This is a genomic window from Dokdonia sp. Asnod2-E02, assembly GCF_045063915.1.
Classification (GTDB): Bacteria; Bacteroidota; Bacteroidia; order Flavobacteriales; family Flavobacteriaceae; genus Dokdonia.
Genome location: NZ_JBEFNX010000005.1, coordinates 3,097,201 through 3,260,681, shown reverse-complemented (window position 1 = coordinate 3,260,681; position 163,481 = coordinate 3,097,201). Strand labels below are relative to the sequence as shown.

The window sequence follows — 163,481 nt, the reverse complement described above, 5'->3', positions numbered from 1 at the left end:
ACAATTCTAAGAACAACTCCTACAAATAAACCTCCATTTGTTAGCGGCTGCAAAACTACAACCTTTTTTGACTTTACAAACTATCTTTTGAAAATAATTTGAAATAAATTTTAAAGCCAATTAAACAAACATTTATAAGAACTACCGCTCACATTTAAACGGACGGCAAAGATACACAGAAGTTCAAGTCTGACAAGTATTTTTTAAATAAATTTCAAAATAATTTACAAACCACTGACCTTCTTAACCTTAAACAATATGAATTATATCTTCTCTTAGAATGAGACTAATATTGCAGTAATTAAACGTGTACTATGGAGGGGAAATAGTCGAGGATATTATTTCGCGAAAGCGTAAAAGGTACACTACACTAAAGTATATAGGTACTACTCTACTCCTTTATTCTTCCACTTATCTGATAATTCGAGAAATTTAAAATCTAACACACTAGGCTGTGGCTCAAGTATACCTGATTGAAAAGAGCGCTGTAGTATATCTTCTATAAGGTAATCCTCCTGTTCTTGTTCTGGATTGAATTCTCTCTTAAGTGAAATATCAAAAGCGCTTGCGGTGGTGTTATACCAAAATGCTCTCCAGCCACTGCGTAGTCTCTTTATTAACTCGAAGGCTGTCTCACCTGTTTGACGATGTATGAGTTTAATAAGTATTTGCCCTTCTGTGCGTGTGAGTTTCTTAAGCTCTGCGGAAAATTCGCCTTCTAGGTACTTATGAATGATTTTTGTGTATTTCTTTCTAGCACGTTTTCCTTCTATGGAGTCAAGTCTATTATTAAGCGCGACCAGCCTATCTGCAGCGAGTTTTGCATAAGGAAAAACCTTTCTGGTTTTACGGCGCAGTATTAGGTATCGTCTTCGGTCTTGCTTATTATCAAATTTTAGCCTTTTAAAAACGATTACCTCATTAAGATCTATAGCGCTCCTTGGAATGGTGTCTCCTTGAATTATGTAATATTCAATTTCAACTTCTGTTGAATCTACAGGAGTTTCTTGAGCTTGTGCAAGCCCTGCTATGAATACTATTATATATAGGAGATTATGTATGCGCATCATTTTTATTTCGCTTTAAGCTAAAATCATTCCAAAATTAAAGATTAGAGTGCTATAACGTCATTAACTCTTGGTTAATATTCTTACTTTTAAAAAAAATATTATTCTATGGCTTCAAAAAGCATTTTAAATAAAAAGTCTCTAGACTTTCTTGAGAGTTACCTCAACAACGCAGCTCCTACAGGCTATGAGTGGGATGGACAGAAATTATGGATGGATTATCTCAAACCATATGTAGATGAGTTTATCACAGATACCTACGGTACGGCGGTTGCGGTAATAAATCCTGAGGCAAAATATAAGGTTGTAATAGAAGGTCACGCAGATGAAATCTCTTGGTATGTAAATTACATAGCAGATAATGGTCTTATCTATGTAATACGCAATGGTGGTAGTGATCACCAGATTGCACCTTCTAAGATTGTAAACGTGCATACTAAAAACGGAATTGTAAAAGGAGTTTTTGGTTGGCCAGCAATACATACTCGTAATAAAGCAAAAGAAGAGGCGCCAAAACCTGACAATATCTTTATAGACATAGGAGCAAAAGATAAAGAGGAGGTAGAAAAAATGGGTGTACACGTAGGTTGTGTAATTACATATCCAGACACCTTCCATATTCTTAATGACGATAAATTTGTGTGTAGAGCGATAGATAACCGCGCTGGTGGTTTTATGATTGCAGAGGTAGCGAGACTTTTACACGAGAATAAAAAGAAACTACCTTTTGGACTATACATCACAAACTCAGTACAAGAAGAGATAGGACTACGTGGAGCACAAATGATTGCAGAGCGTATAAAACCAGATGTTGCCATTGTCACAGATGTTACTCACGACACGACAACACCTATGATTGATATGAAAAAACAAGGACACGCAGAGATAGGCAAAGGCCCTGTAGTTGCATATGCTCCTGCTGTACAGCAAAAACTACGTGACCGTATTACAGAGACTGCAGAGAAGAAAGAGATTCCTTTCCAAAGGGCTGCACTTTCTCGTGCTACGGGTACAGATACAGATGCTTTTGCCTATAGCGGTAGTGGTGTTGCCTCTGCTCTTATATCATTACCATTAAGATATATGCATACTACTGTTGAGATGGTACACCGTGAAGATGTAGAGAATGTAATAAAACTTATTTATGAAACGCTGCTTACTATAGAAGATGGTGAGACGTTTTCATATTTTGAATAAGTCGTAATTACGCTTTCGCGAAAGCGTTTTTAATAAAAATCCCGCTCTATAATATAGAGCGGGATTTTTTATGTTTACTATTAAATTACTCCTTTCATTAAGGAATCCACTTCTTATCAAAGTTAGGTGCTCTTTTTTCTAAAAATGCATTTCTACCCTCTACGGCCTCATCTGTCATATATGCTAGACGTGTAGCCTCTCCAGCAAAAACTTGTTGTCCCACCATACCGTCATCTGTAAGGTTCATTGCAAATTTGAGCATCTTTATAGATATTGGCGATTTTGCAAGAATCTCTTGCGCCCACTCGTATGCAGTATCTTCTAGCTCTGCGTGAGGTATCACTGCATTTACCATACCCATCTCATAAGCCTCTTGAGCAGAATAGTTTCTGCCTAAGAAGAAAATCTCTCTCGCTTTCTTTTGACCTACCATTTTTGCCAGGTAAGCACTTCCGTAACCACCGTCAAAAGAAGTTACATCTGCATCTGTTTGTTTAAAAATAGCGTGTTCCTTACTTGCAAGAGTTAAGTCACAAACTACGTGCAGGCTATGCCCACCTCCTACTGCCCATCCCGGGACAACAGCAATTACTGCCTTAGGCATAAAACGTATGAGACGTTGCACCTCAAGTATATTTAATCTATGATATCCATCTTCACCTACATAACCTTCTTTACCACGCGCTTTTTGATCTCCTCCAGAGCAAAAACTATAAATACCGTCTTTAGAAGATGGTCCCTCGGCAGAGAGTAAAACTACTCCTATAGATGTATCTTCATTTGCATCATAAAAGGCATCATATAATTCCTTTGTGGTATTAGGCCTAAACGCGTTGCGCACGTCTGGTCTATTAAACGCTATACGAGCAACACCGTTACTCTTTTTGTAAGTTATGTCTTTATATTCTTTGGCTGTTTGCCAGTTTGGCTTATCCATAATGTGCTATTTTTACGTAAAAATAATTCTTTATTACTAGATGATGAAAAAAGTACTACTAAGTATTGTGGTTGTTTTTGCTTTCGCGAAAGCGTATTACGCACAAGAAAACACTACGGGTTCCTACATTTTTACAGATACTATTGATTTACAGGCTACACCAGTCATAAGTCAAGGAGTAACAGGAACGTGCTGGAGTTTTAGTACATCTTCATTTTTAGAAAGTGAGATTGCTAGACTTACTGGTAAAATGGTAGACCTTTCTGAAATGTACACAGTAAGAAATACTTACCCGGCAAAAGCTGAAAATTATGTAATGCGTCAAGGAAAGGCTCAATTTTCTGAAGGCGGACTCGCGCACGATGTCATTAATAGTGTTACGCGTTATGGCCTAGCACCAAACAGCGCCTACACCGGTCTGACACTTACAGATACTAAACATAACCACGCCGAAATGGTGGCTGTTATACATAGTATGCTAGACACTTATATAGATAATCCAGGAAGAACATTAAGCAAAAAGTGGAAAACCGCAGTAGATAAGGTGCTGGATGTTTATCTAGGTGAGAATATTACTAATTTTTCTTATGATGGTAAAACGTACACTCCTAAAGAGTTTGCGAAGGAAATGAAGATAGTGCCTAGCGATTATGTAACACTAACTTCTTTTACTCACCAGCCATTTTACAAATCGTTTATTCTTAATATTCCTGATAACTTTTCTAATGGAGCGGTGTATAATGTACCGCTAGATGAGTTTGTCTCAAATATAAATAATGCATTGAGCAACGGTTTTACAGTAACGCTAGATTGTGATGTGAGTGAGTTATCTTTTTCTTCAAAACACGGTGTAGCTGTAATTCCAGATAATGAAAGTAATAAGAAACTCGCTGTACTAGGACCAGAGCAAGAAAAAACAATTACACAACAATACCGTCAAGATGAGTTTGAAAACTATAATACTACAGATGACCACTTGATGCATATTACAGGAAAAGCAACAGATCAAAATGGTAATGTCTATTATAAAGTAAAAAACTCGTGGGGTACAGACTCTGGAAGAACGAAGTATGATGGCTACATATATATGAGTGTGCCCTACATACGTCTCAAGGCCATCTCTGTACTTATGCATAAAGAAGGGCTAGATAAAGCTACCTCAAAAAAAATGAGCAAAAACTAGTTATAGTTTTTGCTCATTTATATAGTATAAAGAACTTGGGTTAATCAATTATATGAATCCCATCTTCTTTTATTAAAATCTTACGGTCTCTATATAGCGTCCCGATTGCTTTTTTAAAGCTCTTCTTACTAAGACCAAGTTGATTTTGAATATCTACTGGATCTGATTTATCGTGTAGCGGCATAAAACCATCATTAGCCTGTAGCTCTTCATAGATATATTGCGCATTAGGCTCTATACTTTTATAACCTTCTTCTTGTAAGATAAGATCTATTTTACCATCAGGTCGTACTTTTTTAACCCAAGCGTCTAGTTTATCACCGGTTCTTATATCTTCAAAGATGTCTTCTTTATATATAAGCCCTTTGTGCTTTCCGTTTACTATGGCGTTTGCTCCTCTATCTGTAATATGTGAGATAATGATGTCTACCTTATCAAACTTCTTTACCTCTATATTATCATTAGAGAGGTACTTCATTGTTTTACTAGTCGCTGCAAGGCGATTTGTTTTCTCATCTAGATACATATAAACTATGTACCAGCTACCTACCTTCATAGGTCTTGCTTGTTGAGCAAAAGGAACAAAAAGTTCTTTTTCTAACCCCCAGTCTAAAAAGGCTCCTACATTATTTACCGCAGTACAACGTAAGTACCCAAAATTATTAAGCTCTATATAAGGCTTTAGTGTAGTTGCTACTGGTCGCTCCTCGTGATCTAAATAAACATATACATTAAGTTCATCCCAAATTTTATACTCTTCTGGCACGTACTTATTAGGTAACAAGACATCATCTCCTGCTTCATTAGAAAGAAAGAGCCCTGGCTCTGTCTCTCTGTCTATTCTCATTATGTGGTATTTTCCTATTTCTAACATATTCTTTTGTAAAATGCAAAAGTACAACTACTACAAAGAAAAAAGCGCCTTGACGTGAGTCAAAGCGCTTTCTACATTCATTATAAGGTAGTCTATTTATAAACAGACTCTTTTTTGAAGTGCTTAGTAAGCATATAGTATACTACTGCACGGTATTTATTACGATTAGACTTTCCGTAAGTTTCAAGAACGCTGTCTATAGCTTTGTCAAGATCTGCGCTATCTGCAAGACCTAATTTTTTAATCAAAAAGTTATTCTTTACAGTAGCAATTTCTGTTTCAGAACTTCCAGATACTGTTGATGAGTCTTTGTTATAAATTGACGGTCCACATCCTATTGTTACTTTAGTAAGGAGATCCATATCTGCGGTCATACCACATTTGTTCTTTAAATCATCTGCATATTTTGAGATGAGTTCTGCTCTTTTGCTCATAATTTTTTATAGTTACTTGTTGATTAAATTATTAATTCACTTTAAAGATAAGGAAAAAGTTAAACTCTCTTAAAAAAATTTATTTTATGAACTTAAAGTAGTCAAGAAGCACTTCATCGTTAATTTTGCGCGGTGTAAAGATTTCTAGCAGCGTAGGTTGAGATGAAGATGCATATAGCTGTTTTTTTGCGGCTACACATTCCTCTTCGTTTGTTGCCTTGAGATATCTAAAATTATACATCTCACAAAGCTTCTCTGCAGCTAAGTGGTGTGTTGTTTCAAAAAACTCATCAAAGTTATTTGTGTTTTTATCCTCATTAGGTAAAATTCTAAATATACCTCCACCACTATTATTAACAACTATAATCTTAAAGTCATTAGGAATATATTGATTCCATAATGCATTACTATCGTAAAAGAAACTAAGCTCTCCCGTTATTAAGGTTGTAATTTTATCACTTACCATCGCACCACCTATTGCTGTGCTCGTACTACCATCTATACCGCTCGTACCTCTATTACAATATACCTCTAGTGTTTTATTTACGTCAAAGAGTTGTGCATACCTTACCGTACTGCTATTACCTAACTGCAATATAGAGTGATCTGGAATTATCTCTAATATGTGATCAAAGGCTTTAAAGTCACACCAATCCATTTGCGCAATGTACTCACTATGCAATCTATCTCTCTTTGCCCGTACAGCGAGCCAACTTTCTTGATAAGTACTTTCTTTAGGCCTGGTAAGTGCCTGCAGTTTTTCTAAAAAGAAAGAAGCGCTTACCTCAAAGTGCCTATTAAGACAGAAATATGTATCGTATGCTTTCTTAGTATCTACGTGCCAGTGTTGCTCAGGTTGATAATTTCTTAAAAAGGCTTTAACCTTTTTTGATACCACCATCCCTCCAAAGGTGAGAAGGATCTCAGGTTGCAAGTCTTTAAATCCAGTATCGTCTAGACTCCCTATAATGTTATCTATACGTGTAAAAAAATTAGGATGTGCTACATTAGACGTAGTTTCTGTAAACACAACAACACTTGGATCATTACCTAGTAAATCTAGCAATGCCGGAGACATTGTATCTGGATCTTGCACTCCAATAATTACAAGTTTACGAGTTGCCTTACTCCAGTCTTGAGTATAAGGCAGTAATTCTTTATTATAAAGTTCTTTTTCTATAAGCTTAGGTGCAATTTCTATAGGAGTATCTATAGACACATCTGTCATCTCATATAATGGCTCATAAAATGGCACGTTAATATGTACTGGCCCAGATTGCTCTATGGCTACATTAAGCGCTTTATTGATTTCTTGATTATTATGACGCTGGCTTTCCTTTATTTTTTGAGCCACCTTTGTATCTGTTACATCATCTGTAGGAACTAACTCAGAATACAAGTTTGCCGAATAAAGGATATGATTTTCAAACACATTTTTTTGTCGTATAGTTTGTCCATCACCTATATCTATGCGCTCTATGGGTCTGTCTGCACTTATTGCTATGAGCGGTATGTCACTATAAAAAGCCTCTGAGATTGCTGGATAGTAATTAAGCAAGGCGCTTCCAGATGTGCATACCAGCGCGACAGGTCTACCCGTTTGTTGAGCTATGCCCAAACCTACAAAAGCAGCACATCGCTCGTCTACTATACTATATGCCTTGATTTTAGGATTCTTTGTAAACTCTATCGTAAGTGGCGCATTACGTGAGCCCGGTGATATAATAACCGTATCAATACCTTTACTCAAGCAAAGGTGTACGATAGATTGTGCAACTGGAATTTTTGAATGAATCATTAATTACAAAAATACGACTTCTACACCGCAGTATACTAGTAGAAAAAATCAGTTTTATTGAAATTTCTATTAGAATAGTAAACACATACAATGACTATAAAACAGTTGCAACTGTCTGCAATTTATTTACAGTTTCCTCCCACTCTAACGCTGGCTTACTAGAAGCGGTTATACCACCACCTACATATAATTGTGCGCCCTGAGCATCTACTTCCATACAGCGTAGATTCACAAATAGATGCGTATGCTTTTTCACAGCGCCGTAGGCTAGATTCTCAACATTACGACGTGTGCTTGCTCGTTTTTTTTCTGTCTTTATATTGAGCTCTCCTAAAAAACCAGTATAATATGATCTATTATAATTCTCATTTTGTAAGATAAAATCTCTGGCCTCAAGCTTAGGCAAACCACATACGGCTGGCGTAGGGTGCAGTGCTTGTATTATAGATGCAAGCTTAGCATCACTATCGTGTACTATGGCAGTAATATCTGTTTTAAGATGCAATAAAGTACCAGCTTGATGCGTATGGGTTTCAGACACTTTCAAGTCTTCTACTACATCTCTAAGATTATATGTTATAGTATCTGTAACAAGCTGCTGCTCTTCTATTTCCTTTGCTCCCCAGCTTACCTCTAGAGTATCTTCTTTCTTCTGTGTGCCAGCTAGCGACATTGTATAAAGCTTTCTATTTTCGACCGAGAGAAGGGTTTCGGGTGTGGCGCCTAGCCATAATCCTACTTTAGGGTGATACCAGCAATACACAAAAGCTGTTGCGTAGCTGTCCAGCAATCTTTTAAAAATTGATACAGGTGACTCATAGTTATGATTTATTTTTTGCTTTCGCGAAAGCACAACTTTCTTCAATCCAGTAGTTTCAATCTCATTTATACCCCTTTCTACAAGTACAATATGTTGCTCTTTTGCTCCTTGAGCCGCCTCAACCGAAGTTGTTACAATCTCCTCGTTAGATTGAGTAGTTACATACACATCTAGACGCATCTCATAAGACTGTGATTGCGGAATCAATATGGTTTCTGACGTAGTTGTGTCAAAAGGAGCAAACACAAATCCACTCTCAATAAAGTCTGAAACAGTATATAACTCATCTTCTTCTTGAAGCAAAGCAGTAACCTTTTTTTGGTTTGGCTTTCTGTATACCACAAAGGGTAATGCTTCATCAAAATGATTTTGAATCTCTATAAAGAATGCGTCTTGATCCATTACTTTCTAGGCAGGGCTATCGTTGTAAGTTTACACTTTGAGATAAGATTATCTTCTTCATCTACCACATCAATATTCCATAGCTGAGTGGTGCGACCTTTATGAATAAATGTTGCCTTTGCATACACCATTCCTTCACGTTTACTCTTTACGTGATTTGCAGAGATTTCAATACCTCTTATCGTATGTGCCTGGTCTAAAAACATAAAACTAGCTGCACTACCTACACTCTCTGCAAGAGCCACCATTGCGCCGCCGTGTAAAACACCGTCTGGCTGGTGAACTCTAGGGGTAACAGGCATTTGTGCTGTCAAAAAATCTTCACCAAAGTCTATATACTCAATGTCTAAAGTTTCCATTAATGTATTCTTGCAGCTTTCTGCCAGGCGTGCAAGCACTTCGTCTTTTGTGTAATTCATAGTAATATGTTAAATAATGTTCTATGCAGAACTTTCTGTATTCAAATTTCGTTAATATTGCGGACAAATTCCCTTAATTATGATTAAAAAGACCATAGCAATTACCGTATTACTCTTAACTTTTATAGCCTGTGATAAGCTAGATGAGTTAACAAAGTTTAATATAGATTACACCACAAACATTACAATACAGTCTACAAGTATACTAGACGCTCCATTTGATATTGTTACACCAGAAACTACTACAAACTCTCAACAAGAGTTTGATAATAATAATACAAATGCAAATCTTGTAGAGAGTGTGAAACTCACAAAACTCACATTAAACTTACAAACGCCAGAGTCTGGTGATTTTGATTTTCTTAATGACATCGCTATCTACATAAATGCAGATGGTCTTGAAGAACGTCTCATAGCCTCTAGTACAAGTATACCAGAAGATGGGGCTAGAACACTAGATATAGATGTAGTAGATACAGAGCTTAAAGAATACATACAAGGTGAGACTTATACATTGCGCACAGAGACTACTACAGATCAAACCATAGAGTCTGACCACGAGATTGAGATTTATACAAGATTTAGAGTAGATGCAAAGATTTTAGGACTATAATCTTATAACACCTATCACTTCTTAAAAATGTGTCGTACTTTTAAAGTGCGACACATTTTTTTATATATGAAAATCAAAACTCTCGAAAACAAGCGTGCAAAACTTCTCACCCTAGAGAGTTATCACTATCGCGATTTATTACCATTATCAAGTCAGGTAGACCTTAATGCATATGGAGGCTCAGATATTTCAACAGGTCCAAAATTAAAGAAGTATATCAAAGATGCCATAACCAGACGTCAAGCAGGAACTGCGCTCCCATTTATCATTTTTGATAAGGAGCTATGTAAGTTTGCAGGCTCTACTCGTTTTGGAAATATAGATAAGGTTAACAAAGTCGTTCATATAGGATGGACGTGGCTTGGAGAAGATTTTCGCGGAAGCGGTCTCAACCAGCATATTAAGTTTTTAATGCTGCGCTATGCTTTTGAAAAACTCTCGTATGAGCGAGTAGAGTTTCGTATAGATGAGCGCAACACACGATCAAGAAAAGCGGTCGAAAAGCTGGGCGCAACCCTAGAAGGAATTTTACGCAAAGACATCATTACAAAAAATGGCCGTAGGCGCAACTCTTGCTGCTATTCAATTTTAAGAGATGAGTGGGAAGATATTAAAAACACTCGCTTTGTAGAAGTACTTAACCGTAGTGAAGAATAGGGTTATGAATACGCTTTCGCGAAAGCGTAAAAACACTACGCCTCTACACCCACAAAGTCAAATCGCACCATACCATCATCATCTATACTGGTAAGTTGTACCTCGTGTAACTGGTTTACAAGTTCTGGGTTCCAAGGAGCTTTTACTTTTACATAGTTTTCTGTAAAGCCGTGTATGTATCCCTCTTTATTTTCACTTTCAAAGAGTACCGTGCGATTGGTATGTAGCTGTGATTCATAAAAGGCACGTCTCATTTTTGCCGAAAGGCCACGCAACATCTTACTGCGTTTGCTACGCACATTTTTTGGCACCACACCATCCATTGTGGCTGCCGGCGTATTATCTCTTTCAGAATAAGTAAATACGTGTAAGTATGATATATCTAGGCTGTTAAGAAAGTTATAGGTCTCAAGAAAATCTTGATCTGTCTCTCCCGGAAAACCTACAATCACATCTACACCTATACAGGCGTGAGGCATCACTTCTTTAATTTTTGCAACGCGATCTACGTAGAGTTCTCGCTGGTAGCGACGTCGCATTAAACCTAATATTTTATTACTCCCGCTTTGTAGGGGTATATGGAAGTGAGGCACAAAGGTGCGTGAATTTGACACGACCTCGATGGTTTCATTTTTAAGAAGATTAGGCTCTATAGATGAGATGCGCAGTCGCTCTATACCGTCTACCTTATCAAGCTCTTGTACGAGTTCTAGAAAAGTGTGCTCGTGTTTTTTGTTACCAAATTCTCCTTTACCGTAGTCACCTATATTTACACCTGTGAGTACAATCTCCTTGATGTCTTGAGCAGCGATTTTGGCCGCATTGTCCAGTACATTCTGTAAAGTATCACTTCTAGAGATACCACGTGCTAGTGGTATGGTACAATAGGTACATTTATAATCGCAACCATCTTGCACTTTTAAGAAAGCACGTGTACGATCACCTATAGAGTAAGAGCTTACATAAAAGTCTGCATCTTGTATTTCACAGGCGTGCACCTCTCCTCCATCACGGGCACGGTCTGGATTGTTAAGCAAGTCGTTTATGTAGCTTGTTACATTAAACTTCTCTGTAGCTCCTAGTACAAGATCTACTCCGTCTACCGCAGCAAGTTCTTCTGGTTTGAGTTGTGCATAGCACCCTACAGCTACTTTTACAGCATCTGGATTTGCTTTTTGAGCTTGCTTTACAATGTTTTTAAAACGCTTGTCTGCATTTTCTGTAACACTACAGGTGTTTATCACATAAACATCTGCGGCTTCAGAAAAGTCTACCTTATCAAAACCTTCCTTGCCAAAACTGCGCGCGATGGTGCTGGTTTCAGAAAAATTAAGTTTACAACCTAAGGTATAAAAAGCGACTTTCTTTGTAGAAGACATTTGGACTATATTTGTGTACTGCTTAGCCTTAAAAAAGGTGGGCAAAGATACTCTTAATTATTTGCTTACTCAAATTGAAAAACACCTGCTCACTTTTACTTAATTATTCCTTACTTATACTTTGCATACTTAGTACTATAGGTTGTGACAAAGGTGATACGAGTGATCGTGATCATCAAGTTTTTAGATATAACGAGCAGTATCAAATTTCTACACTAGACCCTGCGTTTGCTCGTAACCCTCCTATAATATGGCCGGTTAACCAGCTATTTAATGGTCTGGTACAACTAGATAATGACCTTAACGTACAACCAGATATTGCAAAGTCTTGGGAAATATCTCAAGATGCGCTTACGTATACATTTATACTACGTGATGACGTGCGATTTCACAAACACCCTGCTTTTAACACTAAAGACAGTACACGCATAGTAACCGCTGCAGATTTTGTTTACTCCTTTAATAGACTACGTGACCCAAAAATTGCCTCACCAGGGAGCTGGGTATTGGGTAATGTGGCAAGTTACAGCGCTGTAAATGACACCACATTTATCATTACATTAAAGAAGGCCTTTCCCGCTTATCTAGGTTTACTTAGTATGCGCTACTGCTCTGTTGTTCCTAAAGAGGTTACTACACATTATGGTAACGAGTTTAGATCTCACCCCATAGGCACTGGACCATTTAAGTTCAAACGTTGGGAAGAAGGTGTAAAATTAGTCTTACGTAAAAATGAACTCTACTATGAAAAAGATGAGGATGGCGTCCAACTCCCCTATCTTGAGGCAGTGGCTATTACATTTTTACCAGATAAGCAAAGTGAGTTTTTACAATTTGCACAAGGCAATATAGATTACCTTAATAGTTTAGATCCATCATATAAAGATGAGATTCTTACCGCTTCTGGCACTTTAAGAGCAAAGTATCAAGATCGCGTGCAGTTTGAAAAGGTACCGTGGCTTAATACAGAATATATAGGCTTTTACTTAGACAGTGACACGCCAGAGGTACAATCTGCTTTACTACGTAAGGCGGTAAACTACGGTTTTGATCGTAAAAAAATGATTACGTACCTGCGCAATGGTATCGGCAAGCCGGCTGTAAATGGTTTTATACCTAAAGGGCTACCTGGCTATGACTATATAAAAGGATATGAGTATGATGGTACGCTTTCGCGAAAGCTCATAGCACAATACATTAAAGAAACAGGAGACACATCTCCAGAAATCACTATAGGCACAAATAGCCAGTACCTAGACATCTGTGAGTACATACAACGAGAGTTACAAAAGGTAGGGCTAAAAGTAAATATAGACGTGATGCCTCCATCCACGCTACGACAGATGAAGAGTAGCGGAGAGCTAGATGCCTTTAGAGCAAGCTGGATTGCAGATTATCCAGATGCCGAAAACTACTTAAGCTTATTTTATAGTAAGAACTTCACGCCAAATGGACCAAACTACACGCATTTTAAAAGTGCAACCTATGATAGTTTATACGAGCATAGTTTGAGCATTACAGATATAGGCCAGCGCAAAAAATTATATCGCACTATGGATTCTCTTATAATAGACAAGTCTCCTATTATACCGCTTTATTATGACGAGGTAGTGCGCTTTACTCAAAAAACGATTTCTGGTTTTGAACCTAATGCACAAAACTTTCTTGTGTTGAAATATGTGAAGAAGCAAAAATTATAACCCCTCATCAATAAAAATCAATAGCCATCGCACTAAAAGACACCTATAAAACGATACTCACCCCATCTGAAGAGACACTATTTAAGGATAGAAACAGCAAGTTTTTTGGCTACGCATTTCCGGTGACATCAGAAGCCGAAGTAAAAGAGCATATAGAAGGTCTTAAAAAACAACACTACCAAGCGCGTCACTGGTGTTATGCATATGTACTAGGTAAAGAGTACGAGCAATACCGAGCGAATGATGATGGAGAACCGTCTAACAGTGCTGGAGCGCCTATTTATGGACAGCTACAGTCTTATGATGTTACAAATGTGCTTGTTGTAGTCGTGCGTTATTTTGGCGGAACAAAGCTTGGCGTAGGAGGTTTAATAAATGCGTATCGCACAGGAGCTCAAAATGCACTAGAGGCTTCTCATATTGTAGAAAAAACGATAGACATCCCCTTTAAAGTACAATTTGAATACCCACTACTTAATAAAGCAATGCGGTTAATAAATGATTACAAAGTGACTATCATTAACCAGCATATGGAAATGAACTGTGTTTTTACACTTGCCGTACGTAGAAAAGAGTCTAAAAAAGTGATTAATGCTTTTAATGAAGTGTACGGGATAACACTTCTAGAAGACGAAGATTAATTATAGCTTATCAAGTATGTATTGCGGACATCTCATAGGTCTGCCAGTTTCGGTATTGATAAAGATCAATTCTGTACTTGCGATTGTTAATAAATCATCATCTTGGTTAAAAACCTCATAATCGAATGTTATTCTCACCGTCGGAGTAGCGCGTAAGTTTGTAACAATTTTTAAGGTATCGTCAAAGAGCGCAGACTTCTTAAACGTAGTTTGTAAATTATAAACTGGCAACATCACTCCATTTTCTTCCATCCACTTGTAAGAGATTCCTAATTCCTCAAGCCACTCAAGCCTAGCTACTTCCAAGTATTGTGCATAGTTACTGTGATGCACAAAGCCCATTTGGTCAGTTTCAGAATATCTAACTTTTAGAAAAGTAATATGATTTTTCACAGAGTAAACGGTATTTTTTCGTAGTTTTAATCCTCAGTTCATATTGCAACAAAAATTGCGAAAAAACAACCCCTATTCAGTTTTTTTATTACTTTTTTTGTTCACATATTTGTGATGCTTTTAAAGGGTACTTTATCAACACAACGATAAACCTTTCAAAAGGCTTTCTAGACAACCGAAAACCTAATAATTTAACTAAACGAATGACTCTAACTGCGCAATCTGTATGGGATAACTGTCTCTCCTTTATAAAGGACAACATTACACCCCAAGCATATAAAACGTGGTTTGAACCGATTAAGGCGGTCAAACTCACAGATAACGCACTAAGTATTCAAGTACCTAGTAAATTCTTTTACGAGTGGCTTGAAGAACACTACGTAAAGCTCCTTAAAGTTGCTCTCAATAAAGTACTAGGTGAAAACGCCAAACTGGTCTATGTGATCAAGATGGAAAATACCTACGGAAACAATCAACCTTTTACAGAAAGAATTCCTAGTGCAAATCGTAGCACTATGAAATCACAAGAGGTAGATGCTCCGCTTAAAAATAAAAATCCAGAGCTTAAAAATCCTTTTGTAATTCCTGGAATAAGAAATTTACAAATAGAATCACAGCTCAACCCTAACTATAATTTTGAAAACTTTTTAGAAGGAGACTCAAACCGTCTTGCAAGATCTGCAGGTATGGCCGTGGCAAATAAACCAGGAGGGACTTCTTTTAATCCGCTTTTAATATTTGGAGGAGTAGGTTTAGGTAAAACACACCTTGCTCACGCAATAGGTGTACAGATAAAAGATAAGTATCCTGCAAAAACTGTTTTATACATTTCTGCAGAGAAGTTTACACAACAATATATAGAGTCTGTAAAAAAGAATAATAGAAATGACTTCATTCACTTCTATCAAGTTATAGACGTTCTTATTGTAGATGATATTCAATTACTAAGTGGTAAGGCAGGTACACAAGATGTATTTTTCCACATTTTCAACCACCTACACCAAAACGGAAAACAGGTAATCCTTACCTCAGACAAAGCCCCTGTAGATATGCAAGATATAGAGCAACGCCTCTTATCACGTTTTAAATGGGGATTAAGTGCAGAGCTACAACACCCTAGTTTTGAAACACGCATCGCCATTATAAAGCAAAAGCTTTATCAAGATGGTGTTGAAATGCCAGAAGAGATTGTAGAGTTTCTTGCAAATAACATTAAAACTAATGTCCGTGAGCTAGAAGGTGCAATTATATCACTTATAGCACACTCATCTTTTAACAAGAAAGAGATCACTCTCGACCTTGCAAAAAAGATTGTAGACAACTATGTAAAACATACTAAGAGAGAAGTCTCTATAGATTATATCCAAAAGATTGTTTCAGATTACTTCCAGATGGATGTAGAAACATTACAGTCTAAAACACGTAAAAGACATATCGTACAAGCGAGACAACTAGCAATGTTCTTTGCAAAGAAGCTTACTAAAGCTTCACTAGCAAGCATAGGTTCACAGATAGGACAGCGCGACCACGCAACAGTTCTTCACGCTTGTAAAACGGTAGATAATCTAGCGAGTACAGATAAGCAGTTTAGAAAATATGTAGAAGACCTTGGCAAAAAACTCTCAGTTTAAAACCAGAATCATAAAATAGAAAAAGCCTCAAAATATATGTTTTGAGGCTTTTTTTTATGCTTTCGCGAAAGCGTACTAACTACTATAAACTAGCGTCTAGGTAAGTCACTATCTTCATCTTTAAGTGGCAATTGTGAACTTCCCATCAAGTATGCATCTACGTGATGTGCAGCTTGTCTTCCTTCTGAGATTGCCCACACAATGAGTGATTGCCCTCTACGCATATCTCCAGCAGCAAATACGCCTGAAACACTAGTCGCATATGACGTAGCTTTTACGTTACCACGCATATCTGTATCTAAATGTAGCTGGTCTATTAGAGTTTTTTCCGGCCCTGTAAAGCCTAGTGCAAGAAAAGCCATATCGCAAGGCCACTCCTTTTCTGTTCCCGGTATTTCTTTAAGCTCACGTCTACCATTGTCATTTGTAACCCACTCTACCTCTGAGGTTATAAGACCCGTGAGATTACCACTGGCATCACCCACAAACTCCTTTGTAGAAATACTAAAAACTCTTTCTACCCCTTCCTTGTGAGAAGAACTGGTGCGCAAGCGCATAGGGTAATAAGGCCAGGGTTGCTCTGTAGGTCGCTCTATAGTAGGCCTATTAAGAATCTCAAAATTTGTAACGGTTTTTGCTCCTTGTCTATTACTAGTACCTATACAGTCTGAGCCTGTATCACCACCACCTATAACAATCACGTTTTTATCTGTAGCCACAATAGTTTCATCCCACTCAGTTATACCATCTTGTCGCTCATTGTTTTGTTTTAAAAAGTCCATTGCTTGATAAACTCCTTTAAGATGCGCCCCTTTTATAGGTATAGACCTCCTCAAAGTAGCACCACCACAGAGTACAATCGCGTCATACTCATCTTGAAGCGTTTCTACACTTATGGTATGCCCTACATTTGCATTTGTTTTAAAAGTTACACCCTCATCTTTAAGTACAGCCAGGCGTCTGTCTATCACATTTTTTTCCATCTTAAAATCTGGAATACCATACCTTAAGAGACCTCCTACTTTACTATCGCGCTCAAATACGGTCACAGTGTGCCCAGCCCTATTAAGCTGCTGTGCAGCGGCTAGTCCAGAAGGGCCAGACCCTATCACTGCAACCGATTTGTGTGTACGTTTTTGCGGTGGTTGTGGGACAACCCAGCCCTCGTCAAAAGCTCGCTCTACTATATTTTTTTCTATATTTTCTATACTTACGGGATCTGCATTTATACCTAGAACACACGCCTCTTCACAAGGCGCTGGACATAAACGCCCTGTAAATTCTGGAAAATTATTTGTCGCGTGTAGTATAGACGCCGCTTCTTTCCACCTTCCTTTATAGACTGCATCATTAAAATCTGGAATGAGATTGCCCAGCGGGCATCCCGAGTGACAAAACGGAATACCACAATCCATACAGCGGCCGCCTTGTTCTTTTAAATCTGCTTCTTCTAACGGTACAGTAAACTCCTTATAATTTTTAACACGCTCTTCTGGCGCTATATATCCTTCGTCTTTGCGATCGTATTCTAAAAATCCTGTTACTTTCCCCATCTTCTAGTTTGCTAATGTTTTTTCTTCTTCTAATCTTATCAATGCCTTGCGGTACTCTTCTGGTAACACTTTCGTGAAATTTTTAATCTCTGTATCCCAGTTTTCTAACAGTCGTTGAGCCAGTGGAGAGAGCGTGGCGTTGTAATGGTTTTCAACTAATTGCCTAAGCTCTTTCTTATCTTGATCTTCCTCAACTTTAAGGAAGTTAAGCCCCTCTGTGTTTGCTTTTCGCGAAAGCGTACTTGCTGTGTCATACACATAAGCAATACCGCCACTCATACCAGCGCCAAAGTTTCTTCCCACCTCGCCTAATATGACTGCAATACCCCCTGTCATATACTCACAACCGTGATCACCTATACCCTCTACGACGGCTTTTGCTCCAGAATTACGTACACAAAAACGTTCTCCAGCTTTACCATTTATATATGCCTCACCAGCGGTGGCACCATAAAATGCTACATTACCTATAATGACATTATCTTCTGGTATGATGGTCGCCTCTACCGGAACCTTCACTATTACCTTGGCTCCAGAAAGGCCTTTACCTATGTAATCATTTGTATTACCAGTAACTGCCAGTGTGAGTCCGTGCGTTGCAAAGGCTGCAAAACTCTGCCCTGCAGAACCCTCGAAGTTAATTTTTAAAGTGTTTTCTGGTAATCCATTCACACCGTAAATCTTAGATATCTCATTACTTAATATAGCTCCTACTGCTCTATCTTCATTTGTAATCTTAAGATCTAGTGTGGTTTTTTCTTTTCTAAAAAGTGCCGGGTGCGCCTGTGATATAATCTTAAAATCAAGCGCTTTCTCAAGGTCGTGATCTTGCTTTTCTACATTATGCAAAGGCTGCCCTTTTGAAGTGTCTACCTTATGCAATATAGGAGTAAGGTCTAAGCCTAACGCTTTGTACTGCTCTATGGTGTTATTGCGATCCAGCTTTTGCACTTGACCTACCATTTCATCTACCGTTTTAAATCCAAGCTTTGCCATAATCTCACGCAACTCCTGCGCTACGAAATACATAAAGTTTACTACGTGCTCTGGTTTTCCTTTAAAACGCTTACGTAGTTCTGGGTTTTGAGTAGCAATTCCTACTGGACAAGTGTTTAAATGACATACACGCATCATTATACATCCAGAGGCTACTAGCGGTGCTGTTGCAAACCCAAACTCTTCGGCTCCTAGTAAACAAGCGATCGCTACGTCTCGGCCTGTTTTGAGCTGGCCATCGCACTCAAGTCGTACACGCCCACGTAAATCATTCATCACAAGGGTTTGCTGTGCTTCTGCTAGACCTAGTTCCCAGGGTAAACCGGTATGTTTTAGCGAGGTAAGAGGTGTTGCTCCTGTACCTCCATCGTGTCCAGATATAAGTATTACATCTGCTTTTGCTTTTGCAACTCCAGCTGCAACGGTACCTACACCTACCTCAGACACTAGTTTCACATTAATACGCGCTTCTCTATTTGCAGATTTGAGATCATAAATTAACTGCGATAAATCTTCAATAGAGTAAATGTCGTGATGTGGTGGTGGCGATATAAGCCCTACATATGGTGTAGAATTACGTGTTTTTGCAATTTCAGGATTTACCTTAGGTCCAGGCAACTGTCCGCCCTCACCAGGTTTTGCTCCTTGCGCCATTTTTATTTGTATCTCGGCAGCGTTTGTTAGGTAGTTTGAGGTTACCCCAAAACGCCCTGAAGCCACTTGCTTTATGGCGCTGTTTTTCCAATCGCCATTTACGTCCTTATAAAAACGCTCTTGATTTTCTCCTCCCTCACCAGAGTTAGACTTACCATCTATACGGTTCATTGCTACGGCAAGTGTCTCGTGAGCTTCCTTACTAATAGAACCATAAGACATCGCACCTGTTTTAAAACGCTTTACAATATCTGTCCACGGTTCTACTTCATCAATATCTATAGGATCATAATTAGTAAACTCAAATAGACCGCGTATGGTCATAAGCTGTTTGGCTTGATTATTTACACGATCTGCATACTCTTTATAAATAACAGGCTTATTGCTACGCACAGATTCTTGAAGCTTTGCAATGGTAAGCGGATTAAATAAATGTGCCTCTCCATCTCTTCTCCATCTATACTCACCACCTATCTCAAGAGGAAGATCTGCTGCGATATCTTTTGTATGATATGCTGTCTTATGCCTTTTACTTATCTCCCCTTCTAACTGGTGTAGCCCTACACCTTCTATTCTCGTAACCGTGCGTGGGAAGTACTGGTTTACTACCTTCTTACTGATACCTATACACTCAAAAAGTTGTGAGCTACGGTATGAGTTAAGGGTAGAGATACCTATTTTATTCATCACCTTGAGGACTCCTTTGCCTACGGCTTTATTAAAATTTTGTATTGCCTCTTCTACATCAACATTTGCAAGTTTTAAATCTTCTGGATGGTTTTCTATAATCTCATTAACCATATACGGGTTTATGGCACTAGCACCATATCCAAATAACAAAGCAAAGTGATGCACCTCTCTAGGCTCTGCAGACTCTATGATGAGGCTAAAACTGGATCTCTTTTTATTACCGCCTAGTCCATTATTTACATAAGAGCAAGCAAGTAATGCTGGTATGGGCGCAAGCTCTTGAGATGTGTTTCTATCTGATAAGATAATGATGTTTGCACCTTCATCTAGCTGTTGAGAAACCTCCTGAAGCAAGTTTTCTAAAGCATCCTCCAGACCATTGTGTCCTTTTTCTACCTTATATAAAATAGGCACAGAAACCACCTTAAAGCTCTCGTTATCTAAACTTTTGATTTTATCTAAATCTTGTTTTGAGATAACAGGATTTTGAATTTTTAGCTTTTTACAATGCTCTCCGTTTATTTCAAAAATATTTGAGTCTGCACCCAGCGTGAGTGAGATATCTGTAATTAACTCCTCTCGTATACCATCTAGAGGTGGGTTTGTAACCTGTGCAAAGAGTTGCTTAAAATAATTATAGATTAATTGTGGCCTCTCAGAAAGTGCCGCTATAGGGGCATCATTCCCCATAGACCCTATAGGCTCTTTTGCCTTTGCAGCCATAGGCAATATAATCGTATTTATATCTTCTTGCGTGTACCCAAAGGTGAGTAAACGCTCCTTAAGTGGTGCTTCATTTAAAAATAAAGGGCACTCATTATAAGGTATATCCTTAAGGTGAATAAGGTTATTATCCAGCCACTCTTGATATGGGTGACGTGTTGCAATCTCTTCTTTTATTTCCTCATCATTTATAATACGACCTTGCGCCATATCTACCAGAAACATTTTACCTGGCTCCAGACGACCGTGCATCTGTACATTTTGTGGCTCTATCTCTACCACTCCAATTTCTGAAGACATTATCACATAACCATCTTTTGTGACAGAGTATCGAGAAGGTCTCAATCCATTACGATCTAAAACGGCACCTATATAATTACCATCTGTAAATGGTATAGAGGCTGGACCATCCCAAGGCTCCATAAGGCAAGAGTTAAACTCATAAAAAGCACGCTTTGCCGGAGACATATCTTCATTTTTCTCCCACGCTTCTGGCACGAGCATCATCATTACTTCTGGTAATGATCTACCCGTCATAAGTAAGAGCTCTACTACCATATCCATAGAGGCACTGTCTGACTTACCTGGTAATACAACAGGAAGTATTTTCTTTATCTCTTCACCAAATAGTGCACTTTCCATAAGTTCCTCACGTGCATACATTCTGGTAACATTACCTCTTAAGGTATTGATCTCCCCATTGTGACACATATACCTAAAAGGTTGTGCCAGATCCCAAGTAGGAAATGTATTTGTAGAAAATCGCTGGTGTACAAGCGCAAGCCTTGTCACGACACGAGGATCCATAAGGTCTTTATAATATACCTTAATATGTTGAGGCATTAATAGTCCTTTATATATAATGGTCTTGGTTGAGAAGCTAGGTAAGTAAAAGAATGAGCTTTCAGATAACTTTGAGTTGTAGATGGTATGTTCGGCGATTTTACGAGCAGTAAATAGTTTTAAGTTAAACTCAAACTCTGGTGTAGGTTTTTGTTGCGCTTTCGCGAAAGCGGAATTATCTCCCTTACTCTCATAACTCACAAAGATTTGCTTTACAAAAGGCTCAGACACTTGAGCAATCTCGCCTAGTATAGATTGATCTACCGGCACATCTCTCCATCCCAAAATATTGATACCTTGATCTGTAAGGCTTTTTTCAAAAACCGAAATACAATATGCACGTTGATTTTCTTTACGAGGTAAGAAAACATTGCTCACGGCATACGTTCCTTCTTTAGGCAATGTAAAGTCACAAGTGGCTTGAAAATAATCGTGAGGGATGTCTATTAATATACCAGCCCCATCTCCTGTGCGGCCATCTGCACTTACAGCTCCTCTATGTTCAAGTTTTTCTAGTATCTCAAGTGCCTTATGAATAATATCATTAGACTTTACTCCTTTAAGACTACATATAAATCCTGCACCGCACGCATCGTGCTCAAACTCCCTTAAATATAACCCTTGATCTCTTAGCATAACTCCTTATTTATATGGTAAAACCATTATTACTTATGCTCAAGATAAATTTACTTATTGAAGTCTCAAAAAATGGTAATCATAATTATGACTATCACATTTTGACCCTAGTCAAATTTCTAATTACATATTTTTTGCCTTGCAAAACTGAGAATTTGCAAACCTTAATTTTTGTTAAAATATGCGAAAACGTTATCGCAATTTCAATCTATTTCTAAAAATTATAAATTATTCACATTAAAAAAGGCGATTTATTAATGAAAATAGAAAATTGAGAAGAACAAATATTCAGTAAAAACAGTATTTATTTAAGATACCCCTAAAATTAAGGGGGTCAATTTGAAATTATCATAAAAATTTACACATAACCCCTTAAAATTAATATGTTAATATTTTTTTAAGATACTTTTAACGTCAAATCAACTGAAAATTATATTTTTATGAAATCTATTTGCACGCTTTTATTACTAACCATAAGCACAACATTTATGTTTGCTCAAGAAGAAACAGAAGACAAGAAAAAATTTACCGTAGAAGGTAGTGTCGATGTCTATTTTAGACAAAATATTTCTGGACCCAATGGTGAAGATGCTATCGCTCCAAACACATCTTTTGCAAACCGAAATGGATTTGCACTAGGTATGGCAAATGTGATAGGCTCTTTTGAAAGTGAAAACGGAAAAGTAGGTGCCGTGGCAGATCTTGTCTTTGGACCTCGAGGTGAAGAAGCAGTCTTCCTCTCTGGACCTTCTTCTAACATTGTAAACCAACTTTATGTATACTGGAACGTTTCAGAAAAAGTAAAACTTACACTAGGTAACTTTAATACCTTCTTAGGGTATGAGGTGATATCACCTACTGCAAACTTCAACTACTCTACCTCGTATATGTTTTCTTATGGTCCTTTTTCTCACACGGGTATTAAGGCAGACTTTACCCTCTCTGAAGATTTTAGTGCGATGCTTGCTGTACTTAACCAGACAGATGCAACAGAGTTTAACTTTGATAACGACTATACATTAGGAGCTCAACTAGGATATAAGAGCACGTACTTAAACTTTTTATACGGTAAGCAAGGTGGTAGCTCAGAAAGTACTTTTCAAGTAGACCTTACTACTGGATATGACTTATCTGACGACTTTTTCTTAGGTCTTAACGCAACTTATAATGATACAGATGGTGCTTCTTTTTATGGCGTAGCACTATACCCACAGTTCAAAACTTCTGACGCATTCACCTTAGGTTTACGTGGTGAGTACTTTGCAGAAGGTGAAGGTGGTGCTGGAGCAATAGGAGGTTATGACCTAGAAGGTGATGCCTCTGTAGTGGCAGTAACACTTACAGGTAGCTACAGCGTAGGAGATCTTACTATAAAACCAGAATTTCGTCTAGATAGCGCTAGTGAAGACACATTTTTAGACACAGATCAAGATCCTAGCAATTCTTTATCATCTTTTGTAATTGCCGGAATATATAAATTTTAATAAACTAACTACTCATTACTAATTATGTTACAACTATTAAACTCAATAATGCCTAACCTCTTGTTAATACAAGATACTGTGAGCCCTGAAGATTTGGAAAATGCCATCTCAGGGATTAATGGAGACCTAGGAATGCTCTGGATGCTCTTATCTGGAATACTCGTATTCTTTATGCAAGCTGGTTTTACACTGGTAGAATCTGGGATGACCAGATCAAAAAATGCTGTAAACATTGCTATGAAAAACCTACTAGACATCTGTGTAGGTTCTTTAACCTACTGGATTGTAGGATACTCACTTATGTATGGAGACACTTCTAACGGATGGTTTTTCTGGAGTGGTCTTTTTCAAGGTGAAGGTGCAGATCTTTTCTTCCAGACTATGTTTGCCGCAACTGCCGCAACTATCGTTTCTGGAGCGATTGCTGGTAGAACAAAATACTCTACCTATATCATATTCTCTTTAATAATGACAGCAGTTATCTACCCTATTTCCGGTGGATGGCAATGGCAAGGAGAAGGCTGGTTATCTAACTTAGGCTTCATAGACTTTGCTGGATCATCTATTGTACACTCTGTAGGTGGATGGGCTGCTTTAGTAGCGGCTATACTAGTAGGACCACGTATTGGAAAATTTGTTGATGGAAAAGTGTTGGAAATTCCAGGACATAACCAAGTACTTGCAACGCTAGGGGTATTTATCCTTTGGTTAGGATGGTTTGGTTTTAATGGTGGATCACAACTCGCTTGGGGTGGTGCAGATGCCATAGGAGCTTCAAATGTGGTATTAATTACAAACCTATCTGCCGCTGCAGGTGGACTTGGTGCCCTCATCACTACGTGGATCTGGTATGGAAAACCACACCTTGCACAAACTTTAAATGGTGCCCTAGCAGGTTTAGTAAGTATTACCGCAGGATGTGGTAATATGAGTGCCGGTGGAGCAGCTTTAGCAGGACTTCTTGGAGGAATCTTAGTTGTTTTCTCTATTGAAATCATTGAGAAAAAACTTAAAATAGACGACGCAGTAGGTGCTGTTTCTGTACACGGTGTTGTAGGTGTATGGGGAACTATTGTTATTGGTCTTTGGGGTATAGATGGAGACACAGGCATAGGTCTTTTAAACGGTGGTGGCGCTGGCCAGCTAGGTGTTCAAGCTCTAGGAGCTTTTGCTTATGCTGCTTGGTCTATAGGGCTATCATTTGTTATCCTATTTATACTCAAGAAAACTATCGGTTTACGTGTAAGTAAGGAGATAGAAGAGCAAGGATTAGATATGGCAGAGCACGGTACCATAGCATACCCAGGAAAAAGAGATAGAGGTGAGTAACAAAACTCTCACTTACATTTGACACTAACTAACCTTAATCATAGAGCCTCGACTATACAAAGTCGGGGCTTTATATTTTTTATAAAACAAGGTACGCTTTCGCGAAAGCGCACTCAAAATAATTATCTTTCGGCTCAAAATTTTACAGATGTCAAAAACAAATATCCTTATGGTGTGCCTAGGTAATATATGTAGGTCTCCCCTAGCCGAAGGTATCTTACGTAACAAACTAGATAGCGAGCAATTTACAATAGACTCTGCCGGTACTGGTGACTGGCACGTAGGAAATGCTCCAGATGCTAGAAGCATAAAAGTAGCTAGAGATAATGGTATAGACATCTCACAGTTAAAAGGGAGGCAAATAGCAAAGAGCGATTTTAAAAAATTTGACCATATCTATGTGATGGATCAAAACAACCTAGAAGATGTACTAGCGCTTGCCAGTACAGATGAGGAACGCCGAAAGGTTATAATGATTTTGGACACCGTTTTTCCCGGTGAGAAGGTAGATGTTCCAGATCCTTATAATGGTATGCAAGAAGATTTTGAAAGAGTTTATGAGATGCTAGACCAAGCCTGTGAAGAGATTGTAGGACAGCTGCAGTAATAAATCTTCTTTGTGAGCAGCAATAGAATATGCGCTTAAGGTTGTGCATCTAGGTAAAGCTATTTATATTGCGTCTATCACGATCAGCTCCCCAACCATATGACTGACCGTAGACTTATCTATGAGCACATTTACAACTACCGGAAAATTATATCTCATACCTACTACTCTAGGCGATACAAGTGCTCTAGAGGTGATGCCTATCTCTGTAAAGAAAGTGGTAGAACTTATAGATACGTATATAGTAGAAAATGAAAAAACGGCACGTCGTTCTATTAAGGCTATCTCGCCTAGCAAGTCACAGCCGTCACTCACGCTATTTCAACTCAATAAATACACAGACGTATCTGAGATACCTTCATACTTAGAGCCTTGTTTACAAGGTGAGTCTGTAGGTTTACTCTCTGAGGCTGGCGTTCCTGGGGTTGCAGATCCCGGTGCAGAAGTGGTAAAAATAGCCCATCAAAAAGGAATACAAGTAGTGCCACTAGTAGGGCCGTCTTCTATACTTATGGCAATGATGAGTAGTGGTATGAATGGACAAAACTTTGCCTTTAACGGCTACCTACCCATTGATCAAAAAGAGCGCAAACAAGAGCTTAAAAGACTAGAACGTCTCTCATTTGAGCACAGCCAGACGCAACTTTTCATAGAGACACCGTATCGTAATAATAAAATGCTAGAAGACATTTGTGCTACAGTACACCCAGACACACAAGTTTGTATAGCCTGTGATATCACCTTACCTACAGAGTATATTATCACAAAAAGTGCTTCTTTCTGGAAATCTAATGCGCCAGACCTACATAAAAGACCTGCTATTTTTATAATACACAAAGGGTTTTAAGCTAGCTCAAGTTAATAGGCTTAGGGAAACCGCGCTGTATTTTACGCACCATAGGCTCTAGTCCATTAACTTTTATTTCCATCATTTCTTGTAACAACCTACCTAGCTTCCCTTCTGGAAAACCTTGTTGCCTAAACCATACGTAATAGGACTCAGGCAGGTCTACCAAGTATTTACCCTTATATTTCCCAAAAGGCATTCTGTAATGAGCAAGCTCAATGAGGTGATCTTGTTGTGACTTCATTATAGCTTGTTGTAAACGTTTTCGCCATTTACGTATGTTGCACCCACTTCAAGATTAGGTATTGCATCTTCATCTACGGTCATAATATCTTGATCCATAATGATAAAGTCTGCAAACTTACCTGACTCGATACTTCCTTTTTCTGCTTCTTCAAAGTTTGAGTAGGCTGCCCATACAGTCATTCCTTTTAAGGTTTCTTCTCTAGACAATGCATTTTCCATCTGGTAGCCTCCTTCTGGATATTGTTTTAAATCTTTACGAGCCACTGCTGCATAAAATGTGTAGAAAGGTGACACCTGCTCTACCGGAAAATCTGTTCCTAAAATAACAAGCCCAGATTGTTTAAGTAGGTCTTTATAAGCATAAGCGCCTTTTATACGTTCTGCTCCTACTCTATCTTCTGCCCAGTACATATCACTTGTCGCGTGCGTAGGCTGTACAGAAGGTAAAATTTTATCACTAAAAACATCAAAATCTTCTGTAGACACTACTTGAGCGTGCTCTACCTTCCAGCGTGGATCTTTTTTTGAAGTAAGAACCTTATCGTATGCTCGTAGTACAACCACGTTTGCACTATCACCTATGGCGTGCGTATTCATCTGGAAGTCTGCAGCAGCGATACGCTCTGCAAGTTCATTAATTTCATCTACTGGTGTTACCATTGCCCCAAAGTGACCTTTTTTATCACTATATGACTCTCGCATCGCAGCACCTCTAGATCCTAAAGCACCATCACCATACACCTTTACAGAACGCACATTAAGACGATCTGTTTTAATCTTACCAGAGCTTAAGTAGTGATCTAGGTTTTCTTTATTGTTAGACAACATCGCGTAGATGCGCATTTTTAAGTCTCCCTGCTGTTGCAAGCTGTCTATAAGCTCTACTATATCTTTATTAAGACCCGCGTCATTTACCGTAGTAAGCCCGTAAGAAAAACAAAGTTCTTGCGCCTCTAGTAATACTTGAGCATTTTCGGCAACGCTGGCTTGTGGCATTACGGCATCTACAAGCGTTTGTGGGTTATCTATAAGTACGCCAGTCACTTTACCATCTACCAGTACAATCTCTCCACCACTTACCTTTGTGGTGTTATCTATTTTTGCAAGATCGAGCGCTTTCTGGTTTACAAGGTATGCGTGACCATCTACACGCTCTAGTACCACTGGTGTGTCTGGAAAAAGAGCATCAAGCTTATCTTTAGTAGGAAATTCTTTTACCGCCCAGTCGTTTTGATCCCAACCTCTTCCTCGTATAACGGTTGCTTCTGGATTTGCTTTGGCAAAAGCGGTTACCTTTTCTATAACCTCATCATAACTTTGGGTACCTACGAGGTCTGCAATTTGTAGGTTTTGCCCCAGTCCATAAAAGTGACAGTGCCCGTCTATAAGACCTGGTAAAACGGTTTTACCTGTAGCGTCTATAGTTTCGGTGGCTTGATATTGTGCTGTTATATCTGCTGTGCTTCCTACGGCAATAAACTTTCCATCTTTTACGGCAAAGGATTCCGCTTTCGCGAAAGCGTCATTAACCGTATACACATTTGCATTTGTGACAATAAGGTCTGCCTCCTGCTTGTTATCGCAAGAAATGAAAAGACTAAGAACTGATAAAGAAAATAAAAGTTTACGCATCAAAATATGGTTTAAAGCATAAAAATACGAAAGAGAAGTTATAAGTGATTACCTAAGATTATTAATTTGTAAATCTACTTGAGCATCTTGAGGAAACCTATAATTAGAGTGTAGTTGTACGTCTATATCATAGGTGATACCATATAAAGCAAGCACGGCATCTACCCGATCTTTTTTAAGTTTTGCCTCTCGAGATTTTAATACGTACATATTGTACATCCCTATTGCTTGTGATAAAATCTTAAGGGCAATTCCAAAAATTATAAATGGTATTAAGTATATTCTTAAACTATAAGAGCTTGATGAATGAAATGAATTATTAAGATCATTTATGTAAACTATAGAATAAGCAGCCAAACAAGTGACTCCCACACCTAGCAAGCCAAATATTATAGTATAGCTGTAGTTCCACCATTTATCTTTTATAGCGTGTTCATAAATAACGTTTACTTCTCTAAGTTGGTTTTTAAATTTTGTAGAAAACAGCTTTTTTGAGCAGGTACGATTAAAGGCTGGTTTTCGCTTTGTAAGATTGCAAATAGAACCTTCTTTTAGGTTTTTACGCTGGTGGTTACAGAGCTCGCAGTGCCAAGTTTTATTCAAAAGAAAAAAGGTTTTGCACTAATGTACAAAACCTCTTGTTTTTTAGTTTCGATTTTTTTCTAAAAATCTATGCGCAACCTCAACTCTGGTGATTGTGTTACAGTGAGATCTCCACCTGTAGCATTAATGTTACTTATGCTATAATCTGGGCAACACCCTGAAGATTCTTGTGTCTGTACTGTTGCATTTATTGTCACATCAAAAAAACTTTCTTGAACGATAGTAGCCATCTCTGGAAAAACATATATGACAAGCTCTCCATCTTGAAAAACATAACCTTGGTTATATAAAAGCTCTAAGTCATTTTGTACGGTAACAGTAAATTCCTCTGGAGCTTCTCCATCTGTATCTGTATATAATTGCTCTCCAGTTTCGGCATCAAAAAAGGTTATTACCATCGCTGGGCCTGGCGCACAGAGTACGTTTGCACAATCTAGATCATCTGATTCGCAAGTAACTAGTGACAAACTTAATATGATAAGAACAAGTAGCTTTTTCATACCTAAGTGTTTTATAAGAATACTTTATATATGAGATCTCCATCACTATCATCTACGCTAGTCACATTTGTAAATGATACGTCTGTATAATTATTTACATTACAACATTCTCCCTCTATAAATGTCACATCAAATGATAAGGTAGTCTCAAAGCCATCTGGCACGGCTATACGAAGCATCACATTGTTACGACTTTCAAAAAATGTATTAAGCGCTATTTGTGCAGTTTCAAACTCTTGAGAGGTACCTGTAAAGAATACAAAATCCTCATTAGTTTCTAGATCTGTTATAACTACATCTTCAAGATTATAAGTGCCGTTAAAAAACACATCTTCTTCTGTCTCACTATCTAAAAATTGTAATAGTAAATTACCAGATGCACAATCTACAAGACTACAATCTGAAAGACTAGCAGAATCTAAATCAGAACTGCAAGAAATAGTAGCTATAAACAAGGCAACAATGCCTAACATTCTTTTCATTATATAGGGTTTACATAAAGGATGCAGGTACTAGAGAAAGGTTGCTTTGTGATGGGTGTTATTTTTACTAAAAATCAAACTTATAAGTAGCACCTACCATACCTTGAAGTCCTTGCACTTCATAATTAAGCCACTTCTGGTAGTTACTATCTAGTATGTTATTAACTCTAGCAAAGGCAGATAGACGATTATTAAAGCGATAACCTACGTGCGCATTTGCATCAAAATAGCTCTCTAATGTTTCTATAGAGCTAGGCGTTAATATATCTGCCGGGTCTTGACTAAATACAAGATCCTGACGCTCTCCTGTAAAAAATAAGTTTACTCCAGCAAACCATTGCTCTGTAATCTGATAATCTGCAAATAATGACGCTTGTAGGTCTGGAAGGTTCCAAGCCTCTGCTTCTGTATCTGTAGTATATGAGTTAAACTGCCCGTTAAGCTTCATTTTAAAATTTGCATTTACATCAAAGTTAAGCTCTGCAAAAACACCTAATGTATTAACATCATCATAGACGATACCAAAGGAGTTTCCATTCTCATAGCCATTTTGCCCAAAGTTGTTACCACTCTGCGAGTAAGGGTTATGCTGGTATAGCGCCTTCCCACTCTCTGATGCATAGCTAGCACGTAAGTTATAACTTAGGGCTTCAGAGAGTTTTCCTTTCATACCTAAAAATCCATCATACTGCTTATTTGTAGGGGCTACTATAAGTGTAGGTGATATAAAAGGGTTTTCTTGAGCAAAGTCGTGGTAGTTATTCTGTATAAGACCTCCTTCAAGTCCCCCATAAGCAATGAAGTAATCGCCCGCTACTCTATAAGATGCAGCGATTTTTGGGTAAATAAAGAAGTCTGTCTCACTATTTTCTGTATCAAGAGATACAACACCTTCTACCCCTAGTTTTACCTCTAAGTCATCTCTTAGAATTACTAGACTTGGGTTAATACCTGCGTTTAAAAAGCTATAGTTAATCTCTGTCCCAGTTGTACCAAAGCTATTTGCAAAAGAACCACTCAGGTAATCTACAGACAGTTTTGTTGTAATTAACTCACCCGCTATAGGAAACTCAACCGTAGGTGCTACCACTGCTCTAAGCTCTGTACTCTCTAGGTCATCACCAAAATAACGCACCATTCCCGTAGCCTCCTTAAAGAAAGAATCTTTAAGACTTATAGAACCATTAAGACCAGCTGTGAGATATGAATGTGTTACATCAAAATCTTCTGTAAATAAAGGACCATCTGCTGGGCCTTGCAATTCCTTAAGTTCCTCCGGTATACCATACCAGTTATACACTTGATGCTTTGCATCTAGATCTGCGCGCCAAGTAAGATCACGCTCTCTTGCTCCATAATTGAGATTGAGACGACTATCGTAAAAGAAATCGTCTACCACAGTACCATCTATACCTCCTTGTGAAGAGTTATGATTTAAAAATACTCCAAAATCTTCTGTACGGCTTATTTGGAAATTGCTGTAAAACTCTGCTAGTACAGATGTAAAACTCCCAAAACCTAAGGTTGCGTAGTTATCATATAACTTTTCTTTTTTTGCTTTTTTTACAACAGCCGCCTTACCTTTTGCTGGTGTAAACGTACTCGCTACAGGTACAGAAAAGATACTGTAAGTCACTTTTTTCTTTGCTGTAGTAATGGAGTCGTTAAGCTGCGGAGTAGCTTTTACCTTAAAAGCGTCGCGTATGGTAGGCGTGTATGCCTTTACCACATTTACCACTTCTGTACCTATAGTAGACTCTTCTTCTTGAGCATAACTTACTTGCACAGCTAGAAGTGCTATCACAGCAACTATAAGTTTATATGATGTATGAAATGAACTATTCATAAAATGTGTTTTACTTTTTACGTTGTTAGACTAACGTGTTTAAATATATATTGTACTACTACTATTATCCTTTCTCTACAGAAGCATTTGTTCTTGCCTCTGCCTCTTTTATAATAGCAAGCTGCGTTTGTGCTTCTTCTACCGTTTCTGGATAATCTGCAAAGTTTGTGATTACACTCTCAAGTATATAAGTAGCTTGATAAGCATCACCTAGCGCATAAAAGTTTTTTGCCATAAGAACAAGACCCTTTGCTCCATACTCTTTGTAACCACTATAATCTTTTGCTAGTTTTTGAACAGCAACGTTAGACGCTTCATAGCTTGTTGCTTTATTTTTAAAATAAGCATCATAATACAAAGCCTCTGCCGCTAGAGAACCTGTTGCAATTTTTTGCACCTCTGCATAGGCTGTTTTTGCTCTTACCTCATCTCCAGTTTTTATAGAAGAACGTGCAATGATAATTTGAGCATCACTTTTTACAGTGTTGTCTATTTTTGAGTTTGCTAGCACTTTTGTAGCATAGATTACCGCTTGATTATAATCATCTCCCTCATAGTATGATTTCATAAGGTTAGATTGTGCAAAAATGATGTTTTGTGGGAAGTCTGCTTCTGTTTCTAGTCGTTGTAATACTGGGATGGCTTCTACATAATTTTCGGCAGTAAGGTATACTTGTCCCAGTCTTGCCAGTGCCTGCTCTGTAAACTCGCTACGCTCTTTGTCTATTACAAACTTGTAGTGTGGTATGGTTTGTTGGTATTCCGCTTTCGCGAAAGCGATCTGACCCACATAAAAATGAGCTTGTAACGCGTGCTGACCATTAGGATAATTAGTAAGGTACTCCTCAAAGAGTCGTGATGCCTGGTTTATATTATTTTCTACATACTGCTTCTCTGCAGAGGCATATGCAGCATCATCTAGTTCTGCATCTTCAACATCTATAAAATCTAGCGTGCTCACCCACTGGCCGTACTCATCTACACGACCTAGGTCTATATAAATAAGCTTTGCAGTAGTCACTGCTTGTAGTGCTTCTGGCGTACCAGGATAATCTGCTGCAACGCCACGTAGTATACGCAACGCCTCATCTGAGTTGTTGTTATTATCAAGAATAAGTGCTTTTTTGAGCAGTGCTTTTGACACGTATGAGCTTCCCGGTAGATCCCTTACAAGTTTATCATAAGCCGCAATGGCCTGGTCATTATTATTTTGTGAGACATACATATTACCTAGCTCGTATAAAGCGTCATCACGATAGGTAGATCTCGGAAACTTAGTTGCAAAACTTTTAAGACCCGCTATCTTGTCACTATTCTTTTTTATAAAACCGTAGCTCATAGACTTTTGAAAAGTCGCATAATCTTGATCTGTCTCATTAAGAGCAATCGCACTATTGTATGCCTCTAGCGCTGGCCAGTACTTACTGCTTATAAAGCGACTATCTCCCAGACGAAGAAAGGCGTCGTTAAGTCGTGTTCTATCTTGTACATTTCCTTTTGTATAATTTTCAAAATAGCTGGCTGCTTGCTCATAATTCTTATCAGAAAAATATGCGTAGGCCAGGTTGTAGTTTATATCACCATATTCTGGAGTACTGGCAGCATTACTGCTCCCTAAAAACTGTTTGTACCCTATGATGGCTTCCTTAAAATCATTTGCAATATAATCGCTCTCTGCTTTCCAGTAGGTTGCTCTTGTAACGTATAATGGATCTTGTGGTTCTTTAAGCGACTTTGTAAAGGCTGCGCTAGCCTCTGGAAATTTTCCTTCGTTATATAAATCAAGCCCATATAAGAAGGCTACCTTCTGGTAAGCTGTCTTATTATCAAAGCTATTATTGCTCTCAAGTAATTGCATTGCCTCCTTATAGTTTTTTGAGGTGATGTAAGAATCTATGAGTAATGACTCTAACTCGCTTTTTGCCAGAGATTTTGGATACGCCTCCATATAGTCTGCTATAACAGTAGGTGTAGGCTTATATGCATTACCTATCTCATAGCTAAGCTTTGCATAATTGAGACCACTGTCTTCTTTTATAGTCTCATTATAGTCCATCTCACTCGCATTTTTAAATGCGTTAAGTGCCTCTTGTTTTTTATCAAGCTTTATGTACGATTGTGCAAGATGATAGTAAGCATTTTGTGCAACGCTGTTATTACCGTCTATAATTTTATTAAACTCATTTACGGCACTCGCATAATCTCCTTGCTTGTAATAAGCATATCCTAGCTGGTAGTAATCTGTATTATTCCACTTGCCTCGTTTACCTTTATACTCTCTAAGATATGGTAATGCCTCGCTGTATTTATTCTGGTTAAAGTAACTCTCACCTATTATTTTGTTAAGCTCAGACTTCTCTTTTGGGTTTGCATTTGCGAGCTGAGATTTACCTTCTGAGATGGCTTGATCAAATTTTCCTAGTTTAAAATTGAGGTCTGCTTTAAAATAGGCAAGGTCTTCATTATATGCACCACCACTCTCTGCTTCTACCTCATCAAAAAGTTCATTTGCCTGCTCATAGTCATCCCCCTCATATGCCATAAAACCGATATAATACTTAGCCTGTGCCCCGTATTTTTGAGAATCGCGCACACGATTTAAGTATTTTTTTGCTTCGTCAAAACGCTTACTCTTAAAATAAGCATACCCATTATTAAAGTAAAAAGTCTCCTTCTCTCCCTCTGTGAGTGTTGACTCATCTACACGATCATACCATTTACGTGCATAAGCAAACTTGCCATTTTCAAAATAATACTGCGCTACGTCTAGAAAAGCACTATTGCGTTTTGTACTTGTAGGGTACTCTGTCACAAAAGCAAGCATCAAGTTATCTGCTCCCTGCTGGTTAAGTCTCACAGCGGCATTTGCAATATAATAAGCACAGTCACCTTGTACTGTTGTATCATCAGTTTGTGCTTTTACTTCTTCAAAAAGTGTTTGAGATGCTAGGTACTGCTTGCTATTGTATAACGACAGTGCCTTATTAAACTGAGCGAGGTCATTTGTATAAATTGCAGATTGTTGCCCTACCGCAATACTGGTGTATAAAAATAATGCAACAAGTACATACTTGATTTTGTGCATAGTTATGAGTTGTTTTATTGATGTTATGTGGGAAGAATTACGCTTTCGCGAAAGCGTAAAAACGCCCTTTTCTAGCCTGTTCAAAGTTATCTTTCTTACAGTAAGATAACGACCTAAATCTTTGTTAATTATGTGAAGTTGTAAAAAGGGTTTTTAACAATCTTGTTTAAGAGCTCAAAATAGCGCTGAGCATCATATAACTGAGATACTTAAAGAAATTTTTAGAAGGTCATAAAACACTTTCATCTAAATTCCGTTACTTTGAAACTCAGATCAAAACTTATGTCACAACCCGTACTTCAATTATCACACGCCGCAATTTACCAACGAGAAAACCTCATTCTCTCTGAAGTAAATGTTACCATAGAGCCAGGTGACTTTGTGTACCTCATAGGTAAAACGGGATCTGGAAAAAGTAGTTTTATGAAAACGCTTTACGGTGACCTCCCGCTCACAGAGGGCAAAGGAAACATAGTAGGCGTAGACCTTAACGGACTTAAAGAAAAAAATATTCCTTTCTTACGCCGTAAACTAGGTGTTGTTTTTCAAGATTTCAAATTGCTTAATGACCGTACGGTAATAGATAATTTAAAATTTGTACTCAAGGCTACCGGCTGGAAAGACAAAACAGCTATGGAGGCAAAAATAGATGCCGTTCTGGATAAAGTAGGGATGAAAAGTAAAGGTTTTAAATATCCTTATCAGCTATCTGGAGGTGAGCAACAACGTATCGCCATTGCTCGTGCTTTGCTCAATGACCCAGAACTTATTCTGGCAGATGAGCCTACAGGTAACCTAGACCCACAAACAAGTGTAGAGGTTATGGAAGTATTGCAGGAGATTAATAAAAACGGCAATACCATCCTTATGGCAACACACGACTATGCACTTTTACTTAAATACCCTTCTAAGACATTAAAGTGTGACGGTAACAAGGTTTTTGAGGTTGTACAGAAGACAGTATAATCTTTTTACCAAGACAAGCTACCGGCTACCGTTTTTATAAGCGTAGGTATACATCATCTTAATATTGTATTTTCGTTTGCAGGTATGCTTTCCATTCTTATCCCGACATATAATACAGACATCACTGCACTCGTCACATCACTTCTTGATCAGACACGAGAGGCAGGAGTAGTCTATGAACTTATTTTTTGTGAGGATGCCTCAACCTTATACCAAGAGCAAAATAGTGCACTTACCGCACTACCCAACGTATGCGCACTTATAAATAAAACCAACCTAGGAAGAACAGCCACACGGTCAAAGCTTGCCAAAAACGCACAGTATGACTGGCTTCTCTTTCTTGATGCAGATGTTCTCATTGAGAATGATCAATTTATCAAAAACTACCTGACAGCATTACCAAGCGGCGACTCTATCATAGTAGGTGGTACTTCATATATAGACGTACCACCAAAAAATAAAGAGCTACGCTGGAAATACGGTATAAAACGAGAGGCAAAAAATGCCAAAATACGAATGGAAAACCCATCGTATATTATCTCTCAAAATATACTTGTAAAAAAAGAAGTATTCTTTAGTCTAAACATTGTAGAAAGCAGGCGCTACGGACTTGACAATATATTCTCTTACCAGATTTATCATCAAAAAATCAACGTATTACACATAGATAATCCTATTGTACATACGGGTCTTGAAGAGAATTTGATATTTCTAGACAAGTCACTACAGGCTATTGACACACTCATACATTATGAGCATAACGGGAGTATAAGCCGAGACTTCATATCATTACAACAAGCTTATCAAAAATTAAGAAAACTCCGTCTAGACTTTGTATACCCTACAATTTTTAGCCTCTTTAAATTAGGTATACAGAACAACATCGTGAGCAATAGACCGTCGTTATTTCTGTTTGACTTATTCAGGCTCAACTACTATATAAAAAGTCGAAAAAATGCCTAAATTCTCTGTGGTCATTACAGTATATAACAAAGCCTCTTTTGTAAAGGAGACCATAGAGAGTGTACTAAAGCAAAGCATTCAAGACTTTGAGATTATAGTAGTAAACGATGGCTCTACAGATGGTAGTGATGCTGTCATAAAATCCATAGCCTCAGAAAAAATTACATATCTCCCGCTTGCAGAAAATGTAGGAGCAGGCGCTGCACGCAACATAGGTATAAAATCTGCCAGAGGATTGTTTATCGCACTGCTAGATGGTGATGATTTATGGGCTCCCTCCTACCTAGCGGAAATCACAGCTCTTATTAATGTATATCCCGAGCACTACGCATTTGCAACAGCCGTGCTTAAGGAATATAAAAACTCAACAAGACCTAACAGTTATAGCTTTGAAAACCCAGACAACAAACCTTTTCTAGACCTTGATTACTTTACAAGCAGTTATAAAAACACACTTCTTACAAGCAGCTCAACAGTTTTTCACCGTTCTGTATGTGAGGATGTAGGCTATTTTAATGAAAAGATAAAAAGCGGTCAAGATACCGACTTGTGGATACGCATAGGTTTACAATATAGAATAGCCTTTAGCACAAAAGCGTGTGCAACCTATCGCTATGCGCCACAAAGCCTTTATAAAGGAACTCGTTCTGTAAAAGATAGACCAGACTATCTAGCATATTTAAAAGAAGAAAAAACAAACCACGGACTCAAAAGATTCATAGATCTCAATAGGTACTCGCTCATCATAAGAGCGCGACTTTGGGGTCAAGAGAAAGAAGTAAACACTTATCTAGAGCATCTTGATATAAATAACCTTAATAATAAACAACGGTTTTTATTAAGTCTACCCACCTACGCCTTACGTCTTGCTTTTAAGAGTCAAAGCTTGCTTGAAAGGGCTGGACTCAAACTCTCAGCTTTTTAGGGATTTGTAATTCTCATAGTTACGTATATAGTCATCTTCATCATACTCGTGAGATGCCAGCACGAGACATACTGCTCCAGAAGAAAAGTTTTCTAACTCTCGCCAGATATTTACATCAATAAGCAAGCCTTGATTAGGCTTATTAAGCATTACACGCTCCTTTTCTTTTCCATTATCAAGCACTACTTCAAAACTCCCATTTACAGCAATGAGCAACTCCTTACACTCCTTATGAGCGTGACCTCCTCTATATGCTCCACTAGGCACATCGTGAAGATAATACACACGCTTTATAGCATAAGGTAGCACCTCTTTTTCTATCACGGCTAGATTACCTCTAGGGTCTGTAATTCTTGGTATTTCTATAAGGTTTTTCATAAGCTATCTAGTAATTTTTTCCAGTCTAGAGCAATGTGTTCTGCGGCTAGATGTTTTACACTTTCTTGCGCATTTTTTTGACATCTACTGGCAAGCTCGCCATCTAGCACAAATGTACGAATGGCGGTACTTAAAGCCACCTCATCGTAGTTTGCGACTAGCATACCGTTTATACCGTTTTGCACAATCTCTTTTGGTCCTGAGTCACAATCCACACTTATAACCGGAGTACCTAGCGCTAGTGACTCTACAAGTACCATTGGGAAGCCTTCGTAATGACTAGTGAGTAAGGTGCACAAGGCTCGCTCCACTACGGGTGCGGGATTAGATTGATGCCCTATAAAAATAACTTTATCATTTATTCCCAGAGATTTTGAGAGTGTTGCTAGCTTTTTGGCATCTGGACCATCTCCCATAATCACGAGAGGTAGTTTTAAGTTCGCTTTCGCGAAAGCGGAAATCATCAAACTAAAGTTCTTCACATCATCTACCAGCCGTCCATACCCTAAAACATATGTCTCTGGAAGGCTTACATTGCTCTCGCCAAAAATCATTTTTGGGATAGGGTTATACACCTGATGAATATGCTTAAAGCCATATCTCGCTTTAATTTTTGCAGCTATACTTTTTGAAACTCCTACAAAATGACTCTTACCATAAAACCATTTCGCAAGCATATCTGGTGCTGGAAAATATGTTTCTAATCGAGCACTTCGCACCACATAAAGAACTCTTTGAGTTTTATAAATGTACTTTGTATATACCCATTCTTTTAAAGCAGAAGATCGAGACCTGCTATCTATAACAAGATCAAACTGCTCATTATGTAAGTAATTCTTTAGTCTTTTGAGGTGCTTATACTTTGTAACTAGGCCGTCGTCCTCACGCTTATCTGCTCCTAGATTAAATAATATGCCTTCATAGGGATAAGAAACCCCATCTCTTATACAGATGATATGTACCGTATGCCCAAGACCTGTGAGTACTTGTGATAAAAATGCCGTAGACCGCTCTGCACCACCCCCAGATAGGGAGATTGTAACAAGTGCAATTTTTTTATGAGTATCTTTCGGCAACAGAAGGAGTTTTTGTTTACCAAATATAATCAATGCGCATCTTACTCGTAGGCGAATACAGCCGACTTCATAATTCTCTCAAAGAAGGTCTCACCGCATTAGGTCACGAGGTTACCCTTGTGGGTTCTGGCGATGGTTTTAAAAAATTTCCCGTAGACATCACGCTAGAAAGAGGTTATACCTCTGGCTGGAAAAAGAAGCTAAAACTGAGCATTCTTAAAATGACCGGCATTGATATTTCAGAAAAATCACTGCGTAACCACTTTACAAAATTAAAACCTCAACTTTCTGGTTATGACGTGGTGCAACTTATTAACGAGTCTAGTTTTAACACCACACCATCATTAGAACTTGAGATAGCTCAGTATCTCAAAGCGCATAATAAAAAACTCTTTCTCCTCTCGTGCGGTACAGATCACATAAGTGTTACCCACGCTTTTACAGACGAATTGCCATACACAATTGCCACACCTTATATGGAGGGTAAACTCACAAAAACATCGTTTGCCCCAGCGCTCAAGTACCTAACACCCGCTTATAAAAAATTACACACGGCACTATATAAGCTTGTAGATGGTGTGATTGCTACAGATCTTGATTATCATTTCCCTCTTAAAAATCATCGTTTATACAAAGGGCTCATCCCAAACCCTATTAACATAGATAAGATACCTAAGCAGGAGATTGCATTTACGTATCCTATTACCATCTTTCACGGGATTAATAGAAATAACTATTACAAAAAAGGAAATGACCTTTTTGAGCAAGCGCTTGCAATTATAAGCAAGAAATACAACGAGAAGGTAAACATCATCACCACAGAAAATCTACCGTATGATGAATATATTACCGCTTACAATAAAGCACATATTGTGCTAGATCAAGTTTATGCTCACGATCAAGGTTACAATGCGCTAGAGTCTATGGCAAAAGGTAAGGTGGTCTTTACTGGTGCTGGCCCGCATTTTAAAGCACAATATCAATTAGATAAAACGGTGGCAATAGATGCGAAACCAGATGTAAATGAAATTGTGGCAAATCTAGAAAAGCTCATAGCGTCACCTGCGCTTCTTGAAGAGATAAGTGAGAACGCACATCACTTTATAAAAACCCATCACCACTACACAAAAGTCGCCCAGCAATACCTAAAAGTCTGGCAAGCTACATAACTAAGAGAATGTAACTCCCGCAGCTACCGAGGATGTCACAACGCTTCCAGCAGCAATCACGGCATTATCACCTATGGACACGCCTTTCCATATGCTTACATTATTGCCTATAAAAACGTTTTTACCTATCGTTACTGCGGCACTTGGTCCAGCATCGCTTCGGCGTCTGGTGGGGTCAAGACTGTGAAAATTACAATTATAAATTGAGCAATTAAGCCCTATGGTTGTATCGTCTCCTATCACAATCGTTCCTTCGTTTGCTATGGCGCAAAAATTATTATTTATCGCAACGTTGTTCCCAAAAACAATCTCACTTCCCTCCTTTCTTGCCTCGATATAAGCATAGGTATTATAAAATGACGGAGAATTAATGACACCTATTTGTACGCTTTCGCGAAAGCGTATCACACCCCTTCCATTAAGTTGTGCGGGTTGATAAAGCATAGGTTTACCGTCTACATAGGTAGTCTGTGAGAGCAACTTGTACTTCCAGATTCTAAATGATTGCAATATGTTACCTAGGCTACTCATTCGTTTTTGTAAAAAGCGGTCCCCGAAAGATAAACAGTAATACCAATAAATGCATAAAATAACTTAAACAATGTCCCATTGTAGCACCCTCTGCACCAAAATTTTGCACAAAGTATATTCCAGAAGTATAGATTATAGCGAGGGAGATCACCTCGGTAATGAGGAATAATTTGAGATTGTTTTTGGCAATAATTTGGTATCCTATCACTAGTGAGGCAACCTTAAAAAAATCCCCTAGCAACTGCCATTTAAACAATGAGGTCATAGGCATAAAATCTTCAGTAAATAATAACTGAACAATAAATGAACGCAAAAAATAAATAAGCAACAACCCGAGCCCAAACAGGGGTAAGATGGTTTTGTAAAACCCAAAAATCTCTTTTCTAAAAGCACTGCTTGTGTTGGCTTTTGATAATTGAGGCAAAATATATAAGGTCATTAATGTCGCTACAAACTTAAAATAGTAGTCTGACACGCGCGTCATAGCATCCCAGTAACCAGCTCCCTCCCCTATCTCTCGGCGTATCGCGATATATACAAGCGGTAACACAATCATAGAGAATAAGGCCATAAGCGTGTAAGACCCTAATTTGCGCAAAGCGCCTTTGTCAAATTTTGAGAATGAGACATTTTTCAATACGCTACCTTCTTTTCCTAAAGCAACTAGGGTAATCACTAGTATCACCGCCGGACTGACAACTAGCGCAACTAGTGCTCCTTGTACACCATAGTATATGATGCCTAAGATGGTTATGGCAAGACCTATCAGGTTAGAAAAGATTTGAATCTTCACCACCTTCTTATAAGCCGACTGCCCATTAATAACAGCTAGTAAAATTCCGTTAAGTGTTATAAAAGGTAGTGCTATTGCCAGCCATTTAAACACATATGTGTACTGTGCCCCATCGCCAAAAATCTGAGTATTAAAATAAGTAGCACCTACATATAAAATCGTCGAAACAATTATAGTAGCGATCAAACTCACGATGACAGCAGTAGACAGTAACTTTGATAATGGATGACGTTCCTCATCACCTGTGGCAACATACTTTACTATACCGTTAGACAAACCTAGATTACCAGCTGCTTGCGTGGTGGTCATAAAATTGCGTAAATAACCCAGCAATGCCATACCGCGCTCTCCTAGATAAATAGCGATAAGCTTTGACGTAATAAGACCTCCCAGTATTTGTAAGCCCACACTTATTGCATTAAAAGAAGTAATCTTAAGTAAAAGATTATTTGCAATACCGCTACGTAGTTTACCTAGCATTTAAAGTCGTTTATGGCTTTTATAATCTGGGTAATCTCCGTTTTAGCAAGCGATGGACTGATAGGTAAACTGAGCACCTCACTATGCAACTGCTCGCAAACCGGTAAGGACATAGATGCAAGCTCTTGTAAAGCCTCTTGCTTGTGTGGCGGTACGGGATAATGTATAATCGTTGCGATACCATTTGCCTTGAGATGTTCTTGTAATGCATCCCTCTGCACACAGCGCACTACAAATAGATGCCAGACGTGATCCTTACCCTCAGACCATTGTGGCAAAATAATATGTTCATTATTTATCCCTTCAAGATATTGCTTTGCAATAGCAATGCGCTTACTGTTCTGCGTGTCTAGATCTCTAAGTTTTATTCTCAAAAAGGCAGCCTGCAGTTCGTCGAGGCGGCTATTTACTCCAGTATATTGTGCGACATAGCGCTCTTTAAAGCCGTAGTTTCTATATTTTTCTACAACTTCGGCTAGCGCTTTGTCATTTGTGGTGATTGCTCCTGCATCACCTAGAGCGCCTAGATTTTTTGTGGGGTAAAAGCTATGACCACTCGCATCTGCCAGAGAGCCACTGCGCTTACCAGAAGCTGTAATTGCCCCGTGTGATTGTGCACAATCTGTAACGGTGAGTAGGTTGTACGCTTTCGCGAAAGCGTTAACCCTATCCATATCTGTAAGTCTGCCATACAAATGTGTAGGCATAATCACTCTTGTCTTTGACGTGATCTTCTGTTCTAAATCGCTATAATCAAAGTTGAATGTATCGAGATTTGCCTCAACAAGTACAGGCATTAATCCCGCTTGTTTGACACCTATGATGGTTGCGATATAGGTGTTACTAGCAACGAGCACCTCATCTCCCTCTTGTAGTTTACCTAGTAATTTATAGCCTTCCAGAATGAGCCTCAAGGCGTCAAGACCATTTGCTGTACCTATACAAAATTGAGTGCCACAGTAAGCTGCATACTCCTTTTGAAAAGCAGTCACCTCGTTGCCCAGAATGTACCATCCCTTCTTTAAAAAAGAATCGAACTTATTTTTAAACTCCTTTTCATAAGGTGCGTTTATCGTTTTTAAGTCTAAAAATGGAATCATATCAAGACATCTTTAAGTAGTGAATGATTCTGCACGGCAACTTTATAGAATTTGTGAACGTGGGTACGTGCTCCAAAACATTCTTTCCAGTAAGATAAGCCACTATTGAGTTTTGTGCCGCCCTCTTCGTTTGAAATACCAAAATCAAAATAGTCTTTATGTGCAAAGGTTTCCTCTATGAGCTCATAAAACAAGAGGTCTAAGGTTCCCAACTCCTGCTTATTCTCTCCTGCCGAAATATATTGAACGTGTGCCGTGGTTTTAGTCTCAAATATAGTTGCTCCTCCTACTATCGTATTATTATGGTAGACATTAAACTGCCTTATGTTTTCTGGAAAAGAAGCTTGTAGCTTTTTTATTTCCTCTAGGGTATGTGTGGGTTGTGATTGATGTTTTTGCTTTAGGTTAGGTACGAGTATCTCGCTCCAAAAGTTGTCAAAACCTACTTCCTCTTTTATAACCAGACCTGCTCTTTCTGCCTTTTTTACTCCTTCCATACGATTAGATTGTATGGATAATTTATTCCTGTAATTTATCACAGACGCAGTATCTACCCTGTAACAGCTAGCACTAAGTAATTGTGCGATATACTCAAACTCATCACTGGGCATCACCGCATAAAACGTGGGAAGCTGTTTTAGATATAAAGATATGAAGCCTTGCTGCTGCGCATACTTTAATATTTCTTGAGTAATTGCTATGACATCTTGTAGTTTTTGCTTTCGCGAAAGCAAAATACCACCATACGTTAATCCCTGATGACTGTATAGATCATTCCCGTCTGCATTTGCCGGAAGGAGTGCTACAAGTTTTTTACCCTTGTAAACCAGCAGCGAGTAATCTGTAAACCTATCGCTGTGATACTCCATAAAGGAACGGTCGTGTAGAAAGGTTGCATTTTTTGCCTGTGCTACAAATTTGTTCCAGCGCTGGACATCTGCGGATTGATATTTTTTTACAGTATAGATGGTTTGGTTGCGAGTTTTAGGATATTTCAATAAAAGTAAAACTATTTTTAATTCTATAGGATATGGTAAGAGATTAAATTACGCTTTCGCGAAAGCGCATAAAAAAGCCCCACTCTCATAGAGCGGGGTTTATGATTTATAAGAATACTAAATCCTTAAGCAATCTTGTTACGCTTACGGTCTACTTCTTTTAAGTAAATCTTACGTAGTCTTAAGTGATTAGGAGTTACCTCTACATACTCATCTTTCTGAATATATTCTAGTGCTTCCTCTAGTGAGAACTTAATTGCAGGTACAATCTTAGCCTTATCATCTGCTCCAGAAGAACGTACGTTAGACTGCTTCTTTGCTTTTGTGATATTGATATTCATATCATCCTGACGAGAGTTTTCACCTATTACTTGACCTTCATAGATATCTTCACCCGGTGATACGAAAAACTTACCACGATCTTGAAGTTTATCTATAGAGTAAGGGATAGCTGTACCGTTTTCCATAGATACAAGTGATCCAGAAATACGTCCAGGGATATCACCTTTAAAAGGCTGGTATTCTTTAAAGCGGTGTGCCATAATTGCTTCTCCAGCAGTAGCAGTAAGAAGTTGGTTACGTAATCCTATAATACCACGTGATGGGATTAAGAATTCTATAATCATACGCTCACCTTTTGCTTCCATAGAAAGCATCTCACCTTTACGCATTGTTACAAACTCTACTGCACGACCAGAAACATTTTCTGGAAGGTCAATAGTAAGCTCTTCTACCGGCTCACATTTTACACCGTCTATTTCTTTTATAATTACTTGAGGCTGCCCTATCTGTAATTCATACCCCTCGCGCCGCATTGTCTCGATAAGTACAGAAAGGTGCATTACCCCACGACCATATACTAAGAACTTATCTGCACTATCTGTATCGTTTACACGTAGGGCAAGGTTCTTTTCTAGTTCTTTAGTAAGACGATCTTTAATGTGACGTGATGTTACAAATTTTCCGTCTTTTCCAAAGAAAGGAGAATCGTTAATAGAGAATAACATACTCATTGTAGGCTCATCAATATCAATCGTTGCAAGACCTTCTGGGTTTTCAAAATCTGCTACAGTATCACCTATCTCAAATCCTTCAAGACCTACAATCGCACAGATATCACCTGCTTGTACTGACTCTACTTTAATACGACCTAAACCGTCAAAAGTGTGAAGTTCTTTGATACGAGTTTTCTTGATAGTACCATCGCGCTTTACAAGAGATACTTGCATACCTTCTTTAAGCTCACCACGGTTAAGACGTCCTATTGCGATACGACCTGTAAAAGAAGAGAAGTCTAGAGATGTGATAAGCATCTGTGTGTTTCCTTCTTTAGTTTCTGGTACTGGTATGTGCTCCATCACCATTTCTAATAATGGCTCGATAGAGTCTGTTTCCTTCTGCCAGTCGTCAGACATCCAGTTATTTTTTGCACTTCCGTAAACTGTAGGGAAGTCTAGTTGCCACTCTTCGGCACCTAGTTCAAACATAAGGTCAAAAACCTTCTCGTGTACCTCCTCTGGAGTACAGTTTTCTTTATCTACTTTATTTACAACCACACAAGGCTTAAGACCTAGGTCTATTGCCTTCTGTAATACAAAACGTGTTTGTGGCATAGGTCCTTCAAAGGCATCTACAAGTAGACACACACCATCTGCCATATTTAATACACGCTCTACCTCTCCACCAAAATCGGCGTGACCAGGAGTATCAATGATATTAATCTTAGTACCCTTGTAGGTTACAGAAACGTTTTTTGAAGTAATAGTAATCCCGCGCTCACGCTCCAGGTCATTGTTATCTAATATAAGCTCACCTTTAGACTCATTTTCTCTAAAAAGCTCACAGTGATACATAATTTTGTCTACCAGGGTTGTTTTACCGTGGTCTACGTGGGCGATAATCGCGATATTCCTTATGTCCATAATAGGTTGTATTAATGCCGTGTTTTTGGCGGTGCAAAAATAGCTATAATTAATTAATTTATTTGCTATTACATTAATAGATATACATTAACGTAATTTCAAACGTTGTAAATCTCATTTTTATCGTTCTATAACCCACAGTTATGAAGTTGTTTTGGCACTTTTGGGCGTTCCTCTACGAGGCAGGCTATACGCTCATACTCCTCGTCGCTACACAAGTGTCGTCCCTCCACTTGCAGCGCTCCTGTGGGGTAACCGCTGCTATCCTTAACGCAAAAAAATGAAGGCACAAAAAAAGCCTCTCGTTTACAGAGAGGCTTTTAAAGTATGGTGTAAAACACCTTATATGGTAGTTTGTAACTGCGCTAGCAATTAAAACATCTCACGTCCAGCAAAGTGAAAAGCGCTTTCTATAGCTGCATTCTCATCACTATCAGAACCGTGTACTGCGTTTTCTCCCATAGAAGTTGCATAAAGTGCACGTATAGTACCTTCGGCAGCATCTGCAGGGTTAGTAGCTCCTATTAAAGTACGGAAATCTGCTACTGCGTTTTCTTTTTCAAGTACCGCTGCAACGATAGGTCCGCGTGTCATAAACTCTACAAGCTCTCCAAAGAATGGACGCTCATTGTGTACAGCATAAAACGTCTCAGCATCTGCCTTTGTCATTTGAGTAAGCTTCATCGCTACGATACGGAAACCACTAGCAGTGATTTTTTCTAAAATTGCTCCGATGTGTCCATTCTCAACGCCATCAGGCTTAATCATTGTAAAAGTTCTATTTGTCATATCTTTCATTTTCTGCAAAGGCTGTACGTTTATGTGCCTAAGCAATTTGTGTTGTCAAAAACCCTCACATTTGTGAGAATAACTTATTTGTTTTCGCGAAAGCGTAAATACCTTCTTGAAATCGCGTGCAAAAATACCGATTTTTAATGTTATCACAATATTAAGTTTACAACTACCTAAAATCCCAAATAATTAATCACAAGCCGAAAACAAGCACAAGAGAAATTGTATCTTCGCTATCTATGAATCCTACGCAAATCACAACCACAAAAGAGTTACTTTCTAACTCAAAAAAAATTGCCATTATACCCCATAAAAACCCAGATGGAGATGCAATGGGAAGCACGCTTGCCCTCGCAGCATACCTTAATAAAAAGGGACACGAGGCTGTAGTCGTTGCTCCTAATGAGTATCCACATTTTTTAAAATGGCTTCCGGGAGATAGTGATGTATTATTTTACACCTCAAATACAGGCAATGCGAGAAAAGCTATCACAACAGCAGATCTTATTTTTACGCTAGATTTTAACCACTTCTCTCGTGCAGGCGACCTTGAGGCAGAGCTGGATAAAGTAAGTGCTCCCTTTATAATGATAGACCATCACCAGCAGCCAGACACTTATGCGGCTGTAACCTATAGTGACACAAGTATGAGTAGTACGTGTGAGATGGTATATCACTTTATAAAATCACTAGGCGATGAGGATGTCATTACTGCAGATATGGCTAGCTGTCTATACACAGGTATTATGACAGATACGGGATCTTTTAGATTTCCGTCTACCACAGCCACAACACACGAGGTTATTGCAGCCCTTATTAAGAAAGGAGCAAATAATGACCAGATACATCAAAACATTTATGACACTAATAGTGAGTCTAGACTACAACTACTAGGCGTTGCACTAAGCAATCTTGTAGTCTTACGTGAATATCGTACGGCATACATCACCATATCACAAAAGGAACTGGATGATCATAAATTTCAAAAAGGAGATACGGAGGGGTTTGTAAATTACTGTCTTTCACTAGAGGGCATTATATTTGCCGTTATATTTATAGAAAATAAAGCAGATCGTATCATTAAAATGTCACTGCGTTCTAAAGGTGATTTTTCTGTAAATGAACTTGCAAGAGCACATTACCACGGTGGAGGACATACAAATGCAGCGGGAGGTAAAAGTGATGAATCTCTTGAAGAAACCGTAGCGCAGTTTAAAGCATTATTACCTACGTATAAAGAACAGTTAACATAATGAGATACATATTTGTAATACTTTGTATAGCACTGCTTACCATCTCTTGTTCAGAAACTGTAGCAAGAAGGCCAGTTACTCAAAAATCTGGCTCTTATGTTAAGACAAAAACTATCACCCGTAATATAGAACGTGTTGCTCAAGAAGAGAAAGCTTTAAAAAAAGTTATTGAGTCTGATAGCATAAATGATTATCAAAGTTCGGCTAGTGGTTTTTGGTATACATACGTACAAAAAGACACCTTATCAAAACCTACACCTCAGGTAGGAGACCTCGTATTATTTAATTACAATATTGCCGCTATAAATGGCAAGGTACTTGTATCTCAAGAAGAGATAGGTAATACGGTTACTCAAATAGATCAAAGCAATCAAGACCTCATTTCTGGTATAAGAGAAGGTCTTAAACTTATGAAAGAAGGAGAGACAGTAACTTTTCTTTTTCCTAGCCATAAAGCTTATGGCTATTATGGTGTTGAAAATAGAGTGCCCAGCAATACACCGGTACGTAGTACCGTTACTTTGCTAGAAATTAAAAACCAATCAAACGATTAAGTAAATCATTAACAATGAAAAAAACAGGTATGTTATTAATTGCAGTCATTTTATCACTTTTCTCTTGCAACGACAAGTATCCAGATCTAAACGATGGTCTGTATGCAGAGATTGTAACAGATAAGGGAACCATCGTTGCAGAGCTTTATTATGAAGATGCTCCAGCTACTGTGGCAAATTTTGTTGCACTAGCAGAGGGTACACACCCTCTAGTAGATAGTGCTTATGCTGGGAAGCCTTTTTACAATGGTCTTACCTTTCATAGAATTATAAAGGACTTTATGATACAAGGTGGTGACCCACAAGGAACAGGTTCTGGTGGACCAGGTTACAAATTCTTTGATGAGTTATCTCCAGAGCGTCGTCACGACTCTGTAGGGACACTCTCTATGGCAAACTCTGGTTACGGCACAAACGGTAGCCAGTTTTTTATCACTCATAAAGCAACACCACATCTTGATGGGTATGATGCAAATGGCGATCTCAAAAACTGTGAGAACCCACGCGTAAGCTGTCATACTGTATGGGGGCAGGTAGTAGATGGTCTTAAAGTGGTAGATGCTATCGCTGGTGTATCTATGAATGATCCAAGAGCAGGAAAACCTAAAGACCCAGTTTATATTCAAGAAGTAAACATCATACGTAAAGGTAGCGCTGTAAAAAATTATAATGCTGCAGAAACATTTACAAAAGAGCTAGCTGCTTTTGAAGATAGAAAAGTAGCAGAAGCTGCAGAACGTGCAAAACAATTTGCAGGAAAGAAAACCGAAATCTTTGCAAAAAGAGACAAGGCAGAAGATTTACCAAGCGGTCTTGCCATCTTCTTTGACAAAAAAGGAAGAGGTGTACAACCTAATACAGGACAAAAAGTAAAAGTTGAGTACGCTGGGTATTTTACAACGGGAGAACTTTTTGACACAAGTAGTGCAGAAATCGCAGAGAAAAACAATAAACTAGACGAGCGTCGTAAAGCCGTAGGGCAATACAACCCGCTAGAGACTGTATACAGTCCAGAGGCTAGACTCATAGCTGGTTTTAAGGAAGGACTCCAAAAGATGTCTGTAGGTGACAAAGCAACATTGTTTATACCTTATCACTTAGGTTACGGAGAACAAGGTTACCCAGGAGCTATACCTCCTAAGTCTGACTTAGTTTTTGAAATAGAATTATTAGAAATTGTTAAGTAAGCACAAATCTTACAAGCATAAAAAAGGGAGTCATAATTATGACTCCCTTTTTTTATATATAAACACAAGTAACCTACTAAGCCACTGGTATATCCTTTAAAATCTCAATAACAAAATCCCAATACTTCTGAGCACTTGAAATACTTGCTCTCTCATCTGGAGAGTGCGCTCCTTTTATAGTAGGTCCAAAGGATATCATATCCATCTCAGGATAGTTTTGACCTAAAATACCACACTCTAATCCTGCGTGACAAGCAGCTACGTTTGGAGCTTCATTATTTATTTCTTTATACTTTGCTTCAAGCACTTTCAAAATGGCACTATCCATATTTGGCGCCCATCCTGGATAATCGCCAGAAAGCGCTACATCAAAACCTGCAAGCTCAAAAGTAGCTGTAAGTGTATTTGCAAGATCATCTTTAGAGCTATCTACAGATGAGCGAGTAAGACATCCTATTTTTATACTTCCATCTTTTACTATAACTCTTGCTATGTTATTTGATGTCTCTACTAGGTCTGCTATATCTGGACTCATTCTGTACACACCATTATGTGCCGCGTAAATAGCTTTAAGGAACTGTGTTTGTGACTCAAGACTCATCACATTATCATCGAGATCTATTTGCTTGATAGAAAGCTCTAGCTCTTTTTCTAGTGAAGCATATTCACCGTGTATTGCTGCCGCCATATCTGTAAAATCTGCTTCAAAAGCAGCTTTCTGATTTTCATCTACAGCTATGATAACTACGCTTTCTCTTGGTATCGCGTTACGTAAACTACCGCCATCTATACTAGATATACGTATTTCAAAATTTTCTGCAGCATTGTATAAGAGACGGTTCATCATCTTATTTGCGTTACCTAGGCCTTTTATAATATCCATCCCAGAGTGACCTCCATTAAGACCTGCCACTTTTACTTCATAACCTACAAGGCCGTCATCCAGTCCCTCTTCTGTATAGGCACGTGTAGCCGTGATATCTACACCACCCGCACAACCTACACCTATCTCATCGTCTTCTTCTGTATCAAGGTTAAGTAAGATATCGCCTTTAAGAATCCCTCCTTTAAGCCCCATTGCTCCTGTCATTCCAGTCTCTTCATCTATTGTAAAAAGCGCCTCTATAGCAGGATGCTCTATGGTAGTACTTTCAAGCACAGCCATTATGGTCGCCACGCCAAGACCATTATCTGCTCCTAGTGTAGTCCCTTTTGCACGTACCCAGTCACCATCTACATACATCTCAATACCTTGATTGTCAAAATCAAACTCGGTATCATTATTTTTTTGATGCACCATATCAAGGTGTGACTGCATCACAATCATCTTTTTATCTTCGTGACCTGCAGTAGCTGGTTTTCTTATGATCACATTCCCTACTTCATCCTCTATCGTTTCTAGGCCAAGCTTAGTCCCAAAATCTTTCATAAACGCAATCACACGTTCCTCCTTTTTAGAAGGTCGTGGTACGGCATTAAGATCGGCAAATTTATTCCAGAGTGCTTTTGGCTCGAGATTTCTTATTTCTTGATTATCCATTGTGTTCAAATTTTTCACAAAGATAATAGCTTGAAATAAGCTAGACCTATGATTGCTCCCTAAAAACTAAGGAAAGAAGAATGTATAAGATAATAATAAGAGGAACTCCTAAAAATTGAAAGAACACCAGTAATAATACACTGGCTAGTAAGAATAAGTAGCGTACTTTATTTTGGCCAAAAGACCAGTTTTTAAACTTCAATGCAAATAAAGGAAGTTCTGCATTGAGCATAAAACAACTTAATGCGGTAAGTACTATAAGGACATATGGGTTTTCTAATAACGCTTTCGCGAAAGCGTACTCCTCAAACATTAATATAAGCGGCAAGCTTAGTATAAATAAGGTATTTGCAGGCGTAGGAAGTCCTATAAAAGAATTAGTCTGGCGATCATCTACATTAAATTTTGCTAGCCTATATGCCGAAGCCATCGTTATTGCAAAACCTATATACCCAAAGTGAAAGTGCTGCTCTTCAAGTGCCGCTCCCCAAGGGATGCCGCTAGCATCTTCTAGTAGTTGATACATTACCACACCAGGCACTACACCACTAGTCACCATATCTGCCAGTGAGTCCAGTTGCAATCCTACCTCACTAGAGGCATTGAGAATACGCGCAAAAAATCCATCAAAAAAATCAAAGAAAATCCCAAGAGCTACAAATATTGCAGCAAGTTCAAGCCTGTCATTTACAGCAAATACGACTGCGACACAACCGCTTAAAAGGTTGCCCATTGTGATGGCATTAGGTACGTAACTCTTTATAGACATTTTATAATTTTCGGTAAAAATAGGGAAGATATCTATAGTAATGTGACTACAGGCAATATCTAGACGGTTTTATTGTTTACAATGTGTACTAAAAGTGAGATATTTGTCTCACAAATCCTGCTATTGAAAAAATCGCTTACCATACTATCTATACTTATTACAATGACTGCTGCTTCTCAAGCGGTACGTTCTTACTCAAATGAGTTTTTAAATATTGGTGTAGACGCTGCCGCTCTTGGTATGAGTAATGCGGTTGTAGCAAGTACAAGTGATGTAAATGCGGGCTACTGGAACCCTGCAGGGCTAGTGAATCTAGAAGATAACCAGATCTCATTAATGCACGCATCTTACTTTGCAAACATTGCAAACTACGACTACATAGGCTTTGCAAAACCACTAGATGATAAAAGTGCCGTAGGTATTTCTATTATAAGGTTTGGGGTAGACGATATTTTAAACACCACACAGCTCATAGATGATCAAGGTAATATAGATTACAATCGTATAAGCTTATTTTCTACTGCAGACTATGCCTTTACGGTCTCTTATGCACGCGCGCTGCCACTAGATGGTTTAAATCTAGGGGTGAATGCAAAGGTGGTACGTCGTGTGATAGGCGACTTTGCAAATAGTTGGGGTTTTGGCCTTGATGTAGGATTACAATTTAAGAGAGGCGACTGGGATTTTGGACTTATGGCGCGTGACATCACCACTACCGTAAATGCGTGGAGCATAGATGAAGAGCAGTTTGCTACCATAAGCGATGCTGTAGAAGGGCAAAATCAAGAACTTCCAGAAAAAACAGAAATCACCATCCCTAAACTTCAAATAGGTATGGGAAGACAGTGGATTTTTCATTATGACTACTCCTTAAGAGCAGAACTTGATATGAATTTTAGATTTACTCAAACTAATGATATCATTTCTAGCTCGTCTGTAAGTGCTACTCCTGCCCTAGGCCTTGAATTTGGTTATGCAGAGCTGGTGTATGTGCGAGCGGGTGTAGGTAATTTTCAAGAACTCACAGCACTTGATAATAGCACTACAGTGGGTTTCCAGCCTAACATTGGAGTAGGTTTTAAGTACAAAGGTATTCACGTAGATTATGCACTCACAGACATAGGTGATCAGAGCGCTGCGATATATTCTAATGTATTTTCTGTAAAACTAGATTGGGAACTTTTTAGATAGTCTCATTCTTTCTACTAGGGCGTGCCCCTATTCTTTCATCATTTCATTCTTCAAGTATAGAGACCGGGCTATACGTTCATACGCTTCGTGATGCTACGCTATCGCTCCACAACACTGCAGGGTAACCACTGCTATCCCTCACGCAAAAAATTAATCGCTGCTAACTTTCATTGCACATTACATAACCAATATCACAACAATCAAATTACTCCGCGACTAGATTATAATTTACACCTCATACCATAACTAAAAAAGCTCTCAGTATTTAATACTGAGAGCTTTTAATAATTGGTTTTATGTATTCCTTATCTCTTCAAAGTAAAGTGACCATTAACCGTTCTCTGTGTCCCTAGGTCATCTACCTCTGTAAACTCTACTCTAAACCAGTAGTCGTTACTCGGCATCGGTTGGCCATTAAAGGTACCGTCCCATCCTGGGCTTGTAGGGCTCAGTTGTTTTAAGAGCTTCCCGTATCTATCAAAGATAAAGATCTTCGCATTCAGGTTAGGGTCTACCCCTAGCCCTATGATATTCCACGTATCGTGAAAACCATCTGCATTAGGTGTAAAGAAGCGTGGGTAATCTATAATCCCTATCTCAAACTCAGAGATAGAACAGTTACCACTTGCTAGTCTTCCAAAAATGGTATGTGTTCCTGGAGTCACATTTGTAAAAGTCGTACTACTCTGGAACGGACCATCATCTAGTGCAAACTCATACTCAGAGGTAGGATCTACCCCTGTGATGTTTATCACCTCTACCGTGTACAGACCACTACTGTTAAAAGAAGGTTCTAGTACAATCGCCTCAAACACCGGTGCGCTCTCTGCCGTATATACCGCCTCTGCTAGGTAATCACACTCCGTACCATCTACATACGTAGCTGTGACCAGCACTTGGTAGGTTCCTGCAGCATCTACAGTCACCACAGGATCTAGTGATATCAATGCACCATCTAGTGTCCACGCATAGCTGTAGCTCACCCCAATCTGAGGATCTTCTACCGTACCATCTATCGTAAATGGAATATTAGCTTCTTGTGTGCTTAAATCAAATAGCTGAAGCCCATCGGTATCGTCATCACACAAGGCGTATGGAAGCGCATCTTGGTTAGGCATCGGGGTGTTGAGCACACGCAGGGTAAGCGGTGTGGTGCTATAGCAACCGGCATCGTTAAAGACACGAGCATACACAATTTGCTCAAAAGGCTCATTGTTGATATACATCATATTGTCAAGCTCCTGACCCACCGGTGCATTATCTGCATCTGCCTGGGTGAGGTAATAGGCTACGGTAAGGGTTGGGTCACCACCGGTGATTTCGGCATCTCTAGAGGAAAGCACGAAGAAGTCAAAAACTCCGTCGTTATCATCATCACACTCCTCATAATCTGCAGGGGTTACGGGTACTGGCACTGGGAAGCTGCGCACACTAAGGTTGACCGTTGCATAACAAGCTGTGGTATTATCGGTCACACGAGCCACTACAATCTGAGGATTGGTGGTCATTGTAAACATTGTTTTGTCTGGGATACTTGCATCACCAGCATCGGCCCCAGCCTGGTCTAGGTGGTAGGTGATGGTAAGGTTTGCATCAAAACCACCCGTGATCTCAATATCTTTTGAAGAGAGGTCTACTGTGGTAAGTCCATCTATCACACCATCATCATCACAAACTTGAAGCTCGGTAGGTGTGGTGAGTACAGGGTTTTGGTTTACGATGAGCTCAAAGTTCATTGCCAGGTTTACAAAATCAAATGTGGTACAACCCGTAGTGGCATTCTCTAGACTGTAGTAAATGGTCTGAGGGTTGCTACTGTTTGAAAAAGCAGTTGTGTTAGCAATAGCATTCATCGCTGTGTAATTCCCTACATTCTCATAATAAGTAACTATAATATTAGAATCACCGCCAGTAATCTGAGCATCGTTCTCGGTTAGATCAAATTGGGCTGCGTTTGCGATAGGTGAACATTCTTCAAGTGAAGAGATGTTGGGTAGGAAGGTGGGGTTAGCTTCCACATTGAGTAATACGTGTATCCCTAGACCACGACAGTCGTTTGCGGTATCGCCATCTACACGTACCCAGATGCCTTGCTGTCCATTTGCATCTGTATAGGTGAGGTTATTTGTATAGGCATCAATAGTTGCCGTTATAGGATTGGTCTCTGTTTCTGCTTCTTGCTGGGTTTCGTAGTAGCTTACAGTGAGCATCTGTCCAGCAGGAAATAAAGCTAGTACTTGTGCTGTAGCATCAGAGAAATCAAATACTGACTGACCATCACTATCTGTATCACACTCAAAATATTCTAATTGAAAAGTATCAGGAATCTCTGAAGTATCTACCTCAAGATCAATCTGCGCCTGACGTGTACATCCATTTACGGTAGAAATAGTAACGCTTACGGATTCGTTGTTTGCGGTTTGATTTACATAAGACGTTGGGTCTATAATAGGAGATCCTCCTGAATCAAAATAAAGAAACGTTTCATTGTTAGCATCTGCACTTAATAAGGTTTGAGCTTCAGTTAAATTAATAAAAGCAAAACCGTCTTGATCTGTATCACACTGTGATAATAGTACAGGATTATTTAAAAGAACTGGAAGCTCTGCCACATCTAGCGTAATCTCTCTAATTGCAAAGCAATTTACATCTCCATTATTTTCAACACGGACCCATATCATATCATCTGCACTCGTGTAGGCAAGTGGTAGCGGCATATCGTTATTAGTAGCATCTATAGCACTGGAATGATAAGAAACACTAAATAAAGTAGGGTCTTGCGTGCCAAGAATAGAATTATTTAAAGACGAGAGATCGAAAACAGTTATCCCATTTGTATCACTACCATCAGAAGCATCATCGCATACTGTAAACACACCTGGATCATTTGCTATAGTCTGACTATTTACGGAAATCATAAATGAACCAACTTCAAAACAATCTGGACTTAAATCTGTTTCGACACGGACCCATATTTCTTGAGAAGACATCGTATTTGAATAAGCATCAGGGTTCGGTATCTGATTAATATTCATTTCGGCGTCTGATGGGTTTTCATAAAAAGTAACACTAACAACCGTAGGATCTTGCGTATCTAAAATATCTGATGTCTGATCAGTTAAATCAAAAACTTCTACACCATCACCAGAAATATCATCACACACTGTTAAATCCATAGGGTCGTTATACATAGGATTTGCAAACTCGATAGTAGCAGTGTCTTCTCCAAGACATCCTGTACCTGCATCCACAAGGACACGATAAGTAGCAGCAACAGTCACATCTATAGTAGGAGTTGTTACCGGTACTCCCATACCATCAAGCAAAGGAACAAATCCAGTCCCATTATCTACTTCCCAAGTATAGCTTATAGCCCCATCAAACGTAGCATCTAATGTTAACGTTTCACCCTCACAAGCAGCGTTAAATTCTGATCCTATTCTATCACCACCAATATCAACTCCAAGATTGAAACTCCCCGCCTCTAGAAAAACAGCAATATCTCTTACGGAATCACTTTGATCTGCAACAACCAATTTTATGGTATAGGGATTACCCACAACTACCGTTCCCATAGCTGTAAGGGAAACTGTTTGCCCCTGGAAGTTTATAGCAGAATTTGCTTCTGGATTGAATGGAGCAAAATTATAGCGGTCAAAAAATTCCTCATTTACTGCTGCACAGTTACCAGGAACTTCTGGACGAATATTTGTAACCTCGATTGGAATATTAGTTCCGGGAAGAACTGCCAAATTTTGAACAACACCGGTAGTGAGATCAGTGAGGATAAAGGCGAATGCGTCAGAGAAGGTACATTCAAATCCTTGATTATATTCTTCTGAGGCCATTATAAAATTAAAATTTAACTCATCTACGAATGGAGTAAAATCAAATTGTATAAAACTAGCGTCATTAGTATTTGTTGCTGTTGTATTTGCCTCAAGGTCTGTGTCACCTCCCCAGCCCCCTCCACTGGGTATACCATCTACTTCTGGACCCGGAACATTATTTACATTACCAGAGACTAAGACTATACCCGCTTCATAGGGAAAATCTGCTCCATTAGATTCAAAAGAGCCTATACCATTTATACCTGCACCTTCGTCAATACCTGTAGATTTTGAAACATTACTTATTTCTGCACAATCACTAGAACTACCTATAAGGATATCTGTAATTAATGTCTCAACATCTGCAACCGTGGTGGCACTGCCATCTACCGTTATTGCTTGTGCATTAATATGTACTGTAAAGAATAAAAATAAGACGGATATAAGTACTAAAGATGATCTCATAATGGGTATGGATTAAAGGGAGATTTCTTACTATTTCGTTTGGTTTTAATCAAACTGAGTAAAACCTAGCGAAAGATATGAAAAAACGTACTCAAACACTGAGTACGAACGCTTTGTAATATAACAAGCTTGTTAACATTTGTCCTAAGATTTGTTATAACTTATTCATACCGCTTTATCAATATTTAATTTTTAACGAGACTGAAGGTTAATGTATAGTAGTAATGGGTATATCATTTAATTTACAGCGCAGTAAAACTAATTATGATAAACAAAAAAACCACATCTATAATAGATGTGGTTTAATGAATGTTGTGAGCCCTGAAGGATTCGAACCTTCGACCGCCTCCTTAGAAGGGAGGTGCTCTATCCAGCTGAGCTAAGAGCCCTAATCAACAAAAAGTCGGGGTAGCAAGATTCGAACTTGCGACCTCCTCGTCCCAAACGAGGCGCGATAACCGGGCTACGCTATACCCCGAGACCTGCACTAAGTGCATAATCTCATACATCAAAAAAATCTATAAAACATATAGATTTTTTTGACAATTGCGGAGAGACAGGGATTCGAACCCTGGGTAAGTGTTTCCACCTACGACGATTTAGCAAACCGCTCCTTTCGGCCACTCAGGCACCTCTCCTTTCACTAATAAATGAACTTGCTTGTTATAAGCGGATGCAAATGTACATCAAGAAATACAAGAAAACAAGAATAAAATGAGGATTAATTTATAAACTTTACCTTAAAAATTAATTTCTAATGGTAATGCTCTCAAAATCAATAATAAATTAATTTAACTGATGATAAAATAAATTTATTTTTTCGCGAAAGCGTACCTATTCTATTGTCGTCTTAATGCAAAATAGCCCGTAAAGATTACGTTAGACGCTGTATTTGCTTTATACCAAAACCCACTGTCTAGTAATTCTCTGCCTTGATATGTTCCATCCCAACCTGAACCATATGGCAAAATGGTCTTTAATCGCTTACCGTAACGGTCATAAATCTCTATACTAGTAACTGTCTCTCCATTTACCTCTACTCCCCTCACCTGCCAGGTGTCATTTATACCGTCACCATTAGGCGTGAAATATTTTGGGAAGCCTGGGTCAGGTTTTATAGTTCTACTATCTGAACCACAACCTATGCGGTCTCTTACGAATACTTGAATATCAAGCGGATTTATATTCTGTAAAAAGGAGCTAGATTGATAAGGTCCGTTTACACCCGTACTGGAGTATTCAAAATCTCCTTCTTCTTCTAACTCTACAATAACGGAAACAAAACTACCTTCATTATTTATAATCAAATTACTTATGACAGGAGATTGAGAAACCGTGACATTAAACAAATGTGTAGCAGTACAAGTCACAAATCCTGCTTCTATCATTGCCTCTTCATTAACCTCGAGTAGATACGTACCAGTCTCTGCTATAGCCACATTACCGTCTGTAGATATGAGTTGCTGTTGCCCCTCTACTATTTTGTACCAAAATATTGTATCATAACCTTCTGAGTAACTTAATTCTAATGGAGTCTCTTCATCACAAATTTCATAACTATCTTCTAGTGTGATTACGGGATTTAAATCTACCATCTCACCAGTAATGCCATCTGTGTATGGTCCACAGCCTAGTGTTGTAGTAAAACTAGTTTGTGTACAGTTTTGAGCTTGTCCAGCGGCATTAAATGGCGTTATGGTCACGTAGTACGTAACGCCTTCTTCAAAGTCTATTACAGGAGTTGATGTTGCTTGACCTATATTAGTATTTGCAAGTACATCATCACCTCCTGGTGTTGATCCTATTTTTATCAAATACCCCTCAACATTATTTACAGGAAACCATTCAAGCAATGGCGTGAGTGCAACTTCTATCGCTCCATCCATAGGGCTAAAAAGTTGTGTACACTCTGGCACTTCTGAGGCTACTACCTCTGTTGTAAAACTGGTTTCTGCACAGGTGGAATTCTGCCCATTTTCATTATAAGGTGTTATCGTTACATAATAGGTAGTGTCTGAATCAAAATTAAAAGCTGGCGTAAATGTGAGTGTATTACCTACATCTTGAGCATTAATTACATCTACCCCTCCAGGCGATGTACCTATACTTATTAAATAACCCGTGGCGCGTGAAGCATACGCCCACGATATACTTGTGTTTACCGGTACATCTATCGCTCCATTAGACGGAAAAGCAACTTCTGTACATTCGGGTGGGAGTATATTATCTTCTGTAGTAAAAAATTGAGAATCACAGCTTACAGTACTTCCACTTGGAAAGAACCCTCTTATGGTGATATAAATCAATGTGCTTTCTGGAAAACCCTGAGGAGCCGTAAACTGAGTATTACTTCCGGTATTGAAATTATCAAGAATATCTATCCCCCCTGGTGTAGTGCCTAAATCTACAAAGTAGCTCACTGCTCCAGGTATACTTTCAAAAAATATAGTTTCGGTAATGGAAACATCTATTGCTCCCTGTACTGGTGAGGTAAGTAATGCGCAGGGGTCGTAGGTGGTATACGCTTTCGCGAAAGCGGAATTAAAAACACACAACACTATAAAAATAGTTTTTAAGTTGATATGTTTTATTAACTCCATCATAATATCACCGCGCCAAGTATGTCTAGCTTAGTAAATATACTGGAAACTAACATATTTACAATAACCATTAGACATATCTAATATATGTCTCAATGAGGGGTATATAGTAAATGTGATTTAAAACAATGTGGTTTGCCCTTCGCCATCATCTACATCATCTGAAGGCTCTGAGTTATTGTCTTTGCCTGATGGTAGCTCTGTACTAGGGCTGTTTGAAACCTCTTGCTCGTCTACTACCTCTATTTGCTCCTTTGCTACTTCTTTTGGGACCTCGTACGGCAGTGGTTCAATCCAGTCGAGACCTTTAAGTTTTTCGGTAAAGAACGTATTACCCATTGCCGAAATACCCTTTATAGCGATAAAGTCTTCCATAGAGACTGTTTCATTCTCACGCTGGTCTTTACCACGTTGCTTATAAAAAACCATCTCTGCAACAGGCCTCCAGTCTGTAGATACAAGCTCTAGCTGGCTATTACTGTGGTCTGATATAAAGGTTTCTTCCTTATCTGGACTATCTATTAAAAAGCGCTTACCGTAGTAACGTTCCTTTTCTCCGTCCCAATAAATGGCTGTGATAGGCTTTCTAGGCTCCCACTTTTCAAGAACAATCATATCATCATCAAAGTGATGTGTTACCTCGGGTATAATAGTACGTACATTACCGTGCTGGTTAATGATAAGTAATCTATCATCTGGTCTAAATTCTCCCAGAAGATCACCACGCTCATCAAGATTAAGTCTTTGCACAGTCTCATCAAACCATATTTTACGAGGCTTGAGCGTAGAGAGGCCTTTCTCTTTGAGCTCTACAGATTTTACAGCGTTTTTTGAAACGATGTTACCCTTAGACGATCTGCCTTTTATAAGCACATCTGCAAAGTCTATCTCTAGCCTAAGTTTTTTAACTGATGCTACAGCTCGTAAATAGACCGTCACAAGTTCTGCCTCTCCGTTAGGGTTTGCGCTAAAATAGAGTACTTGAGCTCCCTTTTTATCACCAGCAAGCTGGTAATCATTATTACGTGTGACAGAGGTAACATTAAAACGTTTAACATATGTAGGTAATCCACTACCTGCTCTATAAATCATATTATAGGTAGTGCGCTTATCTTTTTTCTTAAATATAGCAACGTGTATGATGTCTTTACCTATAAAGGTTTTGGACTCCACCTTAACCACCATCATAGATCCAGACTTTGTAAATACAATAATATCATCTATGTCTGAACAATCTGTAACATACTCGTCCCTTTTAAGAGAGGTACCCACAAAGCCCTCTGCTCTGTTTACATAAAGTTTTGTATTTCTTAAGACAACCTTAGCTGCTTGAATATCGTCAAAAACACGGATCTCAGTTTTACGTTCTTTTCCTTTTCCGTAATCTTTTTTGAGACGCGTAAAGTAGTCTATCGCATACTGTGTGAGATTATCTAGATGATACTTTACTTGGGCTATTTGATCCTCAAGAGCATCTATCTTCTGCTGTGCTTTATCTATATCAAACTTAGAAATACGTTTAATACGTATCTCGGTAAGACGTGTGATATCCTCTACAGTCACAGCGCGCTTTAAGTGACCTATGTGAGGTTTTAAACCTTCATCTATAGCTTTAATTACGCCATCCCAAGTCTCTTGTTCTTCAATATCACGATAAATTCTATTCTCAATAAAAATACGTTCTAGTGAAGCATAATGCCATTGGTTTTCAAATTCTCCAAGCTGGATTTCCAACTCAGACTTAAGAAGTGCTTTTGTACGATCCGTAGATCTGCGTAACATTTCTGACACTCCCACAAAAAGTGGCTTGTTATCTTCAATAACACAACCTAGTGGTGATATAGATGTCTCACAATTTGTAAATGCATACAATGCATCAATGGTTTTATCTGGAGAAATACCACTCGGCAAATGCACAAGAATCTCAACATTTGCAGAGGTATTATCTTCTATCTTTTTTATCTTGATTTTACCCTTATCATTTGCTTTAAGAATAGAATCTATGAGCGATGTAGTAGTCTGTCCAAAAGGCAGCTCAGTAATTACTAGCGTGTTTTTATCCTGCTGGCTCATACGAGCACGACAGCGTATCTTCCCGCCTCTTAAACCATCTTTATAGTCTGTAAAATCTGCAATACCAGCGGTAGGAAAATCTGGATAAATGGTAAATCGTTTTCCTTTAAGGTGTTTTATAGAAGCATCTATGAGTTCTATAAAATTGTGAGGCATCACCTTAGTACTTAACCCTACGGCAATTCCCTCTGCACCTTGAGCGAGTAATAAAGGAAACATTACTGGTAAGTTTATAGGCTCTTTTTTACGACCATCATAAGAGGCCTGCCAGTCTGTAATCTTTGGGTTATAAACAACGTCTAGTGCAAATTTTGAGAGGCGTGCCTCGATATATCTAGATGCCGCCGCGCGGTCTCCGGTTAAAATATTACCCCAGTTACCCTGTGTATCGATGAGTAGGTCTTTCTGGCCTATTTGCACCATTGCATCACCTATACTCGCATCACCGTGAGGGTGATACTGCATTGTGTGCCCTACTACATTTGCTACTTTATTATAACGACCGTCATCTAGCTCCTTAAGTGCGTGCATAATACGTCGCTGCACAGGCTTAAAGCCATCCTCTATTGCAGGTACAGCACGCTCAAGTATTACATAAGATGCATAGTCTAAAAACCAATCTTCAAACATTCCAGAGACACGAGTAATCGTCTCCCCACTTCCTTCTCCAGTTTGAGATGGAAGCATATCTGAGTTTAATTCTTCGTCTTCGTTATGGTCGTTTATTTCTTCGCTCATTAATTGGTTGTAATAACACTTACTTTTCTAATAGTTCCACCGTCTCTTGCTGCGGAGTTACAAATACATTTATAAATCTACTATCGCCGTAGGTTTGAACTCGCACTTCACTTTGAAGTTCATTTTCTTTAAAACTCGCAATAAAATTATAGTTCATAGTGTCTGAGGTTGAACCTTTGACATTTTTAAGTTTTAATGCTTTTAAAGTACCCGCCTCTTTCTTAATTGAGTTGAAATAGGTAACTCCTTCCTCACTCTTCAAATATTCTTTTAAATCACTAGACACAGAAAATTTTCTAAAATCAATTGCTTCATCACTCATTACAGCTTTAGCAAAACGTTTTGCTTCTCCTGTGTTAATCTTCATCACCGTATTTATAACTGCAGAGGCACAGCCCATTAATAAAATACTTAGGGTTGCAATAATTGTAAATCTTTTAATCATCTTCACTTGTTTTAAGGTTCTTACTATAACTATAGACGCTTAAAAACTTATAATGGTTGCCTCAATCTTTTTTTTACGCTTTCGCGAAAGCGTTATTCTTTTACTCCTCTACTACTCTATCTAGTTCTACCTTTAGATTCTCAATAATGAACTTCTGTCTATCTGGGGTGTTTTTACCCATATAGAAAGAGAGAAGATCTTCTATCATAAGTGCTTTGTCAAGCATTACTGGTGCTAGCCTAATATCTTCTCCTATAAAAAACTGAAACTCATCTGGCGATATCTCACCAAGTCCCTTAAATCGTGTAATCTCTGGCTTTGCGCCTAGCTTTGCCATCGCATCTGCCTTTTCTTGATCACTGTAGCAGTATATGGTTTCTTTCTTATTACGTACTCTAAAAAGTGGTGTCTCTAGTATATACAGATGTCCTTCTTTAATTACTTCAGGAAAAAACTGAAGAAAAAATGTAATTAGTAACAGGCGTATGTGCATACCGTCTACATCGGCATCAGTAGCGATTACAATGTTGTTGTAGCGCAAATCTTCAATAGACTCTTCTATATTGAGTGCTGCTTGTAAGAGGTTAAATTCTTCGTTTTCATATACAATCTTCTTTGAAAGACCGTAGCTATTAAGTGGCTTTCCCTTAAGGCTAAAAACCGCTTGCGTATTTACATCTCGTGACTTTGTTATAGATCCAGATGCAGAGTCTCCCTCTGTGATAAACAGTGTAGTCTCTAGGTTTCGGGCTTTCTTACTATCTGTAAGGTGTATACGGCAATCTCTTAATTTCTTGTTGTGTAAACTCGCTTTTTTTGCTCTCTCCTTTGCAAGTTTTCTTATTCCAGAGAGGTCTTTACGCTCACGCTCTGCTTGTAAAATCTTGCGTTGCAAAGCATCTGCCACTGGCGGATTTTTGTGTAAGAAGTTATCAAGGGCGGTTTTTAAGAAATCATTTATGTAGGTTCTTACCGTAGGTAAGTCTCCTCCCATATCTGTAGAACCTAGTTTGGTCTTTGTCTGCGACTCAAAAACAGGCTCCATCACCTTGATACTTATAGCGGAAACAATGGACTTTCTAATATCTGAAGCTTCATAGTTTTTACCATAAAACTCTCGTATAGTACGCACGATACTCTCTCTAAATGCCGCTTGGTGTGTACCTCCTTGAGTGGTATGCTGCCCGTTTACAAAAGAGTGATACTCTTCTGAGTACTGCGTTTTACTGTGTGTGATAGCGACCTCAATATCTTCACCTTTAAGGTGGATAATATCATAAAGTCTATCCCCCTCTGCTATAGACTCAGATAGTAAATCTTTTAATCCATTTTCAGAAAAGAACTTCTCACCATTAAAAACAATGGTCAGACCCGGATTAAGGTATACATAGTTCTTTATAAGGCGCTCTACATACTCAGAGCGAAACTTAAAATTCTTAAATATCTCACTATCTGGCACAAACGAAACCTTGGTCCCGCGCCTACGTGAAGTCTCATCTAGTAAATCTTGATTTGTAAGCTCTCCACGCTCAAACTCTGCACTTGCAGACTTACCATCTCTTGTAGACTCTACTCTAAAGTAATTAGAAAGGGCATTTACTGCCTTTGTACCTACACCGTTAAGTCCTACAGATTTCTTAAATGCACGCGAGTCATACTTACCACCCGTGTTCATTTTTGAAACCACATCAACCACTTTTCCTAGCGGAATCCCACGGCCGTAATCGCGTACGATTACTTTTTCGCCTTGTATAGAAATCTCAATGGTCTTACCAGCACCCATTACAAATTCATCGATACAGTTATCCAGCACCTCTTTTACAAGGATATAGATACCATCATCTGCACTTGAGCCGTCTCCTAGTTTACCTATATACATCCCGGGACGCATCCGGATATGCTCCTTCCAGTCGAGGGAGCGTATATTATCTTCGTTGTATTGTGTTTCTTGAGCCATAAAATGTCGTGGAGTCGCTAATATAAGGACTTGCGATGGGTTAAGTAAGCACAAAAAAAAGAAGTAATTAACAATTTTAAAATCTCTTTGTTGATTGCTATCTTTTTTACGCTTTCGCGAAAAACCACACCCCTATCATCACTATAAATCACTCTTATAAATGTGCACTATATTGTATATTGTGGATTCTAATATTACAAATTTATGGCTGTATTGAGAGGTTTACAAAGAAGACTCATACTTATTGCTATTGCTGGTGGCATCGCAGTATTATTATTTTTTTTATTTAGGACCAACACAGCTTCTACACCAGAAGTAATGACTGGAAATGCATTATTACAAAAAATAATGAGCTCCAGCGGCGGAAAGGAAAATTACGAGAGCATAAAATCACTCTCTTTTGAAAAAGCATTCAAACTTTATGATAAAGATAGCACTACCGAAATAGACCGTCTCGAAAAACACACCTATGATTTTACAAATGGCGCTATGAGATCTATCACCTGGAAAGATAGCCTACACACGTTTAAACTCATACAAAAGGATACTGCTATACTACAGTTTAAAGATGGAATACGTGATACATCTGTAAGTAAGACTGCCCTACAAAAGAAACTATATGCGGCGACTTTTGTGCTAGGTCTCCCCTACACGCTAGACACAGATAGCTCAGTAAAAACATACTTGGGTATTACAGATTTTCAAGGTTCACCAGCACACGAGCTTAAAGTGACTTTTCAAGACGGTACAGACACTTGGTATCTTTATTATGACGAGTCTACATTAGACTGGCTGGGATACTGGGTAAAAACTTCAGATCATTATAGCCTGGTTATTAATGAGGAAATGATTAATGAAAAAGGGTTTACGCTTTCGCGAAAGCGTAAAGGCTACCGCACAGACGCACAAAAAAATCGACTCTACTTGAGAGCCGATTATGAATATTCCAACTATTTAATACAATGATCAACTCACACTTTCTAGTTTTAAAAACTGTGTAGGTGTAAGGTCACAAAACCTTTTAAAAGACTTATTAAAAGTCACTTTATTATTATAACCCACCTCGTAGGCAATATCTATGATATTGAGGTTTTCTGGATTGTTTTTTAATCGCTCCATTGCTTCTTCTACTCGATACTTATTAATAAGCTCAAAAAAGTTAAGACCAAAGTGTTCGTTTATAACCTGCGATGCGTTGTGACGGGTAGTTCCTAAACGCTCTGCTACATACTCCAGTTTAAGAGTACTTTCTCTGTACAGTTTATCTTCTTCTAGTAACTTGACAAGTTGTTCTTTAAGTTCTGTAGAGAAGCTTTGAGTAAGACCAGAGTTTTGATATTTGGTAGCTGCCTTTTTGACTTTTTTGACACTACCTATGAGTGCTAGTGGATTTGAGTACGCGACATAACCTACATATAACACAAGACTTGTCATTGCCAAGAGCTGAATATGCAATAGGCTACTACCAAAACTATATTGCACTATAATAAAAGCATACAGTGCATAAAATACAGCATAGACGCTATGCACGATAACTATATTACGACGTAATCTCAATTGCTTAAGATCTGTTGATTTTTCCTTTTTACTATCTAAATATAATTTGATAGTAAAGAAACCATAAACTACTAGTGATGTAAATTTCAGTATGGTTGCTGGTACTAGATATGGTAATGTAGAGTAAGACCCTTCCCCTAGCATAATTTCTAATTTACCCTCTGCAGACATTGCAAAGACTGGGATGAGTAATATTAAAAATATAACCGTAGGGATTAAATGGAGAGCATCTTTCTTTTTAAACTCATAATTTTTGGTAATTCGCTTAAAATAAAAATAAAGTACAGGACCATATAAAAATGAAAACGGTGCAGACATAGATAATGTGTGCGGCTCGTAATACACATAGTTTGATAAATAAAGCGCTACGTGTATTAAGAAAAATGAGTGCATAAATACAAAAAGGCTTATGAGCCCATTTGCAATCTTATCTTGTTTCTTTCTAGCATTTAATATAAGTGCTATAAATATGCCTATTAAACCTACATATAGATAAAAGAAAGTACCCATATTAAATTTAACTAGGTATTTATCCTTTAGAGCAATAAAACCTTCATTGCGCTTTAAACTCTCATAAGAACTATTTTCTAAGATTGAAAAATCACCAGTTTCAAGTATGTAGGCATCTAGTGCTGCTACGGCTTTATCTGTATCACCTTTTTTGGTAAATGCAATAGCCTGTCGTTCTAAAGCACTGGCTGCGTCTATATAAAGACCTTCTTGAGTTTGTAGTATAGGATTTTCACCTGGATCTAATGTAGGATTTGAAAAAGCGACTAGCGGGATGCTAAGTAAAACAAGCAATGCAATGAGTGATGATTTCATAAGTGTTCGTTTGGTTGATGTCTGTAAGGTACAAAAACATCGTATAAACCATTGATTATAAGTACACGCCGATAAAAGTTTACTTATACACTAAAATTACAAATTATATTAATCATAAACCCCGATAAATATAAAATACTGTAAATCAATATTTTAAAAAGTAAGTTTTTATCGGTTAGCATAAAAAATAGAGTAAATATACTTCGGAATAAAAATGCGTAATTTTCAACAAAGAAATGTACTACAAATAAAAAAGCCCCCTATCAGGAGCTTTTTGAATAACTTATTTTACTTCAAAAAGTCTTATAAAACCTTTGCTTCTATAATTTCTATAGCAGATTTTACTGTTTCCATCTTTTCTATCTCATCATCCTCTATGGTAATATCAAAATGATCTTCTACGTCTAATACGATGTCTACCAGATTTGCAGAATTTATATTAAGCTCTTGAGTGAGATGACTGGTAGGTTTAATATCATCTACAGAGACATCTTCTGGAAGATAGATTTTAATAATGTTTTTTAACTCGTCGTAATGCTTTGTGTTCATATCTTTAAATGTGTGATGAGATTTTTACTCATCAGGTTACTATCATATTTATATTAAGCTGTAAATTTTTTAAATATCATACAGCAATTTACATCTCCAAAGCCAAAACTAGCTTTAGCCGCTATAGAAATTGTTTTGTTTACGGTATGACTAGGCACACAGCTATCATCTATTATACCCTTTATATCTGGGTGTAAATTACCCGTATTTATATTGCCAAAGACCTTATTATTCTTGAGTTCTAATATGGTTGCCACAGTCTCAATGCTACCAGCGGCAGCAAGGCAATGACCAGTCATACTCTTGAGAGAATTAATATAAGGAAAATCTTTACCCCTTAACTCTAACGCTTCACTCCAATTTTTTATCTCTGTAGGGCACATTCCTGTAGATGTAAGGTGACCATTTATGGTATCTATATCTCGACTATCTATATCACTATTTCTTACAGCAGTACGAATACAGTGCTGTACAGCTTCACTGTTAGGTGCTGTCATTGTGCCTCCCATACGCTGTCCGCCACTATTTACGGCTCCTCCTAATACTTCTGCATAAATGCGAGCTCCCCGTGACATTGCACTATCTAAAGATTCTAGCACAAGTGCTCCTGCCCCACTGCCCGGTACAAAACCATTTGCATCTTCTTGCATAGGCCTACTTCCAGCCGTAGGGTTCTCATTATATTTTTTAGTAAGTACACGCATAGCATCAAAACCACCCCATATGTAAGGACCACTGTCGTTACAGCTCCCTACTAGCATACGTACCGCATCACCATTGCGCACGCGTTCATATCCCATTAAGACACTCTCAAGACCTGTAGTACAGGCACTACTATTTGTTGTAACTTGATTACCACAACCTATGTAACCACCTAAGTAGGCACTTATCCCGCTTGCCATTGTTTGGATTACTGTAGTGCTTCCTAAGCGACGCACTTTACCCTCATCAGTTTGGTAAATAGCGCTTCTAAATTTTTCTGCACCCAGAAGCGAAACGCCAAAAATTATCCCACTATCATAGTCTACAGCATCCTTATCCATAATATTGAGACCAGCATCTTTCCAAGCGTCTACACCTGCTATCATACCATACTCAATACCCGAACTTTGTAAATCACGTAACTGCAAGGGTGTGAAGTATTCTTTTAAAAGCTCAGGAGTAACATCAGGCTGTCCCGCAATCTGACAGCCAAAATTCAAATCTGCTAGCTGTTGATGAAAAGTAACACCACTTTTACCCGAAAATATAGCATCAGAGAATTGTGCTAACCCTATTCCGTTAGGAGCACAAACACCCATACCTGTAATCACTACTCTATTCTTCATCTTTTGTGCTAAAAATTCCTGCTAGCTCACCTTGAGCGCAAATATCACCTCCTTCATTATATAACTTTACGGCACACTTTAATTTATTAAATCTAAAGTATTTTTGTACAGCTTTTACTAAAACTCGTTCTCCTGGTAATACAGGTTTTAAAAACTCCGTTTGTGCATTTGTAAAAGCTACTTGTAATTGAGATAGGTCCTTATCTTGCATTTTATAAATACCTAAGCTTACAAGACCTATTTGTGCCATACACTCTGTAAGAATGACTCCAGGAGTAACTGGTAGATCTTTAAAATGGCCTTTGTAAAAAAAAGCCTCAGGTTTAAAGGTATAACTACCGTGTATCTCCTCTTTTGTCACCATATCTATAGTATCTACAAATAAAAATGGCTCGCCATATGGTAGTGCTGCAATGATTTCTTCTCCGCTCATTATCTTATGTGTTCACCTCCATCTACTGGTATTGTTGTACCGTTAATCCACGAGGCTTCGTCTCTTGTTAAAAGATACACTGCATTTGCCACATCGTTAGGAAGTGTAAGTCGTTGGTATGGATTTCTCTTAACCGCCATTTCTTTCATCTTATCACTACCCGGTATGAGGCGTAAGCTTTCAGTATCTGTAACGCCGGCTTGTATGCAGTTAGACGTTATGCCCAGCGGTGCAAACTCAAGGGCAATTCCGCGAGAGATACTCTCTAGGGCAGCTTTTGCCGCCGCAACTGCTGCATATTGTGGCCACGCACGACTACTCCCCTCACTCGTAAATGCAATGGCTCTTGCAGATGGGGTAAATAATTCCGCTTTCGCGAAAGCGGAAACCCAATCATAATAACTCACTGCCATTGCATCCAGCGTGCCTTTAAAATCTTCATTAGAAAGTGTATGTCCGCCTTCTGTATCATACAACGGCTTTAGGTTACCGCGTGCAATACTATGTAAGATTAATTTAATGACACCTTTACCAAGTTTTGCTAAAATATCATCTACAGTCTCTTGCCTTTTCTTAGGGTTAAGTGCATCTGTGTTATAAGATATAATCTCACAGCCAGAGACCTCCATCTCCCGCACAGCATCTTCAAAAGCTGCGACCACGCTACGTCTTGACCTGTGTATGATAATAATATTCATACCCTCGTGGGCAAGCTTCTTTGCCGTGGCAAGGCCTAATCCTGCACTTCCACCCAGTATAACAGCATATTTATTTTTATAGCTTTGACTCATCTCTTATTACCATTTTAAAAGTACACGTTGTGCCGAAAAACCTGGACCAAAACTCAACATTATCCCTAGATCCCCCGGAGCACACTGTCGGTCTAGAAAACGTTCTAAAACGTACAAAACAGTGGCACTACTCATATTACCATACAACTTTAGAACCTCTTTTGTATCATCTATATTTTTACCTAGTTTACCAAAAAGGTCTTCTACCGTCTCTACAATTTTACGGCCTCCTGGATGAAATATAAGGTGGTTTACATCTTCTATACTAAATCCATTTTGTGCAAGAAACGGATGTATAATATCTGGAAACTTATCTGCTATTTGTTGTGGTACTTGCTGGTCTAGTATCATTTGTAAACCTGTATTTACCAGCTTAAAACCCATCATCTCTTGTGCATTGTAAAAGTGATACATTGCGGTATCTACTATCTCTGGCCCCTTATCTTCTTCTCTACTCGATAATAAAACACAGGCAGCTCCGTCACCAAAAATTGCCGCACTCACCACATTTACCATAGAGTAATCATCGTGCTGAAAGGTAGCCGTAGGACTCTCTATAGCAATCACCGCGGCTCTCTTGCCAGGATTTGCTTTGAGAAACTCATTTGCATAAACAGTACCGCTCACGCCAGCGGCGCAGCCCATCTCGGTTACTGGAAGACGTACAATGTCTTGTCTTAGATTTAAAGCATTTATTAAATAGGCATCTAGTGACGGTATCATAATACCTGTACAGCTCACTGTTATTATAAAATCTAACGATTGCCCTTCCCACGCAGCTTTATCAAGTGCTTTTGAGAGCACTTGCTCTCCTAGCTTTATAACCTCTCGCGTGTAGATATCGTTTTTTTCTTGAAAACTGGTAGCAGTAAACACCTCCTCTGGTGCCATTATACTATAGCGCTTATCTACTGCGGCATTGCCAAAAATCTTTTTTACCTTCCTCTTAAAGCGATCTTCTTGCCCGTCTAACCATATGTCTAAAAAAGGTAAGATTTCCTCTGTGGTGCGAGAGTATTGTGGCAACTGCTTTGCTACCGTTGTGATTTTTACGCTCATATTGTTTTTATAACCCACAAGTATCTAAATGCCCATTTCCAATTTATGGAATAACTATCTAGTGCGAGTTGTTTTGAATAGGTTTCTAATTCTTCTTTTTTAAAGGCTCTAGCTATACTCACCTTACCATCATACTTAGCAATCTTACTTTTCATAAATATACCGCTAAAAAGCTGAAACAAACGATATGCAATCTTACTGCGCTGCAAATCATTTATAATCACTCCTGTACTTGCAAGCTGCACAAAGGTTTTAATAAAGGTAAAGATTTGCTGGTCTGTAAAGTGGTGCATTGTCAAGGTGCATAATATAATATCGCACCCTGCTGTAGCAGCGTCTAGCGTAAGTATATTTTGAGTACTAAACGCGAGATGTGAGATACCTTCTGACTTCTTTATTGCTCTGGCAATGCTCTTCTCATTTATATCAAGCCCTATAAAATCTATCTTATAATCTAGGTTTTCAAAATGTCTTGCAATCTGTCTTAAAACCTCTCCATCTCCACAACCTACATCTATCACTCTCCAATGTTTTTTATCGGGTTGTGAGGTAATCATATCCTGAAGGGCATTGATTGTTATCTTGTTACCGCCTAAGTATTTGTTTACCACAGCTAGATCTTTGAGAGCGAGACGTAGGTCTGCTTCTGGCAACTCTGGGTCATCCATTAATTCTGGAGCAGTACTACGTTTATCAAAATTCATTACAAAAGGTTTTTGCCGTGAGTAGATGTTATAATCTTAGTGAGTAATCTAGGTGATTGCTGTAAAACTCTCACACCTACTTTAGTGATAGTATCGCTTTGCAAGCCTCGCTGTATGATAGCACCGTTGCGCATTCTGGTTGTAAATGCAGCCTTCCACTGCTTGGTATAATTTTGCTCTAGGTGCGCTCTACTTTTTGGGTATAACAGATATTCTAATAAACATTCACTAGCAATCTTAGCACTATGTATCGCCATCGCCATACCATTACCACATAACGGGTGTATAAGACCTGCACTATCACCTATCATAAGTATATGATTCTCCACAGTCTGCTTGTTTTGAAAGGATATCTGACTTATGGTGAGTGGTTTTTTAAACAAGGGTTTCGCTTTCGCGAAAAATGACTTCAGCTCTTTATTCTTTTCTAATACTTCAACTCGATAGGTATCTAAATCTTTATATTTTTTAAATGATGCAACATCTGCCAGATAACAAACATTTACAGCATCTGTCTCTACTTTAGATAGACCACAATACCCGCCTTTAAAGTTATGTAAGGCAACTTGATCTTCTGGAAAATCTGCTTGATAATGTGCCTTCACACCGAGCCAAGGAGAACGGGTGGAAATAAATTTTCGCGAAAGCGTAATATCTAGCGTACTTCGCTTTCCGTAGGCTCCTATTACGTGTGGTGTTCTATAACTTTTACCAGCTATGGCAACTTCAAAAATATGATCATCATACGTTATGTCTAATACGCTTGCTCTCTCAACGGTGACGCCATTTTCAAGAAGTCTATTGTACATCATATAATCTAGTGCATACCTACTTATACCAAAACCTCCTAGTGGTAAATCTATGCGCAGCACCTTACCGCTTAAACCTGAGAAAGAAAATTTTGTAATCTCCCTTGCTCCGTGAGCGATGGGATCTATACCTAAACGTTTGAGATATGGCAATACCTCATTTGAGACATACTCACCGCAGACCTTATGTTTTGGATACTCATTTTTTTCTATAAGAAGAATGCTATGAGCAGATTGGGATAAATGGAGAGCTGCGGTTAGTCCCGCAAGGCCACCTCCTACAATAATAATGTCATAATCTTGTCTCACATTGTGAAGTTACAAACCACGAGACAATAAAAAATCCTTAAAACTAAAGTTTTAAGGATTTTATGAATTCTATTGAGGCTGGTTCTTAATTACCTCCGTTCGCTTGATTTATTGCATCTTCTTTCATTTGCTCATTAGGCACTATGGCAAGTTGCACTCTTCTGTTTTGAGCTCTCCCCTCTGCTGTATCATTACTAGCTGCTGGTTGTGCCTCTCCATACCATACGGTCGTAAAACGCCCTGCAGAAAGCCCTGTACCTATCATATAATTTGTAACTGCATTTGCTCTGTTTTGAGATAATGTCAGGTTACTTGCATCAGATCCTACACTATCTGTGTGCCCTGCTACAATAACATTAGTCTGGTTGTACTCTTTCATAATATTAGAAAGCTTGTTGAGCATAGTCTGGCTATTTGCGTTAATGTTATACTTGGCTGTATCAAAATACACACCAGAGTTCTCATCAAATGTTACGACTATACCATCATCTACACGCTCTACACTTGCACCTGGTATTTCTTGCTCTATCTGTTGTGCCTGCTTATCCATTTTATTTCCTATTAGAACACCAGCACCACCGCCTACTACACCACCTATAACTGCTCCTAGCTCACCATTACCACCTTTACCGGCATTGTTACCTATAATGGCTCCTAGTATGGCACCACCAGTAGCACCTATTACGGCACCTTTTTGTTTATTATTTGCATTTTTTGTCGCTTCACAGCTAGTAAAACCTGTAAGCATTGCAGCACCAAGGGCTACTACCGTTATATTTCTTAATATATTTTTCATTTTTATGATTTTTTGATGTGTAATAATTACTCTGCGTTTTTAGTAAAATTCATTGTGATTTTAAAAGGAGATCCTTCTACATTAACAGTTTGCGTCATTTGCAACTGACTATCAGACAGGTAAGAAAGCGCTATTCTAAAACCAGTATTAGTCTCAGATTTCATTTTTGAATCTGTAGGCTTTAGTAAGATGTCATAATTCATCTCATCACCTTCGTTATTAGGTATAGACCATACAAAGTATCTTGTTTCGGTATCGCAGCTTGCGCCCGAAAGTTCATAGTTTCCAAAATTATTATTAGGTATAAATCTCCAAGTACTACCTTCCATACACTCCTCAGAAGCATCGTTCAAAAGGTTTATATTATAAGTGCCTGCACGGTCATAACTCACATCGTTAAGTGTCCAGGTTCCTTTAAGTGTTTTTTTTGATTCCTTAATAACAGATGTAGAACCACAACTTGTAATCACAGCTAGTACTACAACTAGCATTGACATTTTTAAATATTTCATAATAGTTAGGTTTTTAATGAAAAATGGCAATCTCTCACTAATGGAAAGATTGCCAAATATGGTTTATAGCCAAGTCTTATCTCTTAAATAAACGACTTACTAATGATAGTACAAACAATACAATGAAGATAAAGAATAAGATCTTTGCAATACTCTCAGCTCCAGAGGCTATACCACCAAATCCAAAGATTGCAGCGATAATTGCGATAATAATAAATATGATTGTGTAACGTAACATAATGTGATTGTTTTATTGATTAGTATGATGTAAAAGTATCGCCATTTGTTGCGTTTTTTTTAGACTTTAGCAGCCTTTAACGGCTAAATGTTAATCGATAGCCAAGATTCCCCCTTTTAACTCATTTTTACTTAAAACATTAACATTTTCAACCCCATAAAAAAGGGCTTCATATATGAAGCCCTTTTTAAATAATAATCTAGTGTAAATTCTTAATAGTCTATGAGCTCTTGAAGCTCACTTTCTAGACGCTCTAAAGGTAAGTATTGCTGCTCTAGATTTGCATCAAAAGGAATAGGAGTATCTAAGCTTGTCACACGTTTTACCGGTGCGTCTAGCTTCTCAAAACAAGATTCCATTATAAGGGCCGAAATATCTGACATAATAGACCCAAAGCCAGAATCTTCTGTAAGTAATAATGCCTTTCCCGTTTTACAAACAGATGCGATGATGCTCTCCTTATCTAGTGGTTGTAGTGTTCTCAAGTCTATAAGATCTACAGATAGCTCTGTCCTTTTATTTAATAAGTCAAGCGCCCAGTGTACCCCTGCTCCGTAGGTGACGATGGTAAGTTGTGACCCTTCTCGTACTAGTGCAGCCTTACCTAACGGGATTGTGTAATAATCTGTAGGCACTTCTTGTCTTATACTTCTGTATAGCTTTTTATGCTCAAAGAACAGCACGGGATTTGGATCTTCTATAGCCGTTGCAAGTAATCCCTTTGCATCTGCCGGAAAAGCAGGAAAAACCACCTTAAGACCTGGTGTATGTGTAAACCAGGCTTCATTAGTTTGAGAGTGAAAAGGTCCAGCAGCCACGCCTGCACCACAAGGCATACGTACCACCACATCTGCCGGTTGTGACCATCTGTAATGTGACTTAGCCAGGTAGTTTACAATAGGATTAAAACCCGAGGTTGCAAAATCAGAAAACTGCATTTCCATCATTGCTTTTTTTCCATTTATAGCAAGACCCATTGCAGTCTCAACAATGGCGCTCTCACAAATAGGTGTATTGCGCACACGTTCTTTACCAAACTGCGCTACAAAGCCTTCGGTTATTTTAAAAACACCACCATACTCTGCCACATCTTGCCCCATTATCACAAGGTCATCATACTTCTCCATAGACTGACGCAAGCCTTGAGAGATAGCATCTATTAGTCTTAGCTCTTCTGTAGTGTTACTGGGTACGCTTTCGCGAAAGCGGAAAGGTGCATACACATCTTCCATCTCTGTGTTGAGATCTGGAGTGATTTGCTCCTCTTGATACGACTTTTCTAGGTGTTCATTTATTTCATTCTTAATCTCAACGGCATAGCGTTCTTTTACCGTAGCCGAAAGTATACCTTCTTGCTCCAGATAGGCCTCATAATTTGAAAGCGGATCCTTCTTTGCCCACATATCCATAAGCTCCTGAGGTACGTATTTTGTACCACTAGCTTCCTCGTGACCCCGCATTCTAAAGGTTTTAAACTCTATAAGTACTGGTCGCGGGTTATTACGTATATCCTCTGTTATTTTTGAGATTTGTGTGTAGACTTCAAGTATGTTATTACCATCTATAATATGTGACTCCATCCCGTAGCCCTGCGCTCTGTGAGCAAGATGCTCACAATTATACTGCTCGCTAGTAGGTGTTGAGAGTCCGTAGCCGTTATTCTCTATGCAAAAAAGTACTGGCAGCTGCCATACAGACGCTACATTGAGCGCCTCGTGAAAATCTCCTTCACTCGTACCACCCTCTCCTGTAAAAACGGCCGTTACGGCTTTTTCTTCTCTTAATTTATGAGCAAGAGCGATCCCATCTGCCACACCAAGTTGCGGTCCCAGATGTGATATCATTCCCACAATATTGTATTCTTGAGTACCAAAATGAAAACTACGATCTCTTCCTTTTGTAAAACCACTCATTTTACCCTGCCATTGTGTAAATAATCTATACAACGGTATCTCTCTCGTGGTAAACACTCCTAGGTTACGGTGCATAGGCAAGATATACTCGTCATCGCGCATTGCAGATGTAACTCCTACAGAAATGGCTTCTTGACCTATACCAGAAAACCATTTTGAGATTTTTCCTTGTCTAAGCAAGATGAGCATTTTCTCCTCTATCATACGAGGTTTGAGCATCGCTCTGTACAATTGCAAGAGTACTTTGTCATCAAGAGTACCTCGATTATAATTAAATGAGAGTGTGGTTTTTGTATGCGTAGCCATTAGGTTGTGTTTGATATAACCAAATGTAATCATTATTGCCTAACGATTACCTGCAGTAAAATCTTGATGTTATATACTGACTAATAAGCACCTCTATTCAAAAAAAAACTAGTAACTCATATGTAATACATACGAGCTACTAGCTTCTCATAAAATTTGTAAATAGTTTAAAAAGGGGTTATTATGCCTCCTCTACTGCTACTTTATTTAAGGCGTCTGCTATGAGCGTATCTCCTTTTATAATTTCAAAAGTTTCTCTGTTTGCTACATCATCATTAAGAGAGCGTACCAGCGTTTGAGCTACATCATTACGACTTATCTCTCCGTGCTTTCCTAGCTTTTCTTGTAGCTCAATTTTATTTGTGAGCTCATCATTTGTTAAGCTTCCTGGGCGCACTATTGCATAGTTAAGACCGCTTTCTTTAAGGTACACATCTGCATTATGTTTTGCTTTTAAGTAATCCTGCAAGTCTTCTGCCTCTTCTGGATTATCGGCTCCCATAGAGCTTAGCATTACAAATTTCTTGATGTTATTTTGTTTTGAAGCATCAATCATCTTCTTTGCTCCTTCTTGGTCTACAGCAACTACTTTTTTACCACCAGATCCGGCTGCAAAAAGTACTTTATCATAAGGCTGGTTAAATACTGGAGTTACATCTTCTTCAAGATCTCCCATTACGGTTGCTATACCCTTAGATGCAAAGAAAGATTTTTGCTCCTCCTTACGCACCATTGCTATAGGTGTGAAGTATTGTGATTCATTTAAAAGGTTTACTATTTTTTTTCCTGTGGTACCGTGGGCACCTGCTACTAATATCTTTTCCATAACCTCAAGATAGAAAGATACTGGCGGCAAACCATAGATTACTAATCGGTTTAACTTCGATTTAGTATGAAAGTATCATTTTGAGAATCAATTACTAATGAAATTAACATAAAGCAATTGTTAATGTGTTGCAATACGCTTTCGCGAAAGCGTACAAAAAGTTACTAACAATTTGAGGCTCCAAAATGTGAAAAACGCTGTTAAGCCCCTAAAAATGCTTACCTTCGTCACACAACAGTAAAGATTACAAGATGAATAATATACCAAGTGTAAACCTTGCAGATTTTTTGAGCGATGATCCTGCAACTAAGGATAAGTTTGTTCAAGAAATAGGTAAGGCATATGAAGAAATAGGATTTGTATCCCTTAAGAACCATTTTCTAGATGATGAGCTTGTAGATGATTTATATAAGAATGTAAAGGATTTTTTTGCACTTCCAGAGGCTACAAAAAAGAAATATGAAATAGAAGGTGGCGGTGGCCAGCGCGGTTATATTTCTTTTGGTAAAGAACACGCAAAAGGAAAGAAAGAAGGTGACTTAAAGGAGTTTTGGCATTTTGGACAAGAGGCAGATGAAGATGCAAATCTTATTGAAGAGTATCCAGAAAATGTGATTGTAAACGAGGTTCCAGCGTTTAATGAAAAAGGTATGGAAGCATACCGTATGCTAGAAAAAACAGGAATCTATGTATTACGTGCACTAGCACTTTATGTAGGTCTTGATGAGTTTTATTTTGACCACTGGGCTAGAAACGGAAACAGCATCTTAAGACCTATACACTACCCTCCTATTACCGAAGAGCCTAAAGGTGCCGTACGTGCAGGTGCTCACGGTGATATAAACCTCATAACCTTACTTATGGGAGCCTCTGCCGGAGGATTACAAGTACTACGTAAAGATGGCGAGTGGATAGATGCTATACCTAATGAAGATGAGCTTGTTATAAATGTAGGTGATATGCTAGAGCGTCATACTAATAATAAATTACGTTCTACTATACACCGTGTGGTAAACCCTCCAAAAGAGCAATGGGGAACGGCTCGCTACAGTATTCCTTTCTTTATGCACCCTAGATCAGATATGAAACTTAACTGTCTTGACGAGTGTGTAGATGAAAACCACCCAAAGGCTTTTGAAGATATTACAGCGGGTGACTTTTTACACCAGCGTCTTGTAGAAATAGGGTTGATTAAAGAATAAGTATGGACTTAAGTGATCAATTAAAGAATCTTTTTCCGGATCACACTCCGGAAAAAGATGCTACAGAAAATCTTGACATAGAAGATACACTCTGGATACAAGATGATCCTCTCATTTGTAAATACGAGAAACGTAAAGGAAAACCTATCACGATTATAGAGGGGTATACCGGCGCTACTTCAGACTTTAAAATTCTTGCAAAAGAGATTAAAGTTTTACTAGGTGTAGGTGGTAGTTTTAAAAATGAAAGTATCATTATACAAGGTGATTATAGAGATCGCATTATGTCTTTTTTAAAAGATAAAGGTTTTAAAACTAAACGTGTAGGCGGATAAACGTATCTTAACCCCAAGTAAATACACCATCCCTATGTCACAACTCTTACACGTTACAAACGGCGATAGCCTTAATGATAGATTACTTGCAATGCAAGTAAAAGGAGATTATGCGGTATGGCGAGAGATGCTATGTGAAGGTAAGACAGTGGCAAACCTAGCCAGTGAAGAGTTTAGAGCGGCACGTATATCTTTTTTTAAATCAAATTACCCGGAGCACGCTGGATCTTATGATGATAAATTTGGGAGTCAGCTAGCTATTATTGCAGACGCCCATTTATATGAAGAAGTCGTCTTATGGTTTGAATATGATCTCTTTTGTCACATTAATATGCTTGCCTGTATAAGTTTTTTACGTGCTATAAATTACAAGGGTATTGTCTCACTTGTGTGTAGCGGTCGTGTAACTGGCGAAAAAGAGCTTAAAGGCCTCTCGCAACTATCTGACCAGCAACTACTGGCTCATTATAAAGACAAGACTACGCTTACAAACCACGATATCTTTCTTGCAGATGATTTATGGAGGCTATATTGTGGCAATGACCACTTAAAGCTTAAGCCACAGCGTGCAAAAGATACTAGCTTCACCTATTTATCTAACTGTATAAGTGCACACAAAGAGCGATTTCCGCACGTGCAGAGTGGACTTAACACACTGGAAACAAATATGCTTAGACTCATACGCAAGTATGAAATTAAATCAGAAAAACAACTATGTGGTTATATGCTCAATTACCAAGGTTACTATGGGTATGGAGATATACAACTATTTAAAATGATTGAAAGAATGCGACCTTTTTTTACAGTCCAGAATGATGTACTTACACTCACAGAAGAGTCTAGTAGCATTCTAGACACCGGTAAAAATGTATTTCAAAAAATCGCTTATTCTTGCAACCTAGGTGGTGTATCAAAGTATGATTACACCTATGATGAAAATAACCACCAGCTTACAAAACTATAATATGGCCATAGCCTCTTCAGAACTTATACTTAACCCAGACGGGAGTATCTATCATCTTAATATTAAACCGCAAGATATTGCTACAACAATTATCACCGTAGGTGATCCAGATCGTGTAGATACGGTTACAAAATACTTTGATAGTGTACGATTTACAACACAAAAACGTGAGTTTAAAACAAGCACAGGAACTTATAAAGGAAAAGAGATTACCGTCATATCAACTGGTATAGGTACAGATAATATTGACATTGTCCTTAATGAACTAGATGCGCTTGTAAATATAGATCTAGAGACTAGAGCTGTAAAAGATACGCACACTACACTTGATATTATACGCATTGGGACCAGTGGGGCTATACAAAAAGACATCCCTGTAGACTCGTTTTTAATAAGTCGCTACGCTATGGGACTTGATGCGCTTTTACATTTTTATGATAGTAAGCACATACAACATCCTGAGATGCAAGAGGCTTTTATGAAACATATGAACTGGGCTCAAGAAAAGAGTGCTCCTTACATAGTGTCTTGTGATGAAACGCTAGCAGCAAAATTTAATGAGCCAGATTTTTACCAAGGTTTTACTGCTACAAACATAGGTTTTTATGCGCCTCAAGGTAGAATGCTTAGACTTAAGACGAGTGACTTAGCGATGAATGATAAATTGGGTTCTTTTAGCTTTCGCGAAAGCGGACTCAACCTGCGCGTTACAAATCTAGAAATGGAAACCTCTGGAATTTATGGGCTCGCAAAATTATTAGGACATAGAGCAATTTCTTTAAACTGTATCCTCGCAAATAGAGTAAACAAAACCTTTAGCACAACACCTACAGAGCAAACAGAAAGACTTATACAAGAAGTTTTAGAAAGGCTTTAAAACTCATAAAACAAAGAGGTAATGGTTCCGTTTATCATTTAACAGATAATTAAAACTGTAGGGAGTACGCTTTTGTACATTTGAGAAAAACTCCCTATGATTAAACTAGACGAGACTAATTTTAAGCATCGCGATATAAACTGGCTAGCTTTTAATGAGCGCGTATTACAAGAGGCAGAAGATGTAGAAAATAATCCGCTTTATGAGCGTATAAAGTTTCTTGCCATATACTCTACTAATCTTGATGAGTTTTTTCGTGTGCGCGTGTCACAGCTGCGTCAACTTAAAAGAGTTAAGAAGAAAATACGTAAAGAACTCTCACTAAGGCCTAATAAGATTGTTAAGGAGATAAAGAAAACTGTACATACTCAGCAGGAGCGTTTTGGCAAGGTCTTTAGACTACATATTATACCAGAGCTTAAGGCAAATGGCATACATCTTCTTACCTCAAAATTATATACAGAAAAGCACGATGCTATTATTGATGCTTACTATGAAGAAAAATTAAAACCTCTTCTAGAAGTAACTGTAGTAAATGTAAAACAAGGTGATATCTTCTTGCAGGATCAAGCGCTTTATTTTTATGTGCTATTTAAGGATACTCAAAAGGTAGGGTTTGTAAATATTCCCTCAGATAAAATAAATCGTTTTCTAGAGCTATATGAAGAAAATGGAGCGCATTATCTCACATTTATAGATGATATCATTCATCATAAAATGCAAGATATTTTTCCTGCCGAAACTATTAGAGGAATTTACGAGGTAAAAATATCAAGAGATGCAGAGTTATATCTGGATGATGAGGTAGATGGTATACTTGCAGAGCGTATTTATGAATCTTTAAAACGAAGACACCAAGGACAACCTACGCGGCTACTCTATGACGCGTCTATGGACAAGGAAGATGCAAAACGCTTAAGAAAATTACTCAATGTAGGTAAGGTAGATATGATGCCAGGAGGTCGTTATCATAACTTTAATGATTTTTTTAGTTTTCCCGATCCTACAGATAACCCAAAACTTCATTATCAAGAACAACCCTCCATACCACACAGCACGCTAGCCCATACAGACAATTATTTTACAGCATTAAAAGAGCGCGATCATCTGGTGCATTTTCCTTTTATGTCTTTTAACTATGTTGAGCGCTTTATAGAACAAGCCTCTATAGACCCCACAGTTACCGAAATTAAAATATCCCTTTACCGTGTTGCAGATGAGTCACCACTTACCTCTGCCCTACTTAAAGCTCTAGATAACGGTAAGAAGGTATTTATTTTTATAGAAGCCAAAGCACGCTTTGACGAAGAGAACAATATAAAATGGGGAAGAAAATTTGAAGAAAAAGGCGCTGTAGTTATTTACAGTTACCCTAGAATAAAAGTACATTCTAAAATTTTACTCGTAAAGCGCAAAGAAGAAGGTAAAAATAGAAGATACGTCTACATAGGCACTGGTAACTTTAATGCAAAAACCTCAAAAGTATATGCAGATCACGGCTTCTTCTCTGCAAATAAGAAGTTAAGTAAAGAACTCGATAGGGTATTTAAAGTACTACAGGGAGACCTCATTGTACCGCGCAACAAACACTTACTAGTAAGTCCGTTTACCACGCGTCGCACTTTTGAAAAACTTATATATGATGAGATAGAATATGCTCAAGCAGGACAAAAGGCAGAAATTAAAATAAAAATCAACAGCCTCGAGGATAAAGAAATGATTAAGTTGCTGTATAAAGCTAGTCAGGCCGGAGTAAAAATACGTATACTGGTACGAGGTTTTAGCTCTCTTGTACCTGGTATAAAAGGGCTTAGTGACAATATCTATATGACTTCTATACTAGATAGATACTTAGAGCACGGTCGCATCTATTATTTTTATCACGGTGGTGAGGAGCAAGTGTATATGGGAAGTGCAGACCTTATGACGCGTAACTTAGATAGACGTATAGAAGTACTTGTACCTATCACACAGCCTGACTGTAAAAAGGAATTACTAGATATATTAACCCTACAACTTGAAGATACGGTTAAAGCCCGCATACAAGATGCTGTGGCTTCAAATACATATGTGAGACAGCAGAATGAAAATAAAACGGCTATTAGGTCACAATATGCTATTTTTGACTACTTAAAGAATAAGCATACCTAATATATGATTAAAATACGCATAGGCGGAGTACCAGAACACTTTAACCTCCCTTGGCATCTTGCTATAGAGGATGGAATGTTTGCTCATCACGGCATAGATCTAGAGTGGATAATGTTTCCAGAAGGAACTGGAGCAATGAATAAGGCACTGCGCAACAAAGAGATTGATCTTGCTGTTATCCTCACGGGAGGAATAATAAAAGACATAGCAAATGGCAATCCTTCAAAAATATTGCAGGTCTACGTATCATCTCCTTTACAATGGGGAGTACACGTAGGTGCAAAAAGTGAATTTACATCTATAGAAGAACTTGAGAACGCGACCTGTGCCATAAGCCGTTATGGGTCTGGCTCTCACGTTATGGCACACGTACAAGCAGAACAGCGCGGCTGGGATACTAGTGCTCTTAAGTTTAATGTGATTAACACCTTAGACGGGGCTATAGAAGCACTCACTGAAGGTACTGCAGACTATTTTATGTGGGAACATTTTACCACAAAACCCATTGTAGATAATGGAGTCTTTAGACGTCTAGGTGACTTTCCTACACCTTGGAGTTGTTTTGTAATTGCAGGTAGAGAGTCGTTTATAGAGGAACATAAGGCATCAATAGAGATTGTGCTAGATGTAATTAATACCGTTACAGCAGATTTTAAGAAAATACCATCTATAGACCGTACCCTAGCAAATAGATACGAGCAACAACTAGAAGACATACAGCAATGGCTCTCTATGACCACTTGGTCTCAAAAACAGATTACAGACGAAGAATTAACACGTGTGCAGTCAAAAATATTTGATTTAAAAATGATTGATAATCAGATAGATATAAATAAATTTAAGATTAATTTATAATTTTTTTGATTTTATACGCAACCATTCCTATTTCTATGCATCTATAGCACAACAACCAACCTTCAATACCCTAGATGACGACGTTTTTTATTGTTATAGGAATTCTAGTCGCTGTAAATTTTTTACTGCTACAGTTTTCTTGCAACAAAGGGTCAGAAGTAGAAACCGAGGAAGAAGAGTAAGCTAATTATATATTAAGTTAAGAACGGCGCTGAAAGCTAATTCAAATTTTCGGCGTCGTTTTTTTTATGTCCTGTTTTACCAGTTTATTGGTGCTTCTCCTTTACTCAATAAAATCTCATTTACCTCACTAAAATGCTTGTTACCAAACCAGTACCCACGGTTTGCGCTTAGTGGTGATGGATGCCCAGAGAGTAGGATAAAATGTTTTGACGCATCTATCTTTCTACCTTTCTTTTTGGCAAATCCTCCCCAGAGTAAGAAAATGATGTTTTCACGCTTTCGCGAAAGCGTATCTATCACCACATCTGTAAACTGCTCCCAGCCTTGCTTTTGATGAGATCCTGCCTCGCCTGCTCTTACTGTAAGCGTTGCATTGAGAAGTAAAACTCCTTGTGCTGCCCATCTGTCCAGATTACCAGATACTGGTGTAGGTAGTCCCATATCTGTCTCTAGCTCCTTAAAGATATTTTTAAGTGATGGAGGATGAGCTACGCCATCTTGCACAGAAAAGCAAAGTCCGTTAGCCTGTCCAGCACCGTGGTAAGGATCTTGACCTATAATCACGACTTTTACCTTATCAAAAGGGCAATGATCAAAGGCAGAAAAGATCTCCCCAGACGGCGGATAGCACGTGTGTGTAGCATACTCCTCCTTTACAAATGTAGTAAGCGATTTAAAATAAGGCTTCTCAAATTCGGCAGTGAGTTCTTGCTTCCAGCTGTCTTCTATATTTACGTGCATAATCCGTATTTTTGTATAAGAGTTTGTCATTGCTATTAGACAACTCAAAGCTAGAGAAAAAAGAAATAATTACAGAGCCGTTGTGGTTCTATTACGCTTTCGCGAAAGCGAGATCCCTATGATAAAAATCAATAAAAAGACACTTCAAGACTTAGAATTTGATATTGTTTGTGAGCAGGTTTCTGAGCGTTGTACGACAGAAAAAGGTAAAGCAAAAGCGCTCATCATAGAGCCCTACCCTACACCTAAGCAAGCGCTTTTTGGCCTTCATCAGACTAATGAGTATCTGTCTTCTAGAACGGCAGATAGTGCAATACCTAATCACGGCTTTGATGGTCTTGACCACGAGTTAAAATACCTAGCCATAGAAGATAGTACCCTTGAGAAAGGGAGTTTTAAAAAACTATCTAGCATCTCTGAAACGGTAAATATTCACCTCAAGTTTTTTAAAAAGTTTGAAGAACTCTACCCTACGCTTTATAATACTGTAAGGGAAACGGAGTATACCACAGCGATTATAGACGCTGTCACAAGAATAATAGATAAGTATGGTGACGTGCGCGATGATGCAACACCTACCCTAGGCACTTTACGCCGAGCGATTAACCAAACTAAAGGTCGTATAAACTCAAGCTTTTCTAGCGCACTAGGGCAGTATGCTGGTTATGGTTATCTAGATGACATACGCGAGACTATAGTAGATAATGTGCGTGTACTTGCTGTAACTGCGATGCATAGACGTAAGGTAAAAGGTTCTATTATGGGTAGCTCAAAGACGGGGAGCATCACCTATATACAACCAGAAGCGACGCTACAGGCGCAGCGCGAACTCAACAATCTTATTTTTGAGGAAGATGAGGAGGTAAAACGTATTCTTAAAGAACTTACTAATGCGATGCGTCCTTTCATTCCGCTATTTGAGGAGTATCAAGAGCTCCTGAGTGACATAGATGTAATTGCCGCAAAAATGAAGTATGCCGAAAAGCTGAATGGCCTACTTCCTAAAATTACCACAGATAGGGAACTTACCATAAAAGATGCCTATCACCCGCTACTTCTTCTTAATAACAATGCAAAAAATGAGAAGACGTATCCGCAAGACATACATCTAGATCAAGGGAGTCGCATTATTGTGATTTCTGGACCTAATGCCGGCGGTAAGAGTATCACTTTAAAAACCGTAGGGCTGCTGCAAGTAATGCTACAAAGTGGTATGCTTATACCGGTACACGAGTATTCTAGAATGTGCCTGTTTAATAAGATTCTTACAGATATAGGTGATAACCAGAGTATAGAAAATCACTTAAGTACCTACAGCTACCGCCTTAAGAATATGAACTACTTCCTTAAGAAGTGTGATAAAAACACGCTTATTCTTATAGATGAGTTTGGTACAGGGTCAGATCCTGAGCTGGGTGGTGCGCTGGCAGAGACGTTTCTTGAGGTTTTTCACGAGCGTGAGGCTTTTGGTATTATCACGACGCACTATGCAAATCTCAAGATGATGGCAAACGAGACGCCAGAGATTGTAAATGCAAATATGCTCTTTGACGCACGCACGCTTGAGCCACTATTTAAGCTACATATGGGAGAAGCGGGAAGCTCTTTTACCTTTGAGGTGGCACAAAAAAATGGCATCCCCTACTCGCTTATAAACCGTTCTAAGAAAAAGGTAGAGCGTGGCAAAATACGTTTTGACAAGAGTATCGCAAACCTTCAAAAGGAGCGCAGCAAACTCTCAAAAACTACTAGTTCGCTTAAAGCAAAAGAACAACAAGCCGCAAAAGAAAAAGCCCAACTCGCCGAAATAAACGAGAAAGTACAAAGTAAGCTAGAGGCTTACCAAGAACTGTATGACAGCAACCAGCGCTTGATTTACTTAGGTACAAAGCTAGATGGCATAAGCAAGAAATTCTATCACGATAAGAAAAAACGCGAACTCGTAGCTGAGTTTATGAAAATCGTACAGATAGAAAATAGTAAGCGTAAAAAACAAAGTGCAAAGCAAGCCAAAGCAGAAAAAGCGAAAGCAATCGCCACAAAAAAAGAAGCCGAAAAGCACGTAAAAGTCATACGTGAGAAAAAGAAAGAGGCTAAGAAAACAGCACCAGAGGTTGTAAAACCAAAGGTGATTTTAAGAGAAGGAGATCGCGTGCGTATGTTTGATGGTAAGGCTGTAGGGGTGATAGATAGTATAGAAAAAGGCAAAGCCACCGTAGATTACGGGATGTTTACCACAAACGTCTCTCTAGAACAACTAGAGCTCGTACAACGCAAAAAGAAGAATGCTAAGTAAAGAGATTTCAAAATGAAATACACTCTAAAATTTATGCTGATATTAATAACAATTATATCCTGCACAAAAAAAAGTGTTGATGACAATTACATTTTTCTTGAAGACAAATTAGAGCTAGAAAATTTAAACCTTCAAGAATTTGATATTTGGCACCCTTCTCATTCAGATAAGAATAAGGCCAAACTTATGATAGATAAGTCTATTACCGCCTATAAAATTAATCCAGATGTACCTAAACAGTACAAAATGAAAAGTAATTACTATTATCAATTAGTTCCTTATGTTTTAACGAACGGTGATAAAGTTTTTTATGTAAACGCTTTGTGTGAGAGTTTTGTAAACAATCCAGTTCCGAATTTTGAGGACCCTCAGCCAAAACAAGTTTCTTTACGAAACGGTATTTTAAAAGTTAACGATGGTGGTATTTGCTTTTGGAATATAACTATAAACATTGATGAAATGAGTTATTCAAATTTTAAATCAAATGCTTTTTAATTTTAATCAACCGGGCTAAAAACGTTATAGTATATTCAAAATTATGACTAAAAAAATCATCCTTTTTGACGGAGTTTGCAATTTGTGCAACGGGGCCATCACCTTTATCATACAGCGTGATAAGAAGGATCTATTTAGATATGCTCCATTGCAAAGCGAGATAGGAAAAGAGCTTGCTGCAAAACATCATATAGATCTTGATAAGGTAGACTCTATCATTTTAGTGACTGAAGATAAAGCCTATGCAAAATCTACGGCTGCGCTTCGCATTGCAAAGCAACTATCTGCGGGCTGGCCATTGCTTGCTATTTTTTTAATTCTTCCGAGATTCTTGCGTGATGTGGTATATGACTTTATTGCCCGTAATCGCTATAAATGGTTTGGCAAAAAAGAAGCCTGTATGATTCCTACTCCAGAGCTTAAGAGTAAGTTTTTGGACACTACACCTATGTAGTGTTATGTTTACTCAACCATAAGGGCACTTCCCTCAATGGCTATTTCAGTCGGTATGAGTTACTCATAGATTTGAGCAACTTTAAAAACCAAACCGATGAAAAAACTAACACTTCTCGCCTCGCTACTGCTACTTGTAAATTATGCTTTCGCGAAAGCGTACTCGAATCCACTAAGACCTACTCCATCTAAAATATCTAAGGTAACTGTTTATTTAAGCGGCGCTCAGGTAGAAAGATCATCACAGGTAACCATTGCACCCGGTACTACGAGTATATTATTTGACAATCTTTCTAATGATGTTAACGAAAATAGTATCCAAATATCTGGTTTGGACAACGCATCTATTTTGTCAATAAACTTTGGTATTAATTACCTAACAGAGAAGCGCAACTCTGCTCAGATAGACAGCCTTAATACTTTAAAAACAAGTTTAGAAGTCAAAATACTTAAACTTAATAGTAAAATGAGCGGATTATCTAAGGAGGAAGAAGTTATCTCAGCAAATCAGCGCTTAGGAGGTACTAGTAAGGAGTTAGACATTTCTAAAGTAAAGGAGCTTTCTACCTATTACAGAACGCGTGTTACAGAAATTAAAAATGCGATTGTAGATGCTCAATTGGAAAAATCTAAAATACAGAAACACATCAGAGATATAGAAAAGCAATTTGCAGAGCTAAATGTCACAGAAGAGAAAAGTAAAGGACAGATAACCTTAAAATTATCTAGTGAAGAAACCACAACTCTTAATCTCATACTCAAATACAATGTACGTGAAGCGGGCTGGTATCCAGAATATGATATTAAGGCAACAGGTACAGACGCTCCGCTAGATGTTTCTTACAAAGCTCATTTGTATCAAAAAACAAGTGAAGATTGGGACAACGTGCAACTTGTACTGTCTACTGGAGACCCCAATACGAATAACATTAAACCAACAGTTGATACAAAACATTTGCGCTTTGTAAATCGTAGTTATCGCAACAATAGCACAACAACGAGAGCTTATAACTATAAATACAACCCAAACATTAAAACAATTTCAGGAATAGTTACTGAAGATAATGGCCCACTTCCAGGCGCAAATGTGATAGTAAAAGGAACTTCAAATGGAACCCAAACAGACTTTGATGGAAAATATACCATTCAGGTAAATGAAGGTGAAACACTTATGTTTTCATTTGTTGGTTTTTCTACAACAGAAATCCCTATTCACGCTAGTATTATAAATGCCAATCTTGAAGCAGATAATCAGCTAGATGAAGTAATAGTCACTGCCCAAGGAATGAAGAGGAAACGTAGTGTATTAGGATATGCTGTTTCTGAAGTTAAGGAGCTTTTTTCTAGCTCATCTGACGATGTAAAAATTCGTGGATATAGTAGTATTCCAACGGCAACTGGCGATATAAAAACAGAAGGAATCACCAATACAAAATTTGAAATTAATAAACCATACTCTATAGACTCAGATGGTGATGTAACCGTGATTGAGATAGATAGCTTTATGATTCCAGCAAGTTATGAGTACTACGTAGCACCAGCGATAAATGAAAATGTTTTTCTCACTGCTTCCATTAAAGATTGGATTAACTATAGCTTATTACCAGGTGAGGCAAATGTCTATTTTGAGGGTAGTTTTTCTGGAAAGACATATCTCAATCCCTTAGAAACCACAGAGAAGCTTTCCATATCATTAGGTATTGATCCAAACCTGATTGTAAAACGTAAGGAACTAGATAATTTTAAGTCGAAATCTTTAATAGGCTCACAACGTATTATCAATAAAGAATATGAAGTAGTTGTAAAAAATAATAAATCAAAACCTGTCACTGTAAAAGTAGTAGATCGTGTTCCTATATCACAAAACAAAGAAATCAAGGTAGGAAAAATTGTTACAGGCGATGCTTTATACGATGAGGATACTGGTATTCTTGAGTGGACACTTACGCTCTCTCCTGCTTCATCTAATAGCAAACAATTTTCTTATGAACTGAAGTATCCAAAATATAAAAAAGTTAATCTATAACTAAGGTTGAGGTTTGGTTGAGGAAAAGCGTTATTTATATCATTAAATAGCGCTTTTCTGATTATAAAAGTTTTGAAATAGCACTTTTTTAATTTCTAAAATTCATACCGAGTACATTTTCGCAAAAACGTAAACACCCACAAACACTGCACGTAACAAGGTTTTTCCATTTCTGGCACGCTGATTGCAAACTAACTAGCAAGCGTACACCGAAAGACGGTAACGTATCAACCCTAATACTTTTATATTATGAAAAAGCTATTAATCGCAGTTTTGTTTCTAGGAGGAATTACTGCACAAGCAAACACAGTGACAGATCTCGATCACACTACAGAAAGAGGGCCACGTTACAATGTACCACAGTCTATCACATTTACTGAGAGAGGTATCACCTTTGAGGTATATACAAATGGACAGTTTGATTTTACACAACGTGGTAATAGATATCAAACTCGCACACAAGGGCGCAGAGGTTTTAATCAAGGTACGCCAGGACGCGCCTACGGTGTAACATATCCTTACAGAAATAACACTTTTGTAAAGTATAACCGTCAAGGTGAAATTTATAAAGTAGGTCGCAATCTCATAGATTACAACCGTCGTGGTAAAGTAAGACAGATAGGTTCTGTTGCCTTGAGATATAATAATGGTCGTCTAGATCGTGTAGGAGATATGAAGGTGATTTATAATAGAAGAGGTCGTATTGTAGATCTTGTAGATTATAACTACCGTACACACAGAGCACAGCGTGCAAACGGAAGAAATATAAAGATTAAGAAGAATAAAAAAATACGTGTACGAGGATAATTGTTCATCCTCAAATACTAACGATAACTTTGGTTGGTTTATTAAAGCCTCGATTTACAATTGTAAATCGGGGTTTTTCTATGTTATTAAGCAAAGTTTCTATCTTTTAAACACAGTACGGAGCAAGCTATCGATTGCGTTATTAATATCTAAAGAAAGTTTGAGCTTATAAGAAAGTATGAGGTATATACTTCCTAACATAGTGCCTTTTACAACAATTGCCACTAGCGGATTAAAAGAAAAATCCCAAAAGTAAAACCCACAAAACAAGGTAGCGATCACTCCAAAGGTTAATAGCGACTTTTTAGAAAATGGTTGCATTTTAAATTTGGCCTGTACCACAAGTAATTTGGCAAGCGAGTAGCCTACTGTTGCGATAAGCGTTGCCACTCCAGCACCATTTATCCCCAGTGTGGGAATCAACACGATATTTAAAATTACTGCTACAATTACCGCCACAACTCCTATTGCCAGTACAATGCGATAATAATCACTATTAAATACAATAGCATTATTTATACCCAGACAGTTATCTAAGAGTTTTGAAGCACTTATACAAAGTACTACATAAAGTGCCGTCGCATAGGCTGGACCTACAATGATATAAAGGCTTTTAATGTTGCAGCATATCAGTAAAAATAACAAGCCAGAAATCACTAATAAACTCAGGCTACTTTTCTTATAAAGTATGCGCATTTCCTCCCACTGTTTATTATTGAGCATACCTGCCACCATCGGGTACGTAATTTGGTGCATTGCCCTCGCAGGTACACCTATCACCGTTGCGATGTAGATAGCAACTGCATAGTAAGCTACATTTTCTATCGCCACATATTTACCTATCATAAACTTGTCTATATCGATAAGCAAAGTCGCCACAGAACCCGCAATTATGATAAGCGTTGAGTACTTTATAATAGCGGTGCGCTGTCTATCAAGTTTTGAGGAATTAGTACGCTTTCGCGAAAGCGTAAAAACAGGTTTTCGTTGTCTAAAGGCATAGAGCAGCATCACAATCATTCTCACTACATAGATTGCAACGGTAAGCACTAGAAAAGTATCCACATTTATGATAGAAAAAGCCAGTAACACAAGAAGTAAGGTCACGCCCAAACGATGAAAAACCTCCTTTAAAAAATTACCGAACGTACTTTTGAGCTGTACCTTAGACCAAGAGAAAAATATCTCAAAATAAGCCGATGACAAGGCAATAATGAAGATATACCACACGTAGCCAGAAACAATCTCATTTTTTGACGAAAGGAAATCTGCAATATGTTGATGTAAGAAATACGTGATTGCAGTAATGGGAATAATTAAAAATAGTGGTAAAACCAGCATCCAACTTAAAAACCTATCTTGATCTTCTCCCTCAAAAGATGAGTAAAACTTGACTATCGTATTTTGAACCCCAAAGGCCAGAAAAGGCACTAAAATAAAAGCCGTAGACAGAATAAAGCTTACCAAGCCATAATACGTATCGCTCATAAAGTTTACGTATAAAAACAGTGTGTTTACGGCACCTAAACCAAAACCTAAGTAGGTTGTGATAAGATTCTGAAAAGATTGTTTTAATACGATTCCCACAGTTTTCTTTTATAGTTGCGCTATTAAGTTACTCAGTAGTGCTGTGAGCTCTCTCCTATGATATTTGGCTACTTCGGTTGTATTACTTTCATACTTGTAGTCACCAGTAAATAACGCTTCAATTACTGATTTCAACTTTTTCTCTTGACTGTAATCTACAAAACTACCTGTTGCTGTTTTTTCTATAATAGTTCCTATATCTGCTCCCTTTGGACCTATAGCAACTATTGGTCGCTGTGCGCTTAGGTATTCAAAAAGTTTTCCTGCTATGATGCCTTTTGTCTTTTCGGCGTTAATTTCTATAAGGAGCAAGGCATTTGCTTGTTCTTGTAATCGCTGTGCTTCTTGATGACTTACATAACCTACAAGGTTCAATTTTGACTCTAGACCTGCTGCCGTTATTGCGTCAATGATTTCTTGACTTACTTTCCCTACAAACTGTATTTCTAACGCTTTAGAAAAAGCTGGTAACTCATCACATAATTCTCTCAACACCTTCCACAACAACTGCGGATTGCGGTCTGAGAGTAAAGAACCTATGTGAGCTAATACAAACCGCTCTGTAGGTTGATGCGGAGTGATTACTCTATCGTCAAAACCATTTGTGATAACGGTAATAGGTCTTTTGGTAATTGCTTGAAATTCTCGTTTTGTTCCTGGGCTGGTTACAATGATATGATCTGCAGTGGTGAGTACTTGCTTTTCTAACTGCTTGTGACGCGCTTTTGTTTTGGCGGTCATTCGGAGTTTATCGTGATACCCAATAGTCGTCCACGGATCTCTAAAATCGGCTAGCCAACTTAGGTTGGGTTTCCAGTTTTTGAGTTGGTTACCTATGAGATGTAGGCTGTGCGGTGGTCCTGTAGTGATGATTTTTTCAATATCGTTTTCTTCGACGTACTTTTTCAAGTACTCCACAGAAGGTGCTACCCACCCTACTCTTGCGTCTGGCACAAAGAAGTTTCCACGCACGTAGAGCATCGCTTTTTGTAACAAGCTCTGCTTTCCTTCCTTAGGTAAAATACCCGATGAAATGGTTTTAGTTTGCTTTCGCGAAAGCGTACTCGCCCACCCATACGGCTCTTTAATAGGTTGTTTAATCACAGTCACCTTATCTGAAACCTCAGCAACCAAAGAATCATCTACGATAGGATAACTAGGATTTTCTGGAACGTAAACAATAGGTTCTATCCCAAATTCTGGTAGGTACTTTGTAAACTTGAGCCATCGTTGCACACCGGGACCACCAGCAGGCGGCCAATAATATGCGATGATGAGTACCTTGTTATTCATTAAGCCTGTGCTTCTGTATCACGGTTTTTTACCGTGTAGAATATTCCTCCCGCAACTAGTAAGACAAGTAATAAACTACTGCCTAGCATAATCATCCCTCCGGTTTTTACCACTTGTGGCTCAAAAGTCATCACCACTTCGTGAGCGCCTGCAGGCACCTTTATACCTCTCAAGGCATAGTTTACTGGTAAAATGGTAGTTTCTACACCATCTACAGTGGCAATCCATCCATTTTTATAATAGTTCTCTGCAAAAACCATAAAGCCATCGCTTCCATTTTCTACTTGGTACACGAGTTTGTTAGGTTGTACCTCTTTAGTTTGTACCACAGCTGTGCTATCTCTACGAGGCTGGAATTTTCCTAGTTCCTCACGGTATTCCTCACGGATGAGTACTGTATTCTTTGTGTCTACTTTAATGAGACCATCAAACTCTGCATTATAATCTGGTACGTACTGTATCTCATTTACAAACCAAGCTGGACCGTTTGTTTCGGGGTTTTTACTTATACTCATACCCTGCTCACTATCTTGAAGGATGTATTTTACATTGTACATATTAAGCACCTCAGCATTACCCTGAGCAATCTGCTGATTGTATAAATCATCAATCGTACGCGGTTGTACGGCAGAATAACCGTTAAGCGAATTGAAATAGTACGAAGTATGGCTATTATTAAATCCTCGAGCAAGATCAATCACGCGAAAATAACTATCATCCTTAAGCATCTCCTCATCTGCTGGAGTAATCTGGAAGTTTTGATCATACTGTCGCTGGGTGATGAAGTTTTCTTCATTTACAGAACGTCTATCTACACCTACAAGGTCAAAAACTATGAGCGCACCAATGGTGATTATTGCAATGTTTTCTGAAATCTTTTTCTTGAGCGTTAACCACAGAGCGGTTCCTATAAAAAGCACAAATAGTAAAGACCTCAACACATCACTTTTTAATACAGCGAGGCGATCTTCTTTTATGGCATTTAATATTTCTGGTTGCTCGATGGCCATCTGTCCTTCGGCAGCAGAGCGTAGGTTAAATAAGCTTCCGCTAAAAAGGTAGAGTATCACAAAAAGACCTGCTAGCGAACCTATAGCGATGAGTAATTTCTTTTGCTTTTCGGCTTGATCAACTCGGTCGTTTAAAAATCTGTGTAAACCTACCATTGCAGCGATAGGTAACAGTAATTCTAAAATCACTTGTATACTCGTAACTGCTCTAAACTTATTGTATAACGGTACGTAGTCAATAAAGAAACGTGTAATTCCTTCTACGTTTTTTCCCCAACTTAACACGAGCGATACCATCATACCTGCTAGTAACCACCAGCGCAATCTTCCATTTACTAGAAACAGTCCTAATAATGCAAGTGCAAAAACTGTTACTCCAAGGTATGGAGGAGCTTCTACAAATGGTTGCTCTCCCCAATATAATCTCGTTCCTTGCGCGTAGTAACTTACTTCATTAGGAGGCACTCCTAACTCGCTTAGCTTTTTCGCGAAAGCGGAATCACGACCCAAATCGGCAGCGGTACCGGTTCCCATAAAATCTGAAGCGATGAGATTGAGAGACTCTAGCTTACCGTAGCTCCACTGCGTGATATAATCAAAACCAAGACCGTCTTCTACGGCGTCTTTGGCAAGGTCATCTTTTAATAATTGCTCGCCACGTATACTTGTCTCTGCATACTCTGCAGTAGCAAGTAAGGTGGTTGCGTTTGTAGCGAGACCTAATAGTACAGCAATTACTAGTATTCCCGAAGCTTTAAAGAAATGTGGAAGTTGTTTTTTCTTGATAGCATCTATGAGGTATGCAATCCCTAAAATCACACAAAGCAACCCTAGATAATAAGTCATCTGGTAGTGATTAGCCTGTATTTCTAGCCCCATTGCAACGGCAGTGAGTAAAAATCCCCAGAGATATCTTTTTTGATACGTAAGTATAATACCCGCAAGTACGAGCGGGAAATACCCTATGGCGTGCACCTTTGAGTTATGCCCTACGCCTATAATGATAATGAGATACGTAGACAGACCAAAGGCAAGCGCACCAACTACAGCAAGCTTCCAAGGAACGCGCATCACAAGCATTAACGCATAAAAAGACATAAAATATAGAAAAAGATAATCTGCTGGGCGTGGTAAAAAGCGAATCACACGGTCCAACTTATCCATCATATCATACTCAAACCTCGCTCCCATCTGGTAGGTAGGCATCCCTCCAAAGGCACTATTAGTCCAGTAGGTCTCCTCACCCGTCTCTGCTCTAAAGTCACGATGTTGCTTTGCCATCCCTTCATAGAGCTTAATATCATTTTGATAAATGCGCTTTCCAGATAACACCGGATTGAAGTAAACCAGCGCCACGACTACAAAGCCAAGTACAACTAGAATATGCGGAAGGAGTTTTTTAAAATCGATGTTCATAGGTGTTATGTCAATAGTCGTTAGTCAACGAGCTTTCCCCATCCCTGAAGGGTAGCTCGGTTTAATTTTATTTCAAAGCTGCTACTAGCTCATCTATGTTTACAGTCTCTTGTGAGCCTTCTGCCATATTTTTGAGCGTGTATTGTTTTGCATCCATCTCTTCTTTTCCAGCTAATACTAAAAACGGAATATCGCGACGATTTGCATACGTCATTTGTTTTTTCATTTGCTTATTGCTCGTCACAGCATCTGGATATAACTCGGCTGAGATTCCTGATTGGCGTAGCTTGCTTATTGCTTGCATTGCATAACCCGCTTCTTGATCTCCAAAGTTTACAAAAAACACTTTTACACCCTCTGTCGCCTCTTCTGGAAACAAGCCTAGCTCCTCAATCACAAGATAAATACGGTCTAGACCAAAAGAAATTCCTACACCACTCATATCTTTAAGCCCAAAAATACCTGTAAGATCTGCATAGCGACCACCGCCACCTATACTTCCCATCTTTACACCTTCTGGAGCACTCACTTCAAAAATAGCTCCCGTGTAATAATTGAGCCCGCGGGCTAGTGTTACATCTAGTTGTAGTGTTGCGGTTTGTAGACCTAAGTTTTCTATAGCATCATTAATAAATAGAAGTTCGTTAATTCCTTCCATTCCCATCTCAGAGTCTGCAAGCAAGGTTTTAAGTGTTGCTAGCTGATCACCAAAAGAACCAGATAGTGTAAACAACGGTGCTACCTTATCTATCGCCTCTTGGCTAATGTCTTTGGCAAGCATTTCTTTAGTCACGCCCTCTTCTCCTATTTTGTCAAGCTTATCTAGCGCTACGGTAAAATCTATGAGTTTATCACTCGCCCCTATCACCTCTGCAATACCAGAAAGTACCTTGCGGTTATTCATCTTGATAGTTACTCCTTCTAGCTTTAATGCGCTAAAAACAGCATCGTACAACTGTACAAACTCTACTTCTTGCCATAGAGAATCACTTCCTACCACATCTGCATCACACTGATAGAACTCGCGGAAACGTCCCTTCTGTGGGCGGTCTGCTCTCCATACAGGTTGCATCTGAAAACGCTTAAATGGGAACACAATATCATTTTGATGTTGTACTACGTATCTCGCAAAAGGTACCGTAAGATCGTAACGAAGTGCTTTTTCTGAGATTTGTGGTGTGAGTGCTGTTGAGTCCGCTTTCGCGAAAGCTTCATCCTTCACCTTACGTAAATAGTCACCACTATTAAGAATCTTAAATATCAAGCGGTCACCTTCTTCTCCGTACTTTCCCATCAAAGTGCTGCTGTTTTCAAAACTAGGCGTCTCGATAGGCTGAAAACCAAAACGCTGAAACTGTGTGCGTATGGTGTTCATAATATAGCTGCGCTTTGCAACTTCTTCTGGTGAAAAATCTCTGGTTCCTTTAGGTATAGAAGGTTTTGTACTCATATGTTACAGTCGTATTCTTTAAGGTACTTCCTATCAAAATAATTAAAAGGAAAGACTACCTGTGTTCTTTTTATGCTTTCGCGAAAGCGTATATCTCTTTTTTACAATGTGATTTACCACAAAATTTGCGGTTGTGGCATATTTAAAATGCACTCGCAAATATCTTAAAAATTGAAGCCACGAGAGAATTATTTGAAAAGTTTGGTAACTTTTTGACGAGTTAATAGTCTTATCGTACATTGTGTACAGAGACAATTATGTTTCTGAAATGCTTAATTCATACTTGAACCTATGTTTTCACTATTTCGCGAGAATTTAAGAATCGCCTTTGACAGTATTAAAAGTCAGCTGTTGCGTACTATTTTGACTGTATTTATCATTGCCATAGGTATCACGGCACTGGTAGGGATTTTAAGTCTTGTAAAGGCGCTTGAGAATACGATAAGCTCAGACTTTGCAAGTATGGGAAGTAACACCTTTAATGTGCAACGTTATGAGTTTACCTCACGTCGCTCTAATGAAAAACAAGTTATTAACCCTGTTATAGGTTATCGCCAGGTAAAAGAATTTACAGAACAATACAATTACCCTACTGCCCGTACGGCTATCTCTTTTCAAGGAACACGAAGTGCAGAAGTGAAGTATGAAAATGAAAAGACAGATCCAGAAGCAAGCGTAGTAGGTGTAAATGAAAACTTCTTAAACAACTCCGGCCTCAAGCTAGAAAAGGGAAGAAACTTCACCTCTTTTGATATAAATAACAACACACGAGTTTGTGTACTAGGAAGTGACTTTTATAAAAATATATTTAAGGATGATAACCCCATAGGGAAAACCATAAGCATACGTGGTACCAAGTTTAACGTAATAGGAATGCTTGAAGAAAAGGGAGCCACCTTTGGCAACAATCAAGACTTGCGAGTTCTCATACCGATACAAGTAGCGAGAACGATGTTTACCCAACCTAACATAAACTACAACGTGAGTGTAATGGTAGAAGACGCAGAACTTCTAGACAGCGCCGAAGAACAAGCGATACTCACCTTTAGAAACATACGTGGGCTTACGCCTGTAGAAGAAAACAACTTTGGTATAGGACGCAGTGACGACCTTATTAATCAAATAGCCGAAATAACGGGTGTGCTTAATGTAGCTGCCTGGGTAATAAGTATCATAACGATTTTTGGATCTTGCATCGCACTTATGAATATAATGCTTGTCTCTGTGACTGAGCGCACACGAGAGATAGGCGTACGTAAGGCGCTAGGAGCAAAAAAATCTACTATTGCAGCACAATTCTTATACGAGGCAATCATCGTGGGGCAACTAGGAGGTCTTACAGGGATTGTACTAGGTATAAGTATAGGTGCACTTATAGCCTCTATTGCAGACTTTGTATTTACCACTCCTTGGGGAGCAATTATTGCAGCAACTATAATCACATTTGCAATTGCAATATTATCTGGTTTATTTCCAGCAATAAAAGCAGCAAAGCTTGACCCTGTAGAGTCTTTACGTTACGAGTAAGAGAAGCTCTGTATAGAGAAATCTTAACTGTACAATCTGCAATCATTTATCAAAAGAGTATATTCGTATTCTTAATATAATTGATATGCAGCCCTTACATATATTACTTCTTATTGCTGGTTACTTTGGTGTGCTTATGCTCATAAGCTACTTAACAAGCAAGGGAGATTCTAACACAGATTTTTTTAAAGCAGGCAAGCAATCTCCTTGGTATCTTGTTGCTTTTGGGATGATAGGAGCTTCACTATCTGGAGTAACCTTTATATCTGTCCCTGGATGGATTGAGGCATCAAGCTTTAGCTATTTTCAAGTCGTCCTTGGTTATACTGTGGGTTATGCTGTTATAGGCCTTGTACTACTCCCACTCTACTATAAATTGAACCTTACTTCTATCTATACCTATCTAGAAGGGAGATTTGGCACCTACTCTTATAAGACTGGAGCATCCTTCTTTTTACTAAGCAGAATTATAGGTGCGAGTTTTAGATTGTACCTAGTTGCAAACGTATTACAGCTACTCGTTTTTGATGAGATGGGTGTACCATTTTTTGTAACAGTAACCCTCACCATCATACTTATCTGGCTCTATACCTTTAAGGCTGGTATAAAAACCATTGTGTGGACAGATACCTTGCAGACACTCTTTATGCTTATCGCAGTAGGTGTGGCAATCTACTTTGTGAGCGATGAGATGGGTCTCAATGCAGGAGCGGCTTTAGATCTCATTTCTAATAGCGATATGAGTCAGATTTTCTTTTTTGACGACTGGAAAAGCGGTGACTTCTTTGTGAAGCAATTTTTATCTGGAGCCTTTATATCTATTGTAATGACAGGGCTAGATCAAGATATGATGCAAAAAAACCTTACTTGTCGTAATCTAGGTGATGCCCAAAAAAATATGTTTTGGTTTACCATCGTGCTTACCATTGTAAATCTTGTATTCTTAGCACTGGGATTATTACTCACTGTATATGCATCACAAAACGGTATAGACGCACATAAAGATGAACTCTTCCCTACCATTGCTGTAAATAGCGGCTTGGGAATAGGACTCGCTATTGTTTTCTTACTAGGATTAATTGCAGCAGCATACTCAAGTGCAGATAGCGCCCTTACATCACTTACCACGTCTTTTAGTATAGACATACTAGACATCGAAAAAAAATATGATGCCGTAAAGCAAGTAGCAGTGCGCAAACGCATCCACATTGTAATGTCGCTTGTACTCATTGCCGTGATCATCATATTTAAATACGTAATTGCAGATGCTACAGTAATCGTAAAACTATTTACATTTGCTGGATATACATATGGACCTCTCTTAGGCCTTTATGCATACGGACTCTTTACAAAGTGGAATGTAAAAGACAAGTTTGTCCCAGTAGTTGCCATTGCATCGCCTATTCTTGCATACATCATAAGTACGCTTTCGGCGGGAGTGGGATTTGAATTTGGGTTCTTTATTTTAATCTTAAACGGTGCGTTGACCTTTTTAGGATTATTATTTATAAGAAAATAGTTTATTACGCTTTCGCGAAAGCGTACTTATAAAACCTAGAAAATTTTAATACTGATCTGTTCCCAACAACACTAGTGTACACGCAACATCAACTTCGATATTGTGCTTTTGTAACTTTTTAAAAAGAACAGGATTTTCTGTTCCTGGGTTAAAGATGACACGCTTAGGAGCCAGGTTAATTATGAAATCATAATAAGCCTCTTGCCGCTGCGGATTAAGATAAAGTGTGATGGTATCTAAATCTTCTTTAAGCTCATCTACGGTCTCTATGGCTTGATCAAAAGTGATGATTTCTATATCACCTACCTTTCCTCCTCTTAATCCAACGGCAATCACGGGGTGATTTTGTGCATTAAGGCGTATGATTGCTCTATGTGAATATCGCTGAGGTTTTAAGGATGCCCCGATAACCATTGTGGTTTTTAACATAACGTAAAGTTAAAAAATTATTACGGTGTAACAGACCGCTATTTTAAACGTCTCTATAATAAGTTAACTTACTTGTTAGGTACGTTTTTAATTCGTTTTGATGGTTAGTGTTAATTTTAAACGTTACCTGACAAAAAATCCCGAGATATCGAGTCTCGGGATTTTGTTGTTTACGACCTAATCTACTGATACTACGGTTAAATAATTGTTAATTGCCCTAATCAAATGAAACATTGAGCACCTTTTTACGTCTTATAAGTAAGTAATAGTCTCAACTGAATACTCAAATCAGGATTTTAAATTATTTGAATTAGCCTTTATAATATTTTAAACCTATTTTCTAAAGAGTCTATTAGGTTTCTTAAGGTCTCTGCTCACGCAGGGACCTTTTGTTTTTTAAGAATAATCTTTTCTATACACACTAGGCAAACTCCACTCCTTTACTACTGCAAGCGTTCTAACTAAAATAATAATACAGCCTGCAACAAGCATTGCTATAGATTGTGGAAGTCCAGCCGTGGTAGATGCTAGATATACGCTCCCTCCTAATATGCATACTGTAGCATATATCTCTTTATGAAATATTATAGGGATCTCATTGCATAGTATATCTCTAAGCACACCTCCAAAACACGCCGAGATTGTACCAAGCACCACACAAACTACAGGGTGTAAACCTGCTGCCGTAGCAATCTGAACTCCAGCAATAGTATACAAGGCAATACCTATAGTGTCAAACAAGAAGAGAGATCTCCTCACGTATTTTAAATAGCTTCTAAAAATAATTGCCACTAGTGTTGCCACAAAAATCACGTAAACAAAGGTCATATTAAGCATCCAGCTTACGGGTGTCTTCCCTATGAGTATATCTCTCAGTGTACCACCACCTACTGAGGTAACCAGTGCGATGATTAATATCCCAAAGACGTCAAGCTTTTTACGCATAGCGGTAAGTGCTCCAGATATGGCAAACGAGACCGTACCTAGTATGTCTATAATTGTGGTAATCTCCATTTACTGCTGTGTGTAATAATTATAGTCTGCAAGCACACGCTCTACAAAGGCTACATTAGTCTCTTCTGGAGTGACATCCATTTTTTCTTTAAGCCTATCTGCTAGTTTTATGATCACGTTGTGATTTCCATTACGCTTAGCATCTTTAAAGAGTGTTTTAATAAGTTGTACATCCTTATCGTTAAAAACGGTCACCTGAGGATAAGTAGGCATATAGTTTTCTGGTATGTCTACAATAAGACTGTCTGATAGACGTGCTCGCTTTTTTTCTGTAATGACTGTTGTACCTGCTGCCATATCACCTAGTCTTTGCCCTTTCTCACTCATAAGGATACTTACTACAGCAATCCCTCCAGAAGAGCCAGCTATATCTATAATACGCATAAGCCATCTTACAAAGTAACTCCCAAAACCTGGTTTTGAGCCGTCTAGTTTTACCACTCTTATTTTCATAACAGCCTTACCCGGTGTTTTACCATCCCAGAAGGTCTCAAAAAGTATGTAGTATAAGAATATAGGCAACCCTAATACAAGGTAGTATGCCCAGATATCACCCATTGCTTGAGAGTCTAACCCAAACTGAGCTATGATAAAAATGGAAACAACCCAGTAAGCAATAATTATGAGCAAATCTACAATGTATGCTAGTATACGATCTCCTATGCTTGCAACATTCTGATAAATGCTCACATTTTGAGCGGTTTCTATTTGAAAGTTATCCATATATTCTTTTTCTTTACCTGTATAATTAAGTGTATATGCGTGAAGCTGCTTTTGTTAAGCAAAATAAGGATAAATGGTTAACATTTGAAAGTGTTCTGGTAAACAAAGACCAGATTCACCCAGATGAGCTATCTAGCCTGTATATGGAAGTTACAGACCACTTAAGTTATGCACAAACGTTTTACCCTCATAGTAAGACCTTAGAGTACCTCAATCATCTTGCTTCACAATCACACCAGATTATTTACAAAACAAAGCGCGAGTCTAGTAAGCGCTTTATTACCTTCTTTACAGAAGAGTTTCCGCTTGTAATGTATCAATACCAGCGACAGCTACTCATTGCATTTTTAGTCTTTCTACTATTTAGCATTATAGGTGCTTATAGCGCTGCCAGTGATGGTGCCTTTGTAAGAAGTATTATGGGTGATGGCTATGTAAATATGACCCTAGATAATATAGAAAAAGGCGACCCTATGGGCGTTTATAAGAAGCAGGGAGAAATAAATATGTTTTTAGGTATTACCATAAACAATATCAAGGTAGCCCTATTTGCTTTTATCTATGGAATATTCTTTACGGTAGGTTCACTGTATATAATAATGCGCAATGCCGTAATGTTAGGTAGTTTTCAGTATTTCTTTTTTGAGCAAGGTGTAGGCTGGGAGTCTGTGCGTACTATATGGATTCACGGTACTATAGAGATTTCTGTTATTATAATTGCGGGATGTGCAGGTATGGTACTAGGTAACTCTATCCTCTTTCCTAAAACCTATACACGCCTAGAATCTTTTAAGAGAGGAATGAAAAACGGGCTTAAGATTGTAGTGAGCACCATACCACTTTTTGTTATTGCAGGTTTTCTAGAAGGGTTTGTAACGCGCCACACAGAGATGCCAGACTGGCTAGCAATTACGATTATAAGTTGCTCACTTGCCTTAATCATATTCTATTACGTCTATTACCCTATAAAAAAACATAAAGAAGAGAAAGCTCGTCTAGCTGCGCTTCCCACATTATAAAAATTATAAGAATGAGTATAAAGAAATACGTTGAGTTTAGAAAAAAACGTGAACTAGGTGATGTTATAAGTGACACATTTAAGTTCTTAAGGACTAATGCAAAACCACTTTTTAAAGTACTTGTACGCACTTGTATTATTCCGTTTATTCTACTCATCGTAGCAATAGGTTTTTATACAAACGAGTCTTCTGGGGCAAACTTAATAGCAGCACTAAGTACTGAGAGTGATATAATAGGTTTTGTTCTAGCCGGTTGTGGTCTTGCTATAGCTGGTATTATCTACAACTCTATGTTATATGGCAGTACTTCTGAATATATAAAAGCATATGTTGCAAGTGGTGAGGCACCTGAGACAGATGCTATCGTAGAGACTATAAAAAAGAAAACCGGAAACTTTCTTGCTCTAGGTTTTGTAAACCTCATTATCGTACTTGGAGTTGCACTTATTCCTGCAGGTATTGGAGGATTTTTAATCGCCTCTGGATCTAATGCAATGGGCGTTATCTTATTATTACTTTTGTTTTTCCCACTGTTATATATTTATACAAAGCTTATGGTTATTTTTCCTGCAATGGTAAATAAAGAGCTTACCGTTGTGGCCTCATTAAAAGAAAGCTGGAGACTTGTAAAAGATGAGTGGTGGATGACCTTTATCACCGTTATTATAATGGCATTTTTAATAGGTATTATAGGTTTTGTCTTTCAGATACCTGTATTAATTTATACCATTATCAAAACATTTGCGGCTGTAGATGCTGGATCTATGAGTGACCCCGCTGCTTTATATGACACCGTCTCTATAACCCTACAAACCCTTGCATCTGCTATGAATTATATATTATACTTAATCCTTGCTATTGCTATAAACCTGATTTACTTTAACCTTAATGAGCGCAAAGACCAGTCTGGAAGCTTAGATCAAATAGACAGTATAGGTCGCACTAATGCATAGACAACTCTTTCTTATTACCTTTTTCTTTATTTCGCTTTGCGCGAAAGCAACCGTCGTACAACAAAATGAAGATGAGACAACCGCCGAAGAAATAGCTATAGAAGAAATAAATAGGCCAGAACAAGTTTATAATGACCCTAGAGGCGTCATAATCTATGATGAAGATAAAGTTACATCCTTTACCATAGATGAAGCTACATTAAGGGACTATCAAAACGACGATGAGTTTAATTACAAAGAAGCCATTCCAGAAGATACCTGGTGGACTCGCTTTAAACAAAAACTCAATGATATTTATAGCAGCTTTATAAGATGGCTCACTGGTGGTGATGAAGCATCTGGAGTATGGAGGTTTGTGGTAGAGATACTTCCCTACCTATTTATGTTTGGGCTCTTCGCCTTATTTGTCTATGTATTTACGAAGATAGATAGTGGTTCTCTATTAATGGAAAATGTAAAAGCTCCCGAAGCCTTAATCTCAGATGATGAAGAACTCATACAGCGCCAAGACCTAAATGAGCTTATAGACGAAGCCATAAAAGATGGTAATTACAGACTCGCTGTGCGGTTTTATTATTTATTTATCCTTCAGCAATTGAGTACAAAAGACCTTATAGACTGGCAAGTTCAAAAGACTAACCACGACTATATCTTTGAGATTCAAAACACGCAGCTTCAGGGTGATTTTAGAAAAGTCACAGATATTTACGATTATATCTGGTACGGTAATTTTGAGGTAGATAAGACCGCTTTCGCGAAAGCGGAAACCCATTTTAAATCTATAAAAAATCAGTTATGAGTAATAAATATAAGGTCTTAGCCGGTGTGCTGCTCCTTGCTCTTGCTCTGGTGATTTATATGGAGTCTGGGGAGAAAGATGAAGTAAACTGGTTTCAGAGTTATTCTAAAACAGATAAAATACCTTACGGTACGTACGTACTGCACGACCTGCTCTCAAACAGTCGTACCCAAGATAATTTTAAGGAGGTGAGACAACCACCTTATGAGTTTCTTGATGATAGTACGACGGTCTCTGGCACCTATTTATTTATAAATCAATACATACTTTTTGACGAAGCCGAGTCAAAAAAACTACTCTCGTGGGTAAGTAAAGGTAACACGCTATTTATAGGCTCAAGAGGTATAGGCGAAACTATACTAGATACACTTAATTTAAGCACAGATTTATTTTATGATCTGGATAATCTAGAACGTAAGCCTCTTGTAAACTTGGTCAATCCTGCACTACATCGTGAGCGCCCATTTTACCTAGATAGAGAAACTACAGTAGGTTACTTTGACCAAGTAGATACACTCGCTACAGTAGCCTTAGGAGAGTTTAGCCTTATGGTAGATAAAGACACGCTGCATATGGAGGAGCCTCGAGTAAATTTTGTCAAGCAGTCCTTTGGCGATGGAGAGATTCTCATACACTTAATGCCAGAAGTATTTACAAATTACTTTGTTTTAAAAGAAAACAATTATAAATACACTCAGAACGTACTTTCATACATAGATCAAGAGAAAGATCTTTTATGGGATAATCATCATAAAAATGGTAAGACCGTTTATTCTAGTCCGTTGTATATTTTCTTAAGAAATAGATATTTAAAATGGGCATACTACATCTTACTTATCGGTACGGTGCTCTGGGTAATCTTTGAAGGAAGACGCAAGCAACGTGCAATACCTATTGTAAAACCATTACCTAACCAGACGCTTACTTTTACAAAAACTATTGCTGGTATGTACTTTGATAAAAAAGACCATAAGAGCATAGCCCTTCATCAAATTAATCACTTTCTAGAATTTGTACGAAGTACTTATAATCTAGATACCAATTTTATAAACGATGAGTTTATAAAAAAACTGGCGCTGAAGAGTGATAATACTCTTGAAGAAACGAGATTACTCATTAATTACATAGTATCCTTACGCTCTAGACAAGCACTTACTCAAGAGGAACTTTTAGAACTCAACAAACGCATTGAAGCATTTAAAAAACAAAACTAATGGACGATATCACACCACAAGATTCTGAGCACACTACAGATGGACTTCCACAAGAAAACGTACCACAAGATGAAGGTATGGCTTTTGAGAATCGTATACCCCTAGAAGAATTACGCACTGCTGTAGAGGCAATACGAGCAGAGCTAGGTAAAATTATTATAGGTCAGCACGAGTTTATAGAGCTTCTTATTGTGGCATTGCTTAGTGACGGTCACGTGCTCATAGAAGGTGTTCCTGGTATTGCAAAAACGGTAACAGCAAAGCTATTTGCCAGAACACTTGATACCGCCTTTGGACGTATACAATTTACACCAGATCTTATGCCTAGTGATGTACTAGGTACCTCTATACTCAATATGAAAACTAGTGAGTTTGAGTTTAAGCAAGGGCCTATATTTTCAAATATTGTACTTATAGATGAGATTAACCGTGCTCCTGCAAAAACGCAAGCAGCCCTCTTTGAGGTGATGGAAGAACGCCAGGTTACTATAGATGGTACAAAATATAAGATGGACCCACCATTTATGGTACTAGCAACACAAAATCCTGTTGAGCAAGAAGGGACGTATGCGCTTCCAGAAGCACAACTAGATCGTTTCTTATTTAAAATAAAAGTAGACTACCCTACCCTTGAGCAAGAGGTTGCCATCTTACAGAGTCATCACGACCGTAAGGGAGGGGCACCACAAGCTGCTATTGCATCTGTACTTGATCCTGCAAAACTTGCTGCCTTTAGAAAACAAGCACAAGAGGTGATTATAGAAGAGAAGATTCTTAACTATGTGGCAGAGATTGTTGTAAAATCACGTACACACCCTCATTTATACTTAGGTGGTTCTCCTAGAGCATCACTAGCTATTATGAATGCGTCAAAAGCATTTGCTGCAATCGCTGGACGAGACTTTGTTATTCCAGAAGATGTAAAACGTGCTGTAGTACCAGTAATGAGACACCGTCTTATTATGGCTCCTGAGCGTGAGATGGAGGGAATGACTACAGAGCAAGTGATAGATATGATTGTACAATCTGTTGAAATACCTCGATAGCATTGGCTATTATTAGATTCATAAAGGGATTATTTTTACACCAGCGCCTATTTTATGGGCTGGCAGTACTAGCTTTGCTATACCTTCTCTCCTACTGGTTTCACGGTCTTTTTGGAATTACAAACATTTTATTATTGGTGTTTTTGCTTGTGGTATTTATAGATACCCTAGTCCTCTTTCGCGGAAGCGGAAAAATTAAAGCAACACGTGCGCTTCCAGAAAAGTTTTCTAATAGTGACGTTAATGAACTTAAGGTCACACTAGAAAATAAATATCCATTTTCCGTATCTCTTGATATTATAGATGAGATCCCAGTGCAGTTTCAAAAGCGAGACTTTAGTAAGCATATTGAGATACCAGCCAGGGAGTCTAGTTCATTTAGCTATACATTACGACCTACAGAGCGTGGAGAGTACGTTTTTGGACATCTTAATTTATACGCTAGCACAAAACTAAAATTAGTAAGAAGACGTTACCGCTTTGAGAAAGACCAGATGGTAAAAGTATATCCCTCTTTTATCCAGATGAAGAAATATGCCTTTCTCGCACTAGACAATAGACTCACCTTACACGGTATGAAAAAAATACGCCGTATAGGTCACACTATGGAGTTTGAGCAGATTAAAGATTACGTACCTGGTGATGACGCTCGTACTATAAACTGGAAGGCGACGGCAAAGAGAGGTAGCCTTATGGTCAATCAGTTTCAAGATGAAAAGTCACAACCCGTTTATGCATTAATAGATGCCAGCCGGGTGATGAAAATGCCTTTTAAAGGACTTACCCTACTAGATTATGCCATAAACAGTACGCTTGCGTTTTCTAACATTGCGCTTAAAAAGAAGGACAAGGTAGGTATGCTCACCTTTGCCGAAGAGGTGAAAAATCACCTCCCTGCTAGTAGCAAGAAAACCCATCTACAAACCATACTAGAGGTACTTTATAATATAAACACTAAGTTTTTAGATAGTGACTATGGTGGTTTATATAATCAAGTAAAACGTAAGATCACACAGCGTAGTTTATTATTACTATACACAAATTTTGAACATATTACTGCGCTAGAGCGACAGTTACCTTATTTAAAAGCGCTTTCGCGAAAGCATATTCTCGTCGTTATTTTCTTTCAGAATACAGAGTTAGATCAACTTATTACAAAACCCGCAACCTCCTTACCTGATGTCTATCATAAGACTATTGCTCAAAAAGCAGATTATGATAAAAAAGTAATGGTAGCACGTCTAGAACAATATGGAATACAAACCATATTAACAAAACCAGATGATCTCACCGTAAATACGATTAATAAATATCTAGAGATTAAAGCACGAGGTATATTATAATACTGTGATTTATCTCTCATAATTCGTTCAGACAAAGTCTAATTTTTATATTTGTCCCTTAACTAAACCCACAACAAATGTCGTTGTCACCACTTCAAGCCATCTCACCTATAGATGGTAGATATGCTTCAAAAACTGAAGCCTTAGTTCCCTTCTTTTCTGAAGCTGCTTTAATAAAATATAGAGTAAAAGTAGAGATAGAGTATTTTATAGCTCTTTGTGAGTTACCACTACCGCAACTTACAGGTGTAAATAAAAATATCTTTACAGATTTACGTGATATCTACCAGAACTTTACAATAGAAGATGCGCAAGCTATAAAGGATATAGAGAAGATAACAAACCACGATGTAAAAGCGGTTGAGTACTTTATAAAAGAAAAATTTGACGCTCTTGAGCTGTCAGAGTTTAAAGAGTTTATACACTTTGGACTTACTTCTCAAGATATAAACAACACTGCAATTCCTTTATCACTTAAGGATGCGATGAACCAATCTTACATCCCACAACTACTGGAAGTTGTAGATCATTTACGCCAGCTAGTAGATGAGTGGGAAAATGTACCATTACTGGCGCGCACGCACGGGCAACCAGCCTCTCCTACTCGCTTAGGGAAAGAAATACAAGTCTTTGTAGTACGTATAGAAGAGCAACTTAACTTACTTAATGATATCCCGAGTGCAGCAAAATTTGGTGGAGCTACAGGTAACTTTAATGCACACAAAGTAGCATACCCACATATAGACTGGAAAGCTTTTGGACAATCTTTTGTGCACGATACACTTAAGATGCAACACTCATTCCCTACTACTCAAATTGAGCACTACGACCATATGGCGGCACTCTTTGATGGTTTAAAGCGTATTAACACCATTCTAATAGATCTTGACCGTGACTTCTGGACATACGTCTCTATGGATTACTTTAAGCAAAAAATTAAAGCCGGTGAGGTAGGATCTAGTGCAATGCCACACAAAGTAAACCCTATTGATTTTGAAAACAGTGAGGGTAACTTAGGCATTGCAAATGCAATCTTTGAACATCTTTCTGCAAAATTACCAATCTCTAGATTACAACGTGACCTTACTGATAGTACGGTTTTACGTAATATAGGTGTACCATTAGGACACACGCTTATAGGTTTACAGTCTACGGTAAAAGGTTTAAATAAGCTCCTTATAAACGAAGCAAAAATTGCTGCAGATCTTGAAAATAACTGGGCGGTAGTTGCAGAGGCAATACAGACCATTTTAAGACGTGAGGGCTATCCTAATCCTTATGAGGCGCTTAAAGAGCTCACACGTGTAAACAGTAAAATCACACAACAATCTATGGCAGAGTTTGTAGATACCCTTGATGTAAGTTTAGATATCAAGAATGAGCTTAAAGCCATTACACCTCAAAATTATACAGGTATATAGCTTAAGAACGCTTTCGCGAAAGCGTGACATATATTAAAAACAAAAGGCTAGGTTTATTCCTAGCCTTTTGTTTTTAAATATATAATTACTTTATTATTTGATTCTTTTTATAAGATCTAGGCTTTTTTAATTTTAGCCTTTGAGTAATTTCTTCATTCTCTTGGCTAAGATCTATTGTCCATAAATCATTGTTATTATTTACAAATATTTCTCCCTGACTATTATTTGTAATCGTATTATTGTCGAACGTCATTTGACTTGTGTAAACGCCGTAACTGCCACCGATTATTATTTTATCTCTTCCAGCTAGCTTATTATTTATAAAACTCCAACTTCCATTTCCATAAGCATTTACTGTACTCTCTAAACGTTTGTCAAAAGTGCAGTTTTGGATAGTAATAGTATTATTATCTAATCTAGTTACCTTGCTACTTGCTGTAAGAGCATTACCTATTGGTTTTATAGAAGGATTAGAATCATCTATAATAAAAGAACAATTATCATAAGCAATGTTATTCTTTATATTACCTAAAGTTTTTAAATAAGAGTTATTGATTGATTTAATTTTATTTGTTTCTAAATCGTAAGGCAATAAAAATCTACAATTCCTAAAACTTCCATCTACTGAATTAATTAGATTTTTAACAGATAACGTACTATTAGTTACAGAGAACCGAATAGATCTCACTAAAAAATTTGATGAAACCAAACTATCAACGGTAAGCGAACTATATAATGGATTGCCATTATCACTTTCTGTGTAGTCTAAAGTTTGAATAATACTGTTCTTAATAGTCACGTGCCGTTCTCTTCCCTTAATCGCAGACATAGACCTAACGGGCTCTAATTGGATATACCGTAAATCTAAATCTTTCATTGCAATACTAGGGCTAAAACAACTGATCTCTAAGTCTCCTCTCTGTCCATAATTAATAGCTCCTTTTATGGAGCCGTTAAAACTTCTTTCTGTAATATTCTGAATTACAACATCATTTACTAAGACATTTGATGATGAGAAATTAATACCTGCGCCTATTTTGTCTATAATTTCTAAGTCTCTCAAAATTATTGCATTAATTTTACTTGACACATTTTTACTAGCCGCCCAAGACCATCCGTGTGCCTGCTCCCAAGTGTATAATGTAGCAGGACTTTTAGTCAGTGATCTACCATTTTTGTCGATAGAAAAGTTTGATAATTCTATTTCATTAATATTATTAGAATTATTTAAGTAGTGGTAAAATATCTTAGTATATCTACCTATACGTTGTGTTTTACCATCTATTTCTCTAAAAATTGTTTTATTCTTACCAGCACCTACTAGTCTAAAGTTCTGGTTATTTTTGTTCATATTAATTCGAAGAGAAGTATTTCCAGTGATGCTATTACGATCACCTATTAGATAAATTCCTTCATCTACATATAGAGTTTTATCGAGATTAATAGCCGCATCTATAGCATTTTGTAAATACTTAATATTATCTGTACCATAACTGCCTAAAACATTTACCACATCTTTGGACGCCTTATTCGCAATTTTAACCTTATTACTATCTATTACCGAAATTATCGTACTCACTAAATGTTCCGCATTTTTTCCCGCAAATGCGATACTTACAGATTTACCTATATCTAAATTTGTAAAACTTGCTGTAGGTGAAGATAAGATATCACCTTTTAAAGAAAAATCTGAAAGTTGTAACGCATCCCCTTTGGCTCCGTAATTTTCAGCCATAATGTACGACTGCGATTTGTCATCACTACCAATTACTGAAATTGGCCTATTATTCCCGACTTTATTCACGTCAACACTTAGTAATTGTGTGTTTCCACAAGAATTAAAAATTAAACAAAATAAAATTATTATCATTCTAATCATAAGTAAGATATTATACTATAAACCAAAGCACTGTAGACACCACAAGCCCAACAATAGCAATAAGTGAGGTCATTACCGTCCACGATTTAAAGGTTTCTTTTTCTGTAAGGCCAAGGTACTGTTTTACAAGCCAGAAGCCGCTATCATTCACGTGAGAAAAGATACTCGCACCAGAAGCTATGGCTATTACAAGCACAGCTAGTTGTGGTGCACTAGTCTCAGAGAGACCTAACAGTGGCGCGGTTATACCGGCAGCGGTAATCATTGCAACGGTGGCACTCCCTTGTAAAACACGGACAATAGCTGCGACTATAAAGCCAAAAATTACAGGAGGAAAGATATCACTGCTCAAACTTTCTGCTATCATTTTACCGGCTCCAGTATCTATTAATATTTGTTTAAAAGCTCCGCCGGCACCCGTAAGTAATATAATAACTCCTGCTGGGTATAGTGATTTTGTAGATATATCTAATAATTCACTTTTAGAAAATCCTTTCTTTATTCCTAAAAAGTACCAAGCAACTAGATTTGCAATAATAAGCGCAACAAAAGGGTGTCCCAGAAGATCTGCCCCATATATAAGCCAAGCTGGTAACTCCCCTTCTGCAAATAACGGACTATTAAGTACGGTGTTACATACTATTAAAAATATAGGGATTGCTATGATGAGTAATATGGTTCCAGCACTAGGAGCGTTATCTGGGACTTTCATCTCAGAAACCATATCTTCTGGTGTCTCGATATGCATTCTTTTTGATAAATACTTTGCAAGCATAGGCCCAGCAATTATAGCAGAAGGTATACCGGCTATAAAACCAAAAACAATTACATAACCTAAATCTGCCCCTAAAATTTCGGCGACGGCTATGGGGCCTGGTGTAGGTGGTATAAATGTATGTGTGATGGCAAGTCCTGCAAGTAAGGGTATAGCATACAACAGTAATGACTTCCCTGTTTTCTTTTGTAATGCATAGATGATGGGGATAAGTATAATAAATGCTACATCAAAAAACACAGGTATCGCCACAAAGAAACCTGTAAGCATTACTGCCCAAGGAGATTTTTCTATTCCAAACTTACTTAACAAAGATGCTGCGAGCCTTTGAGCACCACCAGAACGTTCTAGTATGGCCCCAAATAAAGCTCCTAGACCTACCACAGTGGCAACAAAACCAAGGGTTCCGCCCATTCCATTCTTTACAGAATCTAGTATAGACGATGGTTGCATTCCAGCAATAACTCCTACGGCAATACACGTGATAAGCAATGCAAGGAAGGCTTGCATTTTTAATTTTAAAATAAGAAATAGTAATATTGAGATGCCTATTATAACAGCAAAGAGTAGTTGGTAATCCATAAATTATGCTTCTATTTCTTTTAAAATGTCTGTAAGTATTTGATCTGTACTTTGGGCAACAGATACTTTTATGCCGTATGACGGAACTTCAAGTGTATCAAATTGTGATTGTAATAATGAGGGATTAAAAAAGTGATTTTGCCTTGATGCAAGTCGCTTGCTTATAGTCTCAAAACTCGCATCAAGATAGACAAAGTTTTGTTTTGCTTTCGCGAAAGCGTTATCACTATACAACCGCTCCCTATACACCTCCTTGAGAGCAGAGCACGCTAGAACCGCACCTTCTGCCTGTGACCAGGTATTTATTTTAATTGCTAGCATATCCAGCCACGGCCACCTATCACTATCTTGTAAAGGTTTTCCAGAAGCCATTTTATCAATATTTACTTGTGGGTGAAAATCGTCGGCATCATAAAATGGTAGGTCTAGAGTTGCCGCAAGTTTTTTACCAATAGTGGTTTTACCACACCCAGAAACGCCCATAACTATATATACTACACTCATTAAAAAAGAGTATTTGCCGCACTACTTGCACTTTGTGGTACGCGTAGATTAATCCCTAATGCAGGGTTGAGTCGCTCTATAAAATAGGCAGAAAGTAAGGTGGACTCTTGCTCGATGTTTTGATGTATAAAAAAATGAATTTTACGTAAGCCAAGACTCACCCAGTACGTAAGCCGCTCTACCCAGGCATCTAGTCGTGCATAATCACTAGGATGGTTTGCCCCTACATAACGTATAAAAGCCTCTCCATTTGTTAACCTCATATGCATAATATCTCGCCTTCCAGCAGTGTCTACCAGAACATTTGCCATATTATGCTCTTCTAGAAGGGAATATAATCGCTCTGCAGTATCTGGGTTATTAAACCAGTCTGTATGCCTAAACTCTAACGCGATGGGAAGCGCTTCTGGCCAGTGGTTTACAAAATTATCTACACGGTCAAAATCTTTGGGTTGAAAGTTATTGTGCATCTGTAAGAACACGGTGCCTAGCTTTTCTTTGAGCATCGCCACGTGATCTACATACTCTGGGATAAAATCTTGAGCATCTATAAGTCTTTTACGGTGACTTATCATATTTGTGATTTTCGGGAAGAATTTAAATCCCTCTGGCGCTTTATTATACCACTTTTCAAACTGCTCTTTTGGGAACAGCCTGTAAAATGTAGCGTTGAGCTCTATACTATTAAACTGCTTTGCATAATACGAAAGTTCGTCTTTAGTACCTCTGGGGTAAAAACCTTTGAGCTCTGCTTTATTCCATTTTGCACAACCTACATAGACTTCTAGATTTTTGTTTTGCGCTTTCGCGAAAGCGTCCTCAATCACACCTCTAGTTGCAGGGTGATCTGGAGGTAAGGTGAAATCAATTAACTCTGGTTGCTCTACTGCGCCAAATTTCATACTCTTAAATCTTTATAATATGTTCTTCACAATGACTAAAAATTTATCATATCTAAAGAACTACGGGTTTAAAGATAACGTAAGTACACAAAAGAAGATATTTTATTAAATAACTTGTAACATTATGCGATCTTAATAGTCTTATGTGCAAACAAGAATCATTAACACAACATCATATGAAAACTATCAAATTATTACTAGTTGCCGTAATTGTAAGCTTCGCAACAATGGCACAGGCTCAAACAGCCGAAGAAATCATTGCAAACTATTTTGAAAACACAGGCGGAATGGATGCCTGGAATTCTCTGGAAGCTCTAAAATTTGAAGGAGCGATAAAAGTTCAAGGTATGGAATTACCGATGACTATGATACAAACTAAAGCTGGAAAGCAGTTATCTGTTGCAGAATTTCAAGGTATGAAGTTCTACCAAGGCGTTTTTGATGGAGAAACAATGTGGGGTACAAACCAGATGACAATGGCTGCTGAAAAGAGTGATGCAGAGACTACTGCAAATGCAAAGCTAGAGATGAATGACTTTGGTGATCCATTTTTAAACTATGCAGATAAAGGGTATACTGTAGAACTTTTAGGTAACGAGACTATTGAAGGGACAGAAACTTATAAAATAAAACTTACAAAAGAACCTACAATGGTAGATGGTGCAGAAGTACCTACCGTAGCATACTATTATTTTGATATGGACAACTTTGTACCTATTGTAATAGAACAAGATCTAGTTTCTGGTCCTGGTAAAGGAATGACAGGACAGACTAAGTTAAGTGACTATCAAGAAGCTGGCGGAATATATTTTCCTTTCTCTATTGTAGCTGGTGCAAAAGGGCAACCTGGAGGACAAGAGATTGTAATTAAATCTGTTGAAATTAATCCCGAAGTATCTGATGAGATGTTTGCTTTTCCAGAAGGAAAATAAAAAACATATATAACATAATCCCCAAGACTACTTGGGGATTTTTTTATCGCATTTTTTAAGAAAATATCAATCCAAACCAACCCATATGAAAACTAAACACATCCTCCTAGGTCTGTGTATTGCTGCACTAAGCATACCTACCCAGGCACAAGAAATTGCCCTCAAGGGTAAAGAACTCTTTGGCGACATTACCGCTAGACAGATAGGACCCGCGCTTATGTCTGGTCGTATTATAGATATGGAAGTTCACCCTACTAATGCTCAAATAATATACACCGGTACCGCAGGTGGTGGTGTATGGAAATCTCAAGATGGAGGTGCTAGCTACGCTCCTATTTTTGATGACCACATACAGTCTATAGGTCAAGTGGCTATAGACCCTACAGATCCAGATCAAACGGTATGGGTAGGTACAGGAGAAATATGGACCCGTAACTCAGTCTCTGTAGGAGATGGACTATACCGCACAAAAGATGGAGGTAGCAACTGGCAAAAAATACCAGGTTTTGATAACAGTGAGCGCATCTCTGGTATTGAGATAGACCCTAATGATGGTAATACAGTGTATGTAGGTGTAATGGGTGCTTTATGGAGCGATAGTGATGATCGTGGTGTTTACAAAACAACAGATGGCGGTAAGACTTGGGAAAAAGTTCTTTATATAAATAATACAACAGGTGTTGCAGATCTTATTATGGATCCTAGCAACTCAAACATACTCTATGCATCTATGTGGGAGTTTAGACGTACGGCTTGGGATTTCAACTCTGGCGGTGTTAACTCTGGCCTGCATAAATCTACAGATGGAGGTAAGACCTGGAAAAAAATACACAATGGTTTTCCAAAAGGTAAATTGGGACGTATAGGCGTTGCAGTATCACCTAGTGAGCCTAGCATTGTTTATGCGGTGATTGAGTCTGAACAAGAAAAAGATAAAGGACTATACAGATCTGAAGATGGCGGAGCAAACTGGAAACGTACTAATGGAGACTTCTCACTTACTGTGCGCCCGTTTTACTTTTCAAGAATAGTAGTAGATCCAAAAAATCCTGATGTAGTAGTAAAAGGTGGACTTAGTGGTTCAATATCTCGTGATGGTGGTAATACCTTCAAACCTCTGGGTAATATGCACTCAGACATACACGATATTGTTTTTGACATAAACAATTCTGATATGATGCACGTGGGTACAGATGGTGGCGTATATCGCTCTTGGAATGGTGGTACAACAATGGAAATAGTATCTAACCTTCCTTTATCTCAATTTTATCACATCTCTGTAGATAATGCAGAGCCTTATAATATTTACGGTGGTTTACAAGACAATGGTTCTTGGTACGGCCCATCTTCTTCTCCAGGTGGGATTGAAGCTAGAGACTGGACACGTGTAGGCGTAGGTGATGGTTTTAGAGTACTACCCCACCCTACAAAGGACATCTTATATTCTGAGATGCAAGGTGCAGATAATGTGTGGCGTTATGATATGAAGCGCAACTACACAAAAAATGTAAAACCACTACCTGCAAAGGGTAGCGCAGATCTACGCTTTAACTGGAACCCTCCTATGGCAACAAGTACACACCAGCCAGATCGCTTTTATATGGGGAGCCAGTTCTTACACGTGAGTGAAGATATGGGTGACACCTGGAAGGTTATCTCTCCAGATCTTACCACAAACGACCCAAAGAAACAAGAAAAAAACTCTGGCGGACTCTCTGCAGATAACTCGGGAGCAGAAACACACACCACGATATTTACCATTGCAGAATCACCTATAAATGAAAAAGTTATATGGGTAGGTACAGATGATGGTAATGTGCAAATAACACGCGACGGTGGTGCAAACTGGATAAATGTCGTTGCAAATGTACCTGGCCTACCGGCAAATACTTGGGTTTACCACATAGAAGCATCTGTGCACGGTGCCGGAACTGCATATGCAGTTTTTGAAGGACACGCAAGAGGTGATATGAAACCTTATGTATATAAAACTACAGATTATGGTAAAAGCTGGAAAAGTATCACAACAGATGATATTACAATGTTTGCCCGCAACATTCAAGAAGATTATGAAAATGAAAATCTACTCTTTTTGGGAGCAGAAAACGGTCTATATATTACTGTAGATGGAGGTCTTAATTGGTCAAAATTTACAAATAACTTTCCAGCAACCGCTGTTCACTTTCTTGATTTACAAAAACAGACTAATGACCTTGTTGCTGGTACTCACGGACGTGGTGTTATTATCATAGATGACATAAGTATCTTAAGAGATATAAAGCCAGAAATACTAGATAAGAATGTACACTTTTTTGATACTAAGCCAGGTACAATGGTAGAAGAAGGCGGTTTTGGCGGCGGAAGCACAGAACTAGAGTTTGTAGGCCCTAACCCTGGAAATGCTCTCAAAATCAAATACTATCTAAAGAAGAGACACACCTTTGGTAAAATGACGCTTGCCATACAAGATATGGAAGGCAATGAGATAACAACGCTTGCGCCAGGTAAATCAAAAGGAATAAATATTGTCTCTTGGAACTATGCAAGCAAGTCACCTAAGCTTGCCGCGGCAAAGACATTTGCCTTTGGAGGGTTTACTCCAGTAAGAGTACAAGCAGGAATGTATAAAGCGGTCCTTAAAAAAGGTAAGGACACGTATGAAACAACCTTTGAAGTAAAGAATGACCCAAAATCATTTATTACAGCACCAGAAAGAAAGGAGCAATATAAAACTTCAAAACAACTTTTTGATATTCAAGAAGACCTAGCCTATATGGTGTATCAAACTAACTTGATGGTAAACAGTGCTCAAGATGCCATAGAGGCAAATGCAAAAGCAACAAAGGTTGCACAACCACTCATAGATGATCTCAATGAGCTTAAAAACACACTCGTAGTTACCACAGGTGACAACTACGTAGGTACTGCCCCACCACAACTTAGAGAAAAGCTAAGCACACTGTACAGTGATGTTGCTTCAAACTACGAGGCACCTAGTGCTGCTCAAAAGGAGAATATAAACTTACTACTAGAACGATTTAATACTGCAAAAGCAGACTTTGAAAAGATTAAATCAAAACGCCTAGTGAAGTTTGAAAAATACTTAGAAAAGCAAGAAATGAAACCTATTACCTTTGATACTAAAGAAGCCTTTTTAGACAGCAAAGAGTAAACGATAATCACTCATAAAAAATCCCGATGTGCAACTGCATATCGGGATTTTTTATTTTTACGCTTTCGCGAAAGCGGATACCTACTTTATATAAACCGTTTTTTTATTTACAAACTCCTGTATACCATCTAGCGATAGCTCCCTACCATAACCTGAAATCTTAGTCCCACCAAAAGGTAAGTTAGGATTACTCTTGACCATATCATTTACAAATACAGCACCATCGTCAAAAAGTGGTATAAGCTTCTCTATGCGCGCCGTATCTTGAGTAAAAATTGATACTCCTAACCCAAAATCTGACTGGTTTACAAGATCTACAGCTTCCTGATCATCTGTAAAGCGGGTCACTCCTATCACAGGCCCAAAGGTTTCTTCTTTAAAAATAGTCATCTCTGGCGTTACTCCGGTAACAATCGTAGGCTCAAAATATGCTTTTTGCCTGTGACCTCCTACGAGCACTTTGGCACCAGCATCTACCGTAGCTTTGAGTTGCTCTTCAAGTTCTATAGCGAGGTCTTCACGTGCCATTACTCCTATGTAGGTATCTTTATCAAGAGGGTCACCAGACTTTAGTTGTGTTACCGCTTTCGCGAAAGCGTCCATAAATTTATCATATACCTTATCGTGTAGCAAGAGTCTTTTACCAGCGATACAGCTCTGCCCCGTGTTTTGAAAACGTGCCTGAACACAAGTGGTAACTGTTTGCTCAAAATCACAGTCATCAAAAACCACTAAGGCATTACTGCCTCCTAACTCAAGTACAGATTTCTTAATCTCACTAGCTGCTGTACTAGCCACGGCAGCACCAGCCGGTTTACTCCCCGTAAGAGTGATTGCCTTTATACGAGCGTCACGCACGATATTTTCTATACGGTCACTACCCACGGGCATATTTTGAAAAACACCTTTAGGTAAACCTGCTCGCTCAAAAACTCTCTGGATATTCTGGGCGCTTTGCATCACATTACTTGCGTGCTTAAGTACTCCTATATTACCCGCCATAAGCGCAGGCGCTATAAATCTAAAAACCTGCCAGAAAGGATAATTCCAAGGCATTACGGCTAGCACAACTCCTATAGGCTCATAACGTACATAACTTTTTGTAGCGTCTGTTTCTATTGTTTTTGGTGCGAGGTGATCTGGAGCATTATCTGCATAATATCTACATACCCAAGCACATTTTTCTATCTCGGCGATGGCTTGAGATATAGGCTTACCCATCTCAAGCGTCATTGTTTTTGCATACTCGTCCTTATTTTTTTCTAGCTCTAAGGCGACATTATGTAAATGTTTTGCTCGTTCTGTAAAGCTTGTGGTACGCCATTGTAAAAAAGTCTCTTGCGCAAGTGAAAGTGTATCTTCTATCTCATTTAGATTAAAAGCCTTAATTGTTGCAACTTCTTCGTTATTATATGGGTTTGTTGAGGTAATATTCATAGCCTATTTTTTTATAAAGTTACATAGCCCATAAGGGTTGAGCATTATGGTTAAGAGCATTTTAACGGTAAGTAGGTAAAAGGTCTTAACAAAATGTGAATTGGTTTTGTTTTAAGAAAGTTTGCAAAGCTGAGACGTAATTTTAGAAAACCAACTAATTTTATGAATATAACCCAACAAACTGAAACCACTACGATACCTGAGGCATTTAAAAATGCCGCAGATAACTTTATAGACCAGTTACCGCAAATTACAACAGGAATCCTCATAATAGTTATAGGAGTTCTTATAGCGGGATGGATAGGTCGTTTTGCTAGAAAGAGAATTTCTGAAAGAACCGATGACCCTTTAATGAGCAAATTTTTGGGCACCGCTATTAAGTATCTTGTAATAGTAATTACTATAATGCTCGCCTTGAGAGCAGCTGGACTAGGTGGTGTAGCAACTGGAATACTTACTGCTGCTGGTGCAAGTGCTGTAGTACTAGGGTTTGCATTTAAGGATATAGGAGAAAACTTTATTGCAGGTATCATACTTGCTTTTAATAGGCCCTTTGATGTAGATGATACGGTAATGGTTGGGTCTAACTTTGGAAAAGTAAAGACGCTTGATTTAAGGTATACAAAGCTCAAAACTTTTGACGGTAAAGATGTTTATATCCCAAACAGTGATGTACTCACAGAGCCCGTAACAAATTATACAGAAGATGGTTTTTACAGATGGGATTTTGTAATAGGTATCGCTTATGAAGATAATATAGAAGGTGCAAAGGAAACGGTACTAAGGGCTCTTGAAGATGAGCCAAATGTAATAAATGATGATGTACACGAAAATTTTGTCATAGAAGACGAGCTAGCTACCAGCACTGTAAACTTAAAAGTTTTTTTTTGGGTAGATACTAAGGACTTTAGAAAACAAGCTATGATTACAAAGGGTAATGTGGTACGCAAAGTAAAAGAAGCATTAGAAGATAATGGGTATTATATGCCTGCAGATATACAAGAAATTAAGCTATATGGTGGAGTAAAAGAATTTCCACTTAGCTTTAATAAGAATACTAATTAAATTAAAACAGATAACTATGGAAATAATATTTGAATATCACGACGTAACTGCAAGTGCAGAGTTAGAAGCTTTCGCGAAAGCGCAATTAGAAAAACTTGCAGATAAATATCAATTTATACACAGAGCAGATGTATTTTTTAAACTAGAAAATACGTCAAGTGATGAGACAGGAAAAATCTCTGGTGTGCGCATAAGTATGCCTGGCCCAAGATTATTTGCCGAACATAGCTCTGATGACTTTTACCCTTCTTTAAAACAAGCTATTAAAGAAGTAGAAGTACAGTTGAGAAAAAAGAAAGAAAAAATGCAAGAACATCATTAAAAATCAAAAGTATGCCAACCGATATGACACTAGCAATAGATAATAATGAGCTCATTGTGATTTACTCACAAGAGTCAAGTATAGGAAAACAAGTAATAGGCTATGCAAAAAGCAGTGAAGCCAAACTAAATCTGATTAACATATCAGAAGCTGGACTTACAGGCACGCAGTGGAGTGAGGTGGCAGATATGCTTGGAGCAAGTATAGACGAACTTGTATCAAAAAATCATCCAGATGTAGATAATTTTGCAAAAGATGCTACCTTAAGTGATGATGACTGGATTCACTTTATACAGAATAATAGTAACGCTATACAAAAGCCTATACTCATAAAAGGTACTAAGGCTATTCAGATAGAAACCCCTTCTGAAGTATTGGGATTTATAGGGGTAGATTCGGCTGGGTTAGAAAAGCACCACGTAGGTGATGAGCCAGAAATAACATCTAATACTGATGATGAACAACAAGTATAAAATGTAAATTTCATCTCATAAAAAAAGGAGCCACTTTATTAAAGTGGCTCCTTTTTGTTACAATAGCTTAAAACTATTTCTCAAAAAGTTCCTCATTAAAATCTCCATTAAAAGTAAAAGAATGTTGAGATTTTCTTGATCTTAATTTTGTCTCTTCTTTTTGAAGATCATCAGATAGCTTATCTAGGTCACCTCCATAATAACCTATAGCCGTTGCTGTAGCAATATGATAATCATCTGGCAAAGAAAACTCTTGCATTGCTTTCTTATAATTTACTCCTGCCATCTGGTGCAGAGCTATGCCTAATTGCTGTGCTTGAAGTGATACATTACCCATAAATAATCCCAAGTCGTGTAATGCGTGAAAATTATCTTTACCATCTGGAGTGGTCTTTTTATAACCCCCTAATATAATAGCTTGTGCATTACTTGCCCACGACTGGTTAAACTCATCAAGACAAGAAAATATACGGTCATAAGCGTCTGTCCCTTTAACACCCCATATGATAACCCAGGGCTGGTGGTTATTAGAACTTGGTGCCCACCTACCCGCTTCAAATAGTACTCTTAGCTGTTCTTCAGAAATGGCTTCTGTTCCAAAAACTCTTGGACTCCATCTATTCTCTATAAGTGGATTAATCATATACTCTGTTGTAGTTTCCTTTTTCATATTCTTTTTTTTATAAAAGTATTTTTATAGCACTAAATGGAGCGGTTTATTAATAATAATTAACGCGTGTTCCCTCGGTATTTTAACTATTCTTTATAATATGTGAAATTATGTATCATATTTGTAAATACTAGTACAAATTTATGACGGTATTTTAGCCAATTATCTACGTGTTAAGAATATGGTAAATCTTAGTTAATAAATGCGAATAACCTTGTTTAAGCAGTTTTTAAGATTAATTTTGCGGCTGAATTTGAACTAACAATAACATTTATGAAAAAGATTACACTTGCTATAATCGCATTAGTAGGAATGCAATTAGCAACAAATGCACAAGAAAGTACTGAGACTATGTCTACTGACTTTAACAAGTGGTCTGTAGAGCTTACAGGAGGGGTTAACAAGCCAGTACGTCCATTTTCTGGATCGTACTCAAACACTCCATCACTTTATACCGTAACAGGTGGCGCACGCTATATGTTTAACGAGAAAGTAGGTCTTAAAGGAGGTATTGCTTACAATAGTTTTGAAAATAACGACAATGCGAGTGAATTTAACACAGCACTTTACAACTTCTCTTTAGAAGGAGTAATTAACGCTGGTAACATTCTTGGTTTTAGAGAGTGGACTAACACTTTTAACGTACTTGTACACGGTGGTATGGGATATTCTGCATTAACTACAGATGCTCCTGCTGTTGAGAGAGATTTTGGAGAGGCAGATCAGATGCTTAGCTTTATGGTGGGTGTAACTCCACAAGTAAGAATATCTAATAGAATTTCTTTAGTAGCAGATCTTACTGCAGTAGGTAATGTACGCCAGGATTTAACTTTTGATGGACGCCAAGCTGGTGGAACAAGAGGTTTTGATGGTTTTTATGTAAACGCAACAGCAGGTATAAACATATACTTAGGAAAAGCTGAGAAGCACGCAGACTGGTACTCAAGTAAAAACGTTGCTGAAGAGCAAATCGCAGACTTACAGAACCGTCTAGCAAAAGTTGAGACTGATCTTATAGATACAGATCAAGATGGTGTTGCAGATTACTTAGATCGTGAGCCTAACACAATTTCTGGTGTAGCAGTAAATACTAAAGGTGTTGCAGTAGATAAAAACAAAAACGGAGTGCCAGACGAATTAGAGTCTACACTAGATAATCGTTATGCTAAGAAGGGTGATATCCCTACTTCTACTCCAGCTATCGCTTCAGGAGATGACGTAATCAAAAAATTAATCGAAGATGGATACGTAAACGTATACTTCCAGTTTAATAGCACTAAGCCTGAAACTTATAGCCTTGAGTCTATCAACTACCTTATTAAGTATATGACTGAGAACTCTGGTTCATCTGCTCAACTAGTAGGGTATGCAGATGAGATTGGAAATCCATCTACTAATCAACGTCTTTCTGAGAGAAGAGCTCAAAAAGTAAAAGACATTATGGTAGCAGCAGGAATCTCTGCTAGCCGTCTTACAGCTACTGGAAACGGTGAAGATGCTTCTGTAGATAAAAACTCTGCTCCTGCTCGTCAGTTAGTAAGAAGAGTAACTTTTAAACTTAACTAATCAATTATAGATTACTTTAAGTGTTAATTGCAAAGCCTCCGATTTTTTCGGGGGCTTTGCTCGTTAATAAGGTGTTGAGAAGTATTAGGTACGCTTTCGCGAAAGCGCAAAACGTTTACCTAACTTTAAAGAAAACACAGGAGTTATGAATGACAGACCTAATGATATTAAGAGAATACGTCCAGAAATTCCAAAAGCACGTATTAACGATCAAATGAGTGATGAGGAGCGATTTCAAAACACAACACTAAGACCCGTTGTAAAATTGCAAAACCCTCTTCTTATTGAGATGTTTAGAAACTATATCACAAAAAGGAAAAATGTGTTCTACAACCTATCTCTCGAAAAACGTCTTACTTATATCGAAAACGCAGTTAATAAGGATATGAAATTCCGTAACAGCCTTAAAGGAATGATAATAGGCCAGTTTACTGTAGAGGAGTATCTTATCTATATACAAAACTCATCTGCTCTTAATAAAAGAATGGCAAATCTCTTAAGAGAACGCCTTATAAGCCAAGTGCAACTCTTTGATAACCCAAATGAAGTACTTATTAAAGCTAGTTAATGCAAATACCTACAGACATACCAAAACCGCAAAATAATAGCCCTATAGACCCCTCATCACCTCTAGAGCTCATTATCTTTATTGCATTACCCATACTACTTATTGTAGTGTACTTTGTAAACAGAAAACGTATTAGGGATAAAAGGAAAAAGAAGTAATTTATAATATGGACTCGCCATTGAGATCTGTTGTGAGCACGTCACTCATATAATCAAAGTATGGTCTTAGTAGTTTATAATGAGATACAACCGTCTCACTAAAATCACTTTGCATTACTTCCCTATCTGTAAACTCCCTGCGCACCACAAAGCTTTTGAGTTTTATAAGGTCAATGTTTGGATCATTCTTATCAAAATCTCGTGGAGCAGTTTTTACAGCATTTGTGGTTTCAAATCCATTAGGAAACGCTTTCGCGAAAGCGGAATCATTAAGTATATCCCTTATCTCACTAGCATCAAGATGAAACTCTGTGCGTATGCGCTTTAAATCTGCAGCTTCTGGATTAAAGAACCCACCGGCTATAACAGATTTGTCTCCCGGTTCAATACGAAGATAATAACCGCCACGCCTGTGCGCTCCTGCCCTACTAAAACTTGCAGACCTATGCACATTATAAGGTGTCTTGTCCTTACTAAATCGTATATCACGATTGATACGAAAGATTTTGAGTTTCTCTATTTCATCGGTTTCATTAAGTCCCGCTTTAATAGTAGCATAGAGCTCTTTTAGAACCTTTTCACTATCTTGATATCTAGATTTGTGGTTTGCCATCCACTCACGTGTATTATTCTTTTTGAGATCTTTAAGAAATGCGAGGGAAGCCCTAGGTACAGCTGTAATCATAAAATGTCTTTAGGTTGTCTAAGTTACTTATATAAATAAAAATAGCCACCACAAAATGTGGTGGCTATTTCAATCATCAATCAAATCAAACCTGAATTACGCGTGTTGTAATTCGTGCTTTCCTTCATTTACTTCTTCAATGAGCTTAGCATTAAAAGCTTCTAGATCTCCAGGATTACGACTTGTTACGAGCGCCTCATCTACTACTACTTCTTTATCTACCCATAATGCTCCCGCATTTTTAAGGTCGGTCTTAATACTGTTGAAAGATGTCATTGTTCTCCCATTTACTACATCTGCCTCGATGAGTAATTGCGGTGCGTGGCATATTGCTGCTACTGGTTTGCTTTGCTTAAAAAAGTCTCTAATAAATATAAGCGCGTCATCATTACGTCTTAATTTATCTGGGTTAATAACTCCTCCAGGTAGCATTAGCGCATTATAATCTTTTGCACTCACGTTATCTACTGTGTCTGTTACATCATACTCACCAGACCAGTTACCGTCTGCCCATCCTTTTATGGTTCCTGTTTTTTCACTTATTATATCTACGGTGAAGCCTTCATTTTTCATCGCCTCAAGTGGTGATTTTAATTCACTCTCTTCAAATCCGTCTGTTGCTAATATTGCTACTCTCTTTGTCATAATCTTTCTTCTTTTTAGTTAAACAATTAATTATGAAACAAAGATACTGGGAGGCTCTTACCCTCGCCGTTAAAGAGATGATAAGATAAACTGGCTCAGGGTTAAACCTTTATTAAATGACTCGTAAAGCTGTTAAGAATGTTAAATCTGGACGTCCTGCAACAATAAACCGCTCGCCTGTGCAATGCGTGTGAGCTTAATATCATTACTAGCATCTAGTGTCTTTTTAAAAAAATCAAGATCAATATTTCCCTGCCCTAAATCAAAAAGAGCACCCATCATAAGACGTATCTGGTGGCGTTTAAACCCTTTACCGCTTACGCGAAAAGCATAACTCTCCTCCGGGAAGAAACTAGCGGTATACAGATCATTAATCTCAATTGTAGATGATAGTACGTGACCAATAGTTTTAGTTTGTGGATTAGGCTTATAAGCATACGATCTAAAATCGTGCTCACCCTCAAAAAGCCTTGCAGCCTCTTTCATAAGTTCTAGATCGAGCTCACCCGCTATATTAATCATATAAGGTGCGGCAAATGGATGATTCTTTTCTCCATAAGAAAAGAGATACACATATTCCTTTGCGATGGGAGCATCCATCACATTAAATTTTTTATCTACCTGAGTAATTTCAAGACAGCGTATGTCTTGAGGTAAGTTATCATTAAGCAGTGTAAGAAAACCTTCTACTGGTAGTGGGCTATCATTTAAAAACAACTCAACATAAGCCACATTTGCAGACACCTTTGCATCTGTTCTGCCAGAAGCCAATAGTTTAAAATTTTTGCGATCTAGCACATAGGCAAAGGTACGCTCCATCATACGCTCTACAGTGAGAACATCTGGCTGCTTCTGCCAGCCGTGGTATCTAAAACCTAAGTATTGAATCTTTAAAAGATAGTAGTATCGCTTATCAAACATCCTTCAAAAATAGTTACCTCATTTTAATTTTAGATTGATAATTAAAAAATAATTGTAAATTAAAACTCAAATAACTTAAACCAATTATTATGACGACTACACAAAAACCTTCTACACTTTTCTGGATTATTGGTATTGTGCTCCTCCTCTGGAATTTAATGGGTGCTAGTGCCTTTATAGTAGACAACTTCTTTACAGATATGATTGCAAGCGCTTATAATGAAGAGCAAATGGCTGCTATAAACGCTACGCCATTATGGTCTAAGATACTATATGGTATCTCAACCTTAGGTGGTCTGCTTGCTGCCATATTGTTACTAGCTAGAAAAATAGGTGCTGTGCGTGTTTATGCAATATCACTTATTGCAATTATTATACACACGGTATATAATATAGGTTTTGCAAATGCGATGGAACTCTTTGGTGTGGGAGCTGGCCTTATATTTCCTCTTATTATAATACTCCTCGCTATTTTTGAATACTGGTGGAGTAAATATTGTGCGTCAAAAGGATGGCTCAACTAAGTAAAAAAAAATGTAACGTTCAAAAAAGCTACTTTGTATACAGAGTAGCTTTTTTTATGTAGCATTACAATTACTACTTTTAGACTATGAAACAAATTGAAGGTTTTCTCAATACACCACCACTATGGACGGGCACGCAATTCTCCCTTACTCAATTTGAAATACCTCATATAGACCTATCAACATTCATCGCTACTGCTATACCACCTCATTTAAGATTAGGCCATCAGGTAGAGTATATCTTTAAACAACTACTAGATCATTCTGAAAGATATACCGTGCTGGCTCACAACATCCAGATTAAACGAGATAAAATAACACTAGGTGAACTTGACTTTGTGGTAGAAGACCGCTTTCGCGAAAGCGTAAAAATACACATTGAGCTTACCTATAAATTCTACATTATAGATACTGCGGTTACTAGCCCCATACACCAACTTATGGGTCCCAACCGAAAAGATCACTTCTACCTAAAAATGCAAAAAACAAGAGATAGGCAACTACCTCTTGCCTACTCTGCAGAAGGACTTGAGGCGCTGCAGTCTATAAATGTTAACCCACAACAACTAGAACAACGCACACTTTTTATGGGTCAACTTTTTACGCCATTTAATAAAAACGTAATACTCCCAGAGGAAATAGATCCTCGCGCCATAATAGGTTACTGGATACAACTAGATAGCTTTTGCACCGCACGCTTTCTAGATTATAGATACTATATAACGACCAAGCCAGAATGGTTACACAAGCCACATACTGAAGTAAACTGGCTCAATCACAAAGAGGCACTAGCTATTATAAAAGAAAAACATACACTCAAGAGAGCACCGCTTGTATGGATACAAAAAGATGACACCACAGTTGATAAAGCCTTTGTAGTATGGTGGTAAAATTTACAGGACACTTGACTGGTAATGATGTACTTCATAAATTGAAGCAAAATTAAAGTTTTGCAAAAATATCCATTTGACCAAAAATTTAGCAGCTATCTATTTATTGCATTAGGGCTGGCTATTTGGGTATTTGCATTTCTCTTTCTCACAGAACCGCTTGATGTAAATCAATTTAAAACAAGCGAAAAACTCATTTATCTCCCGCTATATGGTTTGCTTGCCGCGATATGTTATCTAGGTATTTATCCTATACAAAAGCGTCTCTACAAGCATAAAAATAAACAATGGACACTATTGAGCGAGCTGCTGTTTTTCTCACTATTTATAACGATTACTTTTATCGTGATGCGGTGCTTTTACCTATATGTTGTGGTTTTTAATGAGCCTAACCCATACTCTCTAGGCTATTACTTTACCTCAATATTTTTACCAGCCGTTCTAGTCATATTTCCTATAGTAGCTATCGCTAGATATGCCTTAGGTAAGTATGCAAGTAAGAAGGTAGAAAATTCTAAACTTTTTATATCTGGTGATGGTAATTATGAGGGTATAAGACTTCTAGAGTCTGATTTGATCTTACTAGAAGCATCGGATAATTATGTGGAAGTCCATTATCAAAGCCAAGGTGTTTTAAAAAAACAATTGATACGTGCTAGGTTATCACGACTAGAAAAAGAACATACGCAACTACTACGCACTCATAGATCATATCTCATAAACAGAGTCCACTTTACCTCTCTAAAAACACAAAATAACAAGCTAGGAGTTATACTTACACACGATATTTTTGTTCCAGTTTCAAAAACCTATATCTCACAGGTAAAAGAGGCGTTTAGTTTCGCCACAAACTAAGGGCATTTCGCCCCAAGACCTATTATATAAAGAGATTTAAACATATTCAAGTTTAGATTTGTTGCATCAAATAATTGTTCAACTTCTTTAAATAATGCGTTATGAAAATCTCAATTTCCTACTTTCTTTTGCTATTCTTTGTCTTTTTTGCTTTCGCGAAAGCGCAATCACAACAAACCTGTAATTGTAAAGATGAGCTTGCCTTTATAGATTCTCACATTACAGAAATGACTTCTTTTAAAAAGCAAATAAAAGGAGATCACAAAGAAGCCTATGAGCAAACTTTAAACGAATTAAGTAAAAAGGTAACAAGGAGTATGCCTATTGCAGAGTGCTATAGAGCTCTTAATATATTACTCTCTCAGGTAAAGGATAAACACGCACATATCAAACATATAAAACCGAGTATACTTGCTAGCACCTTACTAACAGATAAAGATATAAACCAATACCGTAAGAGTAAATCGTTTGCAAATCATCCTAGGTATGATGAATCGCTCACTTCTATTGAAAAGGAGCTTAAAAATTCACCTTCCAGAAGTATAGAAGGCGTTTACCAAAGGGAAGGTGTATTTACAATAGGTGTTGTAAAGAATGGAAACCTTTATAGCGGTGTGGTACTCGCCTCACAGTCGCCTTTATGGATCCCAGGTCAAATTGCTTACACTATTATTCCCAATGGAGAGGGTATGTATGATATTATGACTAGTGATATACCGGGAGGAACACTGAGATTTATAAGGGCTTTATATTTACACAATGGTACACTATGGCATCTTAAAAAAGAAAATGCAAGTCCATATGCGGCGGTGGGCAAAGAAAGCGGAAATTGGTATTTTAAACAAATCTCACCTAATACACAGTACCTATATATGGGCTCGTTTTCTAATAGTAAAGAAAATGTAGCTGCTTTTACTTCATTTTACAACTCACATAAATCAAAAATTACGGATCAAAACATAATTATAGACTTACGCAACAATGGAGGTGGTAACTCAAAATATTCTGATCCATTTTATAAAATACTTAAAAAGAGTAAAGCAAATGTTTATGTCATTACCAACTTCTGGTCTGCCAGTAATAGCGAGCAATTCACCCTCAAATTAAAGAGTTTAAAAAACACAACTCACTTAGGTATGCGCACCTATGGTGCGATAGCTTATGGATCTAATTACGGTAAGCTCTTAGAAAGCCCCTCTGGTCTATTTGCCATTTACCCCACAGATATGAACTTTCATAAATATATAGATTATGAATATGTAGGGATACAACCAGACATTGTACTAGATTATAATGAAGACTGGATTAAGCAAACACTAGATTATATTAAAAAACAAGATGCTGAATATTGAGAAAATCCTTTTTGAAGAACACACATTCTAATCTAAAAAAAAGCATCAATAATAATTGATGCTTTTTTTTCAAGATTAAACTATATAGAATCTTAGAGGGCTTTCTTATCTACAAGATAGCCAGCGATTTCCTTATATAATTTTGATTTATTTTCTTCTTTGAGCCACGTATGTTTTATTCTACCTAGTTTCCACTTATATCTATGTACTCTTAACTCTGTAAAACCAAGCTCTGCTGTTGCTACTCTCCCGCCCTTATTATTATAGAAGAAAACAATAGGATCTCCTGTTTTACCTGGTTTTTGACCTGGTTGAGAAGTGAGTGCTTGTTTAAAACGAGTGATCATTTTACCTATAACAACATCACCTTGTTTAATATCATATGTATCTAATATATAGTTGTTATTAGAAATCATATTAATATATGGTATAGTCTCTCTAGAACTATTTTTAAAAACTAGATATGGCTTAGCGGTCATATCTCTTTCTTCTATAAAATCAAGATCGTTCATTTCCTCAAGTTCTTGATTATACATCGCTGTAATCTCAAGAGGAATTTCTGGTACAGTTTTATAATAAGATTGTGCAGCTTCTTTATTAAGAGAGCCATCTTTATTGAGAATTCCTTTTTCTATAAAATAAGGAACGACTTTCTTTCTAGTCTGAGAGTATTCATTCTTTATATCTAGACCAGCAACTATGTTGAGTGATGGTATAGTAACTTCATTATAAGCATAAACTTCTTCATCTCCCTCTATTGGTGAGTGCAAGGTTTCATACTTATAGATGACTAGAGGGTTTCCATCTACATCAGAGTAAGTAAAGAGTTTATTTTTTAAAGAATCCTTTGTTTTGACAATAGTTCCTACAAGAACTTTATCAATGTAGACATCATCTTTTTTTACTTTAACTTTTTGAGCTGTTAGTAATACTGGAAATAATACAAAAGCTAGAATGATTTTTTTCATTTAAATGATTTAGGTTTCAAGTCCTAAATGTAATAAATTACTTACAATCTATGCTTATTTATGTCGAGCAATAAGTGTTTTTTCTATATCACGTAGGTGAAACCCTTTTGCCTGTAATAAAACCATATAGTGAAACAAGAGATCTGCGCTTTCATTAAGGAATAGATGATCGTTATCATCTTTTGCTTCAATAACCACCTCTACAGCCTCTTCTCCTACTTTTTGAGCTACTTTATTAATCCCACTTCTAAAGAGTGACGCGACATAAGAGTCTGCAGTATCTTTAGTATTCCAGCGATCTTCTATTATTTCTTCTAGATGTGATAAAAAGCCAAAGTTTGTTTTGTTACTATTACCCCAGCAGGTATCTGTCCCTTTATGACAAGTAGGCCCTTGAGGAGTCACTTGTACTAGCAAAGTATCATTATCACAATCTACCTCAATAGTTTCTAGATGTAAATAGTTTTTTGTCTCTTCTCCCTTAGTCCATAGTCTACCTTTAGAACGGCTAAAGAAAGTCACCTTTTTTGACGCAAGTGTTTTCTCATAGGCTTCAAGATTCATAAAGCCTAGCATTAAAACATTTTTGGTTCTTATGTCTTGTATTATTGCTGGAACAAGACCATTCTCATACTTATCAAAATCTATTCTCATTATTTGTAATATCTAGTAAAAGTTATAATCTCATCGCAATACCTTGCGAGGTTAACTCTTGTTTTAAATCTGTTATTTCTATTTCCTTAAAGTGAAAAACACTTGCTGCAAGAGCTGCATCTGCCTTACCCTCTGTAAAAGCATCTGCAAAGTGTTGCATATTTCCAGCTCCACCACTTGCAATTATTGGGATATTTAGACTTTCAGAAAGTCTAGCTAGCGCCTCGTTTGCAAAACCATCTTTTGTACCGTCATTATCCATAGAGGTAAAAAGGATCTCACCAGCTCCTCGCTCTTCCACCTCTTTTGCCCAGTCAAAGAGATTATGCTCTGTAGGTACTTTTCCTCCCACTAAATGTACAATCCACTCTCCTTCTATATATTTTGCATCTATAGCTACAACAATACATTGTGAGCCAAATTTTGCTACAAGCTCATTTATGAGTTCTGGTCTTTTTACAGCACTAGAGTTTATAGAAACTTTATCTGCACCATTTTGTAATAAGATATCTACATCTTCTACAGAAGATATTCCTCCGCCTACTGTAAATGGTATGTTTACCTGTGAAGCCACTCTTAATACTAGATCTGCAAGGGTCTTACGACGTTCTTCTGTTGCAGATATATCTAAAAAAACTAGCTCATCTGCTCCTGTATTAGAGTATAGCTTTGCTAGCTCCACTGGATCTCCAGCATCACGCAAGTTTACAAAGTTAGTTCCTTTTACGGTTCTACCATTTTTAATATCGAGACAAGGGATAATTCTTTTTGTAATCACGTTGCGCGTATAAAAGATTAGTTTTAAGGATGCAAATTTATACAAAAGTGCCGCTACTACCCCACAAAATGAAAACTGCTTTTCTTAAAGACTGCCAAAATATAACTCACATTCATAAACTCCTATTAAAACTGTGGTAATGTGCTGTTAAGTAGCAAAGCTTCACTCCGCCAATCAATTACTTTTATAGTCCAAATAATAAAAACAATTAAGTTATGATTAAGATTATAGGAGTAATAGCGCTTGTTGCAGGAGCTATAATGCTAGTGCTCGGAGTTATGGGGATCTTTGGAAGTTTAAGTACTGGTATGAGTCCGTGGGCATTTACAATATTAGGTGTAATATTTTTCTTTGCGGGCATCTCATTACTTAAACATAGAAAAGATACAGACGCAATTGCATCTGATAAATAAATAACCTAAAAAAATGGTGTAAATTAGTACTTCAAAACATCAATTATGACAGTACGACCATTTCATCTTGCTATTCCCGTAGATGACGTTGAGAAAGCAAGAGTTTTTTATAGAGATATTTTAAATCTACCTGAAGGTCGCAGCAGCGACCACTGGGTAGATTTTAACTTTTTTGGACACCAGCTAGTGATTCATTACAAGGAAAAATCTACTGTAGATGAAGTGCATAATGAAGTAGATGGTAAAGCGGTACCTGTGCCTCACTTTGGAGTTGTACTCGCTTGGGAAGATTTTGAAGCATTTGCCGAAAAAATAGCACCACACGTAGATTTTGTAATAGAACCTTATGTACGCTTTAAAGGTCTAACTGGAGAGCAGACTACAATGTTCTTCTATGACCCTTGTGGTAACGCGCTTGAGTTTAAAGCCTTTAGAAACGACTCTCAAATATTTGCCAAATAATATATGCAAACACTCAAACCTAACCTTTTACGACAGTTCTTTATCATCTTTTTAATCATCTTATTTGGGTGGTTAATATTTAAAGAGATGGCAACCTATCTATCAGGTATACTAGGTGCGATTACACTCTTTGTTTTATTACGTAAGTGGCAAGAATATCTAGTAAAAAAAAGAAAATGGAACTCTAGCGTTTCCGCTTGCGTTCTTATGGCAGGCTCATTTCTTGTAATACTAGTACCTATTGCTGGACTTGTCTTAATGCTCACCTCAAAAATTAGTAAAGCGGTAGAAAATAGTGGCAAAGTCATAAACATTGTAAAAACAGAAATGGCAGATATAGAGTCTCGCTTTAATCTCGATATCGCAAGCTCAATAGATACCAGTTCTGTAACAGACTGGATAAGTAGTAACCTTCAAGGGCTAGCCGGTGGGACCTTTAATGTATTTATCGCCATAGGTCTTATGTATTTTATGCTGTACTATATGCTTACTAATAGAAGGACTTTTAGAGAGTCTATGCTCGAGTATATACCCCTCAGTGAGAAAAACTTAAAACTCATAGGTAAAGATAGTCAGGAGCTTGTAAAGTCAAATGCCATAGGCATACCACTAGTAGCATTACTACAGGGACTTGTGGCACTTATAGGCTTTTTAATACTTGGTGTAGAAGATCCCTTTTTCTGGTTTGCAATTGTCACCGTTGGGTCTATGATACCATTTGTAGGTACCGCCTTAGGTATCGTACCAGTTTGCATCATTCTATACGCTGCTGGTGACATCTGGCAAGCCATCGTGATGATTATCTATGGTACGGTCGTAGTAGGCTCTACAGATAATCTTTTTAGACTTGTGATTCAAAAGCGACTGGCAGACGTTCACCCACTTATTACCATTATAGGGGTTATCGTAGGTGTGCCTTTATTTGGATTTATAGGTCTCATTTTTGGACCTATTGTAGTGAGTATTTTTCTGCTTATTGTAAAAATTTACAAACAAGAATATGGTAAAGAAAAACCATCAGAACAAGAAGAAGTACTCTAAGTATCTGATTCTATAAGGTTACGCTTTCGCGAAAGCGGACTCACCCACCCCACTTCTATATTATTCAAAAATTCCTATCTTTCGCCACACAAAAACCATCATAGATGAAGATATTAGGTATCGACATAGGCGGAACGGGAATAAAAGGTGTCCCTGTAGATCTGGAAACAGAAGAGTACATAGGTGAACGTTTTAGAATAGAAACCCCGCGCCCTGCAAAACCTAAGGCTGTAGCAGATTGTGTACAGCAACTCGTAGATCACTTTAACTGGACAGGACCTATAGGAATAGGATTCCCTACCGTTATCGTAGATGGTAAAGCTATGGCATATGGTAATATGCACAAGAGCTGGATGGGTGTACAGATAGATGAACTTTTTTCTAAAAAAACTGGTTTACCTTGCTCTGTTATAAACGATGCAGATGCCGCAAGCCTCGCCGAAGTTAGATACGGAGCGGGAAAAGATTTAAAAGGTCTGGTAGCAGTGATTACAGTAGGCACAGGTATAGGCTCTGGACTTTGCTATAACGGTAAACTCATCCCAAATTTTGAATTTGGTCGCATTCCATATAAGAAAAAACCTATTGAAAAGTATGCAGCAAACTCTGTAAGAAAGGAAGAAAAACTCACTTTTAAAGAGTGGGCAGAGCGCTTTAATTTCTTTCTCAAAAATGTAGAGTTAATATGTACACCTAACCATTACATAATAGGCGGTGGTATAAGTAAGCATATGGCAGAATTTGAAAGATATCTTACCACAGATATTCCTATTGTTGCGGCAAAAACTAAGAATCACGCTGGCATAATAGGTGCTGCTTGTGGCTATCTAGATAAACTAGAACGCTAGTCTAGTATCCATATCTCCTACTACCACATATTTTAGTTAACAATTGTTACGTGCAGGCGTTACTTCTTTTGCTTATTTTTAGAGTCTAACAACTCAAAAAATAGCTTATAGAATGCGCTTATTACTCGTACTTACTACCCTACTATTAAGTAGCATATCTACACTCGCACAAAGCGGAAAGGTAGATATGGATTACTATTTACCTACAGATGTCACTTACAATCCAAATATCCCTACACCAGAAAGTGTTTTAGGCTACACACCTGGAGAGTGGCACGTAAGTCACGACAAGTTATCAGAATATATGCGCACGCTTGCAGCAGCAAGTGATCGTATGACTATAGAAAGTCGAGGGACTACCTTTGAGGGAAGGCCTATTTTATTACTAACGGTCACCTCACCTAGTAATCACTCCAATATTGAAAACATACGTAAAGAACACGTAAAACTGGTAGAAGATGGCAGTGCTAGCTTGAGCACAAGCAGTATGCCTATTGTAGTATACCAAGGGATGTCTATACACGGTAATGAACCTTCTGGCGCTAATGCAGGACTCATAGCTGCATACTATCTCGCTGCCGCTCAAGGACCTAAAATAGATGCACTACTAGATAATACCATTATACTTTTTGACCCATCATTTAATCCAGATGGTTTACAGCGTTTTGCTTACTGGGCAAATACAAATAAGAGTATAAACGTAAATGCAGACCCTCAAGACCGCGAGTATGACGAGGTCTGGCCAGGTGGTCGTACTAACCACTACTGGTTTGATATGAATAGAGACTGGCTTCCAGTACAACTACCAGAGTCAAGAGCGCGTATTAAGACATTTCATAACTGGTATCCTAACATTCTTACAGACCATCACGAGATGGGATCTAACAGTAGCTTTTTCTTTCAGCCAGGTATACAATCTCGTACACACCCACTCACACCTGCGCTTAACCAAGAACTCACAAAGCAAATAGGAAACTACCACGCGGCAGCACTAGATAAAATAGGTAGCTTTTACTATACAGAAGAGAGTTTTGATGATTTTTACTACGGTAAAGGATCTACCTTTCCAGACATAAATGGTGGTATTGGTATTCTCTTTGAGCAAGGAAGTAGCCGTGGCCACGCTCAAGAAACAGAAAACGGTTTACTTGAGTTTCCTTTTACGATACGTAACCAGTTTACAGCTATATTATCTACCCTTGAGGCTGCACAAGGTATGCGCAAGCAATTACTAGACTATCAACGTGACTTTTTTAAGAACGCTCGAGGCGAAAAAGGAAGTGGCGCATATGCTTTTGGTAGTGAGAAAGATGCAGGTAGCGCATATCACCTAGCAGAGATACTTAAAAGACATCAAATAAAAGTACACGAGGTGGCACAAGACTTCTCGCAAGATGGAGCAAACTTTAAAAAAGGAATGAGCTACATCGTCCCAAAAAACCAAAGACAGAGCCGCCTCATTAAAGCGATGTTTGAAAAGCGTACCACCTTTCAAGATAGTTTGTTTTATGATATTAGTGCTTGGTCTTTCCCACTCTCTTTTGGTGTAGATTTTACAGAAAATGCATCTTTAAGCAAAGCTGGCAACGAGATACAAGATTTAAAAAGAAAACCTACCCCAGCTGTAGGTACTAGTACCTATGCATACCTTATGGAGTGGCACGATTACTACACTCCTAAGGCGCTCAACACCATACTTAATAAAGGCATAAGAGCAAAGGTGGGTATGCAAAAATTTAGTGTAGAAGGTATCTCTTATGACTATGGTACCATTATGATACCTGTGCAAAATCAATCGCTTAATAAGCAAGAACTAGCGAGTTTTATAAACGAAGTGGTACAAGATGCAAACGTAACCATCAAGGCAGTAAGCACTGGCCTCACAGAAGGTATAGATCTTGGTAGTAACCAGTTTAGAGCATTAGAGCCTGCTCGCGTGGCAATGATAGTAGGTGAAGGTATCAACCCGTATGATGCGGGTGAGATGTGGCACCTATTTGACACACGTTACAATATGCGTATCACAAAAATTGACACTAAAGATTTAGGTCGCGCAGACTTGTCTAGATATACAGATATTATCTTACCTAATTTATGGGGTAATGCTATAAATAAAGGCAACACAGATAAGATAAAACAGTGGGTCCGATCTGGAGGAACTCTTATAGGTTATAAAAACGTAGCAAACTGGTTTGAAAGAAATAAGATGCTAGACATAGATTTTGTAAAAACTAAAAACCCTGCAAAAAACGTGAGCTTTGAGCAACGTAGAGATTTTACAGGAGCGCAAGTAATAGGAGGTGCAATTTTTGAAGCAAAGCAAGATCGCTCACACCCTATTAACTTTGGATATACGGGTGATAAAGTATCTCTTTTTAGAAACACTACGCTATTTATAAAAGCAGACTCTACAAGTTACAAGAACCCTATACAGTATACTAAGTCACCATTACAAGCTGGTTACATCTCTAAGATTAATCTTAAAGCTATCCCAGAGACAAGACCTTTTGTACATCAGAGTGCGGGTCGTGGTGAGGTTATCTTATTTACAGATAACACAAACTTTAGAGCGTTCTGGTATGGAACTAACAAACTGCTTATGAACGCTATCTTCTTTGGGAGCGAGATGTAATATTTATTTAAAAAAACTCAATTTCAGATAATGAAAATAGATTATTCAACAAAGACAACGGCACAACTGCTCTCTAACTTAAATATGATTAAGGTGCTCATTGTTGCCCTACTCATCATCTTATCATTACTTATAGGTATATCTATTTATGGTATGCTCACAAAGGACGATAATGCCACATTTATAGCAACACTAGCGGTAGGCTTATGCTGTTCGGCAACATTGCCTATGCAGTTTATGTCTAAAAAAGCAATCAAGGCAGAATTAATAAAGAGAGAAGAGACATTATAATAGAAACGTATTACGCTTTCGCGAAAGCGTACTCAACTCAATTATTTTTATAACTTTACACCACATTATGAATTTAGTCACAACATATAAACTTACCTCGTGCACATTGCTGCGCCAGACTTGATATGTTGTCACTATATGATTATAAGAAGTAACGATATTAAAGAGTCCGGCCACCACGCTGGACTCTTTATATTTATGGGCAAGCGTAGGTCTTAACAAGCTAACCAACCAACTGTATGAAAACACTACTGCGCAATTACCTTAAAACCTTTGATGGCCTATCAAGAGAGATCTGGTGGTTATCACTCATCACGCTCATTAATAGATCTGGGGCGATGGTTATCCCGTTCTTGTCTATTTACCTCAATAAGAGTTTACACTTTAGCCTACAAGACGTCGCCTGGATAATGACTTCGTACGGTCTAGGTTCTTTTGCTGGTGCTTGGATAGGCGGTAAACTAAGTGATGTAATAGGATATTATAAAGTCATCTTATTAAGCCTGTTACTCACTGGTATTAACTTTTTATGGGTAATGCACGTAGAGAGTTTCTGGATGATGTGTATTTCATTCTTTGTTCTTATTGCTGTAGCAGATATGGGACGACCTGCTTTTTTTGTAGCATTAAGCGCCTACTCAAAACCAGAAAATAAAACGCGGTCATTAACACTCATTAGGCTCGCAATTAATCTAGGGTTTTCCGTGGGACCAGCTATAGGTGGTTTTCTTATAGCACTCGCTGGCTATAAGACATTGTTTTATGTAGACGGTATCACCTGCTTGCTTGCGGGTGTACTTATGATGCAAGTACTCAACCCTAAAAAGACTAAAGAGTTAGATAAAGAAGTAGTTGTTCAGAATCCAGTAAAACCTCTTAAAGATACGCCTTATGTATTATTCTTAATAGCACTTGCGCTCTTTGGGATCATATTTGTACAATATTTTTCTACTGTACCGCTTTATTACAAGGATGCCTATAAACTTGATGAAGACGCCATAGGTCTCATACTAGCGCTTAATGGCGCACTCATTGTTGTGTTTGAAATGCCACTCATAGCCTGGATGGAAAAAAAGGCGCTTACTAATGTGCAAAGCACCATTGTAGGTTTGCTTATGACGGGTGCAAGTTTTCTATTATTGCTGTGGGAGACTTGGGTAGGTGTTGTTGTGATAGGTATGGTAATCGCAACCTTTGGAGAGATGATTTCCTTCCCTTTTAGTAACAAATTTGCGTTAGACAGATCTAAGCTAGGGAGACAAGGAGCATATATGGGTGTTTACAGTATGTCATTTTCTGTAGCTCATATTTTTGGTCACAATAGCGGGATGCAAATTACTGCATATTATGGCTTTCAGACCACTTGGATATTTTTGATAGGGCTCACGCTTATTGCCTGGCTCCTACTCTACATTGTAAAGAGAATGCTTGCCAAAGAAACCCTATGAGAACTCGTATCTTTATCATTAAAAAGAGAACCTAATGAAATACTATATACTACTACTACTTACAACGCTTATATTAATAGGTTGCAATACAGAACCTAAAACTATAGAACAGCCGGCTGTTACTAATGAGGTTGATAACGCTTTCGCGAAAGCAAAACCAGTACTAGACTCAACGCGCTACAATGTAGCCTTCTTAATTATGGATGGCACTTTTAACACAGAGCTTACGGCACCTTTTGACATTTTTCAGCATACTATTTACAGAGAGAATATAAAAGCGATGAATGTTTTTACAGTAGCAAATACCCTACAACCCGTGCGTACCTTTGAGGGGATGTATCTCCTACCAGACTTTGACTATACTAGCGAAGACCTACCTAAAATAGATATACTAGTTGTACCAAGTGCAGAGCATCACCTAGATACAGATCTGGAGGATGAAGCGCTCATTAACTTTGTAAAAAAAGTAGATAAAGAAGCTATGTATGTAACCTCACATTGCGATGGTGCTTTTGTACTAGCAAAGGCAGGTTTACTAGACAACAGTGTCTCAACGACCTTCCCGAGTGACATCGATAAGATGCGTGAGACGTTTCCTAATCTTGATATTAGAAAAGATGTATTATTTGTGCACGATGGGAAGTATATCACCTCTGCTGGAGGTGCTAAAAGTTTTGAAGCCGCTCTCTATCTCACCGAACTTCTTTACGGCGCAGAAATTGCAAGATCACTAGCCGGAGGATTAGTGATAGACTGGAAACTAGATGATGTACCGCACCTCATAACAAAGTAATAATATGGAAAATTCAAAAATCACAACCGTCATATTTGACTTAGGAGGCGTTCTCATAGACTGGAGCCCCGAGTATGTATATCTCAAAGAATTTAGAGGCGATCGAGAGAAAATGGACTGGTTTTTAGAACACGTTTGTGCTTGGGACTGGAATGTAAATCAAGATGCAGGCTATCCATTAGAAAAAGCAACCCAAGAGCGCATCGCGATGTTTCCAGAATATGAAGAGCTCATAAAAATGTATTACGGTCGCTGGGAGGAGATGCTCGGTTTTACACACCTAGACACGCTCAAAATATTAAAAGAACTAGTAGATAATCCGGACTATAGAGTGCTAGCATTAACAAATTGGAGCGGAGAGACCTTTCCTGTTGCGCTAGAAAAGTTTCCTTGGCTGCAGTGGTTTGAAGGAATTCTAGTCTCTGGAGATGAGGGTACACGCAAACCTTTTAAAGAAATTTATGACCTTATGCTAGACAGGTATAATATTAATCCAGCGGAGGCTGTTTTTATAGATGACAGTCTTAACAATGTTGAGGGCTGTAAACGCTCTGGCATAGCCGGAATTCATTTTAAAAATGCAAAAACACTAGCTGTACAACTTAGAACACTAGGCGTACATGTAACTTTACAATAATTATATAATGATTAAAATATATCACAATCCTCGTTGTACAAAAAGTAGACAAGGTCTTGCTGTCGTAGAGGCATCTGGAAAAGAATTTGAAGTAATCAAGTATCTTGATACTTCTCTTAGTACAGAGCAACTTAATGAGATTATAAACATACTGGATATTAAACCCATAGAGCTCGTTAGAAAAAATGAAGCCATCTGGAAAAGTGATTATAAAGGAAAAGACCTCACAGATGCTCAAATTGTGGCTGCGATGAGTGAAAATCCTAAATTAATTGAGCGTCCCATTGTAATTCTCGATAAAAATGGCGTTATTGGTAGACCAACAGAGTTAATTAATGAACTCTTAGAGAAATAAATAACTACAATTTTAAGACATTATGAAATCAATAGTCACTCTAGCCATCGTTGCTTTTCTTGGTATGACAACCGTACAAGCACAAAAAGTTGCAAATGCGCCAGTACAAAAAGAACAAGTAAGCCAGATTGATATGCTTGCTCAAAAATTAAACCTTACAGCAGAGCAAAAGGCAAATGTTGCAAAGACTCTTACAGGTTTTAAAGCTACAGAAGATAGACTTAAAGCTAGTAATATGAATGCGACAGACAAGCAAGCAGCACTAGACAAAGTGGCAAGTCGTAAAAACGGAAACTTAAAGACATACCTCACAGATGAGCAGTATGCTATGTATGTGAAGCTTACACAACTTTAAGAATAAAACAACATAATTTAAAAGACCAAACTTAATTCAGTTTGGTCTTTTTTCTTGCAATAATTCTAATACGTAGCATATCAAGATAATCTACCTAACAAAAAAAGCCACTCGTACGAGTGGCTTTTTTATTATAAGTATCATAATACTCTATGCATCTTTATGCATAAAGGCTTGCTTTGCAAGTAAAACTTCATCTGTCTCTACGTGATCATCATCAGGTACACAGCAATCTACTGGACATACGGCAGCACACTGTGGCTCTTCGTGAAAACCTTTACACTCAGTACACTTATCTGGTATGATATAGTAAATCTCATCGCTCACTGGCTCTTGCGCCTCGTTTGCATCTACTTCCTTACCGTTAGGTAGTACTACATTTCCTTCCAGATCTGTACCATCTGCATAGCGCCAGTCATCTGCTCCTTCATATATTGCCGTATTAGGACATTCTGGCTCGCAGGCACCGCAGTTTATACATTCGTCTGTTATGATAATTGCCATAGGTTTCTTTTTGGGTAACTTTGCACAAAAATAATGCCTAGCCATCGATTTGCCAAAACACTATGACGCTTCAACAAAGAATTAACGCTTTTAGTAAACTCGGGACTTTCTTGAGTCAGTTTTCACGCACTAATATTGCTCAAAAAGAGGGAGTTGCACACAATGACCTATTTTTTGACGGAATGAAACATCAGTTTAAACTCGCGCGAGAAAACAATGGGTGGTTTACGCAAGAAAATATTCTATTTGCACTTGAGGGATGGGCAGCACTCCTTACCGAAGAAAAACTTAGCGAGTGGATGAGCGGTTATAATGACGCTTTCGCGAAAGCGCAATCCCAAAAAACCGTTGCTATCATAATGGCAGGTAATATACCGCTAGTAGGTTTTCACGACTTTTTATGTGTACTTATTGCAGATCAAAACGTCGCAATAAAACAATCTTCAAACGATAAGCACCTACTACCCTACCTAGCCAAATATCTGGAATATGTAGCACCAGACTTTAAAGGTCGCATCTCATTTTCAGAAGAAAAACTACCTGCACACGATGCTGTGATTGCTACGGGAAGTGATAATACAGCAAGATATTTTGAATATTACTTTGGTAAGAAGCCTAACATTATAAGAAAAAACAGAAACTCTGTTGCCATTCTTACGGGTGATGAGAGTGAAGAGCAACTTAAAGCGCTAGGTGAAGATATATTTAGATACTACGGTCTAGGCTGTCGCAATGTGTCTAAATTACTGGTGCCAGAAGGGTATAACTTTGATGCATTTTTTAAAGCTATCTACTCGTGGAGCGATGTGATGAACGACGCAAAGTATGCAAATAACTATGACTATAATAAGGCAGTATACCTTATGAGTCTTTTTGACCTACTAGAAAATGGGTTTTTGATGCTTAAGGAAGATGAAAGTTACGGCTCTCCTATTGCAACGTTATTTTATGAAAAATATGAGTCAAAAGAATCTCTTGATTTAAAACTTTCTCAAGATGCAGATAAAATACAGTGCATTGTAGGTGATGATAAAAATCTACAAGGTTTTACATCACTTATACCATTTGGAAAGACTCAAAAACCGAATCTTCAAGATTATGCTGATGGAGTTGATACTATTGCATTTTTAGTATCGATTTTGCCATAATTTTATCATTTTATCTATAATATTCTATGTGGTTTTGAGCATCTTTGCATTTCAAAATTAGCATAAAATGAAGAAGCACAACTTTAGCGCAGGACCTTGTATTTTACCTCAAGATGTTTTTAAAGAAGCATCACAAGCCATATTAGATTTTAACGATTCTGGTTTATCCATACTGGAGATTTCTCACAGAAGTAAAGACTTTGTAGATGTAATGGATGAGGCTAGGCAACTGGCTTTAGAGCTACTAGGCCTAGAAGGTAAAGGGTATAAAGCCCTCTTCCTACAAGGAGGTGCAAGTACACAATTCTTAATGACTGCATATAACTTATTACAATCTAAGGCGGGTTACATAAATACTGGTACTTGGAGTGATAAAGCAATAAAGGAAGCTAAGCTTTTTGGGGAGATTGTAGAGGTTGCATCTAGTAAAGAGGCAAACTTTAATTATATACCTAAAGGATACTCAATTCCAGAAGGACTAGATTATTTGCACCTTACAAGTAACAATACCATCTTCGGAACACAGATAAAGGATTTTCCTGAAGTAGACTGTCCTCTTATATGTGATATGAGTAGTGACATCTTCTCTAGAGAGATTGATTTTGGACAATTTGATCTTATCTACGCAGGTGCTCAAAAAAATATGGGGCCAGCAGGTACTACACTTGTTGTTATACGTGAAGACATCTTAGGGAAAGTGACACGTCAAATACCTTCTATGCTCAATTATGAAACGCATATAAGCAAAGGAAGTATGTTTAACACACCTGCAGTCTATGCAGTATATGTCTCTATGCTTACAATGAGATGGCTTAAAAACCTAGGAGGTGTAAAAGCTATTGAGGAGATTAATGATCGCAAAGCAACCTTACTCTATAGTGAGATTGAGCTTAACCCATTATTTAAAGGATTTGCTGCCAAAGAAGATAGATCTACAATGAATGCTACTTTCTCACTAACAGATGGAGATCTTAAAGATGCCTTTGATACAATGTGGAAAGAAGCCGGTATAAACGGTCTTAATGGACACAGAAGTGTAGGAGGCTACAGAGCATCTATGTATAATGCCCTCTCTATGGACAGTGTAGGTGTACTAGTAGACGTAATGAGCGAGCTAGAAAGAAAAGCATAATTAAAAAAACGCATACAACACTATATACTATGAAAGTATTAGCAAACGACGGAATATCACAAACAGGAGTTGACGCGCTTACCGCAGGAGGCTTTGAAGTAATTACTACAAACGTAGCCCAAGATCAACTTGAGAACTACATTAACACAAATGAAATTGATGTTATACTTGTGCGTAGTGCAACCACAGTGCGCAAAGAGTTAATAGACGCTTGCCCATCTATAAAAGTTATAGGCCGTGGTGGTGTAGGTATGGATAACATTGATGTACAATATGCACGTGATAAAGGACTTCACGTGATCAATACACCGGCAGCATCTTCGGCATCTGTTGCAGAGCTTGTTTTTGCTCACCTCTACAATGGTGTACGTTTTCTGTTTGATTCAAACAGAAATATGCCTCTAGATGGCGATACAAAATTTAAAGGTTTAAAGAAAGCTTACGCGAAAGGAACCGAGCTACGTGGTAAAACACTTGGTGTTATCGGTTTTGGACGTATAGGTCAAGAAACTGCAAAAATTGCTTTAGGTGTAGGGATGAAAGTTATCTTTCACGATCCATTTACAGAAGAGGCAACTGTTGAAGTTCCATTCTTTGATGGACAGTCAGTTTCATTTACAATAAAATCTTCTTCAAAGGAAGAGGTGTTAAAATCTGCACATTTTGTGACCCTTCACGTACCTGCACAAAAAGACTATGTAATAGGTAAGCCAGAGTTTGAGCTTATGAAAGATGGCGCAGCAATTGTAAATGCAGCTCGTGGTGGTGTTATTGATGAAGTAGCTCTTATCACAGCTTTAGACAGTGGTAAATTATCATTTGCAGGTCTAGACGTTTTTGAGAACGAACCTACTCCAGCGGTACAAGTACTTATGAATCCTAAAGTAAGCCTTACACCACACATAGGTGCGGCAACTGGTGGAGCTCAAGATCGCATAGGTACAGAGCTAGCAGACCAGATTATGAGTATTTTAAAATAATGCAGCGAGATTAAACATTTGATTTCTAACTTAACATTATTTGCTTTTTATCGATAATATTAATCAAAACACCCTTTTGGGTGTTTTTTTTATACTTGTTTGTTAAACCAGTTATATTAATTCGTAAATTGAAATCTCACAATTAAAACTAAAAATAATATGTCAGGATTACTAGATCTACTTAATGGACCAATAGGAAAAACACTTATACAAGGAGCTAGCGCAAAAGCTGGACAATCTGAAGGAGATACTGCAAACGTATTAAGTATGGCTTTGCCAGTACTTATGGGTGCAATGAAAAAAAATGTACAAACTCCAGAAGGTGCTGCTGGATTAATGGGAGCTTTAAGTGGAAAACATAGTGGTGGTATTCTTGACCAACTAGGAGACCTTATGGGTAATGGAGGACCTAGTGATGACGTATTACAAGATGGTGCAGGTATTCTAGGTCACCTACTAGGTGGTAACCAGCCACAAGTAGAAAACGCATTAAGTAGCAAAACAGGTATGGATGCTGGATCTATCGCACAAATACTTAAAGTTGCTGCTCCAGTACTTATGGGTGTGTTAGGAAAACAAACACAGCAAAATAACGTAAGCGATGGTAGTGGTATGAATGCACTTCTAGGAAGTATGCTAGGAGGACAGCCAAAAGAAAACCAAAGCCTTATAACAACACTACTAGACTCAGATGGAGATGGAAGCATCCTTGATGATGTAGCTGGTATGGTATTAGGAAGCAGTAAAGGAAAAGGTGGTATAGGTGGATTACTAGGTGGTCTTTTTGGAAAATAAGACACAAACTACTTTTCAATATATTACAAAGGGTACCACACGGTACCCTTTTTTTAGTTACCTCATTGTAAAGGCCCTTTTACTCAATGGTACTTTAAGACTGTACAATCTATGAGTAGTTTTATGGTGTACAATTAGTCAAGGCGTTAAGAACTTACTAATTACAACATAGATTATATGTAAAACCATTAACTTTAATATTATGAAAAACCTTTTCTACACTTTATTACTCGCCGGAATTATAATAGGTTGTGCTAGCACGACAAAAACACAAGACATTACAAATAGCTCAGAAGCTATGTCTGACACCGTGCGCATCGCAAACGACAGTCTTGAATACGAAATTATAATCATAGAACCAGGCTTTAATCAATGGCTAGTTACACAACCACAAAGAGGTTATTATGAACAGTTCTGGCTAGAGAACAGAAACATATTTTATGTCACAGAGTATAACAACCGTGTGATAAACACCATCCAGTATGACCCAAATCTTTACTTACAACAAATAGACTACCAGCGTGGAGTAGATTATGGATATGAAGTAAACTATCTTTTATATAACTGGTTTGAATATTTTCAACAACGTAACAATCAGAAACTGCGATAATCGTATTTTTGCAGCGCTATGGAAAAATTCAAATCGCGCTGGGAAATCACAAAAGACTGGCAATTTATTCACGTTATACTGGGATTAATTGCCACTTTCATTTCGGCATTTTTGCTTGCAAAGGCTATTATTTCAAAATTTATAGAAGCAACTTCTACTACGTATCTAGTACTTCTTGTACTAGGAACACTTCTTCTCTCCTATCTCATCATTAAAATCACCCTGTGGTTATTTGCAAAATTATATGATAGATGGGGAGTAACATATCGCTGGGAACTTATTGCAATATTTCTTGCTTTTGCTGTAACTGGCTCAACAGCAGGCAGATTATCAAATCCGTTAATGGATTTGATAGGCTTAGGAAAAGATGTCACAAGCGGCTGGATCTATTGGCCTGTTAGAATCTTGTTAATTTTTCCTATTTATCAAGTGCTTTTAGTGATATTTGGTTGGTTATTTGGTCAGTATACATTCTTTAAAGCGTTTGCTACAAAGATGGTTTCGAGAATGGGATTAGGCTTTATATTCTCAAAGTAGATTTTGAAAGAACATAAATTACATACTTTTTATCGCGCAGCTGCATTACTTGTAATGTTTGCATTTATGCTGCCTGCGATTGTTTCTTTCATTCATAGTACAGAAAATCACACTCATTACGACACCTGTTCATTTGGTAATAAAACTCACGTACACGAGAAGAACCTTGATTGTGATCTAGGCGATCTTCATATTGTTAAAGTAGGAGTTTACGCTTTCGCGAAAGCGTATAGAACAATCACATTACCCAACTTAAAGGAAGTAGATGTTTTACCTAAAACATTTTACAAAAACATTGTCCTAAGTTCCTCAGACCGTGGACCACCGTTTTGTTAAGCATTGAATAACATTCAATAATTCGCAAAACAAATTTTATGAAATTTTATTTATGGCTTAGCATTGCCTTGCTGAGCATTACAGCTACAGCACAAGAATGCTCGTACACTTTATCTGGATACATTATAGATTTACACGATAATGAAGTGCTTCAAGAAGCAACCATTATTATAGTAGGTTCTGAGCGATCTGTGACAACAGATGCTCAAGGAAAATATGTGATTACAGATCTGTGTGAGGACCAGTATACACTACAGGTATCTCATCCTGCGTGTGAGACACAACTTGTAAAAGTAACTGTAAGCGGTAATACAACTCGTACTATTAATATGGAGCATCACCTAGAGTCTCTAGGCGATGTAGAGATTGTTGCACACGCTCATAAAAGTAAAAGCCGTACAGCAACAGAAAGTGTGGTAGACCACAACCTCTTAGAAAATAACAGCGCAGCATCACTAGGTGATGCGCTTAAAAACCTAAGTGGTGTTACCTCATTAAACACGGGTAACTCTGTTGTAAAGCCTGTGATACAGGGACTACACTCTAGTAGAGTAGTACTTATTACAGAAGGTACGAGATTACAAGATCAAGAATGGGGTGTAGAACACGCACCTAATATAGATGTAAATGCGGCTGGTGAAGTCACAGTTATTAAAGGAGCAGCAGGATTGCAATATGGTGGTGATGCTATAGGAGGCACCATTATCATAGAGCCAGAGCGGGTACCTGTAAAGGATACCCTTTTTGGAAGAACAATTATAACCGGAGCGACCAATGGTCGTGGAGGTTCTCTGACTACTTCTTTAATAAAATCATATAATAACGGCTGGTATGGAGGCATAAATGGAACTTTAAAACGCTTTGGGGATTTTGAAGCGCCAGATTATGTGCTAAGTAACACAGCTCTGTATGAGAGAGACCTTTCTGTACGTATAGGAGTTAATAAATATCGTTACGGTGTAGAGGCTAGCTACTCGATTTTTGACAAAGAATCTGGTATTTTACGCTCATCGCACGTAGGTAATGCTGCAGATCTCTCGGTTGCTATAAACAGCCAAGAGCCATTTGTGGTGGAGCCATTTACGTATGATATTAATGCCCCTAGACAGGAAGTAAAACATCAGATTGCAAAACTAAAGTCATTTTATCGCTTTGATAACTTTGGGAAGTTAAGTGCTCAGGTAGATTACCAGCGCAATAACAGACTTGAGTTTGACATACGTCGCGATAGCGATGACTTAAGACCATCTATTGATCTACAACTTGAAACTATAGGAGGAAAAATAGATTTTGACTACACGGCAGATAATACCATTACCGCAAAGGTGGGTATTTCTGGAAGATATCAAGATCACTTTCCCGATCCCGTTACCGGAGTGAGAAGACTAATACCAGATTACCAAGGTTATGACTTTGGTATTTATGCGTTAGGTTCTAAAGACTTTGGAAAATGGACTATAGAGGCAGGTGCAAGATATGATTACAACCGCATCAATGCAGAGAAGTTTTATATCACTAGCCTCTGGGAAGCCAGGGAATATGATGTAAACTTTGGTCAGTTTGTTGTTGAAGAATTTGAAAATCAAATATTTGTAAAACCAGAATTTGAGTATCATAATTTCTCAGCAACAGCTGGAGCCTCTTATGAGGTAAATGATGCGACTACAGTTTCCTTAAACTATGCAATGGCATCACGCTCGCCTAATGTATCAGAATTATTTTCTGATGGATTACACCAGAGTGCTGCCCGTCTAGAGCTAGGTGACCTAAGTTTTAATCAAGAAGTCGCAAATAAAATTTCATTAAATTTCACAAGATCTACAGACACTTGGAGTTTTACTATTGCTCCGTTTGCAAACTTTATAGAGGATTTTATCCTTATAGAGCCTACAGGCGTACAGCAAACCTTAAGAGGTAGTTTTCCTGTATGGGAGTATAGGCAGACACAAGCTAGACTGTTAGGTTTTGACATAGATAACAACGTTCAAGTAACAGATCGTTTTGAATTTTCTAACCAGTTTTCACTAGTAAAAGGAAAGGATGTAACCTTTGACAGAGCTTTAATCAATGTGCCTTCGGCAAGTACGCGTAACAGTGTTACGTATACAATGCCGTCTGTAAATAACTTGAAGCTGTCACTTGAGAGTAACTATGTATTTCGTCAAAATGAGTTTCCAGACACAAACTTTGACGTTTTTCTACCTGAGACTAACACAACAGAGTTAGTAGATATAAGCACACCTCCCGATGCGTATCATCTTCTCAACTTTAGAAGCTCTATTGATTTTGCAATAAATGATAAGAGCAATCTTAATGTAGGTCTTATGGTAAACAATCTATTTGACACCTCTTACAGGGAGTACTTAAATCGTCAGCGCTATTTTGCAGACGATCTAGGTAGAAATGTTTTATTACAACTTAAAATTAATTATTAAAATCACGCTTTCGCGAAAGCGTAATAACACACAAACAATGAAAAACTTTAGAAATTACACACTTATCGCCCTTACTGCCATTAGCCTTGCAGCTTGTTCTAGTGATGATGACGGAGATATTCCAGAAATAATCAACGAAGAAGAGGTAATAACAACCTTAAATCTTACACTACAGTCTGGCGCAGAAACGATCGTTCTTACATCACAAGATCTTGATGGAGATGGCCCTAATGCACCTACAATTACAGTCTCTGGCAACTTAGATGTAAGCACTGTTTATAACGGTACTGTAGAGTTTCTTAACGAAACAGAAAGCCCAGCAGAAGATATTACCGAAGAGGTAGAAGAAGAGGCAGATGAGCACCAAGTATTTTATACTCCAAGTGCAGGAGTAGATGCAGCGATTGCATACGGTAACTTTGATAGTGATAATAACCCACTTGGTACTGTAGTGACACTTACTACCGGAGCAACTGCTGGTACAGGTACACTTACAGTTACCCTACGTCACGAGCCTACTAAGCCTAACGATGGAACGTTAAGTGATGCTGGTGGAGAAACAGATATTCAAGTTACTTTTCCTGTTACTGTTGAGTAATGTAAAGTAAGTATACTTTTAATAATAAAAGGGATAGCGCTAGTGCGTTATCCCTTTTATTATTTTATGATGTATGTCCTACTGTTGTGGTGGTGCCTGTGCTCCTTCTTGTTCTGGTTTTTCAAAAAGACTCATTACTGCTCTTCCTAAAAACTCTGTTACATCACCTGCTATAAGTCCTTCTATACCGTATTGATTTACGGCAACATCTGCTGCTAGACCGTGAAAGTATACTCCCATCATCGCTGCCTCCATAGGGTGGTATCCTTGTGCTAGATGCCCTGTAATGACTCCTGTAAGCACATCTCCTGTTCCTGCTGTAGATAGACCTGGATTACCTGTAGTGTTAATATAAAGCTGCATATCATACACTGTGATGGTATGTGCACCTTTAATAACTATGATAACATTATGATTTTTTGCAAACTTTGCTGTTTTCTCTAGCTTATCAAAATCATCATCCCACTTCCCTACTAGTCTTTCTAACTCTCCTGGATGAGGTGTAAAAATTGATAATGGTGGTACCTGCTTCATAAGTGCAGGTCGTTTTGCTATTATATTTATAGCATCTGCATCAATAACTAGTGGTGCTTTTTGTGATTTTAAGAACGACTCCATTGCAGCAACAGTTTTCTCATCTGTTCCCATACCTGGGCCTATAGCAATAGCATTTGCCTCTGTCTGAAAATCTATTTCTTCAAACACTTTTCCATTATAATTATCGGTCTCTACCATTACTTCTGGCAATGCCGTTTGTAAAATAGGAACGCCTATTTGCGGTACATAAGCCGTCACAAGACCACTTCCCGCTCTTAACGCTGCCTTACTGGCAAGCTGTACTGCCCCCATTTTACCAAAACTTCCACCTATAATTAAACTATGCCCAAACATTCCTTTATGAGTATACTGCGAGCGACCTTTATACATTTGCTGTATTTCAGGTTTACTTATAAGCTTCACATCTGTAGGTGTGGTTGCTAGATACTCTGGGTCTAGACCTATATCAATAGTATCCCACATATTTATATACTTCCCTGTTTCTGGTAAAAAGAAAGCAAGCTTAGGAGACATAAAACTTAGTACAAAGGTGGAGTGCACAACAATATCATCCTTATCGAGACCTCTATCTCCATACATACCAGATGGTATATCTATAGATAAGGTATAGGCTTTAGACTCATTAATTTTTACAAAGAGTGCTTTTACCCAATCTTCTGGACATCTATTGAGTCCTATTCCAAAAATTCCATCTACCACAATATCTTGCGGACTTATCTCTGGGAAGTTTTCTACTCCCTTAATAATTTCTGGCCATTTTTTTACCTCATTTTTAAGAGCCTCATACGCCTTTAAAAAATCTGTAGATCGTTTATCACTACAATCTACTATGTACGTATCTACGTTATAGCCATTTTTAAGTAGTAACCTTGCTATAACTAAGGCATCTCCTCCATTATTACCTATACCACAAAAGACCTTTATAGGTACTGGTTGTCCTTGCAATCGTTTATGCATCCACTCATATACGTAACCGCCTGCACGTTCCATTAGGTTATAAGAAGGAATTCCCTCCTTCTCTATCGTTGCCTTATCTGCTTCATATATTTGCTTAGGACTAAAAATCTTCATAAGTATAGGTGTTAGTGAGTTTCTTTACTCACAATCATTAATATTAATAAGTCTATTATTGAAACAATGACAAGATGCTTAATCTATCACTAAATAGTTGTAAAAATCCTTTAGAAATTATCACATCTATAATAAAGTAGAGATAGCTTATGGTTATTTATGATATCCGTAAAACTAATATCGCATCATTGCTCGTTTAGGTAAAAGTAATACATTTACTTCATCACAAACAAGATGAACGAAGCACAAAACATAGCTACTTTTTACACTACCATTATTACTAATGGTACTATTACCCCTATGGGGTATTAATCTATATATCGTTTATCATATATTCCAGTTTCTTGGAATACTCTTCACACACACAATTTAATAGTAATCATCACTCTTTAGCCTTATAAGGAGGACAAAGCATTTACATATGCGTGTATTAAAATTTGGAGGCACTTCTGTAGGAAGTGTAGAAAACATAGAAAAAACAATTGCCATCGTGGCAAACCAGGCAGCTACAAGTCCGGTTGCTGTAGTGGTATCTGCCCTAGGTGGTGTAACAGACTTGCTACTTAAAGCCGGAGCACTAGCAGCTAGAAAAGAAGAGAGCTACAAAGATATTCTTAAAGAAATCTCTCAAAAGCATTTGTCATTTACTGAAACGCTTACTGGTGGTAACCAAGAGGCTCTCAAAGGGATTACTTTACAAATGTCACACCTAGAGGACTTACTTAAAGGTATCTATCTTATAAATGAACTCTCTCCAAAAACCTTAGATAAACTAGCCGTTTATGGCGAACTTACAAGTAGCTACATCATAGCCGCTGCATTTGAGTATAAAAGTATAGAGGCAAATCTCAAAGATAGCAGAGAGCTTATTATAACAGATGCAAACCACACAAAGGCGAGTGTGCTTTATGAGATTACAAACCAAAACATCACTACTCATTTTGCAGAAAAGAAAGCACAAATCACTGTTCTAGGCGGATTTATCGCACGTACAGAGGCAGGTGACACAAGCACACTAGGTCGTGGAGGATCAGACTTTACTGCAGCAATTATAGCAGCAGCCCTAGATGTAGAGCAACTAGAAATATGGACAGATGTAAGCGGTATGTTTTCGGCAAATCCAAAGCTGGTAAAACAGGCAAAACCCATACAAGAAATCTCGTACCACGAGGCTATGGAGTTATCACATTTTGGGGCAAAAGTACTCTACCCTCCTACTATTGTACCCGTATTGAGTAAAAACATACCTATCTATATTAAAAATACAATGGCTCCAGAAGAGCCCGGCACACGTATAGGTAATCAAGACATCGCACACCCCAACCCTATTAAAGGGATATCACACATAAGTGATGTAGCTTTATTAACTCTTGAGGGAGCAGGTATGGTAGGAATATCTGGTATCTCAAAACGTCTGTTTGAGGTACTATCGCAACAGCAAGTTAATATCATACTCATCACTCAAGCTTCTAGTGAGCACAGTATCTGTATAGGTGTGATGGAGGCAGGTGCTTTACGTGCAAAAACAGCGATAGAAACAGAGTTTGCTTACGAACTATCTTTGCATAAGATTGACCCAGTAATTGTTGAGACGTCTCTAGCAATTATCGCGCTTGTGGGTGAATCTATGAAAAGTCATCAAGGCATCTCAGGAAAGATGTTTTCTACCCTAGGTAGAAACAATGTAAACATACGCGCCATTGCACAAGGAGCGAGTGAGAAAAATATCTCTGCAGTAATTGCCGAGAAAGATGTAAAAAAAGCCTTAAACAGCTTGCACGAAGTGTTTTTTGAAGGTAACCGTAAGCAAATAAACCTATTTATAACGGGTGTAGGTAACGTAGGTGCAAAGCTTCTTGAGCAAATTAACAATCAAAAGCAATACCTTAAAGAGCAGCTCAACCTCAACATAAGAGTGCTAGGACTTTCTAACAGTCGCAAGATGCTCGTATCGCAAGATCCTATAGATCTCAATAACTGGGAAGCACAACTAGATGGAGGAGAAAAAGCAGATATTTTACGCTTTCGCGAAAGCGTAATAAACCTCAACCAGCGCAACTCAGTTTTTGTAGACATCACCGCAAATGAACCTGTGGCAATGGCATATGAGGAATACTTAAGAAATAGCATTGCCGTGGTTGCTTGTAACAAAATAGCCGCCGCAGGTAAGCAAGAGTATTATGCAAATCTCAAAAGGCTTAGCCGCAAGTACAACGCTCCATTTAAGTTTGAGACTAATGTGGGCGCAGGACTGCCTATAATAGACACCTTACAAAACCTTATTGCCTCTGGTGATAGAATTACTAAGGTGCAGGCTGTACTCTCGGGAAGCTTAAACTTTGTTTTTAACAACTTTAAAAGTGGTGGCAGCTTTTATGATGTGGTACAACAAGCCAAAGAAGAAGGTTATACAGAGCCAGACCCACGTATAGATTTAAGTGGTGTAGATGTGGCACGTAAAATTCTTATACTAGCTAGAGAAAGTGGTCTTGAGCTAGAGTTAGAAGATATTGTAAACACACCTTTTTTAACCAAAAACAATCTCGAAAGCAAAGACGTTCCTCACTTCTTTGAAACACTTAAAGAAGATGCAGCACACTTTGAAAAACTAGTTGCCGATACTACAGCAGCAGGAAAACGCCTTAAGTATGTAGCCCAGCTAGATAATGGTAAAGCAAGCGTAGGCTTACAGTCTGTAGGCGCAGACAGTCCGTTTTACAACCTTGAAGGGTCAGATAATATTGTTTTATTTTACACAGCACGTTATCCAGAGCAACCGCTTATTGTAAAAGGTGCAGGTGCAGGAGGAGATGTTACTGCCAGCGGACTCTTCAGCGATATAATAAGACTTAGATAATTTTAATATGTCTCAACAAACACATAAAGAAAGCCCTAAAACGCGTGATGAGGTACGTATTTTTTGCCCCGCAACTGTTGCAAACGTAAACTGCGGTTTTGATTCGCTAGGTTTTGCCCTTGAGGGCATAGGTGATGAGATGGTGTTTAAAAAAACTACCGGTAAGGGCGTTACTATCACAAAAATTACGGGTGATGATTTACCTATGGAGGCACATAATAATGTAGCCGGCGTGGCAGGTAATGCAATGCTAGAAGCCATACAAGCAGATTTTGGCGTAGCTATAGAAATTCATAAAAAAATACGATGTGGTTCTGGTATAGGCAGCAGCAGTGCAAGCGCGGCTGGTGCTGTTTACGGCATTAATCAATTACTTGATGAGCCATTATCTAATCTTGAACTCACTCGCTATGCAATGAAGGGTGAAGCACTTGCAAGTGGTAATGAACACGCAGATAATGTGGCTCCTTGTATTTATGGAGGTACAACGCTGGTTACCGGCTACTCTCCTCTTAAAATTATAGCGCTCCCACCTATGGAAACGGTATACGTAGGTATACTACACCCGCATATTACTATAAAAACCAAAGAAGCAAGGGAGATTTTACCCAAAACGGTACCTCTTGCAGATGCCATTAAGCAATCGCAACATCTAGCCGGTTTTGTCGCTTCACTGTATGAATGGGATAAAGAACTTTTTACAGAGAGTATACAAGATGTTCTTGTAGAGCCCCACCGCAAGCAATTGATTCCGCATTTTGATGAGATACGCACTATTTCTAAAGAGAACCAATGCATTGCCTTTGGCATATCTGGTAGTGGGCCTAGTATGTTTTGTCTCGCTTTCGCGAAAGCGCATATAGACTCATATCTAGCTAAGAGTGTAGCCTTATATCAAGAAAACGGTCTCCAAGTAGACAGCTACTCCAGCCGAATTTCTGGCACGGGTTGCCATATCATATAATACAATAAAAAATGCCGAGCAATTGCCCGGCATTTTTCTTTGGTTGGATTGTGAAGGTAATTAATTATTCATTCTGACCATACTTCTCTGCATATCGCTTTGCAAGCTTAGTCTGGTGTGATTCTAAACTAATATCACGACCTTGTATAAAGGCTCTAGATAGATTGTTACCTCTCATATCTAACGCATTGTCATCACTTATAAAAAGTGTCGCATCTTTACCAGGCGCTAGCGTACCAGTTGTAGAAGCTATCCCCATAATCTTAGCAGGATTTAAAGTAATCATTTTAAGCGCGTCTTCATCGCTTAACCCAAATTGTGTTACTTGACCTGCATAAAAAGGCAAATTACGCACTTGCCAGTACTCTGCATCATAGCCTAAGGCTACAGTGACACCTGCATCTGTAAGTAACTTTGGTAATTTATAAGGTAGGTCATAATCGTGATCTTCCATAGATGGTAGTCCTTGTACACGTTGTAGTATCACAGGTATGTTTGCCTTAGCTAGTTCTTCTGCTACTTTATAAGATTGATATCCTCCTACAAGCACTACATTAGTAAGTTGCATCTCTTTGGCAAATGCTATCACATCAAGAATTTGCTTTTGGTCATTTGCACTTATATATACTTTTTGAGTACCGTTAAAGACATTCTTCATCGCATCAAAAGGTAAGTTTTTAGTTCCCTTAGCTTTACTGTAAGCTCTTGAGTTGTTAAAAAACACTTTAATCTTATTTATATCCTCTTTATACGACTTGTTAGGCTTGTAACCAGGCTCCTCACCTAGCCACCATCTACCACGACGCATTGTACGAGGCCAGTCCATAAAGATACCTTCATCTGTTTTATAAGCTGCATCTTCCCAGTTCCAAGCATCTAGTTGCACTACAGAAGAGGCTCCAGAGATGGTTCCTCCTACAGGTCTAATTTGTGCCATAAGCACTCCGTTAGGACGCATAGACTCTACAACCTTAGACTCTGCATTATAAGCAATGATACCACGTACGTGTGGGATCATCTCTCCTATCTCATCATCATCATTAGATTGTCTTACTGCGCCTACCTCTACAAGGCCTAGCGTTGTATTTGTTGCTATAAAACCAGGGTATACGTGTTTACCTGTGGCATTTATCACTGTTCCCTTTGTGGCGCTTCCTCCACTTTGAATTGTAGATATTTTACCATTTTCAAAAACGATAGTGGCATTATCTATTACGGTCCCATCACCTACGTGCGCTGTAACTCCCGTTATTGTATAAGCAGTTGCTTGAGCTGGTGCAGGTGTTTGTTGTGCATTTGTTGTTGCTCCTAAAAGGAAAACAACGGCTACTAGTAATTGTTGTAGTGTTTTCATCTTAGTAAATTGTTTGTTCTGTATCACAATGCATACGTTGTTTTTCTTTCTTTCTTGCCGGTTGTGTTTTTAAGCCTTTGTTCTTTTCTGCAAGCATCATTGCAGTAAGTTGTGCTTTTTCTTTTTGTACCGTTGCGCGTAGTTCCTTATCCTTTTCTATATCAAAGAATACTTTTCCTTCTATTATCGTTTTCTCTGCTCTAGCTTTTATACTAAGTGGGTGATCTGACCATATAACGACATCTCCATCCTTACCAGGTTTAAGACTTCCTGCACGATCATCCATATGTAAAAGCTTTGCTGGATTTAATGTGACCATTTTCCAAGCGTCCTCTTCTTCAATACCTCCGTACTTATAGATTTTTGCAGCTTCTTGATTAAGACGTCTTGACATCTCCCCATCATCTGAGTTAATGGCTACTGTAACTCCTGCTCTGTGCATAATAGCAGCATTATAAGGAATCGCATCGTTTACCTCATATTTATAAGCCCACCAGTCTGAGAAAGTAGATCCTCCTACGCCGTGCTTTGCCATTTTATCTGCAACCTTATAACCTTCTAGTATGTGTGTAAAGGTGTTTACATTGAAACCAAACTGCTCTGCCACCTTCATTGTCATATTGATCTCGCTCTGTACATATGAGTGACAAGAGATAAGACGCTCCATATTAAGAATGTCAACTATAGTTTCCATTTCCTCATCTACACGATACGGTTGTCCGCTATTCTTCTTTGCTTCATATTCTTTACCTCTTGTAAAGTAGTCTACAAAAACCTGCTCTACTCCCATTCTTGTTTGAGGGAATCTTGAGTAGCTATTCCAGTTTGCTTGTTTTACGTTTTCACCTAAGGCAAACTTGATAAACTTCTTGTCCTTAATTACCATTTCATCTATAGGTGCTCCCCACTTAAGCTTCATCACTGCGCTCTGTCCACCTATTGGGTTTGCAGACCCGTGTAGTAACTGGATGGCCGTTACTCCACCAGCTAGGTTACGATAAATATCAGAATCATCTGGATTAACTACATCACTCATACGCACCTCTGCTGTAGAGTTATGACCAGACTCGTTTATTGCAAAAGCAGCAATATGCGAGTGCTCATCTATGATACCAGAAGTAACGTGCTTACCTGTACCATCTACTACCATCGCTCCTCGCGCTGATATATTTTTTCCTACTGCACTTATTTTTCCATCTTTTATTAAGACATCTGCATTTTCAAGAATACCCTCTGCCTCATTTGTCCAGACTGTTGCGTTTGTGATTAAAATATCTTGTTGCTTAGGACGTGTCTCATAACCAAAAGCCATATTAGGAAAGGTAAGTGGCATAACATCTAGGGTTTTATCACCACCTTTTTTATCATCCTTAGCTTCACTTGCCTCTAAAGCTGTCTTTCTAGAGGTAAAGTTCTTTTCTGTTCCATCTGCAAGAATTGCTTTACCATTAAGACCATTTGCATCTGCTCTAGCAACGAGTCTTATAAACTTACCTTCGGCTTCTTTAAAAGTAACTGTAGCCCAGTCTTGTTTATAAGCAAACTCGCTCTTTACTTCTTCTCCTCCTTTTTTCAAAGTTGCTTTTGCCTTTTCGGTTGAGTTTTTTACTTCTAGATTATAAGTCGCACCGTTAAGGTTAATTGCATAGTTGCCATCTATGTTTACTGTAGTCATATCTTTAACTACATTTTTATTACCCTGAATCCAGTGCTCAAATAATTTTGTGTCTTTTTCAAACACCTCTCCAGAAGTAATCATAAAGTTTGCCCACGCTCCATTTTTAAGAACACCTATCTCACCGCTCTTACCTACCATTTGTGCTGGTATCGTAGTAAGTGCTTCTAGCGCACGCTCTTTAGAAAGACCATAAGTAATCGCCTTCATAAGGTGCTTTTTAAAATCCTTTGGTGATTTATGTTTAAATGTAGTTAGTGCAAATGTCACTCCAGCATCTTGTAATGCCTTAGGGTTTGTAGGCGCTTGGTTCCAGTGTTTCATATCAGACAGCGCTACATATTCGGCTGCATATGGATCTTCCATATCATAAGCATCTGGAAATTTAAGTGGCAAAATCATTTTACGATTCATTGCTTGCACCTCACCTATACGCTTATACTCGTCTCCGCCTGCTACTATTACGTAGTCTATCCCAAATTGATCTCCTAGCTTATCTATACGTAAGTCGTCATAAAGCCCATCACCTTCAAAAAATTGCGGTAAGGTTTCATTTCGCGTAAGCGCTTCAAGAGACATATCTTTTGTATCTACATTTCCTTTCTCATACCAGTCTAGGTCGTGTTGTACTTGACGTAGTAAGGCTGTAGCTCCCATTTTTGAAGAAGGGTATGCTTGTCGAGAAGTAACGCTCTTGTCAAAAGAAAAATATTGAGCGAGACGCTCCTCCATCACTCGGTTTGCCGTATTACCATCATTGTTAAGAGCAATAAGTGCTCCCGTACCACGAGCAATACCATCGTGTTGTAAAGTTGCTACTACGCCAAAACCTGCGTTTATATATTCGGTAGCTTTCTTTTTATCATACTCAAAGTCGTCATAGCCATTTTGTTCTGAGAGAATATGATCGTTCCAGTATCCTCCCTCTCTCGAGTTATCATATTGAGAAGCACGACCAGAACCTCCAGCCCTCTTAGGCTTTGCTATACCAAAGTTTGTATAGATATCTACAAAAGATGGATAGATGTGTTTACCACCTAGATCAACCACAACAGCGTTTGCCGGGTACTTAGATGACTTACCTACAGACACCACTCTACCATTTTGTACCACTAGGGTACCTTTCTTAATGGTTTCGCTTGGTGAACTGTGTATTGTGGCGTTTGTAAACACCGTGTAGTTTTCATTTTTGGACTTAACTCCAGCATTTGCCGGAAAGTAATCTTGCGCATACATTGTAAATGAGCAAGTTACCAGCCCTAAGACAAGTAGTTTTTTAAAGAACATATTTAGATTGTAAATTATTTAGTTCTTAAAGATAACTACCTTGTTAAGCAAGCGTTAAGGTTTAATAAATATTTAAGAGACTTTTAACATCAAAAAGTCTCTGGGAACTGCTTGTCATAGTTCACCAGTAATGCAACCATATAACTGTAACTTTCTAAACCACCCGGCTGGTTATTTGCCTTAAGGTAGTTACTATAGAAGAGATCAAATAAAGGCTCAAGCGGGTTATCCATCTCATCCCAAAAATCTCTAGACATTTGATATTGGGCAAGTATACCAGGATGTACCTTACTTTTTAATAAATCGCCTAGCTCTTTGTCTCGGCGGTACACATCATTTAAGCAATACCTAAGCGCAAAAATACTTCCCGAGTATTGAAAATGTACGTC

The 163,481-nt window shown here is 38.1% G+C and carries 146 protein-coding genes and 3 tRNA genes (1 of these 149 running past the window's edge); 75 read left to right on the top strand and 74 right to left on the bottom strand.

Going from position 1 to position 163,481, the window contains the following annotated elements; all coding sequences use genetic code 11:
• Positions 1 to 386 precede the first annotated feature (386 nt).
• Positions 387 to 1,067 (bottom strand): DUF4294 domain-containing protein, encoded by a 681-nt coding sequence (locus tag ACJJVM_RS14795; RefSeq protein ID WP_035336335.1) that lies wholly within the window; start codon positions 1,065 to 1,067, stop codon positions 387 to 389.
• A gap of 108 nt (positions 1,068 to 1,175) precedes the next feature.
• On the opposite strand from ACJJVM_RS14795, the gene ACJJVM_RS14790 reads away from it, so the two are divergent.
• Positions 1,176 to 2,264: a M42 family metallopeptidase gene (locus ACJJVM_RS14790; protein ID WP_035336334.1), complete on the top strand. Its 1,089-nt coding sequence runs from the start codon at positions 1,176 to 1,178 to the stop codon at positions 2,262 to 2,264.
• A gap of 97 nt (positions 2,265 to 2,361) precedes the next feature.
• Here the strand turns inward: ACJJVM_RS14790 and ACJJVM_RS14785 are convergent, their stop codons facing one another.
• On the bottom strand, positions 2,362 to 3,201 hold the full coding sequence (locus tag ACJJVM_RS14785) for a 1,4-dihydroxy-2-naphthoyl-CoA synthase (RefSeq protein WP_298354275.1): 840 nt from the start codon (positions 3,199 to 3,201) through the stop codon (positions 2,362 to 2,364).
• Positions 3,202 to 3,244: 43 nt separating this feature from the next.
• Here ACJJVM_RS14785 and ACJJVM_RS14780 point away from each other — a divergent pair, with 43 nt between their 5' ends.
• Positions 3,245 to 4,384 carry a C1 family peptidase gene (locus tag ACJJVM_RS14780; protein ID WP_405212222.1) on the top strand — a complete coding sequence of 380 codons (1,140 nt, stop codon included), beginning with the start codon at positions 3,245 to 3,247 and terminating at the stop codon, positions 4,382 to 4,384.
• Between the two features lie 40 nt (positions 4,385 to 4,424).
• Here the strand turns inward: ACJJVM_RS14780 and ACJJVM_RS14775 are convergent, their stop codons facing one another.
• From ACJJVM_RS14775 to ACJJVM_RS14755, 5 genes are all read right to left on the bottom strand, one after another.
• The gene (locus ACJJVM_RS14775) at positions 4,425 to 5,258 is read right to left on the bottom strand and encodes a S1 RNA-binding domain-containing protein (protein WP_298354278.1); all 834 of its coding nucleotides are present in this window, start codon (positions 5,256 to 5,258) and stop codon (positions 4,425 to 4,427) included.
• Positions 5,259 to 5,350: 92 nt separating this feature from the next.
• Positions 5,351 to 5,692 carry a DUF2853 family protein gene (locus ACJJVM_RS14770; protein ID WP_038600301.1) on the bottom strand — a complete coding sequence of 114 codons (342 nt, stop codon included), beginning with the start codon at positions 5,690 to 5,692 and terminating at the stop codon, positions 5,351 to 5,353.
• Positions 5,693 to 5,771: 79 nt separating this feature from the next.
• A complete protein-coding gene (gene menD, locus ACJJVM_RS14765; RefSeq protein ID WP_405212148.1) occupies positions 5,772 to 7,490 on the bottom strand; it encodes a 2-succinyl-5-enolpyruvyl-6-hydroxy-3-cyclohexene-1-carboxylic-acid synthase in 1,719 nt (572 codons plus the stop codon).
• Between the two features lie 94 nt (positions 7,491 to 7,584).
• Positions 7,585 to 8,712, bottom strand: coding sequence for a chorismate-binding protein (locus ACJJVM_RS14760; RefSeq protein WP_405212147.1), 1,128 nt, complete (start codon positions 8,710 to 8,712; stop codon positions 7,585 to 7,587).
• Positions 8,712 to 9,131 carry a PaaI family thioesterase gene (locus ACJJVM_RS14755; RefSeq protein ID WP_298354290.1) on the bottom strand — a complete coding sequence of 140 codons (420 nt, stop codon included), beginning with the start codon at positions 9,129 to 9,131 and terminating at the stop codon, positions 8,712 to 8,714. Before ACJJVM_RS14755 ends, ACJJVM_RS14760 begins: the two co-directional genes overlap by 1 nt.
• A gap of 79 nt (positions 9,132 to 9,210) precedes the next feature.
• On the opposite strand from ACJJVM_RS14755, the gene ACJJVM_RS14750 reads away from it, so the two are divergent.
• Together ACJJVM_RS14750 and ACJJVM_RS14745 are read left to right on the top strand one after the other, a co-directional pair.
• Positions 9,211 to 9,744: a hypothetical protein gene (locus ACJJVM_RS14750; protein WP_405212146.1), complete on the top strand. Its 534-nt coding sequence runs from the start codon at positions 9,211 to 9,213 to the stop codon at positions 9,742 to 9,744.
• A gap of 66 nt (positions 9,745 to 9,810) precedes the next feature.
• A complete protein-coding gene (locus tag ACJJVM_RS14745; RefSeq protein WP_038600287.1) occupies positions 9,811 to 10,401 on the top strand; it encodes a GNAT family N-acetyltransferase in 591 nt (196 codons plus the stop codon).
• A gap of 35 nt (positions 10,402 to 10,436) precedes the next feature.
• Here the strand turns inward: ACJJVM_RS14745 and mtaB are convergent, their stop codons facing one another.
• A complete protein-coding gene (gene mtaB / locus ACJJVM_RS14740; RefSeq protein WP_405212145.1) occupies positions 10,437 to 11,780 on the bottom strand; it encodes a tRNA (N(6)-L-threonylcarbamoyladenosine(37)-C(2))-methylthiotransferase MtaB in 1,344 nt (447 codons plus the stop codon).
• Between the two features lie 74 nt (positions 11,781 to 11,854).
• On the opposite strand from mtaB, the gene ACJJVM_RS14735 reads away from it, so the two are divergent.
• A complete protein-coding gene (locus tag ACJJVM_RS14735) occupies positions 11,855 to 13,480 on the top strand; it encodes an ABC transporter substrate-binding protein (protein ID WP_405212144.1) in 1,626 nt (541 codons plus the stop codon).
• Between the two features lie 26 nt (positions 13,481 to 13,506).
• On the top strand, positions 13,507 to 14,121 hold the full coding sequence (locus ACJJVM_RS14730) for an IMPACT family protein (protein ID WP_405212220.1): 615 nt from the start codon (positions 13,507 to 13,509) through the stop codon (positions 14,119 to 14,121).
• On the opposite strand, the gene ACJJVM_RS14725 is transcribed toward ACJJVM_RS14730, so the two are convergent.
• Positions 14,122 to 14,514 carry an acyl-CoA thioesterase gene (locus ACJJVM_RS14725; RefSeq protein WP_405212142.1) on the bottom strand — a complete coding sequence of 131 codons (393 nt, stop codon included), beginning with the start codon at positions 14,512 to 14,514 and terminating at the stop codon, positions 14,122 to 14,124.
• Between the two features lie 203 nt (positions 14,515 to 14,717).
• On the opposite strand from ACJJVM_RS14725, the gene dnaA reads away from it, so the two are divergent.
• Positions 14,718 to 16,145, top strand: a complete 1,428-nt coding sequence (gene dnaA, locus ACJJVM_RS14720; RefSeq protein ID WP_035328159.1) for a chromosomal replication initiator protein DnaA — start codon at positions 14,718 to 14,720, stop codon at positions 16,143 to 16,145.
• 89 nt (positions 16,146 to 16,234) lie between these two features.
• On the opposite strand, the gene ACJJVM_RS14715 is transcribed toward dnaA, so the two are convergent.
• Both ACJJVM_RS14715 and gltB read right to left on the bottom strand, forming a co-directional pair.
• On the bottom strand, positions 16,235 to 17,698 hold the full coding sequence (locus tag ACJJVM_RS14715; protein WP_405212141.1) for a glutamate synthase subunit beta: 1,464 nt from the start codon (positions 17,696 to 17,698) through the stop codon (positions 16,235 to 16,237).
• 3 nt (positions 17,699 to 17,701) lie between these two features.
• Positions 17,702 to 22,240 carry a glutamate synthase large subunit gene (gene gltB, locus ACJJVM_RS14710; protein ID WP_405212140.1) on the bottom strand — a complete coding sequence of 1,513 codons (4,539 nt, stop codon included), beginning with the start codon at positions 22,238 to 22,240 and terminating at the stop codon, positions 17,702 to 17,704.
• A gap of 440 nt (positions 22,241 to 22,680) precedes the next feature.
• On the opposite strand from gltB, the gene ACJJVM_RS14705 reads away from it, so the two are divergent.
• From ACJJVM_RS14705 to ACJJVM_RS14685, 5 genes are all read left to right on the top strand, one after another.
• Positions 22,681 to 23,724 (top strand): porin, encoded by a 1,044-nt coding sequence (locus ACJJVM_RS14705; RefSeq protein ID WP_298354313.1) that lies wholly within the window; start codon positions 22,681 to 22,683, stop codon positions 23,722 to 23,724.
• Positions 23,725 to 23,748: 24 nt separating this feature from the next.
• On the top strand, positions 23,749 to 25,053 hold the full coding sequence (locus ACJJVM_RS14700; protein ID WP_405212139.1) for an ammonium transporter: 1,305 nt from the start codon (positions 23,749 to 23,751) through the stop codon (positions 25,051 to 25,053).
• 18 nt (positions 25,054 to 25,071) lie between these two features.
• On the top strand, positions 25,072 to 25,239 hold the full coding sequence (locus ACJJVM_RS14695) for a hypothetical protein (RefSeq protein WP_405212138.1): 168 nt from the start codon (positions 25,072 to 25,074) through the stop codon (positions 25,237 to 25,239).
• A complete protein-coding gene (locus ACJJVM_RS14690) occupies positions 25,202 to 25,660 on the top strand; it encodes a low molecular weight protein-tyrosine-phosphatase (protein ID WP_405212137.1) in 459 nt (152 codons plus the stop codon). The genes ACJJVM_RS14695 and ACJJVM_RS14690 overlap by 38 nt, the downstream gene beginning before the upstream one ends.
• Before the next feature lie 121 nt (positions 25,661 to 25,781).
• Positions 25,782 to 26,507 (top strand): SAM-dependent methyltransferase, encoded by a 726-nt coding sequence (locus ACJJVM_RS14685; RefSeq protein WP_299151183.1) that lies wholly within the window; start codon positions 25,782 to 25,784, stop codon positions 26,505 to 26,507.
• A 1-nt stretch (position 26,508) separates the two neighbouring features.
• On the opposite strand, the gene ACJJVM_RS14680 is transcribed toward ACJJVM_RS14685, so the two are convergent.
• The 7 genes from ACJJVM_RS14680 to ACJJVM_RS14650 all read right to left on the bottom strand — a co-directional run bounded on the left by ACJJVM_RS14680 (position 26,509) and on the right by ACJJVM_RS14650 (position 34,901).
• Positions 26,509 to 26,751, bottom strand: coding sequence for a DUF3820 family protein (locus tag ACJJVM_RS14680; protein WP_298354322.1), 243 nt, complete (start codon positions 26,749 to 26,751; stop codon positions 26,509 to 26,511).
• The gene (locus ACJJVM_RS14675; protein ID WP_405212136.1) at positions 26,751 to 28,385 is read right to left on the bottom strand and encodes an amidohydrolase; all 1,635 of its coding nucleotides are present in this window, start codon (positions 28,383 to 28,385) and stop codon (positions 26,751 to 26,753) included. The genes ACJJVM_RS14680 and ACJJVM_RS14675 overlap by 1 nt, the downstream gene beginning before the upstream one ends.
• 48 nt (positions 28,386 to 28,433) lie before the next feature.
• Entirely contained in the window at positions 28,434 to 28,988 is a 555-nt protein-coding gene (locus ACJJVM_RS14670; RefSeq protein ID WP_405212134.1) for a hypothetical protein, read from the bottom strand.
• Between the two features lie 59 nt (positions 28,989 to 29,047).
• On the bottom strand, positions 29,048 to 29,488 hold the full coding sequence (locus tag ACJJVM_RS14665; RefSeq protein WP_405212133.1) for a hypothetical protein: 441 nt from the start codon (positions 29,486 to 29,488) through the stop codon (positions 29,048 to 29,050).
• Positions 29,489 to 29,499: 11 nt separating this feature from the next.
• Positions 29,500 to 29,970, bottom strand: a complete 471-nt coding sequence (locus tag ACJJVM_RS14660; RefSeq protein ID WP_405212132.1) for a hypothetical protein — start codon at positions 29,968 to 29,970, stop codon at positions 29,500 to 29,502.
• Positions 29,971 to 30,037: 67 nt separating this feature from the next.
• Positions 30,038 to 31,816: a TonB-dependent receptor gene (locus ACJJVM_RS14655; protein ID WP_405212130.1), complete on the bottom strand. Its 1,779-nt coding sequence runs from the start codon at positions 31,814 to 31,816 to the stop codon at positions 30,038 to 30,040.
• Between the two features lie 64 nt (positions 31,817 to 31,880).
• Positions 31,881 to 34,901, bottom strand: coding sequence for a tetratricopeptide repeat protein (locus tag ACJJVM_RS14650; RefSeq protein WP_405212219.1), 3,021 nt, complete (start codon positions 34,899 to 34,901; stop codon positions 31,881 to 31,883).
• 282 nt (positions 34,902 to 35,183) lie between these two features.
• On the opposite strand from ACJJVM_RS14650, the gene ACJJVM_RS14645 reads away from it, so the two are divergent.
• The 3 genes from ACJJVM_RS14645 to ACJJVM_RS14635 all read left to right on the top strand — a co-directional run bounded on the left by ACJJVM_RS14645 (position 35,184) and on the right by ACJJVM_RS14635 (position 37,755).
• Entirely contained in the window at positions 35,184 to 35,867 is a 684-nt protein-coding gene (locus ACJJVM_RS14645; RefSeq protein ID WP_035329092.1) for a cell division ATP-binding protein FtsE, read from the top strand.
• 84 nt (positions 35,868 to 35,951) lie between these two features.
• Positions 35,952 to 36,830 carry a glycosyltransferase family 2 protein gene (locus ACJJVM_RS14640; RefSeq protein WP_405212129.1) on the top strand — a complete coding sequence of 293 codons (879 nt, stop codon included), beginning with the start codon at positions 35,952 to 35,954 and terminating at the stop codon, positions 36,828 to 36,830.
• Positions 36,823 to 37,755 (top strand): glycosyltransferase family 2 protein, encoded by a 933-nt coding sequence (locus tag ACJJVM_RS14635; protein ID WP_405212128.1) that lies wholly within the window; start codon positions 36,823 to 36,825, stop codon positions 37,753 to 37,755. The genes ACJJVM_RS14640 and ACJJVM_RS14635 overlap by 8 nt, the downstream gene beginning before the upstream one ends.
• On the opposite strand, the gene ACJJVM_RS14630 is transcribed toward ACJJVM_RS14635, so the two are convergent.
• Complete coding sequence (locus ACJJVM_RS14630) at positions 37,744 to 38,133, bottom strand: sugar 3,4-ketoisomerase (RefSeq protein ID WP_405212126.1); 390 nt, start codon at positions 38,131 to 38,133, stop codon at positions 37,744 to 37,746. The two genes, ACJJVM_RS14635 and ACJJVM_RS14630, sit on opposite strands and share 12 nt — an antisense overlap.
• Entirely contained in the window at positions 38,130 to 39,209 is a 1,080-nt protein-coding gene (locus ACJJVM_RS14625) for a glycosyltransferase (RefSeq protein ID WP_405212125.1), read from the bottom strand. The genes ACJJVM_RS14630 and ACJJVM_RS14625 overlap by 4 nt, the downstream gene beginning before the upstream one ends.
• A gap of 32 nt (positions 39,210 to 39,241) precedes the next feature.
• On the opposite strand from ACJJVM_RS14625, the gene ACJJVM_RS14620 reads away from it, so the two are divergent.
• Positions 39,242 to 40,378: a glycosyltransferase gene (locus ACJJVM_RS14620; RefSeq protein ID WP_405212124.1), complete on the top strand. Its 1,137-nt coding sequence runs from the start codon at positions 39,242 to 39,244 to the stop codon at positions 40,376 to 40,378.
• Here the strand turns inward: ACJJVM_RS14620 and ACJJVM_RS14615 are convergent, their stop codons facing one another.
• The 6 genes from ACJJVM_RS14615 to ACJJVM_RS14590 form a co-directional block, all read right to left on the bottom strand.
• Entirely contained in the window at positions 40,379 to 40,909 is a 531-nt protein-coding gene (locus ACJJVM_RS14615; protein ID WP_405212123.1) for a DapH/DapD/GlmU-related protein, read from the bottom strand.
• Entirely contained in the window at positions 40,902 to 42,182 is a 1,281-nt protein-coding gene (locus ACJJVM_RS14610) for an O-antigen translocase (protein ID WP_405212122.1), read from the bottom strand. The genes ACJJVM_RS14615 and ACJJVM_RS14610 overlap by 8 nt, the downstream gene beginning before the upstream one ends.
• Complete coding sequence (locus ACJJVM_RS14605; RefSeq protein ID WP_405212121.1) at positions 42,176 to 43,282, bottom strand: DegT/DnrJ/EryC1/StrS family aminotransferase; 1,107 nt, start codon at positions 43,280 to 43,282, stop codon at positions 42,176 to 42,178. The genes ACJJVM_RS14610 and ACJJVM_RS14605 overlap by 7 nt, the downstream gene beginning before the upstream one ends.
• The gene (locus tag ACJJVM_RS14600) at positions 43,279 to 44,280 is read right to left on the bottom strand and encodes a GNAT family N-acetyltransferase (RefSeq protein WP_405212120.1); all 1,002 of its coding nucleotides are present in this window, start codon (positions 44,278 to 44,280) and stop codon (positions 43,279 to 43,281) included. Before ACJJVM_RS14600 ends, ACJJVM_RS14605 begins: the two co-directional genes overlap by 4 nt.
• A 125-nt stretch (positions 44,281 to 44,405) precedes the next feature.
• The gene (typA, locus tag ACJJVM_RS14595) at positions 44,406 to 46,202 is read right to left on the bottom strand and encodes a translational GTPase TypA (protein ID WP_035328112.1); all 1,797 of its coding nucleotides are present in this window, start codon (positions 46,200 to 46,202) and stop codon (positions 44,406 to 44,408) included.
• A gap of 372 nt (positions 46,203 to 46,574) precedes the next feature.
• Positions 46,575 to 46,991: a nucleoside-diphosphate kinase gene (locus ACJJVM_RS14590; protein ID WP_035329086.1), complete on the bottom strand. Its 417-nt coding sequence runs from the start codon at positions 46,989 to 46,991 to the stop codon at positions 46,575 to 46,577.
• A 242-nt stretch (positions 46,992 to 47,233) separates the two neighbouring features.
• Here ACJJVM_RS14590 and ACJJVM_RS14585 point away from each other — a divergent pair, with 242 nt between their 5' ends.
• From ACJJVM_RS14585 to ACJJVM_RS14575, 3 genes are read left to right on the top strand one after another with little or no spacing between them, the layout of a single operon-like run.
• A complete protein-coding gene (locus tag ACJJVM_RS14585; RefSeq protein ID WP_405212119.1) occupies positions 47,234 to 48,247 on the top strand; it encodes a bifunctional oligoribonuclease/PAP phosphatase NrnA in 1,014 nt (337 codons plus the stop codon).
• Positions 48,247 to 48,801: a gliding motility-associated peptidyl-prolyl isomerase GldI gene (gene gldI, locus ACJJVM_RS14580; RefSeq protein ID WP_405212118.1), complete on the top strand. Its 555-nt coding sequence runs from the start codon at positions 48,247 to 48,249 to the stop codon at positions 48,799 to 48,801. The genes ACJJVM_RS14585 and gldI overlap by 1 nt, the downstream gene beginning before the upstream one ends.
• A gap of 14 nt (positions 48,802 to 48,815) precedes the next feature.
• On the top strand, positions 48,816 to 49,988 hold the full coding sequence (locus ACJJVM_RS14575; protein WP_298354376.1) for a peptidylprolyl isomerase: 1,173 nt from the start codon (positions 48,816 to 48,818) through the stop codon (positions 49,986 to 49,988).
• Positions 49,989 to 50,064: 76 nt separating this feature from the next.
• Here the strand turns inward: ACJJVM_RS14575 and ACJJVM_RS14570 are convergent, their stop codons facing one another.
• Together ACJJVM_RS14570 and ACJJVM_RS14565 are read right to left on the bottom strand one after the other, a co-directional pair.
• A complete protein-coding gene (locus tag ACJJVM_RS14570) occupies positions 50,065 to 51,528 on the bottom strand; it encodes an aminoacyl-histidine dipeptidase (protein WP_405212116.1) in 1,464 nt (487 codons plus the stop codon).
• A gap of 46 nt (positions 51,529 to 51,574) precedes the next feature.
• Positions 51,575 to 52,297 (bottom strand): CDP-alcohol phosphatidyltransferase family protein, encoded by a 723-nt coding sequence (locus tag ACJJVM_RS14565; protein WP_405212115.1) that lies wholly within the window; start codon positions 52,295 to 52,297, stop codon positions 51,575 to 51,577.
• A 123-nt stretch (positions 52,298 to 52,420) separates the two neighbouring features.
• Here ACJJVM_RS14565 and ACJJVM_RS14560 point away from each other — a divergent pair, with 123 nt between their 5' ends.
• Positions 52,421 to 53,488 carry a PorV/PorQ family protein gene (locus ACJJVM_RS14560; protein WP_380034419.1) on the top strand — a complete coding sequence of 356 codons (1,068 nt, stop codon included), beginning with the start codon at positions 52,421 to 52,423 and terminating at the stop codon, positions 53,486 to 53,488.
• A gap of 305 nt (positions 53,489 to 53,793) precedes the next feature.
• On the opposite strand, the gene ACJJVM_RS14555 is transcribed toward ACJJVM_RS14560, so the two are convergent.
• The 8 genes from ACJJVM_RS14555 to ACJJVM_RS14520 all read right to left on the bottom strand — a co-directional run bounded on the left by ACJJVM_RS14555 (position 53,794) and on the right by ACJJVM_RS14520 (position 65,596).
• Complete coding sequence (locus tag ACJJVM_RS14555) at positions 53,794 to 57,783, bottom strand: choice-of-anchor L domain-containing protein (RefSeq protein ID WP_405212114.1); 3,990 nt, start codon at positions 57,781 to 57,783, stop codon at positions 53,794 to 53,796.
• A 315-nt stretch (positions 57,784 to 58,098) separates the two neighbouring features.
• Positions 58,099 to 58,172 (bottom strand) — tRNA-Arg (locus ACJJVM_RS14550).
• Between the two features lie 14 nt (positions 58,173 to 58,186).
• Positions 58,187 to 58,261, bottom strand: a tRNA-Pro gene (locus tag ACJJVM_RS14545).
• Between the two features lie 71 nt (positions 58,262 to 58,332).
• Positions 58,333 to 58,421, bottom strand: a tRNA-Ser gene (locus tag ACJJVM_RS14540).
• A 201-nt stretch (positions 58,422 to 58,622) separates the two neighbouring features.
• A complete protein-coding gene (locus ACJJVM_RS14535; RefSeq protein ID WP_405212113.1) occupies positions 58,623 to 60,386 on the bottom strand; it encodes a T9SS type B sorting domain-containing protein in 1,764 nt (587 codons plus the stop codon).
• 117 nt (positions 60,387 to 60,503) lie between these two features.
• On the bottom strand, positions 60,504 to 63,194 hold the full coding sequence (locus ACJJVM_RS14530) for a DNA gyrase/topoisomerase IV subunit A (RefSeq protein ID WP_405212112.1): 2,691 nt from the start codon (positions 63,192 to 63,194) through the stop codon (positions 60,504 to 60,506).
• 19 nt (positions 63,195 to 63,213) lie between these two features.
• Positions 63,214 to 63,639, bottom strand: a complete 426-nt coding sequence (locus ACJJVM_RS14525; RefSeq protein ID WP_298348765.1) for a hypothetical protein — start codon at positions 63,637 to 63,639, stop codon at positions 63,214 to 63,216.
• A gap of 100 nt (positions 63,640 to 63,739) precedes the next feature.
• A complete protein-coding gene (locus ACJJVM_RS14520) occupies positions 63,740 to 65,596 on the bottom strand; it encodes a DNA topoisomerase IV subunit B (RefSeq protein ID WP_035336754.1) in 1,857 nt (618 codons plus the stop codon).
• Between the two features lie 204 nt (positions 65,597 to 65,800).
• Here ACJJVM_RS14520 and ACJJVM_RS14515 point away from each other — a divergent pair, with 204 nt between their 5' ends.
• On the top strand, positions 65,801 to 66,562 hold the full coding sequence (locus ACJJVM_RS14515; RefSeq protein WP_405212111.1) for a hypothetical protein: 762 nt from the start codon (positions 65,801 to 65,803) through the stop codon (positions 66,560 to 66,562).
• Here ACJJVM_RS14515 and ACJJVM_RS14510 read toward each other — a convergent pair whose 3' ends face one another.
• The 13 genes from ACJJVM_RS14510 to ACJJVM_RS14450 form a co-directional block, all read right to left on the bottom strand.
• Positions 66,563 to 67,978: an AraC family transcriptional regulator gene (locus ACJJVM_RS14510; protein WP_298348759.1), complete on the bottom strand. Its 1,416-nt coding sequence runs from the start codon at positions 67,976 to 67,978 to the stop codon at positions 66,563 to 66,565. It abuts the gene before it with no gap.
• 303 nt (positions 67,979 to 68,281) lie between these two features.
• A complete protein-coding gene (locus ACJJVM_RS14505; RefSeq protein ID WP_298348757.1) occupies positions 68,282 to 68,527 on the bottom strand; it encodes an acyl carrier protein in 246 nt (81 codons plus the stop codon).
• A 53-nt stretch (positions 68,528 to 68,580) separates the two neighbouring features.
• Positions 68,581 to 69,855 (bottom strand): beta-ketoacyl-[acyl-carrier-protein] synthase family protein, encoded by a 1,275-nt coding sequence (locus tag ACJJVM_RS14500; protein ID WP_405212110.1) that lies wholly within the window; start codon positions 69,853 to 69,855, stop codon positions 68,581 to 68,583.
• Entirely contained in the window at positions 69,845 to 70,288 is a 444-nt protein-coding gene (locus ACJJVM_RS14495; RefSeq protein ID WP_405212109.1) for a 3-hydroxyacyl-ACP dehydratase FabZ family protein, read from the bottom strand. Before ACJJVM_RS14495 ends, ACJJVM_RS14500 begins: the two co-directional genes overlap by 11 nt.
• Positions 70,288 to 71,079 (bottom strand): SDR family oxidoreductase, encoded by a 792-nt coding sequence (locus ACJJVM_RS14490; protein WP_405212108.1) that lies wholly within the window; start codon positions 71,077 to 71,079, stop codon positions 70,288 to 70,290. The genes ACJJVM_RS14495 and ACJJVM_RS14490 overlap by 1 nt, the downstream gene beginning before the upstream one ends.
• A gap of 6 nt (positions 71,080 to 71,085) precedes the next feature.
• Complete coding sequence (locus tag ACJJVM_RS14485) at positions 71,086 to 72,138, bottom strand: type III polyketide synthase (protein WP_405212106.1); 1,053 nt, start codon at positions 72,136 to 72,138, stop codon at positions 71,086 to 71,088.
• Positions 72,135 to 72,842 carry a methyltransferase domain-containing protein gene (locus ACJJVM_RS14480; RefSeq protein ID WP_405212105.1) on the bottom strand — a complete coding sequence of 236 codons (708 nt, stop codon included), beginning with the start codon at positions 72,840 to 72,842 and terminating at the stop codon, positions 72,135 to 72,137. The genes ACJJVM_RS14485 and ACJJVM_RS14480 overlap by 4 nt, the downstream gene beginning before the upstream one ends.
• Positions 72,842 to 73,960 (bottom strand): NAD(P)/FAD-dependent oxidoreductase, encoded by a 1,119-nt coding sequence (locus tag ACJJVM_RS14475; RefSeq protein ID WP_405212104.1) that lies wholly within the window; start codon positions 73,958 to 73,960, stop codon positions 72,842 to 72,844. Before ACJJVM_RS14475 ends, ACJJVM_RS14480 begins: the two co-directional genes overlap by 1 nt.
• Positions 73,961 to 74,045: 85 nt before the next feature.
• Entirely contained in the window at positions 74,046 to 74,756 is a 711-nt protein-coding gene (locus tag ACJJVM_RS14470) for an OmpA family protein (protein WP_035324923.1), read from the bottom strand.
• Between the two features lie 26 nt (positions 74,757 to 74,782).
• On the bottom strand, positions 74,783 to 75,268 hold the full coding sequence (locus ACJJVM_RS14465) for a lipocalin family protein (RefSeq protein WP_405212102.1): 486 nt from the start codon (positions 75,266 to 75,268) through the stop codon (positions 74,783 to 74,785).
• Between the two features lie 76 nt (positions 75,269 to 75,344).
• Positions 75,345 to 75,506 carry a DUF1328 family protein gene (locus tag ACJJVM_RS14460; protein ID WP_021778916.1) on the bottom strand — a complete coding sequence of 54 codons (162 nt, stop codon included), beginning with the start codon at positions 75,504 to 75,506 and terminating at the stop codon, positions 75,345 to 75,347.
• Positions 75,507 to 75,718: 212 nt separating this feature from the next.
• Positions 75,719 to 77,725, bottom strand: coding sequence for a thiamine pyrophosphate-dependent enzyme (locus ACJJVM_RS14455; protein WP_405212101.1), 2,007 nt, complete (start codon positions 77,723 to 77,725; stop codon positions 75,719 to 75,721).
• A 181-nt stretch (positions 77,726 to 77,906) separates the two neighbouring features.
• Positions 77,907 to 78,551, bottom strand: a complete 645-nt coding sequence (locus tag ACJJVM_RS14450; protein WP_299148852.1) for an SDR family oxidoreductase — start codon at positions 78,549 to 78,551, stop codon at positions 77,907 to 77,909.
• 251 nt (positions 78,552 to 78,802) lie between these two features.
• Here ACJJVM_RS14450 and ACJJVM_RS14445 point away from each other — a divergent pair, with 251 nt between their 5' ends.
• The 6 genes from ACJJVM_RS14445 to ACJJVM_RS14420 all read left to right on the top strand — a co-directional run bounded on the left by ACJJVM_RS14445 (position 78,803) and on the right by ACJJVM_RS14420 (position 84,935).
• Positions 78,803 to 79,753 carry an isopenicillin N synthase family oxygenase gene (locus ACJJVM_RS14445; RefSeq protein WP_298348736.1) on the top strand — a complete coding sequence of 317 codons (951 nt, stop codon included), beginning with the start codon at positions 78,803 to 78,805 and terminating at the stop codon, positions 79,751 to 79,753.
• A 2-nt stretch (positions 79,754 to 79,755) separates the two neighbouring features.
• A complete protein-coding gene (locus tag ACJJVM_RS14440; RefSeq protein WP_035324927.1) occupies positions 79,756 to 80,088 on the top strand; it encodes a translation initiation factor in 333 nt (110 codons plus the stop codon).
• 34 nt (positions 80,089 to 80,122) lie between these two features.
• Complete coding sequence (locus ACJJVM_RS14435; protein WP_405212100.1) at positions 80,123 to 81,052, top strand: DUF1835 domain-containing protein; 930 nt, start codon at positions 80,123 to 80,125, stop codon at positions 81,050 to 81,052.
• A gap of 1 nt (position 81,053) precedes the next feature.
• Positions 81,054 to 81,929 (top strand): nucleoside phosphorylase, encoded by an 876-nt coding sequence (locus tag ACJJVM_RS14430; RefSeq protein WP_405212218.1) that lies wholly within the window; start codon positions 81,054 to 81,056, stop codon positions 81,927 to 81,929.
• A gap of 96 nt (positions 81,930 to 82,025) precedes the next feature.
• Positions 82,026 to 84,080, top strand: coding sequence for a polyphosphate kinase 1 (ppk1, locus tag ACJJVM_RS14425; RefSeq protein ID WP_405212099.1), 2,055 nt, complete (start codon positions 82,026 to 82,028; stop codon positions 84,078 to 84,080).
• Positions 84,081 to 84,083: 3 nt separating this feature from the next.
• Entirely contained in the window at positions 84,084 to 84,935 is an 852-nt protein-coding gene (locus tag ACJJVM_RS14420) for a substrate-binding domain-containing protein (RefSeq protein ID WP_298348728.1), read from the top strand.
• Positions 84,936 to 85,193: 258 nt separating this feature from the next.
• On the opposite strand, the gene ACJJVM_RS14415 is transcribed toward ACJJVM_RS14420, so the two are convergent.
• Positions 85,194 to 85,859, bottom strand: coding sequence for a uracil-DNA glycosylase (locus ACJJVM_RS14415; protein ID WP_405212098.1), 666 nt, complete (start codon positions 85,857 to 85,859; stop codon positions 85,194 to 85,196).
• 118 nt (positions 85,860 to 85,977) lie between these two features.
• Between ACJJVM_RS14415 and ACJJVM_RS14410 the strand changes: the two genes are divergently transcribed.
• The 5 genes from ACJJVM_RS14410 to ACJJVM_RS14390 all read left to right on the top strand — a co-directional run bounded on the left by ACJJVM_RS14410 (position 85,978) and on the right by ACJJVM_RS14390 (position 91,936).
• Complete coding sequence (locus ACJJVM_RS14410) at positions 85,978 to 88,155, top strand: endonuclease MutS2 (RefSeq protein WP_405212096.1); 2,178 nt, start codon at positions 85,978 to 85,980, stop codon at positions 88,153 to 88,155.
• A 12-nt stretch (positions 88,156 to 88,167) separates the two neighbouring features.
• A complete protein-coding gene (locus ACJJVM_RS14405; protein ID WP_405212095.1) occupies positions 88,168 to 88,650 on the top strand; it encodes a hypothetical protein in 483 nt (160 codons plus the stop codon).
• A 43-nt stretch (positions 88,651 to 88,693) separates the two neighbouring features.
• Entirely contained in the window at positions 88,694 to 89,104 is a 411-nt protein-coding gene (locus tag ACJJVM_RS14400) for a thiol-disulfide oxidoreductase DCC family protein (protein WP_405212094.1), read from the top strand.
• Between the two features lie 96 nt (positions 89,105 to 89,200).
• A complete protein-coding gene (locus ACJJVM_RS14395) occupies positions 89,201 to 91,129 on the top strand; it encodes a mucoidy inhibitor MuiA family protein (protein ID WP_405212093.1) in 1,929 nt (642 codons plus the stop codon).
• Between the two features lie 249 nt (positions 91,130 to 91,378).
• Positions 91,379 to 91,936 carry a hypothetical protein gene (locus tag ACJJVM_RS14390; RefSeq protein ID WP_405212092.1) on the top strand — a complete coding sequence of 186 codons (558 nt, stop codon included), beginning with the start codon at positions 91,379 to 91,381 and terminating at the stop codon, positions 91,934 to 91,936.
• Between the two features lie 99 nt (positions 91,937 to 92,035).
• On the opposite strand, the gene ACJJVM_RS14385 is transcribed toward ACJJVM_RS14390, so the two are convergent.
• From ACJJVM_RS14385 to hisS, 4 genes are all read right to left on the bottom strand, one after another.
• Positions 92,036 to 93,523: a lipopolysaccharide biosynthesis protein gene (locus ACJJVM_RS14385; protein WP_405212091.1), complete on the bottom strand. Its 1,488-nt coding sequence runs from the start codon at positions 93,521 to 93,523 to the stop codon at positions 92,036 to 92,038.
• Positions 93,524 to 93,532: 9 nt separating this feature from the next.
• Entirely contained in the window at positions 93,533 to 94,816 is a 1,284-nt protein-coding gene (locus ACJJVM_RS14380) for a glycosyl transferase family 1 (RefSeq protein ID WP_405212090.1), read from the bottom strand.
• On the bottom strand, positions 94,816 to 97,242 hold the full coding sequence (locus tag ACJJVM_RS14375) for a YfhO family protein (protein WP_405212088.1): 2,427 nt from the start codon (positions 97,240 to 97,242) through the stop codon (positions 94,816 to 94,818). The genes ACJJVM_RS14380 and ACJJVM_RS14375 overlap by 1 nt, the downstream gene beginning before the upstream one ends.
• Before the next feature lie 67 nt (positions 97,243 to 97,309).
• The gene (gene hisS, locus ACJJVM_RS14370; protein WP_405212087.1) at positions 97,310 to 98,692 is read right to left on the bottom strand and encodes a histidine--tRNA ligase; all 1,383 of its coding nucleotides are present in this window, start codon (positions 98,690 to 98,692) and stop codon (positions 97,310 to 97,312) included.
• A gap of 291 nt (positions 98,693 to 98,983) precedes the next feature.
• On the opposite strand from hisS, the gene ACJJVM_RS14365 reads away from it, so the two are divergent.
• Together ACJJVM_RS14365 and ACJJVM_RS14360 are read left to right on the top strand one after the other, a co-directional pair.
• Positions 98,984 to 100,219 carry an ABC transporter permease gene (locus ACJJVM_RS14365; RefSeq protein WP_299148877.1) on the top strand — a complete coding sequence of 412 codons (1,236 nt, stop codon included), beginning with the start codon at positions 98,984 to 98,986 and terminating at the stop codon, positions 100,217 to 100,219.
• An 85-nt stretch (positions 100,220 to 100,304) separates the two neighbouring features.
• On the top strand, positions 100,305 to 101,738 hold the full coding sequence (locus ACJJVM_RS14360; RefSeq protein WP_405212086.1) for a sodium:solute symporter: 1,434 nt from the start codon (positions 100,305 to 100,307) through the stop codon (positions 101,736 to 101,738).
• A 45-nt stretch (positions 101,739 to 101,783) separates the two neighbouring features.
• On the opposite strand, the gene ACJJVM_RS14355 is transcribed toward ACJJVM_RS14360, so the two are convergent.
• The 3 genes from ACJJVM_RS14355 to ACJJVM_RS14345 form a co-directional block, all read right to left on the bottom strand.
• On the bottom strand, positions 101,784 to 102,167 hold the full coding sequence (locus ACJJVM_RS14355; protein WP_405212085.1) for a CoA-binding protein: 384 nt from the start codon (positions 102,165 to 102,167) through the stop codon (positions 101,784 to 101,786).
• Positions 102,168 to 102,563: 396 nt separating this feature from the next.
• The gene (locus tag ACJJVM_RS14350; RefSeq protein WP_299148883.1) at positions 102,564 to 103,181 is read right to left on the bottom strand and encodes a trimeric intracellular cation channel family protein; all 618 of its coding nucleotides are present in this window, start codon (positions 103,179 to 103,181) and stop codon (positions 102,564 to 102,566) included.
• On the bottom strand, positions 103,182 to 103,904 hold the full coding sequence (locus ACJJVM_RS14345) for an RDD family protein (RefSeq protein WP_298348701.1): 723 nt from the start codon (positions 103,902 to 103,904) through the stop codon (positions 103,182 to 103,184).
• 35 nt (positions 103,905 to 103,939) lie between these two features.
• Here ACJJVM_RS14345 and ACJJVM_RS14340 point away from each other — a divergent pair, with 35 nt between their 5' ends.
• The 7 genes from ACJJVM_RS14340 (at position 103,940) to purB (ending at position 111,699) form a co-directional block, all read left to right on the top strand.
• A complete protein-coding gene (locus ACJJVM_RS14340; RefSeq protein ID WP_299148885.1) occupies positions 103,940 to 104,923 on the top strand; it encodes a stage II sporulation protein M in 984 nt (327 codons plus the stop codon).
• A gap of 11 nt (positions 104,924 to 104,934) precedes the next feature.
• Positions 104,935 to 105,876 carry a hypothetical protein gene (locus ACJJVM_RS14335; RefSeq protein WP_405212084.1) on the top strand — a complete coding sequence of 314 codons (942 nt, stop codon included), beginning with the start codon at positions 104,935 to 104,937 and terminating at the stop codon, positions 105,874 to 105,876.
• On the top strand, positions 105,869 to 106,675 hold the full coding sequence (locus ACJJVM_RS14330) for a DUF4129 domain-containing protein (RefSeq protein WP_405212082.1): 807 nt from the start codon (positions 105,869 to 105,871) through the stop codon (positions 106,673 to 106,675). The genes ACJJVM_RS14335 and ACJJVM_RS14330 overlap by 8 nt, the downstream gene beginning before the upstream one ends.
• Entirely contained in the window at positions 106,672 to 107,889 is a 1,218-nt protein-coding gene (locus tag ACJJVM_RS14325) for a DUF4350 domain-containing protein (protein WP_405212081.1), read from the top strand. Before ACJJVM_RS14330 ends, ACJJVM_RS14325 begins: the two co-directional genes overlap by 4 nt.
• Entirely contained in the window at positions 107,889 to 108,935 is a 1,047-nt protein-coding gene (locus ACJJVM_RS14320; RefSeq protein ID WP_405212080.1) for an AAA family ATPase, read from the top strand. The genes ACJJVM_RS14325 and ACJJVM_RS14320 overlap by 1 nt, the downstream gene beginning before the upstream one ends.
• A gap of 8 nt (positions 108,936 to 108,943) precedes the next feature.
• On the top strand, positions 108,944 to 110,278 hold the full coding sequence (locus ACJJVM_RS14315; protein WP_375253045.1) for a DUF58 domain-containing protein: 1,335 nt from the start codon (positions 108,944 to 108,946) through the stop codon (positions 110,276 to 110,278).
• 77 nt (positions 110,279 to 110,355) lie between these two features.
• Positions 110,356 to 111,699 (top strand): adenylosuccinate lyase, encoded by a 1,344-nt coding sequence (gene purB / locus ACJJVM_RS14310; RefSeq protein ID WP_298348690.1) that lies wholly within the window; start codon positions 110,356 to 110,358, stop codon positions 111,697 to 111,699.
• 85 nt (positions 111,700 to 111,784) lie between these two features.
• Here purB and ACJJVM_RS14305 read toward each other — a convergent pair whose 3' ends face one another.
• From ACJJVM_RS14305 to ACJJVM_RS14290, 4 genes are all read right to left on the bottom strand, one after another.
• On the bottom strand, positions 111,785 to 113,434 hold the full coding sequence (locus ACJJVM_RS14305; RefSeq protein WP_405212079.1) for a hypothetical protein: 1,650 nt from the start codon (positions 113,432 to 113,434) through the stop codon (positions 111,785 to 111,787).
• A gap of 154 nt (positions 113,435 to 113,588) precedes the next feature.
• On the bottom strand, positions 113,589 to 114,935 hold the full coding sequence (locus ACJJVM_RS14300; protein ID WP_405212078.1) for a GntP family permease: 1,347 nt from the start codon (positions 114,933 to 114,935) through the stop codon (positions 113,589 to 113,591).
• Positions 114,936 to 114,938: 3 nt separating this feature from the next.
• On the bottom strand, positions 114,939 to 115,439 hold the full coding sequence (locus ACJJVM_RS14295; RefSeq protein ID WP_405212077.1) for a gluconokinase: 501 nt from the start codon (positions 115,437 to 115,439) through the stop codon (positions 114,939 to 114,941).
• A complete protein-coding gene (locus ACJJVM_RS14290; RefSeq protein ID WP_405212076.1) occupies positions 115,439 to 116,341 on the bottom strand; it encodes a DUF72 domain-containing protein in 903 nt (300 codons plus the stop codon). Before ACJJVM_RS14290 ends, ACJJVM_RS14295 begins: the two co-directional genes overlap by 1 nt.
• 176 nt (positions 116,342 to 116,517) lie before the next feature.
• Here ACJJVM_RS14290 and ACJJVM_RS14285 point away from each other — a divergent pair, with 176 nt between their 5' ends.
• Both ACJJVM_RS14285 and ACJJVM_RS14280 read left to right on the top strand, forming a co-directional pair.
• Positions 116,518 to 117,273, top strand: a complete 756-nt coding sequence (locus ACJJVM_RS14285; RefSeq protein WP_405212074.1) for an outer membrane lipoprotein-sorting protein — start codon at positions 116,518 to 116,520, stop codon at positions 117,271 to 117,273.
• Between the two features lie 85 nt (positions 117,274 to 117,358).
• Positions 117,359 to 120,445 carry a WD40/YVTN/BNR-like repeat-containing protein gene (locus ACJJVM_RS14280; RefSeq protein WP_405212073.1) on the top strand — a complete coding sequence of 1,029 codons (3,087 nt, stop codon included), beginning with the start codon at positions 117,359 to 117,361 and terminating at the stop codon, positions 120,443 to 120,445.
• 81 nt (positions 120,446 to 120,526) lie between these two features.
• Here the strand turns inward: ACJJVM_RS14280 and ACJJVM_RS14275 are convergent, their stop codons facing one another.
• Positions 120,527 to 121,882 carry an NAD-dependent succinate-semialdehyde dehydrogenase gene (locus ACJJVM_RS14275; RefSeq protein WP_405212071.1) on the bottom strand — a complete coding sequence of 452 codons (1,356 nt, stop codon included), beginning with the start codon at positions 121,880 to 121,882 and terminating at the stop codon, positions 120,527 to 120,529.
• 162 nt (positions 121,883 to 122,044) lie between these two features.
• Here ACJJVM_RS14275 and ACJJVM_RS14270 point away from each other — a divergent pair, with 162 nt between their 5' ends.
• Genes ACJJVM_RS14270 through ACJJVM_RS14260 form a run of 3 tightly spaced genes read left to right on the top strand, consistent with a single transcriptional unit; the run spans position 122,045 to position 123,742 of the window.
• Positions 122,045 to 122,947 (top strand): mechanosensitive ion channel family protein, encoded by a 903-nt coding sequence (locus ACJJVM_RS14270; protein ID WP_405212070.1) that lies wholly within the window; start codon positions 122,045 to 122,047, stop codon positions 122,945 to 122,947.
• Between the two features lie 16 nt (positions 122,948 to 122,963).
• Positions 122,964 to 123,269 carry a ribosome hibernation-promoting factor, HPF/YfiA family gene (gene hpf / locus ACJJVM_RS14265; RefSeq protein WP_298348672.1) on the top strand — a complete coding sequence of 102 codons (306 nt, stop codon included), beginning with the start codon at positions 122,964 to 122,966 and terminating at the stop codon, positions 123,267 to 123,269.
• Positions 123,270 to 123,280: 11 nt separating this feature from the next.
• On the top strand, positions 123,281 to 123,742 hold the full coding sequence (locus tag ACJJVM_RS14260) for an arsenate reductase family protein (protein ID WP_405212069.1): 462 nt from the start codon (positions 123,281 to 123,283) through the stop codon (positions 123,740 to 123,742).
• Positions 123,743 to 123,815: 73 nt separating this feature from the next.
• On the opposite strand, the gene ACJJVM_RS14255 is transcribed toward ACJJVM_RS14260, so the two are convergent.
• The gene (locus tag ACJJVM_RS14255) at positions 123,816 to 124,412 is read right to left on the bottom strand and encodes a nitroreductase family protein (protein WP_405212067.1); all 597 of its coding nucleotides are present in this window, start codon (positions 124,410 to 124,412) and stop codon (positions 123,816 to 123,818) included.
• A 273-nt stretch (positions 124,413 to 124,685) separates the two neighbouring features.
• On the opposite strand from ACJJVM_RS14255, the gene ACJJVM_RS14250 reads away from it, so the two are divergent.
• The 3 genes from ACJJVM_RS14250 (at position 124,686) to ACJJVM_RS14240 (ending at position 126,704) form a co-directional block, all read left to right on the top strand.
• Positions 124,686 to 125,978: an OmpA family protein gene (locus tag ACJJVM_RS14250; RefSeq protein ID WP_299148911.1), complete on the top strand. Its 1,293-nt coding sequence runs from the start codon at positions 124,686 to 124,688 to the stop codon at positions 125,976 to 125,978.
• A gap of 145 nt (positions 125,979 to 126,123) precedes the next feature.
• Positions 126,124 to 126,546 (top strand): glyoxalase, encoded by a 423-nt coding sequence (locus tag ACJJVM_RS14245; RefSeq protein WP_298348663.1) that lies wholly within the window; start codon positions 126,124 to 126,126, stop codon positions 126,544 to 126,546.
• On the top strand, positions 126,546 to 126,704 hold the full coding sequence (locus ACJJVM_RS14240) for an adenylosuccinate synthetase (protein WP_405212066.1): 159 nt from the start codon (positions 126,546 to 126,548) through the stop codon (positions 126,702 to 126,704). The genes ACJJVM_RS14245 and ACJJVM_RS14240 overlap by 1 nt, the downstream gene beginning before the upstream one ends.
• 1 nt (position 126,705) lies before the next feature.
• Here the strand turns inward: ACJJVM_RS14240 and ACJJVM_RS14235 are convergent, their stop codons facing one another.
• The 3 genes from ACJJVM_RS14235 to ACJJVM_RS14225 form a co-directional block, all read right to left on the bottom strand.
• Entirely contained in the window at positions 126,706 to 127,389 is a 684-nt protein-coding gene (locus tag ACJJVM_RS14235; RefSeq protein ID WP_405212065.1) for a DUF2461 domain-containing protein, read from the bottom strand.
• A 96-nt stretch (positions 127,390 to 127,485) separates the two neighbouring features.
• Positions 127,486 to 128,034: a type 1 glutamine amidotransferase domain-containing protein gene (locus tag ACJJVM_RS14230; RefSeq protein ID WP_298348657.1), complete on the bottom strand. Its 549-nt coding sequence runs from the start codon at positions 128,032 to 128,034 to the stop codon at positions 127,486 to 127,488.
• A gap of 141 nt (positions 128,035 to 128,175) precedes the next feature.
• Complete coding sequence (locus ACJJVM_RS14225; protein ID WP_405212064.1) at positions 128,176 to 128,955, bottom strand: tRNA pseudouridine synthase A; 780 nt, start codon at positions 128,953 to 128,955, stop codon at positions 128,176 to 128,178.
• Between the two features lie 89 nt (positions 128,956 to 129,044).
• Between ACJJVM_RS14225 and ACJJVM_RS14220 the strand changes: the two genes are divergently transcribed.
• The 4 genes from ACJJVM_RS14220 to ACJJVM_RS14205 all read left to right on the top strand — a co-directional run bounded on the left by ACJJVM_RS14220 (position 129,045) and on the right by ACJJVM_RS14205 (position 132,576).
• On the top strand, positions 129,045 to 129,479 hold the full coding sequence (locus ACJJVM_RS14220; protein WP_298348653.1) for a hypothetical protein: 435 nt from the start codon (positions 129,045 to 129,047) through the stop codon (positions 129,477 to 129,479).
• A gap of 86 nt (positions 129,480 to 129,565) precedes the next feature.
• Positions 129,566 to 130,369, top strand: coding sequence for a DUF1853 family protein (locus ACJJVM_RS14215; RefSeq protein ID WP_405212063.1), 804 nt, complete (start codon positions 129,566 to 129,568; stop codon positions 130,367 to 130,369).
• 60 nt (positions 130,370 to 130,429) lie between these two features.
• Positions 130,430 to 131,224, top strand: coding sequence for a LytTR family DNA-binding domain-containing protein (locus tag ACJJVM_RS14210; protein ID WP_405212062.1), 795 nt, complete (start codon positions 130,430 to 130,432; stop codon positions 131,222 to 131,224).
• Positions 131,225 to 131,325: 101 nt separating this feature from the next.
• Positions 131,326 to 132,576, top strand: a complete 1,251-nt coding sequence (locus ACJJVM_RS14205) for a S41 family peptidase (RefSeq protein WP_405212061.1) — start codon at positions 131,326 to 131,328, stop codon at positions 132,574 to 132,576.
• Positions 132,577 to 132,668: 92 nt separating this feature from the next.
• Here the strand turns inward: ACJJVM_RS14205 and ACJJVM_RS14200 are convergent, their stop codons facing one another.
• The 3 genes from ACJJVM_RS14200 to hisF are packed head-to-tail and all read right to left on the bottom strand — an operon-like array spanning position 132,669 to position 134,976.
• Complete coding sequence (locus ACJJVM_RS14200; protein WP_405212060.1) at positions 132,669 to 133,544, bottom strand: hypothetical protein; 876 nt, start codon at positions 133,542 to 133,544, stop codon at positions 132,669 to 132,671.
• A 54-nt stretch (positions 133,545 to 133,598) separates the two neighbouring features.
• Positions 133,599 to 134,198 carry a bifunctional phosphoribosyl-AMP cyclohydrolase/phosphoribosyl-ATP diphosphatase HisIE gene (hisIE, locus tag ACJJVM_RS14195; protein WP_298348643.1) on the bottom strand — a complete coding sequence of 200 codons (600 nt, stop codon included), beginning with the start codon at positions 134,196 to 134,198 and terminating at the stop codon, positions 133,599 to 133,601.
• Between the two features lie 22 nt (positions 134,199 to 134,220).
• Positions 134,221 to 134,976 (bottom strand): imidazole glycerol phosphate synthase subunit HisF, encoded by a 756-nt coding sequence (gene hisF / locus ACJJVM_RS14190; RefSeq protein WP_405212059.1) that lies wholly within the window; start codon positions 134,974 to 134,976, stop codon positions 134,221 to 134,223.
• Between the two features lie 215 nt (positions 134,977 to 135,191).
• Here hisF and ACJJVM_RS14185 point away from each other — a divergent pair, with 215 nt between their 5' ends.
• From ACJJVM_RS14185 to ACJJVM_RS14135, 11 genes are all read left to right on the top strand, one after another.
• Complete coding sequence (locus ACJJVM_RS14185) at positions 135,192 to 135,389, top strand: hypothetical protein (protein ID WP_035336675.1); 198 nt, start codon at positions 135,192 to 135,194, stop codon at positions 135,387 to 135,389.
• A 45-nt stretch (positions 135,390 to 135,434) separates the two neighbouring features.
• Positions 135,435 to 135,851, top strand: coding sequence for a VOC family protein (locus ACJJVM_RS14180; protein WP_035336674.1), 417 nt, complete (start codon positions 135,435 to 135,437; stop codon positions 135,849 to 135,851).
• Between the two features lie 3 nt (positions 135,852 to 135,854).
• Complete coding sequence (locus tag ACJJVM_RS14175; RefSeq protein ID WP_405212057.1) at positions 135,855 to 136,892, top strand: AI-2E family transporter; 1,038 nt, start codon at positions 135,855 to 135,857, stop codon at positions 136,890 to 136,892.
• A 104-nt stretch (positions 136,893 to 136,996) separates the two neighbouring features.
• A complete protein-coding gene (gene ppgK, locus ACJJVM_RS14170) occupies positions 136,997 to 137,740 on the top strand; it encodes a polyphosphate--glucose phosphotransferase (protein ID WP_035336672.1) in 744 nt (247 codons plus the stop codon).
• Between the two features lie 112 nt (positions 137,741 to 137,852).
• Positions 137,853 to 140,372 (top strand): M14 family metallopeptidase, encoded by a 2,520-nt coding sequence (locus ACJJVM_RS14165; RefSeq protein ID WP_405212056.1) that lies wholly within the window; start codon positions 137,853 to 137,855, stop codon positions 140,370 to 140,372.
• A gap of 30 nt (positions 140,373 to 140,402) precedes the next feature.
• Positions 140,403 to 140,663 (top strand): hypothetical protein, encoded by a 261-nt coding sequence (locus ACJJVM_RS14160; protein ID WP_021778858.1) that lies wholly within the window; start codon positions 140,403 to 140,405, stop codon positions 140,661 to 140,663.
• A gap of 239 nt (positions 140,664 to 140,902) precedes the next feature.
• Positions 140,903 to 142,111 carry an MDR family MFS transporter gene (locus ACJJVM_RS14155; RefSeq protein ID WP_396596755.1) on the top strand — a complete coding sequence of 403 codons (1,209 nt, stop codon included), beginning with the start codon at positions 140,903 to 140,905 and terminating at the stop codon, positions 142,109 to 142,111.
• A 34-nt stretch (positions 142,112 to 142,145) separates the two neighbouring features.
• Complete coding sequence (locus tag ACJJVM_RS14150; RefSeq protein WP_405212055.1) at positions 142,146 to 142,904, top strand: DJ-1/PfpI family protein; 759 nt, start codon at positions 142,146 to 142,148, stop codon at positions 142,902 to 142,904.
• Positions 142,905 to 142,908: 4 nt separating this feature from the next.
• Positions 142,909 to 143,541, top strand: coding sequence for an HAD family hydrolase (locus tag ACJJVM_RS14145; protein WP_405212054.1), 633 nt, complete (start codon positions 142,909 to 142,911; stop codon positions 143,539 to 143,541).
• Positions 143,542 to 143,548: 7 nt separating this feature from the next.
• Positions 143,549 to 143,896, top strand: coding sequence for an arsenate reductase (glutaredoxin) (gene arsC, locus ACJJVM_RS14140; protein WP_299148930.1), 348 nt, complete (start codon positions 143,549 to 143,551; stop codon positions 143,894 to 143,896).
• A gap of 22 nt (positions 143,897 to 143,918) precedes the next feature.
• Positions 143,919 to 144,251, top strand: coding sequence for a hypothetical protein (locus ACJJVM_RS14135; protein ID WP_021778853.1), 333 nt, complete (start codon positions 143,919 to 143,921; stop codon positions 144,249 to 144,251).
• Positions 144,252 to 144,401: 150 nt separating this feature from the next.
• Here ACJJVM_RS14135 and ACJJVM_RS14130 read toward each other — a convergent pair whose 3' ends face one another.
• Positions 144,402 to 144,755 carry a 4Fe-4S dicluster domain-containing protein gene (locus tag ACJJVM_RS14130; protein WP_021778852.1) on the bottom strand — a complete coding sequence of 118 codons (354 nt, stop codon included), beginning with the start codon at positions 144,753 to 144,755 and terminating at the stop codon, positions 144,402 to 144,404.
• Between the two features lie 62 nt (positions 144,756 to 144,817).
• On the opposite strand from ACJJVM_RS14130, the gene ACJJVM_RS14125 reads away from it, so the two are divergent.
• The 9 genes from ACJJVM_RS14125 (at position 144,818) to ACJJVM_RS14085 (ending at position 153,326) form a co-directional block, all read left to right on the top strand.
• Positions 144,818 to 145,903: an acyl-CoA reductase gene (locus ACJJVM_RS14125; protein WP_405212053.1), complete on the top strand. Its 1,086-nt coding sequence runs from the start codon at positions 144,818 to 144,820 to the stop codon at positions 145,901 to 145,903.
• A 67-nt stretch (positions 145,904 to 145,970) separates the two neighbouring features.
• On the top strand, positions 145,971 to 147,035 hold the full coding sequence (serC, locus tag ACJJVM_RS14120) for a 3-phosphoserine/phosphohydroxythreonine transaminase (protein WP_021778850.1): 1,065 nt from the start codon (positions 145,971 to 145,973) through the stop codon (positions 147,033 to 147,035).
• A gap of 29 nt (positions 147,036 to 147,064) precedes the next feature.
• Complete coding sequence (locus ACJJVM_RS14115; RefSeq protein WP_405212052.1) at positions 147,065 to 148,015, top strand: D-2-hydroxyacid dehydrogenase; 951 nt, start codon at positions 147,065 to 147,067, stop codon at positions 148,013 to 148,015.
• Between the two features lie 159 nt (positions 148,016 to 148,174).
• On the top strand, positions 148,175 to 148,810 hold the full coding sequence (locus ACJJVM_RS14110; protein WP_405212051.1) for a DUF937 domain-containing protein: 636 nt from the start codon (positions 148,175 to 148,177) through the stop codon (positions 148,808 to 148,810).
• Between the two features lie 202 nt (positions 148,811 to 149,012).
• On the top strand, positions 149,013 to 149,420 hold the full coding sequence (locus ACJJVM_RS14105; RefSeq protein WP_298348615.1) for a DUF6146 family protein: 408 nt from the start codon (positions 149,013 to 149,015) through the stop codon (positions 149,418 to 149,420).
• A gap of 18 nt (positions 149,421 to 149,438) precedes the next feature.
• A complete protein-coding gene (locus ACJJVM_RS14100) occupies positions 149,439 to 149,957 on the top strand; it encodes a DUF6787 family protein (RefSeq protein WP_405212050.1) in 519 nt (172 codons plus the stop codon).
• 3 nt (positions 149,958 to 149,960) lie between these two features.
• Positions 149,961 to 150,293, top strand: a complete 333-nt coding sequence (locus tag ACJJVM_RS14095; protein ID WP_405212049.1) for a hypothetical protein — start codon at positions 149,961 to 149,963, stop codon at positions 150,291 to 150,293.
• Between the two features lie 38 nt (positions 150,294 to 150,331).
• Positions 150,332 to 152,728, top strand: a complete 2,397-nt coding sequence (locus tag ACJJVM_RS14090) for a TonB-dependent receptor (protein WP_405212048.1) — start codon at positions 150,332 to 150,334, stop codon at positions 152,726 to 152,728.
• A 37-nt stretch (positions 152,729 to 152,765) separates the two neighbouring features.
• On the top strand, positions 152,766 to 153,326 hold the full coding sequence (locus ACJJVM_RS14085; protein WP_298348607.1) for a type 1 periplasmic binding fold superfamily protein: 561 nt from the start codon (positions 152,766 to 152,768) through the stop codon (positions 153,324 to 153,326).
• 78 nt (positions 153,327 to 153,404) lie between these two features.
• Here the strand turns inward: ACJJVM_RS14085 and ACJJVM_RS14080 are convergent, their stop codons facing one another.
• Complete coding sequence (locus ACJJVM_RS14080) at positions 153,405 to 154,955, bottom strand: NAD(P)H-hydrate dehydratase (RefSeq protein ID WP_405212047.1); 1,551 nt, start codon at positions 154,953 to 154,955, stop codon at positions 153,405 to 153,407.
• Positions 154,956 to 155,376: 421 nt separating this feature from the next.
• Here ACJJVM_RS14080 and thrA point away from each other — a divergent pair, with 421 nt between their 5' ends.
• Together thrA and ACJJVM_RS14070 are read left to right on the top strand one after the other, a co-directional pair.
• On the top strand, positions 155,377 to 157,812 hold the full coding sequence (gene thrA, locus ACJJVM_RS14075; protein WP_405212046.1) for a bifunctional aspartate kinase/homoserine dehydrogenase I: 2,436 nt from the start codon (positions 155,377 to 155,379) through the stop codon (positions 157,810 to 157,812).
• Positions 157,813 to 157,819: 7 nt separating this feature from the next.
• On the top strand, positions 157,820 to 158,776 hold the full coding sequence (locus tag ACJJVM_RS14070; protein ID WP_405212045.1) for a homoserine kinase: 957 nt from the start codon (positions 157,820 to 157,822) through the stop codon (positions 158,774 to 158,776).
• Between the two features lie 64 nt (positions 158,777 to 158,840).
• Here the strand turns inward: ACJJVM_RS14070 and ACJJVM_RS14065 are convergent, their stop codons facing one another.
• The 3 genes from ACJJVM_RS14065 to ACJJVM_RS14055 form a co-directional block, all read right to left on the bottom strand.
• Positions 158,841 to 160,130, bottom strand: coding sequence for an amidohydrolase family protein (locus ACJJVM_RS14065; protein ID WP_405212044.1), 1,290 nt, complete (start codon positions 160,128 to 160,130; stop codon positions 158,841 to 158,843).
• 1 nt (position 160,131) lies between these two features.
• A complete protein-coding gene (locus ACJJVM_RS14060; RefSeq protein ID WP_405212043.1) occupies positions 160,132 to 163,092 on the bottom strand; it encodes an amidohydrolase family protein in 2,961 nt (986 codons plus the stop codon).
• An 89-nt stretch (positions 163,093 to 163,181) separates the two neighbouring features.
• Positions 163,182 to 163,481 carry the 3' portion of a DUF3810 domain-containing protein gene (locus ACJJVM_RS14055; RefSeq protein ID WP_405212042.1) on the bottom strand. Its footprint extends 777 nt past the window's final position, so the window shows 300 of its 1,077 coding nt (coding positions 778-1,077); the start codon falls outside the window, past its right edge — the gene reads right to left on this strand; it ends in the stop codon at positions 163,182 to 163,184.

What these genes read in the sequence shown, in the direction of transcription:
- ACJJVM_RS14795 (WP_035336335.1), bottom strand. Translation starts at nt 1,067, where the DNA reads ATGCGCATACATAATCTCCTATATATAATAGTATTCATAGCAGGGCTT.
- ACJJVM_RS14790 (WP_035336334.1), top strand. Translation starts at nt 1,176, where the DNA reads ATGGCTTCAAAAAGCATTTTAAATAAAAAGTCTCTAGACTTTCTTGAG.
- ACJJVM_RS14785 (WP_298354275.1), bottom strand. Translation starts at nt 3,201, where the DNA reads ATGGATAAGCCAAACTGGCAAACAGCCAAAGAATATAAAGACATAACT.
- ACJJVM_RS14780 (WP_405212222.1), top strand. Translation starts at nt 3,245, where the DNA reads ATGAAAAAAGTACTACTAAGTATTGTGGTTGTTTTTGCTTTCGCGAAA.
- ACJJVM_RS14775 (WP_298354278.1), bottom strand. Translation starts at nt 5,258, where the DNA reads ATGTTAGAAATAGGAAAATACCACATAATGAGAATAGACAGAGAGACA.
- ACJJVM_RS14770 (WP_038600301.1), bottom strand. Translation starts at nt 5,692, where the DNA reads ATGAGCAAAAGAGCAGAACTCATCTCAAAATATGCAGATGATTTAAAG.
- menD (WP_405212148.1), bottom strand. Translation starts at nt 7,490, where the DNA reads ATGATTCATTCAAAAATTCCAGTTGCACAATCTATCGTACACCTTTGC.
- ACJJVM_RS14760 (WP_405212147.1), bottom strand. Translation starts at nt 8,712, where the DNA reads ATGGATCAAGACGCATTCTTTATAGAGATTCAAAATCATTTTGATGAA.
- ACJJVM_RS14755 (WP_298354290.1), bottom strand. Translation starts at nt 9,131, where the DNA reads ATGAATTACACAAAAGACGAAGTGCTTGCACGCCTGGCAGAAAGCTGC.
- ACJJVM_RS14750 (WP_405212146.1), top strand. Translation starts at nt 9,211, where the DNA reads ATGATTAAAAAGACCATAGCAATTACCGTATTACTCTTAACTTTTATA.
- ACJJVM_RS14745 (WP_038600287.1), top strand. Translation starts at nt 9,811, where the DNA reads ATGAAAATCAAAACTCTCGAAAACAAGCGTGCAAAACTTCTCACCCTA.
- mtaB (WP_405212145.1), bottom strand. Translation starts at nt 11,780, where the DNA reads ATGTCTTCTACAAAGAAAGTCGCTTTTTATACCTTAGGTTGTAAACTT.
- dnaA (WP_035328159.1), top strand. Translation starts at nt 14,718, where the DNA reads ATGACTCTAACTGCGCAATCTGTATGGGATAACTGTCTCTCCTTTATA.
- ACJJVM_RS14715 (WP_405212141.1), bottom strand. Translation starts at nt 17,698, where the DNA reads ATGGGGAAAGTAACAGGATTTTTAGAATACGATCGCAAAGACGAAGGA.
- gltB (WP_405212140.1), bottom strand. Translation starts at nt 22,240, where the DNA reads ATGCTAAGAGATCAAGGGTTATATTTAAGGGAGTTTGAGCACGATGCG.
- ACJJVM_RS14705 (WP_298354313.1), top strand. Translation starts at nt 22,681, where the DNA reads ATGAAATCTATTTGCACGCTTTTATTACTAACCATAAGCACAACATTT.
- ACJJVM_RS14700 (WP_405212139.1), top strand. Translation starts at nt 23,749, where the DNA reads ATGTTACAACTATTAAACTCAATAATGCCTAACCTCTTGTTAATACAA.
- ACJJVM_RS14690 (WP_405212137.1), top strand. Translation starts at nt 25,202, where the DNA reads ATGTCAAAAACAAATATCCTTATGGTGTGCCTAGGTAATATATGTAGG.
- ACJJVM_RS14685 (WP_299151183.1), top strand. Translation starts at nt 25,782, where the DNA reads ATGAGCACATTTACAACTACCGGAAAATTATATCTCATACCTACTACT.
- ACJJVM_RS14680 (WP_298354322.1), bottom strand. Translation starts at nt 26,751, where the DNA reads ATGAAGTCACAACAAGATCACCTCATTGAGCTTGCTCATTACAGAATG.
- ACJJVM_RS14675 (WP_405212136.1), bottom strand. Translation starts at nt 28,385, where the DNA reads ATGCGTAAACTTTTATTTTCTTTATCAGTTCTTAGTCTTTTCATTTCT.
- ACJJVM_RS14665 (WP_405212133.1), bottom strand. Translation starts at nt 29,488, where the DNA reads ATGAAAAAGCTACTTGTTCTTATCATATTAAGTTTGTCACTAGTTACT.
- ACJJVM_RS14660 (WP_405212132.1), bottom strand. Translation starts at nt 29,970, where the DNA reads ATGAAAAGAATGTTAGGCATTGTTGCCTTGTTTATAGCTACTATTTCT.
- ACJJVM_RS14655 (WP_405212130.1), bottom strand. Translation starts at nt 31,816, where the DNA reads ATGAATAGTTCATTTCATACATCATATAAACTTATAGTTGCTGTGATA.
- ACJJVM_RS14650 (WP_405212219.1), bottom strand. Translation starts at nt 34,901, where the DNA reads ATGCACAAAATCAAGTATGTACTTGTTGCATTATTTTTATACACCAGT.
- ACJJVM_RS14645 (WP_035329092.1), top strand. Translation starts at nt 35,184, where the DNA reads ATGTCACAACCCGTACTTCAATTATCACACGCCGCAATTTACCAACGA.
- ACJJVM_RS14640 (WP_405212129.1), top strand. Translation starts at nt 35,952, where the DNA reads ATGCTTTCCATTCTTATCCCGACATATAATACAGACATCACTGCACTC.
- ACJJVM_RS14635 (WP_405212128.1), top strand. Translation starts at nt 36,823, where the DNA reads ATGCCTAAATTCTCTGTGGTCATTACAGTATATAACAAAGCCTCTTTT.
- ACJJVM_RS14630 (WP_405212126.1), bottom strand. Translation starts at nt 38,133, where the DNA reads ATGAAAAACCTTATAGAAATACCAAGAATTACAGACCCTAGAGGTAAT.
- ACJJVM_RS14620 (WP_405212124.1), top strand. Translation starts at nt 39,242, where the DNA reads ATGCGCATCTTACTCGTAGGCGAATACAGCCGACTTCATAATTCTCTC.
- ACJJVM_RS14615 (WP_405212123.1), bottom strand. Translation starts at nt 40,909, where the DNA reads ATGAGTAGCCTAGGTAACATATTGCAATCATTTAGAATCTGGAAGTAC.
- ACJJVM_RS14610 (WP_405212122.1), bottom strand. Translation starts at nt 42,182, where the DNA reads ATGCTAGGTAAACTACGTAGCGGTATTGCAAATAATCTTTTACTTAAG.
- ACJJVM_RS14605 (WP_405212121.1), bottom strand. Translation starts at nt 43,282, where the DNA reads ATGATTCCATTTTTAGACTTAAAAACGATAAACGCACCTTATGAAAAG.
- typA (WP_035328112.1), bottom strand. Translation starts at nt 46,202, where the DNA reads ATGGACATAAGGAATATCGCGATTATCGCCCACGTAGACCACGGTAAA.
- ACJJVM_RS14590 (WP_035329086.1), bottom strand. Translation starts at nt 46,991, where the DNA reads ATGACAAATAGAACTTTTACAATGATTAAGCCTGATGGCGTTGAGAAT.
- ACJJVM_RS14585 (WP_405212119.1), top strand. Translation starts at nt 47,234, where the DNA reads ATGAATCCTACGCAAATCACAACCACAAAAGAGTTACTTTCTAACTCA.
- gldI (WP_405212118.1), top strand. Translation starts at nt 48,247, where the DNA reads ATGAGATACATATTTGTAATACTTTGTATAGCACTGCTTACCATCTCT.
- ACJJVM_RS14575 (WP_298354376.1), top strand. Translation starts at nt 48,816, where the DNA reads ATGAAAAAAACAGGTATGTTATTAATTGCAGTCATTTTATCACTTTTC.
- ACJJVM_RS14570 (WP_405212116.1), bottom strand. Translation starts at nt 51,528, where the DNA reads ATGGATAATCAAGAAATAAGAAATCTCGAGCCAAAAGCACTCTGGAAT.
- ACJJVM_RS14565 (WP_405212115.1), bottom strand. Translation starts at nt 52,297, where the DNA reads ATGTCTATAAAGAGTTACGTACCTAATGCCATCACAATGGGCAACCTT.
- ACJJVM_RS14555 (WP_405212114.1), bottom strand. Translation starts at nt 57,783, where the DNA reads ATGAGATCATCTTTAGTACTTATATCCGTCTTATTTTTATTCTTTACA.
- ACJJVM_RS14535 (WP_405212113.1), bottom strand. Translation starts at nt 60,386, where the DNA reads ATGATGGAGTTAATAAAACATATCAACTTAAAAACTATTTTTATAGTG.
- ACJJVM_RS14530 (WP_405212112.1), bottom strand. Translation starts at nt 63,194, where the DNA reads ATGAGCGAAGAAATAAACGACCATAACGAAGACGAAGAATTAAACTCA.
- ACJJVM_RS14525 (WP_298348765.1), bottom strand. Translation starts at nt 63,639, where the DNA reads ATGATTAAAAGATTTACAATTATTGCAACCCTAAGTATTTTATTAATG.
- ACJJVM_RS14520 (WP_035336754.1), bottom strand. Translation starts at nt 65,596, where the DNA reads ATGGCTCAAGAAACACAATACAACGAAGATAATATACGCTCCCTCGAC.
- ACJJVM_RS14515 (WP_405212111.1), top strand. Translation starts at nt 65,801, where the DNA reads ATGGCTGTATTGAGAGGTTTACAAAGAAGACTCATACTTATTGCTATT.
- ACJJVM_RS14510 (WP_298348759.1), bottom strand. Translation starts at nt 67,978, where the DNA reads ATGAAATCATCACTCATTGCATTGCTTGTTTTACTTAGCATCCCGCTA.
- ACJJVM_RS14505 (WP_298348757.1), bottom strand. Translation starts at nt 68,527, where the DNA reads ATGAACACAAAGCATTACGACGAGTTAAAAAACATTATTAAAATCTAT.
- ACJJVM_RS14500 (WP_405212110.1), bottom strand. Translation starts at nt 69,855, where the DNA reads ATGAAGAATAGAGTAGTGATTACAGGTATGGGTGTTTGTGCTCCTAAC.
- ACJJVM_RS14495 (WP_405212109.1), bottom strand. Translation starts at nt 70,288, where the DNA reads ATGAGCGGAGAAGAAATCATTGCAGCACTACCATATGGCGAGCCATTT.
- ACJJVM_RS14490 (WP_405212108.1), bottom strand. Translation starts at nt 71,079, where the DNA reads ATGAGTCAAAGCTATAAAAATAAATATGCTGTTATACTGGGTGGAAGT.
- ACJJVM_RS14485 (WP_405212106.1), bottom strand. Translation starts at nt 72,138, where the DNA reads ATGAGCGTAAAAATCACAACGGTAGCAAAGCAGTTGCCACAATACTCT.
- ACJJVM_RS14480 (WP_405212105.1), bottom strand. Translation starts at nt 72,842, where the DNA reads ATGAATTTTGATAAACGTAGTACTGCTCCAGAATTAATGGATGACCCA.
- ACJJVM_RS14470 (WP_035324923.1), bottom strand. Translation starts at nt 74,756, where the DNA reads ATGAAAAATATATTAAGAAATATAACGGTAGTAGCCCTTGGTGCTGCA.
- ACJJVM_RS14465 (WP_405212102.1), bottom strand. Translation starts at nt 75,268, where the DNA reads ATGAAATATTTAAAAATGTCAATGCTAGTTGTAGTACTAGCTGTGATT.
- ACJJVM_RS14460 (WP_021778916.1), bottom strand. Translation starts at nt 75,506, where the DNA reads ATGTTACGTTACACAATCATATTTATTATTATCGCAATTATCGCTGCA.
- ACJJVM_RS14455 (WP_405212101.1), bottom strand. Translation starts at nt 77,725, where the DNA reads ATGGCTACGCATACAAAAACCACACTCTCATTTAATTATAATCGAGGT.
- ACJJVM_RS14450 (WP_299148852.1), bottom strand. Translation starts at nt 78,551, where the DNA reads ATGGAAAAGATATTAGTAGCAGGTGCCCACGGTACCACAGGAAAAAAA.
- ACJJVM_RS14445 (WP_298348736.1), top strand. Translation starts at nt 78,803, where the DNA reads ATGAATAATATACCAAGTGTAAACCTTGCAGATTTTTTGAGCGATGAT.
- ACJJVM_RS14440 (WP_035324927.1), top strand. Translation starts at nt 79,756, where the DNA reads ATGGACTTAAGTGATCAATTAAAGAATCTTTTTCCGGATCACACTCCG.
- ACJJVM_RS14435 (WP_405212100.1), top strand. Translation starts at nt 80,123, where the DNA reads ATGTCACAACTCTTACACGTTACAAACGGCGATAGCCTTAATGATAGA.
- ACJJVM_RS14430 (WP_405212218.1), top strand. Translation starts at nt 81,054, where the DNA reads ATGGCCATAGCCTCTTCAGAACTTATACTTAACCCAGACGGGAGTATC.
- ppk1 (WP_405212099.1), top strand. Translation starts at nt 82,026, where the DNA reads ATGATTAAACTAGACGAGACTAATTTTAAGCATCGCGATATAAACTGG.
- ACJJVM_RS14420 (WP_298348728.1), top strand. Translation starts at nt 84,084, where the DNA reads ATGATTAAAATACGCATAGGCGGAGTACCAGAACACTTTAACCTCCCT.
- ACJJVM_RS14415 (WP_405212098.1), bottom strand. Translation starts at nt 85,859, where the DNA reads ATGCACGTAAATATAGAAGACAGCTGGAAGCAAGAACTCACTGCCGAA.
- ACJJVM_RS14410 (WP_405212096.1), top strand. Translation starts at nt 85,978, where the DNA reads ATGATAAAAATCAATAAAAAGACACTTCAAGACTTAGAATTTGATATT.
- ACJJVM_RS14405 (WP_405212095.1), top strand. Translation starts at nt 88,168, where the DNA reads ATGAAATACACTCTAAAATTTATGCTGATATTAATAACAATTATATCC.
- ACJJVM_RS14400 (WP_405212094.1), top strand. Translation starts at nt 88,694, where the DNA reads ATGACTAAAAAAATCATCCTTTTTGACGGAGTTTGCAATTTGTGCAAC.
- ACJJVM_RS14395 (WP_405212093.1), top strand. Translation starts at nt 89,201, where the DNA reads ATGAAAAAACTAACACTTCTCGCCTCGCTACTGCTACTTGTAAATTAT.
- ACJJVM_RS14390 (WP_405212092.1), top strand. Translation starts at nt 91,379, where the DNA reads ATGAAAAAGCTATTAATCGCAGTTTTGTTTCTAGGAGGAATTACTGCA.
- ACJJVM_RS14380 (WP_405212090.1), bottom strand. Translation starts at nt 94,816, where the DNA reads ATGAATAACAAGGTACTCATCATCGCATATTATTGGCCGCCTGCTGGT.
- ACJJVM_RS14375 (WP_405212088.1), bottom strand. Translation starts at nt 97,242, where the DNA reads ATGAACATCGATTTTAAAAAACTCCTTCCGCATATTCTAGTTGTACTT.
- hisS (WP_405212087.1), bottom strand. Translation starts at nt 98,692, where the DNA reads ATGAGTACAAAACCTTCTATACCTAAAGGAACCAGAGATTTTTCACCA.
- ACJJVM_RS14365 (WP_299148877.1), top strand. Translation starts at nt 98,984, where the DNA reads ATGTTTTCACTATTTCGCGAGAATTTAAGAATCGCCTTTGACAGTATT.
- ACJJVM_RS14360 (WP_405212086.1), top strand. Translation starts at nt 100,305, where the DNA reads ATGCAGCCCTTACATATATTACTTCTTATTGCTGGTTACTTTGGTGTG.
- ACJJVM_RS14355 (WP_405212085.1), bottom strand. Translation starts at nt 102,167, where the DNA reads ATGTTAAAAACCACAATGGTTATCGGGGCATCCTTAAAACCTCAGCGA.
- ACJJVM_RS14350 (WP_299148883.1), bottom strand. Translation starts at nt 103,181, where the DNA reads ATGGAGATTACCACAATTATAGACATACTAGGTACGGTCTCGTTTGCC.
- ACJJVM_RS14345 (WP_298348701.1), bottom strand. Translation starts at nt 103,904, where the DNA reads ATGGATAACTTTCAAATAGAAACCGCTCAAAATGTGAGCATTTATCAG.
- ACJJVM_RS14340 (WP_299148885.1), top strand. Translation starts at nt 103,940, where the DNA reads ATGCGTGAAGCTGCTTTTGTTAAGCAAAATAAGGATAAATGGTTAACA.
- ACJJVM_RS14335 (WP_405212084.1), top strand. Translation starts at nt 104,935, where the DNA reads ATGAGTATAAAGAAATACGTTGAGTTTAGAAAAAAACGTGAACTAGGT.
- ACJJVM_RS14330 (WP_405212082.1), top strand. Translation starts at nt 105,869, where the DNA reads ATGCATAGACAACTCTTTCTTATTACCTTTTTCTTTATTTCGCTTTGC.
- ACJJVM_RS14325 (WP_405212081.1), top strand. Translation starts at nt 106,672, where the DNA reads ATGAGTAATAAATATAAGGTCTTAGCCGGTGTGCTGCTCCTTGCTCTT.
- ACJJVM_RS14320 (WP_405212080.1), top strand. Translation starts at nt 107,889, where the DNA reads ATGGACGATATCACACCACAAGATTCTGAGCACACTACAGATGGACTT.
- purB (WP_298348690.1), top strand. Translation starts at nt 110,356, where the DNA reads ATGTCGTTGTCACCACTTCAAGCCATCTCACCTATAGATGGTAGATAT.
- ACJJVM_RS14305 (WP_405212079.1), bottom strand. Translation starts at nt 113,434, where the DNA reads ATGGCTGAAAATTACGGAGCCAAAGGGGATGCGTTACAACTTTCAGAT.
- ACJJVM_RS14300 (WP_405212078.1), bottom strand. Translation starts at nt 114,935, where the DNA reads ATGGATTACCAACTACTCTTTGCTGTTATAATAGGCATCTCAATATTA.
- ACJJVM_RS14295 (WP_405212077.1), bottom strand. Translation starts at nt 115,439, where the DNA reads ATGAGTGTAGTATATATAGTTATGGGCGTTTCTGGGTGTGGTAAAACC.
- ACJJVM_RS14290 (WP_405212076.1), bottom strand. Translation starts at nt 116,341, where the DNA reads ATGAAATTTGGCGCAGTAGAGCAACCAGAGTTAATTGATTTCACCTTA.
- ACJJVM_RS14285 (WP_405212074.1), top strand. Translation starts at nt 116,518, where the DNA reads ATGAAAACTATCAAATTATTACTAGTTGCCGTAATTGTAAGCTTCGCA.
- ACJJVM_RS14280 (WP_405212073.1), top strand. Translation starts at nt 117,359, where the DNA reads ATGAAAACTAAACACATCCTCCTAGGTCTGTGTATTGCTGCACTAAGC.
- ACJJVM_RS14275 (WP_405212071.1), bottom strand. Translation starts at nt 121,882, where the DNA reads ATGAATATTACCTCAACAAACCCATATAATAACGAAGAAGTTGCAACA.
- ACJJVM_RS14270 (WP_405212070.1), top strand. Translation starts at nt 122,045, where the DNA reads ATGAATATAACCCAACAAACTGAAACCACTACGATACCTGAGGCATTT.
- hpf (WP_298348672.1), top strand. Translation starts at nt 122,964, where the DNA reads ATGGAAATAATATTTGAATATCACGACGTAACTGCAAGTGCAGAGTTA.
- ACJJVM_RS14260 (WP_405212069.1), top strand. Translation starts at nt 123,281, where the DNA reads ATGCCAACCGATATGACACTAGCAATAGATAATAATGAGCTCATTGTG.
- ACJJVM_RS14255 (WP_405212067.1), bottom strand. Translation starts at nt 124,412, where the DNA reads ATGAAAAAGGAAACTACAACAGAGTATATGATTAATCCACTTATAGAG.
- ACJJVM_RS14250 (WP_299148911.1), top strand. Translation starts at nt 124,686, where the DNA reads ATGAAAAAGATTACACTTGCTATAATCGCATTAGTAGGAATGCAATTA.
- ACJJVM_RS14245 (WP_298348663.1), top strand. Translation starts at nt 126,124, where the DNA reads ATGAATGACAGACCTAATGATATTAAGAGAATACGTCCAGAAATTCCA.
- ACJJVM_RS14240 (WP_405212066.1), top strand. Translation starts at nt 126,546, where the DNA reads ATGCAAATACCTACAGACATACCAAAACCGCAAAATAATAGCCCTATA.
- ACJJVM_RS14235 (WP_405212065.1), bottom strand. Translation starts at nt 127,389, where the DNA reads ATGATTACAGCTGTACCTAGGGCTTCCCTCGCATTTCTTAAAGATCTC.
- ACJJVM_RS14230 (WP_298348657.1), bottom strand. Translation starts at nt 128,034, where the DNA reads ATGACAAAGAGAGTAGCAATATTAGCAACAGACGGATTTGAAGAGAGT.
- ACJJVM_RS14225 (WP_405212064.1), bottom strand. Translation starts at nt 128,955, where the DNA reads ATGTTTGATAAGCGATACTACTATCTTTTAAAGATTCAATACTTAGGT.
- ACJJVM_RS14220 (WP_298348653.1), top strand. Translation starts at nt 129,045, where the DNA reads ATGACGACTACACAAAAACCTTCTACACTTTTCTGGATTATTGGTATT.
- ACJJVM_RS14215 (WP_405212063.1), top strand. Translation starts at nt 129,566, where the DNA reads ATGAAACAAATTGAAGGTTTTCTCAATACACCACCACTATGGACGGGC.
- ACJJVM_RS14205 (WP_405212061.1), top strand. Translation starts at nt 131,326, where the DNA reads ATGAAAATCTCAATTTCCTACTTTCTTTTGCTATTCTTTGTCTTTTTT.
- ACJJVM_RS14200 (WP_405212060.1), bottom strand. Translation starts at nt 133,544, where the DNA reads ATGAAAAAAATCATTCTAGCTTTTGTATTATTTCCAGTATTACTAACA.
- hisIE (WP_298348643.1), bottom strand. Translation starts at nt 134,198, where the DNA reads ATGAGAATAGATTTTGATAAGTATGAGAATGGTCTTGTTCCAGCAATA.
- ACJJVM_RS14185 (WP_035336675.1), top strand. Translation starts at nt 135,192, where the DNA reads ATGATTAAGATTATAGGAGTAATAGCGCTTGTTGCAGGAGCTATAATG.
- ACJJVM_RS14180 (WP_035336674.1), top strand. Translation starts at nt 135,435, where the DNA reads ATGACAGTACGACCATTTCATCTTGCTATTCCCGTAGATGACGTTGAG.
- ACJJVM_RS14175 (WP_405212057.1), top strand. Translation starts at nt 135,855, where the DNA reads ATGCAAACACTCAAACCTAACCTTTTACGACAGTTCTTTATCATCTTT.
- ppgK (WP_035336672.1), top strand. Translation starts at nt 136,997, where the DNA reads ATGAAGATATTAGGTATCGACATAGGCGGAACGGGAATAAAAGGTGTC.
- ACJJVM_RS14165 (WP_405212056.1), top strand. Translation starts at nt 137,853, where the DNA reads ATGCGCTTATTACTCGTACTTACTACCCTACTATTAAGTAGCATATCT.
- ACJJVM_RS14160 (WP_021778858.1), top strand. Translation starts at nt 140,403, where the DNA reads ATGAAAATAGATTATTCAACAAAGACAACGGCACAACTGCTCTCTAAC.
- ACJJVM_RS14155 (WP_396596755.1), top strand. Translation starts at nt 140,903, where the DNA reads ATGAAAACACTACTGCGCAATTACCTTAAAACCTTTGATGGCCTATCA.
- ACJJVM_RS14150 (WP_405212055.1), top strand. Translation starts at nt 142,146, where the DNA reads ATGAAATACTATATACTACTACTACTTACAACGCTTATATTAATAGGT.
- ACJJVM_RS14145 (WP_405212054.1), top strand. Translation starts at nt 142,909, where the DNA reads ATGGAAAATTCAAAAATCACAACCGTCATATTTGACTTAGGAGGCGTT.
- arsC (WP_299148930.1), top strand. Translation starts at nt 143,549, where the DNA reads ATGATTAAAATATATCACAATCCTCGTTGTACAAAAAGTAGACAAGGT.
- ACJJVM_RS14135 (WP_021778853.1), top strand. Translation starts at nt 143,919, where the DNA reads ATGAAATCAATAGTCACTCTAGCCATCGTTGCTTTTCTTGGTATGACA.
- ACJJVM_RS14130 (WP_021778852.1), bottom strand. Translation starts at nt 144,755, where the DNA reads ATGGCAATTATCATAACAGACGAATGTATAAACTGCGGTGCCTGCGAG.
- ACJJVM_RS14125 (WP_405212053.1), top strand. Translation starts at nt 144,818, where the DNA reads ATGACGCTTCAACAAAGAATTAACGCTTTTAGTAAACTCGGGACTTTC.
- serC (WP_021778850.1), top strand. Translation starts at nt 145,971, where the DNA reads ATGAAGAAGCACAACTTTAGCGCAGGACCTTGTATTTTACCTCAAGAT.
- ACJJVM_RS14115 (WP_405212052.1), top strand. Translation starts at nt 147,065, where the DNA reads ATGAAAGTATTAGCAAACGACGGAATATCACAAACAGGAGTTGACGCG.
- ACJJVM_RS14110 (WP_405212051.1), top strand. Translation starts at nt 148,175, where the DNA reads ATGTCAGGATTACTAGATCTACTTAATGGACCAATAGGAAAAACACTT.
- ACJJVM_RS14105 (WP_298348615.1), top strand. Translation starts at nt 149,013, where the DNA reads ATGAAAAACCTTTTCTACACTTTATTACTCGCCGGAATTATAATAGGT.
- ACJJVM_RS14100 (WP_405212050.1), top strand. Translation starts at nt 149,439, where the DNA reads ATGGAAAAATTCAAATCGCGCTGGGAAATCACAAAAGACTGGCAATTT.
- ACJJVM_RS14090 (WP_405212048.1), top strand. Translation starts at nt 150,332, where the DNA reads ATGAAATTTTATTTATGGCTTAGCATTGCCTTGCTGAGCATTACAGCT.
- ACJJVM_RS14085 (WP_298348607.1), top strand. Translation starts at nt 152,766, where the DNA reads ATGAAAAACTTTAGAAATTACACACTTATCGCCCTTACTGCCATTAGC.
- ACJJVM_RS14080 (WP_405212047.1), bottom strand. Translation starts at nt 154,955, where the DNA reads ATGAAGATTTTTAGTCCTAAGCAAATATATGAAGCAGATAAGGCAACG.
- thrA (WP_405212046.1), top strand. Translation starts at nt 155,377, where the DNA reads ATGCGTGTATTAAAATTTGGAGGCACTTCTGTAGGAAGTGTAGAAAAC.
- ACJJVM_RS14070 (WP_405212045.1), top strand. Translation starts at nt 157,820, where the DNA reads ATGTCTCAACAAACACATAAAGAAAGCCCTAAAACGCGTGATGAGGTA.
- ACJJVM_RS14065 (WP_405212044.1), bottom strand. Translation starts at nt 160,130, where the DNA reads ATGAAAACACTACAACAATTACTAGTAGCCGTTGTTTTCCTTTTAGGA.
- ACJJVM_RS14060 (WP_405212043.1), bottom strand. Translation starts at nt 163,092, where the DNA reads ATGTTCTTTAAAAAACTACTTGTCTTAGGGCTGGTAACTTGCTCATTT.